Source organism: Tessaracoccus aquimaris, from assembly GCF_001997345.1.
In the GTDB taxonomy this organism is placed as follows: Bacteria; Actinomycetota; Actinomycetes; order Propionibacteriales; family Propionibacteriaceae; genus Arachnia; species Arachnia aquimaris.
Genome location: NZ_CP019606.1, coordinates 1,133,455 through 1,364,140, shown reverse-complemented (window position 1 = coordinate 1,364,140; position 230,686 = coordinate 1,133,455). Strand labels below are relative to the sequence as shown.

The 230,686-nt window shown below is 68.1% G+C and carries 201 protein-coding genes, 1 tRNA gene and 15 pseudogenes (2 of these 217 running past the window's edge); 136 read left to right on the top strand and 81 right to left on the bottom strand.

Annotation, left to right across the window (positions count from 1 at the left end):
- Positions 1-414: the 3' portion of a uroporphyrinogen decarboxylase/cobalamine-independent methonine synthase family protein gene (locus tag BW730_RS06415; RefSeq protein WP_158522500.1), read on the top strand. Its footprint begins 183 nt before the window's first position; only the last 414 of its 597 coding nucleotides appear in the window; its start codon lies beyond the left edge, outside the window; the stop codon is at positions 412-414.
- Positions 415-613: 199 nt separating this feature from the next.
- Positions 614-817: a hypothetical protein gene (locus BW730_RS06410; protein WP_077685530.1), complete on the top strand. Its 204-nt coding sequence runs from the start codon at positions 614-616 to the stop codon at positions 815-817.
- A gap of 73 nt (positions 818-890) precedes the next feature.
- On the opposite strand, the gene BW730_RS06405 is transcribed toward BW730_RS06410, so the two are convergent.
- Positions 891-1,742, bottom strand: coding sequence for an alpha/beta fold hydrolase (locus tag BW730_RS06405; protein ID WP_077685529.1), 852 nt, complete (start codon positions 1,740-1,742; stop codon positions 891-893).
- 245 nt (positions 1,743-1,987) lie between these two features.
- Between BW730_RS06405 and gatC the strand changes: the two genes are divergently transcribed.
- From gatC to BW730_RS06370, 8 genes are all read left to right on the top strand, one after another.
- A complete protein-coding gene (gene gatC, locus BW730_RS06400; protein WP_077685528.1) occupies positions 1,988-2,281 on the top strand; it encodes an Asp-tRNA(Asn)/Glu-tRNA(Gln) amidotransferase subunit GatC in 294 nt (97 codons plus the stop codon).
- On the top strand, positions 2,278-3,789 hold the full coding sequence (gatA, locus tag BW730_RS06395) for an Asp-tRNA(Asn)/Glu-tRNA(Gln) amidotransferase subunit GatA (protein ID WP_145952751.1): 1,512 nt from the start codon (positions 2,278-2,280) through the stop codon (positions 3,787-3,789). Before gatC ends, gatA begins: the two co-directional genes overlap by 4 nt.
- On the top strand, positions 3,786-5,273 hold the full coding sequence (gene gatB / locus BW730_RS06390; protein ID WP_077685526.1) for an Asp-tRNA(Asn)/Glu-tRNA(Gln) amidotransferase subunit GatB: 1,488 nt from the start codon (positions 3,786-3,788) through the stop codon (positions 5,271-5,273). Before gatA ends, gatB begins: the two co-directional genes overlap by 4 nt.
- A 389-nt stretch (positions 5,274-5,662) precedes the next feature.
- Positions 5,663-6,586: a formate dehydrogenase accessory sulfurtransferase FdhD gene (fdhD, locus tag BW730_RS06385; RefSeq protein WP_226997109.1), complete on the top strand. Its 924-nt coding sequence runs from the start codon at positions 5,663-5,665 to the stop codon at positions 6,584-6,586.
- Positions 6,573-7,985, top strand: coding sequence for a molybdopterin-dependent oxidoreductase (locus BW730_RS19145; RefSeq protein WP_226997108.1), 1,413 nt, complete (start codon positions 6,573-6,575; stop codon positions 7,983-7,985). The genes fdhD and BW730_RS19145 overlap by 14 nt, the downstream gene beginning before the upstream one ends.
- Positions 7,982-8,818 (top strand): molybdopterin dinucleotide binding domain-containing protein, encoded by an 837-nt coding sequence (locus BW730_RS19140; protein WP_226997107.1) that lies wholly within the window; start codon positions 7,982-7,984, stop codon positions 8,816-8,818. Before BW730_RS19145 ends, BW730_RS19140 begins: the two co-directional genes overlap by 4 nt.
- Before the next feature lie 165 nt (positions 8,819-8,983).
- On the top strand, positions 8,984-9,889 hold the full coding sequence (locus BW730_RS06375) for a Fic family protein (protein WP_145952750.1): 906 nt from the start codon (positions 8,984-8,986) through the stop codon (positions 9,887-9,889).
- A gap of 301 nt (positions 9,890-10,190) precedes the next feature.
- Entirely contained in the window at positions 10,191-10,844 is a 654-nt protein-coding gene (locus tag BW730_RS06370; RefSeq protein ID WP_077685524.1) for a TMEM175 family protein, read from the top strand.
- A 33-nt stretch (positions 10,845-10,877) separates the two neighbouring features.
- On the opposite strand, the gene BW730_RS06365 is transcribed toward BW730_RS06370, so the two are convergent.
- From BW730_RS06365 to BW730_RS06355, 3 genes are all read right to left on the bottom strand, one after another.
- Positions 10,878-11,057: a hypothetical protein gene (locus BW730_RS06365; RefSeq protein WP_077685523.1), complete on the bottom strand. Its 180-nt coding sequence runs from the start codon at positions 11,055-11,057 to the stop codon at positions 10,878-10,880.
- 249 nt (positions 11,058-11,306) lie between these two features.
- Complete coding sequence (trpB, locus tag BW730_RS06360; protein WP_077685522.1) at positions 11,307-12,506, bottom strand: tryptophan synthase subunit beta; 1,200 nt, start codon at positions 12,504-12,506, stop codon at positions 11,307-11,309.
- 85 nt (positions 12,507-12,591) lie between these two features.
- The gene (locus tag BW730_RS06355; protein WP_077685521.1) at positions 12,592-13,200 is read right to left on the bottom strand and encodes a TIGR03085 family metal-binding protein; all 609 of its coding nucleotides are present in this window, start codon (positions 13,198-13,200) and stop codon (positions 12,592-12,594) included.
- 191 nt (positions 13,201-13,391) lie between these two features.
- On the opposite strand from BW730_RS06355, the gene BW730_RS06350 reads away from it, so the two are divergent.
- The 8 genes and pseudogenes from BW730_RS06350 to trpA form a co-directional block, all read left to right on the top strand.
- Entirely contained in the window at positions 13,392-14,090 is a 699-nt protein-coding gene (locus BW730_RS06350; protein WP_158522498.1) for an MOSC domain-containing protein, read from the top strand.
- A 953-nt stretch (positions 14,091-15,043) separates the two neighbouring features.
- The gene (gene hisI, locus BW730_RS06345; RefSeq protein WP_226997106.1) at positions 15,044-15,370 is read left to right on the top strand and encodes a phosphoribosyl-AMP cyclohydrolase; all 327 of its coding nucleotides are present in this window, start codon (positions 15,044-15,046) and stop codon (positions 15,368-15,370) included.
- A complete protein-coding gene (locus BW730_RS06340; RefSeq protein ID WP_226997105.1) occupies positions 15,367-16,857 on the top strand; it encodes an anthranilate synthase component I in 1,491 nt (496 codons plus the stop codon). Before hisI ends, BW730_RS06340 begins: the two co-directional genes overlap by 4 nt.
- Positions 16,854-17,255 (top strand): hypothetical protein, encoded by a 402-nt coding sequence (locus tag BW730_RS06335; protein WP_145952749.1) that lies wholly within the window; start codon positions 16,854-16,856, stop codon positions 17,253-17,255. The genes BW730_RS06340 and BW730_RS06335 overlap by 4 nt, the downstream gene beginning before the upstream one ends.
- A gap of 43 nt (positions 17,256-17,298) precedes the next feature.
- Positions 17,299-17,505 carry an HGxxPAAW family protein gene (locus tag BW730_RS06330; protein ID WP_077685517.1) on the top strand — a complete coding sequence of 69 codons (207 nt, stop codon included), beginning with the start codon at positions 17,299-17,301 and terminating at the stop codon, positions 17,503-17,505.
- Positions 17,502-18,295 (top strand): annotated as a pseudogene (gene trpC / locus BW730_RS06325) (indole-3-glycerol phosphate synthase TrpC). Before BW730_RS06330 ends, trpC begins: the two are co-directional and overlap by 4 nt.
- A pseudogene (gene trpB / locus BW730_RS06320) lies at positions 18,292-19,526 on the top strand (tryptophan synthase subunit beta). Before trpC ends, trpB (BW730_RS06320) begins: the two co-directional pseudogenes overlap by 4 nt.
- Positions 19,523-20,346, top strand: a pseudogene (trpA, locus tag BW730_RS06315) (tryptophan synthase subunit alpha); the annotation flags it as partial. The pseudogenes trpB (BW730_RS06320) and trpA, both read left to right, overlap by 4 nt.
- Positions 20,347-20,373: 27 nt before the next feature.
- Here the strand turns inward: trpA and BW730_RS06310 are convergent.
- Positions 20,374-21,563 (bottom strand): annotated as a pseudogene (locus BW730_RS06310) (MFS transporter).
- Positions 21,564-21,887: 324 nt separating this feature from the next.
- Between BW730_RS06310 and BW730_RS06305 the strand changes: the two are divergent.
- From BW730_RS06305 to rpiB, 4 genes and pseudogenes are all read left to right on the top strand, one after another.
- On the top strand, positions 21,888-22,706 hold the full coding sequence (locus tag BW730_RS06305; protein WP_077685516.1) for a DUF8017 domain-containing protein: 819 nt from the start codon (positions 21,888-21,890) through the stop codon (positions 22,704-22,706).
- A 608-nt stretch (positions 22,707-23,314) separates the two neighbouring features.
- A complete protein-coding gene (gene gltB, locus BW730_RS06300; protein ID WP_077685515.1) occupies positions 23,315-27,841 on the top strand; it encodes a glutamate synthase large subunit in 4,527 nt (1,508 codons plus the stop codon).
- Positions 27,834-29,297: pseudogene (locus tag BW730_RS19945) on the top strand (glutamate synthase subunit beta). Before gltB ends, BW730_RS19945 begins: the two are co-directional and overlap by 8 nt.
- Before the next feature lie 96 nt (positions 29,298-29,393).
- Positions 29,394-29,873 carry a ribose 5-phosphate isomerase B gene (rpiB, locus tag BW730_RS06290; protein ID WP_077685514.1) on the top strand — a complete coding sequence of 160 codons (480 nt, stop codon included), beginning with the start codon at positions 29,394-29,396 and terminating at the stop codon, positions 29,871-29,873.
- Here rpiB and BW730_RS06285 read toward each other — a convergent pair.
- From BW730_RS06285 to BW730_RS06260, 9 genes and pseudogenes are all read right to left on the bottom strand, one after another.
- A complete protein-coding gene (locus tag BW730_RS06285) occupies positions 29,849-30,352 on the bottom strand; it encodes a nucleoside deaminase (RefSeq protein WP_077685513.1) in 504 nt (167 codons plus the stop codon). The genes rpiB and BW730_RS06285 overlap by 25 nt on opposite strands.
- A gap of 147 nt (positions 30,353-30,499) precedes the next feature.
- Entirely contained in the window at positions 30,500-31,558 is a 1,059-nt protein-coding gene (locus BW730_RS06280) for a glycoside hydrolase family 130 protein (RefSeq protein ID WP_077685512.1), read from the bottom strand.
- A 16-nt stretch (positions 31,559-31,574) separates the two neighbouring features.
- A complete protein-coding gene (locus tag BW730_RS18045; RefSeq protein ID WP_226997104.1) occupies positions 31,575-32,399 on the bottom strand; it encodes a carbohydrate ABC transporter permease in 825 nt (274 codons plus the stop codon).
- Complete coding sequence (locus BW730_RS18040; RefSeq protein ID WP_145952748.1) at positions 32,396-33,307, bottom strand: carbohydrate ABC transporter permease; 912 nt, start codon at positions 33,305-33,307, stop codon at positions 32,396-32,398. The genes BW730_RS18045 and BW730_RS18040 overlap by 4 nt, the downstream gene beginning before the upstream one ends.
- A 55-nt stretch (positions 33,308-33,362) precedes the next feature.
- Positions 33,363-34,703, bottom strand: coding sequence for an ABC transporter substrate-binding protein (locus BW730_RS06270; RefSeq protein ID WP_077685511.1), 1,341 nt, complete (start codon positions 34,701-34,703; stop codon positions 33,363-33,365).
- A 107-nt stretch (positions 34,704-34,810) separates the two neighbouring features.
- Complete coding sequence (locus tag BW730_RS19135; RefSeq protein ID WP_237267990.1) at positions 34,811-35,323, bottom strand: LacI family DNA-binding transcriptional regulator; 513 nt, start codon at positions 35,321-35,323, stop codon at positions 34,811-34,813.
- On the bottom strand, positions 35,299-35,631 hold the full coding sequence (locus BW730_RS19130; RefSeq protein ID WP_226997258.1) for a type 1 periplasmic-binding domain-containing protein: 333 nt from the start codon (positions 35,629-35,631) through the stop codon (positions 35,299-35,301). The genes BW730_RS19135 and BW730_RS19130 overlap by 25 nt, the downstream gene beginning before the upstream one ends.
- Positions 35,632-35,743: 112 nt before the next feature.
- Positions 35,744-35,827: pseudogene (locus tag BW730_RS20275) on the bottom strand (hypothetical protein); the annotation flags it as partial.
- Between the two features lie 386 nt (positions 35,828-36,213).
- The gene (locus BW730_RS06260; protein WP_077685510.1) at positions 36,214-37,101 is read right to left on the bottom strand and encodes an outer membrane protein assembly factor BamB family protein; all 888 of its coding nucleotides are present in this window, start codon (positions 37,099-37,101) and stop codon (positions 36,214-36,216) included.
- A gap of 201 nt (positions 37,102-37,302) precedes the next feature.
- On the opposite strand from BW730_RS06260, the gene BW730_RS06255 reads away from it, so the two are divergent.
- From BW730_RS06255 to BW730_RS06135, 26 genes and pseudogenes are all read left to right on the top strand, one after another.
- Positions 37,303-37,653 carry a hypothetical protein gene (locus tag BW730_RS06255; RefSeq protein ID WP_077685509.1) on the top strand — a complete coding sequence of 117 codons (351 nt, stop codon included), beginning with the start codon at positions 37,303-37,305 and terminating at the stop codon, positions 37,651-37,653.
- 152 nt (positions 37,654-37,805) lie between these two features.
- Positions 37,806-39,338: an aspartate-alanine antiporter-like transporter gene (locus tag BW730_RS06250; protein ID WP_077687544.1), complete on the top strand. Its 1,533-nt coding sequence runs from the start codon at positions 37,806-37,808 to the stop codon at positions 39,336-39,338.
- A 156-nt stretch (positions 39,339-39,494) separates the two neighbouring features.
- A complete protein-coding gene (dnaE, locus tag BW730_RS06245; RefSeq protein ID WP_237268023.1) occupies positions 39,495-42,983 on the top strand; it encodes a DNA polymerase III subunit alpha in 3,489 nt (1,162 codons plus the stop codon).
- Positions 42,983-43,555, top strand: coding sequence for a hypothetical protein (locus tag BW730_RS06240; RefSeq protein ID WP_077685507.1), 573 nt, complete (start codon positions 42,983-42,985; stop codon positions 43,553-43,555). The genes dnaE and BW730_RS06240 overlap by 1 nt, the downstream gene beginning before the upstream one ends.
- A gap of 10 nt (positions 43,556-43,565) precedes the next feature.
- The gene (hisD, locus tag BW730_RS06235) at positions 43,566-44,867 is read left to right on the top strand and encodes a histidinol dehydrogenase (RefSeq protein WP_077685506.1); all 1,302 of its coding nucleotides are present in this window, start codon (positions 43,566-43,568) and stop codon (positions 44,865-44,867) included.
- A complete protein-coding gene (locus tag BW730_RS06230; protein ID WP_077685505.1) occupies positions 44,864-45,955 on the top strand; it encodes a histidinol-phosphate transaminase in 1,092 nt (363 codons plus the stop codon). Before hisD ends, BW730_RS06230 begins: the two co-directional genes overlap by 4 nt.
- Positions 45,952-46,560, top strand: coding sequence for an imidazoleglycerol-phosphate dehydratase HisB (gene hisB / locus BW730_RS06225; protein ID WP_077685504.1), 609 nt, complete (start codon positions 45,952-45,954; stop codon positions 46,558-46,560). Before BW730_RS06230 ends, hisB begins: the two co-directional genes overlap by 4 nt.
- Positions 46,557-47,168, top strand: a complete 612-nt coding sequence (hisH, locus tag BW730_RS06220) for an imidazole glycerol phosphate synthase subunit HisH (protein WP_077685503.1) — start codon at positions 46,557-46,559, stop codon at positions 47,166-47,168. The genes hisB and hisH overlap by 4 nt, the downstream gene beginning before the upstream one ends.
- Positions 47,169-47,196: 28 nt before the next feature.
- A complete protein-coding gene (gene priA / locus BW730_RS06215) occupies positions 47,197-47,928 on the top strand; it encodes a bifunctional 1-(5-phosphoribosyl)-5-((5-phosphoribosylamino)methylideneamino)imidazole-4-carboxamide isomerase/phosphoribosylanthranilate isomerase PriA (RefSeq protein WP_077685502.1) in 732 nt (243 codons plus the stop codon).
- Positions 47,929-47,957: 29 nt separating this feature from the next.
- Positions 47,958-48,557, top strand: a complete 600-nt coding sequence (locus BW730_RS19120) for an SDR family oxidoreductase (protein ID WP_226997103.1) — start codon at positions 47,958-47,960, stop codon at positions 48,555-48,557.
- Positions 48,554-50,275 (top strand): haloacid dehalogenase-like hydrolase, encoded by a 1,722-nt coding sequence (locus BW730_RS06210; protein WP_226997102.1) that lies wholly within the window; start codon positions 48,554-48,556, stop codon positions 50,273-50,275. Before BW730_RS19120 ends, BW730_RS06210 begins: the two co-directional genes overlap by 4 nt.
- A gap of 16 nt (positions 50,276-50,291) precedes the next feature.
- A complete protein-coding gene (locus tag BW730_RS06205; RefSeq protein ID WP_077685501.1) occupies positions 50,292-51,209 on the top strand; it encodes a lactate racemase domain-containing protein in 918 nt (305 codons plus the stop codon).
- Entirely contained in the window at positions 51,179-51,811 is a 633-nt protein-coding gene (locus tag BW730_RS18455; RefSeq protein WP_077685500.1) for a hypothetical protein, read from the top strand. The genes BW730_RS06205 and BW730_RS18455 overlap by 31 nt, the downstream gene beginning before the upstream one ends.
- On the top strand, positions 51,808-52,599 hold the full coding sequence (locus BW730_RS06195) for a lysophospholipid acyltransferase family protein (protein ID WP_077685499.1): 792 nt from the start codon (positions 51,808-51,810) through the stop codon (positions 52,597-52,599). Before BW730_RS18455 ends, BW730_RS06195 begins: the two co-directional genes overlap by 4 nt.
- A gap of 17 nt (positions 52,600-52,616) precedes the next feature.
- Positions 52,617-53,555, top strand: a complete 939-nt coding sequence (locus tag BW730_RS06190) for a GNAT family N-acetyltransferase (RefSeq protein WP_145952746.1) — start codon at positions 52,617-52,619, stop codon at positions 53,553-53,555.
- 59 nt (positions 53,556-53,614) lie between these two features.
- Complete coding sequence (locus tag BW730_RS06185; protein ID WP_077685497.1) at positions 53,615-54,388, top strand: YebC/PmpR family DNA-binding transcriptional regulator; 774 nt, start codon at positions 53,615-53,617, stop codon at positions 54,386-54,388.
- Positions 54,389-54,408: 20 nt separating this feature from the next.
- Entirely contained in the window at positions 54,409-54,921 is a 513-nt protein-coding gene (gene ruvC, locus BW730_RS06180) for a crossover junction endodeoxyribonuclease RuvC (protein WP_226997195.1), read from the top strand.
- A pseudogene (gene ruvA, locus BW730_RS06175) lies at positions 54,918-55,534 on the top strand (Holliday junction branch migration protein RuvA). The gene ruvC and the pseudogene ruvA overlap by 4 nt, the downstream one beginning before the upstream one ends.
- Positions 55,534-56,640 (top strand): Holliday junction branch migration DNA helicase RuvB, encoded by a 1,107-nt coding sequence (ruvB, locus tag BW730_RS06170; protein ID WP_077685495.1) that lies wholly within the window; start codon positions 55,534-55,536, stop codon positions 56,638-56,640. The pseudogene ruvA and the gene ruvB overlap by 1 nt, the downstream one beginning before the upstream one ends.
- Positions 56,631-57,212 (top strand): preprotein translocase subunit YajC, encoded by a 582-nt coding sequence (gene yajC / locus BW730_RS06165; RefSeq protein ID WP_077685494.1) that lies wholly within the window; start codon positions 56,631-56,633, stop codon positions 57,210-57,212. The genes ruvB and yajC overlap by 10 nt, the downstream gene beginning before the upstream one ends.
- An 81-nt stretch (positions 57,213-57,293) precedes the next feature.
- On the top strand, positions 57,294-58,847 hold the full coding sequence (gene secD / locus BW730_RS06160; protein ID WP_077687543.1) for a protein translocase subunit SecD: 1,554 nt from the start codon (positions 57,294-57,296) through the stop codon (positions 58,845-58,847).
- The gene (gene secF / locus BW730_RS06155; RefSeq protein WP_077685493.1) at positions 58,847-59,992 is read left to right on the top strand and encodes a protein translocase subunit SecF; all 1,146 of its coding nucleotides are present in this window, start codon (positions 58,847-58,849) and stop codon (positions 59,990-59,992) included. The genes secD and secF overlap by 1 nt, the downstream gene beginning before the upstream one ends.
- The gene (locus BW730_RS06150) at positions 59,989-60,528 is read left to right on the top strand and encodes an adenine phosphoribosyltransferase (protein ID WP_077685492.1); all 540 of its coding nucleotides are present in this window, start codon (positions 59,989-59,991) and stop codon (positions 60,526-60,528) included. The genes secF and BW730_RS06150 overlap by 4 nt, the downstream gene beginning before the upstream one ends.
- A 138-nt stretch (positions 60,529-60,666) precedes the next feature.
- A complete protein-coding gene (locus tag BW730_RS06145) occupies positions 60,667-61,617 on the top strand; it encodes a potassium channel family protein (protein ID WP_226997101.1) in 951 nt (316 codons plus the stop codon).
- 832 nt (positions 61,618-62,449) lie between these two features.
- The gene (locus BW730_RS06140) at positions 62,450-62,629 is read left to right on the top strand and encodes a hypothetical protein (protein ID WP_077685490.1); all 180 of its coding nucleotides are present in this window, start codon (positions 62,450-62,452) and stop codon (positions 62,627-62,629) included.
- Positions 62,630-63,004: 375 nt separating this feature from the next.
- Positions 63,005-65,278 (top strand): RelA/SpoT family protein, encoded by a 2,274-nt coding sequence (locus BW730_RS06135; RefSeq protein ID WP_077685489.1) that lies wholly within the window; start codon positions 63,005-63,007, stop codon positions 65,276-65,278.
- A gap of 79 nt (positions 65,279-65,357) precedes the next feature.
- On the opposite strand, the gene BW730_RS06130 is transcribed toward BW730_RS06135, so the two are convergent.
- Positions 65,358-66,602, bottom strand: coding sequence for a DUF349 domain-containing protein (locus BW730_RS06130; RefSeq protein WP_077685488.1), 1,245 nt, complete (start codon positions 66,600-66,602; stop codon positions 65,358-65,360).
- An 81-nt stretch (positions 66,603-66,683) separates the two neighbouring features.
- Between BW730_RS06130 and BW730_RS06125 the strand changes: the two genes are divergently transcribed.
- The 9 genes and pseudogenes from BW730_RS06125 to BW730_RS06085 all read left to right on the top strand — a co-directional run bounded on the left by BW730_RS06125 (position 66,684) and on the right by BW730_RS06085 (position 77,205).
- Positions 66,684-67,304: an MBL fold metallo-hydrolase gene (locus BW730_RS06125; protein WP_158522496.1), complete on the top strand. Its 621-nt coding sequence runs from the start codon at positions 66,684-66,686 to the stop codon at positions 67,302-67,304.
- Between the two features lie 9 nt (positions 67,305-67,313).
- A pseudogene (hisS, locus tag BW730_RS06120) lies at positions 67,314-68,643 on the top strand (histidine--tRNA ligase).
- Positions 68,640-69,278: an NADPH-dependent F420 reductase gene (locus BW730_RS06115; protein ID WP_158522494.1), complete on the top strand. Its 639-nt coding sequence runs from the start codon at positions 68,640-68,642 to the stop codon at positions 69,276-69,278. The pseudogene hisS and the gene BW730_RS06115 overlap by 4 nt, the downstream one beginning before the upstream one ends.
- 769 nt (positions 69,279-70,047) lie before the next feature.
- Positions 70,048-70,479, top strand: a complete 432-nt coding sequence (locus BW730_RS06110; RefSeq protein ID WP_077685485.1) for a hypothetical protein — start codon at positions 70,048-70,050, stop codon at positions 70,477-70,479.
- A gap of 437 nt (positions 70,480-70,916) precedes the next feature.
- Positions 70,917-72,728 (top strand): aspartate--tRNA ligase, encoded by a 1,812-nt coding sequence (aspS, locus tag BW730_RS06105; protein WP_077685484.1) that lies wholly within the window; start codon positions 70,917-70,919, stop codon positions 72,726-72,728.
- A 497-nt stretch (positions 72,729-73,225) separates the two neighbouring features.
- Complete coding sequence (locus BW730_RS06100) at positions 73,226-74,800, top strand: PTS transporter subunit EIIC (RefSeq protein ID WP_077685483.1); 1,575 nt, start codon at positions 73,226-73,228, stop codon at positions 74,798-74,800.
- A complete protein-coding gene (locus BW730_RS06095) occupies positions 74,797-75,312 on the top strand; it encodes a PTS sugar transporter subunit IIA (RefSeq protein ID WP_226997100.1) in 516 nt (171 codons plus the stop codon). The genes BW730_RS06100 and BW730_RS06095 overlap by 4 nt, the downstream gene beginning before the upstream one ends.
- A gap of 95 nt (positions 75,313-75,407) precedes the next feature.
- Positions 75,408-76,268: a PRD domain-containing protein gene (locus tag BW730_RS06090; protein ID WP_158522492.1), complete on the top strand. Its 861-nt coding sequence runs from the start codon at positions 75,408-75,410 to the stop codon at positions 76,266-76,268.
- A gap of 49 nt (positions 76,269-76,317) precedes the next feature.
- Positions 76,318-77,205: an HNH endonuclease gene (locus BW730_RS06085; RefSeq protein WP_077685481.1), complete on the top strand. Its 888-nt coding sequence runs from the start codon at positions 76,318-76,320 to the stop codon at positions 77,203-77,205.
- On the opposite strand, the pseudogene BW730_RS06080 reads toward BW730_RS06085, so the two are convergent.
- A pseudogene (locus BW730_RS06080) lies at positions 77,202-78,427 on the bottom strand (multidrug effflux MFS transporter). The gene BW730_RS06085 and the pseudogene BW730_RS06080 overlap by 4 nt on opposite strands.
- A 129-nt stretch (positions 78,428-78,556) precedes the next feature.
- On the opposite strand from BW730_RS06080, the gene BW730_RS06075 reads away from it, so the two are divergent.
- From BW730_RS06075 to BW730_RS06015, 13 genes and pseudogenes are all read left to right on the top strand, one after another.
- Positions 78,557-79,051 (top strand): hypothetical protein, encoded by a 495-nt coding sequence (locus BW730_RS06075; RefSeq protein WP_077685480.1) that lies wholly within the window; start codon positions 78,557-78,559, stop codon positions 79,049-79,051.
- A gap of 28 nt (positions 79,052-79,079) precedes the next feature.
- On the top strand, positions 79,080-80,441 hold the full coding sequence (locus BW730_RS06070; RefSeq protein WP_077685479.1) for a replication-associated recombination protein A: 1,362 nt from the start codon (positions 79,080-79,082) through the stop codon (positions 80,439-80,441).
- A gap of 88 nt (positions 80,442-80,529) precedes the next feature.
- Positions 80,530-80,910 carry a DUF948 domain-containing protein gene (locus BW730_RS06065; protein ID WP_077685478.1) on the top strand — a complete coding sequence of 127 codons (381 nt, stop codon included), beginning with the start codon at positions 80,530-80,532 and terminating at the stop codon, positions 80,908-80,910.
- Positions 80,907-81,140 (top strand): DUF6167 family protein, encoded by a 234-nt coding sequence (locus tag BW730_RS06060; RefSeq protein WP_077685477.1) that lies wholly within the window; start codon positions 80,907-80,909, stop codon positions 81,138-81,140. Before BW730_RS06065 ends, BW730_RS06060 begins: the two co-directional genes overlap by 4 nt.
- 21 nt (positions 81,141-81,161) lie before the next feature.
- On the top strand, positions 81,162-83,813 hold the full coding sequence (gene alaS, locus BW730_RS06055) for an alanine--tRNA ligase (protein WP_077685476.1): 2,652 nt from the start codon (positions 81,162-81,164) through the stop codon (positions 83,811-83,813).
- The gene (ruvX, locus tag BW730_RS06050) at positions 83,806-84,267 is read left to right on the top strand and encodes a Holliday junction resolvase RuvX (protein WP_077685475.1); all 462 of its coding nucleotides are present in this window, start codon (positions 83,806-83,808) and stop codon (positions 84,265-84,267) included. The genes alaS and ruvX overlap by 8 nt, the downstream gene beginning before the upstream one ends.
- Positions 84,264-84,827 carry an endolytic transglycosylase MltG gene (locus BW730_RS19940; protein WP_077685474.1) on the top strand — a complete coding sequence of 188 codons (564 nt, stop codon included), beginning with the start codon at positions 84,264-84,266 and terminating at the stop codon, positions 84,825-84,827. Before ruvX ends, BW730_RS19940 begins: the two co-directional genes overlap by 4 nt.
- 50 nt (positions 84,828-84,877) lie before the next feature.
- Positions 84,878-85,387: pseudogene (gene mltG, locus BW730_RS19935) on the top strand (endolytic transglycosylase MltG); the annotation flags it as partial.
- A complete protein-coding gene (locus BW730_RS06035) occupies positions 85,360-86,196 on the top strand; it encodes a shikimate dehydrogenase family protein (RefSeq protein ID WP_226997099.1) in 837 nt (278 codons plus the stop codon). The pseudogene mltG and the gene BW730_RS06035, both read left to right, overlap by 28 nt.
- Positions 86,197-86,209: 13 nt before the next feature.
- Positions 86,210-87,407 (top strand): annotated as a pseudogene (gene aroC / locus BW730_RS06030) (chorismate synthase).
- Complete coding sequence (locus tag BW730_RS06025) at positions 87,404-87,910, top strand: shikimate kinase (protein ID WP_077685472.1); 507 nt, start codon at positions 87,404-87,406, stop codon at positions 87,908-87,910. The pseudogene aroC and the gene BW730_RS06025 overlap by 4 nt, the downstream one beginning before the upstream one ends.
- Positions 87,907-88,986: a 3-dehydroquinate synthase gene (gene aroB, locus BW730_RS06020; RefSeq protein ID WP_145952745.1), complete on the top strand. Its 1,080-nt coding sequence runs from the start codon at positions 87,907-87,909 to the stop codon at positions 88,984-88,986. The genes BW730_RS06025 and aroB overlap by 4 nt, the downstream gene beginning before the upstream one ends.
- Before the next feature lie 22 nt (positions 88,987-89,008).
- A complete protein-coding gene (locus BW730_RS06015) occupies positions 89,009-89,794 on the top strand; it encodes a maleylpyruvate isomerase family mycothiol-dependent enzyme (RefSeq protein WP_077685470.1) in 786 nt (261 codons plus the stop codon).
- A 42-nt stretch (positions 89,795-89,836) separates the two neighbouring features.
- On the opposite strand, the gene BW730_RS06010 is transcribed toward BW730_RS06015, so the two are convergent.
- On the bottom strand, positions 89,837-91,006 hold the full coding sequence (locus BW730_RS06010; protein WP_077685469.1) for an RtcB family protein: 1,170 nt from the start codon (positions 91,004-91,006) through the stop codon (positions 89,837-89,839).
- A 323-nt stretch (positions 91,007-91,329) separates the two neighbouring features.
- On the opposite strand from BW730_RS06010, the gene BW730_RS06005 reads away from it, so the two are divergent.
- From BW730_RS06005 to BW730_RS05995, 3 genes are all read left to right on the top strand, one after another.
- A complete protein-coding gene (locus BW730_RS06005; protein WP_077685468.1) occupies positions 91,330-91,974 on the top strand; it encodes a hypothetical protein in 645 nt (214 codons plus the stop codon).
- On the top strand, positions 91,971-92,918 hold the full coding sequence (locus tag BW730_RS06000; RefSeq protein ID WP_077685467.1) for a hypothetical protein: 948 nt from the start codon (positions 91,971-91,973) through the stop codon (positions 92,916-92,918). The genes BW730_RS06005 and BW730_RS06000 overlap by 4 nt, the downstream gene beginning before the upstream one ends.
- Positions 92,919-93,055: 137 nt before the next feature.
- Complete coding sequence (locus BW730_RS05995) at positions 93,056-93,703, top strand: response regulator transcription factor (protein ID WP_077685466.1); 648 nt, start codon at positions 93,056-93,058, stop codon at positions 93,701-93,703.
- A gap of 350 nt (positions 93,704-94,053) precedes the next feature.
- On the opposite strand, the gene BW730_RS05990 is transcribed toward BW730_RS05995, so the two are convergent.
- Both BW730_RS05990 and BW730_RS18030 read right to left on the bottom strand, forming a co-directional pair.
- Positions 94,054-94,692 carry a sensor histidine kinase gene (locus BW730_RS05990; RefSeq protein WP_158522490.1) on the bottom strand — a complete coding sequence of 213 codons (639 nt, stop codon included), beginning with the start codon at positions 94,690-94,692 and terminating at the stop codon, positions 94,054-94,056.
- Between the two features lie 17 nt (positions 94,693-94,709).
- The gene (locus BW730_RS18030) at positions 94,710-95,291 is read right to left on the bottom strand and encodes a sensor domain-containing protein (protein WP_145952743.1); all 582 of its coding nucleotides are present in this window, start codon (positions 95,289-95,291) and stop codon (positions 94,710-94,712) included.
- 387 nt (positions 95,292-95,678) lie between these two features.
- On the opposite strand from BW730_RS18030, the gene efp reads away from it, so the two are divergent.
- From efp to BW730_RS05920, 14 genes and pseudogenes are all read left to right on the top strand, one after another.
- The gene (gene efp, locus BW730_RS05985; protein WP_077685464.1) at positions 95,679-96,245 is read left to right on the top strand and encodes an elongation factor P; all 567 of its coding nucleotides are present in this window, start codon (positions 95,679-95,681) and stop codon (positions 96,243-96,245) included.
- Positions 96,246-96,674 (top strand): transcription antitermination factor NusB, encoded by a 429-nt coding sequence (gene nusB / locus BW730_RS05980; protein WP_077685463.1) that lies wholly within the window; start codon positions 96,246-96,248, stop codon positions 96,672-96,674.
- Positions 96,675-96,690: 16 nt separating this feature from the next.
- Positions 96,691-97,818, top strand: coding sequence for a glutamine-hydrolyzing carbamoyl-phosphate synthase small subunit (gene carA / locus BW730_RS05975; protein WP_077685462.1), 1,128 nt, complete (start codon positions 96,691-96,693; stop codon positions 97,816-97,818).
- Positions 97,818-101,123, top strand: coding sequence for a carbamoyl-phosphate synthase large subunit (gene carB, locus BW730_RS05970; protein ID WP_077685461.1), 3,306 nt, complete (start codon positions 97,818-97,820; stop codon positions 101,121-101,123). The genes carA and carB overlap by 1 nt, the downstream gene beginning before the upstream one ends.
- Complete coding sequence (locus BW730_RS05965; RefSeq protein ID WP_077685460.1) at positions 101,120-102,169, top strand: quinone-dependent dihydroorotate dehydrogenase; 1,050 nt, start codon at positions 101,120-101,122, stop codon at positions 102,167-102,169. Before carB ends, BW730_RS05965 begins: the two co-directional genes overlap by 4 nt.
- Positions 102,169-102,996 carry an orotidine-5'-phosphate decarboxylase gene (gene pyrF / locus BW730_RS05960; RefSeq protein ID WP_077685459.1) on the top strand — a complete coding sequence of 276 codons (828 nt, stop codon included), beginning with the start codon at positions 102,169-102,171 and terminating at the stop codon, positions 102,994-102,996. The genes BW730_RS05965 and pyrF overlap by 1 nt, the downstream gene beginning before the upstream one ends.
- Before the next feature lie 79 nt (positions 102,997-103,075).
- A complete protein-coding gene (mihF, locus tag BW730_RS05955; protein ID WP_077685458.1) occupies positions 103,076-103,387 on the top strand; it encodes an integration host factor, actinobacterial type in 312 nt (103 codons plus the stop codon).
- Positions 103,388-103,413: 26 nt separating this feature from the next.
- The gene (gmk, locus tag BW730_RS05950; protein ID WP_077685457.1) at positions 103,414-103,968 is read left to right on the top strand and encodes a guanylate kinase; all 555 of its coding nucleotides are present in this window, start codon (positions 103,414-103,416) and stop codon (positions 103,966-103,968) included.
- A gap of 26 nt (positions 103,969-103,994) precedes the next feature.
- Positions 103,995-104,339 carry a DNA-directed RNA polymerase subunit omega gene (rpoZ, locus tag BW730_RS05945; RefSeq protein WP_077687540.1) on the top strand — a complete coding sequence of 115 codons (345 nt, stop codon included), beginning with the start codon at positions 103,995-103,997 and terminating at the stop codon, positions 104,337-104,339.
- A gap of 81 nt (positions 104,340-104,420) precedes the next feature.
- Positions 104,421-105,608 (top strand): methionine adenosyltransferase, encoded by a 1,188-nt coding sequence (metK, locus tag BW730_RS05940; protein WP_077685456.1) that lies wholly within the window; start codon positions 104,421-104,423, stop codon positions 105,606-105,608.
- Between the two features lie 2 nt (positions 105,609-105,610).
- Entirely contained in the window at positions 105,611-107,548 is a 1,938-nt protein-coding gene (locus tag BW730_RS05935; RefSeq protein WP_077685455.1) for a primosomal protein N' family DNA-binding protein, read from the top strand.
- On the top strand, positions 107,545-108,456 hold the full coding sequence (gene fmt, locus BW730_RS05930; protein WP_077685454.1) for a methionyl-tRNA formyltransferase: 912 nt from the start codon (positions 107,545-107,547) through the stop codon (positions 108,454-108,456). The genes BW730_RS05935 and fmt overlap by 4 nt, the downstream gene beginning before the upstream one ends.
- Entirely contained in the window at positions 108,453-109,781 is a 1,329-nt protein-coding gene (locus tag BW730_RS05925; RefSeq protein ID WP_077685453.1) for an RsmB/NOP family class I SAM-dependent RNA methyltransferase, read from the top strand. Before fmt ends, BW730_RS05925 begins: the two co-directional genes overlap by 4 nt.
- 1,966 nt (positions 109,782-111,747) lie before the next feature.
- Positions 111,748-114,032 (top strand): annotated as a pseudogene (locus BW730_RS05920) (heavy metal translocating P-type ATPase).
- 10 nt (positions 114,033-114,042) lie between these two features.
- Here the strand turns inward: BW730_RS05920 and BW730_RS05915 are convergent.
- Positions 114,043-114,393, bottom strand: coding sequence for a DUF488 domain-containing protein (locus BW730_RS05915; RefSeq protein ID WP_077685452.1), 351 nt, complete (start codon positions 114,391-114,393; stop codon positions 114,043-114,045).
- Between the two features lie 262 nt (positions 114,394-114,655).
- Complete coding sequence (locus BW730_RS05910; RefSeq protein ID WP_226997098.1) at positions 114,656-115,111, bottom strand: MarR family winged helix-turn-helix transcriptional regulator; 456 nt, start codon at positions 115,109-115,111, stop codon at positions 114,656-114,658.
- Between the two features lie 57 nt (positions 115,112-115,168).
- On the opposite strand from BW730_RS05910, the gene BW730_RS05905 reads away from it, so the two are divergent.
- Positions 115,169-115,519, top strand: coding sequence for a hypothetical protein (locus tag BW730_RS05905; protein WP_077685450.1), 351 nt, complete (start codon positions 115,169-115,171; stop codon positions 115,517-115,519).
- On the opposite strand, the gene BW730_RS05900 is transcribed toward BW730_RS05905, so the two are convergent.
- Positions 115,516-116,001 carry an integrase core domain-containing protein gene (locus BW730_RS05900; RefSeq protein ID WP_077685449.1) on the bottom strand — a complete coding sequence of 162 codons (486 nt, stop codon included), beginning with the start codon at positions 115,999-116,001 and terminating at the stop codon, positions 115,516-115,518. The genes BW730_RS05905 and BW730_RS05900 overlap by 4 nt on opposite strands.
- Positions 116,002-116,533: 532 nt before the next feature.
- Between BW730_RS05900 and rpe the strand changes: the two genes are divergently transcribed.
- Positions 116,534-117,187 (top strand): ribulose-phosphate 3-epimerase, encoded by a 654-nt coding sequence (gene rpe / locus BW730_RS05895; protein ID WP_077685448.1) that lies wholly within the window; start codon positions 116,534-116,536, stop codon positions 117,185-117,187.
- A gap of 526 nt (positions 117,188-117,713) precedes the next feature.
- Here rpe and BW730_RS05890 read toward each other — a convergent pair.
- Complete coding sequence (locus BW730_RS05890; protein WP_077685447.1) at positions 117,714-118,568, bottom strand: proteasome assembly chaperone family protein; 855 nt, start codon at positions 118,566-118,568, stop codon at positions 117,714-117,716.
- On the opposite strand from BW730_RS05890, the gene BW730_RS18450 reads away from it, so the two are divergent.
- The 4 genes from BW730_RS18450 to BW730_RS18750 all read left to right on the top strand — a co-directional run bounded on the left by BW730_RS18450 (position 118,563) and on the right by BW730_RS18750 (position 124,150).
- Positions 118,563-118,871 (top strand): KDGP aldolase, encoded by a 309-nt coding sequence (locus BW730_RS18450; RefSeq protein WP_158522488.1) that lies wholly within the window; start codon positions 118,563-118,565, stop codon positions 118,869-118,871. The two genes, BW730_RS05890 and BW730_RS18450, sit on opposite strands and share 6 nt — an antisense overlap.
- Before the next feature lie 260 nt (positions 118,872-119,131).
- Complete coding sequence (metH, locus tag BW730_RS05885) at positions 119,132-122,557, top strand: methionine synthase (protein ID WP_077687539.1); 3,426 nt, start codon at positions 119,132-119,134, stop codon at positions 122,555-122,557.
- Positions 122,547-123,224, top strand: a complete 678-nt coding sequence (locus BW730_RS18755; RefSeq protein ID WP_193432366.1) for an HAD family hydrolase — start codon at positions 122,547-122,549, stop codon at positions 123,222-123,224. The genes metH and BW730_RS18755 overlap by 11 nt, the downstream gene beginning before the upstream one ends.
- Positions 123,221-124,150: a tRNA (adenine-N1)-methyltransferase gene (locus BW730_RS18750; RefSeq protein WP_226997096.1), complete on the top strand. Its 930-nt coding sequence runs from the start codon at positions 123,221-123,223 to the stop codon at positions 124,148-124,150. Before BW730_RS18755 ends, BW730_RS18750 begins: the two co-directional genes overlap by 4 nt.
- Positions 124,151-124,232: 82 nt before the next feature.
- Here BW730_RS18750 and BW730_RS05875 read toward each other — a convergent pair whose 3' ends face one another.
- Entirely contained in the window at positions 124,233-124,586 is a 354-nt protein-coding gene (locus BW730_RS05875; RefSeq protein ID WP_077685446.1) for a DUF3054 domain-containing protein, read from the bottom strand.
- Between the two features lie 62 nt (positions 124,587-124,648).
- Between BW730_RS05875 and prcB the strand changes: the two genes are divergently transcribed.
- From prcB to cmk, 4 genes are read left to right on the top strand one after another with little or no spacing between them, the layout of a single operon-like run.
- Positions 124,649-125,443 carry a proteasome subunit beta gene (gene prcB, locus BW730_RS05870; RefSeq protein WP_077685445.1) on the top strand — a complete coding sequence of 265 codons (795 nt, stop codon included), beginning with the start codon at positions 124,649-124,651 and terminating at the stop codon, positions 125,441-125,443.
- A gap of 2 nt (positions 125,444-125,445) precedes the next feature.
- Positions 125,446-126,093: a proteasome subunit alpha gene (gene prcA / locus BW730_RS05865; RefSeq protein ID WP_335340895.1), complete on the top strand. Its 648-nt coding sequence runs from the start codon at positions 125,446-125,448 to the stop codon at positions 126,091-126,093.
- Positions 126,086-127,153, top strand: a complete 1,068-nt coding sequence (locus tag BW730_RS05860; protein ID WP_077685443.1) for a prephenate dehydrogenase — start codon at positions 126,086-126,088, stop codon at positions 127,151-127,153. The genes prcA and BW730_RS05860 overlap by 8 nt, the downstream gene beginning before the upstream one ends.
- Entirely contained in the window at positions 127,150-127,806 is a 657-nt protein-coding gene (cmk, locus tag BW730_RS05855; protein WP_226997095.1) for a (d)CMP kinase, read from the top strand. Before BW730_RS05860 ends, cmk begins: the two co-directional genes overlap by 4 nt.
- Positions 127,807-127,818: 12 nt before the next feature.
- Here cmk and BW730_RS05850 read toward each other — a convergent pair whose 3' ends face one another.
- Positions 127,819-128,373, bottom strand: coding sequence for a maltokinase N-terminal cap-like domain-containing protein (locus BW730_RS05850; protein WP_077685441.1), 555 nt, complete (start codon positions 128,371-128,373; stop codon positions 127,819-127,821).
- Positions 128,374-128,449: 76 nt separating this feature from the next.
- Here BW730_RS05850 and der point away from each other — a divergent pair, with 76 nt between their 5' ends.
- Both der and BW730_RS05840 read left to right on the top strand, forming a co-directional pair.
- Positions 128,450-129,811 (top strand): ribosome biogenesis GTPase Der, encoded by a 1,362-nt coding sequence (gene der / locus BW730_RS05845; RefSeq protein WP_077685440.1) that lies wholly within the window; start codon positions 128,450-128,452, stop codon positions 129,809-129,811.
- A gap of 3 nt (positions 129,812-129,814) precedes the next feature.
- On the top strand, positions 129,815-130,855 hold the full coding sequence (locus BW730_RS05840; RefSeq protein WP_226997093.1) for a YdcF family protein: 1,041 nt from the start codon (positions 129,815-129,817) through the stop codon (positions 130,853-130,855).
- 408 nt (positions 130,856-131,263) lie between these two features.
- Here the strand turns inward: BW730_RS05840 and BW730_RS05835 are convergent, their stop codons facing one another.
- On the bottom strand, positions 131,264-131,818 hold the full coding sequence (locus BW730_RS05835) for a dihydrofolate reductase family protein (RefSeq protein ID WP_077685439.1): 555 nt from the start codon (positions 131,816-131,818) through the stop codon (positions 131,264-131,266).
- A gap of 302 nt (positions 131,819-132,120) precedes the next feature.
- Between BW730_RS05835 and BW730_RS05830 the strand changes: the two genes are divergently transcribed.
- Both BW730_RS05830 and BW730_RS05825 read left to right on the top strand, forming a co-directional pair.
- Positions 132,121-132,771 carry a class I SAM-dependent methyltransferase gene (locus BW730_RS05830; RefSeq protein ID WP_077685438.1) on the top strand — a complete coding sequence of 217 codons (651 nt, stop codon included), beginning with the start codon at positions 132,121-132,123 and terminating at the stop codon, positions 132,769-132,771.
- 168 nt (positions 132,772-132,939) lie between these two features.
- Positions 132,940-133,013 (top strand) — tRNA-Pro (locus BW730_RS05825).
- A 234-nt stretch (positions 133,014-133,247) separates the two neighbouring features.
- Here BW730_RS05825 and BW730_RS05820 read toward each other — a convergent pair.
- The 8 genes from BW730_RS05820 to BW730_RS05785 form a co-directional block, all read right to left on the bottom strand.
- Positions 133,248-134,438 carry a tyrosine-type recombinase/integrase gene (locus BW730_RS05820; RefSeq protein WP_193432365.1) on the bottom strand — a complete coding sequence of 397 codons (1,191 nt, stop codon included), beginning with the start codon at positions 134,436-134,438 and terminating at the stop codon, positions 133,248-133,250.
- Entirely contained in the window at positions 134,431-134,649 is a 219-nt protein-coding gene (locus BW730_RS05815) for a helix-turn-helix domain-containing protein (protein ID WP_077685436.1), read from the bottom strand. Before BW730_RS05815 ends, BW730_RS05820 begins: the two co-directional genes overlap by 8 nt.
- Positions 134,627-135,220 (bottom strand): hypothetical protein, encoded by a 594-nt coding sequence (locus BW730_RS05810; protein ID WP_077685435.1) that lies wholly within the window; start codon positions 135,218-135,220, stop codon positions 134,627-134,629. Before BW730_RS05810 ends, BW730_RS05815 begins: the two co-directional genes overlap by 23 nt.
- Before the next feature lie 11 nt (positions 135,221-135,231).
- On the bottom strand, positions 135,232-135,708 hold the full coding sequence (locus tag BW730_RS05805) for a single-stranded DNA-binding protein (protein WP_077685434.1): 477 nt from the start codon (positions 135,706-135,708) through the stop codon (positions 135,232-135,234).
- An 88-nt stretch (positions 135,709-135,796) separates the two neighbouring features.
- Positions 135,797-137,584 (bottom strand): type IV secretory system conjugative DNA transfer family protein, encoded by a 1,788-nt coding sequence (locus BW730_RS05800; protein WP_077685433.1) that lies wholly within the window; start codon positions 137,582-137,584, stop codon positions 135,797-135,799.
- On the bottom strand, positions 137,581-138,141 hold the full coding sequence (locus BW730_RS05795) for a hypothetical protein (RefSeq protein ID WP_077685432.1): 561 nt from the start codon (positions 138,139-138,141) through the stop codon (positions 137,581-137,583). The genes BW730_RS05800 and BW730_RS05795 overlap by 4 nt, the downstream gene beginning before the upstream one ends.
- Positions 138,141-139,622 carry an ATP-binding protein gene (locus BW730_RS05790; protein WP_077685431.1) on the bottom strand — a complete coding sequence of 494 codons (1,482 nt, stop codon included), beginning with the start codon at positions 139,620-139,622 and terminating at the stop codon, positions 138,141-138,143. The genes BW730_RS05795 and BW730_RS05790 overlap by 1 nt, the downstream gene beginning before the upstream one ends.
- Entirely contained in the window at positions 139,619-140,410 is a 792-nt protein-coding gene (locus BW730_RS05785) for a hypothetical protein (protein WP_077685430.1), read from the bottom strand. Before BW730_RS05785 ends, BW730_RS05790 begins: the two co-directional genes overlap by 4 nt.
- 115 nt (positions 140,411-140,525) lie before the next feature.
- Here BW730_RS05785 and BW730_RS05780 point away from each other — a divergent pair, with 115 nt between their 5' ends.
- Positions 140,526-141,593: a CHAT domain-containing protein gene (locus tag BW730_RS05780; RefSeq protein WP_077685429.1), complete on the top strand. Its 1,068-nt coding sequence runs from the start codon at positions 140,526-140,528 to the stop codon at positions 141,591-141,593.
- A gap of 3 nt (positions 141,594-141,596) precedes the next feature.
- Here the strand turns inward: BW730_RS05780 and BW730_RS05775 are convergent, their stop codons facing one another.
- From BW730_RS05775 to BW730_RS19105, 17 genes and pseudogenes are all read right to left on the bottom strand, one after another.
- On the bottom strand, positions 141,597-143,063 hold the full coding sequence (locus BW730_RS05775; protein ID WP_077685428.1) for an SCO6880 family protein: 1,467 nt from the start codon (positions 143,061-143,063) through the stop codon (positions 141,597-141,599).
- A gap of 5 nt (positions 143,064-143,068) precedes the next feature.
- Positions 143,069-144,424 (bottom strand): conjugal transfer protein TrbL, encoded by a 1,356-nt coding sequence (locus BW730_RS05770; protein ID WP_077685427.1) that lies wholly within the window; start codon positions 144,422-144,424, stop codon positions 143,069-143,071.
- Positions 144,425-144,467: 43 nt separating this feature from the next.
- On the bottom strand, positions 144,468-144,779 hold the full coding sequence (locus BW730_RS05765) for a DUF6112 family protein (protein WP_077685426.1): 312 nt from the start codon (positions 144,777-144,779) through the stop codon (positions 144,468-144,470).
- Positions 144,780-144,907: 128 nt separating this feature from the next.
- Positions 144,908-145,174 carry a DUF6112 family protein gene (locus BW730_RS05760; RefSeq protein WP_077685425.1) on the bottom strand — a complete coding sequence of 89 codons (267 nt, stop codon included), beginning with the start codon at positions 145,172-145,174 and terminating at the stop codon, positions 144,908-144,910.
- 5 nt (positions 145,175-145,179) lie between these two features.
- Positions 145,180-146,808 (bottom strand): M23 family metallopeptidase, encoded by a 1,629-nt coding sequence (locus tag BW730_RS05755; RefSeq protein WP_077685424.1) that lies wholly within the window; start codon positions 146,806-146,808, stop codon positions 145,180-145,182.
- An 18-nt stretch (positions 146,809-146,826) separates the two neighbouring features.
- The gene (locus BW730_RS05750) at positions 146,827-147,519 is read right to left on the bottom strand and encodes a hypothetical protein (protein WP_077685423.1); all 693 of its coding nucleotides are present in this window, start codon (positions 147,517-147,519) and stop codon (positions 146,827-146,829) included.
- Positions 147,520-147,572: 53 nt separating this feature from the next.
- Positions 147,573-148,586 carry a ParB N-terminal domain-containing protein gene (locus BW730_RS05745; RefSeq protein WP_077685422.1) on the bottom strand — a complete coding sequence of 338 codons (1,014 nt, stop codon included), beginning with the start codon at positions 148,584-148,586 and terminating at the stop codon, positions 147,573-147,575.
- On the bottom strand, positions 148,583-149,473 hold the full coding sequence (locus BW730_RS05740) for a hypothetical protein (RefSeq protein WP_077685421.1): 891 nt from the start codon (positions 149,471-149,473) through the stop codon (positions 148,583-148,585). The genes BW730_RS05745 and BW730_RS05740 overlap by 4 nt, the downstream gene beginning before the upstream one ends.
- Positions 149,474-150,000: 527 nt before the next feature.
- Positions 150,001-150,750 carry a DUF2637 domain-containing protein gene (locus BW730_RS05730; protein WP_193432364.1) on the bottom strand — a complete coding sequence of 250 codons (750 nt, stop codon included), beginning with the start codon at positions 150,748-150,750 and terminating at the stop codon, positions 150,001-150,003.
- Entirely contained in the window at positions 150,750-151,694 is a 945-nt protein-coding gene (locus tag BW730_RS05725; protein WP_077685419.1) for a bifunctional DNA primase/polymerase, read from the bottom strand. Before BW730_RS05725 ends, BW730_RS05730 begins: the two co-directional genes overlap by 1 nt.
- On the bottom strand, positions 151,694-152,779 hold the full coding sequence (locus BW730_RS05720) for an ArdC-like ssDNA-binding domain-containing protein (RefSeq protein ID WP_077685418.1): 1,086 nt from the start codon (positions 152,777-152,779) through the stop codon (positions 151,694-151,696). The genes BW730_RS05725 and BW730_RS05720 overlap by 1 nt, the downstream gene beginning before the upstream one ends.
- An 80-nt stretch (positions 152,780-152,859) precedes the next feature.
- Positions 152,860-154,395 carry an integrase core domain-containing protein gene (locus tag BW730_RS05715; protein ID WP_077685417.1) on the bottom strand — a complete coding sequence of 512 codons (1,536 nt, stop codon included), beginning with the start codon at positions 154,393-154,395 and terminating at the stop codon, positions 152,860-152,862.
- A 100-nt stretch (positions 154,396-154,495) separates the two neighbouring features.
- Positions 154,496-155,788 (bottom strand): annotated as a pseudogene (locus BW730_RS05710) (ISL3 family transposase); the annotation flags it as partial.
- A gap of 402 nt (positions 155,789-156,190) precedes the next feature.
- Positions 156,191-157,021: a helix-turn-helix domain-containing protein gene (locus tag BW730_RS05705; protein ID WP_226997092.1), complete on the bottom strand. Its 831-nt coding sequence runs from the start codon at positions 157,019-157,021 to the stop codon at positions 156,191-156,193.
- A gap of 106 nt (positions 157,022-157,127) precedes the next feature.
- Complete coding sequence (locus tag BW730_RS05700) at positions 157,128-158,396, bottom strand: MFS transporter (protein WP_077685415.1); 1,269 nt, start codon at positions 158,394-158,396, stop codon at positions 157,128-157,130.
- On the bottom strand, positions 158,393-158,914 hold the full coding sequence (locus BW730_RS19110; RefSeq protein ID WP_237267988.1) for an ATP-binding cassette domain-containing protein: 522 nt from the start codon (positions 158,912-158,914) through the stop codon (positions 158,393-158,395). Before BW730_RS19110 ends, BW730_RS05700 begins: the two co-directional genes overlap by 4 nt.
- A gap of 44 nt (positions 158,915-158,958) precedes the next feature.
- A complete protein-coding gene (locus BW730_RS19105) occupies positions 158,959-160,047 on the bottom strand; it encodes an ATP-binding cassette domain-containing protein (protein ID WP_269466651.1) in 1,089 nt (362 codons plus the stop codon).
- A gap of 532 nt (positions 160,048-160,579) precedes the next feature.
- On the opposite strand from BW730_RS19105, the gene BW730_RS05690 reads away from it, so the two are divergent.
- From BW730_RS05690 to BW730_RS05660, 8 genes are all read left to right on the top strand, one after another.
- The gene (locus BW730_RS05690; protein ID WP_077687536.1) at positions 160,580-161,458 is read left to right on the top strand and encodes a hypothetical protein; all 879 of its coding nucleotides are present in this window, start codon (positions 160,580-160,582) and stop codon (positions 161,456-161,458) included.
- A gap of 43 nt (positions 161,459-161,501) precedes the next feature.
- A complete protein-coding gene (gene mobF / locus BW730_RS05685; RefSeq protein WP_226997091.1) occupies positions 161,502-164,150 on the top strand; it encodes a MobF family relaxase in 2,649 nt (882 codons plus the stop codon).
- A complete protein-coding gene (locus BW730_RS19100) occupies positions 164,147-165,052 on the top strand; it encodes a hypothetical protein (RefSeq protein WP_226997090.1) in 906 nt (301 codons plus the stop codon). The genes mobF and BW730_RS19100 overlap by 4 nt, the downstream gene beginning before the upstream one ends.
- 154 nt (positions 165,053-165,206) lie before the next feature.
- Positions 165,207-165,548 carry a sulfate permease gene (locus tag BW730_RS05680; protein ID WP_077685414.1) on the top strand — a complete coding sequence of 114 codons (342 nt, stop codon included), beginning with the start codon at positions 165,207-165,209 and terminating at the stop codon, positions 165,546-165,548.
- A 63-nt stretch (positions 165,549-165,611) separates the two neighbouring features.
- Positions 165,612-166,706 (top strand): AAA family ATPase, encoded by a 1,095-nt coding sequence (locus BW730_RS05675; RefSeq protein ID WP_226997089.1) that lies wholly within the window; start codon positions 165,612-165,614, stop codon positions 166,704-166,706.
- Complete coding sequence (locus tag BW730_RS05670; RefSeq protein WP_226997088.1) at positions 166,642-169,182, top strand: S8 family peptidase; 2,541 nt, start codon at positions 166,642-166,644, stop codon at positions 169,180-169,182. Before BW730_RS05675 ends, BW730_RS05670 begins: the two co-directional genes overlap by 65 nt.
- A complete protein-coding gene (locus BW730_RS05665; RefSeq protein ID WP_145952741.1) occupies positions 169,175-172,546 on the top strand; it encodes a hypothetical protein in 3,372 nt (1,123 codons plus the stop codon). The genes BW730_RS05670 and BW730_RS05665 overlap by 8 nt, the downstream gene beginning before the upstream one ends.
- On the top strand, positions 172,546-173,583 hold the full coding sequence (locus BW730_RS05660; protein ID WP_077685411.1) for an HNH endonuclease: 1,038 nt from the start codon (positions 172,546-172,548) through the stop codon (positions 173,581-173,583). Before BW730_RS05665 ends, BW730_RS05660 begins: the two co-directional genes overlap by 1 nt.
- An 823-nt stretch (positions 173,584-174,406) precedes the next feature.
- Here the strand turns inward: BW730_RS05660 and BW730_RS05655 are convergent.
- From BW730_RS05655 to BW730_RS05635, 5 genes are all read right to left on the bottom strand, one after another.
- On the bottom strand, positions 174,407-175,696 hold the full coding sequence (locus tag BW730_RS05655) for a TIGR02679 family protein (protein ID WP_077685410.1): 1,290 nt from the start codon (positions 175,694-175,696) through the stop codon (positions 174,407-174,409).
- Positions 175,696-179,889 (bottom strand): TIGR02680 family protein, encoded by a 4,194-nt coding sequence (locus tag BW730_RS05650; RefSeq protein ID WP_077685409.1) that lies wholly within the window; start codon positions 179,887-179,889, stop codon positions 175,696-175,698. The genes BW730_RS05655 and BW730_RS05650 overlap by 1 nt, the downstream gene beginning before the upstream one ends.
- Positions 179,886-181,172, bottom strand: coding sequence for a TIGR02678 family protein (locus BW730_RS05645; RefSeq protein ID WP_077685408.1), 1,287 nt, complete (start codon positions 181,170-181,172; stop codon positions 179,886-179,888). The genes BW730_RS05650 and BW730_RS05645 overlap by 4 nt, the downstream gene beginning before the upstream one ends.
- The gene (locus tag BW730_RS05640; protein WP_077685407.1) at positions 181,169-182,761 is read right to left on the bottom strand and encodes a DUF2397 domain-containing protein; all 1,593 of its coding nucleotides are present in this window, start codon (positions 182,759-182,761) and stop codon (positions 181,169-181,171) included. Before BW730_RS05640 ends, BW730_RS05645 begins: the two co-directional genes overlap by 4 nt.
- Positions 182,762-182,876: 115 nt before the next feature.
- Entirely contained in the window at positions 182,877-183,488 is a 612-nt protein-coding gene (locus BW730_RS05635) for a DUF6119 family protein (protein WP_158522486.1), read from the bottom strand.
- A 797-nt stretch (positions 183,489-184,285) separates the two neighbouring features.
- Here BW730_RS05635 and BW730_RS05630 point away from each other — a divergent pair.
- The 3 genes and pseudogenes from BW730_RS05630 (at position 184,286) to BW730_RS19095 (ending at position 185,567) form a co-directional block, all read left to right on the top strand.
- The gene (locus BW730_RS05630) at positions 184,286-184,825 is read left to right on the top strand and encodes an AAA family ATPase (RefSeq protein WP_077685405.1); all 540 of its coding nucleotides are present in this window, start codon (positions 184,286-184,288) and stop codon (positions 184,823-184,825) included.
- Between the two features lie 73 nt (positions 184,826-184,898).
- Positions 184,899-185,030, top strand: a pseudogene (locus tag BW730_RS20490) (hypothetical protein); the annotation flags it as partial.
- Positions 185,031-185,093: 63 nt separating this feature from the next.
- Positions 185,094-185,567: a hypothetical protein gene (locus BW730_RS19095; protein WP_145952739.1), complete on the top strand. Its 474-nt coding sequence runs from the start codon at positions 185,094-185,096 to the stop codon at positions 185,565-185,567.
- Positions 185,568-186,049: 482 nt separating this feature from the next.
- Here the strand turns inward: BW730_RS19095 and BW730_RS05625 are convergent, their stop codons facing one another.
- From BW730_RS05625 to BW730_RS05585, 10 genes are all read right to left on the bottom strand, one after another.
- On the bottom strand, positions 186,050-187,078 hold the full coding sequence (locus BW730_RS05625) for an A24 family peptidase (protein WP_077685404.1): 1,029 nt from the start codon (positions 187,076-187,078) through the stop codon (positions 186,050-186,052).
- A 1-nt stretch (position 187,079) separates the two neighbouring features.
- Complete coding sequence (locus BW730_RS05620) at positions 187,080-187,958, bottom strand: type II secretion system F family protein (RefSeq protein WP_158522484.1); 879 nt, start codon at positions 187,956-187,958, stop codon at positions 187,080-187,082.
- 9 nt (positions 187,959-187,967) lie between these two features.
- Positions 187,968-188,132, bottom strand: a complete 165-nt coding sequence (locus BW730_RS18445; protein ID WP_158522483.1) for a hypothetical protein — start codon at positions 188,130-188,132, stop codon at positions 187,968-187,970.
- The gene (locus tag BW730_RS05615) at positions 188,132-188,911 is read right to left on the bottom strand and encodes a type II secretion system F family protein (protein WP_077685402.1); all 780 of its coding nucleotides are present in this window, start codon (positions 188,909-188,911) and stop codon (positions 188,132-188,134) included. Before BW730_RS05615 ends, BW730_RS18445 begins: the two co-directional genes overlap by 1 nt.
- On the bottom strand, positions 188,905-190,338 hold the full coding sequence (locus tag BW730_RS05610; RefSeq protein ID WP_077685401.1) for a CpaF family protein: 1,434 nt from the start codon (positions 190,336-190,338) through the stop codon (positions 188,905-188,907). The genes BW730_RS05615 and BW730_RS05610 overlap by 7 nt, the downstream gene beginning before the upstream one ends.
- Positions 190,338-191,510: a CpaE/TadZ family protein gene (locus tag BW730_RS05605; protein ID WP_077685400.1), complete on the bottom strand. Its 1,173-nt coding sequence runs from the start codon at positions 191,508-191,510 to the stop codon at positions 190,338-190,340. The genes BW730_RS05610 and BW730_RS05605 overlap by 1 nt, the downstream gene beginning before the upstream one ends.
- Positions 191,503-192,273, bottom strand: coding sequence for a Flp pilus assembly protein CpaB (gene cpaB / locus BW730_RS05600; protein ID WP_077685399.1), 771 nt, complete (start codon positions 192,271-192,273; stop codon positions 191,503-191,505). Before cpaB ends, BW730_RS05605 begins: the two co-directional genes overlap by 8 nt.
- Before the next feature lie 22 nt (positions 192,274-192,295).
- Complete coding sequence (locus BW730_RS05595; RefSeq protein WP_077685398.1) at positions 192,296-193,237, bottom strand: pilus assembly protein TadG-related protein; 942 nt, start codon at positions 193,235-193,237, stop codon at positions 192,296-192,298.
- Positions 193,225-193,599 (bottom strand): TadE/TadG family type IV pilus assembly protein, encoded by a 375-nt coding sequence (locus tag BW730_RS05590; RefSeq protein WP_077685397.1) that lies wholly within the window; start codon positions 193,597-193,599, stop codon positions 193,225-193,227. Before BW730_RS05590 ends, BW730_RS05595 begins: the two co-directional genes overlap by 13 nt.
- Positions 193,600-193,745: 146 nt before the next feature.
- The gene (locus BW730_RS05585) at positions 193,746-193,940 is read right to left on the bottom strand and encodes a Flp family type IVb pilin (RefSeq protein ID WP_077685396.1); all 195 of its coding nucleotides are present in this window, start codon (positions 193,938-193,940) and stop codon (positions 193,746-193,748) included.
- Between the two features lie 499 nt (positions 193,941-194,439).
- Here BW730_RS05585 and BW730_RS05580 point away from each other — a divergent pair, with 499 nt between their 5' ends.
- Positions 194,440-194,796, top strand: a complete 357-nt coding sequence (locus BW730_RS05580) for a hypothetical protein (RefSeq protein WP_145952738.1) — start codon at positions 194,440-194,442, stop codon at positions 194,794-194,796.
- A gap of 3 nt (positions 194,797-194,799) precedes the next feature.
- Here the strand turns inward: BW730_RS05580 and BW730_RS05575 are convergent, their stop codons facing one another.
- Positions 194,800-195,846, bottom strand: a complete 1,047-nt coding sequence (locus BW730_RS05575; RefSeq protein ID WP_077685394.1) for a LacI family DNA-binding transcriptional regulator — start codon at positions 195,844-195,846, stop codon at positions 194,800-194,802.
- Between the two features lie 154 nt (positions 195,847-196,000).
- Between BW730_RS05575 and BW730_RS05570 the strand changes: the two genes are divergently transcribed.
- The 8 genes from BW730_RS05570 (at position 196,001) to BW730_RS05535 (ending at position 204,324) form a co-directional block, all read left to right on the top strand.
- Positions 196,001-197,383 (top strand): ABC transporter substrate-binding protein, encoded by a 1,383-nt coding sequence (locus tag BW730_RS05570; protein ID WP_077685393.1) that lies wholly within the window; start codon positions 196,001-196,003, stop codon positions 197,381-197,383.
- A complete protein-coding gene (locus BW730_RS05565; RefSeq protein ID WP_077685392.1) occupies positions 197,383-198,318 on the top strand; it encodes a carbohydrate ABC transporter permease in 936 nt (311 codons plus the stop codon). Before BW730_RS05570 ends, BW730_RS05565 begins: the two co-directional genes overlap by 1 nt.
- Before the next feature lie 8 nt (positions 198,319-198,326).
- Positions 198,327-199,160, top strand: a complete 834-nt coding sequence (locus BW730_RS05560) for a carbohydrate ABC transporter permease (RefSeq protein WP_077685391.1) — start codon at positions 198,327-198,329, stop codon at positions 199,158-199,160.
- A gap of 36 nt (positions 199,161-199,196) precedes the next feature.
- Positions 199,197-200,630, top strand: coding sequence for a glycoside hydrolase family 32 protein (locus tag BW730_RS05555; RefSeq protein WP_077685390.1), 1,434 nt, complete (start codon positions 199,197-199,199; stop codon positions 200,628-200,630).
- A 124-nt stretch (positions 200,631-200,754) separates the two neighbouring features.
- The gene (locus tag BW730_RS05550) at positions 200,755-201,729 is read left to right on the top strand and encodes an FKBP-type peptidyl-prolyl cis-trans isomerase (RefSeq protein ID WP_145952737.1); all 975 of its coding nucleotides are present in this window, start codon (positions 200,755-200,757) and stop codon (positions 201,727-201,729) included.
- A gap of 168 nt (positions 201,730-201,897) precedes the next feature.
- Complete coding sequence (locus BW730_RS05545; protein WP_077685388.1) at positions 201,898-202,359, top strand: hypothetical protein; 462 nt, start codon at positions 201,898-201,900, stop codon at positions 202,357-202,359.
- Positions 202,360-202,595: 236 nt separating this feature from the next.
- Entirely contained in the window at positions 202,596-203,489 is an 894-nt protein-coding gene (locus tag BW730_RS05540; protein WP_077685387.1) for a hypothetical protein, read from the top strand.
- Between the two features lie 40 nt (positions 203,490-203,529).
- Positions 203,530-204,324 (top strand): endo alpha-1,4 polygalactosaminidase, encoded by a 795-nt coding sequence (locus tag BW730_RS05535; RefSeq protein ID WP_077685386.1) that lies wholly within the window; start codon positions 203,530-203,532, stop codon positions 204,322-204,324.
- Here BW730_RS05535 and BW730_RS05530 read toward each other — a convergent pair.
- The 3 genes from BW730_RS05530 to BW730_RS05520 are packed head-to-tail and all read right to left on the bottom strand — an operon-like array spanning position 204,321 to position 208,244.
- Positions 204,321-204,935: a response regulator gene (locus tag BW730_RS05530; RefSeq protein ID WP_077685385.1), complete on the bottom strand. Its 615-nt coding sequence runs from the start codon at positions 204,933-204,935 to the stop codon at positions 204,321-204,323. The genes BW730_RS05535 and BW730_RS05530 overlap by 4 nt on opposite strands.
- The gene (locus BW730_RS05525) at positions 204,932-206,176 is read right to left on the bottom strand and encodes a sensor histidine kinase (protein ID WP_077685384.1); all 1,245 of its coding nucleotides are present in this window, start codon (positions 206,174-206,176) and stop codon (positions 204,932-204,934) included. Before BW730_RS05525 ends, BW730_RS05530 begins: the two co-directional genes overlap by 4 nt.
- Positions 206,142-208,244 (bottom strand): MMPL family transporter, encoded by a 2,103-nt coding sequence (locus tag BW730_RS05520; protein ID WP_077685383.1) that lies wholly within the window; start codon positions 208,242-208,244, stop codon positions 206,142-206,144. Before BW730_RS05520 ends, BW730_RS05525 begins: the two co-directional genes overlap by 35 nt.
- Positions 208,245-208,386: 142 nt before the next feature.
- Between BW730_RS05520 and BW730_RS05515 the strand changes: the two genes are divergently transcribed.
- Entirely contained in the window at positions 208,387-209,013 is a 627-nt protein-coding gene (locus BW730_RS05515; protein WP_077685382.1) for a hypothetical protein, read from the top strand.
- 27 nt (positions 209,014-209,040) lie between these two features.
- Here the strand turns inward: BW730_RS05515 and BW730_RS05510 are convergent, their stop codons facing one another.
- Entirely contained in the window at positions 209,041-210,159 is a 1,119-nt protein-coding gene (locus BW730_RS05510; RefSeq protein ID WP_077685381.1) for a baeRF11 domain-containing protein, read from the bottom strand.
- Positions 210,160-211,056: 897 nt separating this feature from the next.
- On the opposite strand from BW730_RS05510, the gene BW730_RS19090 reads away from it, so the two are divergent.
- Positions 211,057-211,617: an HNH endonuclease gene (locus BW730_RS19090; protein WP_077685380.1), complete on the top strand. Its 561-nt coding sequence runs from the start codon at positions 211,057-211,059 to the stop codon at positions 211,615-211,617.
- Positions 211,618-211,619: 2 nt separating this feature from the next.
- Here the strand turns inward: BW730_RS19090 and BW730_RS05500 are convergent, their stop codons facing one another.
- The 4 genes from BW730_RS05500 to BW730_RS05490 are packed head-to-tail and all read right to left on the bottom strand — an operon-like array spanning position 211,620 to position 213,901.
- Positions 211,620-211,985 carry a DsrE family protein gene (locus BW730_RS05500; RefSeq protein WP_158522482.1) on the bottom strand — a complete coding sequence of 122 codons (366 nt, stop codon included), beginning with the start codon at positions 211,983-211,985 and terminating at the stop codon, positions 211,620-211,622.
- Positions 211,986-211,995: 10 nt separating this feature from the next.
- Positions 211,996-212,877: a hypothetical protein gene (locus BW730_RS05495; RefSeq protein ID WP_226997086.1), complete on the bottom strand. Its 882-nt coding sequence runs from the start codon at positions 212,875-212,877 to the stop codon at positions 211,996-211,998.
- Positions 212,784-213,215, bottom strand: a complete 432-nt coding sequence (locus BW730_RS19085) for an MFS transporter (protein ID WP_226997085.1) — start codon at positions 213,213-213,215, stop codon at positions 212,784-212,786. Before BW730_RS19085 ends, BW730_RS05495 begins: the two co-directional genes overlap by 94 nt.
- The gene (locus tag BW730_RS05490; RefSeq protein WP_077685379.1) at positions 213,212-213,901 is read right to left on the bottom strand and encodes a GntR family transcriptional regulator; all 690 of its coding nucleotides are present in this window, start codon (positions 213,899-213,901) and stop codon (positions 213,212-213,214) included. The genes BW730_RS19085 and BW730_RS05490 overlap by 4 nt, the downstream gene beginning before the upstream one ends.
- Before the next feature lie 102 nt (positions 213,902-214,003).
- On the opposite strand from BW730_RS05490, the gene BW730_RS05485 reads away from it, so the two are divergent.
- The 5 genes from BW730_RS05485 (at position 214,004) to BW730_RS05465 (ending at position 219,818) form a co-directional block, all read left to right on the top strand.
- Positions 214,004-214,795 carry an HAD-IIA family hydrolase gene (locus BW730_RS05485; protein WP_077685378.1) on the top strand — a complete coding sequence of 264 codons (792 nt, stop codon included), beginning with the start codon at positions 214,004-214,006 and terminating at the stop codon, positions 214,793-214,795.
- Positions 214,796-215,049: 254 nt separating this feature from the next.
- Complete coding sequence (locus BW730_RS05480) at positions 215,050-216,432, top strand: ABC transporter substrate-binding protein (protein ID WP_077685377.1); 1,383 nt, start codon at positions 215,050-215,052, stop codon at positions 216,430-216,432.
- 84 nt (positions 216,433-216,516) lie between these two features.
- Positions 216,517-217,482, top strand: coding sequence for a carbohydrate ABC transporter permease (locus BW730_RS05475; RefSeq protein ID WP_077685376.1), 966 nt, complete (start codon positions 216,517-216,519; stop codon positions 217,480-217,482).
- Between the two features lies 1 nt (position 217,483).
- Positions 217,484-218,383 carry a carbohydrate ABC transporter permease gene (locus BW730_RS05470; RefSeq protein ID WP_077685375.1) on the top strand — a complete coding sequence of 300 codons (900 nt, stop codon included), beginning with the start codon at positions 217,484-217,486 and terminating at the stop codon, positions 218,381-218,383.
- A 154-nt stretch (positions 218,384-218,537) separates the two neighbouring features.
- The gene (locus BW730_RS05465; protein ID WP_077685374.1) at positions 218,538-219,818 is read left to right on the top strand and encodes an O-acetylhomoserine aminocarboxypropyltransferase/cysteine synthase family protein; all 1,281 of its coding nucleotides are present in this window, start codon (positions 218,538-218,540) and stop codon (positions 219,816-219,818) included.
- Here the strand turns inward: BW730_RS05465 and BW730_RS18440 are convergent.
- Positions 219,815-219,994 carry a hypothetical protein gene (locus BW730_RS18440; RefSeq protein WP_077685373.1) on the bottom strand — a complete coding sequence of 60 codons (180 nt, stop codon included), beginning with the start codon at positions 219,992-219,994 and terminating at the stop codon, positions 219,815-219,817. The genes BW730_RS05465 and BW730_RS18440 overlap by 4 nt on opposite strands.
- 265 nt (positions 219,995-220,259) lie before the next feature.
- Between BW730_RS18440 and BW730_RS20265 the strand changes: the two are divergent.
- A pseudogene (locus tag BW730_RS20265) lies at positions 220,260-220,981 on the top strand (VIT1/CCC1 transporter family protein).
- 5 nt (positions 220,982-220,986) lie between these two features.
- Here the strand turns inward: BW730_RS20265 and BW730_RS05450 are convergent.
- Entirely contained in the window at positions 220,987-221,418 is a 432-nt protein-coding gene (locus tag BW730_RS05450; RefSeq protein ID WP_077685372.1) for a VOC family protein, read from the bottom strand.
- Between the two features lie 97 nt (positions 221,419-221,515).
- On the opposite strand from BW730_RS05450, the gene metX reads away from it, so the two are divergent.
- On the top strand, positions 221,516-222,649 hold the full coding sequence (gene metX / locus BW730_RS05445) for a homoserine O-acetyltransferase MetX (RefSeq protein ID WP_226997084.1): 1,134 nt from the start codon (positions 221,516-221,518) through the stop codon (positions 222,647-222,649).
- Complete coding sequence (gene metW, locus BW730_RS05440) at positions 222,646-223,248, top strand: methionine biosynthesis protein MetW (RefSeq protein WP_077685370.1); 603 nt, start codon at positions 222,646-222,648, stop codon at positions 223,246-223,248. Before metX ends, metW begins: the two co-directional genes overlap by 4 nt.
- Before the next feature lie 10 nt (positions 223,249-223,258).
- Here the strand turns inward: metW and BW730_RS05435 are convergent, their stop codons facing one another.
- A complete protein-coding gene (locus tag BW730_RS05435; protein WP_226997083.1) occupies positions 223,259-224,152 on the bottom strand; it encodes a 5'-3' exonuclease in 894 nt (297 codons plus the stop codon).
- A 44-nt stretch (positions 224,153-224,196) separates the two neighbouring features.
- Here BW730_RS05435 and lnt point away from each other — a divergent pair, with 44 nt between their 5' ends.
- From lnt to BW730_RS05420, 3 genes are read left to right on the top strand one after another with little or no spacing between them, the layout of a single operon-like run.
- Positions 224,197-225,711 (top strand): apolipoprotein N-acyltransferase, encoded by a 1,515-nt coding sequence (lnt, locus tag BW730_RS05430; RefSeq protein ID WP_077685368.1) that lies wholly within the window; start codon positions 224,197-224,199, stop codon positions 225,709-225,711.
- A gap of 33 nt (positions 225,712-225,744) precedes the next feature.
- A complete protein-coding gene (locus tag BW730_RS05425) occupies positions 225,745-226,524 on the top strand; it encodes a polyprenol monophosphomannose synthase (protein WP_077685367.1) in 780 nt (259 codons plus the stop codon).
- Positions 226,524-227,078 carry an FxsA family protein gene (locus BW730_RS05420; RefSeq protein ID WP_077685366.1) on the top strand — a complete coding sequence of 185 codons (555 nt, stop codon included), beginning with the start codon at positions 226,524-226,526 and terminating at the stop codon, positions 227,076-227,078. The genes BW730_RS05425 and BW730_RS05420 overlap by 1 nt, the downstream gene beginning before the upstream one ends.
- A 59-nt stretch (positions 227,079-227,137) precedes the next feature.
- Here the strand turns inward: BW730_RS05420 and BW730_RS05415 are convergent, their stop codons facing one another.
- The gene (locus BW730_RS05415) at positions 227,138-227,479 is read right to left on the bottom strand and encodes an RNA polymerase-binding protein RbpA (RefSeq protein WP_077685365.1); all 342 of its coding nucleotides are present in this window, start codon (positions 227,477-227,479) and stop codon (positions 227,138-227,140) included.
- A gap of 54 nt (positions 227,480-227,533) precedes the next feature.
- The gene (locus BW730_RS05410) at positions 227,534-228,304 is read right to left on the bottom strand and encodes a glycerophosphodiester phosphodiesterase family protein (protein ID WP_077685364.1); all 771 of its coding nucleotides are present in this window, start codon (positions 228,302-228,304) and stop codon (positions 227,534-227,536) included.
- Positions 228,305-228,403: 99 nt separating this feature from the next.
- On the opposite strand from BW730_RS05410, the gene pdxY reads away from it, so the two are divergent.
- A complete protein-coding gene (gene pdxY, locus BW730_RS05405; RefSeq protein ID WP_077685363.1) occupies positions 228,404-229,258 on the top strand; it encodes a pyridoxal kinase PdxY in 855 nt (284 codons plus the stop codon).
- Between the two features lie 3 nt (positions 229,259-229,261).
- Here pdxY and BW730_RS05400 read toward each other — a convergent pair whose 3' ends face one another.
- Positions 229,262-230,686, bottom strand: partial view of a helix-turn-helix domain-containing protein gene (locus tag BW730_RS05400; protein ID WP_077685362.1) — the 3' portion only. The gene runs 117 nt beyond the window's last position; only the last 1,425 of its 1,542 coding nucleotides appear in the window; its start codon lies beyond the right edge, outside the window; the stop codon is at positions 229,262-229,264.

Below are 230,686 nucleotides of genomic sequence, written 5' to 3'. Positions count from 1 at the left end.
CGCCGCGTCGACGAACCCGAACTCGTGGCCGCGCTGCAGCCCTTCGGCCACGCCGGGTGGCTGCACTGCTGCGCGCCCGGCCGCTGGCTCGACGTGGCGAGACGTGCGGGCTTCGCCGGGGTCGCCGTCGACTCACGGTTGGCCGACCTGGACGACCTGGCTCAGTGGATCGACGAGGCGCGCGGACTCTGCCTGGGCGTGGTGCGCACCGACCAGCCGACCAGGCAGGGGGTCGACGACCTGGTCCGCGAGTCGCTGCGGGTGCTGCGAGCCGTCCAGGCCGACGTGTACCCCGGGCTGCTGCTCGGCACAGCGTGCGGGCTGGCGGGCTGGTCGCAACGCGACGTGGCGCCCCAACTCGAGGCGCTGACGCGCGCCGCCTCCCTGGTCGAGGAGTCCCTCGCCCGCGGCTAGTCCGCTCCGGCGTCGCGCCGTCGCCGGGCGAGATCCTGGGCACGGTGCGGTGTTCGGTGCGGCACCTTTGAGCGTGCGAATCGCCGTCGAGCCACGGAGGCCGCTCATCGCCAGAGCCCCGCTGGTCGCCCGCGATGCGCGAGTGTCTCCCGGCGGCCACCTCCCGTTGGTCGCCCGGATCTTCGCCTAAGCTGGCCCCATGCGCGTCTTCTCCGACCTGAACCTCAACGGCCAGACGCCGACCCGCGCGCAGGCGGGCCGCGGCACCTGGGGGCCGACGGGCGTGCCCACCACCCGGTGGAAGAAGATCCAGCGGATCATCGTGCCGATCATCGTCGTCGGCATCGCTGTCGCCTTGTTCTTCCTCGGGCGGATGTTCTACCTGTTGCTCACCGGCTCCTGAGCCACCTCGCCCGGGAGCGCCGCGGCACGGACCTGAGCAGCGCTCGGCCTCCGACGCACGCCTGAGCCGCCCGTCAACCCCGCGACGCGAACTCCGCCAGCAGCGCGGCCAGCGCCTCCGGCTGATCCTCGGGAACCAGCGTCGAACTGTCCGCCACGATCTCCAGTCGCGCGTCGGGATACAACTCGGCCAGTCGTGGGCCGTGCTCGGACGGCATCATGGGGTCGCGGTCGGCCCACACCACAAGCACCGGGCGTTCGAACCCCGCCAACTCTGCCGACCAGGCGAGCAGGGTCTCTTTGTCGGGGGCGCCCACCGCGAACTTGCGGAAGTCGCGTCGGATCTCGCGGCTGCGCCAGGCGGGGGTGAACCAGTCGACGAGCAGGTCGTCCGGGAGCCCCTTCAGGCTCATCGACGCGTATCCGCCCGGCATCTTCCGGAATGGACGCAGTCGCATCATCGCCACCAGCAGCCACATGCCGCCCGGGGTCTTCGCGACGAGTTCCAGGGCCTTGCCGGGGCCCGGCGGGAAGTTGTCGAATGCCTCGCACGCCACCAGCGCAAGCCTGCCGACCCGCTCGGTGCGACCCTCGTTCACCAGGAACTGGCCGCCGCCCCAGTCGTTGAGGACGAGCGTGACGTCGCGCAGGTCGAGGGCGTCGAGCAGGTCCGCGAGGATCCGGGCCATGCCGCGCTGGCTGAGGTCCGCCTCGTGGCGCATCGGGCGCCGGTGGCCGCCCATCGGGAGGATCGGCGCGACCACCCGGAAGTCGCCCAGGAGAGGGATCACCTTCCGCCACTGGCGGTGGTCCATCGGCACTCCGTGGCAGGCGACGATCACGGGACCGGAGCCTCCGCTGTCGAAGTAGTCGACCTGTCCGGCGGGCAGCTCGACCGTTGACAGGTCCTCGGCGTCGTGTGGCATCTGCTGCCGCCTCTCGTTGGGGGCCTTGGGTAGCGCTTCTTCGAGACTAGGGGCGACCCGACAGGCGATGGGGCGGTTCCGGGATCTAGTCGGTCGCGGGCGGCGCGTCGCCACGGTGAGCCGTAGCGGCGGCCCGCACGCGCCCGCCTCCAGAGGAAGGGACGGCGCGCCGACCCAAGCGCCGTGGGCCCTAAGATGGTCGTCGCCGCCATCGCGGCAGCGTACGAACTGAGGAGCGAACAACAGTGGGTCTCACCGCCGACGACGTGGCTCGACTGGCAGGGCTCGCCCGCATCCAGCTCACCGAGCAGGAATGCAGCGAACTCGCCCCCGAGCTGGACGTCATCCTGGAATCCGTCGCGAGCGTCTCTGAGGTCGCCGGGCCGGACGTGCCGCTCGCGACCCACGCGATGCCGGTGGTCAACGTGTTCCGCGCCGACGTCGTCACCGCATCCCTCACGCAGGAGCAGGCCCTCTCGGGCGCCCCTGACGAAGAGGACGGCCGGTTCCGCGTCCCCCAGATCCTGAGCGAGGACTGATGAACATCCTCAAGAGCACCGCCGCCGACCTCGGCCGCGCCATGGCCGCAGGCGAACTAACGTCCGAGGCCCTCACGCAGGCATGCCTCGACCAGATCGACGCCCTGAACCCGACGCTCAACGTCTTCCTGTCTGTCGACGCCGACTCCGCCCTTGAGCAGGCCCGAGCCATCGACGCGCGCCGCGCGGCAGGCGAGGAACTCGGCCCGCTTGCCGGCGTGCCGATCGGTGTCAAGGACAACTTCTGCACCACCGACTTCCCGACCACCTGCGGATCGAAGATCCTCGACGGCTGGGTGCCCCCCTACGACGCCACCGTGGTCGCCAAGCTCCGCGCGGCAGGCCTTGTCATCGTCGGCAAGACGAACATGGACGAGTTCGCCATGGGCTCCTCGACGGAGACCTCGTACTTCGGCCCGACCCGCAACCCGTGGGACACCGAACGCATCCCCGGTGGCTCCGGCGGCGGCTCATCCGCGGCCGTTTCGTCGTTCATGGTGCCGATCGCCGTCGGCTCCGACACCGGCGGCTCCATCCGGCAGCCCGGCTCCGTCACCGGAACCATCGGAGTCAAGCCGACCTACGGCGGCGTCTCACGCTACGGCCTCGTCGCGATGGCCTCCAGTCTCGACCAGCCCGGCCCCGTCACGCGGTCCGCGGAGGACGCCGCGCTGCTGCAGCAGATCATCGGCGGCTACGACCCGCACGACTCGGCCTCGATCAACCAACCTGTCCCGGACCTGGTCGCCGCGGCGGCCTCCGAGGACCTGGCAGGCGTGCGGATCGGCGTTGTCACCGAGTTCCAGGGCGAGGGCTACGAGCCGGGCGTGCTCGACCGGTTCCGCGAGGCAGTCGAGGTGCTGCGTGAGGCGGGCGCCGAGATCGTCGAGGTCTCCTGCCCGGCGTTCAACTACGCGCTGCCCGCCTACTACCTGATCCAGCCCGCCGAGCTCAGCTCCAACCTGGCCCGCTTCGACGGCATGCGCTACGGCCTGCGTGCCGGCGACGACGGTGGTGCCTCGGCCGAGCAGGTGATGAACCTGACCCGCGAGGAGGGCTTCGGCCGCGAGGCGAAGCGCCGCATCATCATCGGCACCTACGCGCTGTCGGCCGGCTACTACGACGCCTACTACGGCTCGGCGCAGAAGGTCCGCAGCCTGATCATGCAGGACTTCGACAAGGCCTTCGGGCAGGTCGACGTGCTGATCTCGCCGACCACTCCCACCGTCGCGTTCAAGGTGGGGGAGCGCACCGCCGACCCCATGAGCATGTACCTCGCAGACCTGTGCACCATCCCGTCGAACATGGCGGGCAACGCGTCCGCGTCGTTCCCGGTCGGGCTCAGCGAGGGCCTCCCCGTCGGGCTGCAGGTGATGGCCCCGCCGATGGAGGACGCCCGGCTGTACCGGGTCGGTGGCGTGCTCGAACGCGCGCTTGAGGGTCGCTGGGGCGGCCCGCTGCTGGACCAGATGACACAGATCGAGGGATCGAAGGCGGTCGACGCATGAGCGAGACGGTGGACTACGACGAACTGCTCACCCGCTACGAGCCCGCGCTCGGCCTCGAGGTGCACGTCGAACTGAACACGAACACCAAGATGTTCTGTGGCTGCACCAACGAGTTCGGCGGCGAGCCCAACACGCACGTCTGCCCGGTGTGCCTCGGCCTGCCCGGGTCGCTCCCTGTGATCAACGGCAAGGCCGTCGAGTCGGCCATCCGGATCGGCCTTGCGCTGAACTGCGAGATCGCGTCGTGGTGCCGGATGGCGCGGAAGAACTACTTCTACCCCGACATGACGAAGAACTTCCAGACCTCGCAGTACGACGAGCCGATCGCCTTCGACGGCTACGTCGACGTGGAGGTCGACGGTGAGACCTACCGCGTCGAGGTGGAGCGCGCTCACATGGAGGAGGACGCGGGCAAGGCGACTCACGTCGGCGGATCCGGCCGCATCCAGGGCGCCGACTACTCGCTGATCGACTACAACCGTGCGGGCGTGCCGCTGATCGAGATCGTCACCAAGCCGATCCGTGGCGCGGGCGCCAAGGCACCCGAGGTCGCCAAGGCCTACGTCGCACACCTGCGCGAACTGATGAAGGCGCTTGGCGTCTCGGACGTGCGGATGGAGCAGGGGTCGCTGCGCTGCGACGCCAACATCTCGCTTGCGCCGATCGGCGACGAGGAACTGGGCACCCGCACCGAGACCAAGAACGTCAACTCGCTGCGCTCCGTCGAGCGGGCGATCCGCTACGAGATGACGCGCCAGGCCGCGATCCTCGACGACGGTGGCAAGGTGAAGCAGGAGACCCGCCACTTCCACGAGGCCGACGGGACGACATCCTCCGGCCGCTCGAAGGAACAAGCCGAGGACTACCGCTACTTCGCAGAGCCCGACCTGATGCCGATCGCGCCGAGCCGGGAGTGGGTGGAGGAGTTGCGCACCACGCTCCCCGAGCCGCCCGCCGAGCGCCGCGCCCGGCTCCAGGCCGACTGGGGCTTCAGCGACATCGACTTTGCGGCCGTGGTCAACTCGAACGCCCTCGGGCTCGTCGAGGAGACGGTCGCCGCGGGCGCCAGCCCGGCCGCCGGGCGCAAGTGGTGGGTCAGCGAACTGTCGCGCCGCGCCAACGAGGCGGGCCTCGAACTGGACGAGTTGGCCATCACCGCGGCGCAGGTCGCGGGCGTTCAGGCGCTCGTCGACGAGGGCAAGGTCAACGACAAGTTGGCCCGCCAGGTCATCGACGGCGTACTCGCAGGAGAGGGCGAGCCCGCCGAGGTCGTCGAGAAGCGCGGGCTCGTGGTCGTCTCCGATGAGGGCGCGTTGAGCGCCGCCGTCGACGAGGTGATCGCAGCGAACCCGGACGTCGCGGACAAGATCCGTGACGGCAAGGTCCAGGCCGCCGGCGCGCTGATCGGCCAGGTCATGAAGTCGATGAGGGGCCAGGCCGACGCGGCAAAGGTCCGCGAACTGATCCTCGCCAAGCTGTCCTGACGCTCGCCCCTGAAGCAGCGCCGTTCGTCGAGCTTGTCGAGACGTCCGTTCGCCGGGCTCGTCAGCCGTTCGTCGAGCTTGTCGAGACGTCCGGTTGCGGGGCGCTTCCGATGGGTTGTGGTGCCGTTCGTCGAGCTTGTCGAGACGTCCGGTTGCGGGGCGCTTCGGGTGGGTTGTGGTGCCGTTCGTCGAGCTTGTCGAGACGTCCGATCGCTGCACGTTTCCGACTGGCTGTGGTTGCGGACCCTTCGACAGGCTCAGGGAACGACGTGCGTCGGACTGGTGCGTTCGTCGAGCTTGTCGAGACGTCCGATTGCGGGGCGCTTCTGGCGAAGTGTGGTTCCGGACCCTTCGACGAGCTCAGGGAACCGGGTTGATCCAACTGGGTCGTGGAATGGCGCTCCCCGCGCGACAAGCGCAGTTACAGTGGCGTGATGGGGCGGATAACGGCGCGGCGACCCGTGACGCGACTCACCCTCGGTGAGCCGCCGAACACACGCGTCGACACGCTCGCCGTCGAGGAGCCCCTCGAGATCAGGATCGCCGGGCGACCGCTGACCGTCACGATGCGCACCCCCGGGCACGACGTCGAACTCGCCGCGGGCTTCCTCGTGTCCGAGGCGGTCATCTCCCGGGGCGACCAGTTCCGCACCGCCATCCACTGCGGCGGGCCGGGCGCAGGCGGCGAGGAGAACACCTACAACGTGCTCGACGTCGCCCTCGCGGCTGGGGTCGCACCCCCGTCGACGGACATCGCACGGGCCTTCTACACGACCAGTTCGTGCGGGATGTGCGGTAAGGCGAGCATCGAGGCCGTCGAGACCGTCTCCGTCTACGACGTGGCCTCCGACGCCGCGACCGTGGCCGCCGAGCGCCTGGTCACCTTCCCCGACCGGCTCCGCGCCGAGCAGGCCGTCTTCGACAAGACCGGAGGGCTGCACGCCGCGGCACTCTTCGACGCGGCGACGGGGGAACTGCTCGTCTCGCGTGAGGACGTCGGGAGGCACAACGCCGTCGACAAGGTGATCGGCTGGGCCGTCCTGCACGACCGGCTTCCGCTGCGGGGCACCGTGCTGCAGGTCAGCGGCCGTGCCAGCTTCGAACTGGTCCAAAAAGCGACCATGGCAGGCGTCCCGATGCTGGCGGCCGTCTCCGCACCGTCGTCGCTGGCCGTCGAACTCGCGCAGTCCGCGGGGCTGACCCTCGTCGGCTTCCTCCGCGGCACCTCCATGAACATCTACACCCGAGCAGACCGCATCACGCAGGAACCTGCGCACGCCCTAGCGAAGGACGATCGATATGTCACACGATGAACTGGAGAAGGTCGCCGGGCTGATGCCCGACGTGCCACGTCAGGGCGGCTACGGCCCCGCCACCACCGAGAAGTGGTACCAGAAGGCCTACACGCACCCGGCCGCCGGATGGGGCGCGACGGTGTCGGTCGGCAAGATCCTCACCGGGGAACGTCAGGTGATCCGCGGCACCAAGGCGATGTTCACCATCAACCACCCGGACAAGGGATTCGACTGCCCCGGCTGCGCCTGGCCCGACGCCAAGCACTTCCTCCCGCTCGACGTGTGCGAGAACGGCGTCAAGCACAGCACCTGGGAGATGACCGACGACCGCACCACCCCGGAGTTCTTCGCCGAGCACACCGTCACGGAACTGGCCGAATGGACCGACTTCGCCCTCGAGGACGTCGGACGGCTCACCCACCCGATGAGCTACGACGCCGAGACCGACACCTACGTGCCGGTCTCCTGGGAAGAGGCGTTCGCGATGATCGGCGACGAACTCAACGCGCTCGGCGACCCGAACCGGGCCGCGTTCTACACCTCGGGGCGGCTCAGCAACGAGGCGTCGTTCCTGTACCAGTTGATGGCCCGCGAGTTCGGCACCAACAACCTGCCCGACTGCTCCAACATGTGCCACGAGGCGTCCGGGCGGGCACTACGCGCCTCACTCGCGACCGGCAAGGGCACCACCGACGTCGACGACTGGGAACTGGCCGACGCGATCTTCATCATGGGCGTCAACGCCGCCACCAACGCCCCGCGGATGCTGACGATGCTCACCGACGCGTACGCCCGCGGCGCCCAGGTCGTCCACATCAACCCGCTGATCGAGGCTGGCGCCAGGAAGGCGATCGTCCCGCACGACCTGGTCGACATGGCGCTGAACAAGGCGACCCCCACCAGCACCATGAACCTGCAGGTCCGCCCCGGCGGCGACTTCGCGCTGATGCGCGGCATCGCGAAGGTCGTCTTCGAGGAGGCCGAGCACGACCCGAAGGCCATCGACCGCGAGTTCCTCGACGCGCACACCGAGGGCTGGGAGACCTACCGCGACATCGTCCGGGCGACCCCGTGGTCCGAGATCGTCAGGCAGGCGGGTCTCACGGAGCCCGCGATCCGCGGCGCCGCCGCCATCTACCTCGCCTCCGAGGCGACCATCATCAGTTGGTGTCTCGGGCTCAGCCAGCACGAGTTCGGCGTTCAGGCGATCCGCGAGATCGTCAACGTGCTGCTGCTGCGCGGCAACATCGGCCGCCCAGGCGCCGGCCCCGCCCCGGTGCGCGGCCACAGCAACGTGCAGGGCAACCGCACCTGCGGCATCGACCACCGGCCGACCGAGGAGTTCCTCTCGAAACTCGACGCCGTCTGCGGCATCACCAGCCCCGCGAGCACGGCCTCACCACCGTCACCACCATGAAGGCCCTCCACGACGGCGACGTGAAGGTGTTCATCGGGATGGGCGGCAACTTCGTGCGCGCCGTCCCCGACCCCGCTTACACCGCGGAAGGCATGGCGCAGTGCTCGCTGACGGTGCACGTCTCGACCAAGCTCAACAGGTCGCACCTGACGCACGGCGCGAGGGCGCTGATCCTGCCGTGCCTCGCCCGCACGGAGCGCGACGAGACGGGGTACGGGCTGCAGCGACAGTCCTGCGAGGACGCCATGAGCAACGTCCAACTCTCGCTCGGCAAGCGCCGCCCCGCGTCGGATCAGTTGCTGTCCGAGCCTGCCATCCTGGCGGGCATCGCGCGCGCCACGCTGCCCGGGAGCGCGACGCCGTGGGAGCGCTACGCCGTCGACTACGACGCGATCCGCGACGTGATGGCGAAGGTGCTGCCGGGCTTCGAGGGCTTCAACAAGGTCGTGCGGGGCAAGTACGGCTTCCGGATCCCGCAACCTGCGCGCGAGCGTGACTTCCGCACCCCGTCGGGTCGCGCCGAGTTCTGCCTGGCCGACCTGCCCAACGTGGTCCCCGACGACGACCAGACGATCGTGCTGCAGACGATCAGGTCGCACGACCAGTGGAACACGACGATCTACACCAACGACGACCGCTACCGGGGCGTCAAGAACATCCGCGAGATCGTCTTCATGCACGCCGACGACATGGCCGAGCGGGGCATCTCCTGGGGTGGCGCCATCGACCTGGTGTCGACCTCGAAGGACGGCAGCAAGCGCACCGCCCGCGGGTTCCGGGCCGTGTCCTACGACCTGCCGCGGGGAGTGCGGCGGGCTACATGCCCGAGTTGAACGTCCTGATCGGGCCGAAGGACTACAGCGAACTGAGCGACCAACCGCTGATGAAGTCGATCCAGGTGCGCATCACCGCCGCGCCCTGATCCTTGCGTAAGGCGAGCCATACGATAGGATAATGCTCATAACTATCGTATGGATCGGCTAGCGAAGGGATCATCCATGGGTGCCGCATGGCCCTCGGCCTCCAGCGAGACGCTGCAGTGGAACGACTGGCGAAGCTATCAGGGTGCCGTCCTGCCCGGCATCGACGGCATGGAGGTCGCAGCGGCGCTCCCCGCCGCGTTGGTCGGTGAGGTCGGCGCGGCGCAGCAGTCCATCGTCGAGTTCGACGCCCTGTTCGCCCGCGAACTCGGGGGCATGGCCATCGAGACCGTCGACACGGTCCTGGTGCGCTCCGAGGCGGCCTCCTCGTCCCAGATCGAACATCTGACGGTGTCCTCCAAGCAACTGGCGCTGGCCGAGTTCGGCGCCTCCCGCAGCGGCAACGCCCACCTGGTGCACGCCAACGCCGTCGCGATGGCCGACGCGCTCGGCGACGACGCGCCCCTCGACACGGCGTTTGCCGACCGGATGCAGGCCGAACTGCTGGGCGAGACCGGGCTGCATCTGGGGATCAGGAGGGAGCCTGTGTGGATCGGCCCCACCGGGTCGACCCCGGTCGGCGCCGACTACGTCGCACCGGACCACACGCGGGTCGCCGCCTCGCTCGAGGATCTGTGGCGCTTCCTGGAGCGACCGACGGCGCTGCCGCTCGCGCAGATCGCCGTCGGCCACGCCCAGTTCGAGAACATCCATCCTTACGTCGACGGCAACGGCCGCGTCGGCAGGGCGCTGGTGCACCGCTACCTGCGTCGCGCGGGGCTGACGAGCGCGGTGACAGTGCCCATCTCCGCAGGGCTGCTCGCCAACCCGGGCGGCTACGTCGCGGCGCTCACGGCCCTGCGGGCAGGCGACCCCGCCCCATCGTCGGAGAGTTCACCCGGGCGACCCGCGACGCCACCGCCATCGGGCGCGAACTGGTCGCCGACCTGCGCGACCTTCGGACGGCGTGGGACGACAGGCTGACGGTCCGCGTCGACTCGGTCGCCCGGCGGATCGCCGACGCCCTGATCGGCAGGCCAGCGATCAACGGACGCGTCGCGGCGGAACGGTTCGGCGTCACGCCCGCGGCGGCCCGCACCGCGATCCACGCGTTGGTGGAGGCGGGCATTCTGCGGCAGGCCTCCACAGGGAGTAGGAACCGGGTCTGGGTAGCGGAGGAGGTCACCGCCGCATACGACCGGATCGCCGTCCTGATCGGCCGACGTAAACCCTACTGAGAGTGCCTTCCCGCAGGGGTAATGTGCCTGACGGCGGAAGGACGACAATGACCACTCCCCAGCGCACAGCGCAGCGCTTCCCGGCGGAACAGGCCCGCGCCTTCGCCGACGCCGTCGTCGCGATCGCGATGACGCTTCTGATCCTTCCCCTGATGGAGTCCGCGGCCGACGTCACCCGGGCGACCTCGGTGCCCGTCTGGCTCGACGAGCACGGCAGCCAACTCTTCAGCTTCGTGCTCAGCTTCGGCATCATCGCCATGTTCTGGGTCAACCACCACCGCACGTTCCAGCGCGTCAAGGAGGTGGACAGCGGCCTGCTCTGGTGCACGATGGCTTGGCTGCTCGGCATCGTCTGGCTCCCGGTGGCGACGGCCCTGTCAGGTCACCTGGAGGCCGACGACCGCGCCGTCAAGGCCGTCTACATCGGAAGCATGACGCTCGTGGCGCTGCTCTCGCTGCTGCAGTTGCTGTGGCTCCGCGCGCACCCGGTGCTGCACGAGATGGATCCCGCCACGATCAACGGAACCGTCGCCATGGCCACGGCGATGCTGGCGCTGTTCGCCGTCTGCCTCGTAGTCGCCGTCGTGTTCCCGGGCCTGTCCTACTTCCCGCTGTTCCTGATGGTTGGCGTCGGGCCGCTGGGCCGCCTGTTCAAGAGGATCATGGGTCCGGGCCGCCCGACCGGCCCCGAGCCTCAGTGACGACTCGCTCTCCCGCTGCCGCGCAAGCAACGGTCAGTAGAACTGCCTTGGCCCAGGCCGCATCGCCAGCCGGGCCCGCTCCTGGTCGGCCTCGAGGATGCCGCGTTTGATCGCGGACACGACGAGGCGATAGCCGACCCACATGGCCAGTGCCACGATGCCGAGATTCGCCAGCAGAACGACGAAGCCGATGAGGAAGAGCATGCCTGTCATGCGATCAGTATCCGTGCCGCCCCGGACGCGTCGACGCCGCCCCCCCTCGAATGAGGCAGGGGCATGGTCGCAGGCGGAACACGAGGACCCGGACAAAGTTCAGGATCGGCGTCACGGCCGCGGCAACGGCTGGCGAAGCTCAGACGCCCGACTGCGCCGTCACGCTCAAGATGGGCCAGGGATGCTACCCAGCGAGAGGGACAGCGATCGACGGATCGCTGCCCCTCAACGCGCTCTACTCCCTGCCGGTTACTCCATGCCGAGTTGCTCGGCGACGAAGTCGATGTCCTTGTCCCCGCGGCCCGACAGGTTGACGATGATCACGTCGTCGGAGGTCAGCGTCGGGGCCAACTTCATGGCATAGGCGACGGCGTGGCTCGACTCGATCGCGGGGATGATGCCCTCGGTGCGGCACAGCACCTGGAAGGCCTCCAGCGACTCGGCGTCCGACGCCGTCACATAGTTGGCGCGACCGACGTCCTTCAGGTGGGCGTGCTGCGGGCCGACGCCCGGGTAGTCCATGCCGGAGGCGATCGAGTGCACCGGCCACGGCTCGCCCGCCTCGTCCTGCAGCACGATGGTCTGCATGCCGTGGATGACGCCGGGGGTGCCGAGCGTCATGGTCGCGGCGTGCTCGCCCGGCGCGTCCAGGCTTCGGCCCGAGGGCTCGACGCCGTAGATCGCCACGTCTGCGTCCTCGAGGAATGCCTGGAACAGGCCCATGGCGTTCGACCCGCCGCCGACCGCGGCGACGATCGCGGTGGGCAGTTTGCCCTCCTTCTCCATCACTTGACGGCGCGCCTCGCGGCCGACGACCGACTGGAAGTCGCGCACCATGGTCGGGAACGGGTCGGGCCCGACGACCGAGCCGATCGCGAACATCGTCTCGCCGAAGTCGGCCGCCCACACGCCGAACGCGGAGTCGACGGCGTCCTTGAGGCACCGTCCGCCGTCCTCGACCGACACGACGGTCGCGCCGAGGAGACGCATCCGCACCACGTTCGGGTGCTGCTTGGCGATGTCGATCGCGCCCATGTGGATCTCGCACTCAAGCCCGAGTAGGGCCGCGGCGGTCGCCAGCGCGACGCCGTGCTGGCCCGCGCCGGTCTCCGCGATGACCTTCTTCTTGCCCATCCGCTTGGCGAGCAGCACCTCGCCGAGGGTGTGGTTGATCTTGTGCGCGCCCGTGTGGTTCAGGTCCTCGCGCTTGAGGTAGATCTTTGCCCCACCCAACTCGGCGCTGAGGTTCTTCGCGAGGAACAGCGGCGAGGGGCGACCGACGTAGTCGGCAAGCAGCGCCTCGTACTCTGCCAGGAACGCCGGGTCGTCCTTGGCCTCGGCGTAGGCTGCTGCGACCTCGGCGATCGGTGCCTCAAGGTGCGGGGGGAGGAAGCGTCCGCCGTGAGCTCCGAAGAATCCGGCCTCGTCGGCTTGCGTAAGCGATGTCATGGCCGGATGTTACTGGTTGGGGCCCCGTCTGGGAGACCCGGTTCACCCATTGGTGCGACGGGTGGTCGGCCCGATCGCCCTGCGGCTACAGGGACAGCAGCGATCGCAGCCAGTTGTCCAGCACTGGCGGGTCGGCGATCAGTTCGACGTTCGAGTCGCGGCCCGTCAGGTGAAGGAGGAGTTCGGACGGCAGCCCGCGCAGATGGACGGTGCGTTCGCCGGTGCCGATCTGCTTCTCGAGGCCCGTGTCGGTGCGGGTGATGCGCAGTTGGTCGCCCGCCTTGGTCTGGACCCTGCGCGCCATCACCGTGACCAGCGGCCACAGTTCCTGCTGCTCCTTGGCCGTCAGCGTCTGGGAGCGGCCGTTGGCGCGCAGCACGTCCTCGTGGTGGATGAAGAACTCGCTGGTGTTGACGAGGGAGTCGAGCGGCCGCATGATCCAGCCGACCGTGCGGATCTCCTCAACCAGGGCCGGGTAGTCCATCGAGTGCAGCACCTGGTTCTGCACCTGCGAGGTCTTCTCGGCGAACCGCTCGAGGCCGATGCCGGGCAGCGCGCTCAGCTTGTGCTCCCTGACGTAGAGGTGCGCGGCGAGGTCCTGCGTCTGCCACCCCTCGCACTCGGTCGGGGCGAACGGGCCGAGTTCATCCAGGAGATCGGCGAGGGCGGCGCGCTGGCGGGAGGCGAAACTCATGTCGCCCAGCCTAGACGCGCCGGGGCCGACCGGGCGACGAACCGTCGCCCCGTCCGGGCGCGGCGCGGGGGAGTTGCTTGAGCATGTTTGGTAACTCGTTGGCGATCTGAACGTTCAAACGTGTCGAAAGCGGCAACGAGCAGCCAAACATGCTCAAGGCGGGGCCCGACCCACGCTCTAGGGTTGGGGGCATGGACAACCGGATCGGCACCGTCGCGGCGCTGCGCGTGGGGCGCGTCGTCAGCCAACCCTGGGGGCCGAAGGGGGTGCCGAGCGCCGCGGTGAAGGCCGCGGTGGAGGGGCCGCTGCGGCTGGGAGTCCTCGGCTTTGACGGTGATGAGCACGGCGACACCGTCAATCACGGCGGCCAGGCAAAGGCCGCGTTGGCTTACGCGCGGCACCGCTACGACGACTGGCGGGGTATCGGCCTCGACCTTCCCGACGGCGGCTTCTTCGAAAACCTGACGCTCGACTCGCCCGGCACCGACGACGGCACCGTCGTGCTGGGCGAGACCTGGCGGATCGGGAACGCGACGGTTCGCGTCACCCAACCGCGCAGCCCCTGCTACAAGCTCGCCAAGCGGTGGGGCATCGACGACCTGGTGCTGCGCGTGCAGCAGACCGGCTGGTCCGGTTGGTACCTCGCGGTGGTCGAGGAGGGCGTCGTCGGCCCGGGCGACCCCGTTGTCCTGGTCGACCGGCCGGCAGGCGCGCCCACCATGGCCGAGATCTCGCGGATCATGGAGCGCGACAAGCACGACCTCGACGGCGCGCGCCGCCTGATCGACGCGCCGGGCCTGCCCGAGCGCTGGGTCGCCAAGTTGGAGCGCCGACTCGCAAGTCGCCCGGACAGCGACGCCGCGAGGCTGCTCGGCCCCACGGAGGACTGAGCGCGGTACCCGCCGAGGTGCAAGCGCAGATACCCGGCTGCGGCCGACGGCCCGCGGGAGCGGTTGCGACTGGTCTCCTTGCGCTGGGCGTTCCGGACCCCTCGACAGGCTCGGGGATCGGTGACCCGTTTCGCCGAGCCGGGCGCATTCCGCTCGTTGAGCCGGACGGCCGACGAAGGCGCGCGTCCGCGTCGAAACGTCCGCGACGTGTCTGCGGTCTTGGCCCAGGGGTGTGCGCGGACCGGAGTCAGTCACTGGCGGCGCGCCTGGTGCCCGGGGTCTGAGCGTGGGAACGGGGCCGGATATTGGCGGCGGAGACTGACCGGGTATGGGAGCGGTTTGCGGGCTGGTCACGTTGCGTTGGGGTTTCGGACCCCTCGACAGGCTCGGGGATCGGTGACCCGTTTCGCCGAGCCGGGCGCATTCCGCTCGTTGAGCCGGACGGCCGACGAAGGCGCGCGTCCGCGTCGAAACGTCCGCGACGTGTCTGCGGTCTTGGCCCAGGGGTGTGCGCAGGCCGGATTCAGTCACGTGGCGGCGCGCCAGGTGCCCGGGGGTACTGAGCGCGGAAACGTCCAGGCGCACGGCCGGGTACCTGGCGGCGGAGACTGACCGGGTGACGGGGGACCCGGTTGCGGACTTGTCACGTTGCGCTGGGCGTTCGGACCCCTCGACAGGCTCGGGGACCGGTGACCCGTTTCGCTGAGCCGGGCGCATTCCGCTCGTTGAGCCGGACGGCCGACGAAGGTGCGCGTCCGCGTCGAAACGTCCGCGACGTGTCTGCGGTCTTGGCCCAGGGGTGTGCGCGGACCCGGGTCAGTCACGTGGCGGCGCACTGGTTCCCTGGGAACTGAGCGTGGCAACGTCGAGGCGCTGCCTCTACGGCGTCGCGACCTGCCCGCCCCAGCGGACGGCTGAGCACGCGGTACTGCCGACTTGGCACAATGGGCCACATGCCGGAGATCCACTACAACGCCGACGGGCTCGTGCCCGCCATCGCCCAGGACGAGGACACCCGCGAGGTGCTGATGCTCGCCTGGATGAACGAGGAGGCACTGCGCCGCACCCTTGCCACCGGCAAGGCGACGTACTGGTCGCGCTCCAGGCAGGAGTACTGGGTCAAGGGCGAGACGTCGGGGCACCACCAGGCGGTCGTCGACGCTGCCCTCGACTGCGACGGTGACGCGATCCTGCTGACGGTCCGCCAGACCGGCGCCGCGTGCCACACCGGCAACCGCACCTGTTTCTTCACCGACCTGACCGCGCAGGACCTCACGTGATCATCGCCCCAACCCTCTCCGAGTTCACTGACCTGGCCAAGGACCGCCGCGTCATCAGCGTCTACGCCAAGCTGCTCGCCGACGACCTCACCCCCGTGAGCGTCTACCAGGCGCTCTGCGGCGCCCGCGAGTCGACATTCCTGTTCGAGTCTGCCGACGCCGGGGTGTGGTCGCGCTGGTCGTTCATCGGCGTCCGCACCGCCTCGACCCTCACCGAGACCGACGGCCGCGCGCACTGGCTCGGCAGGGAACTGGTCGGCATCCCCGACGACGGGGACCCCGTGCAGGTGCTTCGCCAGACCCTCGCGGAGCTGGCGACCCAGCAGATCGACACTCTGCCGCCCTTCCATGCGGGCATGGTCGGCTACCTCGGCTACGACGTCGTGCGGCGGCTCGAGAAGCTGCCCGACACCACCGTCGACGACCTCCAGATCCCCGAACTGGTCATGATGCTCACCAGTGAGCTCGCCGTCTTCGACCATCACAAGGGCGAGCTGTGGCTGATCGCCAACGCGATCAACTTCGACGGCACCGACGAGGGCGTCGAGCGCGCCTACTACGGCGCGGTCGCCGCCATCGAGGCGATGGCTGAGCAGCTCCGCCAGCCGCGCGCCAGCCTCGCCTGCCAGGAGGGCGAGCCCCGCACCCCGCGCATCGACAGGCAGCGCACCTCCGAGGAGTACATGGCGCTCGTCGACGAGGCAAAGGAAGAGATCCGGGCGGGGGAGGCGTTCCAGATCGTCGTGTCGCAGCGCTTCGACATCCGCACCGACGCCGACGCGCTCGAGGTCTACCGCGCGCTGCGGCTGACCAACCCGAGCCCCTACCTGTACCTGCTGCGGCTCCCCGGCTTCGCCGTGGTCGGCTCGAGCCCGGAGGCGCTTGTCACCGTCAGCGACGGTGTGGCGACCACCCGGCCGATCGCGGGCTCCCGCCCTCGCGGCAAGACGCCAGAGGAGGACCGCAGGCTGGCCGAGGAGCTCGTCGCCGACCCGAAGGAGAAGGCCGAGCACCTGATGCTCGTCGACCTCGGTCGCAACGACCTCGGCCGGATCAGCGAGCCGGGCAGCGTCACGGTGCACGAGTTCGCGAAGGTGCACCGCTACTCGCACATCATGCACCTGGAGGCCGAGGTCTCGGGTCGCATCGACGCCCGGCACAGCGCGCTCGACGCGGTGTTGTCCTGCTTCCCCGCGGGCACGCTGTCGGGCGCGCCGAAGGTGCGGGCCATGGAGATCATCGACCGGCTCGAGGCAAGCAGGCGCGGGCTGTACGGCGGGGTCGTCGGCTACTTCGACTTCGCTGGCAACGCCGACGTCGCCATCGCCATCCGCACCGCGCTGATCAAGGACGGCGTCGCGCACGTGCAGGCGGGGGCGGGCATCGTCGCCGACTCGGTCGCGGAACTCGAGGACGCCGAATGCTCGCACAAGGCGCGCGCGGTCGTCACGGCGATCGGCCGGGCGGAAGCGATGGCGCGACCGTGACCGGCCGCTGGCCCGTCACGCTGCTCGCCGTCGTCGGTGCGCTGCTCGCGGGTGTCTCCGCTCAGGCGGCGGGCTCGACGCTCGCATCGGTGGGGTGGGCGGTCGCCGCGGGCGTCGGCCTGTCGCTGATGCTGCGCGGCTTCGGGCTGAGGGTCGTCGGGGTCCTGTTGGCCGTCGTCTCGATCGGCGGCATCGCCTGGTCGGCGCAGGCTGGCCAGTGGCTGCCGCTCGCCGGATTCGTCCTCAGCCTGGTCGCCTCCGGGGGCTTCGTGATCTGGGGCCCCTCATGGCGCCATCGGCAGCGCACCCGATCGGACGCGCCCGCCGACCTGTGGAAGACCATGGACGAGGGCGTCGACCCGACCGATGAACATAGCTCGCCTCCCGAGAGCGATTGAGGGTAGGCTCAGCCACGACGTTTCCTCCCGAAAGGCCGGTCTCATGGCGCAAACCCCGAAGTTCTACCACCACGGGAAAAGCCCTGCCGCTTGGGCAGGCGTGGTCGTCGCGGCCGTCGGGTTCGTGATCGCGGCCATTGGCTCCGTGATCGGCCCGAACTGGGCCGTCGCCATCGTCGGAGGCGCGATCGTGCTCGTCGGAGGACTCGTGACCATGGTGATGAAGGCCATGGGCTACGGGCAGCCGTGAGTGTCCTCGACGACATCATCGACGGAGTCCGACTCGACCTCGACGCACGCAAGGCCCATCGCCCGCTCGCCTCGCTGAAGCAGCAGGCCGCATCGCTGGCGCCCGCGCTCGACCCGATGCCACGGTTCCGCGCGCCGGAACTGGCGGTCATCTCCGAGGTCAAGCGGAAGTCCCCGTCGAAGGGGCATCTCGCCGAGATCACCGACCCGGCCAAGCTCGCCGCGTCCTATGCGGCGGGCGGCGCGGCCGCGATCTCCGTGCTCACCGAACAGCGCCGCTTCAACGGCACCCTCGCCGACCTTGACGCCGTCCGGGACGCAGTCGACATCCCGGTGCTCCGCAAGGACTTCATGGTCGAGGAGTACCAGTTCTACGAGGCGCGCGCGCACGGGGCCGACCTGGTGCTGCTCATCGTGGCAGCGCTGGACGATGCCGACCTTGCCCGCTTCCTCGACCTCACCCACGAACTCGGCATGACGGCGCTCGTCGAGACCCACACCGCAGAAGAGGTCGACAGGGCGCTGGCCGTCGGCGCCGAACTGATCGGCGTCAACAACCGCAACCTCAAGACCCTCGACGTCGACATCGACACCTTCGGGGGCTCGCCGAGCGGATCGGCCAGCGCGCCGTCAAGGTCGCCGAGTCCGGCATCACCGACACCGACGACGTGGCAAAGGTCGCCGCACAGGGAGCCGACGTGATCCTCGTCGGTGAGGCGCTCGTCAAGCACGGCGACCCCACCACCGCGATCCGCGACTTCATGGCCGCCGCAGAAAGGGCCGAGGCATGAGCCAGCCTGACATCACCGGACACTTCGGACGCTTCGGAGGACGGTTCGTCCCGAGGCGCTGCAGGCCGCCCTCGACGAACTGACGCAGGCCTTCGACGAGGCGATGGCCGACCCCGGGTTCCACGCCGACCTCGAGAAGTTGCAGCGCGACTACGCGGGCAGGCCGACCCCGATCACCGAGGCCGCCAACTTCTCCGAGCACGCGGGCAACGCCCGCATCCTGCTTAAGCGCGAGGACCTGAACCACACGGGCGCCCACAAGATCAACAATGTGCTCGGGCAGGCGCTGCTGACCAAGCGGATGGGCAAGACGCGCGTGATCGCCGAGACCGGCGCGGGCCAGCACGGCGTCGCGACCGCGACCGCCGCAGCACTGCTCGGCCTGGAGTGCCGCGTCTACATGGGCGAGGTCGACACCAAGCGACAGGCGCTCAACGTCGCCCGGATGCAACTGCTCGGCGCCGAGGTCTACGCCGTCGCCGCCGGGTCGCGCACCCTCAAGGACGCGATGAACGAGGCCATGCGCGACTGGGTCACCACCGTCGACTCAACGCACTACCTGATCGGCACCGTCGGCGGCCCACACCCGTTCCCGTACCTGGTGCGTGAACTGCAGCGCGTCATCTCCACCGAGGCCCGCCAGCAGATGCTCGACGCGTACGGCACGCTGCCCGACTACGTCGCGGCCTGCGTCGGCGGCGGCTCCAACGCCATCGGCATGTTCGCCGACTTCATCCCCGACGCCGACGTGAAGCTCTACGGCTTCGAGGCCGCGGGCGACGGCGTCGAGACCGGCAGGCACGCCGCGACCATCACCGCAGGCACCCCCGGCGTGCTGCACGGCGCCCGCACCTTCGTCCTGCAGGACGAGGACGGCCAGACCATCGAGTCGCACTCGATCTCCGCCGGGCTCGACTACCCGGGCGTCGGACCCGAGCACGCCTGGCTCGCCGACACCGGCCGCGCCAGCTACGAGCCGGTCACCGACGCCGAGGCGATGGACGCGTTCCAACTGCTGACGCGCACCGAGGGCATCATCCCGGCCATCGAGTCGGCCCACGCGCTCGCGGGCGCCCAGCGCCTCGGACGCCGGATCGCCGAGACCGATCCCGACGCGACCCCGACCATCCTGGTGTGCCTCTCCGGCCGCGGGGACAAGGACGTCGCGACCGCCTTCGAATACTTCGGCCTCTCGGGAGAGCCGGACAAGACCGTTGGGGGCTTCGAATGAGCCAGTTCACCGACCAGCAGCGCCTCGGCCTGTCGGGCCGCGTCGTGGCCGACCGCCTCGACGCGGGTCGCCCCGCCCTCGTCGGCTACCTCCCCGTCGGTTACCCGAGCGTCGCCGACTCGCTCGACGCCGTCCGCGCCATCGTCGAGGGCACCGAGGGGCGTGGCGTCGACATCGTCGAGATCGGCATCCCGTACTCCGACCCGCTGATGGACGGCCTCGTCATCCAGCACGCCACCACCCGCGCCCGCGAGCGTGGCGTCCGCACCCGCGACGCCTTCACCGCCGTCGAGGCCGTCGCCTCCGCCGGGGCGACCCCGATGGTGATGACGTATTGGAACCTCATCGAGGCCTACGGCGCCGACGCGTTTGCGCGCGATCTCGCGGCCGCAGGCGGCGCGGGCGTTATCACGCCCGACCTGCCCCGGACGACTGCCCCGAGTGGTTCGCCGCGACCGACGAGCACGGCCTCGACCGCGTGTTCCTGATCGCGCCCAGCTCGAAGGACGAGCGCATCGCCATGACCATGGAGTCGTGCCGCGGCTGGGTCTACGCCTCAAGCGTGATGGGCGTCACCGGCACAAGGGCCGCCACCTCCGACGCCGCCCCGGTGATCGTCGATCGGGCCCGCGCCATCGACCCGAGCCTGCCCATCGGCATCGGCCTCGGGGTCAGCAACGCCGACCAGGCCGCCGAGATCGGCGAGTTCGCCGACCTGGTGATCGTCGGGTCAGCGCTGCTGAAGTGCCTCGACTCCGACGGCGCCGACATGGCGGGCGACCTCGCCCGGCTCCGCGCCCTCGCCTCCGACCTTGCCGGGGAGTCGAGCGCTCGCGCCGCTGACGCCTCAGCCGACCGCACCCCTACGGTCGACGATCCTGTTGACCAGTTCCGACATTGCGAGCATCAGCGCAACAAGCACGCCCAGATACAGCGGCAGGATGCGGAGCCCGAGCCAACCGGACAGTGCCCCGAACAGCGGAGGCATCAGCGTCACGCCAAGGTAGGCGCTCGCCATCTGGATGCCGATGATCGACTGGGAGTTCTCCCGGCCGAAGTTGGTGGGCGTCGAGTGGATGATCGCCGGGTAGACCGGCGCGCTGCCGAAGCCCGCGACGACAAGCCCCGCAAGCGCCACGACCGGGGTGGCGAGCGGCAGGGCGATCATCGCGATGCCGAGCGCGACCAGCAGCCCGCCGAAGCGGACCAGCCGCCTGTCGCCCACCCGGTCGGCGACGAAGCCGCCGAGGAACCGGCCGCCGGTGATGCCGAGCAGGTAGAGCGAGGCGAACGCGGCGGCGGTGGCGGGCGCGACGCCGCGATCCTCCACCAGATAGGTCGCGGCCCACAGCATCGTGGTCGACTCCAGGGCGCAGTAGGCGAAGAAGGCGATCAGGATCTGGGGCGCGCCGGGCAGTCGCAAGGTCCCGATCAGCCCCAGGGGTTTCGCCGCGGGCGCGGCGTCCTCGTGGTCCGGCGTCTTCTCCGGGTGCACCTTCCGCCACACGGGAAGGGTCAGGATCAGCACGACGGTCAAGGCGACCTGGATGATGCCGACGATGCGGTAGCCGGCCGACCAGTCGCCGTTGCGGGTCAGCGCGAAGCTCATGATGAAGGGGCTGATGGAGGCCCCGACGCCCCAGAACGAGTGCAGCCAGTTCATGTGCCGGGACGAGTAGTGCAGCGCCACGTAGTTGTTCAGCGCTGCGTCGACAGCGCCTGCCCCAGCCCGTACGGCACGGCCCACAGGCACAGCGCCCAGAACGACGTCGACAGGGAGAACCCGAGCAGCGCGGTCGCCGTCATCGCGACGCTGACGGTCGTCACCATCGCTGCGCCGAAGCGGCGCGTCAGCCGGTCGGACAGCAGGCTGGAGACGATCGTGCCGATCGCGATCACCATCGTCAGGATGCCCGCGAACGACAGCGGCACGCCAAGGTCGGCGTGCATGACGGGCCAGCCCGCGCCGACGAGGGAGTCGGGCAGTCCGAGGCTGATGAACGCGACGTAGATGATCGCCAGGAGAAGTGCGTACACGCGGTGTCCTTCGGCTAGGCAGAACGGCAAGCCTAGCCGGGGTGCCCTTCGGCGCCGAACGCCGGGCGGTCTGGTCCAGCGGCGGGCTAGCCTGTGCCGGATGAGCCAGCCGCCCCCGGATCGCCCGGACTTCCTGCCGCCCGGGGTCCAGCCGCAGCCTCCGGCACACACGCCCGGGCCGAACTGGGGGCCGGCTCAGGATCGCTACGGCCACACCCCGGCCGCCCAGGGATCGCCTCCACGTCCCCGACCCGACCGGGACCGATGCAACCGGGACCGATCCGACCCGCGCCGGTGCCGCCAAGCCGCTCGAGGCTGACGTGGGTGGTGGTGCTGGCCCTCCTGATCCCCGCGCTCGGGATCGGGTGGTACCTGGCGTCGCGCCCCGGCCTGGTCGACACGGACCCCTGGCCGACGCCGCCCGGCACGCCCGTGCCGACAATCACGCCGAGCGACTACTCGGGCATCAACCCAGGCTGGGATCCGTCCAACGGGAGCGGCCCGTTCTCCGAACCGCGCGAGTCGCGTCCTCCCGTGCAGCCGCCGACCGCAACACCAAGGCAGGAATGGCCAGACCTCGAGGGCCCCGTCACGCCCGTCACCGAGTGGACGAACGTCGACGGCGGCACCGAACGGGGCTCGTACCGGATCCCGTCGTCCGGGTGGACGTACAAGGACGGGCTGATGATCGGCTTCGAGACGATGCAGCGCGTCATCGGCGGAAACATCGTGTCCTTCGACCGGGAGTTTGAGTGTCAGGGCGACTACTGGAGCGCGGTGATGCTGCGGAAGGCCGCGGCCGATCAGCCCGACCTGAAGCGCTTCACCCGGCTCCTGGTGATGGACTGGGCACAGATGCGCAACACCGAGTACGAGGGCGACTACTACGAGATCCCCGCCGCGACGGTCGAGCCGTTCACCTTCGCCGACGGGGGAGAGGGGTTCATCGGCAGCGTCAGTTTCGTGCCGATGTACCAGAGCAAGTACAGCTGCAACACCCCCGCTATCCGGATCAGCGCCGTCACGCGCACCCATGATGGGCTGGCCTATCAGATGCTCGCGATCACCCATATCGGCGACGCGCAGTCCCTGCCGCTGGCCACCGAACGCGAGATCCTGGCGACCTTCACCGTCGGGGAGTGATTCTCCCGCCCTCCAAGCCTGTCGGGCGCGTTTCTCTGCTTGTCGATCGGGCGCGGTGCGGGTAGTTGTTTGAGCATGTTTGGTAACTCGTTGGTGATCTGAACGTTCAAACGTGCCGAAATCGGCAACGAGCAACCGAACATGCTCAAGGATCCACCCAGCGCACGCGCTCTACGGTGCAGGACCAGGTGCTGCCTCGATGGACTACCCGGACCTGGTCCGGTTGCTGTGTGGGTCTCGGACGTCTCGACAGGCTCGACGAGCGGTGGTCCCTGAGCTTGTCGAAGGGTCCCGTTGCCGTGCGGGTGTCGGACGTCTCGACGAGCTCGACGAGGGGTGGTCCGTGGGCTTGTCGAGGCGCACCGCGCCCGCCGAACGCGGGGTCAACGCAGTCGGCCCGCGGCGCCATCGCGCCTTCCCTGAGCATTTTGGCTAGCCAGAACTCGCCAAAAAACCATCGGGTGGGCTCATGTTTCGGCCGCGTAACAATTATGCGAAGAGAATTCGCACGGACCTGATCTGGGTTGGTTGACGCGAAACCGCGCCCTTACTGTTTTTCCGCTGGTGCAGTGCGCCAGCGTGCCCACCCGAACTGAGGAGGTCCTTCGATGGCCCAGAGCGTCTTTCCGCATCGCGAGAAGGTGGGGCTCTACGACCCCTCCTACGAGCACGATGCCTGCGGCGTCGCCTTCGTCGCGCACCTTGACGGTGAGGCCAGGCACGACATCGTCGCAAAGGGCCTCGAGGCGCTGCGAAACCTCGACCACCGCGGCGCGACCGGAGCCGACGAGGCGGCCGGCGACGGGGCTGGCATCCTGATCCAGGTCCCCGACGCGTTCCTCCGTGGCGTCGTCGAGGCCAAGCTTCCAGAGGCGGGCGAGTACGCCGTCGGGATGGCCTTCCTGCCGGTCGACGACGAGGCCCGCGCCGAGGCAAAGGCCCGCATCGAGGAACTCGCAGACGAGGCGGAACTCGACGTGCTCGCCTGGCGCGAGGTGCCCGTCCAGACCGAAACCCTCTCGCCTATCTCCGTCGGTGCGATGCCCCGCTTCGAGCACCTGATCGTGGCGGGCCGCACGGGCCAGTCGGGCATCGACCTCGACCGCTTCACCTTCGTGCTGCGCCGCCGCGCGCAGCACGAGGCGGGCGTCTACTTCGCGTCGCTCTCCTCGCGCACCCTCGTCTACAAGGGCATGCTGACCACCGACCAACTCGAGGAGGTCTTCCCCGAACTGCACGACGAGCGGGTCGCCTCCGCGCTGGCGCTCGTCCACTCCCGCTTCTCCACCAACACGTTCCCGGCGTGGGAACTGGCGCACCCCTACCGGATGATCGCCCACAACGGCGAGATCAACACCGTGCGCGGCAACCGCAACTGGATGCGTGCCCGCGAGGCGCTGCTCACCTCCGACGTGTTCCCCGGCTCGCTGGACAAGCTGTTCCCGATCTGCAGCCCAGATGGCTCCGACTCGGCGTCCTTCGACGAGGTCCTCGAACTGCTCCACCTGGGCGGCCGCTCGCTGCCGCACGCCGTCCTGATGATGATCCCCGAGGCCTGGGAGGGCCACGCGGAGATGGACCCGGCCCGACGCGCCTTCTACGAGTTCCACTCCATGATCATGGAACCGTGGGACGGCCCCGCCTGCATGACGTTCACCGACGGCTCGATCATCGGAGCCTGCCTCGACCGCAACGGACTCCGGCCCGGCCGCTACTGGGAGACGCGCGACGGGCTCGTCGTGTTCGCCTCCGAGGCGGGCGTGCTGCCGATCCAGACGGAAGACATCGTCGCCAAGGGGCGGCTCCAGCCTGGCAGGATGCTGCTGCTCGACCTCGATCAGCACAGGATCCTCTCCGACGACGACGTCAAGGGCGCGCTCGCCGCGGAGCAGCCATACGAGAAGTGGGTCGCCGAGCACAAGATCGAGCTCGACCACCTGCCCAGCCGCGCGCACATCGTCCACTCGCACAGCTCCGTCACCCGCCGCCAGCAGACGTTCGGCTACACGCACGAGGAGCTCCGTCTGCTCGTCGCGCCGATGGCAAACGGCGGCGCAGAGGCGATCGGCTCCATGGGCACCGACACCCCCGTCGCGATCCTGTCCTCCCGGCCTCGGCTGATCTTCGACTACTTCAAGCAGTTGTTCGCCCAGGTGACCAACCCGCCGCTCGACGCGATCCGCGAGCAGCTCGTCACGAGCCTGACCGCCAAGATCGGCCCCGAGCGCAACCTGCTCGAGCCGACACCGGAGGCCGCCAGGATGATCACCATGAGCGGCCCGATCCTCGACTCCGAGCAGCTCGCCAAGATCGTGCGACTCAAGGAGGGCACGGTCCCCGGCTACTCGACGCACGTCGTCAAGGGCCTCTACAAGGTCGCAGGTGGAGGCCGGGCGCTCGCCGCCAAGCTTGACGAGCTCAGCCGGGAGGTCTCCGCGGCGATCCGCGGCGGCGCACGCGCGATCGTGTTGTCGGACCGGCACTCCACCGCAGAGCTGGCGCCGATCCCGTCGCTGCTGCTGACCGCCGCGATCCACCACCACCTGGTGCGCGAGAAGACCCGCACCCAGGTCGGGCTCGTCGTCGAGGCGGGCGACGTGCGCGAGGTGCACCATGTCGCGCTGCTGCTCGGCTACGGCGCGGCCGCAGTGAACCCCTACCTGGTGTTCGAGACTGCTGAGGATCTCGCCCGCCGCGAGATGTACGTCGACGTCTCCCCGGAGAAGGCCATCGCCAACGTCGCGAAGGCGTTCAACAAGGGCGTGCTCAAGGTGATGAGCAAGATGGGCGTCTCGACGGTCGCCTCCTACACCGGCGCGCAGATCTTCGAGTGCATCGGGCTCAGCCAGGACGTCGTTGACGCCTACTTCACCGGCACCTCCAGCCGGCTCGGTGGCCTCACGCTCGACCAGTTGGCCCAGGAGATCCGCGACCGCCACCTCGACGCGTATCCCGCCGACGGGATCCCGCTCGCACACCGCGACCTTCTGATCGGCGGCGAGTACCAGTGGCGACGCGAGGGCGAGCAGCACCTGTTCGATCCCGAGACGGTCTTCCGCCTGCAGCACTCGACGCAGACCGGCGACTACGCGGCGTTCAAGAAGTACTCGGCGCTGGTCAACGACAACTCGCGGCGCATCATGACGCTGCGCTCGCTGATGCGTTTCGTGGACCGCGACCCGATCAGCATCGACGAGGTCGAGCCGGCCAGCGAGATCGTGAAGCGGTTCTCCACCGGCGCGATGAGCTACGGCTCCATCTCGATGGAGGCGCACCAGACGCTCGCCGTCGCGATGAACCGGATCGGCGGTAAGTCGAACACGGGGGAGGGCGGCGAGGACCCGGAGCGGCTCCACGACCCGTCGCGCCGGTCCGCCATCAAGCAGGTGGCCTCGGGGCGCTTCGGCGTCACCTCGGAGTACCTGACCTACGCAGACGACATCCAGATCAAGATGGCCCAGGGCGCCAAGCCTGGCGAGGGCGGCCAGTTGCCCGGCCCGAAGGTGTACCCGTGGGTCGCCCGGACGCGCCATTCGACGCCGGGCGTCGGGCTGATCTCGCCGCCGCCGCACCACGACATCTACTCCATCGAGGACCTCAAGCAGCTGATCCACGACCTCAAGTGCGCCAACATGTCGGCGCGCGTGCACGTCAAGCTGGTCTCCGAGATCGGCGTCGGCACGGTCGCGGCGGGCGTCAGCAAGGCGAAGGCGGACGTGGTGCTGATCTCCGGCCACGACGGCGGGACGGGCGCCGCACCGCTCACCTCGCTCAAGCACGCGGGGGCGCCGTGGGAGCTCGGCCTCGCCGAGACCCAGCAGACGCTGCTGCTCAACGGCCTGCGCGACCGGATCGTCGTGCAGTGCGACGGTCAGCTCAAGACGGGGCGCGACGTGATCGTCGCGGCCCTGCTCGGCGCAGAGGAGTTCGGCTTCGCGACCGCGCCCCTTGTGGTGTCGGGCTGCATCATGATGCGCGTCTGCCACAAGGACACCTGCCCGGTCGGTGTCGCCACCCAGAACCCCGAGTTGCGGGGCAAGTTCCACGGCGATCCGGACCACGTCGTCAACTTCTTCATGTTCATCGCGGAGGAGGTGCGCGAGCTCCTCGCGCAGTTGGGCTTCCGCACCCTCGAGGAGGCCATCGGCCACGTCGAGCTGCTGAACGTGAGCGAGGCCGTCGGGCACTGGAAGACCCAGGGCCTGGACCTGCAGCCGATCCTCACCCGGATCGACGTGCCGGAGGGCACCGAGCTGTACCACACCACCACGCAGGACCACGGGCTCGGCGACAAGCTCGACGTCGAACTGATCCGGCTCGCGGAGCCCGCCCTCGCACGCGGCGAGCGGGTGCGCCACAGCCTGCCGGTGCGAAACGTCGACCGGACGGTCGGCACCATGCTCGGCCACGAGGTCACCAAGGCGACCGACGGCAAGGGGCTGGAGCCGGGCACGATCGAGTTCACCTTCACCGGCACCGGCGGCCAGAGCTTCGGCGCGTTCCTGCCACGCGGCGTCACCCTGCGGCTGGTCGGCGACTCGAACGACTATGTCGGCAAGGGCCTCTCGGGCGGCAGGATCGTCGTGGCCCCGCAGCCCGACGCGGGCTTCGATGCTGCGACTCAGATCGTGGCTGGCAACGTGATCGGCTACGGCGCCACCTCCGGTGAGCTGTTCCTGCGCGGCGTCGTCGGCGAGCGCTTCTGCGTGCGCAACTCGGGCGCGACCGCGGTCGTCGAGGGCGTGGGCGACCACGGTGCCGAGTACATGACGGGCGGGGAGGTGCTCGTCCTCGGCCCCACCGGACGCAACTTCGCGGCCGGCATGTCCGGGGGCGTCGCCTGGGTCCTCGACCTCAACCCGCTACGACTCAACAACGAACTGGCCGACCCCGTCGAGATGACGGAGGGCGACATTGCCCGCGTCAGGCAGTTGATGGAGCAGCACCGTGAGGAGACCGGTTCGCTGGTCGCCGACGCGCTGCTCGCGCTCGGCGACGACGACCTGGCGGGGCGCTTCACGAAGGTGCTGCCGCGCGACTACGCCCGGATCATGGCCGTCAGGGAGATGTCGGCCGCCGACGGGCTCGACGAGAACGAAACCACCAAGCTGATGATGGAGGCCGCTCATGGCTGATCCCAGGGGATTCATGACCACGCCGCGCGAGGTCGCGGCCCGCCGTCCCATCGAGGAGCGCGTCCACGACTGGCAAGAGGTGTACCCGGGCAGCCCCGGCCGCGCGCTGCTTCCGATCATCTCGAAGCAGGCCGGTCGCTGCATGGACTGCGGCATCCCGTTCTGCAACAACGGCTGCCCCCTTGGCAACCTGATCCCGGAGTGGAACGACCTGGTGTGGCGGGGGAGTGGCAGCCGGCGCTTGAGCGCCTGCACGCGACCAACAACTTCCCGGAGTTCACCGGAAGGCTCTGCCCTGCTCCGTGCGAGACGGCCTGCGTCGTCGGCATCAACCTCGATCCGGTGACGATCAAGAACGTCGAGGTCGCCATCATCGACAAGGCGTGGGACGACTCGCGCGTCACGCCGCAGCAGCCGGCCTGGCACACCGCCAAGACGGTCGCGGTCGTCGGCTCGGGCCCCGCTGGGCTCGCCGCCGCGCAGCAGTTGACGCGCGCCGGGCACACGGTGGTCGTCTATGAGCGCGCCGACGCCATCGGCGGGCTGCTGCGCTACGGGATCCCCGAGTTCAAGATGGAGAAGTCGGTGCTGAACCGGCGCCTCAAGCAGATGGTGCTCGAGGGGACGCAGTTCAAGACCGGCGTCAACATCGGCGTCGACATCACAGGCGCCGAACTGCTGGAGCAGTACGAGGCGGTCGTCCTCGCCATCGGCTCGACGCTGCCGCGCGACCTGCCGGTGCCGGGACGCGAACTCGGGGGATCCTGCAGGCCATGGAGTTCCTGCCGCAGGCCAACCGCGCCGCGGTCGGCCAGAGCGTCGAGAACCAGGTCACGGCCGAAGGCAAGGACGTCGTCATCATCGGCGGCGGCGACACCGGCGCCGACTGCCTCGGCACCTCGATCCGACAGGGTGCCCGCACGATCACCCAGTTGGAGATCATGCCGATGCCGCCCGAGCTCCGGCCCGGAAACCAGCCTTGGCCGACCTATCCGATGACGTTCAAGGTCACCTCGGCGCACGAAGAGGGCGGCGACCGCGTCTACGCCGTGTCGACCAACCGGTTCGTCGGCGACGACCAGGGCAACGTTGCGGGCCTCGACATTGTCGAGGTGCGCTTCGACGCGGGCAGGTTCGTCCCGGTCGAGGGAACCGAACGGCACATCCCGGCCCAACTCGTGCTGCTCGCGATGGGCTTCTCCGGCCCGCAGCAGGCGGGCCTCGTCGAGGAACTCGGCGTCGAACTCGACCCGCGTGGCAACATCTCGCGCGACGAGAACTACGCGACCACCGTGCCTGGGGTCTACGCCTGCGGGACGCGGGCCGCGGCCAGTCCCTAATCGTGTGGGCCATCGCCGAGGGCCGAAGCTGCGCTCAGGGCGTCGACGCGTTCCTCAGCGGCTCCTCAAAGCTGCCCCGCCCGATCGGCCCGGAGGTGCGCCAACTGCTCGCCTGAGCATCGGCATCGCCTTGCATCGCGGCCGGTGGGGTCACGTTGAGCCACCGGACGCGAGGCCATAGGCTTGCCGGAACACCGCCGAAGGGACACATCGTGCGCATTGCCATCGCGAGCGACCACGCAGCCATCGAGTTCCGCAGGGACCTCGCCGACTCGGTGCGCGGGTCGGGTCACGAGGTGACCGACTTCGGCACCAACGACCCGACGAAGGCCGACTACCCGTACTTCGCGCGGCTCGTCGCCGAGGGGGTCGCGGCGGGGGAGTTCGACCGCGGGATCCTGGTATGCGGCACGGGGGTCGGCATCTCGATCGCGGCCAACAAGGTGGACGGCGTGCGCTGCGTCGTGTGCTCCGAGCCCTTCTCCGCCGTGCTGTCGCGCAACCACAACGACACCAACGTGCTGGCGATGGGTGCCCGCGTGATCGGCGTCGAGATGGGCAAGATGATCGCCGGCATGTGGCTGGAGGCAGGCTTCGACGGGGGCGATCGCCACCAACGCCGCGTCAACCAGATCATGGCGCTGCAGAACGGCGTCGAGGTTGAGGATCAGGTCGACCCGGGGCTCTGCTGAGACCCCACCAAGTGGCGGCGCTGCAGCGACCTGACGCGCTCAGTCAATGACGGCTCGGGGCCGTCTACCTGAATCGCGGGCGCCACGACGGCGATCGGCAGCGGCGCGACCGGAGCAGGTTCAACGCCCCACGCGGTGAGCCACTCCACCAGTTGAGCCGACGACGACGCATAGACGATCCGCCCCAGCCCCGCCCACGCGTGGGCGGCCGCGCACATCGGGCAGTGCTCCCCGGAGGTGTAGACGACGCACGCCGCCCGCTCGGCGGGCTCCAAGTTGGACGCCGCCCACCGGGCGATCTCGAACTCCGGGTGCCGCGTCGCGTCGCCACCACCTGTGCGGTTGTGATCCTCGAACAGCACCTCGCCGGTGGGGGAGACCAGCAGCGAGCCGAACGGCTCCTCGCCCGACTCGACGGCGGCCTCCGCGAGGTCGACGGCCCGGGTGAGGAAGCGGCGGTCCGGATCGCTGATGGTCATGGCGCAACGTTAGCCGGGAAAGAATCGACAGCCGGGAAAGAAGTGCGGGGCCCGGTCCTGGGGGAAGACCGGGCCCCGCGCACGCGCCGGAGACCCGCCGTGCACCGGAGCGGAGCGACCACCGGGGGTCGGGTCGCGGCTCCGGGGTCAGAGGCGCCGCAGTCGCGCCACGCCGATCCTCGAGTCGGCCATCCCGTAGAACACGTTCCAGCCGTCGTCGGCGGGCTCGATGGCGGTTGGGAACACCACGTTGGCCACCGTCCCGTCCGTCTCGTCGGCCGTCTCCGGCACCAGGAGCGGCTCGGGGGTCCGGGCAATCACGCGGGAAGGGTCGTCGGCGTCGAGGATCATGATCCCCGCCGCGTAGTGGACGTTGGCCTGCGGCACGAAGGCGCCACCCTCGATCTCCCCGGTCACGCCGTGGTGGATCACGAGCCACCCCTCCTCGACGCGCAGCGGGGCGGGTCCGGCGCCGATCTTGAGGGCCTCCCAGCCGAACCGCGGCGTGGCCACCTCGCGGTGCCCGACCGGGCGCGTCAGCGCGCTCAGGTCGGCCTCCACGGCTGCGACCGGCACGTAGGAGATCCAGATACTCGCCCGCTCGTCGGTCGCGGTGGCGGGAAGCGGCGGCCGCTCCTGGGGCCGGGTGAAGCTGAAGTCCCACATGGGCCGGTGCAGCAGCGCGAAGCATGGCTCGCCGTCCGGCCCCGGGACCGGCTCGGGGAAGTAGACGACGTCCTTGTTCGGGAACAGGTTGAGGTCGGTGTCGAGTTCGTCGACGTATCCGAAGCGGATCGGGCCGAGGCGCCGCCAGTCGACTCCGTCGTCGGAGACGGCGACCGCTGGGACCGGGCCGAGCGGTCCGAACGCGACGTAGGTCATGACGTGGAGGCCGAGCGCCGGGATGGTCGTGATCCGTGGGTCCTCGACGCCGCCGTGGTCGACGCCGCGCTCCCACCCGCGCTCCGCCTCGAGGACCACGCCGAGGCGCTCGACGTCGACGGGGACGTCTCCGTCGAAGACGACGCGCGCCCTGCCGACCCGGGAGACGTTGCCGGCAGCGACCAGCCGCGGGTACAGGTACAGCTCGCCGGACGAGTCGCGCACGGTCGCCGGGTTCAGGACGCCGTCGGCCTCGCGCGGGTCGGTCGGGTCGGGCGTCATGAGGGTGCCGAGCCGCTCAAGCGTGTACGGGATGTGATGCATGGGTATCTCCTGAGCCTCAGCCCTTGACGGCGCCGAGGACGCCGTTGACGAGGTAGCGCTGGATGAAGATGTAGCCGACCACCAGCGGTGCGGCCACGAGGAAGGTTGCGGCCGCCAGCAGCGGCCACTGGTTCGAGTAGGTGTCGCGGAAGTTGTAGAGGCCGCGCGTGATCGGGAACTTCGCGGGGTCTGCCAACAGCACGGTAGCAAGGATGATCTCGTTCCAGATCCAGACCCCCTGGAGGATCGCCACGGTGGTCAACGCGGGCTTGGCGAGCGGCACCACGAACGTGAACAGGTAGCGCCAGTAGCCGATCCCGTCCATCGCGGCGGCCTCGTCAAGTTCGCGCGGCACCGAGGAGACGAAACCGCTGAACAGCAGCGGCCCGATCCCGACGCCTGCGCCGACCATCAGCACATACCCGAGCCGGTTGTCGTACAGCCCGAGCTTGAGGAGCAGTTGGAACTGCGTGATGAGCGCGTTCGGGAGGAACAGGATCACCACGAAGACGATGGACCAGAGCTTCCCGCCCCAGATGTAGCCGCGCGCGACGGGGAACCCGAGCAGCAGCGTCACGAGCGTCCCGATCAGGGTCCCCCCGACCGTGTACAGGACGGAGTTCAGGATGAAGGCCCCGAAGCCGCCCTGCTGCCACGCCTGCGGGAAGTTGCCCCACTGCGGATCGGAGACCAGCCCCACCGGGTCGGCGAAGAAGGCGTCGTTCGACTTGAGCGCGGTGTTGAGCAGGTACAGCAGCGGAAACAGGAACACGACCAGGATCACCGCGGCGCGCAGGTAGGCGCCCCACGGAATCCGGCGGCGTCGTCGAGTGGCGGTCACAGCCGCACCTCCCGCCCTCGCAGGTACCACAGGGATGCGAGCGCGATGACGGCCACGATGACGAACTGGACCATCGAGACGGCGCTCGCATAGCCCTGGGACTGGGAGAGCGAGGTGCCCGACTTGCCGCCGAAGCCCTGCACGTAGACCAGCAGCGAAAGCACCTGGGTCGCCTTGTTGAACGGCCCCGTCAGGACGTAGGTGAGTTGGTAGCTCTGCAGCGCGTTGACGATGCCGAGCAGCACGTTCGCGGTGATGGCGGGGGAGAGCATCGGCAAGGTGACGAACCGGAAGCGCGCCCAGCGACTGGCCCCGTCGATGGCCGCGACCTCGTACAACTCCTCGGGGATCGCCTGCAGGCCCGAGAGGAAGATGATCACCGAGACGCCCATCACCATCCAGATCTGCACCACGATGACCAGGGCCATCGCCAGGTTGGGGTCGCCGAAGAACGCGGAGTCGCCGCCGAAGGCCTGCACGACCGAGCGCGCAGGGCCGCCGGTCACGTTGAACATCAGCGACCAGATCAGGCCCGTGACGGTCACTCCGAGGATCGTCGGCATGAACACCACGGCCCGCACGAAGTTGCGGGCGCGGATCCGCTGGTTGAGGACGATCGCGACGCCGAGCGCCAGGACGATCTGGGCCACCGTCGAGACGCCCGCAAAGACGATCGTGTTGCGGATCGCGTTGACGCTGTCGCCCCACTTCGCCGGCGAGAAGAACGACACGTAGTTCTCGACGCCGACCCAGTTGACGGGGATGCCGGGCAGGCCGCGCAGGTCCGTGAACGACACCACGAGGACCGCAACGGCCGGGATCAGGCCGAACACCAGGAGCATCATGAGGGCCAGCGTGAAGCTCACCCGCATCGAGGCCCGGCGTGGGAAGGGGAAGCTCTGCGCCATCGCCCATGCCTTTCGAGGAAGGGTCCCGGGGCGGCAAGGCCCCGGGACGAGGCGGTCAGAACCCGGTGCCCCAGGCCTGCTGCGCCGCGTCAGCGGCCTGCTGCGGCGTCGAGGTGCCGAGCGGGGCGAGCGCCGGGTAGTTGAAGGGGTAGGCCGCATCCTGGCCCGCCTTGTTGTTGGCGATCCAGACCTGGCCCCAGACGGTCTCGAAGGTGCCGGTGTAGGGCGCGATCTCCTCCAGGAAGCCGGAGGTGGCCATGTTGGGCTGCGCCGAGGAGAACCCGGTCGTCTCGAGGAACTTCTGGTAGTTCTCCTTCTCCGAGAAGAAGTCCATCCAGGCGAGCGCCGCCTGCTTGTTCTTCGACGAGGTCGGGATCGCCATCTGGAGTTCGATCTTGCCGTTGACGGTCTTGTTGGCGGCCGCGTCGTCGCTTGCTGGGAACGGGAAGTAGCCGATCTCGAACTTGTCGCCGACAGCGGTCTGGATGGTCGTGGTGTTCCAGGTGCCGTCCGACATCATCGCAAAGGTGCCGTTGGCGAACTGGCCAGGCAGGTCGTCGTAGCCGGTGCCCGCGAAGTTGGGCTGCGCGTACTGGAAGACCTTCTCGGTCTTCTCGAGGATCTCAAGCGAGGGCCCCTCGTCGAGCTTTGCCTTGTTGATCCACAGGTCGGCGGCGAGGCCCTGCTTGTCCTCCAGCGTGGGGAGCACGCCCGCCGCGGCGCCGAGCATGATCAAGCCCGCGGGCCAGGTGTCCTTGCCGCCGATGCCGTACGGGGTCACGCCCTTGCCCTTGAGCGTGTCGAGGACCGAGACGAACTCCGTCCACGTCGTGGGGACCTCGACGCCGTTGTCGGCGAAGATCGACTTGTTGTAGAAGACGCCGGTGACGTAACTGGCGCCGGTCGGCATGGCGTACTGGCGTCCGCCGATCGCCTGGGCATCGAGCATCGTCGGCGTGAAGCGCTGCATGAACGGCTCGTCGGTCAGGTCGACGAGGCCACCCGACTGCGCGAGCAGCAGGTCGTCGGAGGCGGAGTCCTTGGCGTAGTCGGGGACCTCCGCAAGGTTGAGGGCCACGAAGATGCCGAGGTTGCCCGCTGTAAGGCGCGACGACTTGGTCTGCGGGAACGTGTTGTTGTCGACGGCCGAGTAGATGACCTTGACGTCGGGGTACTTCTTCATGAACGCGTCGCTGACGTCCTGGAAGGCCTTGTCGGAGCCGGCGGCCGAGCCGGTCAGGATCTGAAGCTCTCCGGAGATCGCGCCACCGTCGCCGGAGGGCGTCGAGCCGGTGGCCGCGGGCGAACACGCGACGAGGCTGATCGCCGCGAGGGCCGCGGTCACGCTCGTGGTGGCGCGGCGCCAGGTGCGTCCGCGCGAAGCTGTTCTTGCCATGCTCTATCTCCCTTGATGACGCCCGGGGAAGAATCCCGGTGGCTACCGAAACGTTTCGGTAAAGAGAGTGTGGCAGGTGGAAAGGAGCTTCGCAAGGGGCAATGCGGTCAGCGCATTGGAGCGGCGGCGATCGAGTCGCGCCACACCGGGGTGGCCGCCTCGACGACGGCGGGTTCGGGGGAGTCCCCGTCGATCACCTCGAGCAGGATGCGCGCGGCCTCGTGGCCGACCCGCCTGGCCGAGGCGCGGACCGAGGTGAGGCGGGGCGGGACGAACTCGCCGAGTTGGATGCCGTCGAAGCCGACCACCGAGAGGTCGGCAGGGACCGCGACGCCCCGGCGTTGCAGTTCGGCGACGAAGCCGAGCGCCGAGAGGTCGTTGGCGCAGAACATCGCGGTCGGCAAGGGGCCGGGGAGCGAGAGCAGGGTCTCGGCCGCGGCGATGCCTCCCTCGTAGGTGAAGGCGGCGTCGATCACGGGGCCAGGCGTGAGGTCGTGCTCGGCGAGGAAGTCCCGCCAGACGCGCTCGCGCTGGCGCGAGTGCACGTAGTCGCCCGGGCCGGCCAGGTGCCCGATGTCGCGGTGCCCGGCGGCGGTCAGCGCGGCGAGGAGTTCACGCACGCCGCTCTCGTGGTCCTGGCGCACGTGCGGGAGGGGAATCCGGGGTCGGGGTTGATGCCGACGGCGGGAAGGCCCAGTTCCTGCACGAGGGCGACGCGCGGGTCGTCGAGGGTGAGTTCGTTGAGGATGACGCCGTCGACGCGTCTGTCGGCGGAGAGTCGTCGGTAGCGCTCCAGGTCGTCCTCGGGGTCGCGCTGGACTGCAGCACCAGGGCGAAGCCGGAGCGGTCGAGCATCTCCTCGATGCCGCCGATGAAGGCCCGAAGAAGGGGTCCAGTTCGAAGACCTCCGGGTCGCGGTGCACCACAAGGCCGATGGCGTAGGCCTTGCGTCCGGAGAGCGCCTTGCCGCGCAGCGAGGCCACGTAGCCGAGTTCGTCGGCTGCCCGCATGATCCGCTGCCGGGTCGCGTCCGAGACTCCCGGCCGGTCGTTGAGGGCGCTGGAGACGGAACTGATCGCCACGCCGGCGCGCTTGGCGACGTCGACGATGGTCACCCGCTTCATCCAGACTCCCTATGGCTCGCGACGTGCGCGGACCCGCGCGCACGACCACGATAGCTTTCCGCCGTCTCGCGGTGGCCGCACCGCGCCCATCCGGTGGTTGGCTGCGGCGTTGAGCAGCATTCTCAACTCGAGTCCCGTTTGATCGTTCAAGCGCGTTCCGCGGCCCAGCGAACGCGGAATGCTGCTCAACGCCGGACCCGCGCCGCGCTCGAGCGCTGGGAGGTGGCCTGTCCGGTGGTTGGCTGCGGCGTTGAGCAGCATCCGCAACTCGAGTCCCGTTTGATCGTTCAAGCGCGTTCCGCGACCCAACGAACGCCGAATGCTGCTCAACGCCCAACCCGCACTGGGTCCGACCCGACCCACACCCTGCCCGATCCACACAGCGCCTAGCGGAGGCGGGTGATGGTCTCCTTCGAGATGGCGAAGAGGGAGCCCGCGGCGTCGGCGAAGATCATCTCCTCCTCTGTGGTGTAGGTGTAGTTCACCTTCCCGTCGGGGCTGATCGCCCAGAGTTTCTCGGCCTCGCCCTGCCGGGTCGAGAGAAGCAACTGGTCCTCGCCGCGCCAGGTCGCGGGGAAGGTCTGGAGGACGACCTCGAGTTCCGAGCGCTGCTTACCTGTCCCCACGTCCAGGAAGGTGACGAGTCCGGCGCCGGAGGACTCGGCCAGGCCCTGCTCGTCGTAGCCGACCACGGCGAGGTCGCCCCCGATGACGGCGAACTGTTCGGCCTTCTCCACCTCGGCCTCCCAGATCACGCCACCGGTGGCGGGGTCGAGGCGGGACACGCTCGTCGGCGTCGACACGATCAGAGCGCCGTTGAGGTTCAGCGCCCGCTGCCCTGACGCCTCCCACCGGGTGCCGCCGTCCTCGCCGAGGCCGGTGACGGTGCCCTCAGTGGAGGCGGTCACGATCACGTCGTCGAACCACGTCAGGGAGACGTTGCGGGACCAGTCCGGGATCGTGCCGTCGCTCAGCGTCAGCGCGGCGATCGCCTCGGGGGACCTCTGGAGGGTGTTCGACGGTAGCCGGAACACGTTGCCGGTTACGGCCTCCGTGACGAACGCGTGCCCGCCGTGCACGTCGACCATGGTGTCGCGGACCATGAACGGCATCGTGGCCAACTCGGTCGTCCAGGCGGCGTCGGCCGGGTCGTGCGACCGGAGTTTCGACAGTCTGGGGTACTGCTCGTCATCCGTGCGGGCCAGGTACCAGAGGCTCCCGTCGGAGGCACTGCCGTACCACGCGTCGACCTCGGTGGTGTAGGTCTCCTTCACCGCCCCGTCGGCGCGGTCGAGGAGGTAGAGCCGGTCGTCGGAGTGCGCGACGAGTAGGTCGGTGCCCGTGAGCGGCCGGACGTTGACCTGGAAGGCGTCGCCGCCCAGTTCGGTCCGCCAGACGTCCTTGCCGTCGGCGACCGTGACGAGGCGGATCTCGACGGTGCCCGCGGTCGGGTCGAGGAAGCCGACGGTGGCCAGGTGGTCGTCGTCGATGGCGTAGACGAACCCGGCCTCAGCGTCGATGGACCAGTCGGCCGTCGGGTCCGACGCGAGGCCGGCGACCTCGGCGGCGGGCGAGGGAGCGGGTCAGGCTTCGGGGCCGACGGCGCGGTGGGGCCGGTGCTTCCGGGCGACGTGGGCGACGACGCGGTGGACGTCGAGCCAGGCGCGGGCCCCGCGTCCCCGGCCGGGTCGCGCGGCCACAGCGACGCCGCGCTGACGGCGGCCAAGCCGGTCACCACCGCCGCTCCGCAGATCGCGATCAGGTGTTGTCTCTTCAACGCTGACATGGACGTCTCCTGGGGCTGGGCGGTTCCTCTCACCCTCTGACAAGTGCCTGACGAGCGGTTTCGTTGCGCCCAACACACCTAACTTTCGGCCGGTGGACGCGACCGTGCGTGGGATCGACCCCCACAGCGCGGTGGGGATAACCTGACTGCACTGTGTTTGACCTCCTCGCGTCCTCGCCCCTCCTGACCATCATGGTGGTGGTCACCCTGGGTGCCGCCTTCGGCGTGATCCCCTTCGGTCCGCTGCGCTTCGGGGCCGCGGGCGCGCTCTTCGTCGGGCTGACCCTCGGCGCCCTCGAGCCGAGCCTGGGGGAGGGCCTCGGGCTGATCTCCAACCTCGGCCTTGCGCTGTTCGTCTACACCGTCGGCATCGCGGCGGGGGAGACGTTCTTCTCTGACCTGCGCAAGCAGATGCCGCTGATGGGGTTGGGTCTCGCGGTGATCGCCGTCGTGACGATCATCGCCGTCGCGATGGGCGGATCGCTCGGCCTCGGCGACGACCTGGTGGCGGGAGTCCTGGCTGGTGCGTTGACGGCGACGCCCGCGCTTGCGGCCGCCACCGAGGCGACGGGAAGCGCCGACGCGGGCGTCGGCTACTCGCTCGCCTACCCCGTCGGCGTGGTGCTGTCGATCATCGTGGTGGCGCTGGTCGTGCACCGCCGCTGGCCGGGGAAGAAGGACCCGGTGCCGACCACGGCGGAGGGCCTGGTGGCCGAGTCGGTCCTCGTCGACCGGCGCGCCGCGCTGCGCGAGGTGCCGGGCTGGTCCGACGAGTCGATCAAGATGAGCTACCTCGCACGGCAGGGCCGGACCCGGGTGCTCGCTCCTGGGGAGGAGTTGTTGCCCTCAGACGAGGTTCTCGTGGTCGGCGCACCTTCGGCCGTGCGAGCCGCGGCGCGGTACCTCGGCCACCCGCTCGACCGGGAACTCACCGACGATCGCGAGGCCGTCGATTTCCGCCGCTTCGTCGTGTCCTCGCCGTCGGTCGCGGGCCGCAGCGTGTCGCAACTCAACCTGCCCGGCCGCTTCGGCGCGGTCATCACGCGCGTGCGGCGCGGCGACTCGGATCTGCTCGCCAGGGACGGCCTGGTGCTCCAGTTGGGCGACCGGGTGCTGGCCGTCGCGCCGCAGAGCGAACTTGCCACCCTCGGGGACTACCTCGGCGATTCGGAGCGCAAGATCTCGGAGGTCGACGCCATCGCGCTCGGCCTCGGGATCGTTCTCGGGCTGCTGCTCGGATCGGTCAGCATCGCGATGCCGGGCGGCATGACGTTCTCCCTCGGCCCCGCCGCGGGCCCGCTCGTGGTCGGCATGCTGCTCGGCGCCGTGCACCGCACCGGTCCGCTGATCTGGGACATCCCGCTGTCTGCCAACCTCACCATCCGCCAGCTCGGGCTACTGCTGTTCCTGGCCGCCGTCGGGCTGTCCTCGGGGCCGGCGTTCGCGGCGCAGGCCCTGACGGCGACCGGGCTCCGGGCAGGTGCGGTCGCAGCGGTGCTGGTGCTCGTCTCAGCGGCACTGCTGCTGGGAGGCGCGAGGCTGCTCGGCCTCAGCGCCCCACGCGCCGCGGGTGGTTTCGCAGGGTTCGTCGGCCAGCCCGCCATCCTGGCCTTCGCCGTCGACAAGGGTCGCGACGAGCGCATCGAATCGGGCTACGCCGCCCTGTTCGCCTTGGCGATCATCGGAAAGATCGTCGCCGTGCAGGTCATCGCAGCGGTCATGTGACCCAAGACCCCGGTTATCGGGCCGGGGCCGCGCCGTCCCAGGCGTGATGGTGAAACCGTCGGTGCCGCTGGGTAAGCTGGGCCAGCGTCGCCGGGTCGTAGGAGGAACAAGTTGTCCGCATCGTTCGTGCATCTGCACTGTCACACCGAGTTCTCGATGCTCGATGGTGCCGCGCGAATCAAGGACCTGTTCCAGGGCGCCGAGGAGATGGGGATGCCCGCTCTGGCCATCACCGACCACGGCAACCTGTACGGCGCGTACGAGTTCTACAAGGCGAGCAAGAGCTTCGGCGTCAAGCCCATCATCGGGCTGGAGGCCTACCTGACGCCCCGCACGCACCGCTCGGAACGCAAGCGGGTGCAGTTCGGCGACGGCACGGGCGACGACGTGGCCTCGAAGGGCGCCTACACGCACATGACGATGTGGGCCGCCAACCAGGAGGGCATGCACAACCTCTTCCGGCTCAGCACCCGTTCCTCGCTCGAGGGCTTCTTCTACAAGCCGCGCGCCGATCGGGAACTGCTCAACCTCTACGGCAACGGGCTGATCGGCACGACCGGCTGCCCCTCCGGTGAGGTGCAGACCTTCCTGCGGCTCGGCCAGTACAACAACGCCCGAGAGGCGGCCGCCGAGTTCCGCGACATCTTCGGCGACGGCAACTTCTACGTCGAGTTGATGGACCACGGGCTCGACATCGAGACGCGCGTCCGCAGCGACCTCCTCAAGCTGGCCAAGGACCTCAACCTTCCCCTGGTGGCGAGCAACGACCTGCACTACGTGCACGCCGACGACGCCGACTCGCACGACACGCTGCTGTGCGTGTCCTCCGGGTCAAGGAAGGCGCAGACCGACCGTTTCAAGTTCGACGGCAACGGCTACTACCTGAAGTCGCCCGAGGAGATGCGCCACCTGTTCCGGGCGCTCCCCGAGGCCTGCGACAACACGCTCGCGATCGCCGAACGGATCGAGACGGCCTTCGACGAGGGCATCGGCACCTACATGCCCCGCTTCGACGTCCCCGACGGCGAGACGGAGGACTCCTGGTTCCGCAAGGAGGTCGAGCGCGGGCTCGACGTGCGCTACCCCAACGGCTACGGCCAGGACGTCCGCGATCGCGCCGAGTTCGAGATGGGCATCATCGTCCAGATGGGCTTCTCCGGCTACTTCCTCGTGGTCGCCGACTTCATCAACTGGGCCAAGAGCAACGGCGTCCGGGTCGGCCCCGGCCGAGGCTCCGGCGCAGGCTCGATGTGCGCCTACGCGATGCGGATCACCGACCTCGACCCGATCGAGCACGGCCTGATCTTCGAGCGCTTCCTCAACCCGGAGCGCGTCTCGATGCCCGACTTCGACATCGACTTCGACGACCGTCGCCGCGGCGAGGTCATCCAGTACGTCACCGACAAGTACGGCTCCGAGTACGTCGCCCAGATCATCACCTACGGCTCCATCAAGGCCAAGGCCGCCGTCAAGGACTCGGCCCGCGTCCTCGACATGCCGTTCGCGATCGGCGAGCAGATCACCAAGGCGATGCCCCCGGACGTGATGGGCAAGGGCGTCCCGCTCGGTGACCTGTTCAACGACGAACACAAGCGCTACGCGGAGGGCGCCGAGTTCCGCGAGCTGTACCAGTCCACGCCCGACGTGCGCACCGTCGTCGACACGGCGCGCGGCATCGAGGGCCTGAAGCGTCAGTGGGGCGTGCACGCGGCAGGCGTCATCATGAGCCGGGCGCCCCTGATCGACATCGTGCCCCTCATGAAGCGCGAGGCCGACGGCGCCATCATCACGCAGTTCGACTACCCGGGCTGCGAGAGCCTCGGCCTGATCAAGATGGACTTCCTCGGGCTCAGGAACCTGACGGTGATCGCCGACGCCCTCAACAACATCACGCTGAACCAGCAGCTCGACATCGACCTCGAGACGCTCACCCTCGACGACCCCAAGACCTTCGACCTGCTGCAGCGCGGCGACACCCTCGGGGTGTTCCAGCTCGACGGCGGGCCGATGCGTTCCCTGCTGCGCTCCATGCAGCCCGACTGCTTCGAAGACATCTCCGCCGTCGGCGCGCTGTACCGACCGGGGCCGATGGGTGCCGACTCGCACAACAAGTACGCCCGCCGCAAGACCGGCCGCGAGCCCGTCGAACCCATCCACCCCGACCTGGCGGAGGCGCTGGAGCCGATCCTCGGCGAGACCTACGGCCTGATCGTCTACCAGGAGCAGGTGATGGCCATCGCGCAGCACCTCGCCGGGTACACGCTGGGCGGCGCGGACATGCTGCGCCGCGCGATGGGCAAGAAGAAGAAGGCCGAACTGGACGCCCAATACGAGATCTTCTCCGGCGGCATGATCGAGCGCGGCTACTCCAAGGCCGCCATCCAGACGCTGTGGGACATCCTGCTCCCGTTCTCCGACTACGCGTTCAACAAGGCGCACTCCGCCGCCTACGGCGTCATCTCCTACTGGACGGCGTGGCTCAAGGCCAACTATCCGGTCGAGTACATGGCGGCACTGCTGCAGTCGGTGCGCGACGACAAGGACAAGTCGGCGCTGTACCTTGCCGAGTGCAGGCACATGGGCATCGAGGTGCTGCCGCCCGATGTGAACTCCTCCGAGGTCATGTTCACCCCCGTCGGGCAGCACATCCGCTTCGGCCTGGGCGCCGTGCGCAACGTCGGAGACAAGGTCGTGACGGCCTGGATCGAGGAGCGCAACGCCGTCGGGCCCGCGTCCGACTTCTACGACTTCCTCGACAAGGCGCCGCTGCTGATGTGCAACAAGCGCGTCATCGAGTCGCTGATCAAGTCCGGCGCCTTCGACGAACTCGGCCACACCCGCCGCTCGTTGATGGGCATCTTCGAGAACGCCGTCGACTCCATCATCGACCTCAAGCGCAACGCCGAGAACGGCCAGGACGGCTTCGACTTCGGCTTCGAGGCGGAGCAGGACGACTCGTCGTCTGCCGTGCACGGCCAGGTGCCGGAGGTCGACGAGTGGGACCGTCGCACCAAGCTCGCCTTCGAGCGCGAGATGCTGGGCCTCTACGTCTCCGACCACCCGCTCAACGGGCTGGAGCACGTGCTGCAGAGCAACGGCGACCGGAGCATCGCCGCGGCGGTTGCCGAGGACGGCTACCGAGGGCCCGCGAAGCTGTGCGGGCTGATCACCTCGGTCAACCGTCGCGTCAACAAGGCGGGCAACATCTGGGCGCAGGTCGTGCTGGAGGACCTCACCAACTCCATCGAGGTGACGGTCTTCCCGCGCGTCTACGACCAGGTCGCGCAACACCTCGCACCCGACACGATCGTCTCGGTCGACGGCATCGTCGAGTCCGGAGAGGACCGCGGCCGGGTCCGGGCGCAGGGCCTCACCGTTCCCCACATGAGCGCTGAGGGCAACGTCGGGCCGCTGGCGCTGACGCTTCCCGCGGTGCGCTGCACGCCGGGTGTGGTGGGTGAACTGAAGCGGATCCTCGCCCAGTACCCGGGCGCCGCCGAGGTGCACCTGAACCTGCGCACCGGCGAACAGGTCAAGACCTTCCGGCTCGGCGACGGCTTCCGCGTCGAGCTGACCTCCGCGCTGTTCGCCGACCTCAAGGCGGTCCTCGGGCCGTCGTCGGTCGGCATGGAGCGGGAACTCTGATGGTCGAACCGACACTGACGGTCACCCCGCCGAGCGGGCAGCTCGCCGAGCTGTGGGGTCGCACCTACTGGCGCGTCGCCGTGTTCTTCGCAGGCTGCGTCGTGATGGGGGCGCTCGGCGGGCTGCTGTGGGCCAAGACGACGCCGCTGCCGTCGTACGCGGTGCGCGACGACCTGTCCGCGACGATGTCCGAGCTGAACCTGGCGGGCATCGTCGGGGCCGACGTCAGCTTCACGGTGATCACGGGCAGCATCGGCCTGCTGATCGGCATCGTGGGCTGGCTGATGCTCCACAAGCGCGGCTGGGTCGTGACGGTCGTACCGATGCTCGCGGCGCTCGGCGCCTCCCTGATGGCGTGGCGGTTCGGCATCGTGATCGGCACCTCCGGGTTCGACGCCCGGCTGGCCGCCGCATCGGCGGGCGACGTGGTGCAGGTCGACCTGCAACTGAGGGCCCTCTCGGCGCTGATCGTCGGCCCGTTCGCGGCGGTGACGCCCATCATGCTGCTCTCCGCCTTCTGGCCAGAGCCACGCATTGAGCAGGTGGAGAGCGACATCGTCGTCACACACTAGACTCAGGCCCGTGCTCCAAACTCTTGATTTCACGGGCGTCGACGGCGCCTACCGGACGCGCCTGCCGCGGGGTCAGTTCGACGTGGATGCGGCCCTTGACGTGGTGCGGCCCATCGTCGCCGACGTCGCGCATCGCGGCGAGGCCGCCATCATGGAGTACTCGGAGCGCTTCGACGGCGTCGCGCCCACCTCGCTTCGCGTGTCTGCCGACGTGCTGGCCAAGGCCGCCGCCGACCTCGACCCCGACCTGGCTGACGCCTTCGGGGAGTCGATCCGGCGCCGCCGTCAGGTCGCCCAGGAACTCGAGGTCGACACCAACCCCGCGCCCGCGATCCTCGCCGAGGGCGCGCGCGTCTCGCTGCGCAACATCCCCGTCGACCGCGTCGGCCTGTACGTGCCTGGCGGCCTTGCGCCGCTGGCCTCAAGCGTGATCATGAACGTCGTCCCAGCGCAGGTCGCGGGCGTCGGCTCCATCGCGGTCGCCTCCCCGCCGCAGCGCGAGTTCGGTGGCCTGCCGCACCCCAACATCCTCGCGCTGTGCCACCTGCTCGGCGTTGACGAGGTCTACGCCGTCGGCGGTGCCCAGGCCGTCGCGATGTTCGCCTACGGTGTCGAGGACATCGTCGAGCCCGTGTCGCTGATCACCGGCCCCGGCAACATCTACGTGGTGGCCGCCAAGCGCCTCGTGCGCGGCCGGGTCGGCATCGACTCGGAGGCGGGCCCCACCGAGATCGCGATCGTCGCCGACGACACCGCGAACCCCGTCTTTGTCGCGGCCGACCTGATCTCCCAGGCCGAGCACGACCCGCTGGCGGGCTCCGTCCTGATCACCGCCTCGACCGCGCTGGCCGAGAAGGTTCAGGCGGAGGTCGAACGGCAGGTCGTCGACGCGCCCAACGCCGACCGGATCCGCACCGCGCTGACGGGGGAGCAGTCGGCCGTCGTGCTGGTGCGCGACCTCGACCAGGCGATCGCGGTCGCCGACGCGTACGCGGCCGAGCACCTCGAGATCCAGACGGCGGACGCCGACTCGGTCGCCGCAAGGATCCGCAACGCGGGCGCCATCTTCGTCGGCGACTACTCGCCCGTCTCGCTCGGCGACTACTCCGCCGGGTCGACGCACGTGCTGCCGACCGCGGGTGCCGGGGCGCACTCGTCGGGCCTGACGGTGCGATCCTTCGTGCGCACCGTGCACGTGATCAGCTACGACGAGCAGGGCCTGATGGCCATCGCCGACGGCGTCGAGCGGTTCGCCAACGCCGAGCAGTTGCCGGGGCATGCCGCGGCCGTCACCGTCAGGCGGCGCGCGTGATCAGCCTCGCCGACCTGCCGCTGCGCGACGACCTCGTCGGCCAGGAGCCCTACGGGGCGCCGCAGATCGACGTGCCGATCGTCCTCAACGTCAACGAGAACCCGTACCCGCCGTCGCAGGTGATCCGGCACGAGATGGCCGCCGCGATCGTGTCCGCCGCTGGCACCCTCAACCGTTACCCGGATCGCGAGGCGCTCGGGCTGCGCGGCGACCTCGCCGCGTACCTCGGCCACGGCCTGAGCGCCGAGAACGTGTGGGTGGCCAACGGCTCCAACGAGGTGATGGCGCACCTGCTCACCGCGTTCGGTGGCCCGGGGCGCCGCGTCCTGACGTTCACGCCGACCTACTCGATGTACCCGGAGTACGCGCGCAACACCTGCACCGAGTACGTGACGGTGCCGCGCCACCCCGACTACACCCTCGACGCCGACCTGGTGCTCGGCGCGATCGCGGAGCACCGCCCGACGGTGACGCTGATCACGACCCCGAACAACCCGACCGGCACCACCGTCGACCTGGCCACCATCGAGGCCGTGCTCGAGGGCAGCGACACGCTGCTTGTCGTGGATGAGGCCTACCAGGAGTTCTCCAGCGGGCCGAGCGCGCTCGAACTGCTGGCGAAACACCCGAGGCTGATCGTGTCGCGCACCATGTCGAAGGCGTTCGCGCTGGCGGGGGGCCGGGTCGGCTACCTCGCCGCGGCCCCCGCCATCGTCGACGCCTGCCGGATCGTGCGACTGCCGTACCACCTCAGCGCCCAGACGCAGGCCATCGCCCGCGTCGCGCTGGCGCATTCCGACGAACTGCTCGCCCAGGTCCGCTCGCTCGCGGCCGAGGCCCGCGCGTTCGAGGACTGGGCCCGCGGTCGCGGCTACGAGGTGATCGACTCCGAATCGAACTTCTCGCTGTTCGGGCGGTTCCCCGACAGGCACCGCGTCTGGCAGGATCTGCTGGATCGCGGCATCCTGATCCGCGAGACCGGGCCTGCAGGCTTCCTGCGCGTCTCGGCGGGCACCCCCGACGAGATGGCCATCCTGCGAAGCGCCCTCGACGAGCTTTCGCCACCACTGGAAGGGAACCCCTCATGAGCCGCACCGCGACCATCAGCCGCTCCACCAGCGAGTCGACGATCACCGTCACCCTGGACCTCGACGGCACCGGCACGTCCGAAATCTCCACCGGCGTCGGGTTCTATGACCACATGCTGACGGCGCTGTCGAAGCATTCGCTGATCGACCTCACGGTCAAGGCGGAGGGCGACCTGCACATCGACGGCCACCACACCGTCGAGGACACCGCCATCTGCATCGGCCAGGCTCTCAAGGAGGCGTTGGGCGACAAGGCGGGCATCCGCCGCTACGGGCACGCCGTCATCCCGCTCGACGAGGCCGTCGCCGACGTGGTCGTCGATGTCGCGGGCCGCCCCTACGTCACCTGCCAGGGCGAGCCGGAGGGCCAGCCGTACGCGCTGATCGGCGGCTCCGGGGTGCCGTACGCCGGGTCAATGACGTACCACGTCTTCGAGGCGCTCGCGCTCAACGCTGGCCTCTGCCTGCACCTGCGCCTGCTGTCTGGACGCGACCCGCACCACATCGTGGAGGCCGAGTTCAAGGCCCTTGCCCGCGCGCTGCGCGAGGCAGTCGAGATCGACCCCCGCCAGCAGGGGATCCCGAGCACGAAGGGCGCGCTCTGAACCGGCGCGTCGGCCTGTTCGACTACGGCTCGGGCAACCTGCACTCGGCTGCCCGGGCGTTCGCCAACGCCGGCGCCGACGTCAGCGTCACGTCCGACCTCGGTGAACTGCGTCGCCAGGACGCCCTCGTCGTGCCGGGCGTCGGCGCCTTCGCCGCCTGCATGCGGGGGCTGACGCAGGCGGGCGGCGTCGATCTGATCCGCGAGTGGGTCGCGGCCGACCGGCCGCTGCTCGGCATCTGCGTCGGGCACCAGATCCTGTTCGAGCAGGGCACCGAGCACGGCACCGTCACCCCCGGGGTCGGGGTGCTGCGCGGCAGCGTCGACACGCTCCCCGCGAGGCGGCTGCCACACATGGGCTGGAACACCGTTCAGCCCGCCGACGGCATGAGCCTGTTCGGCGGCCCCGCGGGGGAGCGGTTCTACTTCGTGCACTCCTACGCGGCGCTCACCGGGCCCGACGACGCCCTCGTGGCGACCGCCGAGCACGAGGACGGCCGGTTCGTTGCCGCCGTCGAACGGGGCAACCTCGCCTCGACACAGTTCCACCCCGAGAAGTCGGGCGAAGCCGGGGCGCACCTCATCGCCACCTGGCTTCGGAAGCTCTGATGAGGGTGTTCGGATAGGGTGTGACGTCGTGGAGACTTTGGAGCTTTTGCCGGCCGTTGATGTGCAGGGCGGTCAGGCCGTTCAGCTCGTGCAGGGGGTCGCTGGAACCCAGAAGGAGTTCGGCGACCCGCTGAAGGCCGCGATGCGCTGGCAGGACGGCGGCGCCTCCTGGCTGCACCTCGTCGACCTGGACGCCGCGTTCGGTCGCGGAAGCAACGCCGACCTGCTGCGCGACATCGTGGGCAATCTCGACATCCAGGTGGAACTCTCCGGCGGCATCCGCGACGACGAGTCGCTGAACCGGGCGCTCGCCACGGGGGCGCGCCGCGTCAACATCGGCACCGCAGCTCTCGAGAACCCGCAGTGGTGCGACCGGATCGTCGCCGAACACGGCGACCGGGTCGCGATCGGCCTCGACGTGCGCGGCGAGAACCTTGCGGCCCGCGGCTGGACCACGGAGGGAGGCCCCTGGATGGAGACCCTCGACCGGCTCGTCGCGGCGGGCTGCGAGCGCTTCGTGGTCACCGACGTCAACGCCGACGGCATGCTGACCGGGCCCAACACCGAACTTCTGACGGCGGTCGCCGCGCGCAGCGGCAAGAAGGTGATCGCCTCCGGCGGCATCGCGACGCTGGAGAACCTGCGCGACCTGCGCCGCCTCGTGCCCCAGGGCGTCGAGGGCGCCATCGTCGGCACCGCCCTCTACGTCGGCCGCTTCACGATCGAGGAGGCCCTGCAGGTCGCCGAAGGGGAGCTGTGATGGTCAAACCACCCGCTAGCACGTTCGGGGTGAGCTCACCCGGGACGGTGCACGTGCCGCCGCTGCTCGACGGCAGGATCAGCGACCTCCTCGCGGGCAAGAAGATCGTGATGACCGGCGTCACCGGCTTCATCGGTGAGCAGATCCTCTGGAAGGTGCTCACCGAGTGCCCCGACACCCGCACCGCCGTGCTGGTGCGCCGCAAGGGATCGGTGACCGCCGCGGAGCGCGTCGCCAGCCTGCTGAAGAAGAAGATCTTCGCCGACGTCGTGCGCGATGCGGGCGGCGTCGAGGAACTGATGGCCAGCCGCGTCGAGGTCATCGAGGGCGACCTGCCGCAGGTTCCGGACCTGCCCCGTGACCTCGACGTGCTGCTGCACTGCGCGGGAGACGTCTCGTTCGACCCGCCCATCGACCAGGCGTTCATGACCAACGTCGTCGGCACCAAGGCGCTGCTGACGAAGCTGCGCGAGGCCTGCTCCGACGACGAGGGCAACCTCGTCAAGATCCCGCACTACCTGCACGTGTCGACCGCCTACACCGCGGGCAGGCGCCGGGGGCCATCCCCGAGGCCGCGCACATCCACGACATCGACTACGAGGCGGAGACCCGCGCCGCGCTCGCCATGAAGGAGCACGTCGAGGCCCGCTCCCGCAGTTCCGAACAGCTCACCAAGCTGCGCAAGGAGGCGGAGGCGCTGCACCGCCAGGCCGGCTACCTGACGACCTCGGAGGACACCGAGCGACGCCGCCAGGAGTGGGTCAAGCAGGAACTCGTCGCGGCAGGCACCGAGCGGGCCCGCTCGCTCGGCTGGACCGACGTCTACACCTTCGCCAAGGCGCTGGCTGAGCGCGTCGTCGCCGACCTCAGCGGCGACTTCATGGCCTCCATCGTGCGGCCCGCCATCGTCGAATCCTCGCTCACCAACCCGTACCCGGGGTGGATCGAGGGGTTCAAGATGGCCGACCCGATCATCCTGGCCTACGGCCGCGGCCAACTGCCCGAGTTCCCCGCCTCGCCCGACGCCGTCATCGACATCATCCCGTGCGACTTCGTCGTCAACGCGATCGTCGCGGTCTGTGCGACCACGCCGGAGATCGGCCAGCCCGAGTACTACCACTGCAGTTCCGGTGCCAGGAACCCGCTCACGTTCCGCGGCGTCTACGAACACGTCCGCAACTACTTCAGCGAGCACCCCTACACCTCCGGGCAGGGCTCGACCCCGCTTGCGACCTGGAACTTCCCCGGCGCCGAGCCCGTCGAGATGTTCATGAGGCTCGCCGACAAGGGCGTGAGGATCGGCAACAAGCTGATCAGCTTCGCCCCCCGTGGCAAGAAGACCAGGCAGTTGGCCGCCTCGCTCGACAAGTCCCGCAAGCAACTCGAGTTCCTCGGCAAGTACATGACGCTGTACGGCGAGTACCTGCAGTCGGAGCTCCACTTCGTCGACGACTGCACGCTCGCGCTGCACCACTCGCTGCACCCCGACGACCGCGACCGGTTCGGCTTCGACTCGGCCAGCTTCGAGTGGAAGCACTACATGGAGGAGGTGCACATCCCGGCCATCACGGATCCGGTGCGCCGACTCGAGGCGGCCCGCAAGCGCCGCAAGGGGCGCTCCACCACCTTCCGCGACCTCAAGCCCGCCGAGCCGGGCACCGTGCTCGCCGCGTTCGACCTTGACGGCACCGTGATGGCCACCAACGTCGTCGAGACCTACCTCTGGGCGCGGCTTCCCGAGCTGTCGCCGCTGCGGCGGATCGGGGAGGTCGCAAGCCTCGCGCTGCAACTGCCGATGTACCTGGGCGCGGAGCGTCGCGACAGGGGCGTGTTCCTGCGCTCCATCTACCGCCGCTACGCGGGCGCCGACCTGGCCGCGCTGGAGAGCTACGTCGACGAGAAGCTGTCGCCGCTGATCCTCGACCGGATGTCGCCCGACGCGATCCGCCGCATCCGCGAGCACCGCGACGCCGGCCACACCACCATCCTGATGACCGGCGTGATCCGGCCACTCACCCGGCCGTTCGAGGGCCTGTTCGACACCATCGTCGCCGCCGAACTGGCCACCGACGAGAACGGGATCTGCACCGGCTTCCTCAGCGGCCCGCCCATGGTGGGGGAGTCACGCTCCGCGTGGCTGAACCACTACGCCCAACTGCACGGCATCAACCTGGCCAACTCGTTCGGCTATGCCGACAGCCACGTCGACCTGCCGATGCTCAACGCCGTTGGCAACCCGGTCGCCGTCAGCCCGGACATCGGGTTGATGCGCGCCGCCAAGTCCAAGGGCTGGTCAATCGTCGAGTGGCCGGAGATGTCTCCGCTGCCTCGCCTCAAGATGTCGTGAACGGAAAGGACCGCTGATGTCTCGTCCCGGGTTTGTGCTGGAGGTCGACGAAAAGACCCCGCACCTCATGACGATGTCGGGAGCCCAGCTTCGGTTGGAGCGCTTCGGCATCGGCACCCAGGTGGTCTACGCCGCCGACGCTGAGGAGTCCTCGGACCCCGTCGGCCTGATCGACGCCGCGGTCGGCGCCCCGACAGGCGTCGCGCCGCTCTCGGAGCAGTTGCGCCCCGACACCCGGCTCACGCTGGTCATCGTCGACGCCGACGCGCCGCTGCCACGGCCCCACTTCGACCCGCGCCGCACGCTCGCAGAGCGGGTCCTGGAGATCGCGGCCCGCAACGGGGTCGACGACGTCGAGATCGTGGTCGCCAACGGCCTGAAGCAGCGCTGGAACACGCAGCAGGTCACCCGGGTGCTCGGCGACCGGGTCGCCACGTCGTTCCTGCCTGACGGGCTCATCACGAGCCATGACGTGACGAGTCCCGACCTCGTCTCCGTCGGCGAGGTGGACGGCACCACGGTGCGCGTGAACCGGCGGGTCGCCCAGTCCGACCTCGTGGTCGTGATCGGCATCCGCGGCGACGACTCGGAGCGCTGCCCGCTCGCGCTCGGCCTGACCGACCTGACCACGCTTGACCGGATCGGTGGCGTCGCCCCCGACCGCGAGTTCGAGCGCGGCGTCAGCGACCTGATCCAGGAAAAGGTGCCCGGCTTCGCGCTGCTCGCGGTCCTCGGCCAGCCGCTGCTCGCCCCGGGCTTCGCTTCCTGTCGAGCCGCGAATGGGAATGGCGCCTCAGCGACCGGTTGGCGTTCGCCGCGTCCCGGCAGATCATCGCGGCGCTTCCCCGTCAGGGTGCCCAACTGGTCAACGGCAACCCCCGTGCCGACTACGCGGTCATCGACGTGGTCGGTGGTGCCTTCTCCGCGGCGCTGAACGACTCGCGCGAGGTGTGGCAGGCCGCCAACGCCGTCGAGGTGAAGGGCTCGGCCGACGTGCTCGTCACCTCGGTGTGGGGCCCCTCCATCGACCCGGTCGACGCCATCGGGTCGCCGCTCGGCGCCGCGCACCACGCCCTGGTCACCCGCGCAGGCAGCCACCTGGAGGCGCCGCTTGCCCGCGAGGGCGGCGTGCTGATCGCGTTCCATCCGCTGCGCAACCGGTTCTCCAACCGTCGCCAGTCCAGCGCTGCGGACTTCTTCGCGAAGGTGCTGCCCGTCACGACCGATCCCGCGGAGATCGCCGCCGACTTCCAGCCCAGCTCGGTCGACGACGAGTGGTACCTCGACCTGTACCGCAAGAACTTCGCCGACCATCCGCTGCGCGTCTACCAGCAGTGGTACGAACTGGCCAGCGCATCGAGCCGGTTCTCCGACGTCATCTGGGTCGGGGGAGACCGTCGCGTCGCTGCGCTGCTCGGGCATCGCGCGGCCACCACCTACGCCGACGCCCTCGAGATCGCCTCGGGCACCGTCGGCATGCACCCGAGCATCACGATGCTGCGCGGCCCAGGGCTGGCGTTGGGCGACGTGCGATGAGCAGGGACCTGCCCTCCTGGGCGCAGAGCCGCAGGTCGAAGAAGCGGCCGCAGTTCACGCTGCCCGCCGACCTCCTCGACGCGTTGACCGCCACGCTGCGCCGCCGTCGCCCCGCGGGTGTGCCGCCCCGTCCGGTCGTGGCCCGCGAACTGGGGTTCCGGACGGAGCGTCCGGGCAGGCACCTGATGCTCCGCCTCCTCGGCTTCCGCTTCGACATCGAACTGGTCGGTGACGACTCCCTGACGGGCCTTCGCCACCCGTTCGTGCTGGCCGCCAACGAGCAGGGCGCCCTGGACTACCAGTTGCTGCGGCTCTCGCTCCCGTCGCGGCTGCGCCCGACCAACGTCACGCCCTCACGCTCGCTTGCGCGGGGCCGCAACGTGGTGGTCTTCACCGACGACCCATCTGCCGGGCGACAGGTGGGGGAGTTCTCCGACGTCGCGGCGGGCATCGCAGGGCAGCACAACGTCGCGGTGGTCCCCGTCGGCCTGGTCGGTACGTTCAAGCTGAAGGACATCCTGAAGCTGCCGCTGCGCGCGCGGCCAAAGGTGTCGATCCGGTTCGGTGCCCCCATCTACCCGCGCGGCCAGGGCCTCGCCGAGGCGACCGCGGAACTGCAGCACCGCGTGGAGCAACTCGTCCACGAGGGCGACCTGAGCTGGTGGGCCGTCGAGCGGCGGCGCGCCGAGGGGCCCTCAGTCCCGTCGCTGGAACAGACGCCCCGCTGGCGTCGGCTCTGGGACCAGGCCGCCCCAACCAAGGATGCGCGACCGCGCATCTGGCGGTGAGGCGTAGACTGACGACCATGGAAGCCTATGTGGAGCCGCACCTCAGGTGGCGGCTCTTAGGCAGTCACGATGCCCCCGAGATCGAGAGCTTCAGGGCCCAACTCGAGGCGCTGGACAACTCGGTTCTCTCGGGGATGACCGCGGCGATCCTCGACAGAGACCTGCTCCCCGCAACAGGGTTGGCCGTCGGCGGCTGGGACGCCTACTCCTCGCTCTCGGCCTTCGGCGCCGGATTCCTCGCAAGCACCGATCCGCTCCGGATGTACCTGATGGGCGGCGTGCACCCCGTGCACCGTCACATGATGGTCGGCACCGCGCTCCTGAAGTGGCAGATCGAGCGCGCCAAGGCCTGGCGCGACGAGAACCATCCGGGAGTTCCGCTGTGGCTCGGCTGCTACGCCGAGGTCGGCAGGCCGGGCCTCGAGGGCGTCGCCCGCAGGCAGGGCTTCGAGCCGGAGCGCTACTACTACGACCTGCACCGCGACCTGGGCCAGCCCCTGGTGGTCCCGGACGCTGACGGGATCTCGATCGCGGGCTTCCTCCCCGCCGACGCGGAGGAGGTGCGCGTGCTGCACAACCTCTGCTTCAAACCCATTGGCGGCGCGGAGGTCCAGGCCGAGGAATGGAACCAGCGCCTGGCCGACGTCGGCTTCCGCCCCGAGTGGTCCTTCGTCGCGCGCGACGGCGACCGGATCGTCGGCTATGCCATGAGCGTCGTCGACGACGGCGACCCCTGCGGCGGCTGGACCGAACGCTTCGGTGTCCACCCCGACTACCGCCGCCGTGGCATCTCCCTCGCGCTGCTCGGCTCGTGCCTGCGCTCGATGCGCACATCCGGCTGCACCGAGGCGGGCCTCGGGATCGACACGCCGGACGGGCTGGGGCTCTCGCGGCTCGCCCGCGAACTCGGCTACACGACACGGGACGCGGTGGCGCTGCTCAGCAAGGTCGTTTAGGGCCGACACGATAGGCTGCTCTATCGAGAGTTACTTCTGCGACGAGAAAGTGGGACCGGATGAGCGGCCATTCCAAATGGGCAACGACCAAGCACAAGAAGGCCGTCATCGACGCCAAGCGGGGCAAGCTCTTCGCCAAGCTGATCAAGAACGTCGAGGTCGCGGCGCGGATCGGTGGCGGTGACCCAGCGGGCAACCCCACTCTCTACGACGCCATCCAGAAGGCCAAGAAGTCCTCGGTTCCCAACGACAACATCGATCGCGCCGTCAAGCGCGGCTCTGGCGCCGAGTCCGGCGGGGCCGACTACGAGACGATCATGTACGAGGCCTACGGCCCTGCGGGCGTCGCCATCCTGATCGAGTGCCTCACCGACAACCGCAACCGCTCCGCGTCCGACGTGCGGGTCGCCGTCACCCGCAACGGGGGCACCATGGCAGACGTCGGATCCGTCCAGCGACTGTTCTCCCGCAAGGGCGTCGTCGTCGTGCCGAAGAAGCAGACCTCGGGCGAACTGAGCGAGGACGCCCTGCTGGAGGCCGCGCTGGAGGCTGGCCTCGAGGAGGTCTCCGACAACGGTGACGAGTTCGAGGCCTACACCGACCCCAACGACCTCGTCGAGGTGCGAAAGGCCATCGAGTCGGCCGGTCTCGACTACGACTCCTCCGAGGTGCAGTTCGTGGCCTCGTTCGACCAGGAGGTCGACTCGGTCGACGTCGCCCAGAAGGTCGAGCGGATCATCGACGCGTTGGAGGACTCCGACGACGTGCAGAACGTCTTCACCAACGTCGATGTCACCCCCGAGGTCGCACAGGCACTCGAAGACGAGGACTGAGTAACACCTCCATGCGCGTCATCGGGATCGACCCCGGCCTCACCCGCTGCGGCGTCGGCGTGGTTGAAGGGACGGTCGGTCGGCCGCCCCGGTTGGTGGCCGTCGGCGTCGTCCGGACCCCCGTCGGTGAGGACGTCGCGCTCCGACTGCTTGCCCTCGAGCGCGGCCTCGTCGAGTGGTTCGACGAGTACCAGCCTGAGGCGGTCGGCATCGAGCGGGTCTTCGCGCAGCACAACCTCGCATCGGTGATGGACACCGCGCAGGCCTCAGGGGTCGCGGCGCTGACCGGCGCCCGCCGAGGGCTGCGAGTCACGTTCCACACGCCAAGCGAGGTGAAGGCGGCCGTGACCGGCTCGGGATCGGCCGACAAGGCGCAGGTCGCCGCGATGGTGACAAGGATCCTGGGTCTCGACGCAGCACCGAAGCCGGCCGACGCGGCCGACGCGCTCGCCATCGCCGTCACGCAGGTGTGGCGCGGCGCCGCGACCAACAGATACGCCGCGGCCGTAGCGGCAGCCAAGGGGAAGCGATGATCGCTCAGCTCAGCGGCACCGTGCTGAAGGCCGGTGCCACCTCCTGCGTGCTCGACGTCGGGGGTGTCGGTTTTCTCGTGCACGTCACCCCGTCCACCGCCGCAGCCCTCCGGCCCGGCGAGGCGGCGGTCGTGCACACGTCGATGGTGGTCCGCGAGGATTCCATGACGCTGTTCGGCTTCGCGGAGGAGGGGAGCGCGAGGCCTTCGAGCTCGCCCAGACCGCCTCGGGAGTCGGGCCGAAGCTCGCCCTGGCGATCGTGTCGGTGCTGACCCCCGGCGAGTTCCGCCGCGCCGTGCAGGCAGAGGACCTCGCCAGGCTGTGCTCGGTGCCCGGCATCGGGCGCAAGGGCGCCCAGAAGCTCGTCATCGAGCTGAAGGACAAGGTGCTCGTGCTCAGCGACGGAGGAGACGAGGCCCCCCAGCCGCTCAGCAACGCGGAGCCCGAACTGTGGCGCGCGCAGGTCGCCGAGGGCCTGACCGGGCTCGGATGGTCGGCCCGCGACGCGGAGACCGCTGCCGACAACGTCGCGCACCTCGTCGACGAGAACCCTGACATCGGCATCGGGCAACTGCTGCGCGCCGCGCTCAACTCGCTGGCGAGGAAGAAGTAGTGGAGCTCTCCGAGGTCGACCCGCACGCACTGAGCGAGGAGCGCGACTACGAGGCTGCGCTGCGACCCAAGCGGCTCGCCGAGTTCGAGGGGCAGCCGCGGGTGCGGGAGCAACTCGCACTGGTCCTCGACGCAGCCATGCACCGCGGCACCGCCCCGGACCACGTCCTGCTCTCCGGCCCTCCCGGCCTCGGCAAGACGACCCTTGCCATGATCATCGCCGCGGAACTGGGCTCAGGGCTGCGGATCTCCTCGGGTCCCGCCATCCAGCACGCCGGCGACCTTGCGGCGATCCTGTCCGGCCTGGATGAGGGCGACGTGCTGTTCCTCGACGAGATCCACCGGCTGTCGCGACCCGCGGAGGAGATGCTCTACCTCGCGATGGAGGACTTCCGCGTCGACGTCATCGTCGGCAAGGGCCCAGGCGCGACCGCCATCCCCATCGAACTGCCCCCGTTCACGCTGGTCGGGGCGACCACGCGCGCGGGTATGCTGCCCGGCCCGCTGCGCGACCGGTTCGGGTTCACCGCCCAGTTGGACTTCTACGACCCGGCAGACCTGGCGGGCATCGTCGCCGCCTCCGCGGGAAAGCTGGGCATCCGCATCGACAAGGCCGCCGAGGGCGAGATCGCCCGCCGCTCCAGGGGCACCCCCCGCATCGCGAACCGGCTGCTGCGCCGGGTGCGCGACTTCGCGCAGGTCAGGGGGCACGCCACCGCGCACCGCGACGTGGCGCGTGCGGCCCTCGAGTTGTACGAGGTGGACGAGCGTGGCCTCGACCGGCTCGACCGTGGTGTCCTTGAGGCGCTGTGCAAGCTGTTCGACGGCGGCCCCGTCGGGCTGTCGACCCTCGCGCTCAGCGTGGGGGAGGAGATCGAGACCGTCTCGGAGGTCGCCGAGCCCTTCCTGATTCGGGAGGGCCTGCTGATCAGAACCCCACGCGGCCGGGTCGCGACCCGCGCCGCCTATGCCCACCTGGGCGTCCGCCCCCGGCGGCGATGCCCGCGCTGTTCGACACAGACGAATGACGCGGTTAATGACTATCGACGCGGCTCCGCTATTCTGAGCGGTGGCCCAGAACTCAACCGGAGTGAACCATGGAATTGATCCTTTTGATGGTCGCGATGTTCGCGATCATGTACTTCCTGATGATCCGCCCGCAGCAGAAGAAGATGCGCAAGGACCAGGAGATGCGAGCCCAGCTCGGCGAAGGGGACCGGGTGCTGCTGACCTCCGGCATCTTCGGCACGATCGCACACGTCGGCGAGCGCCAGATGATCGTCGAACTCGCCCCCGGGGTTGAGATCACGGTCCTCAAGGGCAACGTCGCCCGCAAGGTGACGGCCGAGGACGAGGAGTTCGAGTTCACCGACGAGATCGCCGAGGGCGAAGCTCCGGTGGGCATCGGCTACGACGCCGACCTCGACGCCCCCCTCGCGCACGAGGCCTCGGAGGCGAGCCCCTACGCCGACGACGCCGTCAGCCCCTACGCTGACGACGCCGTGAACCCCTACGCCGACGACTCGGCCCGCGGCCCCTACGACGAGCCCGTCGCCGAGACCGAGACCGTCGAGGCCTCCAACGACGACGCGAGCGACTACCAGCCGTGGGAGCGCAAGGACGCACCGTCGTTCGAGGCCCCCGCCGAGGAGAAGCCCCGCCCGGAGGACTCCAAGTAAGTGGCGACCACCGCTAGGAGGCGACGCCCCGCCGTCGTCCTGACCGTATTCCTGCTCATCATCGCGGGCCTGTTCGTCATCATGGCGGTCACCAGGACGTGGTCGCCGAAGCTCGGCCTCGACCTGCAGGGTGGTCAGACGATCACGCTGTCGGCCACCAACAGGTCGGTCCCGATGGACTCGCTCGAGTTGGCCCGCGACATCATCCAGCAGCGCGTCGACGGTCTGGGCGTCGGTGAGGCCTCCGTCGCCATCCAGGGCGACCGCAACATCGTTGTCTCCGCCCCCAACGTCGACCGCGACGACCTGGCCGAACTCGTGGGCGCCACCGCGCAGCTCGCCTTCCGGCCAGTGCTCGACGTGGCGGCTGGCACCGGCCCGACGGCGACCCCCAGCCCTGGCGAGACCCCGGTGCCTGGCCTGCCGACGGCCCCGGCAAGCCCGACCCCGACGCCTAGCCCCGCGGCCACGCCAACGGGTGGTGCCGACGGGCAGGCGGGCGACGAGCCACTGCTGTCGATGGCCGACGTGCTGGCCTACCAGCCGACCGCGGCCGACACCCAGGCGCTCGCCGACTTCACCTGCGGCGACCCGACGCACGACGATGCGGACCGCGCGCTCGTCGCCTGCGACGACCAGGACGTCTACAAGTACCTCCTCGGCCCCATCGCGATCCGCGGCCAGGACCTCAACACCGCCTCCTTCGGCATCCCGCAGGGTGACCTCGCCTACGCCGTCACGCTGAGCTTCAACTCGGAGGGCGCCACGCGCCTCTCCGACCTGACCGGCACCCTCGTCTCGCAGACCCAGCCGCGCAACATGTTCGCGATCGTGCTGGACGGCGTCGTCGAATCCGCGGCCCGCGCAGAGGCGAAGATCGCCAACGGCGAAGCAATCATCCGAGGCGACTTCAACGCCGACTCGGCCGCGGGCCTGGCCAACGTGCTGAAGTTCGGCTCGCTTCCGCTCAGCTTCGAGCCGAGCCAGGTCGAGACCGTCTCCCCGACGCTTGGCGGCGAGCAGTTGCGCGTCGGCATCATCGCAGGCATCCTCGGCCTCGCGGTCGTGGCGCTCTACTCGTTCCTGTACTACCGCGCCATGGGCATCGTCGTGGTGGCGTCGCTCGCAGTCGCGGCCGCCGCTACCTACGCCATGATGGTGCTGCTCGGTTCCGTGTTCGGGTTCGCGCTGAACCTGCCAGGAATCGCCGGAGCCATCGTCGGTATCGCCGTCACCGCAGACTCGTTCATCATCTACTTCGAACGCATCAGGGACGAGATCCGCGAAGGCAAGTCGCTGAAGTCGGCGCTGCAGTCGGGCTGGGAGAAGGCCCGCGGCACCATCGTCATCTCCGACGCCGTCTCGCTGCTGTCGGCCGTGGTGCTGTTCATCCTTGCCATCGGCTCGGTGAAGGGCTTCGCGTTCACGCTCGGCCTGACCACTCTTCTCGACCTCGCCGTGGTGTTCTTCTTCACCCGGCCGCTGGTCGAACTGCTCGGACGCACCAAGTTCTTCGGTGAGGGACGTCGCGGCTCCGGCCTCGACGCCGCCCACATGGGAGTCACGCAGGAGTCGCTGCTCGGGCGCAGGCTCCGCCGCAAGGACTCCACCTCGACGATCGCGCAGGAGGCATGATGGCCGAGAAGAAACTCAGCGTCGCCGAACGGCTGTACACGGGGCACCTGTCCTACGACTTCATGAAGAACCGCAAGGGCTGGTTCATCTTCTCCGGCATCCTCGTGGCACTCACGGTCGTCGTGCTGCTGGTGCGGGGACTCACGCTCGGCATCGAGTTCAGCGGAGGCACCGACTTCCAGGCGCCCATGAAGATCACGTCGTCCACCGTCGACGACGTGCGCGCGCACATGAATGAACTGTCGGTCGACGAACTCGACGCGCAGGTCTTCTCGCTCGGCGACTCCAGCATCCGGATCCAGACCCGGTCGCTGACTCCCGAAGAGACGACGACCACGCGCGCCGAGATCGCCAAGATCGCTGGCGTCGTACCGGACGATGTCACCTACAACGCCATCGGCGGCTCGTGGGGCCAGCAGATCACCCAGAAGGCCGTCATCGCTCTCGTGGTGTTCGTCGCGCTCGTCATGGTGCTGATCGCTGCCTACTTCCGGGACTGGAAGATGTCGATCGCGGCCATCGTGGCCGTGTTCCACGACCTGATCGTGACCGTCGGCGTGTACGCGGCGGTCGGCTTCACCGTCACCCCGTCTACCGTCATCGGCGTGCTCACCATCCTCGGCTACTCGCTGTACGACACCGTCGTGGTGTTCGACAAGATCCGCGAGAACACCAAGGGCATCGAGCACACCACGTACACGTACTCGGAGCAGGCCAACCGGGCCATCAACCAGGTGCTGGTGCGCTCGCTGAACACCACGGTGATCGGCGTGCTGCCGGTGCTCGCGCTGTTCATTGCAGGCACGGTCCTGCAGAGCGGCCCACTTGCGGACCTCGGCCTCGCGCTGCTGGTCGGCATGATCGCGGGCGCCTACTCGTCCCTGTTCATCGCGGCGCCCCTGCTGGCGTGGCTGCGCGAGCGGGAGCCGAAGATGATCGAGCACCGCGAGCAGATCGAGCGTCGTAAGGCCCGCTCGGCCGCCAAGGCGGCTCACCGCGAGTCCGTCGCGACGGCGGCGACGTCGGGCGCGGCGGCAGGCACCGTCACTCTGACGGAGCCCGTCGTCGAGGTGACCGATGAGCAGGGCGCGCGGCAGCAGCGTCGCACCAACGTGAGCAGGGCCGACCGAAGGAAGGGCAAGTGACCAGCGACACGAACCGGGAGCTGATCGGCTCCCTGATCGTCGACGTCCCCGACTTCCCGAAGCCGGGCGTCGTGTTCAAGGACATCACGCCGCTGCTTGCCTCCCCGGAGGGGTTCCAGACCGCGGTCGACGAGTTGGTCGCGTCCGCCCCCGAGGGCATCGACGTGGTCGTCGGCATGGAGGCGCGCGGGTTCATCTTCGCCGCCCCCGTCGCGTTGGCGCTCGGCGCCGGGTTCGTCCCGGTGCGCAAGCCGGGCAAGCTGCCGGGGGAGACGATCAGCCACTCGTTCGAGCTTGAGTACGGCTCGGAGACGCTGACCATGCACCGCAACGCCATCACTCCCGGCGCGAGGGTGCTCGTGGTCGATGACGTGCTCGCCACCGGAGGCACCATCGGCGCGACAGCCGAACTGCTCAAGGCGATGGGCGCCGAACTGGTGCACGTCAGCGTCGTGATGGAGTTGAGCTTCCTGCACGGCCGCGAGCGCCTCGTCGAGATGGGCATCGACAAGTGCACCGCGCTGGTGACAGTCTGAGCCAATGGAAAAGCTCCAGTCAGGGGCGAGCAAGGGGGCATCCTGTCCCTGGTCTCGCTCCCGCGGATAGCGACGAGCCCCTTCAAGGAACTGGCTCGCCGCTCTCTGCTGGCGCTCGGGCTGCTGATGCTCACGACCATGCTGGTGTGGGTGGACCGCGGTGCCTATATCGACAACACCGGGGGAGACGGGGTCTCCTTCATCGACGCGCTCTACTACGCCACCGTCACGGTGACGACGACGGGGTACGGCGACATCACCCCGATCGCGCCGCATGCCCGACTGATCAACGCCCTGATCATCACACCGCTTCGCATCACCTTCCTGGTGGTGTTGGTCGGTACGACCATCGAGGTGCTCGCCAACCAGGGCAGCCGCGCGATCAAGGACTCTTTCTGGAGGAAGAAGATGCGCAACCACATCGTCGTGATCGGCTACGGCACGAAGGGCCGTAGCGCGGTCAACACGCTGCGCCGCCAGGGGGAGAAGCCGGACAAGATCGTGGTCATCGACGCGAACACCGCTGCGGTCAACGAGGCCAACTTCGACGGCTATGCGGCCTTCCAGGGCGACGCGACCCGCCGCTCGCTGCTGCGCAGGGCCGAGGTCAGCAAGGCGCGGCAGGTGATCATCTCGCTTGACCGCGACGACGCGTCGATCCTGACGACGCTGACGGTGCGCCAGTTGAACCCGACGGCGGGGGTGATCGTGTCGGTGCGCGAGCACGACAACGTTCCGCTGGTGCGCCAGTCGGGCGCCTCGGCGGTCGTGACGAGTTCCGAGACCGTGGGCCGCCTGCTCGGCCTGTCGGCGATCGGCCCCGAGTTGGGCACGATCATGCAGGACATGCTCACCGGCGCCGAAGGACTCGAGGTGCACCAGCGCCTGGCGACGGCCGACGAGGTCGGCCAGCCGCCGTCCGCGGTGCTGGGCGAGCGCGTGATCGGCGTGATCCGCAACGGGACGCTGCGCAGGTTCTACGACAAGTCGGCCACCCGGATCGAGATCGGCGACGAGTTGATCGTGGTGCGCAGGGCACAGCCGCCGTCGCCCAAGGACAAGAACATCCTGCGCTCCTTCGACGACTGAGAGGCGCGCGCTCCCGCGGGTCCAACGTTCCCCGAGCTTGTCCTTCGTTCCCCGAGCTTGTCGCCTCGTTCCCCGAGCTTGTCGAGGGGTCCGATCACCGAGCGCTACGGTCGTTCCCCGAGCTTGTCGCCTCGTTCCCCGAGCTGGTCGAGGGGTCCGATCACCAAGCATTCCGGTCGTTCCCCGAGCTAGTCGCCTCGTTCCCCGAGCTGGTCGAGGGGTCCGATCACCAAGCAATCCGGTCGTTCCCCGAGCTAGTCGCCTCGTTCCCCGAGCTTGTCGAGGGGTCCGATTGCCGAGTGCTCCGGTCGCTCTCGGGTCCCTGTTGCTGTGCAGGTGCGTGGGGTTCCGTCATTGTTGAGGGTTGCGGACCTTTCGACTCGGCCGCGCGACTTCGTCGGCGGGCCGGCTCAAGGAACGATGCTCCTCGAGCTTGTCCTTCGTTCCCCGAGCTTGTCGAGGGGTCCGACCACCAAGCGTTCCGGTCGTTCCCCGAGCTAGTCGCCTCGTTCCCCGAGCTTGTCGAGGGGGCCGATTGCCGAGCGCTCCGGTCGCTCTCGGGCCCCTTACGTTGTGCAGGTGCGTGGGGTTCGGTCGTCGTTGAGGGTTGCGGACCTTTCGACTCGGCCGCGCGACTTCGTCGGCGGGCCGGCTCAAGGAACGATGCTCCTCGAGCTTGTCCTTCGTTCCCCGAGCTTGTCGAGGGGTCCGATCGCCGAGCGCTCCGTCCCGGTCCGCGGCGTCCATCGCCCCGCATGCGTCTGCCTGTGCGCGTCGTCCCCCTCGTCTGCCCTGATCAGGCCCCTGTTTGCCCGTCGGGCGGCAGAATGACATGACGCAGACAGCGACATCGAAGGTGAGGATCGCCATGGGCAAGGACAAGTTCGACGAACTACGCGACGACCGCGAAGAGCAGGAGGAGCGGCGCGAGGAGATCCGCGACGAGACCCTCGGCGCCGACGACCTCGGCTCCCAGGACGAGCGCCGCGACGAGGGCGATCGGGAACACTAGACGCCGACAGACGAGAGGCGTCGTGCGTGCCGGTGGCAGTCGGACCCCTCGACAGGCTCGGGGAACGGGGCGCCAGGATCGGGAGCACTAGACGCCAACGGTCGAGAGGCGTCGTGCGTCGCCGGTGGCGGTCGGACCCTCGACAGGCTCGGGGAACGGGGCGACAGGCTCGGGGAACGGGGCGCCAGGCTCGGGGAACGGGGCGACAAGCTCGAGGAACGCCGCGGCACCAGGCGTGAGGAACGCCGCCCAGGCGGGTTGGAGCCCGGCACAGGGAGGTCACCGCAGACGCCCGAGTTCCGCGTCCGACTACAGGTGATGCGTCACGGCGTGGTCATCGGCCCTGCGTGTTGTGGGCGGCACTAGACTCTGCGCATGGCAGACGAGGGCTTGACGGGCGTTTCCCGGTTGGTGACCGGGCCCGAACAGCCGCGCCTACGGATGCGTCACCGGTTGGCGAGGCTCGGGGCCGTGCCGTCGAAGTCCGCCGTCCTCGATCCGCTGTTCAGGATCGTCCGGTCGAACCACCCCAAGGCCGACCTGGCCGTCCTCGAGCGGGCCTACCGCACCGCCGAGCACCACCACGAGGGCCAGACCCGCAAGTCGGGCGACCCGTACATCACGCACCCGCTCGCGGTCGCCACCATCCTCGCCGAGCTCGGCATGACCGAGCCCGTGCTCGTCGCGGCCCTGCTGCACGACACCGTCGAGGACACCGACTACTCGCTCGAGCAACTGCGCGCCGACTTCGGCGACGAGGTCGCCCACATGGTCGACGGCGTCACCAAGCTCGACAAGCTGACCTACGGCGAGACCGCGAAGGCCGAGACCATCCGCAAGATGATCATGGCCACCAGCGAAGAGGTCCGCGTCCTCGTCATCAAGCTGGCCGACCGACTCCACAACATGCGGACCCTCGGCTACCTGCGGCCCGACAAGCGGGTCAGGATCGCCACCGAGACGCTCAACATCTTCGCCCCGCTGGCGCACCGGCTCGGCATGAACACCATCAAGTGGGAGCTCGAGGACCTGTCGTTCGCGACGATCGAGCCGAAGGTGTACGCCGAGATCGTCGACATGGTGGCCCAGTCGGCGCCCGGGCGCGAGCGCTACCTACGTGAGCTGATCGCCGAGTTCCAGTCGAAGCTGGCCGAGAACAAGATCAAGGCCACCGTGTACGGGCGACCGAAGCACTACTACTCGATCTACCAGAAGATGATGGTCCGCGGCCGCGACTTCCGCGACATCTACGACCTGATCGGGCTGCGGGTGCTCGTCGACGACGTCAAGGACTGTTACGCGGTGCTCGGCGTCGCGCACGCGGGCTGGAAGCCGATCCCCGGCAGGTTCAAGGACTACATCGCCGGGCCGAAGTTCAACATGTACCAGTCGCTGCACACGACGGTGCTCGGCGCTAACAACGAGCCCATCGAGTTCCAGATCCGCACCCACGAGATGCACCGTCGGGCCGAGTACGGTGTCGCGGCGCACTGGAAGTACAAGGAGGACCTCCGCAACGGCGTCACCGCCGAGGAGGCGGGCATGCGCGCCATGCACCAACTCGGCGTGATGAGCAAGGAGACCGAGGACCCGAGCGAGTTCCTCGACTCGGTGCTCTTCGAGATCAACTCCGACGAGATCTATGTGTTCACGCCCAAGGGCGAGGTGATGGCGCTTCCTGTCGGTGCGACCCCGGTCGATTTCGCATTCGCCGTCCACACCGAGGTCGGCTACCGCACCATCGGTGCCCGCGTGAACGGGCGGCTCGTCGCGCTGTCGACGCCGCTGCAGCAGGGCGACAAGGTCGAGGTCCTCACGTCGAAGGCGGAGGGCGCCGGCCCGAGCCGCGACTGGCTTGGCTTCGTCGTCTCCTCGCGGGCCAGGCAGAAGATCCGCCAGCACTTCTCGCGGGAGCGCCGCGACGAGGCCATGGAGCACGGCAAGGAGACCCTTGCGCGCGACCTGCGCCGCACGGGCGTGCCGATGCAGCGCCTGCTGACGTTGGAGAACCTCACGGCGGTCGCCAACGAACTCGGCTACAAGGACGTGCCGAACCTGTACGTCGCGATCGGCGAGGGACACATCGGGGCGCAGGCCGCGGTCGAGAAGCTCGTCCAACTGCACGGCGGCGAGGAGGAGACGGTCGACACCGTCACCGAGGACGTCGTGGTGCGGCAGCGCCGCAGGCCCGTCAGCGACGGCGCCCACATCCTGGTCGACGGCGACGACTCGGTCGTCGCAAAGTTCGCCAAGTGCTGCTACCCGCTGCCCGGCGAAGACATCATCGGCTTCGTGACCCGCGGCGACGGCGTGTCGGTGCACCGCGCCGACTGCTCGAACGTGCCTGCGCTGAAGAAGGAGCCCGACCGGATCGTCCCGGTGTCCTGGTCCGGCGCGGAGACCGGCAGCACCTTCGTCGTCACGATCCAGATCGAGGGCCTCGACCGTGCGCGGCTGCTCTCCGACGTGTCCTCCGCGCTGTCCGAGCAGCACCTGGACATCCTGTCGGTCAACATCTCGACGAACAAGCATCGCCAGTTCACCGGCAAGTTCACCTTCGAGTCGGCAGACCCGACGCACCTGCAGCACGTGATCAACCAGGTCCGCCGGGTGCCAGGCGTCTACGACGTCTTCCGCGTCTCCGGCTAGCCCGGCCGACTCGTCGACGCCCGAAAGCACGAAAGGTCGGGACCCGGATGGGTCCCGACCTTCTCGGCGTTCTTCGGGCTCAGCCCTGGAAGTCGGTCAGCGTCTCGCGGGCCTGGTCGAGCCAGCTCGTGTAGGTCTCGATCGACTTCGCCGCGTCCTTGACGGCGCGCGAATCGCCCTTGGCCTCGGCCTTGTCCAGGTCGGCCTGTAGCTTGGCGATCTGGTTCTCGAACATCGCGACGGTGTCCTCGGCGCGCTTGCGGGCCTCCGGATCGGTGCGACGCCACTCGTCGGCCTCGAGTTGGGCGACCTTGTCGCCGATCGAGCGGACCTTCGAGTCGAGTTCGCGCATCGCATTGCGGGGCACGTGACCCAGCTCGTTGAACTTCGCCAGGAACTCGCGGTGGATCGACTTCGCTGCGTCGACCTCGGTGACGCCCTCGAGGTCCTTTGTCACCTGCGCGACCAGTTCCTGCTTCGCGGTCAGGTTCTCGGTCTGCTCGCCGTCGACGGCGCTCTGGGCCGTGGTGCGGGCGTCGAAGAACTGGTCCTGGATGGCGCGGAACCGGCTCCACAGCGCGTCGTCCTCGGCGCGACGGGCGCTGCCCGCGGCCTTCCAGCGCTGCATCAGGTCGCGGAACGCGGCCGAGGTCGCACCCCAGTCGGTCGAATCCGCCAGCGGCTCGGCCTCGGCGATGATGGCCTCCTTGACGGCCTTTGCATCGTCGCGCTTCGAGTTCAGCTCCGAGAAGTGCGCCTTCCGGCGGCGCGTGTACTGCGTGCGGGCGGACGAGAAGCGGTGCCACAGTTCGTTGTCGGTGGCGCGGTCCACGCGGGGGAGCGCCTTCCACTCGTCGAGCAGCACCCGGAACCGGTCGACCCCGCCGCGCCAGTCGTTGCCCTGCGACAGCGTCTCGGCCTCGACGACCATGGCCTCCTTGGAGGCGACGGTCGCGGCGTTCTGCTCGGCGCGGGCCGCCTTGCGGGCCTCGATCTGCGCGGGAAGCGTCTCGCTCAACGCGTCGAGGCGCGTGGTCAACGACTCGAGGTCGCCGACGGCGTTGGCCTCGGCGACGTTCGACTTGGCGGTGGCGATGGCCGACTTGGCCTCTTCAGGCGACATCGCCTGCGCGCCGACGCGCGTCTCGAGGAGGGTCACCTCCGCCGCGAGGTTCTCGAAGCGACGGACGTAGAACGCCATGGCCTCTTCGGGGGTGGAGTCGGGGATCTGCCCGACACTTCGTTCGGTGCCACCCGTGATGACGTAGACCGTGCCGTCAGGATCAACACGTCCGAAGTCGGAGGGCGCTTGTGCTTCGCTCATGGCCTTAATCTAGCGGGATAGGGTGGCCTTGTGCTCATTCAGCCCATCACTGTTTCGCCCTGGCAATCGAACTGTTATCTCGTGCGCGCGTCCGAGGGCGCGCGCGAGGTCCTGATCGTCGATCCGGGCGTCACCGCGACCGAACCGGTCGCCGCAGCCATCGACGATGAGGGCCTGACCCCTGTCGCGCTGTTCGCCACCCATGGCCACTACGACCACATCGGCGACGCCCACGCGCTGGCGGCCCGGTTCGACATTCCGCTCTACCTGGCCGACGACGATCAGCACCTCGTCACCCGGCCCGGAGACGGGCTCGGCCCGCACGGCACCGCGATCGTCGAACAGATCACCGGCTCCGCCGACGCGCCGCCGGTCGCCGACTTGCGCGGCTACGGGTCGCCGGTCGAGGTCGCGGGCCTGACGGTGACTCCCTTCGCGGCGCCGGGTCACACGCTGGGTTCCACGCTGCTGAGCGTCACGGATGGCGACGTCACCGTCGTGTTCACCGGTGACGTCCTCTTCAACGGGACGATCGGGCGCACCGATCTGCCCGGCGGTAGCATGAACCAGATGCGCGCCACCCTCGCGAGCATCGTGGAGGAGTTCCCGCCGGACTCGCCCCTCCTTCCCGGGCATGGGCAGCCGACGACGCTCGGCAACGAGATCGCCTCCAACCCCTATCTGCAGCCGAACACCCTCTAGGAACGCCTCGTGCCACGCCCCAAGCCGCTCAGCGGCTTCCCCGAGTTCCTGCCCGCCGGGCGCATCGCCGAACTCGCCGTCCTCGACGTCGTCCGCTCGACCTTCGAGTTGCACGGGTTCGCACCCATTGAGACCCGCGCCGTCGAGCCCCTCGACCAGTTGGCGCGCAAGGGCGAGATCGACAAGGAGATCTACGTCGTGCGGCGCCTGCACGCGGACTCCGGCGACGCGGACGAACTCGGCCTGCACTTCGACCTGACCGTCCCTTCGCGCGCTACGTGCTGGAGAACGCCGGGCACCTCGCCTTCCCGTTCCGCCGCTACCAGATCCAGAAGGTGTGGCGCGGCGAACGCCCGCAGGAGGGCCGCTACCGCGAGTTCACCCAGGCCGACATCGACATCGTCGGGCAGGGCAGCCTCGCCGCGCACCACGACGTCGAGATCCCGCTCGTGGCGATCGACGTGTTCGAGAAGTTGCACCGCGACCTCGGGGTGCCCCGGTCACGCTGCACGTCAACAACCGCAAGCTGTCCGAGGGCTTCTACCGCGGCCTCGGCATCGAGGACCCGTCCGCGGTGCTGCAGCGCGTCGACAAGTACGACAAGATCGGCCCCGACGCCGTCGCGCAACTGCTCACCACTGAGGCGGGGCTCGACGACGCGCAGGCCGCCGCATGTGTCGCGCTCGCCGGGATCTCCGCCGCCGACGAGTCCTTCGTCGACCGGGTCCGCGCGCTCGGCGTCACGCACGAACTGCTCGACACCGGGTTGGAGGAACTGGCCGCGCTGATCCGCGTCGCCCGCGCCTCGGCACCCGAGCGCGCCGTGGTCGACCTCAAGATCGCCCGCGGCCTCGACTACTACACGGGCACCGTCTACGAGACCCTGCTGCAGGGCTCCGAGAAGCTCGGCTCGGTCGCCTCCGGCGGGCGCTACGACTCGCTCGCCAGCGACGGAAAGACGACGTTCCCGGGCGTCGGCTACTCCTTCGGCATCACCCGCATCCTCGCCCCGCTGATCGGCAAGGGCGCCCTGACGGCGTCGCGCAGCGTCCCGAGCGCGGTGCTGGTCGCCGTCGACAACGAGGACGCCCGCGAACAGGCCATCTCGGTGGCCAGCCAGTTGCGCTCGCGCGGGATCCCCGTCGAGGTCGCCCCGAAGGCCGACAAGTTCGGCAAGCAGATCCGCTACGCCGAGCGTCGCGGGATTCCCTTCGTCTGGTTCGGCGCCGGCTACGACGACTCCGTCAAGGACATCCGCAGCGGCGAGCAGGTCGCCGCGTTGCCGTCCGAGTGGACGCCGCCCGTCGAGGATCTCACCGTGACGGTCGGCCAGGCGTGACCCAGTCGCGCAGGCTCGGCATCATCGGCGCGGGCAAGCTCGGCACCGCCATCGGCCGGCTCGCGCTTGACGCAGGCTACGAGGTGCGGATCGCCGGGTCGCCCCGCCAGCCGATGCTCGCGCTGGTGATCGAGACCGTGCTGCCCGGGGCCAGGCTGCTGCCGGAGGCCGACGTGGTCGCCGACTCCGACATCGTCGTGCTGGCGATCCCGTTCGGGAAGGCCGACTCGATCGACTACGGGCCGCTCGAGGGCAAGATCGTCGTCGACGCCATGAACGCCTGGGACGCTGCTGGCGGCCACCCCGACCCGACCTGGGACGGCACCACCAGTTCCCTGGTGCGCGCCCACAACCCGCGGATGCGGCTGGTGAAGTCGCTCAACCACCTGGGCTACTCCGACCTGATCGCCGACGCCCACGAGTCCGGTCACCCGCTGCGCAGGGCCATCGCGGTCGTCTCCGACGACGCCGAGGCCCGCGCGGAGGTGGCGAACCTGGTCGATCGGTTGGGCTTCGACCCCGTCGAGGCCGATCGGAGCGCCTCGCGCTGCATCGAGCCGTCCTCGCCGATCTTCGGCATCCCGGTGGGCGCCGACGAGTTGCGCGCCGCGCTGGACGCCCGCCCCGCGACATAGCGCCATTCCACGAGCCTGCTTCGTTCCTCGATCTTGTCGAGGGGTCCGCTCTCTCAGTTCCCCGAGCTTGTCGAGGGGTCCGCTCTCTCCGTTCCCCGAGCTTGTCGAGGGGTCCGCTCTCTCCGTTCCCCGAGCCTGTAGAGGGGTCCGTTCGCCGAGCGTCCGCCGCCGGTTTCGGACGTCTCGACAAGCTCGACGAGCGGTGCTCGCCCTCGTTCCCCGAGCTGGTCGAGGGGTCGCCCGCCGAGCGCTCGCCGCCGGTTTCGGACGTCTCGACGAGCTCGACGAGCGGTGCTCGCCCTCGTCGACACGGTCACGTGTGCCGTTTCCCGAGGCTGGCTGGTTCGTTCCCCGAGCTTGTCGAGGGGTCCGCTCGCCGAGCGTCCGCCGTTGGTTTCGGACGTCTCGACAAGCTCGACGAGCGGTGCCCAACCTCGTCGACACACTCACGTGAGCGGTTCACCTAGCCCGTCGTGGGCCGATTCCCGAGGCTGGCTGGTTCGTTCCCCGAGCTTGTCGAGGGGGCCGCTCGCCGCGCGTGTGCTTGACGTTTCGGACGGGTTCGACGAGCGGACCGCGCGAGGAGAACTTGATCCTGATGCGCTGTTGGCACGCTGGCTGCAACACGGGGCTTCCCTGCGGCCATTGAGCGAGACGGTCGAACGTCGGCGCGACATCGCTCACTAGACATAGCCAGTTACCCGGCGATCGTGGTGGACTCCGGCGCGGGCGCAGGCGACAGAGAGATTCTGCTGAAGAGTCGGGTGTCATGAAGAAGGTGCTGATGGGCGCATCGCTGCTCCTCGTGGCCTGCAGCGTGGCGATCATGGTGATGCCGACCTACACAATGGTCTTCGGCGCAAATGGAGGAGGGCATGGCTACAAAACGTACCGGTGGTTCGATGGGTATCTGATCGTGTACTTCGACGTGGTCCCCGTCATCTCTCTGATCTGTGCCGTGGTCGCAGGAGTCGGTCTCATAGCGGGGTTCTGGGGGTCAAGGCGCTCGGGGTGGGTGGCCGTCCCCTGTGCAATCGCCGCTGGCCTCTTGGCGATCTTTGGCTACAACGAGAACCGTGCTTCGTATGCTTCCGGAGCGGGGGTGTGGGTGGCTCCGTTGCTGGCGTGCGTGGCGGCGATGTCCTGCGCGGTGTGGTGGATCGAGCGTAGAGGTGCCAAGGGCGACCCGAAGTCGTCATGACGGCTGGTACAAGGAGAACATCGATAGCCGCGGCGTGCCCGTGAGACGGATGCCGGCTGGCCGGTGACCCCGTGGTGGGCTGGCCGTCGGCCGCCCACGATGACCTGGCCCGAGGAGCCGTGTCTGGTCAGTTCGGATCCTTGGGATCGGACGTCTCGACAAGCTCGACGAACGGGACCGACACCTTCGAAGGCTGCCATGCACCGTTCCCCGAGCCCGTCGAGGGGTCCGCTCGCCGAGCGCGTGTGCGCCTGCCGATTCCCGACGAGTCTCGACAGTCTCGACGAGCCGCGCCTCGATCCCACCGCTGGGTCCTCCCGGCGGCTTCGGCCAGCGTCGACGCGGAATCCCGGGCGGTGGCGACCAGGGGCGGAGACGGTAGACTGTGCCGCTGCTGAGCTGCACCGTCTATGCAGCCCAGAACTGAAAGGAATACCGTGATCCGCACTCACGAAGCAGGCACGCTGCGCGCCTCCGACGTCGGCCAGGAAGTCACGCTCGCCGGATGGGTGGCCAAGCGCCGCGACCACGGCGGCGTCGCCTTCATCGATCTGCGCGACGCGTCGGGCATCTGCCAGATCGTCGTCCGGGACGAGTACCTCGAATCCGCAGGCATCCACGATCTGCGCAACGAGTTCTGCATCAAGGTCACCGGCGTCGTCGACGCCCGCACCGCCGAGAACGTGAACCCCAACATCCCCACCGGTGAGGTCGAGGTCGCGATCCGCGAACTGGAGGTCCTGAACCCCGCAGCGCCGCTGCCGTTCCAGATCGACGAGCGAACCACCGTCGGCGAGGAGGCCCGCCTCAAGCACCGCTACCTCGACCTGCGTCGGCCCCGCCAGCATGAGGCGCTCGTGCTGCGCTCGAAGGTGACCCACGTCATCCGCGACGTGCTCGACCGTAACAACTTCTACGACATCGAGACCCCGACGCTGACCCGCTCGACGCCGGAGGGCGCGCGCGACTTCATCGTCCCGGCCCGCCTGCACCCCGGCAAGTGGTACGCCCTCCCGCAGAGCCCCCAGCTCTTCAAGCAGTTGCTGATGGTCGGTGGCATGGAGCGCTACTACCAGATCGCGCGCTGCTACCGCGACGAGGACTTCCGCGCCGACCGGCAGCCCGAGTTCACCCAGCTCGACATCGAGATGAGCTTCGTCGACCAGGACGACGTGATCGCGCTCGCCGAGCAGATCATGGCCGCCTGCTGGGAGCTGATCGGCGTCGAGATGAGCCTGCCGCTGCCGCGGATGAGCTGGCACGACGCCATGAACGACTACGGCTCCGACAAGCCCGACCTGCGCTTCGACCTCAAGATCCGGGAGCTGACCGACTACTTCAAGGACACCCCGTTCCGCGTGTTCCAGGCCGCTTACGTCGGCGGCGTGGTCATGCCGGGCGGGGCCTCGCTGCCGCGTCGCCAGTTCGACGCGTGGCAGGAGTGGGCGAAGCAGCGCGGCGCCAAGGGCCTCGCCTACATCACGGTCGGTGAGGACGGCACCCTCGGCGGCCCCGTCGCGAAGAACATCTCCGACGCCGAGCGTGACGGCATCGCCGCGGCGATGGACGCCAAGCCCGGCGACGCGATCTTCTTCGGCGCTGGCGCCCGCGAGTCGTCCCAGGAGTTGCTCGGCGCGGCCCGCCTCGAGATCGGTCGTCGCACCGGCCTGATCGACGAGGACGCGTGGAGCTTCCTGTGGGTCGTCGACGCGCCCATGTTCAAGTCGACCGCCGAGGCTGAGGCCTCCGGCGATGTCGCGCTCGGACACAGCAAGTGGACGGCCGTGCACCACGCGTTCACCTCGCCCAAGCCCGAGTCGATGGACAGCTTCGACACGGACCCCGGCTCGGCGCTCAGCTACGGCTATGACTTCGTCTGCAACGGCAACGAGGTGGGCGGCGGATCGATCCGTATCCACCGCCGCGACGTGCAGGAGCGGGTGTTCAAGGTGATGGGCATCACCGACGAGGAGGCGCAGGCCAAGTTCGGCTTCCTGCTCGACGCGTTCTCGTTCGGCGCTCCGCCGCACGGCGGCATCGCGTTCGGCCTCGACCGCCTTGTGATGCTGCTCGGCGGCTTCGACACGATCCGCGACGTGATCGCGTTCCCGAAGAGCGGCGGCGGATTCGACCCGCTGACAGAGGCGCCGGCCGAGATCTCGGCCCAGCAGCGCAAGGAGGCCGGCGTCGACTTCAAGCCGGAGCCGAAGAAGGACGAGGCCGCCCCGGAGGCACCCTCGAAGGCCTGACCCATCCACCCTGACGGGGCGGACGCTGCGGCGTCCGGCCCGTCAGTGCGTCGGGGACCGGACCTCCGGTCGCCCGGCTCGGGACAGGTGGGAACAGGTCTCAAGTGGCCGAGCGGGGGCTGTCGTGCCTGGGCCCGATCCCTGCCGCCGGGCGTGTGTCCGACGTCAGCGGCGCCGCGGCGGAGCCGTGGGTTCCGGCGCACCCGGCCGTCATCGGAGACGGGCCGCAGATGGGTGATGGCTATTTCGCTCAACGTGAGTGAGCTTTGCTGATGGACACTACGCTGGCTCCCGACGTGCTGTTAGCGTGAGCGCACGCGCTAGCGGCGCGAGTCGTCGGGATTGTTACTGAAGAAGGCAAAACCTGAGGCGAAAGCTCGGCCCATGTTGGTCCGGGCACACCCTCACGACGACAGTGCCGACCGCCGCGTACACCACACCATCGGCGTCACCCGCGGAAGGCCTGTCCCCACCCATCGGTTCAAGGAGGACGCCAGATGACGACCAAGAATGTGGAACCAGCCACCAAGAAGGGCGGGCTGCGCATCCCGGGCTTCGCCCAACTCCAGCGCCTGGGCAAGTCGCTGATGCTTCCCATCGCACTACTTCCCGCCGCGGGCATCCTGCTGAGGCTCGGCCAGGACGACCTGCTCGGCAGGATCGACGCCCCTGTGATCGGCCCGTTCTTCGACGCCATGAGCGCCGCAGGCAACGCCATCTTCGCCAACCTGCCCCTGCTGTTCGCCGTCGGCGTCGCCATCGGCTTCGCCAAGAAGGCCGACGGATCGACCGCGCTGTCCGCGGTCGCCGGCTACCTCGTCATCGACGGTGTGTTCAAGTCCATGTCCCCGGTCGTCCTCAAGGGCGTCGTCGACAAGGCGGGCGACCAGGCGATGATCAACTACGGCGTGTTCGCGGGCATCATCGTCGGCCTGCTCACGGCCTGGCTGTTCGACAAGTACCACGACATCAAACTGCCGACCTACCTCGGGTTCTTCGGCGGTCGCCGCTTCGTGCCGATCGTGGTGTCGCTTGCCACCCTGATCACGGGCTTCGCGCTCAGCTACTTCTACCCGATCTTCAACGCGGGCCTGACCAGCCTCGGCCAGTTCATCGCAGCGTCCGGCTTCCTCGGGGCCTTCACCTACGGCTTCGTGAACCGGATGCTGATCCCGCTCGGCCTGCACCACATCGTCAACAGCTACATCTGGTTCATCTACGGCGACTACACCACCGCCAACGGCGTCGTCACGGGCGAACTGACCCGGTTCGCCGCGGGCGACCCGACCGCCGGTGCGCTGACCGCTGGCTTCTACCCGATCCTGATGTTCGGCCTACCCGCAGCGGCGCTCGCCATGATCCATGTCGCCAAGCCCGGCCAGAAGAAGATCGCGGCGGGCATCCTGACCGCCGCTGGCCTGACCGCCTTCCTGACGGGCATCACCGAGCCGCTCGAGTTCGCGTTCATGTTCGTGGCGTTCCCGCTGTACGTCGTGCACGCCGTGCTCACCGGCCTGTCGATGGCGATCGCCTATCTGCTCGATATCCATCTCGGCTTCTCGTTCTCGGCCGGCTTGATCGACCTGTTGCTCTACGGCTCGGCGCCGGCCGCGAAGAACATCCCGCTTCTTGTCGTGATGGGCCTGGCCTTCGCCGTGTTCTACTACTTCCTGTTCCGCTTCGTGATCGTGAAGTGGAACATGATGACGCCCGGCCGCGCAGACCTTGAGGACATCGAGGACGTCGAGGCCCAGGGCGATGGGCCGATCGGCGACGCCGCACGGGCAGAGCAGCTCATCGCGGCCTTCGGTGGCCGCGAGAACCTGCTGCTCGTTGACGCCTGCATCACCCGGCTCAGGATCGAGGTCGAGGACAAGGCCAAGGTCAACCAGGCGCGGCTCAAGGCGCTCGGAGCGGCGGGCGTCATCGAGGTCGGCAACAACGTCCAGGCGATCTTCGGCACCCAGGCCGATTCGCTGAAGGCCTCCATGCAGGCGGCCCTCGCGGCGAATCCGACCGCGCCCCCGTGGAGTTGGCGGCCGCGGCGAGCGCCCCGGTCGCCGAGACCGTGACCGAGACCGCCGTGGAGGAGACCGCCGAGGCGTCTCCCGCCACGGCGGCACCCAAGGGCGAGCCGGTCGGTCTCGTCAAGCCTGTGCTCGGCCACATCGTCACCCTCGAGGAGGTGCCCGACCCCGTCTTCTCCGGCCGGGTGATGGGGGACGGCTTCGCGGTGATCCCCACCGACGGCACCTTCCGGGCCCCGGTGGCGGGCAAGCTCATGCTGGTGGCCAAGACGCTGCACGCGTACGCCATCAAGGCCGACAACGGTGCTGAGGTGCTCGTCCACATCGGCATCGACACGGTCAAGCTGAAGGGCGAGGGCTTCATCGGCCTGCGCGACCAGGGCGACCGCGTCGAGGTCGGGGACCCGATCGTCCAGGTCGACATGGCCGCGGTGACCCCGCAGGTGCCGTCCATGGCGACCCCGGTGCTCGTCACGAACTCGAAGAAGTTCGCGGTCTCGGCCGTCGACCTCGGCGCCACCGACGGCGAACCCGTCGTCACCGTCACGCCCAAGTAGGCGCGTCGCACGATCCGCGGGCGGGGCTCACGCTCCGCCCGCGGTCTCGCGCCGGAACCGGCGTCGAGCAGGCAGGTACAGGCAGGATGGAGCCCATGGCGCCGGTCACCGTCAAGAAGGTGTACAACAACAACGTCGTCCTCGCGGTCGAGGACGACGGCACCGACATCGTCCTCCTCGGAAAGGGCGTCGGCTTCGGCCGCAAACCAGGGGACAGCGTCGACGGCTCCGCCGGGCAGCGGTTCATCTCCGACGCCACGTACCGCGCGACCCACCTCGCCGAGATGCTGGCGGGCGCCACCTGGGAGCAGGCGAGCGTGGCGCAACGGATCGTGGACCTGGCCCACCAACGGCTCGGCATCACCGTCTCGCAGGCCATCCTGCTGCCCGTCCTCGACCACCTCAGCTTCGCCGTCCGACGCGCAGAGGCGGGCCTCGAGATCGACTTCCCGCTGAAGTGGGAGGTCGCACAGGTTTACCCGGAGGAGGCGGCCGTCGGTCGCAGGGCCCTCGCGATCGCCAACCACGCGCTCGGCGTCCGGTTGCAGTCCGACGAATGGGTCGCCTTCGCGCTGCACCTCATCAACCAGCGGTGGGCGCGCGTCGACCTGGAGGGCGCACCCCGACTCACCGACGTCATCGAGGCCGCCTTCGTGGAACTGGAGCGGCGCTGGGGAACCCCGGTCGACCGGGCCAGCATGGGCGCCGCCCGTTTCGCGACCCACCTGCGCTACCTGATGGTGCGGGTCTCCGAGGACAGGCAACTGACCGACACCCCGATGGACATCATGGGCGCGATGCGCCTGTCGCAGCCCAGCGCGGCCGAGGCCGCGGAGCGTCTCGGTGTCGTCGTCGGGGAACGGCTCGGCAGATCGCTGACGGCCGAGGAGGTCGCCTACCTGGCGCTGCACGCCGGTCGCCTCCTGAACGAGGTCGATGCCCCGCGGGCGGGATGATTGTCGTGCCCACCTCACGGCCGTGGCTCCCGGTAGCTAGGCTGCCGGCATGATCGGTGAGTTGGCGGTGCGCGAGGCCCTTATGCGGTGGCTCGATGCCCGGACCGATCCCGTCGTCGACCAGCTGTTCCTCAAGGGCTTCGAGTATCAGGGCCAACGGATAGCCATCGCGGGACAGCAAGGGATCATGAAGCCGCGATCCCTGCAGGCAGCCATCTCGATCAGGACCGCCTACACGGAACCGACGCAGACGCCGCCCTACGCTGACTCCGTCGGAGCCGATGGCCTCCAGCGCTACAAGTACCGCGGCGACGACCCAAACCACTACGACAACCGGGCGCTCCGGCGCGCCTTCCAGGACCGGCTTCCGATCGTGTGGTTCGTCGGAGTAGCGCGGGGACGCTACGAGCCGATCTATCCGGTCTACGTGATCGCCGACGATCCGGCTAACCTCGAGTTCACCCTCGCCGTCGATGAGGGCCAGCGGCACCTGGGGACCGGGGATCTGTCCGTTGATGCGCGTGCCTACGCCCTGCGGCTCACCAAGCAGAGGCTCCACCAGCCGATCTTCCGTAGGCAGGTGCTGCTCGCCTACGACGGCAAGTGTTCGATCTGCCGCTTGAAGCATCTGGAACTGCTCGATGCGGCGCACATCCTGGCGGACGGGAAGCCGAACGGGCAGCCGGTCGTTCCGAACGGGATCTCATTGTGCAAGATCCACCACGCCGCCTTCGACGCCAACCTTCTCGGCATCCGGCCAGACCTCACTCTGCACGTCAGGGACGATGTGCTTCAGGAAACAGACGGCTGGATGCTTGCGGGAGGCATCCAAGGAGTCCACAACACGTCCCTGGAGATCCTCCCAAGGGCTCGGGCCCTGCGCCCAGACACAGAGAGGCTCGAGGAGAGATACGCCGAGTTCCTGGCGTACACCTAGAACAGGCGGCCGCGGGGCAGGGACCAGGGGCGGAGCACCAGCCACAGCGCGACCGTCGCCAGGGACGAGCAGATCAGCATCGCGGTGCCCATCGGGACGGCGCTGGTCATGGGTACCGATCCGATCAGTGGGCCGACGATCGAGCCGACCGACATGGTGCTGGCGCCGAGCAGTGACGACGCCGTGCCCGAGCGCTCGCGGTGGTTCTGCAACACGAGCAGTTGGGTGCACGGCGCCGAAGAGCCGAACCCGGAGGTGAACAGGAACAGCGCGGGCACGAGCGGTACGTACCCGACGTCGGCCGCGTTGATCGCGAGCACCGCCAGCGAGGCGAGCACCATCAACCCGGTCGACCCGACAAGCACCCAGTGCGGGCCGAACCGCTGCGCCAGGCGGCTTCCGCTCTGGACGCCGATGAACACACCGCACGAACAGATCGCGAAGACCGCGCCGAATCCCTGCGCGCTGAGCCCATAGACCGACTGCAGCAGCACCGAGGAACTCGAGACGTAGGAGAACAGCCCGCCGAAGGAGCAGGCGGCGACCAGGATCCCGCCGAGCGAGACGCGGTCGCGCAGCACGACGCCGAAGCCGGTCATCAGCGCGCCGAGCCCGCCGCGCGTGCGCTGCGCAGGGGGCCTCGTCTCCACCGTCATCACGATGATCAGCGCCACCACGAGCGCCCCGTAGCCCGCGAGGCCCCAGAAGATGCCCCGCCACGGCATCACCGTGACCATCCAGGAGCCCACGATGGGGCGACGATCGGCGCGAGGCCGGAGATCAGCGCCAGGCGCGACAGCATCACCACGAGCGGGCGACCGGAGAACAGGTCGCGCGCCATCGCCATCGCGACCACCGCACCGCCCGCCGCGCCGACGCCCTGCAGCAGGCGCATCCCGATCAGGAAGTCGACGTTGGGTGCGATCGCCACCAGCACCGACGAGGTCACATGCAGGCAACTGCACACGACAAGCGGCCAGCGGCGGCCCAGCCTGTCGCTGAGCGGCCCGACGATCAACTGCCCGAGGGCGAAGCCGATGGTCGTAGCGGACAGCGTGACCTGGACCTGCGCGTCGGTCAGCGACCAGTCGGCCTTGATGGCCGGGAACGCGGGCAGGTACAGGTCGATCGTGAATGGCCCAAGGCCTGTGAGGAGGCCGAGGGTGATGATGATGGCGATGCGGCGTCGGCGCGAGAAGCGCCTGCCGAGATCCGATTCCATGGGGTGTGCCTAGAGATAGTGGCGCGCAAAGACAAACATCAACGATATGTGCCAGTTCAACTATCTGCAAAGGCGCCTCCGAAAGACGTCAGGGATGGCCTGAGCCGGGATCGGCTCACAATTGGTTCCATGCTCGAACTGCTCCTCCTCCTGCTGCTCGGTCTCCCGGCCCCGAACGATGATCCGAAGGTGGATCTGGGCGACCCGCCGGCCTTCACCGGCACGCAGGTGACAGCCGCCGACGAGGCCCAGACGACGCACGCAGGGGGCTGCGAGGCCCGCCTAGGGACCGGCGGCCCCGTCCAGTGGCGCTTCATCCCGACCACCTGCGCCGACGGCGAACGCGGCGGCGCGCAGGAGGGGCAGGGCATCCCCGGCGTGGACATGGACACCCTGATGACGCTCACGTACCAGGACCTCGAGGAAGGTGTGCAGCGCGGCCAAACGACGCTGCCCACCTATGTCTGCACCAACGGGTGCGAGAACTACCAGTCCCGCACCGTCGTCTACCGGGTTGATGCCGAGCGCGACGGGTTCCTGATCGGCACCGTCAAGCAGGGCCTGGTCGACGACGCGGACTGGGAGACGTGGCTGGACGGCATCGCGTTCGACCTCGACGCGTGAGCAGGTCAGGCGCGGGTAGAGTGACGGCGTGTCTGTCGACCTGTTCGGAAACCTCGACCCCGAGCCACCCCAGCGTGGCGGCTCGCTGAGCGACGCGACGAACCCCCAGGCGCCGCTCGCCGTCCGGCTCCGCCCAAGAAACCTCGACGAGATCGTCGGCCAGCAGCACCTGCTCGCTCCGGGATCGCCGCTGCGGAGGCTCGCAGATGGGCAACCCATGTCGGTGTTCCTCTGGGGTCCTCCCGGCGTCGGCAAGACGACCATCGCCTCTGTCGTCTCGCAGGCGACGCAGCGCCGGTTCGTCGAACTCTCCGCCGTCACCGCAGGCGTGAAGGAGGTGCGTGCCGAGATCGAGGAGGCGCGCAGGCAACTCGCCAGGGGACGCGCCACTGTGTTGTTCGTCGACGAGGTGCACCGCTTCTCCAAGGCGCAACAGGACGTGCTGCTGCCCGCCGTCGAGAACCGCCTCGTCACGCTGATCGCCGCGACCACCGAGAACCCGTCGTTCTCGGTCATCTCGCCGCTGCTGTCGCGCTCGCTGCTGCTTCGCCTCCAGCCGCTCACCGACGACGACCTGGTCGCCCTGCTGCGGCGGGCGCTTGTCGACGACCGCGGGCTGAGCCCCAGGTCGGGCGACGCGTTCGAACTGGACGACGCCGCGCGCGACATGATCGTGCGACTCTCGGGCGGCGACGCCCGCCGCGCCCTGACGTACCTCGAGGAATCCGCCGCCGCCGCCGACTCGCTCGGCGGCACCCTGATCGACCAGGCCGCCGTTGAATCTTCGGCCGACCGGGCCGCCGTCCGCTACGACAAGGACGGCGACCAGCACTACGACGTCATCTCCGCGTTCATCAAGTCGATCCGAGGCTCCGACGTCGACGCATCGCTGCACTACCTCGCCCGGATGCTGGAGGCGGGGGAGGACCCCCGATTCATCGCGCGGCGCCTGATGATCTCCGCCTCCGAAGACGTCGGGATGGCTGCAAGCAACGTGCTGCCGATCTGCGTCGCCGCCGCGCAGGCGGTGCAACTGCTCGGCATGCCGGAGGCGCGGATCACGCTAGCGCACGCCACCGTCGCAGCGGCGACCGCGCCGAAGTCGAACGCGGCCTACGTTGCGCTCGACAAGGCGATCGCGGACATCCGCGAGGGCAAGGGGACCGGGGTGCCCGCGCAACTGCGCGACGCCCACTACTCGGGTGCCAAGAAGCTCGGCCACGGCGAGGGCTACCGCTACCCGCACGACTACCCGCACGGCGTCGTCGCGCAGACCTACCTGCCAGAGGACCTCGAGAAGGCCCGCTACTACGAGCCGACCGACAACGGCCAGGAGGCCGTCATCGCCGAACGGGTGCGCGCGCTGCGCGATCTGCTCGGACGCGACTGAGGCGCGCCCTCCGCGCAGGCCCGGCCCACCACGCGACGACAGCGGCGGCGCCTGCTCAACCGGCAGGCCGTCGGCTAGAGTTGCGCGCATGACCGTTGGTGAAATCGCTGGCCTGATCGCGGCCGTGGCGCTCTGCGTCTTCGTCGCGCTCGCGGCCGTGCCCCTGCTCAAGCTCGGCCGAACCCTCGACGAGGTGCGACTCGCCGTGCGTGACGTCGGGAGCAACTCCGTGCCGATCCTGCAGGAGTTGAAGGGCACCGTCGTGGCCACCAACGACGAACTCGCAAAGCTCAAGGTCGTCACCGAGGACGCGTCGCGCGTCTCCGGGCACGCCACAGTGGTCAGCGAGAACGCCGCCCAACTCTCCACGCTGTTCGCCGCGACCCTCGGAGGCCCGCTCGTCAAGACCGCCGCCTTCACCTACGGCGTCCGGCAGGCCTTCCAGGGCCGGAAGCGGGTCAAGCGATGAGCCGCTTCTTCTGGCTGCTCCTCGGTGCGGGCCTTGCCGTGTTCGTGGTGCTCCGTGGCCGCGAACTGATGCACCGCCTCACCCCACAGGGCATCTCGCAGCAGGTGGAGAAGAAGGGCCACGAGGCCGCCGCCAGCTTCGGCGACTTCATGGGCACCTTCCGCTCCTCGATGGCCCAGCGGGAGGCCGAGCTCCGCCACGAGCTGAACATCCCCGCCAACAACGACTGAACATCCCAAGGAACTCTCCATATGAAGACCTCCGAGATCCGGAGCAGGTTCATCGACTTCTTCGCGAAGCATGACCACGTCGACGTGCCAAGCGCGTCGCTGCTGTACAACGACCCCACCCTGCTGTTCGTCAACGCAGGCATGGTGCCGTTCAAGCCCTACTTCCTCGGCGACGAGCCCGCCCCCTACGCCCGCGCCGTCTCCGCCCAGAAGTGCGTGCGCACGCTCGACATCGACGAGGTCGGCAAGACCACCCGGCACGGCACGTTCTTCCAGATGCTCGGCAACTTCTCCTTCGGCGACTACTTCAAGGAGGGCGCGATCCGCTTCGCCTGGGATCTCGTCACCGGCAAGGAGCAGGACGGCGGCCTCGGCTTCGACCCCGAAAAGGTCTGGGTGACGGCGCTGTACGGCGACCAGGAGACCATCGACCTGTGGCTGAAGGTCGGCATCCCGCGCGAGCGGATCCAGGAACGCGGCCTCAAGGACAACTACTGGCACATGGGCGTCCCCGGCCCCGGCGGGCCCTGCTCCGAGATCTACATCGACCGCGGGCCCGAGTTCGGCGCTGACGGCGGCCCCGAGGCCGACGAGGACCGCTTCCTCGAGATCTGGAACCTGGTCTTCCAGCAGGAGGAGCTCTCCGCGGTGCGCGCCAAGGACGACTTCGACGTGCTGCGCCCGCTCCCGCACAAGAACATCGACACCGGCGCGGGCCTGGAGCGCATCGCGCTGCTCAAGCAGGGCGTCGCCAACATGTACGAGATCGACGAGGTGTACCCCGTCATCGCCAAGGCGGCCGAACTGTCGGGCAGGCGCTACGGCGACGACCCGACTGACGACGTGCGCTTCCGCGTCGTCGCCGACCACGTCCGCTCGAGCCTGATGCTGATGACCGACGGCGTCACCCCCGGCAACGAGGCCCGCGGCTACGTGCTGCGCCGACTGCTGCGCCGCGTCATCCGCGCCATGCGCCTGCTCGGCGTCAACGATCCTGTGCTGCTCGAACTGCTGCCCGTCTCGCGGGACCTGATGCGCGTGTCGTACCCCGACATCGACGCCAACTGGCCGCGCGTCGCGGAGGCGGCCGAGGCGGAGGAGAAGTCCTTCCGCCGCACCCTGCAGTCGGGCACCGTCATGTTCGACACGGCGGTCGACGCCGCAAAGGGCGAGCACGCCACGACCCTGTCTGGCGACAAGGCGTTCCAGTTGCACGACACCTACGGCTTCCCGATCGACCTGACCATGGAGATGGCGGCCGAGCAGGGCCTCACCGTCGACCGTGCCCAGTTCGACGCGCTCATGAAGGAGCAGAAGGAGCGCGCCCGCGCCGACGCGAAGGCCAAGAAGGGCGGCGCCGCCAGCCTTGAGGCCTACCGCGAACTCCGCGAGGCGGGCGAGGTGCCGTTCCTCGGCTACACCGACCTCGACGTCAACACCACGGTGCGCGGCATCGTCGCCGACGGTGCCGCGGTCGACCGCGCTCTGGACGGCACCACCGTCGAGATCGTGCTGCGGGAGACCCCGTTCTACGCCGAGTCCGGCGGCCAGGACGCCGACCGCGGCGTCATCGTCGGCGACGGCTTCAACCTCAACGTGATCGACGTGCAGCGCCCCGTCCCCGGGCTGGTCGTGCACCGCGTCGAGGTGCTGGGCGAACTGCCGCTTGGTGCGACCGTCGACGCGCGGGTCGACGCCGCCGCCCGGCACGGCGCGAGCCAGGCGCACACTGCGACGCACATCGTGCACGCCGCGCTGCGCGAACTGGTCGGCCCGACGGCGACCCAGGCCGGCTCCTACAACAAGCCCGGCTACATGCGCTTCGACTTCTCCGCAACGCACGGCCTCAGCGAGGCGCTGAAGGCCGAGATCGAGGGCCGCTCCAACGAGGCGATCGCCGCCAACTACGCGGTCTCGGCGCAGGAGATGCCGCTAGAGGAGGCAAAGGCGCTCGGCGCGATGGCCATGTTCGGCGAGAAGTACCCGCCGCTGGTGCGGATGGTCGAGCTTGCCGGCCCATGGTCGCGCGAGTTGTGCGGCGGCACGCACGTCGGCACCACCGCCGAGATCGGCATGCTCAACCTGCTCAGCGAGTCCTCGATCGGCTCCGGTGTGCGCCGCGTCGAGGCGCTCGTCGCGGGCGACGCGTTCTCGAAGTTCGCGGCCGAGCGGGCGCTCGTCACCGCGCTCACTGACACGCTGCGCGTGCAGCCCGACCAGGTCGTCGGCCGCGTCGAGAGGCTGATCGGCCAACTCAAGGACGCCGAGAAGCAGATCGCCAAGCTGAACGCGGAGAAGCTGCTCGCCGGGTCGGCCCAGCTCGTCCAGCAGGCCGTCGACGTCAACGGGGTCCGCTACCTCGGCGTCGCGACCCCTGGCGTCGGGGGCGGCGAACTGCGCACGCTCGCGATGGACCTGCGCGACCGGCTCGGCTCCGAGCCCGCCGTCGTCGCGCTCGTCGGCGGGGCAGACAAGCCCGCCGCGCTGGTCGCCACCAACGCGGCCGCCCGCGACCTCGGCCTGAAGGCCGGTCAACTGATCTCGCTCGCCAGCGCCGCACTCGGCGGCAAGGGCGGCGGCAAGGACGATCTCGCCCAGGGCGGTGGCACCGACGCGTCGGCGGCCCCGCAGGCGATCGCGGCCGTCCGCTCGGCGCTGGAGACGCGTGGCTGACGCGCCCCGACTCGGGATCGACTGGGGCAAGGCCCGCATCGGGGTGGCCGCCGCAAACGCGGGCACCACGTTCGCCTACCCCGTCGAGACCGTGCAGGCGGGCCCGGACGAGGCGCGCCGCCTCGTCGCGCTCGTCGAGGAGTACCGGGCGGAGGTCGTCTACATCGGCCTTCCCCTGACCCTCGCGGGGGAGCGTGGCATCGCCGCGCAGTACATCGAGGAGAAGTCCGTCGCCCTCGCCGCCCTGATCGCACCGGTTCCGGTGCGTCTGGTCGACGAGAGGATGAGCACGGTTTCGGCATCGCGTAGCCTAGGAAGCGCGGGCCGCAAGGCCAAGCAACAGCGAAAAGTCATCGACCAGGCCGCCGCCGTGGAAATCCTGCAGCGCGCCCTGGACGCCGAGGAGCGTGACGGCGCACCTGTGGGGTTGAGTGTGATCGAGGAGGAACGGTGAGCCCAGCGTTCATTGACAACGACGGACGCCTGAACTGGCGCAAGATCGGGTATCACGCCCGCAGCGCCTTCGCCGTGCTGCTCGCGATCGCGGTCCTCGGTGGCGGCGGCTGGTTCGTCTACAGCAAGGCAAACGACGCCTACGTCGAGTGGCGAACGCAGGACGACTACATCGGCGATGGCACCGAGGCCGTCGAGGTGCTGATCCCCGCAGGCGGCCCGACGCCCACCCAGATCGGCGACCTGCTGACGGAGGCGGGCGTCGTCAAGTCGACCAAGACCTTCCGCAAGGTCGCCATCGAGAGCGGCCGCTGGTCCGAACTCAAGGCAGGCCGCTACAAGGTCAAGAAGCAGCTGCCCTCAGAGACAGCCCTCGACATGATCCTGGACCAGAAGAACCTCGTCGTGCTTGACGTGCTCTTCCAGGAGGGCACCACACTGGCGGAGCAGCAGCAGATCGTCCTCAAGAAGGACAAGTTGGACGTCAAGGAGGACGCCCTCACGGCGGCCTACGACGGCACCAAGTACACGAACCTGCCCGACTATGCGGGGGCAAGCTAGAGGGCTTCCTCTTCCCCGCCAAGTACCAGGTCGCCGAGCCGGTCGATCCGGTCGCGATCGTGACCACCCAGCTCAAGCAGTACGGCAACATCGCGGGCAAGCTCGACCTGGTGAACCGGGCGAAGGAACTGGGCATCACCCCGATGCAGGCCGTGACGACCGCGTCCATCATCGCGGCGGAGGTGCCGGACAAGGACGATCAGCCGATGGTCGCCGCCGTCATCTACAACCGCATCAAGAAGGGCATGATGCTCCAGATGGACTCGACCGTGCACTACGCGGTCGGCAAGTCCGGCAAGGTCACTACGACCGCGGAGGACCGCGCCAACCCGTCGCCGTACAACACCTACGTGCACACGGGATTCCCACCCGGCCCGATCAGCAACCCAGGCGAGACGGCGCTCGCCGCCGCGCTGCAGCCCGCCGCCACGGACGCGCTGTTCTTCGTGACGGTGAACCCGTCGACGGGCGACACCCGCTTCGCGGCGACCGAAGAGGAACACCAGGCCAACGTCAAGCTGTTCCAGCAGTGGTGCTCGGAGAACAAGGGCTCCTGCTGATGTTCGCGGGCGTCGTCGGCGACCCGGCGGGCCACTCCCTGTCTCCCGCGATCCACCGCGACGGATACCGCTCCAACGGGCTGGAATGGCGCTACGACGCCTACACCGTCACCGCAGAGGAGCTCGACGGCTTCGTCACGGCCCGCCTCGACGACCCCGCGTGGGCCGGGCTGAGCGTGACGGCGCCTCACAAGGAGGCGATCCTCGCCTACGGCGCCCCGGACGAGGCCTCCCGCTTGGTCGGTGGAGGAAACACGCTCGTCTTCGGCGCAGAGCCAGCCGTCTACAACACCGATGTGCCCGGCTTCGCGGTGGCGTGGCGAGCCCACGGCCTCGCCGACCCGCGCCGCGCAGCGCTGCTCGGCAACGGTGCGACCGCGCGTTCCATCGTCCTCGCGCTGGCCCGGATGGGGCTGCGCGAGCTCGTGGTGCTCGCCCGTCGACCCGAACGGGCCGCCTCCCTGATCAGCCTGGCAGCCGACCTCGGCGTCGACGCGCAGGTCCGACTCCTCGGCGACGCCGTCGAACCGGTCGACCTGGTCGCCAGCACCATCCCCGCCGACGCGGCGGCACCGCACGCCACCGACCTGGCGGGCTCCGCCCGTGTCGTGTTCGACGTGGTCTACGACCCGTGGCCCACCCCGCTGACCGACGCAGCCGCCGTCGAGGGTCGAATGGTGCTCAACGGCCTGGACCTGCTCGCCGGGCAGGCCGTCGACCAGTTCAGGCTGCTGACGGGGCACGCCGTCACCTTCGAGCAGTGCCGTTCGGCAGCCGGTCGCGAACTGAAGCGACGCGCGTCACTCTGACACAATGGCGGTCATGCTTCGATACCTGACCGCCGGAGAGTCTCACGGCCAAGCCCTCATCGCGACCATGGAGGGCATCCCCGCCCACGTCCAGGTCGGCGTCGAGGAGATCGCCGAGAACCTGCGCCGCCGCAGGCTCGGGGTCGGACGCGGCGCCCGGATGAAGTTCGAGGCCGACGAGGTCACGCTGCTGGCCGGGTTCCGGCACGGCGAGACCCTCGGGTCGCCCATCGCGATCCAGGTCGGCAACACCGAGTGGCCCAAGTGGCAGCAGGTGATGGCCCCAGGCGAGGTCGACGAGGACGTCCTCGCCGCGCTCGCCCGCAACGCGCCCCTCACCCGCCCGCGCCCTGGTCACGCCGATCTCGCGGGCATGCAGAAATACGACTGGGACGAGGCACGCCCGATCCTGGAGCGCGCCTCCGCTCGGGAGACGGCGGCCCGCGTCGCGCTCGGCACCATCGCACAGGCGTTCCTCCGACAGGCCTTCGGCATCACGCTGCTCAGCCACGTCGTCGAGTTCGGGGCATCCGCGCGACCCGCGCCGACCTGCCGACGATCGACGACCTCCCCGCCATCGACGCCGACCCCGCCCGCTGCTTCGACCCGGAGGCCTCACTGGCCATGCAGGCCGAGGTCGAGGCCTGCCACCGTGACGGCGACACCCTCGGCGGCGTCGTCGAGGTGATCGCGTGGGGGCTGCCGCCGGGCCTCGGCTCGCACTCGCAGGGAGACCGGCGCCTCGACGCGCGCCTCGCGGGCGCCCTGATGGGCATTCAGGCGATCAAGGGCGTCGAGGTCGGCGACGGCTTCGAACTGGCCCGCACCCGCGGCTCCCTCGCACACGACGAGATCGTCCCGGCCGGTGGCGGGGGAGTATCCCGCGCGTCGCACCGATCCGGCGGCACAGAGGGGGCATGTCGACGGGCGAGGTGCTGCGCGTGCGCGCCGCCATGAAGCCCATCGCGACGGTACCCCGGGCGCTGCGCACCATCGACACCACCACGGGCGAGGAGGCCAAGGCGCATCACCAGCGCTCCGACGTGACGGCGGTCCCCGCCGCGGGCGTCGTCGCCGAGGCGATGGTCGCGCTGGTGATCGCGGAGGCTGCTCTCGAGAAGTTCGGCGGCGACTCCGTCGGCGAGGCCCGCCGCAACTACGAGGGCTACCTGGCCGACGTCAAGGCACGCGGATTGGAGATCGGCCGATGAGCATCGTCCTGATCGGCGCCCCGGGCGCCGGAAAGTCGTCCGTCGGCAGGCGACTTGCCCGAAAGCTCGGCAAGACCTATGTCGACGTCGATCACCGCATCGAGGAGGTGATGGGCAAGCCCATCGCCGAGATCTTCGCCGACGAGGGGGAGACCTACTTCCGCGCCCTCGAGCAGGAGGCGACCGTCGAACTGCTGGACACCTTCGACGTGCTGTCCCTCGGTGGCGGCTCCGTCATGAACCCCGAGATCCGTTCGGCGCTCGCCGGCCACGACATCGTCTGGCTGAAGGTCTCCATCGGGCAGGCAAGCCGCCGGGTCGGCCTGAACACTGCACGGCCACTTCTGCTCGGCAACGTGCGGGGCCGGCTAATCGAACTGCTGCGCGAACGCACCCCCGTCTACGAGGCCCTCGCCACCCAGATCATCGAGACCGACGGCCGCGGCTCCTCCGAGATCGCCGACCAGTTGGCCCGCGAACGCGGGTGGGACGGGCAGCAGTGAGCGGCGCCGTCGTCCGGGTCGAGTCGGGGCTCGGACCCTACGACGTGACCATCGCGGGCGGCGCCCTCGCGGCGCTTCCCTCCCTCGTCGCGGACGCCAGCCGGGTCGCCGTCATCCATCCCGCGCCGCTCGCGGCGCTGGCCGAACGGGTCGCCGCGCTGGTCGATCGCCCCGCGACGCTGATCGCCGTGCCGGACGCGGAGGCCGCCAAGACCCCGCAGGTGCTCGCCGACTGCTGGGACGCGCTCGCGGCGGCCGGGTTCACCCGCAACGATCTGGTGATCGGCGTCGGCGGCGGCACCACGACAGACCTCGCAGGCTTCGTCGCCGCCTCCTGGCTGCGTGGCGTCGGCTACGTCAGCGTCCCGACGTCGGTGCTCGGCATGGTCGACGCGGCGGTCGGCGGCAAGACGGGGATCAACCTGACGGCGGGCAAGAACCTGGTCGGCGCGTTCTACGAGCCGCGCGCGGTGCTGTGCGACCTCGATCTGCTCGGCGGGCTGGCCCCCGAAGAGGTCGCCTCCGGGCTCGCGGAGGTCGTCAAGTGCGGCTTCATCTCCGACCCGGAGATTCTGCGACTCGCCTCGGAGGACCTCGCAGACAGCCGCGACGTGACCAGCGACCGGTTCGCCGAACTCGTCCGCCGGGCGATCGCCGTCAAGGCGGGGGTCGTCGCCGCGGACTTCACCGAGGCCACCTCCGTCGGCGACAACGTCGGGCGTGAGGCCCTCAACTACGGCCACACCCTTGGCCACGCCATCGAGAAGCACGCGGGCTTCACCTGGCGGCACGGCCAGGCGATCAGCGTCGGGATGGCCTGGATGGCGCGCGTCTCCCGCGACCTGCTGGGCCTCGACGACGACACCGTCGCGCTGCACGACGAACTGCTCGGCGGGCTCGGGCTACCACTCAGCTACCCGGCACCGTTCTCCGACCTCAGACCCATCATGAGCCTCGACAAGAAGGCCCGCGGGTCGTCGCTGCGGCTGGTCGGGCTCCGCGCCGTCGGGTCCGTCACGGCGCTCGCCGACCCGGACGAGGACGTGCTCTCCCGCAGCTACGCGGAACTTGTCTGAGGCAGCCTCTAGGCTGTCGCGCATGAGCTACGAAGCCACGCATGTGATCAGGGCCGAGGCGCGCCGCCTCGCCGACGTGATCCGGGGGATCGACGCCGCAACGCCGGTCCCGACCTGCCCGGGCTGGAACGCAGACGACCTGCTGTGGCACCTCACCGAGGTCCACCTGTTCTGGGCGTCGGTCATTTCGTCCGGGGCGACAAGCGACGCCGAGGTCGAACGGCTCGAGGCAGCCCAGCCGCCGCGCCCCGCGACCCGCGCGGAGGTGCTCGACCGTCGCGAGCGCGCCACCGAGGACCTGATCGCCGCGCTGCTGTCCGGCCCCCTCGACGCGCCGTCGTGGAGTTGGTTCCCCGGCGACAAGAGCGTCGGGTTCACCGAGCGGATGCAGCCGCACGAGGCCACCATCCATCGCGTCGACGCCGAACTGACCGCCGGGCTGCCGATCTCGCCGATCGACCCGGAGGTCGCGGGTCGCGGGATCGACCACGTCCTCGACGTGATGTGGAACTGGGTGCCGGCAGACGCCACGCGCACCCCGCTCGGCGTCGTCGAACTGCGCCCCACCGACGAAGAGCCCCGGCTCGTCGAGCTGTACCGGTGGAACGGGACCGCCTGGGGCAACGACTTCGTCGACCAGATCGGCGGCGGCAGGGCTCCCGAGGGCGCTGTGCCCGCGGCCGTGATCGCAGGGCCCGCCCAGGAACTCGACATGCTCGTCTGGTCGCGGCCGGCCACCACCACCCGCGAGGGTGACGCCGCGCTGCTGAGCGCCTTCGACGAACTGATCGCCTTCGGCATCCAGTAGGCGAGTGCCCCGCGCCGCCACCCGAGGGTCGCGGCGCGAGGTTCAGTCGCCCTTCACGTTGACCAACTGGTGCAGCGTGTGGCGGATCTCGACCAGCCCAGCCGAGTCGGCCATCACCTGGTCGATCGGCTTGTAGGCCGCGGGGATCTCGTCGATGAACGCGTCGGTGTCGCGGTACTCGATGCCCCGCATCGACTCCCGCAACTGTTCGCGCGTGAACGTCCGCCGCGCCTGCGACCTCGAGAACGCCCGTCCGGCACCGTGCGGTGCCGAGTTGAGCGACACCGGGTTACCCAGCCCGCTGACGACGTAGCTGGCGGTGCCCATGGACCCGGGGATCAGGCCCGCGAGTCCCTCGTCGGCCTTGATGGCACCCTTCCGGGAGACCCAGACGTCCTTGCCGAAGTGCCGTTCGCGCTCGGTGAAGTTGTGGTGGCAGTTGACCCGCTCCAACTCCTGGACGCCCTCGCCCATGGCGGCCGCCATCCGGGCGACGACGCGATCCATCATCTCATCGCGGTTCAGCAGCGCGAAGTGCTGGGCCCACCTCAGCTCGGCGATGTAGCGGGTGAACTCGGCCGTGCCCTCGACGAGGTAGGCCAGGTCCGGGTCTGGCAACTCGATCCACCACTGCTTCGCGAGCCGCTGCGCCACCTGGATGTGATGCCCGGCGATCTTGTTCCCGATACCGCGGGAGCCTGAGTGCAGGAACAGCCAGACCGCGTCGTTCTCGTCAGCCGTCACCTCGATGAAGTGGTTCCCGGAGCCGAGCGAGCCGAGCTGGAGGCGCCAGTTGCCCGCGTAGCCTGCCGGGTCGAGGCCGGAGCGCTCCGCAAGCGACTCCAGTTCCTGGATGCGCGGCTCGGCGCTCGGCAGCACCCGCGCGTTGTGGTGCCCCGCCGACAGCGGGATCGCGCGTTCGATCGCGACCCGCAGCGCGGCGAGATCGACGGCGGCCACCTGTGCCTTGGTGAACTGCGTCCGCACTGCGATCATGCCGCAGCCGATGTCGACTCCGACCGCCGCGGGGATGATCGCCCCGAGCGTCGGGATGACCGATCCGACGGTCGCGCCCTTGCCCAGGTGGGCGTCGGGCATCAGCGCCAGATGCGGGTAGATGAACGGCAGCGTCGAGGCGGTGCGCGCCTGGTCGAGCGTCTGCTCGTCCAGGATGCTTGCCCATGAGACGAGCCGTTTGGTGAGGTGTTCCATGATTCCTTCCTTGAACAGGACGAGTCGCTGGTCGGGGAATCATGTGCGGTGATGGCCGCGGATACACATGAGGCCCCGAACCTGAGCGGTTACGGGGCCAGAGATTGATCAGTAGATCGGTCAGCCGCGTGCCTCAGGGACGACGAGAAGGCGGTAGCAGCTCATCGGCTGCACCGCTTCTTGGCGCTGGAACTTCAGCACGTCGCTCCTGGACTCGTTCCGCGTCCCGTGACGCGGACTAGCCAAGATAGCCCGCCCGCGCGGCCGGCGTCAACGATGAGTCGCGCCGTCACCCACGAGGCCCGACGTGACAAGATGAACCCGTGGAGGTCCTGCGCGTGCTCTGGGCGGCCCTTGGGCTAGACCCTCGGCTGTTCCTGCGCGTCGATGACGCGCCCATGACGCTGCTGTGGCCAGCGCTCGGCGTGGCGCTGCTAGCCGCCGCCTCCACGATGCTCGGACACATCGCGATCCTGCTGCTCAACAAGATCAACGGCTGGCGCCTCCTGACCAGCCTGCTGCTCTCTGCGGTCTCGCTTGCGTTCCTGCACGTGCTGCAGGCCGCCATCACCTGGGGCGTGGCGTCCCTGGTGCGCGGCCCGATGCCGCTGCTGCCGCTGATCGTCGTCGGGCTGGTGTCGACGGCGCCGCTGGTGTGGAACTTCGCGACGGCGCTCCCGCACCTCGGACTGCTGCTCGGCAGGATCCTCGAGGGGTGGAGCTTCCTGATCCTCGTGATCGGCGTCGCCAGCGCCTTCGACGTCAGCCTGCTGTGGTCGCTCGGGTTCTCCGCTGCGGGCTGGGTCGTGATGCAGGTCGTCTCCCGGTTGGCGCAGCGCCCCTTGAACTGGGTCACCTCGCGGCTGTGGACGCTCGCGACCGGCCGACCCACGATGGTCACGGCGCGAGACATCCTCGCTGGCACCCCGATCACCCCCGTCTCGCAGCGTCGGGAGGTGACCCGATGATCACCTGGATCCTGGGCATCGCGGTGCTGATCGTGTTCGCCTTCGTGCTGCTGTCCCCGCTCGAGTCGCTGCGCTGGTGGGCGGACAAGGGCGAGGTCGAGGTGCGTCGCAGCTTCGACGTGATCCCCCTCGACGCCCGCGCCGAGACCTCGTCGCACCACTTCGTCGTCTACCTCTCGGGCGTCGGGACGATCGGCGGGGACGGCCTATCCCGGCGCGAGACGGCCTGGCTCGACCTGCTGCGCGAGTCGGTGACCGACGTGGTCATCGTCGACGACGTGTTTCCCTACGCGGTCGACAACCGGGGGCTGCTGCAGCGCGCCACCGAGTGGCTGTGGCGAAGGCTCGACCGGATGCGCCGCCAGTGGCGCAGCAACCCGCTCGCGATGCTGATCAACCTTCGCAACATCGCCCAGGTCCTCGTCTCGGCCGACCCCCGCTACGGCCCGACCCAGAGCATCGGCCTCGCGCAGGAGATCTGGCGCTCGCTGCAGCGCCACGGCTACCACCCCGGCAGCGGCGACCCGGTCACGCTGATCGGCTTCTCGGGAGGGGCGCAGATGGCGCTCGGCGCGGGCTGGTTCCTCTCCGGCCTGGGAATCCCGGTCTCGATGATCAGCGTCGGAGGCATCTACGGCGACGATCCGGGCCTCGACCGGATGCGGCACGTCTGGAACCTGACGGGGACCTCCGACCGGCTACGGCTGATCGGCGACATCGCCTTCCCTGGGCGCTGGCCGACGGCCCCGCTGTCGACGTGGGGCAGGGCGAAGCGGGAGGGTCGCGTCTCATTCGAGAGCGTCGGCCCGATGCGTCACGACGGCGCAAACGCCTACTTCGGCGGCCGGGCAACCCTCGACGACGGCCGCAGCTACGCCGAGGCCACCCGCGACGCGGTCGTCCGGATCCTGAACGACCAGTCCGCCTCGACACCGGTCGGCTGAGCGCTTCCTTGAGCATGTTTGGTGTCTCGTTGCGATTTTCAGCCGATGTTCACGTTCACAGGCAAACGAGTTACCAACATGCTCAAATCCCCACCCAGCCGACTGCGTGCCTAGGGGGTCCGGGCAGACTTGGGACCATGCGAATCTTCCTGGCCGAGGACCAGTTCCTGCTCCGGCAGGGCCTCGAACGACTGCTCGCCTCCAACGGCGTCGAGGTCGTCGGCAGCGTCGCCGAGGCGGGGGAGATCGTCCCCGGCGTGCTGGAAACGCAGCCCGACGTGGCGCTCCTCGACATCCGGATGCCGCCCACCAACACCGACGAGGGGATCAGGGCCGCGCTCGAACTGCGGAGGGCGCGACGCGGGTTCCCGGTGCTACTGCTCAGCCAGTACGTCGAGCACCTCTACCTCGACGAGTTGCTCGGGGACGGCGCCGGAGCAATCGGCTACCTGCTGAAGGACCGCGTCTTCGACGACGTCAGCTTCGTCGCAGCGCTGCGCACGGTCGCCTCGGGCGGGACGGTGATCGACCCGGAGGTCATCACGACGCTGATGCAGCGCAAGGTGCTCGCGGACAGGCTGTCCGCGTTGACGCCGCGCGAGACGGAGGTGCTCGAACTGATGGCGCGGGGCGAGGCCAACGCCGCCATGGCCGAGCGACTCGTCGTCACCGAGAAGGCCATCCAGAAACACATCAACTCGATCTTCGCGAAGTTGGGCCTGAGCGAGGAGCCGAACTCCTCGCGCCGCGTCCTGGCCGTCCTCGCCTTCCTGCGCGCCGGCTAACGGACCAGCAAGCGGAGCGGCCGCCGTCGGTCGGCTCTGGCGTTGAGCAGTACCCAGGGGCGCGAAGCCGTGCGCGCCGGCGACTCGGACGGCCAGCGGAGAGGGGGCCCTGGGTCGGCTGTGGGGTTGAGCAGTAATCCGTGCTCGACCCATGCGCGATGGGCGCGCGTCCACGGGGCGGTCGTTGAGCAGCATTCTGGGTTCGATGGCCGTTTCGACGTGCGCTCTCGGCGTGTCGTCCATCGACCAGTGACTACTGCTCAACCGACCAGTGACTACTGCTCAAACGCGACACCCAGCCATCGCTACACGGGACGGGGGACTCGGGCGGTTCGACCAGTGAATACTGCTCAACGCCCTAACCAGGCCACCGCTACACGGGGCGAGGGACGCGGGCGGTCACGACGGTCGGGCCGCCGACGGGGAGATGACGTCGAGGTGGCCGTCGAACGGGGCGAGCCGGGCGCGGATCCCGCGATGCCCCCGAACGGTCCCTCAACCACACCCCCGATGCCGTTGTCCGTGACCCGGGCGACCGCCCAGTCGCTCTCGTCCTCCAGATCGATGACGATCTCCGACGCCCCGGAGTGCTTTGCCGCGTTCGTGACCAGTTCGGCGATCGTGAAGTACAGCGCCGACTCCAAGGGGGCGATCAGGCGAAACGAATCCGACGCCTCGACCCGCATGTCGATCGGAGACGACGCCGCGAGCGCCCTTGCCGCCGCGACAAGGCCCCGGTCGGCAAGGACCGGAGGTCGGATGCCCCGCACCAGCCCACGGAGGTCCTGCAGAGCCGCGGATGAGTCGCTCTTGGCTGTCGCGAGCAACAGCCTCGCGCCCTCAGGGTCGATCTCCAACAGCCGTTCCACCTGCGTCAGCGTCATCCCCATGGTGACGATGCGCGCCTGGGCGCCGTCGTGGAGATCGCGCTCGATGCGGCGGATCTCAGCCTCCTGCAGTTCCAGCGCCGAACGCCGGGTCGTGGTCAACTCGTCGACCCGCTTCGCTAGAGCGGTCTGTCCGGGGCATCGGCGAGTTGGAAGGCTGCCCGACGCGCTGTCGTCAACTGGTTGACGCGTGCCAGGGGAAGCGTCGATATGAGGAGAACTGTGCCGAAGGCAAGCCCCGCTAGGTAGTTGGTGGCGTACGGGAGGTAGTCCACAAACCCGACGGCTCCCTGCACCATGTACACGACACCAGCGATCATGCAGGCCAACTGAACGGAGAGGCCGATGGCGCTCAGGAGTGGATTCGTGAGGTGCCACCGGATGTCGGCCAGCGTCTCGGGGTCGCGAAGCTGGGCGACCACTTCCTCTATGCCTGCGACTCGACGAGCGGTGAACGGCGGCGCGGATAGCGGGCGGTCGAGGACGCGGGACGCCAGTCGTCGCTGGCGCTCGGCATTCTCGCGCAGTGCCGAGAACAGCGGTGCCGAGTCGAGGCCAAGCACGCCGAGAATCAGTCCCAACGGTAGCCATCCGAGGGCGATCGCCTCGCGAAAGGCATACCAGGCAAGCCAGACGTTGTCGGTGATCGCCTGACCGAACCTGCGCTTCGGTGTGCCCTTGTCTTTCATACGCATCAGCATGCCTGGTTGCGGAGTTCGTGTCGGGAGTGCCCGCCTGCATGTCGACGGTGGTGCCAGCACCACCGCAGAGAGGCATGCCTCCAGGCCTGACCCAGCGCCAGTCGGCGCCCTACCGTCGAGACATGCTGTGTGCCGCCACCCTCGTCGCGATCGCAGCCGTCGCTGCGATATGTGCGACGCATCGGCTCACGCCGGGGGAGCCACACTGCCGGGTGATGCGGATGGTCGCAATCGTGGGGGTGGCTGGTGCATTGGTCAGCGCGCTGGCCGGGGGCCTCATCGCCTGATGGACGGCCGGGGCAACGCCTTGGGGGATTCGGGGCGTCTGCGGTAGAGTGCAACGCTGGCCGCGTGAGTGCCGCAAGTCTGCGACGAGGAGTCCCCAACATGGCGTCAACCAACGATCTGAAGAACGGCATGGTTCTCGATCTCGATGGACAGCTTTGGCAGGTTCTGTGGTTCCAGCACCACAAGCCGGGCAAGGGCAACACCGTCGTGCGCTCCAAGCTCAAGCACGTGCTGACCGGCAAGATCATCGACAAGACGTTCAACTCCGACACCAAGGTCGACACCGCGACCGTCGACCGTCGCGAGATGCAGTACCTGTACATGGACGGCGACGACTACGTCTTCATGGACAACACCACCTTCGACCAGTTCATGATCTCCGCAGACATCGTCGGCGATGCCAAGGACTACATGCTGGAGAACCAGAACGCCATCGTCGCCACCCACGAGGGCACCCCGCTGTTCATTGAGCTCCCGGCATCGGTCGAGCTCGAGGTCACCTACACCGAGCCCGGCCTGCAGGGCGACCGCTCCACCGGCGGCACCAAGCCCGCCACGCTGGAGACCGGCAAGGAGATCCAGGTTCCCCTGTTCATCACCACCGGCGAGCGCATCAAGGTCGACACCCGCGAGGGCGGCTCCTACCTGGGACGCGTCTCCAGCTAAATGGCTGACGTCAAGCCCCACTACAGCTCGCAGACCAAGGCCCGCAAGGCCGCCCTTGACATCTTGTTCATGGCGGACCAACGCGACGCCTCGGTCAGTGAGACGTTCGCCGAGCAGCGCACGCTTTCCGGCAATACTGTGCGCGAACTGACCACCGACATCGTGCTCGGCGTCGCGGAGCACCAGATGGAGATCGACCAGCGCATCGCAGAATCGACGACCATGAACTGGCCGTTGGAGCGGATGCCCTGCGTCGACCGCAACCTGGCGCGCATCGCGATCTACGAGCTCGACTACACCGAGACCCCGCCGTCCGCAGTGATCTCCGAGGCGGTCCGCCTTGCGGGCGACCTCTCGACGGACGAATCCCCGGCATTCCTGAACGGACTGCTGTCAAAGGCCCTGGCGGCAAAGCCGACAACGAACTGATCCGAAAGAGGTACGCATGAGTTCCCGTCCTGCATTGTTGGTTTTGGAGGATGGGCGCGTATTTCGTGGCCAGTCCTTCGGCGCCGAGGGGGAGACCTTCGGTGAGCTGGTCTTCTCGACCGGCATGTCCGGCTACCAGGAGACGCTGACCGACCCCAGCTACCGCGGGCAGGTCGTCCTCATGACCGCGCCGCACATCGGCAACACCGGCTGGAACGACGAGGACGGCGAGTCCGGCCGCATCTGGGTGCAGGGCTTCATCGTCCGCGACCCCGCGCCCCGCCCCTCCAACTGGCGCTCCCGCAGGCCGCTCGACGAGGAACTGCGCGACCAGGGCATCGTGGGCATCTCCGACATCGACACCAGGGCGCTGACCCGCCACGTCCGCGACCGCGGCGTGATGCGCGTCGGCATCTCCACCGACACCCTTGATCCGCAGGCTCTGCTGGCGAAGGTCAACGAGCAGCCGTTGATGGCGGGCGCCGACCTGGTCGGCGACGTCACCACCAAGACGCACTACGTCGTGCCCGCCCAAGGCGAGAAGCGCGCGACGGTGGTCGCGGTCGACCTCGGTATCAAGTCCATGACGCCCACCCAGCTCGCGGCCCGCGGGCTCGAGGTGCACGTCGTGCCTGCGCACACCACCTTCGAGCAGCTGATGGAGTACCAGCCCGACGGCGTGTTCTTCAGCAACGGCCCGGGCGACCCCGCCACGGCGACCGGCCCCATCTCCGTGCTGCGCGAGGTGCTCGAGGCGGGCCTGCCCTACTTCGGCATCTGCTTCGGCAACCAACTCTTCGGCCGCGCGCTCGGTCTCGACACCTACAAGCTGAAGTTCGGCCACCGCGGCATCAACCAGCCCGTGGTCGACCGCACCACCGGCAAGGTCGAGATCACGGCCCACAACCACGGCTTCGCCGTCCAGGCGCCGCTCGACAAGGCGACAAGCACCGAGTTCGGCGACGTCACCGTCAGCCACGTGTGCCTCAACGACGACGTCGTGGAGGGCCTCGAACTTCGCCGCGACGGAGACCTGGTGGCCTTCTCGGTGCAGTACCACCCGGAGGCGGCAGCGGGACCCCACGACGCCAACTACCTGTTCGACCGCTTCGCCGACGTCCTGTCGGCCGGGAAGGAAGCCTGATGCCCCGCCGCACGGACATCTCCTCGATCCTCGTCATCGGCTCCGGCCCGATCGTGATCGGCCAGGCCTGCGAGTTCGACTACTCCGGCACCCAGGCCTGCCGCGTGCTGCGCGAGGAGGGCTACCGCGTCGTCCTGGTGAACTCGAACCCGGCCACCATCATGACGGACCCCGACTTCGCCGACGCGACCTACGTCGAGCCCATCACGCCCGAGTTCGTTGAGCGAGTGATCGCCAAGGAGCGCCCCGACGCGGTGCTTGCCACGCTCGGTGGCCAGACGGCGCTTAACGCGGCCGTCAAGCTACACGAGAACGGGGTGCTCGAGAAGTACGGAGTCGAGCTGATCGGCGCCTCCATCGAGGCCATCCAGCGCGGCGAGGACCGCGAACAGTTCAAGCAGATCGTGCTCGGGCTCACCGACATCGCGGGCGGCGCCGCCGAGGTGGCGCGCTCGGCCATCTGCCACACCATGGACGAGGTGGTGGCCGCTGCCGACGACCTCGGTTACCCCGTCGTGGTGCGCCCCAGCTTCACCATGGGCGGCGTCGGGTCCGGCTTCGCCCACGATGAGGGCGAACTGCGCAACATCGCAGGCGCGGGCCTCTCCGCATCGCCGACCACCGAGGTCCTGATCGAGGAGTCCATCCTCGGCTGGAAGGAGTTCGAGCTGGAGGTGATGCGCGACAAGGCGGACAACGTCGTGATCATCTGCTCCATCGAGAACTTCGACCCGATGGGCGTGCACACCGGCGACTCCATCACCGTCGCCCCCGCCATGACGCTGACCGACCGCGAACTGCAGCGGATGCGCGACGTCGGCATCGGCATCATCCGCGCCGTCGGCGTCGACACCGGCGGCTGCAACATCCAGTTCGCGATCAACCCCGACGACGGCCGCATGATCGTCATCGAGATGAACCCCCGCGTGTCGCGCTCCTCGGCGCTCGCGTCGAAGGCCACGGGCTTCCCGATCGCCAAGATCGCCGCGAAGGTCGCCGTCGGGTACACCCTCGACGAGATCCCCAACGACATCACCAAGGAGACCCCGGCGAGCTTCGAGCCGACGCTCGACTACGTGATCGTCAAGGTGCCCCGCTTCGCGTTCGAGAAGTTCCCGGCCGCCGACCCGTTCCTGACCACGCACATGAAGTCGGTCGGCGAGGCGATGGGCATCGGACGCAACTTCACCGAGGCGCTCGGCAAGGCGTTGCGCTCGATGGAGGACCCGAAGGCGCCCTTCGAGTTCGGCCAGCCGATCACCGACTCGGTCGACGACCTGCTCGAGCGCGCCAGCCGACCCCACGACGGTCGCATCCAGCTCGTCATGAACGCGCTGCGCGCGGGCGCCAGCGTCGAGCAGGTCTTCGACGCCACCAAGATCGACCCGTGGTTCCTCGACCAACTCGTCGTGATGCTCGACGCCGCCCGCGAGGTCCGCGACGCCGCCGAGCTGACCCCCGAGGTGCTGCGGATGGCCAAGCGGCACGGACTCTCCGACGCCCAGGTCGCCCGGCTGCGTAACCTCAGCACCGACGTGGTGCGCGGCGTCCGGTGGGCGCTCGGCATCCGCCCCGTGTACAAGGCCGTCGACACCTGCGCGGCCGAGTTCGCGGCCGCGACGCCGTACCTCTACTCGTCCTATGACGAGGAGACCGAGGTGCCCGCGCGCACCAAGGAGGCCGTGCTGATCCTCGGCTCCGGCCCGAACCGGATCGGCCAGGGCATCGAGTTCGACTACTCGTGCGTGCACGCCACCATGGCCCTTCGCGAGGCCGGCTACGAGACCGTGATGGTCAACTGCAACCCCGAGACGGTCTCCACCGACTACGACACGGCCGACCGCCTCTACTTCGAGCCCCTGACGGCCGAGGACGTCCTCGAGATCTACCACGCCGAGCTCCAGGCGGGCCCCGTCGCTGGGGTCATCTGCCAGCTCGGTGGGCAGACGCCGCTGAAGCTCGCGCAGACGCTGAAGGATGCCGGGGTGCCCATCGTCGGCACCTCGCCGGAGGCGATCAACCTCGCGGAGGAGCGCGGCGCGTTTGGTCGGGTGCTCGCCAACGCGGGCCTGACCGCCCCGAAGCACGGCATGGCGGCCTCCGCCGACGAGGCAAAGGCGATCGCCAAGGAGATCGGCTACCCGGTCCTGGTGCGCCCGAGCTACGTGCTCGGCGGGCGCGGGATGCAGATCGTCTACACCGACGAGGCTCTCGAGACCTACATCCAGAAGGCGACCGAGGTGAGCCAGGACCAGCCCGTGCTGGTTGACCGCTTCCTCGACGACGCGGTGGAGATCGACGTCGACGCGCTCTACGACGGCACCGACCTCTACATCGGCGGCGTGATGGAGCACATCGAGGAGGCGGGCATCCACTCCGGCGACTCGGCCTGCTCGCTCCCGCCGATCACCCTCGGGGACGCGGTGATCGACCAGATCCGCCATGACACGCTCGCGATCGCGGAGGGCGTCGGCGTGCGGGGGTTGCTGAACATCCAGTACGCGCTGCATTCCGACACGCTGTACGTGCTGGAGGCCAACCCGCGCGCCTCCCGGACGGTGCCGTTCGTCTCGAAGGCCACCAACACCTCACTCGCGAAGGCGGCCGCTCTCGTCATGCTCGGCCGGTCGATCGCCGACCTGCGCGCCTCCGGCATGCTGCGCGCCGAGGGCGACGGCTCCACGCCGCTGCCCGGCGCCCCGGTCGCCGTGAAGGAGGCCGTGATGCCGTTCAACCGGTTCCGCACCTCCACCGGAGCGTTCGTTGACACGCTGCTCGGCCCCGAGATGCGCTCCACCGGCGAGGTGATGGGCCTCAGCGACAACTTCGGCACCGCCTACGCCAAGTCCCAAGCGGGCGGCGGGGGACCGCTGCCCACCGCAGGGACGATCTTCGTGTCGATCGCCGACCGCGACAAGCGCCACGCGATCTGGCCCATCAAGCGACTGGTCGACCTCGGCTTCCGGGTGCTCGCCACCCGCGGCACCGCCTCGGTGCTGCGCCGCAACGGCGTCGCCGCCGAGGACGTCAAGAAGCTGTCCGAGATGACCGAGGGCGCCACGCAGCCGAGCATCGTCGAGCTGATCAACTCCGGCAAGATCGACCTGATCTTCAACACGCCCGAGGGCTCGTCGTCGGGGGAGAGCACCCGCGAGGACGGCTACCAGATCCGCACCGCCGCCGTGCTCGCCGACGTGCCGCTCGTGACGACCGTCCCGGGGCTTGGCGCCGCGACGCAGGGCATCGAGTCGCTGCAGCGCGGCGACATCGACGTCCGATCCCTTCAGGACTGGGCTGCCCGATGAGTGAGATCGGTACCCGTGCGCTCCGCGCCGGATACCGTGCTCTCCGCGCTGGCCTGTTCCGGTATGCCGGGGGGGACGCCGAACGCGTCCACGAGGCCATGCTGCATTGGCTCTCCAGGGTGCCGGGACACGCCGACGGCCGGGTCGCCGACCCGGTGACGGTGGCGGGCGTCAGCTTCCCCAACAGGGTTGGGCTGGCGGCCGGCCTCGACAAGGACGGCGTCGCGGCGCAGGCGTGGGCGCGGTTCGGATTCGGCTTCGCCGAACTCGGCACCGTCACCGCCCACGCCCAGCCCGGCAACCCGAAGCCCCGCGTCTTCCGGGCGATCAGTAGTCGCGGCATCGTGAACCGGATGGGGTTCAACAACGCGGGCGCCGCCGCGCTCGCGCAGACGCTCCGGGCCAAGGGAGTGGCCCGCGGCAACTCGGCCATGGGGATCCCGCTGGGCGTCTCGATCGGCAAGACCAAGGCGACGCCCCTCGACCAGGCCACCGACGACTACCTGATGTCGCTGCGACTGCTGGCGCCGCTTGCCGACTACATCGCCGTCAACGTGTCCAGCCCGAACACTCCCGGCCTGCGCAGCCTGCAGGCGGCCCGTGAGATCGGCCACCTCGTGTCGGCCCTCACGACCGAGGCGCGGGACCTGTCCGACACGCCGGTGCCGATCTTTGTGAAGCTCGCACCCGACCTTCAGGGCACCGATCTGGACGAAACTCTCGCAGTTCTGCGCGATTCCTCAGTCAGCGGCCTGATCGCGACCAATACCACCCTCTCCAGGGAAGGCCTGCACTCAGCCGACTCCGCACTCGCCAACCAGGCTGGCGGGCTGAGCGGCGCGCCGCTGACCGCCAAGGCGCTCAACTTCGTTGAACGGTTGACAACCTCAACTACACTGCCGGTCATGGGTGTGGGGGGCATCATGAGCCCCAGGGACGGCGCCCGGATGTTCGACGCGGGTGCTGCGCTGGTGCAGTTGTACACGGGATTCATCTACGAAGGGCCGGCCCTGATCGCCGGGATCAACGACACAAGGAGAAGCTAGTGACCTATGCCGACCGCCTCGCCCAGGTGACCGCTCAACGGGGGAGGCTGTGTGTCGGCATCGATCCGATGCCAAGCGTCCTCGACGCATGGGGCCTCGCCCACGACCTCTCCGGACTGGAACGCTGCGCCCGCGGCATCGTCGAGGTCCTCGGCCCCACGATCGCGGTGTTCAAGCCCCAGTCAGCCTTCTTTGAGGCATATGGATCGCGCGGCGTCGCCGTCCTCGAACGCGTGCTCGCCGACATCCGCGATGCGGGCGCCTTGTCGATTCTCGACGTGAAGCGCGGCGACATCGGCTCGTCCATGGCGGGCTACGCGGCTGCCTACCTGGGAGACGGCGCGCCGCTCTGGGCCGACGCCATCACCATCAGCCCCTACCTCGGCGTCGGCGCCCTCCGCCCGGCCATCGACGCCGCCGTCGCGGGTGGACAGGGGGTCTATGTACTGGCCCGCACCTCCAACCCCGACGGCGCGACCATCCAACTCGCCGATACCGGCGCGGGAACCGTTGCCCAGCACATCGTCAACGAAACGCGGGAGATGAATGCCTCCGCAGAGGGCTGCATCGGGCTCGTCGTGGGTGCGACACACCGGGAGGCAGGATGTGATCTTGGCGGTTTCAACGGATCAATTCTGGTCCCGGGGATCGGTGCACAGGGAGGCACCATCTCGGGTCTGGCCGACGTGTTTGGGAGCGCTCTCCCGCGCGTACTACCCACTGCGAGTCGTGACATCATCGGCAGCGGACACGAGAACTTGGGAGAAAGGGCGCGGAGTCTAACTGCCGAGTTGCGCAAGTTGCCAGAAAACGGTGAAAACTACTGACTTTCGGATACAACGAAGGTAGATTCTTCTCGACACAAGGCGTGTCGATTCGAATAGTCATGAGGTGAAGGGACTTTCAATGACGATTCCACAATTGAGCAGCGAGCAACTCGGTGCCGCACGTGAGGCCGCGACGCAGGCTCGTCGCGCGCGCGCAGAACTCAAGGACCGGGTAAAGAACGGCGAGCTGACTTTCAGCAAGGCTCTCGACAAGGCGCTCGCCGATGACACCTTGTCGCGCATCAAGGTCATCGACCTGCTGCGTTCCATCCCACGGGTGGGTGTGACGCGCGCCACGGAGATCATGGAGAACCTCCAGATCGCCCCGAACCGGCGCATTCGTGGCCTCGGTCGCCACCAGGTGGAGCGACTGAACGAGTTGTTCAACTAACCACTGCGTGACCTAAGCTCGGCCTGGTGAACACCTCGCATGTGTGGGTGATCTCCGGGCCGAGCGCAGTGGGTAAGGGCACCGTCTGCGCCAGGCTCAAGGAGCTGCACCCCGAACTCTTCTATTCCGTCTCCATGACCACGCGCGAGCCGCGTCCGGGGGAGACCGACGGGACGTCGTACCGGTTCGTCTCCATCGAAGAGTTCCAGTCGTTGATCGAGCGGGGAGAGTTCCTCGAATGGGCCGTGGTGCACGGCACCAACTTCTATGGCACCCCCAGGCAGCCCGTCCTCGACGCGCTCGCCGCGGGTAACCAGGTCGTCCTCGAGATCGACCTGCAGGGCGCCCGTCAGGTCAAGCGCAACCTCCCCGAGGCGCGGCTGGTCTTCCTGACCCCGCCGTCCTGGGAGGAGCTGGTCTCGCGCCTTGAGGGGCGCGGCACCGAGGACAAGGCGGGCCAGGAGCGACGCCTCGCCACCGCACGGGTCGAGCTTGAGGCGATCGCCGAGGCCGACCACGTCGTCAAGAACATCGAGATCGAGGACACCGTCAATACTTTGGTAAGCTTGATGGGCTTGTGATCGAAATCCGTGAACGAAGGATCACCTTGAACACTCAGCCTGAAGGCATCACCAATCCGCCGATCGACAACCTGCTGCACGACATCGACTCGAAGTACCGTCTGGTGCTGTTCGCGGCGAAGCGTGCGCGGCAGATCAACGCCTACTACTCGCAGCTCGGTGAGGGCCTGCTGGAGAACGTCGGCCCCATGGTGCCTGCCGCTCCGGAGGAGAAGCCCCTCTCCATCGCTCTCCGCGAGATGAACGAGGGCCTCCTGCAGTACACCCAGATCGATCCCGCCGCCGAGGAAGCCTCCCGCGCCTCCGAGACCGCAGATCCGGCCTTCACCTTCGTCGACCCGTTCGCAACGGACGACACTCCCGCGTCCTGACCGACGCCCACAAGGGGGCGGCTTGTTGCCGCCACATCCACCCTCACCAACGCGGCTTGTCGCCGCACTAAGGAGCTCGTCATGAGCCGACTCTTCACGTCGGAGTCCGTGACCGAAGGTCACCCCGACAAGATCGCAGATTCCATCTCCGACGCCGTGCTCGACGGGCTGCTCACGCAGGACCCGCTCGCGCGCGTCGCCGTCGAGACGCTGATCACCACCGGCCTCGTGGTCGTCGCGGGGGAGGTGTCGACGACCGGCTATGTCGACGTCGCCAACCTCGTCCGCGAACGCATCCTCGAGATCGGCTACGACTCGTCCAGGAAGGGCTTCGACGGCGCGTCCTGCGGCGTCTCGGTCGCGATCGGCAACCAGTCGCCCGACATCGCCCAGGGCGTTGACGACGCATACGAACACCGCGTGGACGCCGAGGCCGACGCCGTCAGCCTCCAGGGCGCGGGCGACCAGGGCCTGATGTTCGGCTTCGCCTGCGACGAGACCCCCGCTCTGATGCCGCTGCCCATCGACCTGGCGCACCGGCTCGCGGAGCGGCTCACCGAGGTCCGCAAGGACGCGACGCTGCCCTACCTCAGGCCCGACGGCAAGACCCAGGTCACCGTCTCCTACGACGATGAGGGTCGCCCCGAGGGGATCGACACCATCGTGGTCAGCTCGCAGCACGGCGAGGACGTCACGCAGGACACCATCGGCGCCGACCTGCGCCGCGAGGTCATCGCCCCGGTGCTCGACAGGTACGGCTTCGCGGTCCCCGAGCGCGTCCTGGTCAACCCGACAGGCAAGTTCGTCATCGGTGGCCCGATGGGCGACGCAGGCGTCACGGGTCGCAAGATCATCGTCGACACCTACGGCGGCATGGCCCGCCACGGCGGCGGCGCCTTCTCAGGCAAGGACCCGTCGAAGGTCGACCGCTCGGCCGCCTACGCGATGCGCTGGGTCGCCAAGAACGTCGTCGCCGCGGGCCTCGCGAGGCGCTGCGAGGTGCAGGTCGCCTACGCCATCGGCAAGGCGCACCCCGTCGGCTTCTACCTCGACACCTTCGGCACCTCCGTGGTGCCCGAGTCGCAGATCCGGGACGCCGTGCTCGCCACCTTCGACCTGCGCCCCGGCGCGATCATCCGCGACCTCGACCTGCTGCGCCCCATCTACAGCGACGTGACGGTCTACGGCCACTTCGGCCGCGACCTGCCCAACGCCACCTGGGAGCGGACCGACCGCGCCGACGCGCTGGCGGCCGCAGTCAAGGGATAACGGTGAGCTTCCCACGGGTGGCCCGGGTCGCCGTGGACGTGCCGCTGGCCCACCTGGACCGGCTGTTCGACTACGAGATTCCCGAGGCCCTCGTGGCGGATGCAGTGGTCGGGGCCCGCGTCAAGGTGCCGTTCTCCGGCCAGTTGCGCGATGGCTGGCTCATCGAACTGGCCGACGAGAGCGAACTCGACTCCCTCGCAAAGCTCCGCAAGGTCGTCTCCCCGGAACCCATCGCGGTGCCGCGCGTCAACGAGCTGATCCGGGCCGTGGCTGACCACTATGCGGGCACCTGGTGGGACGTGGCGCGACTGGCCATCCCGCCTCGACACGCCACCACCGAGAAGGCACCGCAGCGCGAGTGGCCCGCCCCCAAGCCCCTCGAGTCGGCGACCGTGCTGCCCAGCTACCCGGAGGGCGCCACGCTGCTCGACGCCCTACGCGAAGGGCGCTCGCCGCGCGTCATGTGGCAGGCCGCGGCCGTCAACGACGGGCCGGGCGACCTGTTGGGCGGAGTCATCGAGGCCTGCGACGCGACGCTCGCCTCCGGTCGCTCCGTGGTCGTGGTGTTCCCGACGGTGCGGGAGGTCAACCGGGCGTTGACCCGCTTCCGGGCCGTCTTCGGCCACGGCGCCGTCGCCTCGCTTGCCGCAGAACTCGGCCGGTCCGCGCGCTATCGCGCCTATCTGGCCGCAGCCAGGGGCGAGGCGAGGATCATCGTCGGGACCCGCAGCGCGGTGTTCGCGCCGGTCCACGACCTCGGCCTCGTGGTGATCGTCGACGACGGGCACGACGGCTACGCAGAACCGCGCGCCCCGCACCCGCACGCCCGAGCCGTCGCGATCCTGCGCGCCTCGCGCGAGAACGCCGCCCTTCTGATCGCCGGCCACGCGCGCAGCACCGACGCGCAGGCGCTGGTCGAGAGGGGGTGGCTGCGCGAACTCGCCCTCAGCCCAGGAGACTCCCGCCGCGTCTCCACGCCGGTCCGGGCGGTGTCAGAGGTCGACCGCGACCGGGACCCGACCGCGGCCCGGCTGCGGATCCCTTCGGTGGCCTTCCGATTCCTCCGCGACCACCTCGCGAAGGGCCCCGTGCTCGTTCAGGTGCCGATGGTCGGCTTCTCCGCATCGCTCTCCTGCGCCAGGTGCGGGAACCTGGCGCGCTGCCCCAAGTGCGAGGGCCCGATGCGGGAGAAGACCCGAGGGATGCCCGAATGCGCGCTGTGCGGCTTCCGGCCCAGCCGCTGGACCTGCCCCCACTGCCACACCTCTGGGTTGCGCACCCCGCTCGCGGGTGCCGCCCGCACCGCTGAGGAACTCGCACGGGCCTTTCCCGGCGTGCTCGCGGTCAACTCGTCGGCGGACCGGATCCGCGACGAGGTGCCGGACCAGGCGGCCATCGTCGTCGCGACCCCGGGCGCCGAACCCGAGGCTGCGGGCGGCTACGCAGGGGCGCTGATCCTCGACGCCGACGTGACGCTGGCCCGCGCGGACCTGCGCGCCGCCGAGGAGGCGGTGCGCCGCTGGTCCAACGCCGCGGCGCTCGCCCGCGGCCCCCGGGAGGGAGGGTCGGTGCTGATCGTCGGGACCGACACCCAGCCGGCGATCCAGGCGATGGTCCGCTCCGACCTGGCGGGCTTCGTCGCGCGCGAACTGGCCGACCGGGCCGACGCGGGCCTTGTGCCTGCCACCAAATTGGCGCGCATCGTCGGGGAACCGGACGCGGTGAACGACTTCCTGGACAACGACGACTGGGAGGGCATCGAGATCCTCGGCCCGACCGAGGTGGGCCCCGAGCGCTGGGCGGCGTTGCTGCGGGCCCCCGTCGACCGGGGAAGGGAACTGACCCGCAGGGTCAAGGCGGCCGCGGCGATCCGATCCGCCCGCAAGGAGCGTGGAATGCTGAGCATCACCGTCGACCCCGAATCGTTGGAGGACAGATGAGACTGGTCTTCGCCGGCACCCCCGAGGCGGCCGTCGCATCCCTTGACGCCCTGGTCGCTTCCTCGCACGAGGTCGTCGCCGTCGTCACCCGCCCGGACGCGCCCGCGGGTAGGGGCCGCAGGCTGACCGCCTCGCCGGTCGCCCAGCGCGCGACCGAGTTGGGGATCGAGGTGCTGAAGCCGTCGCACCCACGCGACCCAGAGTTCCAGGCCCGGCTGCGCGACCTGGCCCCCGACGCGTGCCCGGTGGTCGCCTACGGGGCGCTGCTGCCGCAGTCGGCGCTCGACATCCCGACCCACGGCTGGGTCAACCTGCACTTCTCGCTGCTGCCGCGCTGGCGCGGGGCCGCGCCGGTGCAGCGCGCCATCATGGCGGGCGACCCCGAGATCGGCACGGCCTGCTTCGACATCGTGCGCGAACTCGACGCCGGGGACGTGTACCTGGTGGAGTCGTTCCCGATGCCGGACGCCACGGCGGGGGAGTTGCTCGCCAGCCTCGCCGAGTCGGGGGCGCGTCAACTGGTCGCCGCCGTCGACCTGATCGCCGTGGGGGTCGCCCCCACGCCCCAGCCGACCGAGGGCATCACGGTCGCCCCGAAGATCACCGTCGAGGAGGCGCGCCTCGACCTCGGCCGGGACGCCGCCTCGCTGCGCAACCAGATCATGGGCTGCTCTCCCGACCCGGGCGCCTGGTGCGAACTCGACGGGCAGCGGTTCAAGGTCTACCGCGCCCGCGTCGCCGACCCGCTCCCGCTCGGCCCCGGGCAGTTGAGCGCGACCAAGCGGCAGGTCTTCGTCGGCACCGGCGACGGCACGCTCGAACTCCTCGAGGTCCAGGCGCCGGGCAAGCGGCGGATGCCCGCGATCGACTGGGCCCGCTCCGGCGTGGAAGGCAAGGTGCTCGCATGAGCAGGCCGAGCACCGTCGACGTGCCGCGCCGGATCGCCTTCGACGTGCTGCGCCAGGTGACCGGTGAGGACGCGTACGCGAACCTCGCGCTCGCGAAGCGGCTTGCGACCGCGGGGCTCAGCACCCGCGACGCCGGGCTGGTCACCGAACTGGTGGCGGGCACCTGTCGGCTGATGGGCACCTACGACCTGGTCATCGAGGCGGCCTCCGGTCGCTCGCTCGGCACCATGCAGCCCGCGGTGGTCGACCTGCTGCGGCTCGGCGCGCACCAGGTGCTCGGCATGGGCATGAAGCGCTACGCCGCCGTCGGGACGACGGTGGACCTGGCGCGGGCGACGGTCGGGCAGCGCGTCACGGGGTTGGTCAATGCGGTGATGCGTAAGATCTCGGCCAAGCCGCTTGACGCCTGGCTGGACGAGTTGGCTGAGGGCGAGGACGCGTTGGGGGCGCTCGCGGTGCGCGGGCAGCATCCGCGCTGGATCGTCGAGGCGTACGCGGACGTGTTGCCCGTCGAGGAGATCGCCGAGGCGCTCGCCGCGAACAACGTCTCGCCGCAACCGACGCTGGTGGTGCGTCCCGGGCTCGCCGAGGTCGCCGATCTGAAGGACGCCACGCCGACGCGTTGGTCGCCGTACGGCGCCACGGCGGCGGGAGCCCCCGCCGATCAGCCCGCGGTGCGTCAGGGTCTTGCTGGCGTGCAGGACGAGGGCTCGCAGTTGGTCGCCCTTGCCCTGGCGCGGGCCGAAGCACCCGAGGGTCCGTGGTTGGACATGTGCGCAGGCCCCGGTGGCAAGGCCGCGCTGCTGGCTGGCCTGGCTCGGAGGGACGGCACGTGGCTGCTGGCGAGCGAGGCGCAGGAGCACCGGGCGCGCCTGGTCGCCGAGGCGCTGTCGGCGTACCCGGACGGCTACGAGGTGATCACCGCGGACGGTACGGCGCCGGCGTGGGGTCGCTCGTTCGCGAAGGTGATGGTCGACGTGCCGTGCTCCGGCTTGGGTGCGTTGCGGCGGCGACCTGACTCGCGGTGGAGGCGAGGACCCGAGGACGTCAGGGCCTTGGGGGAGTCGCAGCGTTCGCTGTTGCGGACGGCGCTCGCGTCGACGCTGCCTGGCGGTGTCGTGGCGTACGTGACGTGTTCCCCGCATCGGGCCGAGACGACCGAGGTGGTCGACGACGTGCTCGCCTCGACGCCTGGGGTGGAGAGGCTCGTTGCTGCGGATCTGCTGCCGGAGGTGCCGGACGTGGGGGTGGGGGAGGACGTCCAACTCTGGACCCACAGACAGGGCACTGACGCCATGTACCTGTCGCTCTTGCGGGTCCTCTAGTCGAGCCTGTGGGCCTGCTGATTTGAGCCTGTGGTCGGCGCGTAGCCGTGGGTCCGCTGACTGAACCGGTGGTCGGCGCGGAGCGTCGGCCAGCGTGTCGAAATCTACGTGACCTTGCTTGGGGGATAGGCGACCGTTCCCTGGATCGCTGATTGAGCCGGTGGGCGGCGCGGAGCGTCGGCCAGCGTGTCGAAATCTACTTGACCTCGCTGGGGACTTGGCCATCGTTCCCCGAGCTTGTCGAGGGGTCCGATCGCCATTCTTCGAGCCTCTCGAGCGGTCCGATGGTCGTTTGTTGCCGACGTCTTGATGCCGGTCAGCCGCGGCCGGGAACCGGGCGGCGTTGGTGCGGGTCCTCTTGGGGGCTGGTTGTGGCTCGGTGAGAGTGGTTGAGGCCGCCCGGTGTCCCGTCCCCGTCTGCCCGTCTCTTGGTCTTTGCTGTGGGTGGGAGCCGTGCCCCTGAGTTGCGCGACCGCGCCGCGCGCCTCCCGGTCGCCCCGCTCGGGTCGAGCGTGGTCGAGGCGTGAGGCCAGTTCCTGCCTGGTCGGGTTGGGCATGCGGCGCAGTAGGGGCGACTGAGGCTCACGGCCGTAACCTCCGGCACCTCGCGTTCCACTGTTGGCGTGGCCGGGCTTGCTGATTGAGCCGCGTCGAAATCCTCGTGTCCAGGACTGCGGACTGCACCACCGCTCCGGAGCTTGTCGACCGGCCTGCTGGCTGAGCCGCTGGTGGCGCGGAGCGGCGCCCATTGTGTCGAATCCTCGCGACCTTGCCTGAGGACTCAACCACCGTTCCCCGAGCTTGTCGAGGGGTCCGATCACCCGTTCTCTGAGCTCGTCGAAGGGTCCGATCACCCGTTCTCTGAGCTCGTCGAAGGGTCCGATCACCCGTTCTCTGAGCTCGTCGAAGGGTCCGATCACCCGTTCCCTGAGCTTGTCGCGGGGTCCGATCGCCGATCGTGAATCCCGCCGGTCAGCCGCGGCCGGGAACCGGGCGGCATTGGTGCCGGTCTGGTCCTTGGGTGCTGGCCTGTGGCTCGGTGCGAGTGGTTGAGGCCGCCCGGCGTCCCGTCCCCGTCTGCCCGTCACTGTGGGTCTTCGCTGTGGTTGGGAGCCGTGCCCCTGAGTTGCGCGACCGCGCCGCGCGCCCCCCGGTCGCCCCGCTCGGGTCGAGCGTGGTCGAGGCGTGAGGCCAGTTCCTGCCTGGTCTGGTTGGGCATGCGGCGCAGAAGGGGCGACCGAGGGCTCACGGCCGTAACCTCCGGCACGTCAAGTCTCGCTCGTGGCGTGGTTGCGTTGGGCCTTGCGACCGGGCGCCGGCCGGGGCGTCTGGCGCGGACAGTCCCTACTGATCGAGCCGGTGGTCGACGCGGAGCGGCGGCCACCGTGTCGAAATCCTCGCGACCTTGCTGAGGACTCAACCACCGTTCCCCGAGCTTGTCGAGGGGTCCGATCGCGTTCCCAGAGCCTGCCGAAGGGTCGGACCACCGTTCCCCGAGCTTGTCGAGGGGTCCGATCGCTGTTCGCGACTGTCTTCGCCTGTCAGTCGCGGCCGAGAGCCGGGCGGCGGTGGTCTGCGTCAGAGCTTGCTGGTGGCACTTGGGAGGGCCGGGCCTGCTGATCGACCCTGGGCGAACTCCGTATCGAGATCAGCCCCCGGATATCGCGTCCCGACCCTTTTGCCTGCCCTCCGAGTTCTTGATTCATACCCCCTGGGGTATATGATCCGAACATACGCGAGATACCCTGAGGGGGTATCACTGGTGGAGAGAAGAGACGTGTTCAGCAATAGATGTGCCACAGCCGGAGCTAGCGGCGCCGGGAGCCTCACGTGAGGGCGCCGACGAAGCTGGCACTCTATGCCGCGGCACTGGCAGCCGTCTTCGCGATCTCGTTCGGGGCCGGCCGTGTGCTGGTGCCCGGGAGCGCCGTCGACGACTGGAACCACCGCCCCACGGCCACCGATCATGGCACCACTGAGCCGAAGGGGGACGAGAGTGGGCATCGCTGAGGTCCGTCAATACGACACCCCGCTGAAGGGGATCGAACTCGAGATCGGCGGCATGACCTGCGCGTCGTGCGCCAACCGGATCGAGAAGAAGCTCAACAAGCTCGACGGCGTCACCGCGACCGTCAACTACGCCACCGAGAAGGCGAAGGTCACCGTCCCCGAGGACTACGACCCCGAACTGCTCGTCGCGGAGGTCGAGAAGACCGGCTACACCGCCGCCCTGCCGCAGCCCAAGGCCGTCGCGGACGAGGCGAAGGACGCCGACGATCCGGAACTGCGGTCGCTGCGACAGCGGCTGATCGGGTCCGTGATCCTTTCGGTGCCCGTGATCGCCATGGCGATGATCCCCTCCCTCCAGTTCACCTACTGGCAGTGGGCCTCCCTGACACTTGCGGCCCCTGTGATCGTGTGGGGCGCGTGGCCGTTCCACAAGGCCGCCTGGGCGAACCTGAGGCACGGCGCCGCCACCATGGACACGCTGATCTCGATGGGTACTGGGGCCGCGTTCCTCTGGTCGCTGTACGCGCTGTTCTTCGGAACGGCCGGCATGCCGGGCATGAAGCACCCCTTCGAACTGACGCTCGCACCGTCGGACGGGGCGGCCAACATCTATCTCGAGGTCGCCGCGGGCGTGACCATGTTCATCCTGGCGGGCCGATACTTCGAGAAGCGGTCCAAGCGACAGGCCGGGGCAGCGCTACGTGCGCTGCTCGAACTCGGCGCCAAGGACGTCGCGGTACTGCGCGACGGCGTCGAGGTGAAGATCCCGATCGATGACCTCAGCGTCGGCGACGAGTTCATCGTCAGACCAGGCGAGAAGATCGCCACCGACGGCGTCGTCGTCTCCGGCACCTCAGCCGTCGACGCCTCGATGCTGACCGGCGAGTCGGTCCCCGTCGAGGTCGGTGAAGGCACCGCCGTCGCCGGGGCGACCGTCAACGCCGGCGGGCGGCTCGTCGTCCGGGCGACCAGGGTTGGCAGTGACACCCAGTTGGCGCAGATGGCCAAGCTCGTCGAGGACGCGCAGACGGGCAAGGCCGAGGTGCAACGCCTCGCCGACCGGATCTCCGGGGTCTTCGTGCCCATCGTCATCGCGGTCGCCGTTGCGGCGCTGGGCGCCTGGCTCGGCGCCGGCTTCCCCGCGAGCGCCGCGTTCACCGCCGCCGTCGCCGTGCTGGTGATCGCCTGCCCATGCGCGCTCGGCCTTGCGACCCCGACGGCGCTGCTGGTGGGCACCGGGCGAGGCGCGCAACTCGGCATCCTGATCAAGGGGCCGGAGGTGCTGGAGTCGACCCGCAAGGTCGACACGGTCGTCCTCGACAAGACCGGCACCGTCACCTCGGGCCGGATGACGCTGGTCGACGTGATCCCCGCCGACGGCGTCGACTCCGACGACCTCCTGCGTCGCGCGGGGGCCGTCGAGGACGCGTCAGAGCACCCCATCGCCCAGGCCATCGCCAAGGGAGCCACGGAGCGGGTGGGGGTACTGACCGCCGTCCACGGCTTCGAGAACCTCGAGGGCAGGGGAGTACGCGGCTCGGTCGACGGCACTGAGGTGCTCGTCGGTCGGGCGACCCTGTTCCCCGACGCGCTGCCGGGCACCCTCGCCAAGGCGAAGGCAGCGGCCGAGGGACAGGGCAAGACCGTCGTCGTCGCAGGCTGGGAGGGTGCCCGCGTGGGCTCCTCGTGGTCGCAGACACCGTCAAGCCCACGAGCCGCGAGGCCGTCGCCGGGCTCGTCGCGCTCGGGCTGAGGCCCGTCCTGCTCACCGGGGACAACGAGGCGGTGGCGCGGCAGATCGCCGCGGAGGTCGGCATCGACGACGTGATCGCCGAGGTGCTTCCGGCCGACAAGGTCGACGTCGTCAAGCGACTGCAGGCCGAGGGCCAGGTCGTCGCGATGGTCGGCGACGGCGTCAACGATGCCCCCGCGCTCGCGCAGGCCGACCTCGGGCTCGCGATGGGAACCGGGACCGACGTCGCCATCGAGGCATCGGACATCACGCTGGTGCGCGGCGACCTGCGCAGCGCCGTCGACGCCATCCGGCTCTCACGCAAGACGCTCGGCACCATCAAGACGAACCTGTTCTGGGCGTTCGCCTACAACGTCGCGGCCATCCCGGTTGCGGCCCTCGGGATGCTGAACCCGATGTTGGCGGGGGCCGCGATGGCCTTCTCCAGCGTCTTCGTGGTCGGCAACAGCCTGCGACTGCGCGGCTTCCGGTCGGTGACCGGGAGCTAGGCGAGGCGGATCAGGAGTCCAGCCGTGTCAGGTATGCGGCCAGCACCGTCGCGTTGTTCTCCGGATCGTGCGCCGCGAAGAGAAGCGTGACGAGTTCCTGACCCGAAACCTTGTCAAGCAGCGACATGGCGGCCCCGGAGTCGTCGAGTTCCGCCTCGTAGCGGCGCTCGAACTCCAGGTACGTCTCGGGGTCGTGGTTCCACCATTCCCGCAGTTCGCTCGACGGTGCGACGTCCTTGTCCCACAGGTCCAGGTCGGCCTTCTCCTTGCTGACCCCGCGGGGCCAGAGCCGGTCGACGAGTACCCGGTACCCGTCATCGTCTGCTGGGTGGTCGTAGATGCGTTTCGTGACGATCCTCATGCCTCTCACCTCTACCTCGACTCTACGCATCTCCTTGCGTTGCCGTGCGGAAGGCAACTGGTTGATGCGCTCCATCAGCGGCCACTCATGGCCAGTGCACAAGCCGAGCAGCGTCACCTCCTCGCCGCGGCGACTGTGACGGAGGGTTGGTTGGGCAGGCCGGTCTCGAACCGGCGGCCCCTGGTCGACAATCAGTCGCGCTACCTGCTGCGCAACAACAGGCCCATTGGGCTGCAAGCCGACGCTGGGTGACGTGCCTACTTCACGATTCGGCGAACGTGACGGGGTGCCGTGCGTCGAGGTCCAGCAGCAGCACGTCCAGCGCCGACCGTCCCGCTGGGGAGAGGCCGGCTCGGAACTCGGCGTCGACGTCGGCCGCCGCGCGCGTGCTCGCGGCCAGCAGTCCACGGCCTCGGTCGGTGAGTTCGATGACCTGGACCCGACGATCCGTGGCGCTGCGTGAGCGAGTGACGGCCCCGGCTTCGATGAGCTGATCGACCAGCGAAACGACCAGGCTGGGGGCGACGTGGAGGAGCGATGCGATATCGCGCTGAGAGCGAGCGAGCCCTGCGCTGACGACAGCGAGCAGCCCAACCTGCTTGTGCGTGATCCCGACCTCTTCGACGCGTACGGAGAACTCCTGCGTGATCCTCGCTCCCAGTAGGCCGAGCCGGAAGCAGGCCGCGGCGAGGATCGTTTCCTGGTTGCTCTCGTTCACACTCAGTAGTGTAGCGTGTGAATCATTCATTACTGAACGATTGGATGGTGAACGATCATGCCGTGGTGGATCGCCCTACTCAACACGCTGGCCGCCCTTGCTTCAGCCGGCTTCGGCGTCGCGGCGCTGATCAGCCCTGGCCTCATCGCCCCGCCATCACCGAAGCGCACCGAGAGCCGCTTCTATCCGGCGATGTACGCCGTTCGTGCGATCCCCCTGGGGTTGGCTGTCGGGGTCGCGGTCTGGCTTCCCTCGACCTCGGTGGTTCTTCCGCTCCTGCTAGGAGTCGCCGTGTTCGCCCAGATTGCTGACGCGGTGATCGGAGCCGTGTCTCGGCTGCCCGGCATGCTCGTGGGCGCTTGCTTCGCCGTCGCCTGCCACGCAGCAGCAATCATTGCGCTGCTCTAGCTGTACTGATCGGGGACGTTGGTCAACCGGGTGATCGGTGAGAGGTTCCCGCAGGCTGTGTGGGGTCTGTGGTGATTGTAGTGATGCAGCCATCCCGCGAGGGCATCTCGACGCTCGGTTTCTGATTGGTAGCAGCGGGCGTAGCCCCAGCCATCTGCGAGGGTTCGGTGGAACCGTTCGATCTTCCCGTTGGTCTGCGGCCGATACGGGCGGGTCTTCTTCACCGTGATGCCGAACTGGCTGCAGACCTGGTGCCAAAGATTCGATTTGTAGGCCGCTCCGTTGTCGGAAAGGACCCGCTCGACCTTGACCCCGCGGGCAGCGAACCAACCGGCCAGGTACCGGTCGGCCCAACGCTTCACCGTTGCCCAGGAGCACTGGAACCTGGCGGCGACCTCGGAGACGGGCACCCCCTGCTCGACGACGAGTCTGGCGACGGTCAAACGAGCGCGTGGGGTCAGAGCTGCGTTAGCGTGGGACACAAGAGGGCCTTTCTGGCGGTGATGGTTTCGCAACTCCCACCCAACCTGAAGGGCCCTCCCTACGTCCTCACTCCTCAGCGCGTGTCATCGCACTGCTTCAACCAACCTGTCCGGTCAGTACATCTAGCGGTCGCTCACCCGGCTGGGGATGGTTGTTGGCGTCACCCTGACAGGGTCGCGCCGTGCGCGCAGCGACCACCGTACCGACTGGACGGCGTCAGCGGCCAGCATGCGCAGGGGAGCGCCCGAGACCTGATCGGTTGCCCGATCGCTGTCTTCGAGACGTGCCGGACATGCCAGAGCCATGGTGCATTCTCCTTCGCTCAGCGTCCCGGGGGCGCGGCCCGAGACCCTGACGATGTCCTGAGGATCTGGCGACCCTCGATGACCGCGCCGAGCCGTGCGTCGATGGTGGCGGCCGACGGTGCCGCGTGGATCGCAGAGGGGCAGATCGCCCCTTAGCGAAGTCGCCGCTGTCGCTACTGACGACGGGCAGCGTGACCCGCATCCGCGGGTTGGATATGGTGCCAGCATGCGAATCACCCCGAGCATTCTCAACGCCGACTTTGCGCACCTCGCCGACGAGGTCGCCCGGATTTCCGACGCTGACGCAATTCACGTCGACGTGATGGACTACCGCTTCGTTCCGAACCTGTCGATCGGGCTGCCCGTGGTGGAGTCGCTGCGCAAGGCGACCACCCAGATGCTCGACATCCACCTGATGATCGACGAGCCCGACCGCTGGGCACCTGCCTATGCCGAGGCGGGAGCCGAGTCGGTCACGTTCCACGTCGAGGCGGCAAAGGCGCCCATCCGGCTGGCCCGCGAGTTGCGCGCCAAGGGCGCCCGCGCGTCGATGGCGCTGAAGCCGGCCACACCCATCGAGCAGTTTGAGGACATGCTCGACGAGTTGGACATGATCCTGCTGATGACGGTCGAACCGGGCTTCGGCGGGCAGAGGTTCCTCGACCTGGTCCTCCCGAAGATCCGCCGCACCCGCGAACTGCTCGGCGACCGTCCGATCTGGCTGCAGGTCGACGGCGGCGTCAGCGCCGAGACCATCGAGCGCTGCGCCGAGGCGGGCGCCGACACGTTCGTGGCCGGCTCGGCCGTCTACAACTCCGACGACCCGAACAAGATGGTCCGCGATCTCCGCGAACTGGCCGTTGCCGCCTGCCGCCACTGACCGCCGACCCGGCCGGTGGGACTGGGGTTGAGCAGTAACGCGGGTTCGTTGGCCGGAGAGCCGCGTTTTCACGTTCAACTCGGAGACGAACACGCAATGCTGCTCAGCGCCTAGCCATCCAAGCGTCTCCGGCCGCGAGCCCGTCCGACCGGCCGCCTCCCGCCGGTGATTGTCGACCGGTGCCGGTGGGACTGGGGTTGAGCAGTAACGCGGGTTCGATGGCCGGAGAGCCGCGCTTTCACGTTCAACTCGGAAACGAACACGCAATGCTGCTCAACGCCTAGCCAACCAAGCGTCCCCGGCCGCGAGCACAGGGCCGACAGGTCCGCCTCCCGCCGGTGATTGCCGACCGGTGCCGGTGCCGGTGGGACTGGGGTTGTGCAGTAACCCGGGTTCGATGGCCGGAGAGCCGCGTTTTCACGTTCAACTCGGAAACGAACACGCAATGCTGCTCAACGCCTAGCCTGCCAAGCGTCCCCACTCGCGAGCGCAGGGCGTCGGAAGGTTCGCCTGCCAATGGGAAGGGTCAGGAGCCAGCGGGGGGTTGGGGGTCGTCGCCCTGGCGGCGGAGGAACTTCTCCAACTCGGCGGCGATGGTGTCGCCCGTGGCGCCCTCGACCTCCTCGGCGTCGCGTGCCTCCTCCAACTGGCCGATGTACTCGGCGATGTCGGGGTCCTGCTGGCTCAACTGGTCGACGGCGAGGCTCCACTTCGCCGCCTCCTCCGGGATTTCGGCGTGGTCGAGGCTGACGCGCAGCACCGTCTCGAGTTCCGTCAGGAGGGCCTCCTGCGCCTTCGGGTTCGGCGGCGTCGACACGTAGTGCGGCACGGACACCCACAGCGAGGCGCTAGGGATGCGTTCGTGCAACAGCAACTGAGTCGCGACGCCGATCATCCCGGTCGGGCCGGTGTAGTCGTTGGCCTCCATGGCGAACTTCTCGCCGACCGACGGGTCGGTCGAGTAGACGCCGACCGGCAGTGGCCGCGTGTGGGGGGTGTCGCTCAGCATCGCGCCGAGGAACAGCACGATCTCCGGGTCGACCTGGCGCAGCGCCTTGACCAGTTCGAGCGAGAACGTGCGCCACAGCAGGTTCGGCTCGGGGCCGAGCACCGTGATGATGTCGCGCTCCGGGTGGTGCACGACCCGCATCCGGATGGCCGGCCACTCTATCCACGGCCCGTCGGCCTCCCGGTGCAGCATCGGGCGGGTCTGCTGGAAGTCCCAGTAGCGCTCGTCGTCGATGAGCCCGAGGTCGGTCCCGGGGTAGGCATCCATCAGGTGACGCAACAGGTCGCTCGCGGCGTTGCCCGCGTCATTCCAGCCGGAAAACGCAATGGCGACGGCCGGGTTGCGGAGGTCATCCATAGGCGCGAATTGCATTCGTCCAGCCTACCCGCTGCCACCTGGGGAGGGCGTCTACGGCCGCTCGCCCCCAGCGAACTGACACCGGCAACCGGTCGCGTACACAACAGGCAGCCATGTGTATCCATCTCGATCTTCGAGCCGACCGGAGGGATCGCACCCGACAACTTCGAGCAGGTCGTCGGGACGTGCCTCGAGGCGGGCGCGACGCATGTCGTTCCGCACGTCTACACCTCGATCGTCGACCCGTCGACCGGCGAGACGATCCCCGATGAAGTGGCGGCCCTCGCGGCTGTCGCGGCGCGCCTGGCGACCTCCTGAGGCGCGGTGCGGGGGAGAACTTGAGCATGTTTGGTTGCTCGATCGGCGACACGCCGACGAATCGTGGCTCCTCGAGCAACGAGCAACCAAACATGCTCATCGTCATGCCCACCACGCGCAGGCACTTCTAAGGAGACACTTCGGGTGGGGCCGCGCGTGAAACGGAGCCCCGAGCCTGACGCGGGGCGCACTATGGTTGCCCCGTGCCGAACACCTTTGCAGACGTCCTTGGAACCCGCGTACTCGTCGCCGACGGGGCGATGGGCACCATGCTGCAGTCCTTCGGCGATCTCTCGCTGGAGGACGACTTCCAAGGCCTCGAGGGATGCAACGAGATCCTGAACGTGACAAGGCCCGACGTCGTCGCCGCCGTGCACCGCGCCTACTTCGAGGCGGGCTCCGACGCCGTCGAGACCAACACCTTCGGCACCAACCAGGCCGCCCTCGCCGAGTACGACATCGTCGACCGACTCGAGGAACTCTCCGAGGCAGGCGCCCGGATCGCCCGCGAGGTCGCAGACGAGTTCTCCACCAGCGAACGCCCCCGATTCGTGCTCGGCTCGGTCGGCCCAGGAACCAAGCTTCCGACGCTCGGCCACATCGAGTTCGCCACCGTCCGCGACGCCTACCAGCGCCAGGTCGAGGCCATGATCCGCGGCGGCATCGACGCCGTCCAGATCGAGACCTGCCAGGACCTGCTGCAGGCGAAGGCCGCCGTGATCGGCGCCAAGCGTGCGCGCGAGAAGGCGGGCGTCGTCCTGCCGATCCTCGTCAACGTCACCGTCGAGACCACCGGCACCATGCTGCTCGGCAGCGAGATCGGCTCCGCGCTGACCACCCTCGAGGCCCTCGGCATCGACTGCATCGGCCTCAACTGCGCCACCGGCCCCGCCGAGATGAGCGAGCACCTGCGCCACCTCGCCCGCCGGGCGGGCATCACCGTCGGCGCCATGCCCAACGCCGGCCTGCCCGAACTGACGCCTGACGGAGCCCGCTACCCGCTCAGCCCCGAGGGCCTCGCCGAGGCACTCGGGCAGTACCTCGACGAGTTCGGGCTCGGGCTGATCGGCGGCTGCTGCGGCACCACCCCGGAGCACATCAAACTGCTGGCCGACCGCTTCAGCGGACGCGAGGTCGTGGCCCGCGACGCCGAGGACGAGCGTTCCAGTTCCAGCCTCTACATCGAGGTCCCGTTCGCGCAGGACGCCAGCTACCTCAACATCGGTGAGCGCACCAACGCCAACGGCTCCAAGGCCTTCCGCGACGCCATGCTTGCGGGCAACTGGGACGAGTGCGTCGACATCGCGAAGGCCCAGGCCCGCGACGGCGCGCACGTGCTCGACCTGTGCGTCGACTACGTGGGCCGTGACGGTGCCGCCGACATGTCCGAGGCCGCGTTCCGGCTCTCCACCGCCGTCACGCTGCCGATCGTGCTCGACTCCACCGAACCGCACGTGCTGCAGGCGGGCCTAGAGAGGCTCGCGGGTCGCAGCATCATCAACTCCGTCAACTACGAGGACGGCGACGGCCCCGACTCGCGCTTCGGCAAGGTGATGCCGCTCGTCAAGGAGCATGGCGCCGCCGTCGTCGCGCTCACCATCGATGAGGAGGGCCAGGCCCGCACCGCCGAGTGGAAGGTGCGCGTCGCCTCGCGCCTCATCGACGACCTCGTCGAGAACTGGGGCATGGACGTCGGAGACATTCTCGTCGACTGCCTCACGTTCCCCATCGCCACCGGCCAGGAGGAGACCCGCCGAGACGGCATCGAGACCATCGACGCCATCCGCGAACTCAAGCGCCGCTACCCCCGGGTGCGCACCACGCTCGGCGTCAGCAACGTGTCGTTCGGCCTGAACCCCGCTGCGCGCATCGTGCTGAACTCGGTGTTCCTCAACGAGTGCGTGCAGGCGGGCCTCGACTCCGCGATCGTGCACAGCGCCAAGATCCTGCCGATGGACCGCATCCCGGAGGAGCAGCGCAAGGTCGCCCTCGACCTCGTCTATGACCGCCGCGACGGCGACTACGACCCGCTGTCGCGCTACCTGGAACTGTTCGAGGGAGTCTCCGCCGCATCGGTGCGCGCCTCCCGGGCTGCGGAACTCGCCGCGCTCCCGCTCGCCGAACGACTCCAGCGCCGCATCATCGACGGCGAGGGCAAGGGCCTCCACGCCGACCTCGACGAGGCGCTGCAGGGCAAGCCCGCGCTGGGGATCATCAACGAGGATCTGCTCGCAGGCATGAAGATCGTCGGCGAACTGTTCGGCTCCGGCCAGATGCAGTTGCCCTTCGTGCTGCAGTCCGCCGAGGTGATGAAGACCGCCGTCGCCTACCTCGAGCCCCACATGGACAAGTCGTCGGCTGGTGCAGGCAAGGGCACGCTTGTGCTGGCCACCGTCCGCGGCGACGTCCACGACATCGGCAAGAATCTCGTCGACATCATCGTCAGCAACAACGGCTACACCGTCATCAACATCGGCATCAAGCAGCCGATCCAGGCCATCGTCGACGCAGCGGAGGCGAACAACGCCGACGCCATCGGCATGTCCGGACTGCTCGTGAAGTCGACGCTCGTGATGAAGGACAACCTCGTCGAACTGAACCGGCTCGGGCTGGGGGAGAAGTACCCCGTGCTGCTCGGCGGTGCCGCGCTGACCCGCACCTTCGTCGAGCACGACCTCAACGACATCTTCGACGGCGAGGTCCGCTACGCCAAGGACGCGTTCGAGGGCCTCGCGCTGATGGACGCCGTGATGGCGGTCAAGAACGGCGTGCCGGGGGCGGAACTGCCGCAGCCGCGCCAGCGCCGATTCGCCAAGACGTCGCTCGTGGAGGTCGTCGAGCCCCAATTGGGCGTCCGCTCGGATGTCGCCCGCGGCGTCGACGTGCCGACCCCGCCGTTCTGGGGATCGCGCGTCGTCAAGGGGATCTCGCTCGCCGACGTGAACGCCTGGCTCGATCACCGCGCGACCTTCGTCGGGCAGTGGGGGCTCAAGTCGCTGAAGGGCGGGCCGAGCTACGAGGAACTCGTCGAGAACGAGGCGATGCCGCACCTGCGGATGTGGCTCGACCGGATCAAGACCGAGAGCCTCGCCAACTTCGGCGTCGTCTACGGCTACTTCCCCGTCCACTCCGAGGCGGAGACGCTGATCCTCGGCTCACCGGAGGACCCGGAGCGCGAGGTCGCCCGGTTCACGTTCCCGCGTCAGCGCCGCGGTCGCCAGTTGTGCCTGGCCGACTTCTTCCGAGACAAGGACGAGGCGGCAGAACACGGCCCCGACGTGCTCGCCATGCAACTGGTCACGATGGGTCCTGAGGTGGCGAAGGCCACCCAACGGATCTTCGAGGCGAACGCGTACCGCGACTACCTGGAACTGCATGGCCTGTCGGTGCAGCTCACCGAGGCCCTTGCCGAGTTGTGGCACTCGCGGATCCGCGACGAGCTTGGCCTCGGCGCCGCCGACGGGGACGTGGACGCGGCGATCCGCGACCAGGCCTACCGGGGGTCGCGGTACTCGTTTGGCTACCCCGCATGCCCCAATCTTGAGGATCGACGTACCCTGGTGGGACTGCTCGACCCCTCCCGCATCGGGGTCGCCCTGAGCGAGGAGCTCCAGCTCCATCCCGAACAGTCAACCGACGCGATCGTGTTGCACCACCCGGAGGCAAAGTATTTCAATGCTGGCTAAGCCCAAAGCGGTCCTGTGGGACTTCGACGGAACACTGGTCGACACCGAGCCCATCTGGGCCGAGACGGAAGCGGAGATGCTCGCCGCGCACGGCGTGGTCTGGGACGACGCCAAGATGCGCTCCATGATCGGGCAGAACGCCGCCGAGACGACCCGGCAGATGGCGGAGTCGATCGGCCAGCCCGACCGGGTCGACGAGATCCACCACGAACTGCACGACCGCGTCGTGGCACGACTGCGCCGCGACGGCCTGCCGTTCCTGCCCGGCGCGCTGCAACTCCTCGAGGACGCGGCGGCAGACGGCGTTCCCGCGGCCGTGGTCACCGCCTCGAACGGCATCATCATGGAGGCCGCCATCGAACTGCTGCCCCCGACGGTGCACTTCGTGATCTCCGCCGACGATGTGCAGCAGTCCAAGCCGCACCCCGAGGCCTACCTGCTGGCGATGGAGCGTTTCGGCGCCGCGCCGGAGGAGGTCATCGCCCTCGAGGACTCCGTCCCCGGCACCGCATCTGCCCTGGCCGCCGGCGCGTTCGTCTACGCCGTCCCGGCGCTCGCGCGCCTCGAACCGCACCCGCGGATGGTCGTCTCGACCACCGGGCTGACCGCCACCACCTGGGCCGATCTCCTGCAGATCTGGCGCGACAACACGAAGGCAACGCTGTGACCAATCTCTCGGGAGTCACCACCGGAAACCTGCGCGCGGGAGAACGGGTCACGCTGACCGACAGCAAGGGCCGCCGCAAGTCGGTCGTGCTCAAGGAGGGTGGCGTCTGGCACACCACCAAGGGCGCCGTCAGCCACGACGACCTGATCGGCGGGCCCGAGGGCGTCACAGTCACCTCGGTCGGCGGGATGAAGTACCTGGCGTTCCGGCCGATCCTCAACGAATACATGGTCTCGATGCCGCGCGACGCCGCAGTCGTCTATCCCAAGGAGGCGGCGCAGATCGTGATGTGGACCGACATCTTCCCGGGGGCGCGCGTCCTCGAGGCGGGCGTCGGCTCGGGTGCGTTGACGCTGGCGCTGCTGCGCGCCATCGGCCCGGAGGGGTCGCTGCACTCCTACGAGCGGCGGGAGCGCTTCGCCGACGTCGCGCGGGCCAACGTCGAGAACTTCCTCGGCGGCCCGCACCCGGCATGGACGCTGACGGTTGGCGACCTGGTCGAGGCCATCGAGGACGAGCCCATCGACCGGGCGGTGCTCGACATGCTCGCCCCGTGGGAGTGCATCGACGCGGTCGGCGAACGACTCGTCCCCGGCGGCGTGATCTGCTGCTACGTCGCCACCGCGACACAGTTGGGCCGCGTGGCCGACACGCTGCGCGCCCACGGCGGTTTCACCGAGCCACACGCGACCGAGACGACGGTGCGCGACTGGCACGCGGAGGGTCTCGCGATCCGGCCAGGACACGGAACGTCGGCGCACACCGGGTTCCTGATCATCTCCCGCAGGCTCGCCCCAGGAGTCGCCGCACCGATGCGCAAGCGTCGCCCGGCACCCGGCGCCTACGGACCCGACTATCAGGGTCCACGCCCCGCGAACATCCCCGCCGAACTGGGCGGTCGGGCGCCTGCGCCCCAGGCGGACTGAGGCGGCCAAGGTTAGGCCTTGAGGCGTCTCCGCCCGCGCTCGGGAGTCCGTGACGCGACGCGGGCGCCGGACGCCGTCCCGCTCAGGCGGTTCGACGACGGCGCACGGCCCGGGCGACCACGCGCCAGCCGAGCAGCGTCACCCCGAGGAAGATCGTCGCCACGATCATGAAGGCGACCGCCGCGGTGTCGCCCGAGGCCACCCGCAGCGCCATCCCGCCGATCAGCGTGACGAGCCAGACGATCAGGCCCGCGCGCCAGCCAAGGCCGTCGTCCTGCAGCACGAGAAGCACGATCCAGGCCGCGACGCACGCCACCAGGAACGGCCACGCCGTCAGGAACGCGCCGAGGGGGCTCTCCCCGTGAGAGGCTCGCCCGACCGCCGCGAAGACGACGACGAGCACGAGATCGATGAGCAGCCAGCCGAAACGCACCATGGCGCCAGTCTAGGCAGCCGCGGGGACATGAGGTATCCGCCGATCCGCCCTAGGATGGTGCGGTGACCCACCTGCCTGATGCGAGCCCCTCCTTCGTGGAGTACCTGCGCAGGGTCGCGCCGGACACCCTCCCGAGGGTCGCCACCGATGCGCTTCCCGCGGTACATGGAACCACCATCGTCGCCGCCCGCTATCGCGACGGCGTGGTGATGGCGGGCGACCGCCGCGCGACCATGGGCTCCGCCATCGCCATGCGCGACATCGAGAAGGTGTTCTCCGCCGACGAGCAGTCGATCATCGGCGTCGCGGGAGTCGCGGGCGTGGCCATCGAACTGGTGCGGCTGTTTCAGGTCGAACTTGAGCACTTCGAGAAGGTCGAGGGCGTCGGCCTCAGCTTCGACGGCAAGGCCAACCGGCTCGGCGCGCTGATCCGCGGCAACCTGACGCAGGCGATGCAGGGCCTTGTCGTCCTCCCGCTGTTCATCGGCTGGGACGACCGCGCCGATCGGGGCCGGATGTTCTCCTACGACGCGACCGGCGGCCGCTACGAGGAGCAGGAGTACACCACCGTCGGCTCCGGCGCCGCGTTCGCCCGCGGGGCCCTGAAGAAGCTGTACGATCCTGAGGCCGACGAGCGCGCCGCCGTCGCCGCCCTGCTTCAGTCGCTCTACGACGCTGCCGACGACGACTCCGCCACGTCGGGCCTGGACCTGACCCGCGGCATCTTCCCCCTCGTGATGCGCGCCTCCGCAGACGGCGTCGCGCGATGGTCCGAGGCGGGCGTCCGCGAACTCGCCGAGGCGATCGTCGCCGCGCGCGCCGGTCGACCCGACGGGCCGAGGGGGTACGCGCTGTGAGCATGAACTTCTACGTGTCGCCCGAGCAACTGATGCAGGACCGGGCCGAGTTCGCGCGCAAGGGCATCTCGCGCGGCCGCGCCGTGGCGGTGCTTCGCTACGCGGGCGGGATCGTGATGGTCGCCGACAACCACTCGACGACGCTGAACAAGGTCTCCGAGATCTACGACCGGATCGGGTTCGCCGCCGTCGGCCGCTACAACGAGTTCGAGGCGCTGCGCATCGCGGGCATCCGGCACGCCGACCTGCGCGGCTACGCCTACGACCGTCGCGACGTGACGGGCCGCAGCCTCGCGGGCGCCTACTCGCAGCAACTGGGCGGGGCGTTCTCCGGCGCGGAGAAGCCGTTCGAGGTCGAACTGATCGTCGCCGAGCTGGGGGAGAGCGGCGAGGGCGACGTCATCTACCGGATCAGCTACGACGGTGTCATCACCGAGGAGGACGACCTCGCGGTGATCGGCGGAGACGCGGAGCGGATCACGGCGCAGTTGCGCGGGGGCCTCGACCCGCAGGCGTCGCTCGGTGAGGCGCTGGCGCGGGCGCGCGAGGCGCTGTCGTCGTCGAGCCTCGAGGTCGCCGTCCTGGAGCGCGGCACCGCGCGCCGACGGGTCTTCCGTCGCCTCACCGCCGACGAGGTGGCCCGTGGCTGAGAGCGTCCTGATCCTTGGCGCAGGCCTGGTCGGCTCGTCGCTCGGCCTCGCCCTGACGCGGGCCGGCTACGACGTCGTGCTGTGGGACATCGCCAGTTCGCACGCGCTCGTGGCGGCGGGTCTCGGCGCGGGAAGGGTCTCCGACGAGAGCACCGACGACCCCGACGTCGTCGTGGTGGCGACCCCGCCTGACGTGATCCCCGAACTCGTCGCCGAGGTGCTCGGCAAGTTCCCCGACGCAGTCATCACCGACGTCGGCTCGGTCAAGGCGCCGATCCTGCGCGCGATCGACCGGCTAGCCCCCGAGCACCGCCGCTACGTGGGGTCGCACCCGATGGCGGGCTCGCAGTTCACCGGCCCCCTGACCGCGTCAGGCGACCTGTTCCGGGACCGCACCTGGGTCGTCACCCCGGAGCCGGAGAACGCGCCCGAGGACGTCGCCGTCATCGAACGGTTGGCCCGCGACGTCGGCGCGAAGGTCGTCACGATGCCCGCGTCGGAGCACGACGTGGCCGTCGCGCAGGTCAGCCACGTGCCGCACCTGATGAGCATCCTGACGGCGTCGCACCTGCGTGAGGTGCCGACCCCGAACCTGCAGTTGGCGGGCCAGGGGATCAGGGACGTCACGCGGATCGCTGGCTCCGACCCGGCGCTGTGGCGTCAGATCCTCACGTCCAACGCCGACGCGGTGCGTCACGAACTGCTCGAGGTCGCCCAGGATCTCGCCTACCTGATCGACCAACTCGACCGCCCAGATGCGTTGGAGCGGTTCCTCGGGATGGGCCAGGCGGGCGCGCTGTCGCTGGTCGGTAAGCACGGCCAGGACCCCCTCGACATGCTCGAGGTCACCGTCGAGATTCCCGACGAGCCGCGCGCGCTTGCGAGGCTGTTCACCGATATCGGCGAGGCGGGCTTCAACGTCGAGGACTTCGAACTGAACCACGACCCGATCCGCGAGGTCGGCTATCTGTCCATCTCCGTCGAGCGTGAGATGGCCGAGAAACTCAAGACCAAGATCATGGAAGGTGGCTGGCAGGCATGGCTGGGGAGCAGGAAGTGAGCGGCGCGAGGTTGTTCGCGATCGACGGGCCGAGCGGGTCCGGAAAGTCGACGACGGCGAAACTCCTGGCGACCCGCCTCGGCCTCGGCTACCTCGACACCGGCGCGATGTACCGCGCCGCGACGTCGGAGTACCTGCTGCGCTGCCCCGACGGCGCCAGCCAGGACGAGGTCGCCCGGCTGGTGGACGAGGCGAGGCTGGAGTGCCAGACCTCTCCCGACGAGCCGCGCTTCTCCATCAACGGCCGCGACGTGACAGACGAGATCCGCGAGCCCCGGATCTCGGCTGCCGTCTCCGAGGTGGCCACCAACCGCGAGGTCCGCCGCCTGCTGACGGCGAAGATGCGCGACATCATCGCGGCGCACGAACGCAGGATCGTGGTGGAGGGGCGCGACATCACCACCGTCGTGGCGCCCGATGCGGACGTCCGGGTGCTGCTGATCGCCGACCCCGAGGCTCGGGTCGCGCGCAGGGCCGCCGAGGTCGCAGGCAAGGCGACGGACGCGGAGGTCACCGATCAGGTGCTCCGCCGCGACCGCGACGACTCGACGGTGTCGAACTTCACCGACGCGGCCGAGGGCGTCGTCGTGATCGACTCGACCTTCCTGTCGCCTGACGAGGTCGTCGACCGGATCATCGCGCTCGCCGACTGAGCCCCGGCGGGTTCAGCCGATGGCCACCACGGCGCTGTTGTTGCCTGCCCACTCGGCGATCAGCATCGCCTGGGCCGGTTCCTGGGGGGCGCCGAGTTCGAGTCGGCGTACCAGGATCAGGTCGCTTGGCGTCACGACGTGGGGTTGGGCGACCCGGACCACCACCGGCGGCGTGCGGACCTCGATGAGCTTCTCGTCGGGGCCGTAGACGTTGAGTTCCGCCTGCTCCTGCTCTCCCGCCAGGGCGCGCAGGAAGGCGTCGACCGCCACCGGGTCGTGAGTGGCGTCATAGACCCAGCGCTTCCCGAGCACCGAATGGTCCATCGTGGCGATGAGGAAGCCCTCGGCCCCCGCCAACGGCGCGTCCCGGTAGGTGAGCGGGAGGTGGAACGCGTCGTCCCCACGGGTAGCGATGAGGCCCTCGATCCCGACCTTTCCCTGGGGATCGTCGTATCGGTAGCCCCCGACCAGGTCGACGGGGCCGCCGCCCCACCGCATGGTGTCGAGATAGGTCGTGACCAGTTCCAGCTTCGTCGGGTTGAGGGTCGCCTTGTGCAGAATCGCCATGGTTCGATCCTAGGGAGGGCCCGCTGCTCCCGCTGGCTTTCCCGCCGTCGTCGCCGCATTGGACGGAACCGATAGCATGGGTTGTCCGCCCAAGCCCCAAGGAGCAGCAGTGACTGAGACAGTCAAGCCGATCGTCGCCGTCGTCGGCCGGCCGAACGTCGGCAAGTCGACATTGGTCAACCGCATCCTGGGGCGCCGCGAGGCGGTCGTCCAGGACACCCCAGGGGTGACGCGCGACCGGGTCAGCTACGACGCCAACTGGAACGGCAAGGAGTTCGTCCTGGTCGACACAGGCGGCTGGGTCTCCGATGCCAAGGGCATGGCTGCACAGATTGCCGAACAGGCCGAGTTGGCCATCGCAACTGCCGACGCCGTCCTCTTCGTCGTCGACGCCACGGTCGGGACACTGGACGAGGACGAGGCCGTCGTGCGGGTGCTCCGCCGCTCCAAGAAGCCCGTGGTGCTGGCCGCCAACAAGGTCGACGACCAGCGCCACGAGGCGCTTGCGGCCACCATGTGGAACCTGGGACTGGGGGAGCCCTATCCCGTCTCGGCGATGCACGGGCGAGGCTCCGGCGACCTGCTGGACGCGCTCCTTGACGCCCTCCCCGACGCGCCGCGCGAGGCAGAGGTCGAGGAGGCCGGGCCGCTGCGGGTCGCCATCGTCGGCAAGCCGAACGTCGGCAAGTCGTCGCTCCTGAACAAGCTCGCGGCACAGCAGCGGGTCGTGGTCTCCGACATCTCGGGCACCACCGTCGACCCCGTCGACGAGATCGTCGAGGTAGGCGGCCAGGTCTACCGCCTGATCGACACCGCCGGCATCCGTCGACGCGTCAAGGAGGCAAGCGGGCACGAGTACTACGCCAGCCTCCGCACCCAGGCAGCGATCGAGCGGGCCCAGGTCTGCATCATGGTCATCGACGCGTCCGAGCCGATCAGCGACCAGGACCTGCGCATCCTCAACTCCATCGAGGACGCCGGTCGGGCCATGGTGATCGCGTTCAACAAGTGGGATCTCACCGACGAGGAGCGTCGCCGCTACCTCGACCGCGAGATCGAGCGGGACCTGATCGCCTGGAAGTGGGCGCCCACCGTCAACATCTCCGCCCTGACCGGCCGCAACGTCGACAAGCTGAGCAAGGCCATCGAGACCGCCCGGGCCGGCTGGGAGACCCGCATCTCGACGGGCAAGCTGAACGCCTTCCTCGGTCGGCTCGCGGCGTCGCACCCGCACCCCGTTCGTGGCGGGAAGCAGCCGCGCATCCTGTTCGGCACCGAGGCGCACAACTGTCCCCCCACCTTCGTGCTGTTCACGAGCGGCCAGATGGACGACCCGTACAAGCGGTTCATCGAGCGTCGGCTCCGCGAGGACTTCGGCTTCGAGGGCTCGCCGGTGCACGTCGAGATCCGAGCGCGGGCCAAGCGCGCGGACCGCTGACCGGTGTGGACGCTGGCCCTTCCCGGGCTGGTGCTGCTGGCGATCTTCTTCATCGCCGTCTATCGGGAGTCGCGGCGCTTCGGCCTCGGGCTGCTGCTTTCGCTCGCGCTTCTTGAACTCGGCGGCGTCGCGCTCGGCACGGCGCTGCCGTTGTTGAACGCCACCACGTCGGCTGAGGTCGGCACCTGGGCGCTGCTCGGCATGTTCTTCCTGCTGGTCGCCGGCATCGCGGTGCTTGGCGCCTTCCTGATCGTCAACGCGTTCACGATGCTGCGCAAGGAGGGCTTCGGGCTGTCGGCGCTGCTGTCGGCGGGCCACGGCATGGTGATCCTGGTGTACCTGGCGGGCACCGTGATCGTGCTGATGAGCGACCGGACGGACTGGTTCGTGTGGCTCGGCGTGCTGGGGCTGCCCGGCGCCTACGTCGCGTTCCTGTTCGTGTCGTACCTGCTGTACTCGCAGTTGTACCAATGGGGCACGCGCCGCTTCGGTGGCCCCGTCGACGCCGTCGTGGTGCTCGGTTCGGGGCTGGGCGGCGGAGAGCGGGTCACGCCGTTGTTGGCTGGTCGGATCGAGCGGGGTCGCGCCGTGTTCGAGAAGTCCGTCGAGGCGGGCCGCTCGCCCATCCTGATCGTGTCGGGCGGACAGGGCAGGGACGAGAAGTTGTCCGAGGCTGAGGCGATGCGGCGCTACCTGCTCGAGCGTGACTTCCCGGCCGACTCGCTGGTGCGCGAGGACCGGTCGACCGACACCGAGGAGAACCTGGCTAACTCTGCCCAGTTGATGAAGCGTTGGCAGGCCGAGGGCGAGGTCGCGGTGGCGACCAGCAACTACCACGCGTTCCGTTCCGCGGTGATCATGCGCAAGGCGGGCATCCCGGGGTACACAGTCGGCTGCAGGACGGCGCCCTACTACTGGCCGAGCGCCACTATCCGCGAGTTCGGCGCGATCCTGCTCGAGCACTCGCGGATCAACCTGGCAATCATCCTGCTCCTCTGCCTGCCCGTCGTCCTTCTGACCATCAACTGGATCGTCACCCCCTGACGTAACCGCTGGGGCAATCTCCCTCACCTCCGGGTGAGCCGATCTGCCGCTGGGTGAGCCGACCTACCGCTGGGTGAGCCGACCCGGGAGCGCAGCGACCGGGGTAGTGTCGAAGCCGTCCGCGACAGGACCGCAATCCCGCCCACAGCAGGTCACCGCCCTGTGTCACCACGCCGAGGGTGAGCCGGCCCACCGCTGGGTGAGCCGACCCGGGAGCGCAGCGACCGGGTCGCGTCGAAGCCTCTGTAGCAGCACCGCCATCCCGACTACAGCACGCGTCAGGTCCGGCCGCGGGATGTCGCCTGGCTCACCCGCGCGATCGCATTCCCGCGCGAGTCACGCGCAATCCCGCGCGCGAGATGCCGAAGGACCAGCCTCGGCCAAAGGCGACCGGGGTCAGCCGCCCGGTTACACCACCGTCGGCCGGTAGTCGAGGATCTGGATCCGGCCGTCCAGCACCCGCGACTCGATCAGGTCCAGCCGCACGTCGGGGTACCCGTCGTAGATCCGCTCCTGTCCGGTGATTCCCGTGATGACCGGGAAGATCCCCACCCGGAACCGGTCGACCAGACCCTCCCGCAGCAGCGAGCGACACAGCGTCAGGCTCCCCAAGGTGCGGAGGCTGATGCCGTCCTCCTTGAGGCGGCGGACCGCCCCGATCGCGTCGTGGGTGATCACGGTGGTGTTCGGCATCAGGTCACTTTCATTGATCGACCCCGACACGACGTACTTGGGCGAGGTCATGATCTCCTCGACCCCCGGCTCGCCGCTCGCCGCGAAACCGGCCATCAGGCGGTAGGTCACACCGCCCATCACTATCGGCCAGCCCTTCTCCGCCTGGGCGTTCAGCCACCCGATGTACTCGGGCCCTTCGAGTCCCCAGTAGCCCGGCCAGCCCTTTCCCGCGCCATATCCGTCGAGCGAGGTGATGAAGTCGACCAGCAGCGCTGCCTTGGTGTCCATGCCTCGACGCTACGACGACGATCCCGTGACGCAAGCCCTCAGCGTCATCCGTTGTCGCGACACGCACAAGGCCCGCTCGGCGCTTCAAGGCATGGCCTGGGCGCCTACCGGACCAGGCACTTGAGCATGTCTGGCAACTCGTTTCTGAATCGATCGTTCAAACGTGACGCATGGGCCAACGAGCAACCAAACATGCTCATCCCCAACCGAACCCCACGCTTGTTGCCGGGTGTGGAACGCCGGAACCCGCCGCGACCGTTGGGGCGCTACGTTTGCCCTGACAGGCGACGGAAGGACGAACGATGACGCATCACCACCACCCCGACGAGGCACGCGAGCCGGGGGAGTTCTGGGAGTCCTGGTACCAGGAGCGCGACCAGGTGTGGTCCGGCAAGGTCAACGCCGTTCTGGCCGAGGTGGCCTCATCTCTCGAGCCAGGCTCGGCCCTCGATCTCGGCTGCGGCGAGGGAGGCGACGTCGTCTGGCTCGCCCAGCAGGGCTGGGACGCCATCGGCATCGACATCTCTCCCGCCGCGATCGAACGGGCGCGGCTCGCGGCGGAGGAGCAGGGCGTCGAGGACCAGGCGAGCTTCCTCGTCGGCGACCTGACCGAACTCGACCTCGACGGCCACTTCGACCTTGTCACGGCAAGCTTCCTCCAGTCGCCCGTTGCACTCGAACGGGCCGCCATCCTGCGCACCGCAGCATCGCTGGTGGCGCCAGGCGGACGACTCCTGCTCACTTCGCACGCGGCCCCGCCGCCGTGGGCAGCCGACGAGCATCGCCACGACTTCAAGCAGTCCTCTCCCGAGGCGGAGGTCGCCGACCTGGACCTGGCTCCGGGGGAGTGGGCCGTCGAGACCGCTCAGGTGCGAGGCCGCGAGGTCACCGCCCCGGACGGGGCTCCGGCGGTGCTGGAGGACTCGATCGTCCTCGTCAGGCGCCTGCCCTGACGGAAGCCTGACGGTGCCCGCGGCCCCAGTTGGACCAGAACGCCCTGGGTCCGCTAAAGTCTTCTTTCGGATCGGAAACGATCCGGGCGGGCTGTAGCGCAGCTTGGTAGCGCACCTGACTGGGGGTCAGGTGAGTTGAAGCGGCAAGATGGCTCGAAAACTAAACAACGGGATGTGGCGCAGCTTGGTAGCGCACTTGACTGGGGGTCAAGGGGTCGCAGGTTCAAATCCTGTCATCCCGACAAAAAGCCCTGGTGAGAGGCAACTTTCACCAGGGCTTCGTCGTTTCTGGATGTGGTCACTGGCTGGTCCACTTGCTCGATCTGCTCGAGCCTTCTGCTGACTAAGTGGACCAATCCTTTTCGAGCTCGTCGCCCGTGGGGTGCACCAATAGGTGCCCATGAGGTGGACCAGAATCCGGGCAGGCCGATGCTCCGGCCCCTTCTGGAAGGGGCGGAGCGGCTGTTCAGCGGTGGTCATAGGTGGGGTCCGTCGCGGCGGGCTGGGTCCCTTCTGGTGGGTGCTGCGGAGAGGAACTGGTTGGCCTGCCTGGCGGCTTCGGCGAGGTGCCGGTGGTCAGGGTGCAGGTAGCCCTTGGTGGTCTCGATCGACTGGTGCCCGAGGATCTCTTGGAGCACATGGAGGGCGATGCCGGCGTCGGCCATCCAGGTTGCTCCGGTGTGGCGGAGCCCGTGGCGGGTGAGGTTGTCGAAGCCAAGCTTTGCCACGAGGTCGTCCCAGTGGGTGGCGTCGCGGACCGTCGCTGTAGTGAGGACGCCGCCGCGCGGCCCCCGCAGGAGCGGGTCGTCGGGCTCTTTCTCAGCGGTGAGACGTTCGAGAACGGGTTCGAGAGCGTCGAGCATTGGGACGGGACGGTCTCGGCGACCTTTGGTCTGTTTGATGACGAGACCGCCTCTGCCGGGGTAGTGCTGGCGTCTGATCCAGACGATGTGGTTGTCCCAATCCACGTCACCTGCCCGCAGTCCTGCGACTTCGGAGCCGCGGGCTGCCAGCAGGGCGGCCAGCATGACGTGATCGGAGTATGACTGGTGCACTTCCCCGCAGGCGGCCGCGAGCTTCTGCAACGTCGGGAGATCTGGGAGTGCGTACTGTCGGAGCGCTCCGGTGGTCTGGGTGACGTGTTTGCCGAGGTTCCGGCGGGCGCGGTGCTTGGCAGGGTTGATGGAGATGATGTCGTCGCGGACGGCTTCGTCCAGGACCCGGACGAGTGGGGCGATGGAGTTCTTGATCGTTGAGGCGGAGTGCTCGGTCTCCCAGGTGTCGATGGTGCGGTCGATCATCCCGGCGGTGATTTTCGCGACTCGGATGTGCCCGAGCGCTGGCAGCACGCGAAGCCGGAGCCCGGTGTCGTACAGCTCGGCGGTGGAGGTGGGGTCGAGGCCGCGCTGCCACCTCTCGCCGATCGAGGCCGCGTAGTCGGCCAGCGTCACGGTGGTGTCGTTGCCGGTTTCGGTCGCCGCCCGCATCTGCTCGAAGAACTCCTCAACCTCCTCCGCAGTTCTTACATGGCTGACACGGCCGACTCGCTTATGACTTGAGGGGTCGGTCCAGCGCACGCGAGCCCGATATCCGTCGATGCGACGCTCGACGTCGGTGGTGAGTTTCACTCCAACCGGCGGCATACGGCGGTTGCGTGGATCAGCCATGAGCCTGCTCGTTCGCGTTGACCCATGCGCGCACCGATGACGGGTTGTAGCGGGAGATGCCGCCGATCTGGAGGAACGGCGGCCCGACCTTTTCCCTGCGCCAACGCGAGAGCGTGGCTTGGGAGACGTTCAAGAACTCGGCGACGTCCCTGGCACACCACAGCGTTTCGACGTTGCCGATGCCGTCGTCAATCCTCGGTTGGATGTTCATCGTCGAGACTCGCGTAGAACTCATCCTCAGCCGCCTGCCGTCTGGCGACGTCGGCGGTCACGAACGCTTCGAAGTCTGCCGAGCGGTCTGTGAGCACGACATCATCGATCGCGGGTCCAGGTTCCTCACCAGGCCAGGTGGTCTGCCGGGTGGGGCGATCACGATCCAGGCGGGTCCCGGAAGCGGCAACCCACTCGCGAAGCCGTTGCCGTGTGTCAGCAAAGTCGCGGTGCCACCCGAGAGGTGCGGACCCGTTCTGGTCGGGGTCGTAGGCGCAGAGCCAATGCAGATGCAGTGCCGACAGTTCCCACAGCAGTTCAGGGTGTCGGTACCAGAACGGTGGGATCACCGAGGCCGGTAGGCCGTACGTGCGACGGAGCCAGTGCACCCATTGGTCGAGTTCGATCCATTCGGCGCCGGCTTCGTCCGCGGTGAGCAGGTTCCAGTTCACCGGATGGGGCGGCTCGGCGATCAGTCCGGTGTCGACCAGCGGGTGCTCGTCGTAGTCGTGCTCATTGAGTTGGCGCGGCTCTGGTTCGTCAAACTCTGGAGCCTCAGCGATGTCCTCCATGACTGGACTCCTCACAACCCAATCGCGGGCCCGTTGTCGGGGGATGTCCGTCGCGCGCCTGCATGTACAGGGGCGGACCGGTCGACGGGCCCTCGGGTCGGAGCGACTTGTTCAACGGCGTCCGGGGCACGTCGTGTGCGGTCGACTTCATAGGTGGTGCGGGCGAGGTCGTGACCGATCTTCTTGGCGACGAACTCTTCAACGTCGGTGCTCTGCCCGTCGCGCTCGCTCGTGTAGGGGTGGACGTATCCCTCGGCGACGAAGCTGTCGCCCTTGGCGAATCGTTCATGGGCGCGCTCGGCGGTGGCACGAAACGCAACGAGATCGTGGAACGTCGGCTCCAGCCGGGTAAATGTCCCGTCGCCTTCCCGACGGAAGTGCTGCTGCCCGATCCGCGCGTAGAACCTCGCCTCGCCCTTGGACGTGTAGTTGAGCTGCGGATCAGACGCGATGAAACCTGAGATGGACTGCTGAGTGCGGATAGCCATCGGGCTCTCCTCCTGGCGTTCGTGACGACCGCCGGTGCGGGGTCGCTCGTATGAGGCAGGTGCACAGCAACGCCCACGGTCGCTCTCGTCAGGAGTCGACTGGGCGTCGTAGCCGCGCCTCGATCCCTGCCCGCTCCTCCTTGAGCTGGGTGCTATCAGGGCGCGAGGTCCAGGCCCGCAAGTCGGTGATGATTGGTGGTGCGGAGCGGAGCAGGGTGACGCCGGTGCCGAACGGCAAGGTGCGTATGCGGTCCGGCGGGAGGATCGGCACGCGGCGGATGGAGCGCTGGTTCGAGCGGCTGCCGTGGTCGCCGAGGGTCACGCTGTCGATGTATTCGTCGCGTTCGCCGATGAGCGTGGAGAGGTCTTGGAGGTCACGGGAGTTGGAGGCGCCGCCAAGGATGATCTTCACGATGGACGCGTCCCAGATCGCACCGGCGGCGTTGTCCGACCACTTGTCCCGAGCCTGGGCCAGTGACTGAAGGACAGGCATAGTGGTGATGCCGGTGCCGCCGCCCTCCGCCATCAGTGTCGGCAGAGACGGTAACGGGGCGAGGTTGCCGATCTCGTCGAGTGCGAGCAGCAGGGGCGGGTCGAGGCGTGCGCCGGGTGACCGCGCGGCAATGCGGCGAGCGGTCTCGATGAGGTCTTCAACGAGCGCTGCCACGAGTGCGGCGGATGCGCCGGCTCCGGCGCCGGTGGCGAGGAGGTAGAGGGTGCCACGTTCTCGGATGAACGTCTCGGGGTCGAAGCCTTCGCCGGGCCCGGGTGAGACGGCGTCGAGGACGCGGGGGTCAGCGAGGGCACCGAGGGCGAGGGCAACGCCCTGCCAGATCGAATCGCGGGTCTTGGGGTCGGAGTCGATCATCGCCCCGAGGGAGTCCGCCCAGCCAGTCGCGGCTTGAGCGCTGTTCGTGAGGATCGCGACGGCTTCGGCGGCAGCCGTGGAGTCGAGGGTCCACCGGAACAGCTCTGATGGTGGCCGCTGGTCGAGGGCGGCGGCGTGGAGGAGCGCTTGGAGTGCGGTGCGGGTTTTGCCTTCCCAGAATCCGCCAGATTCGACTCCGCCGGATGAGAGTCCGGTGGCGGCGGCGAGGCCGGTGGCGCGGATCATCGCGGTTAGCGGGTCTTCGCAGCCGCGGATAGGTGACCAACGCATGCCTGCGGGGATGCCTTCGGCGAGGTGCTGGGGGTCGAACACGGCCGTCGGGCGTCCGTCACGTTGCCGCGCGCGGAGAGTGGCGGTGAGGTTGTCTGGGCGTGTGCTGGTGGTGACGACAGCGCCGGGCGCATCGAGGATGGCGTTGATGACGATGTGGAGGCCTTTGCCGGAGCGGGGTGGTCCGATCAGCAGGATTGAGTCCTCGACGCTGGCCCAGACATCTCGCCCTTTGGAAGTGCCGATTCGGTAGCCCACATCACTTGGGGTCGGTTTGTCGACGGAGGGGCGGAGCGTAGATGCCCGGCGGAGAAGCGCCTTGGCTGAGGCGGTCTGTGTGACCTCGTGGGCGGTGGCGGTGCCGATCAGACGTCGCGGGTCGGTGTCGACCTTTCGGGTGTGCCGTCGAAACCTGACCCACACCCAGATCCCTGCGGTGGCGAGGCTCGCGAGCAGGATTGCGGTGGTGCCCCAGTACACGATCGGGCTGAGGCTGCGGGCGCCGAGCGCTGTGGCCGGGTCGCCCGGATTGGCGAGCACCGCCAATCCGGATGCTGGCCCCGATGTGGGTTGTGGTGTGCCGGAGAGGACCGCTGCCATGCTTCCGGCGGCACGCAGAATGAGCGCGACGCCGAAGATCCCGACCAGTCCGACGAGTGCGGCGTTTGTCAGCTCATCGCCGACCGAACCACCCTGACGTTGCTGGGATGGGTTCATGGCAGCCGCCGAACGTGAACGGTGCCGGAGATTCGCCCGAGGAGCACGACCTCGCCGGTCCGGTCTCGCAGCAGGGAGGAGAGGTGAGTCTTGTCGAGGAGGGTGCGGGCGCGGCCGGTTCCAGTGGCATCGGTGTGGGAAACGATGACCGCGACGGCGACGTCCTCGCCCGGCACGAACCCGTCCGCTGTCACCTCGACCAGTTCGGGCGTTCGTGTCCTCGTGGCGTGCTTGCCGCCCTGTTTCCCCGGCTCGGGCGCTGCCGGGTCGGGCGTGATGCGCCGGCGGGCGCGGATGATGTCGGTGAACACGCTCCCGTCGGTCTCACGGACCTCGATGCGTACTGCGGTCGCCCGGTCCTCGGTGATGGCATCGAGCAATGCTCCGAAAGCGCTCCGCGTCCACGCCTGCTCTTCGGTCGGCGGTGGGAATGCGGTTCCGTCGACAGTGACGTCCAGTTCACCATCGTCAGTGACGGTGACGACCGTGTGCGGAAGCACGACGGGGGTCTGCTCGGGTTCGTGCCAGGTCGAAGGGCGGAGGGGCTTGCGGTGCATCACTTCACCCCCTGCGTGAGCCGGGAGCTGGTGTCGAACAACTCCAGCTCGGCGGGATGCAGTTGGTGTTGGGTCACGAAGGCCCTGTCCTTGATCCGCCACAGTCCTTGTCCGACACCTAACGAGGGGAGAAGCTTCTGCTCGGTGCCAGTGAGCCCGAGGGCCTGTGCCGTGGGACCGAGCTGGTCGGATTCCTGCCGGTAGACGATCCTGGTCTCCGCATTGGCTAGCAGTGAGTTCGCCAAGGACCGCATCGCGGAGCCGGCATCGCCGACGTTGTCGAGGTCGCTCAGCTTGTGGAAGATCAGCATGTTCGCGATCCCGTAGTGCCGAGCCAGCCGCCAGTGCGCGTCCATCCTGCGCAGCAGCGCCGGGTGGGACATGAGCCGCCACGCCTCGTCGTAGATGACCCAGCGTTGCCCGCCGTTCGGGTCCAACAAGGCGGATTCCATCCACGCCGACGAGCACGTCATCAGCACGGAGATCAGGGTGCTGTTCTCGGTGACCCGGGACAGATCCAGGCTGATCATCGGCAGGGACGGGTCGAACGTCACCGTAGACGGGCCATCGAACAAGCCGGCGAGGTCGCCGGCGACCAGGCGGCGAAGAGCGTGGCCGACGAGCCGTCCGTCGTCGGCCAACCGGTCGTCGGCATCGGCATTGGGACTAAGGATGCGATCAACGACCATCGGCAAGATCGGCACGGTGTTCTCCCGCACCGTCTGGGTGAGTGCCAGGTCGATCGCGGTGTGCTCCAACGGAGTCAACCCGCGAGCCAGGACCGTTTCAGCCAGTGACCCGATCAGGTCGCGGCGGCGGGATGCAACGGTGATAGCCCACTGCTCATTGGACAGACCGGAGGGACGGTGGCCCTCGTCGAGCGGGTTCAGGCGTGTGTTGAGTCCATGGCCCAAGACGATCGCGCGCCCACCGACGGCCTTCGCGACCGCAGTGTGCTCGCCCTTCGGATCGCCCGGAACATACACGCGGCGGCCGAACGGAATGCTCCGCGTGTAGAGAGACTTCGCGAGGCTGGATTTGCCAGAGCCGACGATCCCCGCGAGCACCACGTTCGGTGCCGTGATGATGCCTCGGGCGTAGAGCACCCAGGGGTCGTACACGAACGACCCTCCCGAGTAGAGGTCTTGACCGACGAACACCCCGTCGGCGCCGAGCCCACCTTCTGCGACGAACGGATACGCCCCCGCCAAGGTCGCAGAGGTGTCCTGATGCCGAGGCAGGCGGAACTTGCCGGGGGAGCGCAGTGCTGCCGGGCCGGGCTCACCCGCCGCAGGCAGGTAGGCGGTGGCTCGTCGTTCGGCGCGCTCGGCCTCCGCTTTCGCCCTCGCTTCGGTGATCTCGGTGCGGCGATGTTCAGCCTGGAGGTGGGCGGCGGCCTGCCGTCGCTGCTTACGGAGCCGGCGGCGCTCGGAGGCAGGCGCGACTAGTACGGATGTGTGCAACTGCTCGCGTTCATTCACAGCGACAGCCCCCGCCCCATAGAAGCCGTCCCGCCGGCCGGACCAGCGAACCAGTCCCTAACCGCCACCGGCGACGTCCGCATCGCCTCGCGCCTGGGCTTGGCACCCGATCCAGCCAGAGGCGGATCAAGCGGAACCGGGTACGCGCGTAGCAGGCTCACGTGCCCCATCGCCGCGTTTGACGTGAGGGTGTAGTCCCCATCGGCAATCACACGGTCCAGCGACCCCGCCGGGGGCTCGTCGTAGACGTACCCGTTCTCCATCGCGGCTGAGGTGGTCTCGTCGCCGTAGTCGAATCTCTTCAAGTGTTCGATCGCCGCGTCCGTGCCGTCCCGGTCGATCAGGTCGAGTACCTCATCGGCGTCCTCGCCTTGGAGGAACATGACAGAGACCCACCGCCGCGCGGCGGGCTCGCTTAGCGACGCTTGTTCGAGGGCGGGTTCGGGGTGCCAGGCGATCTTTCCCGAGTGTCCGAACGCTGCATCAAGTCGATCGTGCACCTGATCCAGCAGAGTGCCCGCCTGGTGCAGCTCATCCGCAGCGGTCAGGGCACTACCTGCTCCGGCAGCGTGATTGCCGGGGTCGTCGTGGGCGCGCTCGCGGTGTGTCAGATGAGCGTCCGCGAGCTGATCGAGGACCTGTCGCAGCGACCGCACTCCGGAGATCACATCTCCGAAAACGGCGTACGTGTCGGCGGGGTTGTCGAAGGTCCGGCTGGCGTGGGCGAGGCCGCGCAGCGCTTCTGATGCCTCGGCGGCATCGGCGAGTGGATCGTTGAATGTCGGCATTGCGAGTCTCCTTGGCACGTGGCGTGTCAAGCAGGTGCGCGGCGATGAGCCACGGGTGTCCGTGGTCGGGCGTAGCGTGGCTAAGAGTGGACGCAATGGAGCGAGGGGTAGTCAGATGAGCGCGAGTCAGTACCGGGGTCAGCTTGAACGGAAACGCAAGCAGCGGATCGAGGCCGAGAAGAAGGCCGGCGAGTATCGGACGAAGGAGTCCAAGAAGCGTGCAGAGGCCGCCAAGGCCCGACAGTCTGCGTCGAAGACCAAGAGCGAGACGACTGCGAAGAGCAAGCTCCGCGAAGCTGATCGCAAGGACCAGGAAGCCGAAACCGCGGGCAAAGAAGCCGGCCGGTTGCAGTCGAAGGCTGCCGGGTACTCGAAAGAGGAGTCCGCATTGCTGATCAAGCTGACGCGAGCAGAGCAGTCTGAGGCAGATGCCGCGGAACGCCGCCGTAAACGCGAACAGCAGCAGGCGGACCGGCGGACTGCCGCTGATCGGGCAACACTGGAGTCACGGATCAGTGGAACCGAATCAGCGGTCGATCAGGTTCTTCGCCAGCTTCCTACCCCCAAGCCGGAAAAACTTCGGGTCCTGATTCTCGGGGCATCCTCGGAAGGAGACCTCCGAGTGGGAAGGGAACAGAAGCGCATCCGGGCGGCCGTCGAATCCGCTTTGCATCGCGATCAGATCGAACTCGACGTACGTCCGGCGGCGACCACCCATGACCTCCTCGACGGAATTACCAAGTTCCGCCCCCACGTGGTGCACTTCTCAGGCCATAGCAACGAGGATCTCATCGTGTTCGAGGACGAGCAGGACGCACCGCACAGCGGCGTGATCGTCACGGCCCGCGCGTTTGCCAACGCCATCCGCGCCACCGATGATCCGCCGCTGCTGGTGCTGCTGAACTCCTGCAAGTCTGCAGCCCAGATCGATGATCTGGTGGACCAGGTCGTGCCGTTCGCGATCGGCATGGCCGACAGCATCGACGATGCCGACGCGATCAACTACGCAGCCCAGTTCTACGCCGCAATTGCCAACGGGCAGTCGGTCAACTCCGCCCACCTGGCCGGACAGGTCCGTCTCGAACTCGACGGACTGGACAGTGCCGATCTGCCCACGCTGGCGTGGGCCCCCGATGTCGACCCGACAACAACCATCCTCGTCAGGCCCACCGATCCCGCCTAAACCTCAGACAGACCGGCACAGAGGCAACGCGGCGGCCGTAAAGGCCGCCGCCTGCTGACCAACGAGGGGTCTGGTCTCGCAAGAGGCTTGGATCGCTGCCTGTTCAATAGCCGCTACCGCCGCTTCCAGCTCGTCGACGGTAGGGGCAGAGACGCTGATGAGACCGGTGTAGCGCAGTACCCCGTGGCCTGCGGTGAGGTCGGCTTCCTGCTGGAGAACGTCTTGGTACTCGGCAGTGAGGGCGGCGTCCTCGATCTGGCCAATCTTCGCCCTCTGAGTGGCGTCGCTGATGTGCTCGACCTTCTTCTTGCGGATGTCTCGGGCGGCTTGGTCCGAGCGCATCGGAGTGCAGATCAGCGAGAAGCTGCGTTGGACGCCGGTGGACAGCAGTACCGGCGACAGGAATCCGGGATAGACCATCGAGCGGGGCCACTCACTGATCCACAGTGTCGTGTGGTGGGCGGAGTCGGTGCGCAGCCGTGTCCAGGACTCGTTGACTGCGACCGGGCCGGCGGTAGCGAGGTTCTGTCCCAGCTCGCCGTGACGTTCGAGGGTGGCGGCGATCGCCGGGTCGTAGGCACCGCGGAGGATGACGGCGATCTTTCCAGCGGTGAGCCATCCGGAGGGTGTGAGGTCGGCGGAGCGCAGAGCTGCAACGAGGGTGGACATCTCCTGGCGGAGTACGGCTGCGCCGCCGCGGATGCCGCCGCCGGCGGTCCTGATCTGCCGAGCGGCGGCTTTCATGTCCAGCGAGAGAGACAGGGTGGTGGCGTGTCGTTCTCCGGCGGGCCCGGCGCGGTCAATGAGTTCGGCGTAGGTGGTCGCCGCCCAGGAGTCGTCGGAGATCCCGTGGGAGGCCCACCATTCGGCCAGCCCGGTGCCGGAGTCCGGCAGGGTGCGCTCCAACACTTGGAGAGTGGCGATTCGGCCGGATCGGCACACGGTGGCCAGCACGCGGCCCCAGGAGGTGACGCGACGCTCCTGCTCGCCCGGATCGAGGAGCACGAACGCGGGATGGCTGATCTCGCACACAACAGTCAGGGTCTGCTGGTGGGGGTCGTGGATCATCCCAGCGTTCGTGTCGGGGTCGGTGTATTCGCGGAGTCGCGCCGTGTCGCCGGGCAGGGCGAGGGTGCCGACGGGGCGTGGGGTGACGACCCGCCTGCGGTAGAGAAGTTGCCCGCCGGTGGAACGCCAGAGCCACCAGGACGCGACGGGTAACCATTCGATGGCTGGGCGTCCGGCGATGGGTGTCCAGGTCAGGGCGGCGGCGAGTACCCAGACGGGTGCGGTGTAGGCGAGCAGGATGCCGCCGCCGGCGTATAGCGCGCCGACGATGCTCAGGATGCCGGTGGCCAAGGTGATGAGCTGGGTCAGAGACAGGCCCAGCAGCACTCCCCGGCGGGTGAGGCGGGAGAACTTCACTGGCACCAGTTCCGACGACATGGCGCGCTCGTTCTTGGTCGTCATGGTTCTCACTCCTTCCCGGTCGGCTTCGGAGCCGGAGGTGGGGTCTGTTTTGGTGCAGTCGGTGTCTTGGGCGCCGGGGTGGACGGCGGCGGTGTCTGTGACGGCGGGGGTGTGCTGCCTGCCTGGGAGGCGGAGTCTGCGGCGGTCTCGCCGTGCCCGCCGAGCGCGGCGCCGGCTTTGGGCCCAGCGGTAGCGGCGTCTTTGGCGACCTTTGCTGCGATTACTGCCGCTGCGACCGGGCCTGCTGCCGCGGCCCCTGCCCCTGCGGAGCTGCCGCCCGCGGCGGCGGCCTTCCCTCCTCCGGCTCCGGCAACGCCACCAGGGCCCTGGGGCGCCGTGTTTGTCGGTGGCGGCGGGGTCTTCCCACCCCCGCCGCCTCCGGAGTTGTTGCCGCCGTCGAGGACCTTCTTTGGCTCGCCGCCCTGCGGCTTCGATGGTGTGGGGATGGGCCGGTTGAGGGCGTTCTTCGCGTCCTGCTCGGACCCGATCGCGTGGTACATGTCGAAGCCCACAAAGGACAGGAACTTGTACGTCAGGTAGGGGGCGAATGCGGCCATGGCCATCAGCACGATCCCGGCGATCGGATCGGCGACGGAGGACAGATCCCCGTCGATCGGCGCGGAGACTTGGGTGATGGCGACGAGGAACATCACGACCAGGACGAGCTTGGAGACGATCAGGGCGATGACGAACATCGCCCATTTGCTGATCCATCCCTTCGTGGCATCCCATGACGCACCGGAAAACGCCAGCGGCGCGAGAACGATCGCGACTAGCAGGAGGGCCTTGCGGACCAGCAAGCTCAACCACACGATGGCGGCGGCGGCGATGGCGAGGCCAGCGAGGAAGATCGTGATGATCGCCCCGACCCCGGGGGCGGCGATGTTGATCCCGACCAGGCCTGCGGCCAGCAGCGTGATCTTGTCACCCATCGATTCGGTGGTTTCGCCAGCGGCTTGGACGATGCCGATGCAGAGCTGATCGACGATCTCCAGGAGCAACGCGGTCAGGGTGATGACGACGAACGATCCGAGGACGGATTTTGCTAGGCCGAGTGCTGCCCGGGACAGGGCGGTCGGGTCACGGCGGATGAGGCCGGTGATGAGTTGGAGGCAGAAGAAGATCAGCATCACGAACACGGCGATGCCGAACAAGATGTTGTAGACCGCCACATACTCCGGCCGGGTGACGTCGACCAGGGTGGTGGTGTCGAACACGGTCCAGACGGCCTCGAACAGCCAGCCCGCGGCGGCGCCCATCGCGGAGGCGAGCCAGTCGAACGGTGCCGCCACCAGGGACGCGGCGGCTTCGCCGGCTGTGTCGCAGACGGACGAGATGATGGGGACATCGCACACACCCACCGCAATCACTCCTCACACTTAGGGGTCGAGTCGGGTGGGTGGGTCAGACCTGCTGGCCGACGTTCCAGAAGAAGTTGATCAGCGTCACCGACGCTCCGCAGATCACTGCCGCACCGCAGGAGACGAGGACGCCGACCTTTCCGCGGCCGGCGAGATGCGGGTTGGAGGAGTTCGCGCCGAAGCCCCACACGATCGCCGAGATGATCAGCGCCAGCACGGACAGGATCAGTCCGACGGTCATGACGGCGCCGACGATGGTGCGGAGTTGTGCGATACCGGGCAGGCCGTCGCTGTTGGGATCGATGTTGATGTCCATGGGCATGAGCACGGGCAGGGCGGTGATGAGATCGAACACGGTGGGCCTCCTGACGAACGTTCACCGCCCATAGGGCGAAGAACATGGATGGGTTCGTCGGGCAGGTGCGCGGCCCAACCCGCGACGCTGCGAACACGACAGGTCCGGGACGGGGCGGCAGGGCGTCGTCAGAGCTGCTGGCCGAGGGTGATGAGCCAGTTCATCCACGCGACCCCGCCGCCGGCCACGACTGTGGTCCCGAGGGCGGTCCACGCGCCGATGCGTGCCTTGGACGCGGCGGTGTGGTTGCCGTTGGCGGTAGCGATGGCCCAGATGATGGCGGAGACGATCAGCATCAGCACGGCGGTGATGAGCACGAACGTCAGGAGCGCGCCGACCACTTCGCGCAGGTCGCCGATGCCGCTCAGGCCCTCGAAGTCGGGGAACACGTCCATGGCCGTCAGCTTCCGGTTCGCACGGTAACGTGGAGGTGGTCGATGTGCCGGGTGGTGATATCGGTGCCGTGCGCGTAGTCGCGCCACCCTTCGACGTCTCGGGCCAAGGACCAGATCTTGTCCTGCCAGATCAGATAATCGACGCCGAGGGTTTCGGCGTGGTCCTTCATCCAGTTGGTGACCCGCCATCCGGCCTCGAGCTGCGGGGGAGTCGGGCGTTGGCCGATGGCGTTGCCGAACGTGAGATCGCATGCCCGCCCCAGGGGGTGTTCGGAGACAGTGCCGGGACGTGGCCAGTAGCAGGACCACGAGGTCTCCGGGAACGCTGCGGTGGCCTGGGTGTGGAGGTTCAGGAGGCGGGCGGTGATCTGCCCACCGCTGGTGGGGTCGTCGACCATTCGGTCTGGGTCGCCATCCACCGGCTCCGGCTCCCCGCCCGGTGTCCCCGGCCTGGGGTTGCAGCCGCCGGGTGTGCCGGTGGCAGGCTCGGGCAGGTCGGCGGCGTTGTGGGCGTTGAGCCAGGAGGCGGGGTCGGTGTGCTGGCCGTTGGTGCCGCCGTTGCGGACCTCGAAGTGCAGGTGTGGTCCGGTGGAGTTGCCGGAGGAGCCAACGTCGCCGATGTGCTGTCCGGCGGTCACGGTGTCGCCGGCGGTGACGCGGATGCCGGTCTCCCACATGTGCGCATACGCCGTCGCGACGACTGCTCCGTCGATGTGATGTTCGATGACGACAAGTCCGCCGTAGCCGCCGGAGAATTCCGCGACGGTCACGGTGCCGTCTGCTGCGGCGAGGATGGGGGTGCCGTCGGGGGCGGCGAAGTCGGTGCCGGTGTGGAACGAGTTCTCCCCGGTGATTGGGTGGACCCGGGGCCCGTAGTCCGAGGAGGGAACCCAGGTGCCCTCCGGCAGCGGGAACACCACCCGCGACGACTCCGCCGCGGTCATCACTATCGGCGCAACTGTGCCGCCGGTCGAAGTGCCCGCAGTGGTCGTGGTGGTGAGGGTGGTCAGGATGGTCTCGGCGACGGGCTCGTAGTTGCGGTACCGGTCGGGATAGGCAGATACCTCGACGGCCTGGGCGGCTTCGCCCTTGTCCATCGATTCCCAGCCGGGGATATCTAGCAGCCCTCGGGGACTGGGGTAGTTCGGCCCGTCTGGTCCTCCGAAGAACGCCCGCGCCTGATAGACGGGGTCCATGAGGTCGGCGACCGTGCCCCACCCGGACTGAGGTCGCATCTGGAACAGACCCAGCGAGTCGTGGTCGGAGCCGTCACCGTCGTTGGGGTAGTTCCCGGATTCGGGGTAGGTGCCCGTGTTGGCGAGCATGCGCAGGGTGGATTCGGTGAGGGCTGCCATCAGCGCGATCTGGAGCCCGTCCCGGGTAACCCCGTCGATGCCCGAGCCGGTCTCGATGATTGTCGCGGCGTGGGTGAGCTGCCGGTTGTTGAGGGTGAATGTCTCGCCGTTCGCGGTGGTCACGGTCAACGACTCGGGGACATCGCCGATCGTGATGCCGTTCCCGGTGACGGTGCACGCGGCCGTGGAGGCAGGGTTCATCAGCACCCCGATCCCGACCAGAGCGAACGACGGGCCGAGTAGAACCAGGGCGAGCGCGGCAGCGGCGAGCTTCTTCACGAGTGATTCACCCCGGCCTTATCGGAGGGGGTTGTCGAGCTGGGACAGCCGCAGCAGATGGCAGGTGTCGTAGGTCGGGCCGCAGACGATGAACACCGTGAACGTGACCGGGTGTTCGGAGGTGACCGGTTGGTTGTTCCAGAGGCCGGTGCGGTGGCGGGTGCCCTCGAATGTGAAGGCGGTCGTTCCCGCAGCGAACTGGCCCGGCTGGGCTTGGCCGATGGCGGTGTCCCAGGCATCGGGGACGAACAGGGTGTCGATGGTGAGGTGCTGGGTCGTGGCGTACTGGCGCAGCTCAACCCATGCCTCCCGGGTGGGCAGGTAGGTGGTGATGTCGGAGGCAAGCCCGGCTTGCTCGGCGCCAGTGGGGTCGCCGACAGCAAGAAGTACTGAGGTGTAGTCCAGGGGCATGAACCCGGACGCGGTGTCCCAGGCGAAGAGGGCGGCCGCAACGTTGCGGGCGAAGGTCTCCGGATCATCCGACCCGGCTACGACGGGCAGGCGCGGTGTCGCAGTCGGCGCCGGGACGGTAGGTGTCGTGGCGACCGGCCCAGGACCGGCCGCGCCGCTGTCGGTGCCGGCTGGCGTGGGTGGTCCAGTGATGAGGCCGTAGACGCCGACACCGGCCAGCACGAGAACCGCCGCGACGGCGGCGAGCACGGCGATCCACCGGCGACGGATACGGGGGTCAGTGAGGTCGGGTGTCTTCATGCCCCGTAGGTGCACAACCGGAACCCATCGGCGCGAAGGAAGGCGCGGAGTAGTCAGAGGGCGCGAAGGTGACCGCGGACGGGCGCGAGGTCACTGCCGGTCTGTCGGTCGTGGGCAGCACGCAGCTCGTCCGCGAACCGGCCAGTCCCGGCGACCGTGCTCAAGAAGGACTCGATCTGTTCGTCGCTGAGTTCGGCGGCGAGCTGATCGACGTCGTAGTGGGTCCACCAGTCGGCCAGTTCGCCCCAGGTGAGCACGAACGCTCGCACCGGATACTGCATCGGCTCGCCACCTCCGTCGGAGGACGGGATGGGGCGGGGTGTGCGTTTCTTCGTCTTGCTGTTCTTGGCTCGGGACAGCGCGTCGGAGGCGATCTGGTGCAGGTCAGTCTCACGCTGATCTTGAGCGGTGGTCGCGGTGGCGCGGATGGATTCGTAAATGGGATGGACCGGCGCGCCTGCATCGATGCGTGCCAACTCAGCGGTGACGTGCGCGCGGAGTTCGGTCGGTTGGGCAGGGTCGGCGGCGATGTGCTCCAGGTAGCCGATCTTGTCGAGGGTCTTGTAGGAGGCGCCGCCCGGAATCATCGCCGCGGCCTGCTCGCGGGTCTTGCCGCGAGGGCCGGGTGACGGTGGTGGAAATTTTCCACCACCGTCAGCTCCCGGCTGGTGGTCGCTGCTGAACATGGTTGCTGCTTGTCGCCGTTCGGCGTCTTCGGCCATAAGCGTTTTCAGTTCCCGGTAGAGGGCGGCGGCCTCGGTCTGTGTCAGTGGCTTGTGCAGCGCGTTGTCGTCCTGCTCGGCCAGGAGATGTCCGAGGCGGTCGGAGATCCCGGAGCGGACCCACACGTTGACTTTCTTCCAGCCGAGACGTGTGATCGCCGCCAGCCGACGTGCACCGCACACCAGCACCCCGTCGGGGGTGATCGTGATGGGTTGCAGGAGCCCGTCGCGCTCAATAGACGCAGCGAGTTCATCGATGTCGCCCAGCTCGGTGCGATGCCGGCGTCCGACCCGAATCGAGGCGACCGTCCGCTCCAGCTCGATGAACCCCGATGGCGCGCTCACCGCGACCCACCCCCGCCAGGTTCGCGAGGTGCGGCGAGAGAGACAGCGAGGACGAGGTCGTCATCACGCAGCAGCACCGTGACGGGCTCGCCAATCAGCAGCCGTAGCAGCACGCCCCGCCCGGCAGCGGTCGCGGCATAGGCCGGGTGGGGATTGCCCAGCACCGCTTTCAAGAGGGCAGTCCAAGAGGTGCGAGGGATGTCGAGCTGGGCGCGGGCGTGCTTGTCGCGTCGCAGCGCCTCGTAGGTGGCCTGGCGGGTGCCAGCCCTGGTCAGTGCCCCGCAGAGGTGTTCGATCCCGGCTCGCGCGGTCGACGGCGGCCAGTCCAGCAGGGTGAAGAACGCGATGGCATCCTCTACCGCCGCCGACGCCGAGGTGGACGCCCCCGCCAAGGGCTCGTCCTCATCCTGGCTCTTGCCGTCGACGGTTGGCGTTGGATCGGTGACGTGGAACGCGGGGTCGTAGTCGATCAGGGGATTGTCGCGGTCGCTGAACCGTTCCGGGTCATGGAACGCCGACACATGCGGGCGTCGTGCCTGATGCACCGAGCACAGCAAGCCTTGGGCACGTTCCTCAAAGATGCAGGTGATCCGCACCGCATGAGTGACCACCGCCCACGGATCGATCGCGGTCCGGGCGGCCCGGGTGCGCATCACATCGAACGCTGCGGACGCGGCCTCCCACGGGTCCAACCCGTGCTTGCGCGCCAAGGGCGCGTACTTCTCGGCTACGAACACCATCAGCTCAGCAGCCAATGGGTCGCGTCGCCATCCGCCCGGCCCTGAGGCGTGGAGCCGGCGCAGCAGGACCCGCAGGCCTTCGCCGGTTGTGAAGTCCTCGACGCTCTCGGTCGGGCGCTCGGTGGTCGTGTGCGTGTTCTCGGTCATGGTCAGGGCACCTCCTGACACACAGGTGCGCACGCGCCTCCAGCAGACGTCATCGGCGACGTGTCGGTGCTGGGGGCGCGCATCGTCAGCTCACCCCAACCCGATCCCCGAACGCGTCACCCACGACTGTGACCCACCCGAACGACCGAAGTCCGACACCGGCGGTAGACGCCGTGCCCGCTCTGCCTCGACGGATTGTGCGTCGCTGATCCGGCGTCTGCCCGCACGGACGGCCTGAGCCGGGAGGTTGCGGGTGCGGCGGGTCAGCTCGACCTCGAAATCGATACCCCGACCCGCCAACGCGGCACTGTGCCGGGCCATCAGGTCGGTAGGCCGCACCCACTCCACACCCCTCACACGGCTGACGGACGCTCCTGCCGGCGATGTGTCGCTGCCCGGACGGCTGACTCTGGCGGCCTGCACAGCCTCCGGGGTTTCTGTCCTATCGGCACGCCCCGATGAGGCGGGCGTCGTATCCGGTTCGGGCGCGTGTTGATGGCGTTCGTGTGGCTGGGCGGGATGGCTGCTCATGAGTTCTCTGCCTCCTCGACGTTGGCATCTTCGGTGTCGTCGGGAAGGTGCGCGCTGGCGAACCACCGGCCTACGGTCGAGGGATGTACCTGGAGCTCGCGGGCAATCTTCTTGTTAGACCACCCCCGGCCATGGAGCTCCCGGGCATGGTCGCGCCGATCCGCGCCCGCGGCAGCAGCCGCGCGGGGCGGTGCTTCCTTAGCCGCGGAGGGCCGTTTCAGGAGCGTGCTCCCAATGCGCGGCGGCTGTGGTGCGAGGCTTCGTTGCGCGGTCGTGGTGCCTGAGACTTCCGGCGTCTCCTCAACGGGTGACGGCTCCCCAGCGGTGGGGATGGGGCGGGTGAGGATGACGGTCAGATGGGTGATCGCCAGCAGCACAACCGGCGGGACTGCCGCCACACTCGCGGCCAGCACACCTGGGACATCGGCGTCGGCGGCGACGACGGCGTGGATCGCGTTCGCGGTCACAGACACGGCGGCCCCGCCGACCAGCAGCGCCCACGGGTACCAGGCTGACCGCTGTCCGGCCAGGGCGACGACGGCGACCGTAGCGACAACAATGATCCCGTCCACGATCAGCGGCCAAGCCCATGCTTGTTCTTCGCCGATTCCGGACCGGGCGGCGAGATCTGCCAATGCCGTGAAGCTGAGCCAGAACGCCCCCGCAGCGATGAATATCGTCCCGGCCTCAGCCGTCACCACCGCCCAGCGCCGGCCCGCGTGCTTGTCGAGAACGGAGGTGGACATCAAAGCCTCCGCATATTCGACGGGCCCACAGCAGCAGGATCTCCGGCAAACCAAATGCCTGCCTCTGAAGGTGCCAAGGCTCGCACCGAGGCCGAGGCCGCGTCCCGGTCGGGATGAGCGGCACGGTAGGCAGAACGGATGGTCGCGATGATCTCCCGTTCGCTCAAACCCGCATCCGAAGCAGCAGTGCCCAGTGCGTCGAGGGCATCGGAGGTTGGTAGGCCGTTCTCCGCGAGCCGGCACGCGGCCCAGAACAGGCTGCGGTTCCGCTCACCCTGCGCGCGTCCAGCGACCCATCTCGCCAACCGTGACACATCCGCACCTTGCCGCTGAGCTGTATTCATTGGCTCGCGAACTGTGGGACGCGGGTCGAGGAAATCCCGCAACCGATCCGAGTCAAGCAACGAGGACGTTCCTGCCTCGACCCGCCGCACCCGATAACAGACAACGTCTCCGGCGATGGACATCCGTGAGGGCGGGACGACGATGTATCCGCCGTCGCCACGGAAATCGATCCCCGCGCGCGCCGCCTGCCAGGACCGTTGCACCTGACCAGGCGTGGACTGGTAGTAGGCGTGCATCCCACCGGACGGCGTGGATACCAGGAGCTGCCACCTGTCCAGCAGATCCGCTCGATGGGCGCGCGAGAAACCACGAAACCCATCGACAGGGCCATGGACATCGACATCCACCACGACCATGCCCGAGGGTGCACCGGTCGGGACGCCGATGTTCGCCCCAGGAGACCGGCCCCACCATGCGGCGACTCGGTCGGCATCGGTGGTGGCGTCGTGGAAGCCGTGCTCGGTCAGCGGTCGCTTCCCGCCCGGTATGCACGGGAACACCGGTACTCCCACGCGAGCCAGCTCTTCGGCGGCAGCAGGCAACGACTGCGGGTCGGATGCTCGCGTCAGCGCACGGGCGAACACGTCTGGGAAGACCATCACAGGCCCCTCTCTCGCGCCGTTGCGGTCGCTACGGTCGAGACCCGCGCGCCAGCGTCATGTAGCAACGCTGCGCGTTCAGGCGCTGACCGTTCGCTACCGGACTGGGGCCGTTGCGGTGTCTCGCGGTCCAAGCCCGGCGGGGTGCCGTCCCCGATCTGGGTGGTATCGAGCTGGTCGAGGATTCCCATCGCGATCTTGCGAACCCGCTCACCGGTGGTCTTGACGATCTCGACCGGCTCCTTGCCGTCGACCCTGGCCGCCCACGTCGACACGTACGGAATCGTGTAACCAGAAGTGTCCATGCCGTGGGCAGCGCCGATCATCAGCGCGACCGACTCCGCCTCGACCTCCCCGATCCCACGATGCTGGCGAGCGGTCTCGGCATCAGGGCCGTGCATGAGCACATGACCGAGTTCGTGAGCGAGAGTCTTCACCTGCGCGGCCGAGTCCATGTCTTCTCGCACCGCCACCGTCTTCGCGGCGTAGTCCGTCAACCCGTTGGCACCGTGGATCATCCCCTCATGCGGGACCCGCAGCACCTCAAACCCGCGCTCCTCCACCAGAGCCGCCAACCCGCCCCACAGACCGGCCGGTGCCTCGCCTTCCAGCAGGCGCGGTGAGGGCGGTTCCGGGATCGGGTCCCCAGCCGTCTGCGCGACATCCCACACGTAGGCAGGGCGGGCGGCGATCATCTTCGACCGCACTACCTCGCCCGGCCGGGGCTGCTCGCCCTTCCCAAGCCGACGCCATGAATCGGAGGCAGCGGGATTCGATGAGGCGAAGCGTCCCGTTACCGGGGCGAAGATCATGTACCCCGGCTGGCCCTTCTCCACCTGACGGCCCAACCCCTGCCACTGCCTGTAACCCGCGACAAAGGACGGCATCGGGTCGGGCACGCGACCTGCCTCGTAGGCGGCCTCATGCTGCGCCCAGATCAGCAACGTGTTGGAAAACGATCGCGCCCGGAATCGTGCCGCGAACGCGAGCGCCCGAGCCCAGTCATCACCGGAGACGAGCTGTTCCACAGCGCCGGTCAGGCGCTCATGCAGCTCGTCGAGCTTTGCCGGCTCTTCACAATCCACGGTGTAGTTGGGGTCTGAATGTGATGTCTCACGACATCGTGGCCGGTTGTGTCTCGGGACTTCGTTGACGGTTGGGTGTCTCATGACTTCGTGGACGGTCGGTTCTGGGTGGGTCCGTGCCAGCCGTGGCGGGTGGTCGGTTTGTCGTAGGTCGCGATGGTGTGTCCTTGTGCGTCGGTGATGGTGACGGTGTCGGCATCCCAGCTGATCGTGACGTGTTCGCCTCGGCGTTTGTAGCCGGCGTAGAACTTGGAGGCGAGGGCTCCGACGTAGCCGCCTTTGGTGACGGTGCGCATGGCGGTCCCGCTGATCCCGGCGGAGGGGCTCTGGCGGGTGGTCTTCATCGGGGTGCCCTGCTGGGGGTTGCGTGGCCCGTAGTACATGCCGGTGGTCGCGGGTCGAGGGTAGGTGTTGATGACCTCGCCGTTGAGGTCGATGATCTCTACTGCGGCTGGGGTCCAGGTCACGTGGACATGCTGCCCGGCCCGGCTGGTGGCCACGTAGAACAGGCAGCTGAGCGTCTTGATCTGGCCGTTGGGTCTGACCTTGACGAGGGCCTGTCCTGTAGCAGGGTGGAGGGTGAGCCGCGTTCTGGTAGCGATCATGGCCGTCTCGGTGGAGGACGGTGTGGTCGTGGCGCGCGCCGAGGGTGGGATCTGCGGGAGGCGGGGTTCAGGAGTCGGTTCGGGTGCCGCCGGGGTAGCGGCCCACGCCTCGGCCGGGGTCTTGCCGTCGAGTGCTTGATGGGCTCGTTCGTTGTTGTAGTACTGGTCGAACTGGTCGACCAGTGCTTGCAAGGCCTCGATCGTCTTCGCGGGTGGCCTGGCGTTGAGCCACTTCTGCAGCGTCTGGTGGAACCGTTCGTTCTTGCCCTGGGTTGTCGGCCGGTCCGGTTTGCCGGTGATGGGCTTGACCCCGAGGTCGAGCAGGTAGTCGACCAGCTTGCCGGTGAAGCCGCGGCGGGTGGGGTTGAACGCCAATCCGTTGTCGGACAGCAGCCGCTGCGGGACGCCCCAGCGGCGGATCGCGGTAGACACGACCAACACAGCGGCTTTGGCTGTCTCGCCGTCGGCGACGAGGCTTGCGGTGGCGAGCCGGGAGTGGTCGTCGATGACCTGGTGGATCGACACGCTGGTGCCATCAGCCAGTGACCAGGCGAACGCGTCGATCTGCCAACAGCAGTTCGGGGCCGGGTAGACGAACCGGCGGTTCGCCGCCCGCGGCCGCTTACGCGGTTCCGGCTTGGACACGCCAGCGGCAGCGAACGCACGAGCGAGTGTAGCCCTTGAGGGCGGGTTCAGCCCCTGTCGGCGCATCCTGGCCAGCACTGACAAGGGGCCGGCGTCCAGCCCCTGCTCGGAGAGCCAAGCTCGGACGGCCAGCGCGTGCTCGATCACCTGCTGGTCGGTCCGGTTCGGGCTGTGATGGGGGCGGCGTGAGCCCGGCTCTGTCGCGCCGACCGGACCGACCTCACCGGCCTGGCGTCTGATCTTGTAGAACACCGCCCGACTGATCTGGTGCCGCTCGCAGAAGCGCGTGACCGCACCCCGCTCGGCATCATCGGGCCAGTTCGCGATCGCCCACCGCACGTCCGCGGGCACGTGGTTGAAATCCATGCCCAAACCAACCACCCGCACCCAGTGCCCACGATGTCGTGAGACTCACTGTCCACGATGTCCCGAGACAGAACCGGCCACGATGTCGTGAGACTTCACATAGTTGGGGTCTGAATCCTCCGGTCTCGAGCAGGCTGCGGGCGATGTAGTTGGTGAGGTTTCGGAAGCCGAGTGCGCTGCCGCGGAGGTGTTCGAGGCGACCGTTGATCGCTTCGGTAGGGCCGTTGCTGGTGCCGGGCCGGTCGAAGTAGGCAAGCACGTCGGCGGCTCGCTGTTTCAGGGTTCGGCCGAGGGATCGGAGTTCGACGAGCGCGGTCGGGACGCCGCTGCTGAGGCTGGCGATGAGTTGCTTCATCAGGCCATGGCCACGGGCAGGGTCGGGTTCGCGGTAGGCGGTGATCATTCGCTGGTAGGCGGCCCAGGTGACTTCGACGGCGACGTGGTCATCGTCGGTGAACAGGGCATCAAGCCGGTTCTTCTGCTTGTCGGTGAGCAGGCTCGTGCCGGTGTGGAGGGTCCGGCGCGCCGAGTAGAGCGGGTCGCCTGCCCGGCCGCGGTGGCCGTGGAGGTCTTGCTGGATCCGGCGGCGGCACTTGTCGAGGGCGTCGCCGGCGAGGCGGACGACGTGGAAGGGATCCATCACCGCGACCGCGTCAGGCAGTTCTTCGGTGGTGGCGGTCTTGAAGCCGGTGAAGCCGTCCATCGCGACCACTTCCACCTGGTCGCGCCAGGCTTGGTCGCGTTCGGACAGCCAGGTCTTGAACACGCTCTTGGAGCGGCCCTCGACCATGTCCAGCAACCTGACCGGTCCGCTGTTCGTCCTTGCTGGCGTCAGGTCGATGATCACGGTCACGTACTTGTCACCGCGGCGGGTGTGTCTCCACACGTGCTCATCCACGCCGATCGTGGTGACCCCGGCGAACCGTGCCGGGTCGTTGATCAGCACCCGCTTACCCTCGGCGAGAACCGCGTCGTTCGCCGTGTTCCAACTGACGTCCAAGCCTTCGGCGACCCGGGCCACGGTGAGGTGCTGGACCACGATCCCTTCCAGAGCCCACCGCAGCCCGCGGCGCGACAGCCGCGCCTTGGGCTCGGCCGCCTTCGCGGTGTCCTGGCGCCACACATGAGCGCAGTCGGCGCACCGGTACCGGCGGACGAGCACTTCCAGCACGGTCGGCCGCCAGCCGAGCGGTTCGTGAGCGAGCCGCCGCACCACCGTGTCACGCAACAGACCGTGCTGGCCGCAGCGGTGGCACCAGTCGTCCGGATCGACAACCCGGCAGGCGATGACCGCCCGTCCAGGTTCGAGTCGTTGACCAACAGCGACGAGCCCCAGCTCGTCGAGCCGGCAGAAGGTGGTCAGGTCAGGGGCAGCGAAGGTAGCGTCGGGCACGTCGAGGTCTTCCAGATGTTCGGTGTGAGAACCTCCATCCTCGGGAGGCCTCGACCCTCACCCCGGCACCGACGCGCCGGACCTGCTCACACCCCGCCTACACCCCCGATTGCGATGAGCCGCTTTGCCTCCCGCGCCTCCTGGGATTGCTCCCGCGTTCTGGCCATGGCCTGGTCTCCTCCCGATACCCTGAGCACCGGGCCGATCGGGCTCGGTGACCAACAGGTACGCCGGGACCACCAGTAACGAGAGACGGACAGCGAAACAAGCGTTGCGACCGTCGGGCGCGGCGGTGAACCCAACGAGTCCTATCTGGACTACCAGTCGAGCGGCTACCTCCGGGCGGAGGCGCGGGTGAGATGCGGATACTCGTACCTCACATGCGCAGATGTGTATCACTGCTCACTCTCTGAATTTGTCCCGACTGAGCTGCCGGTATCGAACCGGCGTTACTCCGACGGCCTCGCGGAAGATTCGGGAGGCATGGCCTCGGCTTAGCCAGCCGACCTGGCGCATCGCGGTTTCGACAGGTACGTCGGTCTCCCGTAGCAGTCGCGCCAGGTTCTCGGCGCGCACTGTCGATAGGTAGGTCATTGGCGTCTTGCCGTAGGCATCCACGAAGACACGTCCGAGTTGCGACGGCGACAAATGCACGGCAGATGCGAGATCTTGAAGAGTCCACCGCTCGTCGGGCCGGTCGCGAAGCAATTCCAGCGCCTGCCGAGCTTCAGCGCGCAAAGGCGCGAACTGACGAAGCGACGGGGGACCGGGCCGGCGGGAGGTCTTCCGCTGGCTGGGCGTGCGGCGCACCGAGGTGGTTTTCACATACGGAATGGTCACGTCGAGCACCGCGAAAAGCAGGGCTTGCATCCGGAAGAACCGATCCGATGATGCACCGCTGATGCTGAGCGCCACCAACTCGTCCAACCACGGCATGAGCATCCCTGCACGGTTCTCGCCAAGGTGCAAAATCTGGGCGGGCTCGGAGTACAGCTCGTCAGTGAAACCTTGCGCGTCGAGCCGGTCCGCAAGCAGCGCGGCGTGTTGCCAGAACACTTGGTCGACGATGTAGTCGCGATCTAGGTACAGGGTGGTGACGGTGATCGACCCCTCAGGGTCGCTTCCGCACAGAGTGTTTGCCGCGAGGGCCACGACATCGCCCACCTTGACTGGTTTCTCGCCGAATTCGCTAAACAGAATCGCGGAGCCATCGCGAACAAAGATCAACTTCACACAGTCGTAGGCGACGGGGGCGATGGGGGCATGGATCGTTCGGCTTCGAGCCACTAACGGCTCGAAGCCGACCTCCCGAGTCGTCTCGTGAGACACCGGTCGCTGTTCAGTGAGCGTCCAGGGGGTGCCGTACCTCGCTTTCTCGCATGCGCCCAGCCATCAGCGCGATGAGCGCCAGAACTGGTGGGATGACTCCTGCGATCACGAAGATCGTGGGGATGGGTATGAGGAGCGAAAGGGGGCCGGCTATAGCGATCGAGACCGGCATGAACGCGATCGAGACGAAGAAGTCGAGGCTCGCGACTCGGCCGATCATGTCGAGCGGCACGAGTCGCTGAAGCAGCGTCCCCCAGACAACGACCCCGGCTCCCGTCGTTGCGCCGACAAGGAACAGCGCTCCGAGCATCAGGATCAGGTTGTTGGCGACGCCGATAGCCACGAGAGGAAGCGTGCCCCCGCCCCAGCAGACGATCATGAACGTGAGGTAGCGACGCGGGAGTTTCAGCGACGACACGACGAGCGAGCCGACCGCCCCGCCGATCCCGTATGCAGCGAGGAGGAATCCGAAAGTCGCTTCGGCGTCCTCGAATCGGTCGCGGGTAAGGAAGGGCAGGAGCACCTCGATCGGACCCTGCATGATGAGCGCGAGTGAGGAACCGAAAATCAGCGTCCAGAGCAGCCAGCGCGTGCGCGACACGTAACTTACTCCCGCACGGAGGTCTCCCCAGATGCTCGCACGCTCCTCGGGCGATGTGCCGCGAACTGGTTCGTCGCGGTGGCTGAGGAACAGAGTGATGACGAATGCAACCAAGTACGAACCCGCGACGATTGCCGCCCCGATGGCAGGGAAGAAAAGACCGACGACGATTCCCCCGAGAGCGGGGCCGAGCCCTTGACCCATCGATGGGCGTAGTGCGCCCTCGAGTCCATTCGCAGCAAGGAGTTGTTCTGCCGGAAGTACCTCTGGCAAGTACGCGCTGTACGCCGGATAGAAAAACGCGCTTCCGGCGCCCATCGCGAACGAGGCGACGCCGACATGCCACAGCTCGATCGTTCCGGTGAGCGATAGAACGGCCACCATACCCATAACGACGGCGGTGCAGCCCTGAACGGTGATGATGATTCGGCGTTTGGAGAATCTATCCGCGACCACGCCGCCGAGAATCGAGAACGCGAACAGGCCGAGACTCATGCCTGTTGCGACCGCGGAGAGCGCAAGAGGACTGTCATCAAGCGCGAGCACTTGAAAGACCATGACGATCGTCCACATACCCGTTCCGAAAACCTCGATGCCCACCGCAGCGAACAGAAGGCGGTAGTCCCGAGTCGCCAGAGGCCGCAAGGCACGCATCCGGTCGAACTTCTTCTCGCTCATACGAGTGCCTCGCGATCGACCGACGCCGTCAGTTGAAGACTCGGCCAATCCTCCACGTCACGGAGGAGCTGCCGATCATGCGTCGAGAGAACGACGGCCGCCTGAGTTGCGCCGAGAGCCTCGGTGAGTTCTTCAACGAGCGCAATGGAGAGATGATTGGTGGGTTCATCCAACAGCAGCACGTGGGGACGTGTCGCGAGCACGAGGGCCAGATCAAGTCGGCGCTGTTGCCCCATCGACAGCTCTCCCACGCGCTTGCTCGCCTCACGCGGACGCAGGAGACCGAGTTGTGAGAGGCCGATGGCTTCCGAGGATTCCATGACGCCTGCGGCGATGAGTTCGCCGACGTGCGCGGCATATAGCTCGCTGACCCTCCGGTCCTCTGGCAGGGCAGTTTCCTGGCGGAGGTAGCCCAGCCGCGTTCCACGAGGACACCGAGCAGTTCCGGTGTCCGGACTCAGATCGCCAGCGGCGATGCTCAGCAGCGTCGACTTGCCGACGCCGTTCGGTCCGGTCACCACGAGGCGGCCACGGTGTGAGAGCGAGAACGAAACCGGCTCGGTCAGCCGCCCTGCGACACTGACGTTGTCAACATCAATGAGGACGGCCCCGGTCCTTGTCGGAAGGTCGGGGAACCGGAAGAGCTGCGGTGGTTCGGGACCGTAATGGCGTGAGCTTCGAGGACTTCCTGGCGCCGGTGCACGTTCTGCACGAGCCCGCCGGCGCGGGTTGCGCGGCCGTGCTTATTGGTGCCCTTTTCCGGACGCCATCCCGAGACGAGCCTGTTCTGTGCGGCGCTAAGGCTCTCCTGCAGGCGGGCATGCTCGGCTTGCTGGCGGTCGTAATCCTGCTCCCACCGGACGCGTTCGGCTTGGCGCCCCTCCCTGTATCCGGAGTAACCGCTGCCGTAGATGCGCGGGCGATCATCCAGTGTCGGGTCAAGATCGACAACGGTGTCCGCAATGTCGGACAGCAGGGCTCGATCGTGGCTGACAACGACCACACCGCCGCTGCGACTTCGGAGCTGCGCCGTCAAGAAATCGAGTCCGCTGCGATCAATATGGTTGGTGGGCTCGTCGAGTAGAAGGAAGTCATGGTCCGCGCCTAGGAGGCAAGCCAAGCGGACCCGATACCTCTGCCCCACAGATAGATCAGCGAGCAACTTAGTCTTGTCGGTCTCCGCCTCCAGGGCTTCGAGCGCTATCTGCACGCGCCGCTCGGCATCCCAGGCATCGAGCGCCTCGGCGAGTTCCAACGAGGCGGCGTACTCCTCTGCGGCTCCATCTATTCCGTTGGCAAGCGCGCGAGCGGCTGCATCGAATGTCGCCAACGCCGCAAGCGGTTCGGCGATTGAGTCCGCCACAGCCTGGCCAACGGTTCTCTCGTCGGCAGCTGTCATCTCCTGTTCGGCGAGACCAAGAGTGCCAATGCGTTGCACAGTTCCGCTATCGGGCGGCAATGTGCCGGCCAGGACGTGCAGGAGGGTGGACTTTCCGCGCCCGTTCTCTCCCACGATCGCGACTCGGGATGAGGGCGTGACGACGAGGTTGACGTAATTAAGCACAGACATCGTGCCCCTCATCACAGAGACGTCGGTGGCAGTGAGCTGCGCGTGATGGCGCGCCGGATGACGGTTGGTAGGGGTGAGCATTCGAATCCTTCGATACGGCGCACCAGAAGCCGAGAGGCAATCGGGTACGCAAATGACGGCGACCCTAGGAAGGGTCAGAACGAGCGGCCGCCGCGGGCTCGGAGTTACTCAACGAGCGCGGTGGGCCTACTCAGCCGTCACAGGAAGTACAAATGCATCTGATCAGTGTACAGGACACGGCTGAACTCTCGCCAGGGCCGTTCCGCTCGCCCCGAAGCACCCGCGGTCTCGGGCAGCCGGTCTCGCTGTCCGAAGCGGCTTCGCGCCCAGAGCTGCCACGCCTCTTGCAGGTCGAGGAGCGGCACCCGTGCCGGAGAATGGGTGCATGCCTGAATCTTGTGCTTTTTGCGGGTCGGTGGGGCCCCTGACTCGCGAGCACGTTTTCGGTCAGTGGGTGAGCAGGACTGGCTTGGATCTCGCTCCGATGCGTCATCACGCGGGCCCGATAAATGCTCTGCCGCGCGACATGGGGGAGCAGCCCCCGTTCCGGCAAACGGTGAAGAGCTTCTGCGGCTCGTGTAACAACGGGTGGATGAGCAACCTCGAAACGGTTGCGCAGCGAGTGCTGACCCCGTTGGTCCTCGACGAGCCCGGGACGATCGCGCTGGAAGACCAGGCGGCGATCGCAACGTGGGTGCAGAAGACCGCGCTGACAGCGATGCTCCTCTCTAGCAAGGAGCAGCGAGAAAACGGCTACGGGCTCGCCCCGTCGGAGTACAGGGCACTCTACGAGCGCCGCGAGCTGGTGCAACCGCTGGATTTCAGCCAGTTCTGGGTCGGCCGATTCGAGGGAGTCAAGGGATTCTCGGCTGTACGCGTCACTCCGCTGACGGTTCGCATCCCAGACTTTCCCGAGCCGCCGCTGCCCCAGGGCTACGCGATGACGATCGTCCTCGGGGCGCTCCTCCTGCACGGCGTGCGGTTCACCACTCCAGGCCTTCAGGCAGACACGAAGACGGAGCTGGGGATGCCACAGTTGTGGCCGTCGGAAACGTCGGTGATGTGGCCAGTGGGGCAGACGTGCACGGAGACGTCTCTGCTCGCTCTCGCGGATGGGGGGACGTTGCGCGCAACGGGTGGGGAGGTGCGGCTGCAACCCTGGTCTCACGCAGCTCACCTCCCGCAGAGCGCCTTCGAGAACGGTGCAATCAAAGTCCCGGCGCTGTGCCACAAGCACGACATCTACTACCCCGCGGCGCTATTGCAAGAAGCGCACCAGGGGCAGTTCTACGCATTCATGACTTCGTGCGAGTGCAGCGCCTATCTGATCCATACGGACTCTGACCGCATCCGCTTCCGAGCCGCGGGCGAACCGGAAGGCATCGCGGCCATGTACGCGGACCTGGTTGGCGACGAGTTCCTCATCGAGGACCAGATCGGGGAGTTCGCCTGCAAGAGGCTGCCCGCCTGAGGCGACCGGCAGCGCCAAGCGCGGGCAGGCACACCTGCTGCGTGTGACGGTCTCGATGCGAGTGATGTCCGCCGGTGACGGCTACAAGTACCTCCTGCGTACGGTAGCCGCCGCAGACGGCGACAGATCGTTTTCTACGCCCTTGACTCGCTACTACGCCGAGGCGGGAACCCCGCCGGGCCGATGGCTTGGGTCGGGCGTCGCGGCCCTCGGGAGCGGCCAGCTCGCGGTGGGTGATCGGGTGTCCGAGGCGCAGCTCCAGCTCCTGATGGGGATGGGCCGTGACCCGATCACTGGAGATCCCCTCGGGTTAGCGTTCCCGGCCTACAAGTCCGTCTCAGAGCGGATCGACGCGCGGATCGCAGACCTCGACTCAACTATGTCTCCCGGTGCAATGGGAGACGCGGTCGCGCAAATCCAGGCCGAGGAGACCGAGCGCGGGACGCGACGGGCGGTGGCCGGGTTCGACTTCACCTTCTCGATTCCGAAGTCTGCATCCGCGTTGTGGGCGGTCGCGGATGCAGGGACGCAGGCGTTGATAGGGGAGGCGCACCACACGGCAGTTGCTGAGGTAGTTGCATTCATGGAACGCGAGGTTGCAGCCACTCGCACCGGTGCAACCGCCGGCGACGGAGCCGTTGCGCAGGTCGATGTCACGGGACTGGTTGCGACGGCCTTCGATCACTTCGACTCCCGTGCCGGTGATCCCCATCTGCACACCCACGTCGTCATCTCCAACAAGGTCCAGACCGCTCTCGACGGGAAGTGGCGGAGCCTCGATGGACGGCCGATGCACGCCGCCGTCGTCGCGCTATCCGAATTGCACGAGGCCGTTTTCGCCGACCACATGACCCGCACCTTCGGCGTCGAGTGGGAAGCCCGTGACAGGGGTCGTGACCGCAATCCCGCATGGGCGATCAGCCGCGTGCCGGAGGAGTTGGTGGCCGAGTTCTCGACTCGCGCCCGGCACATTGATACCGAGACCGACCGCCTCATCGCCGACTACGTGAGCAAACACGGCAGGCGGCCACCCCCGGCGACGATCCTGAAGCTGCGCGCCCAAGCAACCCTCTCCACACGGCCCGACAAGGAGGTCCGGTCGCTGGCTGACCTCACTGTCGAATGGCGATCGCGCGCCACCGCCGTTCTCGGTCAAGACGCCACTACCTGGGCGCGCAACCTCACGGGCAACAACAGCCCGCTCCTGCTGCGCGCCGACGACGTGCCGTTGGACGCCATCGAAGAACTCGGTACCGCGGTAGTTGAGATCGTCGGTGAGAAGCGGTCGACCTGGCGGCGATGGAACCTGATGGCTGAGGCCTCGCGGCAGACGATGCACTGGCGCTTCGCGTCCATGCAGGACCGAGAGGCGATCGTCGGAATGATTGCTGACGCTGCCGAACAGGCGTCGCTGCGGCTGACCCCACCGGACCTTGCCACCAGTCCGGCGGCATTCCGTCGCGTCGATGGAACCAGCGTGTTCCGGCCCAAGCACTCGACCGTGTTCTCCTCCGAGCTGTTGCTGGCCGCCGAAGACCGACTACTCGACCGCTCACGCGCGTTGACGGCACCCGCGGTCTCGGTGCGTTCGGTCGAGAAGATCACCTCTCGCCCCGACGCCGAAGGTCGGATGCTGAGTGAGGACCAGGCCGACGCGCTCATGAAGATTGCCGTCTCTGGCCGGATGCTCGACGTACTCGTCGGTCCCGCCGGCGCGGGCAAGACGACGGCCATGAATGCCCTGCGCCGCGCGTGGGAAGCCGAACACGGCAGAGGGTCCGTGGTCGGACTCGCGCCGTCCGCGGTGGCCGCGCAAGTGCTGGCAGACGATCTCGGCATCCAGACCGAGAACACGGCGAAATGGTGGCAGAACCACCTTGTACACAGGACCTCGTTTGACGCATGTCAGCTCGTCATCATCGACGAGGCCTCGCTGGCCGGCACCCTGTCCTTAGATCGGATCACGCACCTGGCAGAGCGGGCAGGAGCGAAGGTGCTGCTGGTCGGCGATTTCGCCCAGCTCCAGTCCGTAGACGCAGGCGGCGCGTTCAATCTCCTGGTAGCCGACCGGGACGATGCGCCGGAGCTGGTTGACGTCCACCGCTTCACGAACGCGTGGGAGAAGACAGCATCACTCGCATTACGGCACGGACGCACGGCAGTGATCGGCACCTACCTCGACCACGACCGCATCCGAGGCGGTGAGGCCGATCTGATGACCGATGCCGCTTACTCGGCATGGCGAGCTGACAGAGAGTCAGGACTTGCATCGGTGCTGGTCGCGGAGACCCGCGACCAGGCGACCGCGCTCAACACCCGCGCCCGCGCAGACCTCATCCTCGACGGCACCTTGATGCCAGGCCCAGAAGTCGAACTCGCTGACGGGACGATGGCCGGCGCGGGGACACGATCATCACCCGCCGCAACAACCGCAGGCTGCGCAACGGCAAGGACTGGGTCCGCAACGGCGACACCTGGGCCATCAAGGACGTCCGCGACGACGGCTCGGTCACCATCCGCCGAACTGGACGCCGCTTCGGCGGAGCGATCGTGCTCCCGGCTGCGTACGTGGCTGAGCACGTTGACCTCGGCTACGCAGTCACGGCTCATCGCGCACAGGGCATCACCACCGATACCGCGCACGTCCTGGTGGAGCCGACCACGACGAGGGAGAACTTCTACGTCTCGATGACCCGCGGCAAGCGCTCCAACCACGCCTATGTGGTCCTCGACCGAGCCGACGACAACCACGCCGCCCCGCACCCGGGCGACAACCCCGACGCCACAGCACGTTCCGTGCTCTACGGCGTCCTGCAACACGTCGGTGCCGGGCTGTCCGCGAACGAGACCATCACCAACGAACACGAACAGTGGGGCTCGGTCGCCCAGCTCGCCGCCGAGTACGAGACCATCGCGGCGGCCGCTCAGCGCGACCGCTGGGCGGCTCTCATCCGCGACTCTGGTCTTACAGAAGATCAGGCAAGCGCTGCTGTCGACTCCGATGCGTTCGGGGCTCTGACTGCCGAGCTACGTCGGGCCGAGGCAAACCATCACGATCTCGACCGCTTGCTCCCGCGTCTCGTGGCGGCGCGGGGATTCGGTGACGCCGACGACATCGCCTCGGTCCTCCACCACCGGGTGGCGCGGGCAACCGCAGGCCCGGCACGCTCCGGCCGCGTACGCGAGGCGCCGCGGCTGATCGCAGGACTTGTCCCCGCTGCGAGCGGTCCCATGGCCCACGACATGCGCCAAGCACTCGACGAACGACGCGACCTGATCGAAAAGCGAGCCGATGCCGTGCTCGACAGCGCCCTCAGCCAAGTAGCCGTGTGGACGAAAGCTCTCGGCTCGCCACCTCGCCCGGAGGCAAAGCGACACGCCTGGCTAAGGAATACCCGCATCGTGGCCGCCTACCGCGACCGATATGGCATCACCGACGACACTCCTCTCGGCCCCACCCCGGTGGCGACCGCGCAGAAGATCGATGCCGCCCGTGCGAAGGCGGCGCTCGACGGGGCACGTAGTGTCACAGCAGGCCCGGAAGAGGCGCCGGGGCGGCAACGTGGACGCGAGCCACTGGGCCGTTCGTTCTGATCGCCGGCCCTTCCCGGTGTCGCCGCGAAGTCGTATCGTAGATGTCGAGGCGGCCTCTATATTGGCGCTGTCGCTCCTCGCGACAGTATGACCTTCCCCGGCAACGGGCGGTCCTTTCAGGTTCTTGTCGCCGAACCCTCGAAGAGGACTGTCCATGTTCCGACTCATCTGGGCGCTCAGCGTTCGCACCCGGTACTTCCTGCGCCGCTACATGCCCACCAACATCCTGCTCGACGCAATCCGCACCAGGCGCGGCCTGCGATGGGGAGTCCCAGCGATGCTGCTGGCGATCCCGTACCTGTACGCCGCGAGCATCTGCGCGCAACTCGCTGAGAACGGCGGTCCCGGGTGGCTGCATCTCTTGGTGCTGCTGTTCATCTGGAACGCGCTGAAGTTCGCCTTCATCGGGCCCATCAGCCTCGTCCTGTTGATTCGTGTTCGCCTCAGGGAGGTCTCACGCTCACATCGTGCCGTGGATGTCGGCGCGGCTCAGTAGCCTCATGACCGCCACCGGTAGGATGGGCGAAGGATGTCAGCACTCAACTGAGGGAGGCGAGAGATGGCGCGCGCCGACCTGCTTCTGGACCTCGTTGAGGCCGAGCGTCACGGGGACCGTGATCGGTTCCGCACCCTCGTAGAAGCGGTGATCGCCGAAGAGCGTGCCAACCAGCACCACCTAGTGGCGGACCGTCTCTCTGAGCTGATCACCACGACCGGGCAAGGGCTTGTCCGCGATGATCGCGCCACCGCGATTCGAGACCTGGTTCACGAAGTCGTCCCCAGCCGTCGCCTCGATGACCTTGAACTCGCCCCCGTTCCACGGCGGGTCGTCACAGAACTGATTGAGGAGCAGAAGCGCGCTGAGCTGCTCCGCAGTTACGGGATCGAACCTCGCAACCGGCTCCTACTGTCCGGCCCCCCGGGCAACGGTAAGACCAGTGTTGCGGAGGCTATCGCTTCCGAACTGATGCTCCCCTTCTACGTGATTCGTTACGAAGGCGTCATGTCTAGCTTCCTCGGCGAGACAGCCGCCAGACTCGACAACGCCTTCGAGTTCGCGCGCACGCGACGATGCGTATTGTTCTTCGACGAACTCGACACCATCGCGAAGGAGCGGTCAGATCAGCACGAGACGGGCGAGATCAAGCGCGTCGTGTCCACCTTGCTGCTCCAGATAGACCGCCTCCCTGCGCACGTACTCTTCGTCGGCGCGACTAACCACAGCGAACTACTCGACCGCGCCGCATGGAGGCGCTTCCAGATTCGGGCCGAACTTGAACCCCGAGCCGCTCCGAAGCAACGCGGTTCCTCGAACGGCTCGCCGCACGGCTCGGCGGTGACCTCGGCTTCACTCCACGCACATTGGCAGACAAACTCGCCGGAGCCAGCTACTCCGAACTGGAAGAGTTTGCTCTCGACGTGCGCCGCCGAGCGGTGCTGGAACTGCCGGAGAGTAACCTACGGCGGATTGTGCAAGAACGTCTTGAGCACAGGCGCGGTCAGGCCACTGCGTGACCGCGGAGCGCCGACCGCTCCTGGCATTCGGTCCGCCAGTCGTCGCCGAACGGCCCACGCAGACTCCGCGAGACATGCCGCGCCTATCCAAACCCAGTGCGGGCAGGCAAGGAGAGCGGCTAGCGCCTCAATTCGGTGACCTGACCGCAGCGTTCGACGCCGAGCGGGTGCGTCTCTCCGCGGAAACCCCCGACGAAGTTGATCCGGCACTGGTGGTTGTTTTCGACCTCGCAGGCAGCATCAAGGACTTCCGCAACGCGATCGACCAGATCGACGGTCTTGAGTTCCTGTCCGAGTTGCTGGGGGACCGCTCCGATCCGGACGACGACTTCTACATGGCCGAACGGGAAGCTGGGCGCACGGACAAACCCGTCGCGCACTCCCTGTACCTCGTGATGTCGAACGCCAAGGCGATCGAAGAACTCTTGAGATTGTTCACCCTGTGGCAAGAAAATCCATCGGCCTCATTCGAGCACGGCCTTGGCAAGTTCAAGTCGGCGTTCCAACAGTTGACCGCGATCCGACGATGGGGTCCAGAGGACCGCATCCGTGAGACAGGGCTGCGCGAGCAGTGGCAGGAAACCCTCGACCTCGTCGGACAGTCCTTCAGCACGGTCATGGTCGAAATCGAACTTTGGTACCGACACGACGCGGTGCAGCGCGTCAGCGCCCAGACCCACGTTGAACAAACCATCGCTGCCAGCGGTGGACGAATCATCGACCACTCACAGATCGGCGACATCGGCTATCACGCGGTGCTCGCGGAACTTCCTATCCAACAAGTTCATTCCGTACTCAACAATGGCGCGGCGTCCATCCGACTGCTCACAACCGACGAGGTCATGTTCGTCAGCCCGTTCACGCCCATGAGCGTCGCGCCACCTACCCTCGAACCTGTCGCCGAAGTTCGACTCCCATCCGGAGATCGAGTGGATGGGTTGCCGCGCATCGCACTCCTTGACGGGCTTCCGTTTCCGAACCACGACGCCCTCTCAGGCAGGCTAGTGGTCGATGACCCTGACGGCCTTGCTGAAAGCTACCCGCTGTCATCACGCAACCACGGCACTGCGATGGCCTCACTCATCGTGCAAGGCGACCTCTCCATCGGCGGCGAACCTCTGGACCGCCCTTTGTACGTGCGACCCATCATGCGGCCCCACGAGTTCGCCGCGGGGTACGAGCAGATCCTCCCCAACAGACTCCTCACCGACCTCCTACACCAGGCCATCAAGCGCATTGTCGAGGGCGAAGGGGGAAGGGCAGCAGTGGCACCCAGCGTCCGAATCGTCAACCTCTCCATTGGTGCCCAAGCGAGAGCCCTCGTGAGGAGAATGAGCCCCGTCGGACGTCTGCTCGACTGGCTCGCCCACTCTTACAACCTGCTTTTCATCGTGAGCGCAGGCAACCACAGCGACCCGATTATCATCCCCGCCGCGAACCTTACAGATTCCAACGCCGCACGGTCAGCGGCAACTCGTTCCGTCTACGACGCCGCGCTCCTACGGGGCATCTTGCCCCCGGGCGACGCACTCAACGCACTCACCATTGGCGCCACTCACGAAGATGGACTCGGAGACATCGACGTGCCCGACACCGTCTGGGACATCACCCACCCAGGCGCGCCCGCTCACTACGGTGCGACAGGTCCAGGTGTCGATCGATCCGTCAAGCCGGACCTCCACCACACCGGCGGAAGGGCGCTCTACACCCGCCCGATCACCACGCCCGGTGACGAAACAGTCACCATCGAGCCGGCCCATACAGCAATCGCGGGCCCTGGCCTCCAAGTAGCCGCTCCCGGACGAGCTGGCGCGACCAATAACACCGTGTTTACGGTCGGCACCAGCAACGCCACCGCATTGGTGACGCGCGAGGCGAGTCGCCTGTTCGACATCCTGGAAGCAGGCGCACCCGACGCCCAGGACGCAGCATTGCCCGATCCGCAATACCACCCACTGCTCGTACGCGCCCTCCTTACCCACGCAAGCAACTGGGGCGACTGGGAACCGAGACTCCGCCGCGAACTCGGACTCAGCAACCAGCAGGCCCGCCGGAGCCTGACAGCGCTTCTCGGATATGGGCGGCTCGACGCCAGCCGGCTCGGAACCGCCGCAACAAACAGAGCTGTACTCGTTGGCGGAGGACTGATCGCGCGGAACCAGCGCCACACGTACGACTTGCCGCTGCCGCCGTCCCTTCGCGCGCGAGCGGAGTGGCACCGCTTCACGATCACCCTCGCATACATGGTTCCGACCGTGGGTCAGCTCACAAGGTATCGAGGTGCCAAGGTCTACTTCGCGACACCCGATACCAGCCTCGCCGGCGGAGACCGAACGGACGCCGAGCACAACGCGGTCAGGCGGGGGAGTCTCCAGCACGAGATCGTCCAAGGGACTCGAACGATGGTCTTCGGCGACGGAGACGCGTTCCCCATCCACGTCGAATGCATGGACGATGCCCAACGGCTCCGTGCAGGCAAGACCGTCCGCTACGCGCTCGTGGTCTCCGTTGAAACGGCCGAGGAAACTTCCACGACCATCCATGATGAGGTTCGCGCGCAGCTCCGACAGCGGATCTCTGATCGTACGCGCGAGAGAATTCAGGGGAATGGCTAGAGCAACGAGCGCTGTCCAGAGAGACGTAGAGCTCGCGCACGCGGTTGGAATGGTTAGGTCCTTCGGCGCCTTTGTCGTCGTTGGCGCAGGCTTGTCCGCCGGTGGCTACCCCATGACAGCGCAGCTCCCGCCTCTTATCTGGCAGGCAATCGAAGATGTTCCCGACGCTCTCGCGGAGTTGCGGGCACGCACGAGCGCCACAGGAAGCGCGAAAGAAATTCTGTCGTCAGACTCCGCGGCTCTCCAGGTGGGGTGGGAGCTTATTCGAGAGTTTCCATCCGCCAGGCTGTCCTTTCAATCAGCCTTTGTTGCTCTCGATGCTGACCGAGAACCGTCGAGCGCTCACTTCGACATTGCTCGTCTCGTCAACACCGGACACGTCGAGGCGGTGGTCTCGTACAACTGGGATACCTGCCTCGAGCGAGCCCATGAGCGCATGTACGGAGTCGGATTGCCCGCCGGCCTTCTGCACAAGCCGCACGGGGACGCCGCCCACCCGGAAGGAAACTGGGTGCTTCCGGACGAGGACGGCCAAGTTCCCGCAGGGGTACTCGACCGAGTCATAGAACTCTCGGATCGGCCGCGAACACTCATGGTGCTCGGCTACAGCGGCAGCGATGCGACTGTCGTCGAATCGTTGCTTGCACCGCTGGAAGAGCGATGGCCTGTTGTCCGCGTCGGACCGTCTGCCACCGGCGACGGAGCGATCGTGGGCACCGCTGATTGGGCACTCGCGGCATTTGCTACAGCACTTGCGCCCGTCGACCCGCTAAGAGGGTGGAAGTACGTCACGTTCCTCCGAAGTCGGAACTTTCTGGCGGCGCTGAGGGGAGAGCGTCTGCGTCCGACAGATGTGGATGCGTGTCCTGAACTGCCGGCTGCTCCGCGACTCGCGGAGCGGTTGCTCGCGTCGCGGTTCGCGACCTTATCTGGGTCTAGCGGTACGGGAAAATCTGTCACGGCATTCCACGCTGCTCGTCGGCTCAACCGCGAGGGATGGAAGGTTGTTGAACTGAAGCAAGCCGGCGTTGCTTCAACTGTCGATGTAGAAGAGTTCCGTCGTCTGAAAGGTCCCGTGCTTGCGGTGATCGACGACGCCCAAGCCATTGAGCGAGGAGTGGTCGCTGATTTTGAATCGTCCGCGGATGACACGCACGCTGTCCTCTTGGTTTCCACAGAACGGCTGGAGACTCGGGACGATGAGACACTTCTCGCGGCCCAGGCGGTAAGAGTTCTCGATCAGTACTGCCGAGCCAACATTGACATGGTCGCCCCGTTGCTGACGCAACTTGATGACCGAGTGCGATGGTCCGTCTTCTCGGATACGCCTGAGCAACGTCTCGACCTCGCGGCGCGCACGGCTACAGAGCCATGGCTCTACATGTTCGTGGCGTCAGGCGGCGAGCGTCGTATTGTCGGTGCACTGGATCGGGCTGTTGAGGACGTTGACGCCGCCCTGGTGCTCGCGTTCATCTGCACAGCTCAGATGACGTCGAGAGACGCAGGCGTTACACGTGAGGAGCTTGCCTCTGTGGCCGCGAAGCAGGCGAGCGCCCGCTTCGGTCCGGAGGGTGCACCGCAAGTGGATCGCATCGACCGGGCACTGTTGCTTCTGACTAACGAGAAGCTCATCCGCGAACATGACGGCCGCGTCCGGGCCGCACACATCCGGATCGCTGAGCGGGCCTTGCAGAATCTCGGACAACGCGAAGCCGACGGGATCGGGGCCACAGTACGAGCGGGCGTTCGTGCAGCCCTTCTCGACAACCAAGTTGAAGTTGCGGGCAAGTTTTGGCTTTTTCGAGTATTCGATCGTATGGACGCGTACCGCTACCGGTGGGCCACCTCAATTCTCGACCAGGAGGTCTCCGAGAGTCTTCTCCGCCAGTGCCTCGCAGCGACGCCTGGTAGCGACCGCGGCGTCGCACTGAACCTCCTCTGGGCCTCCGAATGGCTGCTCAAACTGCCCGAACCAGCCGCCGATGAGCTTGCGAGCAGCATCATCCAGTGGCTTCCGTATGTGGCAGCCGAAGAAGTCAACGGCTACCGATGGATGTTGAGTGGGCTTCGTTCAAATCACGAAGCTGCTTACGAGAGAATTCGGGGCGCCGCCGCGGCCAGAATGATTGCAAAACGGCTTTCTGTCGCGGGGACCCGCTGGTCGGCGATGGACTGGACCCACCTCATCCAAGAACTCTGCCCAGACTGGCGGAGCGGAAACCTCCTTGCCTGGAGCGACGAGTTTGAGAGCGGCGTCGACCCAGATGCCCTCACACGTTGGCTGTCGGAGAGGGACTCGCGATCGCACCCGTTTGAGGTGTACGACCTCATCGACGCGCTCGCCTCCATCGCCCCTCGCACAGCCAGAACGGTCTTCGAGGCCTGCGCCGGTGAGATTCGGGACGCGATGGAACATGACCTCGCGGATGCGGCAAGTAACTTCTCAGACTGGATCTTCGGCACGATGATCCTCGTAGCCATGCTCGCCGATGCACCATCCGCACGCGATGACGATGATGATGATGACGAACGCGAGCCCCACGAGTCGGACGCCGCTCGCACGGCATTCATGGAAGCTACCGAGCCTGGGCTTCGTGAACTAGCCGCGACCGTTCTCTCAGAGATGGAGGCGGTTGACTGGACCGCCGCTGCTCTCTCGCTGGAACGCAAGAAGAAGTATCAACTCCACAACCTCGACCTGCTGCTCGCGTGGCTCTCGTACCTGTCGACAGGCATTACGGACGAGATCGCCAGCAACTTGTCGACGGACTGGCTCTTGCGTGTCGTCGAAGAGGCACGTGAGGAAGGATGGCCTGAAGGCCGTCCTTTCGGCGCGATCGAGCACCTGCTCCACCATCTGAGCTGGGGAGAGCGGGGCAACGGCGTCGTGCGCGGGTTCCTCGAAGAGCATGAGAAGGACATTGAGCCGTTCCCTTCCGCGCTCGTGAGGCAGTACCCAGACCTCGCCATACGTTCGATCCGCAGAGGGGCTCGCGTGGAGACTCACGCTCCAGCCGGCTCGGGATGGGGAACACTCACCGCCGATCTAGGCGCCATCGCAGGCATCGATCGGGACGCGGCAATCCAATGGCTCAGCCAGATGCATGGCGACCTCGTGCCGGCCATTACGAAGCCTCAGAACCATGATCTGGCAGGGATAGCGCGATTTATCGCTCTCGCAGATGACCTGGATGCCGCTGTCCTCGACGCTGCCATCAATCAGATCGATACTGCCGCTGCCGCAGACGTCTGGACGTCAAGATGGGCAGACGCACGCGCCCGCGTTCAGCCGCTCCTTGAACGCGTCTCGAAGACCTCAGGTGATGCGGCAGGACTGGCCTTGTCCGTAACCAGCCTGGAGTAGTGGACTCCGCGAGCGTCACCGATGGCAGGCTGATCGTCATGGCAGATCAAGACGCTCACTTCCGCGTTATGGATGAGGCGCTGAAACATTCCGAAGGTCGCGCCAAGGGTGGCGAGCCCTGCGTCATCTGTGGTGAACCGATACCAGCCAGCGCCCACTGGGTTCAACGTGACAGACATGTGTGCTCGGGACGGTGCAACAGCCTGTTGCGCCGCCGCTACGGACGGGGCAGCGCGAGCATCGACGCCGAGGGGGTGGCAGCGGCGGTCGAAGCTGTCGGGCCCCGACCGAACCCGCGCACCAGCGGTCCTCGCGTGTTTCAAACCCGGCCGGACGCCCTCTTGCCTGAACTACCTATCGAATGGGAGGGATATGGTCCGCACCCCGGTGACGTGGTCGAGCGTTACGGCATCCTGACCCAGTACCTCGTCCAGGACATGCCCGACAACTACTTCACCTCGCGGGTCGTGATAGCCGTTGCCGAGAGCGGCGACATGTTTGTTGCCGGTGCCACTAGCGATGGCTACTACTCATCCTTGGTGATCGGGCCGCACGCCCCAGGAGGCGAACGGCTTGAAGGCCAGTTGTTCAGCCACACTTTCCAAGTCAACGGCGTGCTGTGTGAATGGCGTCGCGAGCGTATTACGGACCTACAGCCCGACGGCGTGGACTACTTCTTCTGGGAGTGCTACGCCGCGGCCCCCGTCGATTCGCCGCACTATCCTGCGCCGATGCATTCGGCTCGCTACCGAGCGGAAATGGATCGTCGACGCCGAGTCAGCAGCAACGCAGCCAAGCATGAACGGAGGGCGCGGGAGGAAGCGGCCATCGAGCGATTCGACCCGTTGGAGGTGTACGAACGGGACCGTTGGCTTTGCGGTATCTGTGGACAGGAGGTCGACCCCGAAGTGCTGCATCCCGACGCCATGAGCGCGAGCTTGGACCACGTCGTGCCGCTGTCGAGAGGCGGAGACCACACCCGAGACAACTCAGTGCTCGCTCACCTGATCTGCAACATTCGCAAGTCGGCGAGTTGAGATGACGAACATGGCAGTCTCGCGGCCCGGGATGTGAAGTGGACCAATCAGGTGACCAACAGCCAGCAAACCGTGCAAATCGTGATGCGCAGAGCACGCTCGTGAAATACAAAACCCCAGGTCAAGTGGCCTGGGAGTCGTACGCCTGGCACCTGGGGGTCAGGGGGTCGCAGGTTCAAATCCTGTCAGCCCGACAGAAATGCCCCGATGAGAAGTCATTTCATCGGGGCTTCGTCATGTCGGGCGACGGGTTTTTGCTGGTCCCCCTCCGGACCCCTCGTCGAGGAGCCCGACGCTGCGGCGGACTGTTTCAGCCGCTCGAAGGCGCCACCCTGTGGACTAGGGGACCAAAGGGCCCAGACCGCCGCAGGGGCGATCTCGTACATCTACAGTGACCGTGGAGCCTTGCTGCGAGGCGAGTCCCCGGCCTTACCGAGCGGGCCAGAATGGGGTTCGCCTGCTCTGCGGCCGATGCAAGGTGGTATTGCAAGGCGCCGAACGAGCCTGGACAGTGGCATACCCTCGCCCGGATTCTGAACGACTCCGACCACGATACCGACCCTCCTCAGCCCGCCGACTTGAAGACCTGATACGACATGCTCAGAGAAATCAAGAGGCGCCACGGCGTGAGCACGTCGCCGCCGACCATCGGCATGGCCGCGTAGTAACCGTTCCAGGAGCGGCTCGCCGGAGTGGCCAAGACCGGTCGAAAGAGGTCTAGTTATGTGATCGGGCGCTTCAACGACTGCCAGCACTTTAGGCTCCTGGTGTCGCTGCCGAAGTCGCGCTCGACGGGTCAGGGCAGCCGGCTGCTCCGAGAGGTCTACTGGAGGTCGCCTAGAAGTACTGCCAGCATGGCTTCCTCGTGGAGGGCTCTGTTCAGCTTGTTCATCGCGTCCGCCAGACCGGGAGCCCACGCAACGTCCGGGACCTTCCCTGCAAGAGGCGGCGCGCTAGGAAGCCGGGGCGCAGCCTGAACGTATTCGTGGGCGCTCATCCGCCAGGGTCGCGCGCCTCGCGCGTACAGGCGAGTGGCAATTGCTAACCCGGCGACATCGAAGTCGCCATGGTACAGAACGTCAACGCCTTCTTGGACCAGTCGGTCAAGAACAGTGAGGCCGATCGATGCTGGATTGCCTGAGAAGCAAAGCAGCGGTCCGCGAGCGCCTGAGGTGATTGCGGCCTGGAGCACCTGGGGATTCTCGCAAGCCCACACTTGCTGCCCCGGAACTCCCCATCGCTCTTGTCCCGCGGAGACCTTCCATTCCTGCATGGTCACATGGCTGACGAGACCGGCTTCGGCTCGCTGCCGCATCATCTTTGCCCAAGGCCCATCACCAGGTGGCCGTAGCCCCCACGCGATCAGCGTGCCGGACACCGTGTCGGCTGAGACGCCGATGCGCAGCCACAACTCGCGCCTACCGGGGCCAGTGGACGGCATAGGTGTTCCGGTTGCCAGCGCAGCGGCTCGGAGGACGAGGAGCGATGCAGCGGTGCCGTCGTCGAGACCGTGCGCGTCACCAGCGCACTGCGACGCCAACTGCGCGATCTCCCACGTTGGCTCAGGCAGGACGTCCGATATGAGATTCGTCGACAGCAGGGCGAGCGCTCTGCTCGCGACCGCTACTGTCTGGGCTGCGCTATCGCCGCTTCTCGTCAGCAGCCCCGTGCGCCGAACGCTCTCCACCAACGCTGATACCCACGGCTGTGCTGACAGTCCAGCAGCCTCCACGCCGGCCTCAAGTGCCGCGAGCACAGACGCCCTGGATTTCGTCCGCTCCCGCCGGACGCTTTGCCTGTCTATGAGCGGGCCGGTGAGCTCCACGCACACCGAGATCAGGCCACGAGCAGCCGCGGAGCGCCGTAGCGCGGCATCGACGCTCTCGAGCTTGATCCTTACGTTCCCAGTCGGCACCGAGGCGCCTAACAGACCGCCGACGGCATCGGCGCCCTCATCATCGAGATTGACAGAGACGGTTCCAGCCGGAACGAGACCGTTTCTCTCGAGGCGGCTTCTGACAGCGGCCCACAGCGGGTCGAGGCTCTGAGCCGCGAGGTATCGACGCACGGGGCCGGTGAGTCGTGGATCATCCTTCGACTGGTTCGGCGCCATCAGGCGACCCGCATGTGGCGAGTGTGACCATCCCAGTGGACATGCGTAGTCACGGCCGGCCCATCGCTTTCCCGGCGAATCTCGTAGACGTCGAGGCTTGGAACCTCGGGGAACGTGCCCCACAGCCCATGACCGGTCATGCAGAAGTCGATGTCCAGGCGAACCAGAAGTCCCATGAGCTCAGCGATCGTCGGCGTGTCGACCTTTGCGAAGGCGTCGTCGAGGACGATCAGGCGAAGCGCTCGGTCCGCATCTGGAAGGCCTGAGAGGTGTGCATCCACGGCGGCGAACAGGATCACATAGGAGACGAATCGTCGCTCGCCCTGGGACAGCGGGGTGCGTCGGGTGACCGGAACGTCCTTCACATGTCCGAGCTCAGGGCGGGTGAGAGCCATCTCGATCCTGTGCCATCTGCGATAGTCGAGGGCGTGCTTGAGGTGGGTGGCGTAGCCGACGGTTGGGTCGATGGCGTATGCCTCCTCCACGCGAGCACGCAGCAGCTCCACAAGCTCTGCCGTCTCGTGCGGCGGGCGGAGATCTGCGGAGGTCGCGGTCAGCTCAAGGATTCGTGCGATCGGAGTTCCTGCATCCTCTGCTGCGCGCCAGTGGAGCTTGACCTTGATGCCGTGGCTTGTGGAGATGCCCCCGAGACTAGTGTTCATCGCGGCGACCAGTTCGCTGGACTGGCGAGTCCGTCGACGCAGTTCTTCACCGACTCCACCGATCACGTACTCCGTGAACACGGTGCGCTCGCGTTCCGACACGGCGTCCTTCGCTTGCAGGGCCTTCTCTTCGATGCGCGAATGCGCCGCGGCGATGGGAAGTCGCGCTTCTGCGTCAGCGAGTTCGACCAGATGGACGTTGCTCGCGACGGAGACGATGACCTCGTAACTTGCACCCAGGTCACGAATCAATGCGTTCTCAGCTCTAATGAGCGCGGTCTCTTCGACGGCCGGACCTGTCTGCATGGCGTTACGCATCTCGCGGAGCAGCCCACGCACGCTGTGCGGCGTGACAGTCTCGTCAGCAAGGTCTCGACATCGCTTCTCGATCTCGTCTGCGCGATCGCGGAAGACCGCGCTCGCAAGCCCGTGGAGGGTCAACCCGGTGTTCAGCTCTGAGACGGAGCTTCGCAGGTGAGACGCCGACCCTGTCGCCTCGGCAGCGGCTGCTGCGGCGACGTTGACGGCGACGGCGGCGTCCTTGCCGATCTGCTCACTGTTGTCCCGCGCCTCCTGGAGCGCTTCCTTGGCAGACGTCAGTTCCGTCTCACGGTCGTGCAGCTGCCGATTGATATCGGAGGAGTCGAGACCAATCGTCTGCTCCAGCGTGTCGAGCTCTTCGTGTCCTTCGGACCATTCGGCCCATGCCTGCTTGGCAGAGCGTTCTGCAGATTCGCGACGGCCTCGGTGCGTCGGGACCGCCTGCGCAAGCTTCTCGTGCGCAGCCAGCTGAGCGTTGAGGCGGCGAGTCTGTGCCTGGGCGTCGCGGCACACAGTCACTGAACTCGTGGCTTGCTCCCTTGCATCCGAGAGTCCTTCGATGGTGTGCGGCAGATTGTTGTGGTCGCAAGCGAGTCGGTGATCGGCGTTTGCCTTCGTCCAGGCTGCGAAGAGCTCGTGGGCGCGTCCCTCCTTTGCAAGCGCTGTGGATCGGTCGTCCGCCGCGCGACCTTGCGCTACCGTGGCGAGGCTCCGAGCAGTCGAGAGGTCTCGGCTCTGCGGCGCGGAACGAACATGAGCCGACAGTGCCTCGTCACGGGCACGCAAGGACTCGTACTGCTCGTCTCTGATGAGCCGGGCTCGATCGAGCCCGGCGAGCTCCTGATCGATCTCTTCGATGCGTCGCGCGCGCCATGCCGCCCGTGCCGATGCCCCGATGTGCTCGGCGGTCGCGGCGCGATTCTGTCCGTGTAAGGGGCCGTTCCCCCAACTGCCGTCCTCCGCAACCCATGTTCGGTTGCCTGCCGGACCGCGTCCGATGCTTTGAAGGAGGGCACTGACGAGATCAGCGCTCACGGGCGAGTCGGGATCGACGCTGAGGAGACTGCTGATCGACGCCTCGGCCTGCTGCGCCTCACCGATTAAGAGCCTCTGTCCGTCGAGTGGCACAAGGCTACCGTCTTGAGTGACGCCGGCCGTCAATATGCCTGCAGCGAGAAGCGCCCCTTCCAACGCACCTCGCTCGTCGTCGCCGAGGCCCACGGCGAAGTCGACGCATTGCCAGAACGGGACGGCCTGTGGCGGCAACAGAGTCTCCCATGGAGCTACCGGCGGCTCGGGGTCATGAGCCGAGAGCCACCTGTTGCGGTCAGACTCCAACTGCTCCCGTCGAGCTTCGTCTGCGGCAGCCTGCGCGTCGAGCGCCGCGCGTTCGGAAGCCGAGCGCAATCGCGCGGGCTCTGAGGAATGCACCGCGATCTGGTCCAGATCGGTGAGGTCGACATCGAATGGGCCCAGGCCGGCAAGGCTGTCTACATCGACGAGAAGGGGGTGCAAGATCGTGCCGTGCCACTCGACGTCACCTAACAGATCTGCGGTCTCGGTCAGTGCCGTCCAACGCCGCCACTCATCCGCGTAAGTGCGCGCTGCAGAGTCACGTCGAGTCTCGGCGTCGTCGGCATCGCCTGCTGATCGCTCCGCGTTCTCGGCGGCAAGGTCGGCCTCCCGCTGGGCGGTGGTCGCGGCTTTCTCCTCTTCAAGGAGGCTGGAAGCTACGCTTCGGCGAGCGTTGGCGAGATCGGCCCTGGCAGTCGCGCTTTCTATGGCGTTCGCGAGGGCTCGGGCCACTGATGACATATCTTCGGGCTCGATCGCAAGCAGACGCGGTGCCGGTCTCGGGATCATTGTCAGGTCATCATGAAGACCCACACGGACCGGGTCCTCCTGCGGCTGCGGATCGAGGAGTTCGACGCTGGCGACGGTCGGGAACGAGGTTGTCGGCACCAAGGCGGCGCGGAGCTGCGTGCCAGCCGTGCCCAACGCCCCAGACAGTTCTGTGGCTATGGTCTTCAGCTCCGTTGCGGCCTGGTCGACGCGGGTGACGGCCTCGCCCTCCTCGCGTCGAGATTCTCTTGCCGAGTCGAGACGGCCTGATGCCGCCTTCTCGAGGGCGGAGACGCCGCGTCGGAGATTCTCCAAGTCGAGCCCAGCCAGATATGCAGGGGATTGTCTGAGCGCGATGATCACGTTGCTGAGGCTTGTCACGTCCTCGTCGAGTCGGTCACGGCTGATGATCGCGGCTCGTGACTGTTCGGCGAGCGTGTCTCGATGACTGGCACGCGTCTCCGCCGTTGCCGCGCTGTCAGCGGCGTTTACAGCCGCGGCCTCGACCGAGCTGATCGTTGCTGACAGCACGCCTGCGGCGTATCGCTGATATGTCGCAAGGAATGCCGACACCCGTTCCAGAGAGGATTCCAGCCGTTGCTGGCTGGCACGAGCCTCTGATAGCGCGTCAAGTCGACTGCCTGCATCCACGAGCGCCTGTTCGGAGAGCGGTGGAAGCGCCTCGGACAGCAGGCGTGGAAGGTTGCCTTCGTCAATCTGGTTTCCTACATCGGGCGACCGCAGGGTGTGCAGAAGTTGGAGGAGTCCGGAGTAGCGCTCATCACCGGTTACGCCAGTCAGCCCAAAGACTCCGTTTCGGACTCGTTCCCGGTGCAGTCTGGCCACATCGGTGAGATTGTCCGGGCCGATCCTGCTTGCGAGTTCTTCTCGACGCAGCGGCTGACGCTGATGGTCGATCAGCACAAGATCATGCCCCACACGGAGCGGGGTGATGAAGTACCAGACCTTCGCCTCGTGCGTCGACGTGGAGTACTTCACATGGGCGCCGAGCGTGAGATGTTCCTGTTCCCCTGTGCCGTCGCGCTCCAGCTCAAGCCAGAGATAGCCGACGCGGTTTGTCTGCCCTTCTCCGCCGGCCTTCATGAGGACTTCCATGCGGACATTGGCGGAGCCGGTCGAGTCCATTCGCCGTCGATCGCCGTCAAGGAGGAAGGGTAGGAGCATCTCCATCGCACGGCTTTTGCCCGACCCGTTGGCGCCTCGCAGGATCATCCGACCTCCGGAGAAGTCGAACTCGTTGTCGTAGTAGTGCCACACGTTGCTGATCCCGGCGCGACTCATCCTCCACCGCTCCGGGTGGTGACGTGGGACGGTTGTCGCGGTGTGGTCGACAGAGGTCATCGTCATGGCTTCTCCTCGAACCAAAGAGGGCTTGAATTGTCGTCGATCGTCGAGCCCATGCGACGCGCGGCGCGGGTGGGCAAGCGTTGCGGCTCTGGTCGGTAGCGGGCAATGGCCGGGTGGATCAGCAGGCCCGTCTCGGTGCCTTCGGCAAGGCTCATCGACTCCAAGAGGCGGACGGTATCATTGAGCAGAAGCGACGCGTTCGTCCGATATCCCTCGCCGAAGTAGGGGCCGTACCGCTCGATCAGCAACTCAACGTTCGCCTCGACGGTCGACCACGGCGCAAGAGCGCCAGGTCGGGTGGGCGGGGTTTCCTTCGGGAATCCATCGTCCGAAGCCTCTTCGGTGGCGACGGGGAGGGTGACGATTTGTCCCGCCTTGGGCGAGAGGTCATCAATGAGGGCGTTGGTCAGGAGAAGTGCGGCGTGGGCGACCGTGCTCCTGCCCGGAAACGTCAGGTCGGTGACGTCGTCGTCCGGGTCGTAGGCGAGGGCGCCTTCGGCGCGGACTTCGAGGACAAGTCCGAAGTCCTCGTCAAGGACGCGCGTGAGCTCGGTGCGCTCCCTGGACAGTACGTCACGCTCGGCATCGCTGAGGTCTTCGCGTCGAACGAGGGGGTTTTCGATGAGCTTACGGCGAAGTGCGCGCCGCGGCTCGTCCTGATTCGCGCTTGTGAGCTTGGGTGTCAGGAGCGTAGCGGGGGTGTCGATGTCCCGCAGGGTTCGGGCGAGCAGGTGTGGAAGGAGGGGGCGGTTGACGTCGAGAAGGACCTCGTCTGCGCGAAGCCCCCAGGCGACAACTGTGCCCTCTGTCTCGTGCAGAGCGCCCCAGTCGATGAGCAGGTGAAGCGCTTGGACGAGATGGCGGGCCTCGTCGGTGGATTCGCTGAGTCTCAGGTCGGCCGATGCGGCGTCGGCACGGACCTGCTCTACGAGCGCGGAGAGGAGCACCTGGTCGCCGACCGCTGGCGCTAGGAGGGCCGAGCACAGCAAGGCTAGGCATGTGTAGGTGCGTGAGGTGAAAGGTTGCCCTGTAGTGCGCAATGCGGGGCGCGGCGCTGTGTCTGCATCGAGAGGGGCCTTTGACAGCCGCGCGAATCCTGTCTCGATGATCAACGAGTACCCGGTGCGGCTGAAGTACATCTGTCGAAGCCAGGGTGCATGCCGACGAACCAAGGCGAGCTGATCGGGGTGATGCAGTCCTGAGAGGATCGGATTTGCCAGCAGAGCGCGAGCTGCCAGACGTCGTTCGACGGCCTCATGGGCAGAGGTCACGGATGGACTCATGCCAGGGCCGCCTCTCGAGGTCGGGCATCATCGGTCTCCTGGTCGGGTGTTGCGTGAAGCGAAACCCCGTGGATCGACACCGCTCCGTCGGATGCCGATATGACCGTCACCCTGTTGGGATCTGGCACGACAGTGAGCACCATTCCCAGGTCGGTGTCAGAGAACGAGAGGGTGGAGGATAGGTCCTGGTGGATCGCCATCAGGTTGCCGAGCTGGTCCATGACCAGATCACGGGCTGCGGGCGAGACGTGCGCTCCGTCAAGATCACCGGCGGCCACCAGCTCTGCCGACGCGGCGCGTCGTGCCTCGATCTCGAGTCGGGCGGAGGCCAGCACAGCCTCACGCGCGAGGCCAGGGTCGGGGACGGGAGAAGTCCGTCCTCTTGCGCTTCTGTCGCCGCGCTCGCGAAGACTGACCGGCACGTCGACCGGCGCGGCATCCCACCACGACGTCGAGACCCCGTCGACCGTAAGAGCGATGTCGGGGCCGAGAAGCAAGTGGCGGGACGAATAGGCGCCGAACGCTGCGGCAAATAGGCGGTGGGCGGTGTCCATGTCACTCTTGTCGAACCAACCCGCGAGTTTGATCAGATCATCGCGTCGTGAGAGTCCTGTGCCTGCTGCGGCGAGCATCCTCTTGGCGTTGGTGAGCAACTGCCCCAGCGCCTGATCAGCCGCCGCCCGCAACGTGTCAGGCCCCGACCTACCTGCGGACCCTGTGTACCAAGCTGTCAAGAGGGCCCACTCCTCAGCAGTGCGGCCTGCTTGCTGTTCGGCGGCGGACCCATCGTGCGCGATCAGACGTGCCTGAGTGTCTAGGAGCGTAAGGAGCGTGTTCATGCGGCCGTCGATCTGGCCAAGCCTGTCGATGATTGCCGGGGTATGACGAGTGACATCGGCAGTGATCAGTCCGATGTAGGTGAGGAGGAGTTCCTTGAACTGCTGATACTCGCTGCCGACAAGGTCATATCGAGTGAGTACCTGATTCAGATAGGCATAGAAGTCCGAAACGGACTCGTTGAAGAGTCGTTGGTTGCTGAACACAACTGTCACATCACCGGCGAGCGCCTCGACATCGAGCGCGCTGACGGACTCTCCGGCATCGGCTAGCGCTAGGACATCGAGCCTGCTTAAGATCGAGTCGAGCCGCTCGACGGTCGCGCCAAGCAACTCTCGGGCGACTTCGCGGGCTCCCTCCGAAGCAGACATGATGCTCTCGGTGTCCCTGTAGATTCTTCCGCCAAGCTTCGATGCATGGAAGCGGTTCCGGCCGCGGTGGAACTCGCGGATCGTCGCCGCGTGCGTGTCTCGCACACCCCGAACGAGGTTCCCCCATCTCTCGAGCGCTTCACACCGCGCGTAGACCTGATCCTCGGTGAGATGGTGGCCTCGCTCGGAAAGCAACGCTGCGGCTTCTGCGGGTGAGTAGTCGGCGAGAAGGGGTCCCGCAAGCAGCCCGAGCAGCGCTCGGTACTCCTCAGCCAGAGGAGAGGTGAGGTAGCGAAAGAGGTCGTGTCTGGTCCCCGTGACGAGGATCTGCTCGGGCGCGCTCGACTCAGGCTGATCCAAACCGTTGCTCGCCACGGCCATATCGCGCTCCTTACTGCTGACCGACATTCCGTCGCGGTCGCGAGAGGCTGTCACGACCGACGATCACAGTCTGGCCGAGAGCACCGACATCGGAGAGCGATTCGGCGATCGGGATTCACGTCGAAGGCTCTTCGAGAGGTACTCGTGCGAGGGCGATCTTCGTGAAGCCGAGACGGTTGAGGTCGCGGACTGTCTGCATGAGCGTGAGTCGGCTGAAGAACGGGAGCACTCCCTTGTAGCCGCTGGACGGAGGGGCGACTCCGGTGACGGCTCGCACGATATCACGGAGGATGTCGACGCCGAAGGCGGGAAGTTCAGCTGTTCGGCGGGTCTTGGTGTTCCTTGACACCACCGTTTCGTCGAACAGCTTGGTGTCGAGGCTGCGTATCTGCTTCTCGTCAATGAGATTGAGCGCGACCTTTAGCCCAAAGCGCCGTTCAATCTTGGCCCGGTCGAGGAAGCTCCGCCCGTATCCGAACGTCAGTGCGAACGTATGGCCGTCGACGGTCAGTAGCAGCAACCCAGAGGCTGATGCTGACTGCACGCCGTGGATGCCGCCCTCGACTGCTGGCTCGACGTACTTCGCCCAGCTTGGGGTGCTGGGGAAGTTCTTCCGTGAGTAGAAGCGGCCCACCAGCCCGGACGACTCGGTGAGCTTGCTGGTCTCTAGCCCGGCTGAGGCGTCGTCGTCGATTGCATCGTCAAATGCCTCGACGTCTCGAAGCAAGAAAGTTGTCAATCGCTGAGTGCGCACGCCCCTCACCTCCCCATTGACGGCAAGAATGAGATTACCGAAAGTAGGTCACCTCCACTTCAGATCTTCGAAGCGAGTCCGTTGAGGTCGAGACACCCCAGGGGGACCAGAAGGAGGACCAGGGTCTACCCGTCGCCTGCGTCTCACTAGGCTTCCTCTCCATCTGGTTGAGCGCCACGCGCCGAGACGGTCAAGGCCCCACCTAGGGGGTCAAGGGGTCGCAGGTTCAAATCCTGTCAGCCCGACGAAATGCCAAGTGGGAGTCGATTTCCCGCTAGGTATTTCTGCTTGCTGAACCGTGGCTTCGTGGTTTGGGTACCTCGCCACTTGTTCGGTGGTTTAGGTGCTGAGCTGCGGATGCCGCAGTGGCAGCGGCTCGGGCGAGGCGCGTGTTCCGACCTTGGGAACACTTGGTGTCGATCGTGCTTTCCTCGCACCAGCAAATCACTCCACCAAGGCCCGCATCTCTCATACGGTATTCTGCCGAGTAGTCGAGGGCTCCTTGATGCGCAGGGAAGGCAGCTCCAGAATGAGGCGAACGATCGTCTGCACTATGGGAATCAAGCCAAGCGAGTCGAACTGCTGGCACGGCTCGGAGGCCATGGCCTTGAGTGACGCATGTGTCTTGGGTCAACTGATACGAGTGCTCCGCGTCGATCACAATGAAGACGTCATCCACGTTGAGACCCAGAAGGGGCAGATCGGAAGGGTTTCCAACCTACCTAACGTCACGGCCCTCAAGCCGGGTGACCTGATTCTGCTCCCTCAGGATGATTGGGAATTTGCGCCCGCTGACCTCTGGTCCTGAAATCATCAGCAAGCGGTTGGGTGATACAGAAGGGAACCTCCGTAAGATCGTCGAGGCCGCGACCAACAGCGAGAGCGGTCGAGCCATCATCTTCTTCGACGAGATCGACAGCATCGCCGAGAAGCAGTCCTCCGAGTCTCACGAGGCCTCAAAGCGACCCGTCGCCCAACTGCTCACACTCATGGACGGCTTCGACAACAAGGGGAAGAGTGTCATCGTCATCACGGCGACCAACCGTGCTGATTCCCTCGACCCGGCTCTTACCCGTCCAGGTCGGTTCGACTGGGAGATCGAGTTCGGATTGCCCTCTCGGTCAGATCGTTTCGAGATTCTCAAGGTCGCTGGCGCGCGCGTGAAGACGGGTGCCGACTTGCCCCTTGAGGACGTCGCAGCTCTGACCGAGAACTGGTCGTCAGCTGAGTTGAGCTTCATCTGGACTGAGGCGGCATTGCTGGCGATTGGGGATGGTCGCGAGGAAGTGGCACCGGAGGATTTCGTCTAACCGTTCGAACGGATTTCGCTCCGTCCTCGACGGTCACTGATCGCGGAGGCAAAAGTGTGAGCAAAAGAATCGGCTGTTTAGAGTCAAGTGGCCGGTCACACCGCGCCAAGCGATCGCGCCGCAGGGGCACCCGGCTCTGCGCGAGTTCATCTACCTAGACGAGGTAAGTCTGCTGAGTCTCCTCTCCTCGCAGCGGGGCGAGCTCACGGACTCGACGTCCGAACAGTGCAGCACGGGCACCGAGGCCTCAATTGGACTCCCGTCAAGCTTGCCGATCTTTTCACTGACGTGGCGTCCAGCTTCATCGACCAGATCAACGCCGCTGGCGGAGTGCCATTCGGGAAGCCTGGCGTCTCTGACGACGCCGATAGCCGAGTCGAAACTGGGGGTCGCCCTAGCCCTGTACACCGAAGCACTCCTGAAGGAACTGGATGCAACGCTGACGTCAGAGCAGGGGGCACTCATCGCCCTGAGCATTGCCGAGTTGAGGACGAGGTCGGCGGGCGTTTCGGATCAGACCAGTGCCTTCTCGGTGCTGACCAAGCGATTGACTGGTATAGCCGGCCGCGAAGTTGCTCCCACTCGAACCCTTGAACTCCGAACGGCTGCTCGCGAGGAGACAGGGCTTTCCTTCTTCCCTCCGGTGAGTTCACTGATGCACGCCAAGCGGAGTGGGACCACAGTCTTTGATGACGACGCTCATAGGCTGCGCGACGCTGACTTCGTCGCGATCTACTGGTAGACCGAAGGCACGGACCCACGTTCAGGCTTGTATCGACTGCTCTGGAATGCAGGCCAATCGGTTGGCTCTTGTCACTGTCAGGCCCGTTACCCAGACCGATAATGGTGGCCGAAATCGACTGCTGAGCATTTGAACTAAGGGCCGCTCCCTTGGTACAACAGGTTCTGGGGCTTCCGTCTTGACCTGGCTCCCAACAATGGCTCGCGCGATTAGGTCCTTCCGGGGCTCAAGGACTCTTGCAGTCCTGCTCATGACGCTGATCGCCTTGGTGTTCGCTGCCATCGGCCCACTAGTCGGCCCCGCAGCTTGGCTACTGAGCACAGAGTCTGAGGCGCACTCGGAACTTGAGCAGCGAGTGTCTTGGAAGCTTGCGGAGGGCAGGCTTCCGGCAGGTGCCTCGTCTACACCGGCCCCCACTATTCCCGGGTCGGGCCTCGCTGCATCACGGTGAGGTTGGGATGTCAAGTCCCGATGGGTCTAACTCAGCCCTCGGCTAGGCCCATTTCCTGCAAGGTGGTGTCGAAGCTCAACTGGTGGACGATCCTCACGCCTCTCGACGTGAAGGTCATCGGGTGGCCGGCTACGCGGCGGGTCCAGCCGTCGCGGAGCATCAGGCTCCGGCGGCTGCCGCCGACGCCTACTCCGCTGACCCGGACGCGGTCGGGGTCTCTGGTTGCCGTCACGGTTCCCTTGAAGCCGTCCGCGCGGATCTCGACCCGGCGGCCCGTGAGCAGGAACTGACGCTCGACTCCGACGCCGTGCATCGTCAGCGTTCCAGCCATTGTCGGGCGGCTCACGGCCCAGGCGATCAGCAGGGCTGCGAGAAGCGTCACCGCCATGGCGCCACCGGTGGTCCAGGACATCGCAACGCTCCTCTCCAGCACCGAGCGGATGCCGAAGTGTTCGGGACGGAGCCACGGTGCGACCAGGGCGCCAAGAACCAGGAAGGGGCCGAACGGCAACTCGACGTCGCGCAACCGCCGACGCCGGATGGCCGCGACGATCACACCGACCAACGACAGGGCGACGAACGCGAGGGTCGCGGCCAGCACCGCGGGCCAACCGCCGAACCAGCCGGCGACCCCGCCGGTCGTGAGCCCCAACTTCACGTCGCCTAACCCGTACGACGACGGGGCGAGCAGCGCGAGGATCAGGAACACTGCGGCCGTGGCGACCCCGGCGACGATCGCGGCGCGGCCCTGCGCGGTCCAGGCCGAGGCGGCAAACAGCCAGCCGGCCCCGCCGAGCGTCAGCAGGTCGGGAAGCAGTTTGGTGCGACAGTCGACGTCGACGAGGACCGCCCACGCCGCCAGCACCGGAACCACCGCGACCAGCGCCCGATCGGGGACCGCGAGCGCGGCCCACACCGCGAGCCCGGTGGCCAAGACGGTCACGACAAGCAGCGAACTCGAGTAGCCGCGGGCCCCGCGTCGCCCCGAGGCCAGCACGAGGCGGCGCGCAGCGATGGCGCCGAGCACGCAGGCGATCACGACGAGCGGCAGCACGCGCACCTCACAGCCTCCCGAGGTTGGTGACGATGTTGACCACCGCCGGGCCCAACACCACGATGAACAGCGCGGGCAGGATCGCCACGATCAAGGGGAAGGTCACCTTGACCGGGATGGCCATCGCCTTGCGCTCGGCGTTCTGCTTGCGGATGTCGCGCAGTTCGTCGGCCTGGGTCTGCAGCACGTCGACCAACCCGAGGCCGTAGGTCTCCGCCTGCACGATGGTGCGGGTGAAGCGGCGCAGCGGCACCGAGCCGACGCGCGCGTTGAGGTCCTCGTACGACGAGCGGCGCGACTTGCCAACGTGGAGGTCCTGGATGGTGCGGACGAACTCCTCCGCGAGCACGCCGTGGCCAGCCTTGGCGACCCGGAGCATCGCCGCGTCGAAGCCGAGACCAGCGGAGACCGCGATGCTCATCTGGTCGAGCATGTCGGGCAACTGCAGGTCGACCTCGGCGCGGCGCTTGATGGACGCGTTGTACATCAGGATCTCGGGGAGGAAGAACGCAAGCGCCATCGCGCCGGCGGCGGCCAGCCAGGTCCACCCGGCCCCGATCCTGGTGATCAGCACGGCGCCGAAGAGGGCCGCGAGCAGCGTCCCGATCAGCTTCGCGGCGACCGTCTTCTCGGGCGTGAACCTCTCGCCCATCCCGGCGTGCGCCAGTTTCCGGGCGGTCCGCTCATACCAGGCACTCGGCAGCAGTGCGGCCCACCCGGTCCCGCGGGCCCGCGTCCGCACCGTGGTGCTCGCAGCCTTGGCGTTGGCGCCACGCTCGAGGTTGCTGAGGACGGCGCGGCGGGGCGATCCGCTCGCCAGCACCCAGCCGACGATGCCGAGCGCAGTGCCCAGCAGCACCGTCAGGATCAGGATCTCAACAGGCATCATCGGCTCCTAGTACTTGATCGTGATCATGGCCCTGAGCCAGAACCCGCCGACGATCAGCAGCACCGCGATCGTGACCAGCATCAGATAGCCGACGGCGGAGGCCGTGAATCCGGAGACGTAGGTCGGATTCAGGACGGCGAGTCCGAGCCCCACGACGATCGGGAGGCCCATCAGCACGATCGCCGACAGCCGCCCTCAGAAGACAGTGCCCTGACGCGGCGATGCAGTTCCGAGCGTTCCCGGATCGTCGTGCCGACGTTGTCGAGGACGTCAGCCAGGTTTCCGCCCACCTCTCGGTTGATCGCCACCGCCTGCGCCAGCCAGTAGAAGTCCTCTGAGCGCATCCGGTCGCCGCAGGCAAGCAGCGCCTCCCCAAGTGGTCGGCCGAGGCGCACCTCGTTGTTGATCCGGGAGAACTCCTCTGATGTCGGCGACTCGGACTCGCGGGACACCGCGACGAGGGCCTGGTTGAAGGAGTACCCGGCGCGCAGCGAGCCAGCAAGCAGTTGGGTCGTCTCGTCGAGTTGGTCGGCGAACCTGCGGTGCCGACGCGTGGTTCTGGACCTCACCAGCAGCCACACCGCAAGCGGAGGCACCAGCGTCATCGCGACGGCGAACACAGGTCCCTTCAGCAGGAGGCCTCCCGCGAAGACGACCACCACGGCGCACAGCGTGAGGAAGACGACGTCCCGGGCGGGGAGAGCGATCCCTGAACCGGCGATCGCGGCGGACAGTCGCGACCCGCGGGCCGACATGACACGCCCCAGCAGGCCGGTCAGCGCGTCGGTCACGGCCGCCACAGGCGAGCGACGGACGGGGGCGTCGGGGCGTCGGCGCGACAATGGGATGTTCGGAGTGCGGGTCAGCACGACGACGAGCATCAGCGCCAACGCAAGCGCGATGCTGACGGCAGCCACCAGCAGCGTTAGGTCGATCGGGAGGGTCACCATCGCCGTTCGACCACCTCTCCGAAGAGGTCGGCAGGCAGGTCGATGCCCTGGTCGGCGAGCCGGGTCGAGAACCCGGGCCGGACTCCGGTCGGCCGTGCGGAGCCCCGGAACCTACCGTTCTCGTCCATTCCTGCCTCGTAGTCGAAGAGGAAGATGTCCTGCGTGACGAGGGTCTGTCCCTCAAGACCTTGTACCTCCGCGAGTTGGACCAGTCGGCGACTGCCGTCGCGGAGGCGGGCGATCTGCACGACGAGGTCGACGGCGGAGGCGACCTGTTCCCGGATCGCGCGCAGCGGCAGGTCCATGCCCGCCATGAGTACCAGCGTCTCTAGGCGGGAGAGACAATCGCGGGCCGAGTTGGCGTGGATGGTCGAGAGGGACCCATCGTGGCCCGTGTTCATCGCCTGCAACATGTCGAGTGCCTCGCCCGCGCGGCACTCGCCGACCACGATCCGGTCGGGCCGCATGCGCAGAGAGTTGCGCACCAGGTCGCGGATGGTGATCTCGCCTCGGCCCTCGACGTTGGGCGGGCGAGACTCGAGTTGGACGACATGCTCCTGCTGCAGTTGCAGTTCGATGGCGTCCTCGACGGTGACGATGCGCTCCCAATCCGGGATGAAGGCGCTCAGCACATTGAGCAGGGTGGTCTTGCCTGAGCCGGTGCCGCCGGAGATGAGGATGTTGAGCCGGCCGCGCACACAGGCCTCGAGGAAGCGGGCGATCTCTCCGGTGATTGAGCCGAACCGGATCAGGTCCGTCACCCGAAGTGGCTCCTTCGAGAACTTCCGGATCGTCAGCGAGGATCCTCCGACCGCGATGGGCGGGATGACGGCATTGATGCGGGACCCGTCGCTGAGCCGCGCGTCGACCAATGGCGATGACTCGTCGATGCGCCTCCCGACCCTCGCCACGATCCGTTCGATCACGGCCCGGAGGTGCTCCTCGTCACGGAACCGCGCCTCGGTGAGCGCCACCCGCCCGTCGTGCTCCACGAAGATCTGATCCGCCCCGTTGACCATGATCTCGGTCACGGCTTGGTCTGCGAGCAGTGGTTCGAGCGGACCGAGCCCCGTGACGTCGGCCAGCACGTCGTCGGCTAGTCGCTCGCGTTCCGTCTGCGTCATGGACGCAGTTTCGGTGGCGAGCACGGTCTTCAGTTCGGTGCGCACCAGCGCATCCAACTGGTCGTCGGTCATCGACGAGTCGTTCAGGCGCGCCGCCAGCCCGGTGTAGAGGGTCTCGGTGACCTTGTCCTTCAGCCTCCCAAGCGCCTCGGACTTCAGTTCGGCGGTGGCCGGTGGAGCCGGTTCGGCCAACGTCGCGACCAGTGGCTCGGCGGGTTCGGGAGCGGCCTGGCCCTCGTCAGCCCCGTCAGTCGGCGGGGTCTTTCCAGCGCGGACTGCCGCCATCCGTTCGACGAGGTTCATCACTGGTTCTCCTTCTTGTCCCTGCGCCGCTGCCTGCCGGTGCGCGCCGTGGTCGCGAACCGTTCCACGAGCTTGGTCAACGCGACGGCCGCAGGGTCCCGCGGCGCGGCGCTAAGCAGCGGGATGCCCTGGTTGGAGGCAAGCAGCGCCACCTTCGACACGGGCACCTGGACGTCGATCCCGGCCCCGATGTTGGCGACGAAGTCGGCGGCCGTGATGCCGTGGCGCGGGTCGTGGCGGTTGACCACCACATGGCGGGGCAGGTGCAGCAGACTGAGTTGGTCGAGCACCTCCATCTCCCGTCGCAGCGCCCGGATGCCGATCACGTCCAACGTGGTGACGAGCACGAGGTCGGTGGCGGCGTCGGCCGCGGCGAGCGTCAGGTCGTTGATGCCAGCCGCGGTATCGACGACCACGTACTGGAAGGACTCGGCAAGCAGCGTGACAAGCCTGCTTGCCGCCACGCCCGAGACGCTGTCGGCCTGCGCTGGATGGTCGGAGGCGCCGATCACGGCAAGCCCCGACTCGTGCCTAGCAAGGAAGGTCTTCACGCCAAGCGCGTCGCCTGCGAGGGCCGCGGTGGTCATGTCGTGGAGGCGGTACTCGGGAAACATGTTGAGCGAGGTCAGGACGTCGCCGAACTGTGCGTCGAGGTCGACGAGCACGGTGCGTTCAGGCGCCCGCATCGCCAGGCCGAGCGCGAGGTTGGTCGCGACGGTCGTCTTGCCGACGCCGCCCTTCGGCGCGAGAACGACGATCACTCTGCGCTGCGCCTCAGGTACCGGGGCGTCCACCGTGGTCGACGGCAGGCGGGTCGCGCGGTCGACCGCGCGCAGCAACGCCTGCCGATACTCTGCGACGTCGGCCTCAGGACGGAGCACGTCGACGACCCCGGCTCGCAGCGCGGCCAACGCGACGTCGGTGGGGGTGTCGCTGAGCGCAACGGATCGCACGCCCTCGTCGAGCAGGCGCTCCAGGCGTTGCAGTTGGCCCTGGCGCGTCTCCTCATCGTCGGAGAGCCGGACCACGAGTGCCTCGGGCAGTTCGGCGTCCTCAAGGTCGGCCAGGGAACGTTGTGTCGGGCTGACGCCGCTGGCCTGCAGGATGCGCTCCTCGACGGCGGGATCCTCGTCGCAGAGGACAATGCGTGGCTCGGGGTGCCGATCAGGCATCTGTGCTCTCCCGGGGGTCCGGGGAGGCCGACGCCTCGGCGAATACCTCGGGCATCAGGAGACGCCCGGTGACGGCAACGTCGTCGGAGGCTGTGGAGTCTTCGCCCTGATGGGTCAGCCAGACGCGGCCGAACTCGAACGACCAGACGATCTCCTCGAGGGTGTCCTGCGGCGCGGCGAAGGTCACCAGGTACGACATTGAGGACCACTGCGACGCCGAGGCCTGCTCGTCGTCACCCTCGGGCGCGGCGACTGAGAGCGCCAGCCGGGATACCAGCACGTGGTTGAGCACCGTCTTGGTCGCCTGCGGTTCGTCGACGGAGACGACAAGGCCAACGGTGTCGCCCGCCTTCAGCAGGGTGCCGAGGCCCCGGTCAGCGGTGAGCACCATCTGGACTTGAGAGAAGCCCTTCGGGATGGGCACGGACTCGCCGCCGGGAATGGTGTCGGGCGGGATGAACCGCGAGGGCAGCAGCTGTTCGCCGGGCAGCAGCGCGACGGCGGCAACGAGACCGTCGAGCGGCCCCATGTCGGTCATCGCGTCCGCGACGATGGCCCGACCCGGCAACTCGACCACCTCGACGTTGGTTCCGAGCACCGCCGCCTCGCCCGGCGCGATGGGAGCCGTAACCCTGAGGACCCGAACTGGGTCGACGCTGGCAAGCGCCCGCGCGTCAGCCTGAAGGACGTAGCGTCCCACCAGGGCAATGGACAGCAGCGCCAGGACGACGGCGATCAGGACTGCGAGGTAGCGGCGTTGCATGTTCAGATTTCCTCTCGGGTGGTCAGCGGTCGAGCGAGATCGTGACCGTGCCGAAATGGTCGGGTACGTCTCCGCGGACCGCGTCTGTGGCCACATATGTCACGAACCGGCCCTCGAGCCAGCGCTCCGATCCGGTGCACTTGGTGTCTGGACTGGCAACGGAGTTGGTCAGGCAGAAGGCGGTGATCTTGAGTGCCGCGTATCCGGCCACGTGGTAGGTCGCACCCGCACCGGTGCCCCGGGCCTCGTCGAAGAGTGGGACGAGCACCTCGTTGCCAGGCGCGAGGGTCTTCTTCAGAAGGTCGTCGGGGCAGCCCTTGGGGGTCGTGTTGCCCGTCGACGAGTTGGCCCAGTCATCGACGCTGAGGCTGGCCTTGCAGACGCCGGAGCCGTCGGTGGTGAGCCACCCGAAGCCGCCCGGGACGAAGTGGGGGGTCTGGCCGAGCCTGCAGCCGGTCGTGTCGTCGAGAGTCTTGCCGGAGACGCGCACGATGCCGGTGGGGGAGTCGAGGACGGTGCGCTCGAACTCGCACTGCGACAGGATCAGCGGCAGCGTCGTCGCGCCCCCGATGCCGCCCCAGACCGCAGATGCGGCAGCCTGGACCGTGGAGGCGTCGATGCCGAGCACCGGGGCCAACCAGTGGTCGCGGAGGCTGGCAACGGTCACTGTCACGCGGTGCGCCTCGGTCAGGTCGATACGGTCGACCGTGGCGTTGGCGTCCTGCTTGTTGCCCTTCGTGAGCCGGCCGGCGGTGACCTGATTGGTGGCCGTCGAGCAGGCGCCGTGGGCGCAGTCGGTGGCGATGGCGAGAGCCGAGGCGTCCGCGCCGTTCTGCAGTTCCTGCTTGTCCCACCACAGCGCGTTGAGGTCGATGGCGAGCGCGGAGAAGCCGAGCAGCGTCACCATCAGGATGGCCACGAGCACGGCCGAGGCGCCGCGCTCCGGGTTGTTCAGCCTCCGCATCGCATGACCGCCTTTCCGGTCGAGACCCTCGTCGCGCCGAAGAAGCCGGTGAGGGTCGGGTAGGTGTAATTGATGGTGACGACCGCGTCAGCGTTGGCGGCGGTGCAGGAAGTCGAGAGCACGGCGACGTCGGAGGCCTTGAGGCCGCCGACCGCGGACGCGGCGACGGCGGCCCCGCGGGCTGCCGTGGCGTCCTTGGAGAGGGCCATCTCGCGCGCCCCCGCCCTTGCGGCGGAGGCGATGTTGCCGTTGATCACGAGTGCCCATCCGAAGTCGATGGTGCCCACGAGAAGTAGCAGGAGGACCGGCAATACGAGGGCGAACTCCACCGCCGCCGCGCCGCGTTCTCGATGGTCGGGCATAGCTCCTCCTCACGTGTAGCGCGATAGGTCATGCGTCGTCGACTCCATCCGGGAGGAGCCGCTACCCGTCGGACGAGGCGCCTCGTGTTCGCGAGGCGCCCTTTCCGTTGCTTGGCAAGGCCTAACCGGGCCGAGGCCTCTTTCGCCTACGGCGCGGCCGGGGCCTTGACCTTGCCCGCGATGTAGTCGAAGATTCCGCTGAGATTGGTTCCGAGAAGCGTCACGGCCACGATGATCGCGACCGCGATGAGCGCGACGATGAGGCCGTACTCGACGGCGGTGGCGCCCTTTTCCGAGCCGCCGAAGCGGGCGTCGAACATGGCCTGGATGTAACTGATCATGAGATCTCCTTCGATCCGATCGGTTGCCGGTCTCGCCCGTTGGCGGCAGATCGGCGCCGGCACCCTTTTGTGCCGGATAACTAGGGTCAGTGGTCTCCCACCGGTTGGGCGCGAGCGCCCCATCGCCCCGGTGACGGACGTCCCGGGTCGATCTTTGAGGGGTCACCGCCGTCGCAAGAGACGGCGGGAGGGGGTCAGCGGCCGGCTGCCCTGCCCGGCATTGCGGCCCCGGATACGCAGGGGCGCGGTGAGCCGGTGGTCAACACCGGCGGACTGTGAAGCCGATCCATGAAATCTCCCCCTTCGTCGTGAATCTGGCCCGAGCGTAGACCCTTCCGGGCGGTCGCGTGCACCGGGGTCGAACAGTCTGACGGACCCCCTTGTGGGACGTGTTTGTCGACCCAGTCACGCGGGGAGAGCGCGATCCCGCGAACGGACGACCGCTACCGGTCGACCGGTGGCGGTCCACCGTGCGCCGACCGCTGCCTATGCTCTGACGATGGACGCAGACCAGCCCGCTCGCCGCGACTCGGACGCCGCCGGGCGACGCAGTGCCAGGGCCTCCGGAGTGGGCGTGCTCCTGGTCGGGTTGCTGATGTTGGGGGCTGCGGCGTGGGCCTACGCCGTCGCACCCGAGGGCGCGACGATCCGGTTGCCGACCCGGGGTGCCTCGAACGGCCGGTTCGGAGTTGGGGCGCTGTTCATCTACCCGGGCCTGGTCATGCTCTTGGGGCTGGTCGCGATCCTGGCCCCGCAGAAGGGCGACCGCAGGGGCGGCTTGGCGTGGTTGGTGATCGGCACCGCGATCCTGGCGGTATTCGAGGTCGTCTTCATCGTCGACGCGCTGAACGGCTAAAGCTCAGGCGCCCATCGTCTCCACTGGCGCCGGGCGCGGAGGAGCGATCGAGTCGCGCACCACGATGGGCATGTCCAGCAGTTCCCTGCCGCGGGGGCGCAGGCCGAGGATCATCTCCACCGCGCGTCGACCCATCTCCTCATACGGCAGGTGCGCGGTCGTCAGGCCTGGGCGCTGGTAGGTGGCCAGCACCTCGTTGTCGAACGACGCCACCGACACGTCCGCCGGGATCCGCATGCCCAGTTTGGTCAACGCCTGGTAGGCGCCGAACGCCACCTCGTCGTTGGCCGCGAGGATCGCGGTCAGGTCCGGGTGCCGCGCCATCAGGTCGTGGGTGGCGTCGTAGCCGACCGTCGCGTTCCAGCCGTAGACGTCGACCATCTCCCAGTCGACCCCACCCTCCTCGAAGGCCTTGAGGATGCCGTCGAAGCGCAGCGGGATCGTCACCGACACCCCGGGGTTTCCGTAGGCCGGGACCATCTTTCCCGCGATGCCGACCCGGCGATGCCCGGCGTCCACCAGTAGGCGGGCCATGGCGTAGCCGGCGGCGTACTCGTCGGGCAGGAAGCCATCCAGGCCGTCGGGGGTCGCGCCGTTGGCGACGACGAACGGGACGGAGGCGGGCACCTTGGGCACCTCGACGAGGCGGGCCCGCATCAGCCCGAGGATGATCCCGTCGACCCGCCGGTCGAGCATCTGCTGGATGGCCTCCTCGCGCGTCGCGAGGCCGTCGCTGGCCTCGGCGATCAGGACGGTCTGGCCGTGTTCCTTTGCCGCGTCGAGGGCGCCGCGGATCATGCCGGAGGCCTGGCGGGTGAGGATGACATCGTCGGAGATGAAGCCGATGGTGTCCGTCTTGCCCAGTCGCAGGCTCTGCGCCGCGGGATTGGGGCGGTAGCCCAGTTCCTCGGCGGCGGCCTTGACCCGCTCGGCGGCCTCGGCGGAGAGCCTCGAGCCCGGCTTCTCGTTGAGGATCATGCTGACGGCGCTCTTGGACATGCCCGAGCGCTTCGCGACGTCGGCGAGGGTGGGGCGGCGATCCTTGGGCATGCGCTCACCCTAACCGACGGTTGGAGGTCTGCGCTGAATTGATTCAGCAAAATGCTTGCGCGCCGTCTCCTCCTTTGTTACGTTGTGCGTGCTGAATCCATTTAGCAGGTGTCGACTTGAGGGTCGGCGCGGCTGAGGAAGAAGGAACAACATCGTGGTTGATATCTCCCGCAGGGCGGTGGTGGGGCTGCTGGGCCTCGGCGTCGCAGGCACGGCAATCTCGTGGCCAAGGCTCACAGGCCGTGACATCCCAGGCCGAGGCGACGACGCGCTGACCGTCGCGCTGTTCGGCACCCAGCAGGACGCCGCGGCGCGCCAAGCGCTCGTCGAAGGCTTCCAGAAGAAGCACCCCGACGTCGCGGTGCGAATCGTGGCGATCCAAGGCCAGGACTGGAGCGAATACTTCGCAAAGATCCTGACGATGATCGCGGCGGGCTCGCCTCCGGACGTCGTCACGGTCGCGACCGAGGGCACCCAACTGTTCGCGTCCCGGCTGGCCCACCCGATCGACGAGTACGTGCAGCGCGACGCAGACGAGATGCAGGAGTACTTCGACGACGTGCATCCGGCGCTCATCGAGTCCTTCATGTACAAGGGCAGCCTCTTCCAGTTGCCGGACAACTTCAACGCCGCCAACGTGTTCTACAACACGACGGCGCTGGAGCGCTCCGGCTTCGAACGGCCCGCCGACGACTGGAGCCTCGAGGACTTCTTCTCGGTCGCCCGCGGCATGAAGTCCGGCGCAGACGGCCGGTTCCTGCCGTACTTCTGGAACAACCGCCTCTGGGGCGGCGTCGTCCCGTGGCTCTACGTCAACAAGACAAGCTTCCTCACCGAGGAAAAGGCCAGCGGCGGCGACTGGTTCTGGAACCGGTTCTACCCGAGCGAGGCCCCGCGCGGCGGCGGCTACCTGTGGGAGCGCGCCGACGCGCTCAACGACCGCGCGGTCGAGAGCTTCGAGGTGCTGCAGCAGATGGTCTCCGAGGGCATCGCCGCAAACCCCGCCCAGGGCGGCGGCAACGAACTGGTCGCGCTGTTCTCCTCCGGGCAGGTCGGCATGACCCCCGCAGGCGGCTTCTGGGTCAAGGGCCTGCACGACGCGGGAGTCGCCAACGACGACTACGACGTCACATTCTTCCCTCGGATGGCGGGCCAGCGGCACCAGTTCGGCGCCGGCGGCTACGCGATCATGCAGACCTCCGAACGCAAGGACGAGGCCTGGGAATGGCTGAAGTACTGCGTCTCGATGGAGGGGATGGCCATCGCCCACCCGCAGCCCGACTCATCGCTGCCGCGCCGCTCGCTCAACACCAAGCTCTACGGGGCAGGGACGGGGCCTGCGCACTGGCAGGTCTTCTACGACACGCTCGACAAGTTCCCCGACACCGGGCCGATGCCCGCCCCGCCGCAGCAGGCGGCCGTGGAGTCCGCGCTCATCAAGAACGTCGTTGGCGCCATCACCAACGGCCCCGGCGGGGTCCGCCGCGGGCTGGAGAACATGCAACGCGACCTCGAACTCGCACTGAAAGGACGCTGATGTCCACCACCTCATCGACGCAGGCCCCGGCCGCGTCCGACTCCGTGGCACGCTCCGGGGCGACCCGTAGGCCGCGGCTGCTGATCTCCTTGTTCCTTGCTCCGACGGTGATCGGGCTCGCGCTGTTCAGCTTCCTGCCGATCGTCGCATCGGTCGTCCTGGCGTTCTTCCGCTGGGACATCATCACCTCGCCAGAGTTCGTCGGCCTCGACAACTTCGCACGCCTCGCCTCCAACCCGACGGTGCGCGTCTCGTTCCTCAACACCATCGGCTTCGTGGCCACGGCGGTGGTCGTCCAACTCGCCGTCGCGCTGCTGCTGGCGATCCTCGTCCAGTCGAAGATGCCCAACTGGCTGCGGACCTTCTTCCGCTCGACGCTGTTCTTCCCGCTGATCCTGTCCGCGGCGTCGGTGTCGCTGATCATGGCCTACCTGTTCAACCAGGAGTTCGGCCTCGTCAACGAGGTCCTCGGCTGGATCGGGATCGCGAAGGTCGGCTGGCTCACCACCGGCTTCGGCGCCAAGGTCGTCGTCCTGCTCGTCTACGTGTGGCAGAACTTCGGGTTCACGTTCCTGCTGTTCATCGGCGGCATCGCGGCGATCCCGAAGGAGGTCTACGAGGCCGCCTCGATCGACGGGGCGACCGGCTGGAAGCAGTTCTGGCAACTCACGCTCCCGCTGATCAGCCCGACGATGCTCGTCGCGTCGGTGATGGCGATCATCAACGCCCTGCAGATCTTCGACCAGCCGTGGGTCCTCACCCGCGGCGGGCCCGGCGACGAGACCCGCACCGCGGTGATGGTCATCTACGAGTCCGCCTTCCGGCAACTCGACTTCGGTGGAGCCTCCGCGATCGGCGTCGTCCTGACGCTGCTGATCATGCTCGTCACCGCGATCCAGTTCCAGCTCAGCAAGCGATTCGTCTTCTACGGGTGAGGTCTCACATGTCTACTCAAGCAGTTGAAGCCAGGCGTCCCTGGCAGGGGATCGGAACGATCGCCAAGTACGTCGTCCTGCTCCTGGCGACCTTCGTCACCCTCGGCCCGGTCGTGTGGACCCTGATCACGGCGCTGACGCCGACCGACCCGGTCACGCACGTCACCTCGGTCGGCGGGTCCGCCTTCGCCGACGTGTTCGCCAAGATCCCGGTGTGGCTCTACGTGTGGAACAGCGCCCTCGTGACGCTGCTCGTCGCGCTCGGCCAGATGCTGAGCGCCGCCATGGCGGGCTACGTGTTCGCGCGCTTCGAGTTCCGCAGCAAGAGGGTGCTCTTCGGCCTGATCCTGGCCACGATGATGGTGCCGATGCAGGTCACCATCGTTCCGGTGTTCATGCTGATCCGCGGGATGGGTCTCGCCGACACGCTTCTGGCCCTGATCATCCCCGCGCTGCCGACGGCGTTCGGCACGTTCCTGATGCGGCAGTTCTTCATGGGCCTTCCCGCCGAACTGGGGGAGGCGGCCGCGATCGACGGCGCCGGCCCGTGGCGGGTGTTCTTCAGCGTCTACCTGCCGCTGGCGACGCCGGGCCTCGCGATCGTCGGCATCCTGGCGTTCAACTACCACTGGAACGAGTTCTTCCGACCGCTCATCATGACCATCAGCGAGCAGAACTTCACCCTGCCGCTCGGCCTGGTCACCCTCCAGGGCAACCTGGGTACCGGTAGCGTCTCGACCGTACTCGCGGGCGTCATCATCTCGATGATTCCGGCCCTGCTGGTGTTCATCTTCGGGCAGAAGCCGCTGCGCGAGGGCCTGACGGCTGGCGTCGGCAAGTAACTCCAGAACCAATCCGACCACAAGAGAAACAGGAACATGACCAGGTTGCACTTCTCGCCGCCGCTGAACTGGATCAACGACCCGAACGGTCTTGCCTTCCACGATGGCCGGTACCACCTCTACTTCCAGTACAACCCCCTCGGGGCCGAGCACGGGAACATGAGTTGGGGGCACGCGTCGAGCGCCGACCTGGTCGCCTGGGACGACCATCCGGTCGCCATCGCCTTCGACGAGACGGAGGAGATCTTCTCCGGGTCGATGGTGATCGATGAGGCCAACGACTCCGGGCTTGGCACTCCTGGGAACCCGGCGCTGCTGGCGTTCTACACCTCGCATGCGGTGGACCGGCGGCACCAGAGCCAGTCGATCGCCTACAGCCTCGACGGCGGCATGACCTTCACCAAGTACCCGGGCAACCCGGTGGCCGACCGGGGCTCCGCCGACTTCCGTGACCCGAAGGTGATCCGCTACGGCGGCCCCGCGGGAAGCTACTGGGTGATGGTCGCCGTCGAGGCCATGGATCAGCAGGTGGTGTTCTACCGTTCCGACGACCTGCTCTCCTGGACGTTCCTCTCGGCCTTCGGGCCCGAGGGGGGCGTCGGGGGAGTGTGGGAGTGTCCCGACCTCTTCCCGTTGCGGATCGAGGGGACCGACGAGACCGCCTGGGTGCTGCTGCTCAGCATCAACCCAGGCGGCATCGCGGGCGGCTCGGGCACGCAGTACTTCGTCGGCGACTTCGACGGCGGCGCGTTCACGCCGCTAGTGCGGCACCCCAAGGTCGACCCCGACGACGAGGCGGGCATGCGGTCGCTGACGTGGCTCGACTACGGCCACGACTGTTACGCGGGCGTCACCTTCGCGGGTTTGGCGGACGAGGACCGCACGCTGATCGCCTGGATGAGCAACTGGCTCTACGCGCACGACCTGCCGGTCGACCCGGAACGGCCACAGCGTGGTGCCATGACGATGGCCCGACGGCTCTCGCTGGTCGAGATCGACGGTGTGACGCTGCTGCGCCAGGAGGCGGTCGGCCCCGCGGTGACCGAACTGGAGGCGCTCTCGGACCTCGCCGTCGACGACCGGGTGAAGCTTCCGGTCACCCTGCCGCCCGCAGGTCGGCTCGACCTGCGCGTCGACGTGGGGGAGTCCCAGGGCTTCACGCTGCACCTGGGCGCCGACCCGTCCGCTGCGGTGGCGATCTCCTACGACGCCGCGACCCGCAGGCTGAGCGTCGACCGGCGACGCGGGGCCGAGGCGCTTCCGGAGTCGTTCGTGACGGAGGCGGCCGTGGATCTGCGCCGGTCGGGGGAGGTGGCGCTGCGCATCTGGTTCGATCCGACGGCGCTCGAGATCTTCGCCGACGGGGGGTGCTCGGTCCTCACCGACCTGGTCGCGGCCCCGCCGTCGCCGAACGCCTGGTTCGAGGGGCACGGTGACGTCGTGCTGACGGAGTTTCGGGTCGCCGGCTGAGCCCGGCGGCCGCCGCCGCACAGGATCGGCACAGGGTCGTTAGGTACCGTTGACCCGGTCGGCGGTCCAGAAAACCGCCAATCTCATCCCCGTTGCGGTCACAGTGGCCGCGGAGAGCGACCTTGTGAAAAAGTTCAAGACCCTGGCCATCGGCCTGATCGCCCCCGTCGTCTTCCTGTCAGCCTGCTCCGGCAATGACACCGCGAATCAGTCGCAGCCGAGCCCGACCCCCACCACAACCGGGCAGACGGACGCACCGGCCGACACGCCGGTCGACGAGTCGGCACCGACGGTCGACCGCGACCCGAAGGGCGCGCTGCCAGAGATCACCTTCAACGCCGACGGCATCCCCTCGATGAAGGCCATCGGAGACGAGCCCCCGACGGAGATCTCCGTCAAGACGCTGAAGAAGGGGGACGGCGACGAGGCCAAGGAGGGCGCCTACGTCAAGGTCAACTACGCGGGCTTCCTGTGGAGTGACGGCAAGCAGTTCGACTCGTCCTTCGACAGGGGCGAGCCCACCAGCTTCTCGCTGAACGATGTCGTCGCGGGTTGGAAGTACGGCCTGATCGGCACCAAGGTCGGCGACCGCGTCCAGATCGTCGTCCCGCCGGAGTTCGGCTACGGCGACCAGGCCAACGGCGACATCCCCGCCAACTCGACGCTGGTGTTCGTGGTCGACGTCATCGGCGTCACCAACATCGACACCTCGGCGCTCGCCGACGCGACGCCCACCGACGCGAAACTGCCCGCGGGGCTGACCGTTGAGGGCGACCTCGGCGCCGAGCCGACGGTCACGTTCGCCGCCGACGCCCCCGCCCCCACCGAGCCACAGGTCATCGTCCTCGCGGAGGGGACCGGACCCGAGGTCACCGCTGATGACGTGCTGTTCTACCACGCCGTCGTCGCCGAATGGGGCGGCGAGTCCCAGTCGAGCTGGGCCGAGGGCATCCAGAAGGTTGAGGGTGGCGGCGGCGAGGAGACCGTCGGCACCAAGATCGGCTCCCGCGTGCTGCTGATCTACCCCGCGGACGCGGCCACCGGAGCAACGCCAGCCATCTTCGTCCTCGACCTGCTCGCGGCGGCCCCCGCCGCCTGACGCAGCGCCCGCAACCCCCGGTCGGCCGAAGGCATGCCGGGGGTTGCGGCCTAAGCGGACCCCGTGCGAACCGCCCCGACCCTCGGGTCGTACTGTGAGCGCACACCCCGCCCCTGAGGCCTCCGCGTCCTGCCGGAGCCAGGGGCAGAGAACCACAGGAGGAACGCGTTGTCCGCATGGCAGACGCCGTCCGAGCGCACCTGGCCGCAGTACGTCGGGCTGCACCGCGATCCCATCCCCGCGCCCAGGTGGCAGGAGAGCAGGAGCGAGACGCTTCACCGCTGCCTGACCAACTACTTCGTCGGCGTCCCCGAGCGCGCGATCGTCGATGCCTGGGCGAGCCGCGGCACGCCGTCAGTGGTGGCGCTCGCGTTCCTGATGTGTCCCCACGACGGGGCCGCAGGCTTCTTCGAGCGTGACGTGATGCCGATCGCCGACTTCGCGGATGAGTCCCACCCCGCCACCCGTGCCTTCATCGCAGAGTGCCGCTCCCGCGAGATCGAGGCGATGGTCGCCGACGCGCTTGAGGACACCGACCCGGGGATCGTCGTGGAGCGCGTGCTCGCCGGGTTCCGCGGGCACGAGGCTGGCAAGACCGCGCTGATGGACGCGCTGCACGTCCGAGGCTGACCTCCGCGAAGGGCCCCGCCGCAAGGGCGAAGACCCCGGCGGCGAATAGACTTCGCCCGCATGAGAAGGCCTCCGCGTACCCCGGCCCTGCTGATCGCGCTGCTCGGCCTCTGCCTGCTTGCCGCCTGCTCCAGCCCAGAGCCGGGAGTCACCACCTCCGCCCCGCCGACCCGGCCAGCGCGCCCTCCACCGCGATGCCCACCGTTTCGCCGTCTGCTACTCCGACGCCGTCTGAGGTGCAGACCCCCGAGGTCGAGGTGGAACAGGACGAGGCGCTCGCGGCCCTGCTCGGCGACCTGATCGTCGGCGAGATCCCGCAGGTGTCGCTGATCTCCAGCACGAGCACCGCCGCCGACTGCGGTTCCGAGAGTTCTGGCTGCTACCTGCCCGCGAAAAACGCCATCGTCGTCTCCGCCGATCTGTCGGCCTTCCAACGCCCCGAACTGCTGGCGCACGAGTACCTGCACTACGTCTGGGAACGCGACGGCCTCGGCGACGACAAGGAACTGGCCGACGCGATCGCCAAGGACGCCGCCGACAAGGAGGGCCTTGCCGCGCTGGTGCCGTCGTGGCAGCAGGACTACATCCGGGCGGACGGCTCCGTGGAGCCAACGGAACTGTTCTCCTACTCGTGCACCGGGATGCGGCCCGAGCAGCAGTCGCTTCCGGTCGCGACGGCCTGCGCCGACTACCTCAACATCGACGAACTGCCGGTTAACCAGAGCCTGACCGTGCAGGACCTCACGGCCGAGATCGCGCGGCAGCGCCAGGAGGCGGGCGTCCCCGCGCTCCAGGACAACCCGTACGCGGCCGCCGCGTCCGAGGCCCGCGCCGAACTCTTCACGCCCTCCTCCCAGGTGCCCCTCGACGAGTACCCGGAGAGCGTCACCAAGCACCTCGACGAGGGCTGCGCGCCCGCGTCCTATGCGGCCAGGCTGGTGCGACCCTACGACGCGTCGGAACTGGTCCGCGACACCGACGCCCTCCTGAAGGGAGCGCTGCTCGCCGGCTCGACGAAGGGCCTCGGCATCGCCGTCAAGGAGTTCGCCTACATTGACGCCACCAAGCTGTTCGGGGACCGCACGCTGAGGGTGAACGCGACCCTCATCGTCACGACCGTCTGCACGTAGCAGGTCGCCCCCGATGGGCCGCCCGTGAGAGGCTGCACGCATGCGCCCGTTCCTGCTCCCGACCGTCCTCGCCTGCCTCCTGGCGGCCGGATGCGGCGCGGCGCAGGAGGGCGTCCAAGCACCGACGGGGGCCCGGCCCGACTACCAGTTGGGGACGGCCTATCCGCCCGCCGACGACGTGGAGATCCTGGTCAGGGACCGCACCGCCTCCCCGGTGGAGGGGCTCTACAACGTCTGCTACGTCAACGCCTTCCAGTCGCAGCCGGGTGAGGAACAGGGCTGGGAGAGCGCCGGGTTGCTGCTGCTCGACGGCGGCGTCCCGGTCGTCGACGAGGAGTGGGACGAGGCCCTGCTCGACACCTCGACGCCGGATGCGAGGCAGGCGGTCGCAGAGGTCGTCGGAGGCTGGATCGACGGCTGCGCCGAGGACGGCTTCGCGGCAGTCGAGTTCGACAACCTCGACTCCCACTTGCGCTCGCACGGCCTGCTCACCGTGGACGACAACCTCGCCCTGGCGTCCCTGCTCGTCGATCGCGCGCACCGCGCCGGCCTCGCGGCGGGACAGAAGAACGCTGCGGAACTGGTCGACCGGGCCCGCGAGATCGGCTTCGACTTCGCCGTCGCCGAGGAGTGCCAGGAGTACGACGAATGCGACGCCTACACCGAGGCGTACGGACGCGGCGTCATCCAGGTCGAGTACGCCGACCAGCCGGAGTCGAACCTGGCGGAGAGTTGCGCGGCACGCGGGGGCGAGATCTCCGTCGTTCGGCGCGACCGCGACCTGGTCGCCCCAGGCGAGGAGGGTTACCTCGCCCAATGGTGCGACCGGGGCTAGATCAGCCCCGACTCGCGGGCCACGTGCACCGCGCGCGACCTGCTGTCGACGTCGAGCTTGGTGAAGATGTGCGCCAGATGGCTTTTGACGGTGGCCTCGGTGACGAAGAGCGTCTTGGCGATCTCCCGGTTGCTCGCGCCCTCCGCCAGGAGGGCGAGCACCTCGATCTCGCGTTGGGTCGGGCGGGGGCGTGGGTTGCGCATCCCGCGCAGCACGCGCGTCTGAATGCCGGGGGAGAGGAAGACCCCGCCGGAAGCCGCCTTGGCGATGGCCTCAAGGATCACCTCGGGCGCGGCGTCCTTGAGCAGGTAACCCGCGGCCCCTGCCTCGATGGCGCCGAGGATCTCCGCGTCCCGGTCGAAGGTGGTCAGGATCAGGACGGCGGGGGCAGGGCTCAGCTTCGTGAGCCGCGCGGTCGTCTGGATCCCGTCGATGCCGTCGCCCAGCCGGAGATCGCACATCACGACGTCCGGGCTCAGCCGCGCGACCATCTCGAGGGCCTCCTCGCCGGTGCCCGCCTCCCCGATCACGTCGACGCCGCCGGAGGTCAGCACGGCTCGCAGCCCGCTCCGCACCACCGGGTGGTCGTCGACGAGCAACACGCGGGTCATGGTCGTCCCCTTCCGATGGACAGGTGCCCGGAGATGGCGGTTCCCTCGCCGGGGGCGGTCTCGATGTCGAGGCCTCCTCCCAGTTCCCGGAGCCGGTCGCGCATGTAGCGCAGCCCGAAACTGGACGGCGGCGCCTCCCTGGCGTTCTCCCAGGCTGGCAGATCGAAGCCGGAGCCGTCGTCGATGATGTCGAGGCGGACGGTGTCGCCCGCGTCGATGAGGCTGACGACCACGCGACCAGCATCCGCGTGCCGCCGCACGTTTGCCAACGCCGACTGGGCGGTGCGCAGCAGCGCGACCTCGACCTCAGTGCTGAGGATCGGCAGGGTGTCGTCGAGCCGCAACGTTGCGTCGACTCCGGTCTCGTCCCGCAACCGGTCGACCATGCGCTGCAGGGCACCCGCGAGGGCGTTGTCCTCCAGTTCCATCGGCGCGAGGGCCGCGACGATGCGGCGCACGTCGCCGAGGCCGTCACCGGCCAAGGCCTCGATCTGGCCGAGGGTGCGTGCCGCTGCCGGGTCGGGCGACCCGTCGACCTGGGCGTGCGCGAGCAACCGGATCGACGAAAGAGACTGCGCGACGGTGTCGTGGATGTCGCGCGAGATCCGGGTGCGCTCCGCGACGATGCCGGACTGGCGCTGGGCGGCGGCCAACTCGTCCTGCAGGTCGGCCATCTCCGCATGTGCCGACCGCAGGGAGATCACCAGTCGCTCACGCTCGGCCGCGTCGCGCAGCAACTGGAGGTAGCCCCGCGAGATGCCGTAGGCGAACACGCCACCGACGAGGGGGCCGAAGACGATGCCATAACTGGTGCCGCCGTGGTGCAGCAGCGGGGCCGCGACCACCACGGCGAACACGAAGACCGACAGCGCCAGTCCCCAGCCGAGGGAGAGTAGATGCCCGGCGAGCAGCCAGAGCAGGAAGGCCAGCCACACGAACTCGGCCGACACGATGGTCGCACCGATCCACACCGCGACGAGGCCGAGCAGCCACCACGCCGCGACCGTGGTCGACCCGGAGCGCGCCGACACGACGGAACCGGCCGTGTGCCACGCGAGGAAGACGACGCCCGCGATGACCGCAGCAGGGACGTCGGCCCCGCTGACGGCGGCGCGGATCACCCCGACGGAGGTCAGCACCAGCGCGATGACGTGCTGGCCGACCTCCATGGCCCGGACGTAGCGTCCGGGCCCGACCGGCGCGAGGTCAGCTTGAGACAAGGGCATCGTCACCAGAGACATGCGCCAATTCTCCGTCACGGGGCAACGGGAGTCGCCCCGGCCACCAGATGCGGTCGCCAACCAGGGTGAAGATGGCGGGCACGATCACGGAGCGGACCACGAGGGTGTCGACGAGCACGCCGACGCCGACGATGAGGCCGAGTTGCCCCAACGTGACGAGCGGCAGCACGCCGAGGGCGGCGAAGACGGCCGCCAGCACCAGCCCGGCGCTGGTGATCACGCTGCCGGTGTGCGCGATCGCCTCCACCATGCCGGAGCGGGTGCCGTGGCCGACCGCCTCGGCCTTCGCCCGGTGCACCAGGAAGATGGTGTAGTCGATGCCGAGCGCCACCAGGAACAGGAACGACAGCAGCGGCACCTGCAGGTCGAGCGCGTCCTGCCCGATGAGCACCCGGCTCAGCCAGGCCCCCGCTCCGATCGCGGCGACCGCGCTCGCAAGGTTGACCATCAGCAGCAACGTCGGGGCGATCAACGAGCGGAGCAGGATCACCAGCACCACGAAACACACCAGCAGCACGAGCGGGGCGATCAGGAACAGGTCCGCCTCGTTGCCGCTGCGGGCGTCGAGGTCGGTCGCGACGGCGCCGCCCACCAGCGCGTCGGCTCCTGGCACGGCGTGCACCGCGTCGCGCAACTGCGTGATCTGGTCGAGGCTCTCTGGGGTGCTGGGGGAATACTCGCTGGTGACCATCAGCTTGGTCAGCGTGCCGTCGTCCGTCTCGCCGATCGGGTGCGCGCGCACGATGCCCTCGACGCCGTCGACCGCGGCGAGGACGTCGTCGGCGGAGTCGGACTTGGCGACGACGAACACAGGCTGGGCCTCACCGGGCGGGAAGTGCTGCGAGAGCACCTCGAGGCCTGCGGCGGACTCGGACTGGACCCGGAACTTCTCGATCTGGTCGAGGCCGACGCTCGTGCCGAACAACCCGGCCGCCATCACGGCGAGCAAGGTCAGGCCCGCGGCGAGGCTGACGGCGGGACGCTTGGTCACCTTCATGGCGAGCGCCCGCCAACCGCGGCCTTGCGTGCGTGCCTGTCCGGGGCGGGGGATGAAGGGCCAGAACACCTTGCGGCCGCACACGGCCAGGAACGGGGGTAGCGCGAACGCCACCGCGGCGAGCGCGATCAGCAGGCCGATGGCGGTCGTGACGCCGAGGCCCTGGGTGCCGGGAATGACGGCCAGCGCAAGCGTGGCGAGCGCTACCACCACCGTGAGGTTGGACGCGAGGATCGCGGGCATAGTCTTGCGCCAGGCCGACGCGAGCGCGGCGCGGTGGTCGGCCTCGACCATCAGTTCCTCGCGGTAGCGAGACATCAGCAGCAGCGCATAGTTGGTTCCTGCGCCGAAGACGAGCACGCTGATGATGCCCGCGTCGAACTGCAGGTTCCAGGCGGAGCCCGCCGCGGCGGTGACGCGACCCGCGAGCCCGTCGGCCAGCGCGATCACGATCAGCGGAACCAGCCACAGCACAGGGGAGCGGTACGTGGCGATCAGCAGCACCGCCACGATCAGGATGGTGACGAGCAGCAGCGTGAAGTCGGCCCCGTCGAAGGACGAGGCGACGTCGGCACCGAACGCGGGCCCGCCCGTGACGAGCAGGCTCAGCCCGGCGGGATGGTCTGCGGCGATCTGCCCCCGGACCTCCTTGATCATCTCTGCGGTCTCCGAGTTGTCGGCGCCGACGGTGATGGGGGCCATCAGCACGGCGGCCTCGCCGTCCTCGCTGACCAGCGGCCCGGACGCGGGCGCCTCGGGGATGCTGGTCAGCGACGGGAGCATCGCGGTGAGCGCGTCGAGGTCGCCCGGCTGGAGGGTCCCCCCGTCGTCGCGGGTCGCCACGACCTGGACGGACTGCCTGTCGGCGTTGGGGAAGCCGGCCAGCAACTCGCTCACCCTCGCCGACTCGGAGTCGGTGGGGGCCTGAGCGTTGCCGGAGGGCGCCTTGGCGCTGCCGAAGATGCCGAACAGCGCCACGAACACCGCGAGCACGATGCCAAGGGAAATCCAGGCGCCGCGGCGCGAGGTCAAACGGTCGGCGAGGTGCCCGCCGGATACAGAATCTGCCATGCCACCAACTCCACCAGCGGCACCCCGTCCCGGACATCGCGAAAGGGGACGAGAGACACATCACCCTTTTGGCCGATGCGCAGGCAGCCGACCCAACCCACCTCGTTGGTAGCGTTGCCGCGAGAGACCGACGGGAGCCTCAATGTCCAGCTCGTTCGACATCTACCCATCGACGGCCTTCGTCCCCTCCGCGGGCGAGTTGGAGGACGAGATCGCCCGGCTCCTGCTCACCGACCGAGCCCGGCGCGTGACGCGGGAGGCTCTCGCCGGACACGACCTGACGGCCCCGTCGCCACGCTGCGAGATCGTCGCGGAGGGCACGCCGCCCGCCAGGCTCCACGACCCGACGGCGCCGCTGACCTTCGGCGGGATGTCACGGCTTGGCGTCACGCTCCCGGGCACCCGCGCCGACGTCCCGCTCCGGATGAGCGACTCCGAGATCACCCCGCACCACGCCACCCTCATCGACGCCCGCCGCGAGGACATCGCCGCACGGGGCGCGACGACCTCGTTCGACTTCGAGTCGGCGAAGGGGATCGGCTGGTCCTGGGACGTCAGCATCGAACTACCGCAGCCGTTCAGCGGGCGACTGCTGACCGGCTACGTGGTCGCGGCGCTCGCCCGGCTGACCGGCGGCCTGATCGACTCATTCGACGGCGCCGGCGACCGGATGCGACTGCCGTGCGAGCCAGACGACCTGCTGTCCTGGTACCCCGAATGGCTCGACGCGCAGTACCGGGACGTCGACGCGTCGCCCCACCCCGGTTGAGGCCGGGGAGTGGCGACGCGGCGGTTGTCAGGCGAGCGTGAACCGCAGCCCCGCGACCGCGGGCGGAAGCCAGACCGCTGAGGTGACCTCACCGGGGCGCACGGCGTGCACCGTGCCGCCGGTCTGGAGCACCTGGAGCGCGATCTTGGACAGCAACTGGTAGCCGTCCGCGTCGTAGCCGATCGCCCCGCTCGTGGGGTCGAAGCTGCCGGTCTCGCTCGCCGTGAGGTCGTAGACGAGCGTGTCGACGGCGCCGAGCGCGGTCGCCCTCGCGATGTCTGCAAGGTCGCGCGCGACGGTGCCCTGTGCGATCTCGTCGCCGAGCCTCTCGATGGTGGCGTTGATGGCCGCCGCGTTGATGCCCGGCAGCTCGGCCCGGATCGCCTCATCGATGTCGTGGGCCGCCAACGCGTCCGGCGCGCCGGGCACCGTCTCGAGCCTGCGGCCGGTGAGGTCGGCGTCGCGGTAGAGGTCGAGCAGGGGAGCGGCGGCAAAGACGAACAGCGGGGCCTGCGGCGAGGTGCCGGCCAGTTCCGTCGAGACCGCCTCCGCGACCCGCTGGGCGTAGGTGCGAAGCAGCACGCCCCGGCCCTCGTCGCCGACCAGTCGGCGGACGTGGCTGCGGTCACGCACGGTCGCCCGGTTGGTGGCCTCCGCGATGTCGGCCGGATGCTCGCCACGCAGCGGAAGTTCGGTCGCGCGGCCGCTGGCGGTGGCGTGCCACAGGTTCCAGCCGTTCTGCGACAGCGTCAGCGCGAACGCCTCCTGCGGGGTCGTCACGGCGCGGATCAACTGGCCGAGGTCGAAATGCGCCCCGACCTGGAGACGGTCCTCGAACGCGTTGGGAAGGACGAACAACTCGTCGACGTCGTCGGCGAGCAGCAGCACGACCGAGGCCGACAGCCTTCCCCAGATCATCGAGGCCTCGTGCGCGGCCCAGCGGTCGCGCAGGGCCTGCTCCATGTTGTGCGAGATGCCCTGCTCGCGCAGGGTGCGCAAGGCGCTGTCGACGGCGCTCTTGACGGCAAGCAGGCTCTTCTCGCGGTCGTCGGGAGAGGTCCTCGCGTACACAGTGATCGCCCGCTCGTGGGGCTCTGCCAGCGCCTGCAGATCGGCGACGGTGGGAAGGTCGAAGCGTTCGGACATGGTGATGGTCCTTCGGGTCGGGAGCCATCAATTTTAGTTTTATCCCCCTTGGACAGACCCCGTGGGGTTGCCTTGGCGATGGCACCGCGGGCTGACTAGGAGGGGGTCATCCCGCGGCGCCCGGCGGCCCGGATCAGCCGTCGGCCGCGCGGCGCGGAGGCCCCGCCGCGGCGTCGCGGAACCATTCCAGGGCGTCGGCCTCCAGGGGGAGACACCCATCGAGAGGGTCGGCTCGATCACGGGTGCATACCGCAGCGAGTGGTTGGCGGGCACGCCCGCCAGGACGCGCACAATCTCCGCCACGGACGTCGCGCCGGCGAACGGCCGAGGGTCGGCCCGGCCCACGATCCAGTACGCGCACGGGGCCGTTCACCGTGGTCGCCAGGACGCCGACGTCCTCGCTCGCCGAGGCGGGGATCGGCGTCATAGGCGCGCATGTTCGGTTCGACCGTGGTGTCGTCGGGAGTGAGGTTGACCTCGGTTCCCGGGTGGAACGTTCCGACCGTCGAGACCGCAGTGTCGGTCCTGCGTTGAGCATGTCTGGTAAGTCGTTTCCGATTGGCACGTTCAACTTGGGCGTGGAGAGCATCGAGCAACCAAACATGCTCAATGTCGGGTCGCGCCCAGCCGGATCCCGGCCCAAGCTGTTAACCTGTTCGAGGAAATTCTTCGAGACGAGAGAGACGATCATGCTCAGCCAGCGACTGTCAAAGGCCGGTTCGGCCTATGTCGCGCGCCCCGAACTTGGCGCAGCGCTGACCTGCGACCTTCCCCTCCTGTCTCTCCGACCTCGCAGCTAGACGAGCGTCGAATGCCTATCTCAGGCCCCGAGGGACACGTTCCCACGGGGCCTTTTTCGTACCCCGAATCTCAGCAACGCCAGAAAGGAGGCCGATCATGACGATCCGACTGAGACAACGCCCGCACGGCGACATCGCGCCCGCGTCCCTCCAGGAGCACAGCGCCACCACGTTCGTGATCGGCCTCGACTACGACGTCAAGGGCGAGGTGCACTGGACCCGCGCCGTGACGGGGATCCTCGACGACGTCTACACCCCGTTCAAGATCCACCACACCCGCCGGGTGCGCTCGGCAGGCGGTTCGGTCGACATGGGATGGCCCGTCATCGTGCGGCTCAACCATTGGGTCGAGATACCGTTCCGGCGGGCGCCCGACCTGCACAGCAGGGCGTCGCGCTTCGACATCCTGCGCCGCGACGGATGGACCTGCGCCTACTGCGGCGCATTCGCGGGAACCGTCGACCACATCTTCCCTGCGTGCAGGGGAGGCGGATGGACGTGGGGCAACCTGGTCGCCGCGTGCTCCGGGTGTAACCAGGACAAGGCCGACCGGACGCCCGACGAGGCGGGCATGCGGTTGCTGTTCGATCCCCGCGTCGACGTCAGGCAGTACGCGGGCGTCCAGGCCGAGGTGTGGCGGATGCTGAAGGCCGGCTGAGCTCAGCCGATCCGGACGTAGCTCCAGCCCTCGCGCTGGCGGGTGACCAGGCGCGCGATCCCCGCGGGCACCACGTCGATGCCCTCCGCGAGATCGGAGGGGTCGATGTGGTGTGCCCGGAGCGCGTTGGCGCAGGCGAGGACCGTCACGTCTCCCGTGCCGCCCCGCAACGCCTCCACGAGTCGCTTGGCGGTGGGGTGTGCCGCGATCAGCGAGGCGACCGCCGCCCCCTGCACGACGATCTCGACGGTGCTTCCCGGCAGTTCGGCCTCCAGGTTCAGGCTCGACTGCCACGCCTTCCAGGGCAGGTCGGCGTCCGCGCCCGAGGCCTGCAAGACGACTCCGAGGACCTCTGGTTCTTCGCTCACCCGACCAAGACTAGGCGTCCTGCGGAGCCGCTGCGGGCGCTCCGCCGATCGACTCACGTGCCACGAGGGCCGCGCAGGCGACACAGATCAGGGCCACGATCAGCAGCGACGTTGGGTAGTCGAGGACGGGCAGCGCGGCCGCCAGCAGGCTCGGCAGCAGGAACCCGCTGTAGGCGAGCGAGTAGTAGACGCCGGTGAGGCCTGCCAGGTCGCGTTGGGTGGCGATCGACTGGACGTGGATCAGGCCGGAGGTGACGCACACCCCGTAGGCGAGGCCGAGCACGACGGCGACGACAAGGGCCAGGACGGGTTGACGCAACTGCGCGGCGACCGCCGCCAGGCCGACGCCGACGCTCATTGCCGTCATCCCGACGAGCAGCGCGTGCCCTCCCGAGGCGCGGTTGATGGCCGGGACGAAGTTCTGCACCAGGGCACCCGCACCGAGCGTCAGGACCGTCAGCACCGTCGCGTACAGGGTCGACCAGGGGCCGAGCCGGTCGGCGACCGTCGCGGGCATGATCGCGTAGGCGACCCCCGCTGCGGCGAACACCCATGGTGCGGCGGGCAGCACGAGGCGCACGAAGCGTCGATGCCCGGCGGACGGCACGCGCAGGTCACGCCACCAGGGTCCGGACGCGCGGCGCTCCGGAGTCAGCGACTCAGGGGCGGTGACGAGCGCAGCCAGGGCCCCGAGCGTCAGGATCGCATGCACGACGTATGGGGTGACCGACGGCGCGGGTCCCCACTGCGCGAGGACTCCCGTCACGGCCGCGCCGACCGCGAAGCCGCCCGTCATCGTCAGCAGCGCTCGCCGAGCCCCCGCCGTCGACCCGGCGGACGCGTCGAACGGGGGAGAGGAGAGTTCCTTGACCCAACTGGTGCCAACCGACATCGCGGCCCGACGGCGACGCCCGCGAGTACCCTCCCGAGGCACAGCAGCGCGAAGGACTGGAACCCACAGGCAAGCAGGACGCTGCCCGCCACGCTGGCGACCGCGCCTGCGATCAGGGCAGGCCTGCGGCCATGCTGGTCCGAGACGGGGGCGAGCAGGAGCAGGCCAGGGATCAGTCCTGCGACATACATGCCGAGCAGAAGGTTGGCCTGCCACGGCGCGTAGTGGCCGACCTCCTCGTACAGGTGGAGCAGGGGAGTGAAGTGATTGCCGCCCCAGGCGAGCATGAAGATCGACGGGACGACGCGCAGCCAGCCCCGTTGGCGCGAAGCGGTCACCGGGCGACCGCATCCGCGAAGTGCGTGGCCTCGACGTGCGCGACGACCGCCCGGGCGAAGCCGTCGGCGTCCCCGGAGCGGGCCAGGTTGGCGAGGGCCTCATGCTCGGAGAGCAGGCGCGGCAGGAGATCGGGGCGGTGCAGGCAGACCTGATGGATGAGCCGGGCGAACCGCGGGGCGAGGCTGTGCAGTAGTTGCTCGACGACCGCGTTGCTGCCCGCGAGGATGACGGCCGCGTGGAACCGGTAGTCGGCGGCGGCGAAGCCGAGCAGGTCGTCGGCTGAGATCGCGGTGCGTTGCGCCTGGAGCACGTCGTCCAGGGTCCGCGTCAGCGCCACCAGCGCACCGTCGTCGATGCCGGTGAGGGCGTCCTTCTCGAACATCAGTCGCACCGCGAGCAGGTCGCGTCGCTCGGAGGCACCGACCGCGGTGACGATGGCACCCTTCTTGGGAAGCAGGCGCACGAGGCCCCATCCCTCCAGTTGCACCATGGCCTCACGGGCGGGCGTCCGACTGACGCCGGTGCGGGTGGCCAACTCCACCTCGGTGAGGAGGGTGCCCGGGCTCACCTCCTCCTCGACGATCGCCCGCGCGGTCGCGGCGGCGACGCGCCGCGCCAGGGGTCCGGTCTGGTCCTCCCAAGGGAGCGTCATCGTCTGCACACCCTCCCAATACGCCTGATGCATGCATTAATGGATACATGTCTCGATCCGTGGTCGACCACGAGTTGGTCCGCCGTCGCCGGTTGCTCACCTAAGATCGGCTGCACAACGCCCGGAGGGGAGCCAATGACCGCGCGCTTCGATGCCTATCTGTTCGACCTGGACGGCACCATCTACCTCGGCGACCGGCTGCTGCCAGGTGCAGCGGAGACCATCGCCTGGCTCCGCGCCGAGGGCGTGCCCTTCCGGTTCCTGTCGAACAACGCGACCAGGTCTCCCGGGCAGTACGCCGAGAAGTTGACGGCGCTCGGCATCCCGACCGTTCCCGCGGACGTGGTCAACACCGTCACGGTCACGACGCACTGGCTGCGGACCAACCATCCCGAGGCCGTGGTGTTCCCGATCGCGGAGCGCCCGCTGATCGAGGCCTTCGAGGCCGCCGGGATCGCGATGAGCGAGGACCCTGCAGAGATCGACATCGTGGTGGCCTCCTATGACCGCGGCTTCGACTACCGCAAGCTGCAGATCGCCTTCGACGCGATCTGGTTCCACAAGCGCGCCTTCCTCATCGCAACCAACCCCGACCGGTACTGCCCGTTCCCGGGCGGCCGAGGTGAGCCCGACTGCGCCGCCGTGGTCGCGGCCATCGAGGCCAGCACCAGCACCACCTGCCGGGCGGTGCTCGGCAAGCCGGACCCCGCCATGGCGGCGGCCGCCCTCGCGGGCATCGACGTCGACCCGACGCGCTGCGTGATGGTCGGCGACCGGCTCGGCACCGACATCGAACTGGCACATCGCTCGGGCCTGCAGTCGGCATTGGTCCTGACGGGGGACTCGTCGCGAGCCGACGTCGAGGCCGCCGCCCCTGACGCGCGCCCCGGCCTGGTCCTCGAACGCCTCGACGAACTGATCGCCTGAATCGGGCCACCCGCCGCGGGCGGACTTGAACGTTCACGAACGCCCGTTTCGGTGGCCTCGGAGGCAAACATCCTGGTCAGTGGCGGATCCAAATACTGGCCGAAAGTTTCTTGCAATGAGGGCGTTGGATCGTTACGCAAACGTGACGAGTTTGAGGCAGACGGCCAGCGCAACCTCCGCAATAGTGATGAGAGTTACCAGGACACGGCTGTCCTGGAATCGACCCGGAAGGAGTTCGACCAGTGGCTCGTCGAATGCTCAAGTCCATCGCGGTGACCTCCAGCCTGACGCTCGCAGTCCTGCTGAGCGGATGCGCGGACACCGCCGAAACCCCCAACTCGCCTGGCGCAGGCACGCCCGCCTCACCGGGCGGCACCACCGCAGCAGGCGCGTTCGACTGCGCCCCCTACGAGGCGTTCGGCGACCTGAAGGGCACCACCGTCACGGTCTACACCTCGATCATCGCGCCAGAGGACCAGCCCCACATCGACTCGTGGAAGCCTTTCGAGGAGTGCACCGGCGTCGACGTGCAGTACGAAGGCTCGAAGGAGTTCGAGGCCCAGTTGCTGGTCCGCGTCAAGGGCGGCAACGCTCCTGACATCGCCTACGTCCCGCAGCCCGGCCTTCTCCAGACGCTCGTCAAGGAGACCGGAAAGGTCGTCGAGGCCCCCGCCGAGACCGCCGCCAACGTCGACAAGCACTTCGATCCGGCGTGGAAGGGCTACGGCTCTGTCGACGGCAAGTTCTACGCCGCCCCGCTCGGCGCCAATGTGAAGTCGTACGTGTGGTACTCGCCCAAGACCTTCACGGAGAAGGGCTACGAGGTTCCCGCGACGTGGGACGACCTGATGAGCCTCACCCAGAAGATCGCCGCCGATGACGCGAACGCCAAGCCCTGGTGCGCCGGCTTCGGCTCCGGCGATGCGACCGGATGGCCGGGCACCGACTGGCTCGAGGACATGATGCTCCGCACCGCTGGCCCCGACGCCTACGACAAGTGGGTCGCCCACGAGATCCCGTTCAACGACCCGCAGGTCGCCACCGCCCTCGACCAGGCCGGCGCGATCCTGAAGGACCCGAAGTTTGTCAACGGCGGCTTCGGCGACGTCAACTCGATCGCGACCACGACGTTCCAGGACGGCGGCCAGCCGATCCTCACCGGCGGCTGCTACATGCACCGTCAGGCCTCGTTCTACGCCGCCAACTGGCCGGAGGGCACCAAGGTCGCCGAGGACGGCGACGTGTGGGCGTTCTACCTGCCGTCGAACAACGCGGACGAGAAGCCGGTGCTCGGTGGCGGCGAGTTCGTCGCGGCCTTCGCCGACCGTCCCGAGGTCAAGGCGTTCCAGACCTACCTCTCCAGCGCCGAGTGGGCCAACGAGAAGGCCAAGTCGACGCCGAACGGTGGCTGGGTCTCCGCGAACAAGGGCCTCGAGATCGACAACCTCGTCTCGCCGATCGACCGCCTGTCCGCCGAGACGCTGCAGGACGAGAAGGCCGTGTTCCGCTTCGACGGCTCCGACATGATGCCCTCCAAGGTGGGTGCCGGAACGTTCTGGAAGGGCATGACCGACTGGATCACCGGCAAGCCGACCAACGAGACCCTCGACTTCATCGAGCAGTCCTGGCCTCAGTAACGGTCTAACCATCACTGTCGGTGGGGTGGCGACAACGACGTCGTCGCCCCACCGGCTTTCTTGCAGCAACAAGGAGGTTGGCGCATGAAAATCGCAGACAAGTTCATCGAGATGATCATGGCGATCATCATCTTCGCCGCGGTGGTCGCGCTGATCGTCGGGGTCGCCTGGCTGGTGGGAAGGCTCAAGTCCAAGACGAGCGACCGCCTGCAGGGCCTCGTCTACATCCTGCCGGTCCTCGTCATGCTGCTCGCGGGCCTCGTGTGGCCCGCCGTGCTGACCATCCGGCAGGCGTTCGGCGGCCCGACCGGCGACAAGGGCTTCACCCTCCACAACTTCGCGACGGTGTTCAAGAGCCCAGAACTGCTCGGCCCGCTGCTCAACACGATCGTGTGGGTGCTGGCGGTGCCGGTGCTGGCGACCGTGATCGGGCTGGCATACGCGATCCTCGTCGACCGCTCCCGGTTCGAGGCGTTCGCCAAGGCCCTGATCTTCCTGCCGATGGCCATCTCGATGGTCGGCGCCTCCATCATCTGGAAGTTCGTCTACGACGTACGCGGCCCCGGCCAGACGCAGGTCGGCCTGTTCAACGCCATCCTCACGTTCTTCGGGGCAGACCCCGTCGACTTCATGCAGGCCCGCGGCTGGAACACGTTCTGGCTGATCATCGTGATGGTCTGGATCCAGGCCGGCTTCGCGATGACGGTGCTCTCTGCCGCCATCAAGGCCATCCCCGACGACCTCATCGAGGCCGCCAAGATCGACGGCACGACGGGCTGGCGCCTGTTCCGCTTCATCACGCTCCCCAGCATCAGGGGCTCGCTCGTGGTGGTGCTCACCACCGTCGGCATCGCAACCCTGAAGGTCTTCGACGTGGTCCGCACCATGACCGGCGGCCAGTTCGACACCTCGGTGCTCGCGCTCGAGTTCTACAACTACTCGTTCCGCTACTTCGAATACGGCACCGGCGCCGCCCTCGCGGTGATCCTGTTCATCCTGGTGCTGCCGATCGTGATCTACAACGTCGTCCAGATGCGAAAGGACGCCTGACATGAGCGCAGCGACCGAACCCGTCACGCCCGCCAAGAGGCGCGGCAGGACCGCGGCAGGCAACGCCGCCCGAGCCATCAGTTCGCCGTGGGCGTCGGTGGTGGCCGTCATCCTGGCGATCATGTGGACCACGCCGACGCTCGGCCTGTTCATCACGTCGTTCAGGACGCAGAAGGACATCCAGACCAGCGGATGGTGGACGGCCTTCGTCAAGCCCTGGTTCACGATCAAGAACTACGAGCAGGCGCTCTTCGGCGGCTCGACCAGCCTGATCGACTACTTCATCAACTCGCTAGTCATCACCATCCCCGCGGTCATCATCCCGCTGATGCTCGCAGCGCTTGCCGCCTACGCGATTGCCTGGACCAAGTTCCCCGGCCGCAACTGGATCTTCGTCGGCATCTTCGCCCTGCAGATCGTGCCGCTCCAGGTCGCGCTGATCCCGCTGCAGCAGTTGTACAACACGCTGGCGCTTCCGTCGTTCTGGCAGGTGTGGATCTCGCACGCGATCTTCGCCCTTCCGCTGGCGGTGTTCCTTCTGCACAACTTCATGAAGGACCTCCCAGGTGAACTGATGGAGGCGGCACGGGTCGACGGCGCGGGGCACAACGCGATCTTCTTCCGGATCATCCTTCCGCTGATGAAGCCAGCGCTGGCGTCCTTCGGCATCTTCCAGTTCCTGTGGGTCTGGAACGACCTGCTGGTGGCCCTCATCTTCGCGCCGTCGCGCGCCAACGCGCCGTTGACGGTGCGCGTCGCCGAGATGGCGGGCACCATGGGCGGCCAGTGGTACCTGCTCTCGGCGGGGGCGTTCATCTCGATGATCGTCCCGGTGATCGTCTTCCTCAGCCTGCAGAAGTACTTCGTGCGTGGCCTCCTCAGCGGCGGCCTGAAGGGCTGAACTCCCGAGCTTGGGGGACGGGAACGGCGGCGCCTGGGGGGCGCCGCCGTTTCTGCGCCTTGAGCCGTGTTTGCTGATGGCGAAAGTGGGCACCCTCCCACCGGGCAACGGCTCCCGCTAAGTTTCGGGGCAGAGCGACCAGAGGAGAGAAGCGATGACCTACCAGCCCGAGACCCTTGCCGTGCACGCAGGCCAGGAGGAGGCCGACTCCGCGACCAACGCGCGAGCCGTCCCGATCTACCAGACCACCAGTTACGTGTTCGACGACGCGCAGCACGCCGCCGACCTGTTCGCGCTGCGGACCCCGGGCAACATCTACAACCGGATCATGAACCCGACCCAGTCGGTGCTCGAGACCCGCGTCAACGCCCTCGAGGGCGGCGTCGGGGCGCTCGCCACCGCGTCCGGTGCCGCCGCCATCACCTACGCGGTGCTGAACCTCACCTACTCGGGCGACAACATCGTCGCGCTCTCCACGCTCTACGGCGGCACATTCGCGCTGTTCGCCCACACACTTTCCCAGTTCGGCATCGAGGCCCGCTTCGTCGACCCGTCGAAGCCGGAGGACCTGAAGAACCACGTCGACGAGAAGACAAAGCTTGTCTTCGGCGAGACGGTCGGCAACCCGGCGCTCAACGTCGTGGACCTCGACGCCTGGTCGGCCGCCGCCCACGAACTGGGCCTTCCGTTCATCGTCGACAACACCGTCCCCACCCCGTACCTGACGCGCGTGTTCGACCACGGCGTCGACGTCGCTGTGCACTCGGCGACCAAGTACCTCGGCGGCCACGGCAACTCGCTCGGCGGCGTGCTCGTCGACTCCGGGAAGTTCGACTGGGCCGCGCACGCCGAGCGGTTCCCCGGCCTCACCACGCCCGACGAGGCCTACCACGGCGTGGTGTGGACCGACGCGGCCGGGCCTGCGGCGTTCATCATCCGCGCCCGCACCGTCCTGCTGCGCAACACGGGCGCCGCGATCGCACCCATGAACTCGTTCCTGCTGCTGCAGGGCATTGAGACGCTGCACCTGCGCATGGAGCGCCATTCGAGCAACGCGCTCGCCGTCGCCAAGCACCTCGAGCAGCACCCGAAGGTCGCCTGGGTGAACTACCCGGGCCTCGAGACCAGCGAGACGCACGAGATCGCCAAGCGGATCCTGAAGGGCGGCTTCGGGGGGCTCGTGTCCTTCGGCGTCGCGTCTGGGCGTGACGGCGGCACCGCATTCGTCGAGGGCCTCGAACTGTTCAGCCACCTCGCCAACATCGGCGACGCCAAGTCGCTTGCGATCCACAACGCGTCGACGACCCACTCGCAGCTCAGCGAGGAGGAGTTGAAGGCGGCGGGCGTTCCCGCCGAGATGGTGCGCCTGTCGGTCGGCATCGAGAACGTCGACGACATCATCGCCGACATCGATCAGGCGCTGGAGAAGGCCTAACCCTCGTCGGGGCGCGCCTGCCGTTCCTGATGGGCCCGGTCGGCCTCGACCTGGTCCTCGGGGACGGCGCCGTCGCTGGCGTGCGCCATCTCCTCGTCGGTGGCCTGCGGCTGACCCGCCTGCTGGTGTTCGGTGGGCGCCTCGTCGGGTGGCCCGGGGACGTGTGCGTGAGACATCTGTGTTCCCTCCTCGTCTCTTGTCAGGCTAGTGCGCGGCCACCGGTCGCGGGCGCGGTCGGCGAGATCGGGAGGTCGGCCGGTTTCGCCGTCAGGGAACTTCGCGACGGCGTGTCGCCTCAGCGCGTGCCGACCGGTCTCCCGCAAAGGCGGCTGACCACGCGCGACGCTCCCATTTCCGGGTTGAGGACGCTCAACGTTGCCAAATCCGGGGCCGGTGAGGCAAGCCTTTCCTGTCTGGACTGGGTAGGGCGTCGGTGCTCGAATGGTGGCCATGAGCACGGCGACGGAGACCAAGAAGGATCACTCGGCCGATCTCTCTGATCGGCTCAATTGGTTGCGCGCTGGCGTCCTCGGCGCCAACGACGGCATCGTGTCGGTCGCCGCGACGGTCGTCGGGGTGGCGGCCGCCGTCAACGACATCACACCCATCCTGCTGGCGGGCGTCGCCGCGGTCGTCGGCGGCGCCATCTCGATGGCACTGGGGAGTACGTCTCGGTCTCCAGCGCCGCCGACTCGCAGCGCTCCCTGATCGGGCGCGTCTCGGGCCTGCTTCGCTCCGACCGCGGCGAGGCGAACCGGCAACTCGTCGACACCTACCTCGCGCAGGGCCTCAGCCGCTCGACCGCCGAACTGGTGGCGGCCGAGTTGAGCGACGGCAACCGCTCGAAGGTGCTGCTGTCGCAGCGCTACCACCTCGCCGAGGACGAGATCCTCAACCCCTGGCACGCCGCGATCGCCTCCGCTCTCTCGTTCCTGGCTGGCGCGCTACTGCCGTTCCTGACGATCCTGCTGGTACCGCTGCCGTGGCGCATCCCCGTCACGGTGCTCGCGGTGCTCGTCGCGCTCACGCTGACCGGCGGCCTCGGCGCCAAACTGGGCGACTCCCCGGTGCGTCCCGCGGTCATCCGCGTGGTCTTCGGCGGCCTGCTCGCGCTCGCCGCGACCTACGGGATCGGCGCGCTGCTCGGCGTCGTCGTCGGCTGATCCGGCTAGACGATGCAGAACTCGTTGCCCTCAGGGTCGGTCATCACGATCCAGTAACCGGTGTGCGGGTCGTCGAAGACCTTCACAAGGCTTGCCCCGGCCGCGACCAGTTCGTCGGCTTTGGCCATCAGCGCCGCGCGGTCCTTGTCCTCGTGGCTCTGCGAGAGGCGCACGTCCAGGTGAATGCGGTTCTTCGTCGTCTTGGGCTCCGGCACCTTCTGAATGAAGATGCGGGGCCCGACGCCGTCCGGGTCGACGATGGCGTTGGCGTCGTTCCACCGCTCCTCCGGGAGGCCCCACGCGGTCAGGGTTTCCTCCCAGGTGGCGTGCGGCGGAGGTGGGTCCTCCCTCCGGTAGCCGAGCGCGAGTGCCCAGAACTCGCCCTGGGCCAGGGGATCGGCGGCGTCGAAGGTGACGGTGAACTTGGCTGCGGTCATGGAGGAAACACTGCTCCCAACTCGCGCGCCGCGCAAGGGTGAGCAGCCGCGACGGGCGTTGCTGGGGGAGCGGTCGCCGGTGCGCAAGAATGGGCAGGTGAGCACACCGAGCCTCGGCATCGTCGAGACGCAGATCGCGACCGTCTTCGACCGCAGCGACCCGCTGCGAATGCGGAGCGGCGCCACGCTCGCCCCTGTCGAGGTCGCCTACGAGACCTACGGCGAGCTCAACGCCCAGCGCAGCAACGCCGTCTGCATCTGCCACGCGCTGACCGGCGACGCGCACGCGGCCGGCCTGCACGCTGGCGACGACCGTCCGGGCTGGTGGGACAACATGATCGGCCCGGGCAAGCCGATCGACACCGACGTGTGGTTCGTGGTCGCGTCGAACATCCTCGGTGGCTGTCAGGGCACCACCGGCCCGTCGTCGATCGATCCCGAGACGGGGGAGCCGTACGCGCTGGACTTCCCGCTGCTTGACATGGCGGACTTCGTCGAGGTGCACCGGGGCCTGGCCAGGCACCTCGGGATCGAACGGTTTGCGGCGGTCGTCGGCGGATCGCTCGGGGGGATGCAGGTGCTGCAGTGGTCGCTGACGCACCCTGAGGAGATGGGCAGCGCACTGATCTTCGCGGCATCGTCGCGGCTGACGGCCCAGAACATCGCGTTCAGCGCCGTCGGCAGGCAGGCGATCATGCGCGACTCGGGATTCAACGAGGGCAAGTTCCTTACGCGAGGCACCACGCCCGCTAAGGGGCTGTCGGTCGCCAGGATGATGGCCCACATCACCTACCTGTCGGAGGAGGCGTTCCAGGAGAAGTTCGGCCGGTCGGCCCAGGCTGGGGAACTATCCCCGAACTTCGGCATCGACTTCGCCGTCGAGAGCTACCTGGAGCATCAGGGCCAGCGGTTCCTGTCGCGCTTCGACCCACTCAGCTATCTGTACCTGACGCGCGTGATGGACTACTTCGACCCCTTCGCCGACGAGCACGCGCTCGATGCGCTGGTGGCCTCGCCCGTGCGGTTCCTGGTGGTCAGCTTCGACACGGACTGGCGCTTCGCGACGGAGCACTCGCGGCGCATCGTCCGGCACCTCGAGGGTGCCCGGCTTCCGACGTCGTTCAGGGAGATCCACTCGTCGTGGGGGCACGACTCGTTCCTGTTGGAGATCGAGCAGTACCACGAGACGGTGCGGGCCTTCCTCGACCGGGCGGCGGAGGACCTGGCATGACGCAGCGTTTCAGGGCCGATCTGGCCATCATCGCCGACCTGATCCCGGAGGGCTCGCGCGTCCTTGACCTCGGCTGCGGCAACGGCGACCTCCTGCAGTTGCTGACCCAGAAGGGGTGCACAGGAACCGGCGTCGACCTCGATCCAGGCAACGTGCTTGAGTGCCTTCGTCGGGGCGTCAACGTGATCGAACTTGACCTGGACACGCAACTGGGGGAGTTCGCAGACGACAGCTACGACTTCGTGGTGCTGTCGCGCACGCTGCAGACGGTGTACAAGCCGCGCGGCGTGCTTGCGGAGATGGGTCGCATCGCCCTGCACTCGCTGGTGTCGATGCCGAACTTCGCGCACTGGCAGAACCGGCTGCGGCTGCTGCGCGGGCGGATGCCGATGTCGAAGGACCTGCCGTTCGACTGGTACGACACGCCGAACCTGCACCACTCGTCGATCCCCGACCTGGAGCCGCTGTTCGCGAGCCTCGACATGGTGATCGACCGGCGGATTCCGCTCGACGCCGACGGCCACCGCCACCGGGCGGGCAACCTCGGCTCCAACCTGCTCGCCAGCTCGGCGCTCTACGTCCTGCACGCCCGGCGCTGAGCAACCCCGGCTAGCGGGAGAGGATGTCGGCGAGGCGGGTCATGGAGCCGCCTAGGCCGAGGGTCCCGGTGAGTTCTGCGACCCTGGCCGCGTCCACCGGTGCCCGGTCGAGCGAGGGCAGGGGGAGCGTGTCGACGCAGGTGACGACCTCGCGGGCCCTGGCGAGGTAGTCGACGTCGGCCAGCAGCTTCGAGCGCACCGATGGCGACAGCTTGGTCGCGGGGTCGACGGCGGCCTCCACCATCGCCTCGAGGCTGGAGTAGGTCGTCACGAGCGACGCCGCGGTCTTCTCCCCGATGCCCTTGACGCCGGGCAGTCCGTCGCTGGGGTCGCCGCGCAGCACCGCGAAGTCGACATAGCGCTGCGGGGCGAGTTGGTACTTCTCGGCGAGCACCGCTGGCGTGACCAGTTCGTGCTTGGCGACGCCCTTGGCGATGTAGACGATCGACGTGTCGTCGTCGACCAGTTGGAACAGGTCGCGGTCGCCCGTGACGACGAGGCTGGTGCCGTCGTGCTGGCGGGCAAGAGACGCCATCACGTCGTCGGCCTCGTGTTCGGCGACCCCGACGATCGGGATGCCGAGGGCGGTGAGGCACTCGCGGATCAGCGGCACCTGGACGTTGAGGTCGTCGTCGACCTGTTCCTGCGCCACGCCCGACGACTCGACGAGCCGGTGCGTCTTGTACGTCGGCACCAGGTCCACCCGCCAGGCTGGCCGCCAGTCGTCGTCCCAGGCGCACGCGAAGACGTCGGGGCCGTACTGCGTCAGGAGACGCGAGATGAAGTCGAGGGTGCCGCGCACCGCGTTGACCGGCGTGCCGTCGACGGCGTGGAAGGTGTTGGGGACCCCGAAGAAGGCACGGAAGTACAGGTAGGACGTGTCGAACGCCATCAAAGTGCTCACCAGCACATGCTGGCACACCACGCCGACCCAGGTAGGCTTCCTGCGTGCTGACCCGCCCCACCCTCCCCGTGCCGATCACCCTCGCAGTGGCCGTTGCCGCCGGGCTGCTGATCGGGCTCGGGATGGCCCCGATGGGCGTCTGGCCCGCCACCATCGTCGGCTTCGCGCTGTTCGCGTGGCTGATGGTCGGCCTGCGGATGCGCGCGGGCTTCGGTTGGGGATACCTCGCAGGCCTCGCGCTCAACACGCTGACGATCTCCTGGGTCTCCGTGCTCGGGTTCTGGGTGGGCGTCGTGTTGGTGGCGTTCATGTCGCTGTGGTGGGCGGTCCTCGGGCTCGTCATCTCCCGGCTGACCACCCTGCGGGCGTGGCCGTTCCTGGTGCCCGCGGCGCTGGTTGCGGTCGAGTTCGGCTCGGGGCAGATCCCCTTTGGCGGTTTCCCGTGGACCCGGCTCGCCTACACCACGGTCGACCAGCCCATGAACGGCTTCCTGTCGTGGGTCGGGGTGACCGGCGTCAGCTACCTCGTCGCGCTCGCGTCGACCCTGCTGCTGTGGGCCGTCACGGCGCCGAAGGTCCGGATCAAGGCCGTCGCGGGCACGCTTGCGATCTTCCTGCTCGGTGGCCTGCTGAACCTGGTGCCGCTCGCCACGCCCGAGCAGAGCGTCAGCGTCGCGATGGTGCAACCCAACGTCAACCGCGCGGAGCACGGCACCGGAAGCTATGCCCGCTCCGTCACCAACAACGCCCTGAGCGAGACCATCTTCGCCACGGCACTCGCACGCACCGAGGGTCGTCCGGTCGACTTCATCCTGTGGCCCGAGAACGCGACCGACGTCGACCCGATCAAGGACGCGGAGACGCGGCGCCTCGTGGAGGTCTCCGCCCAGATCGCGGAGGTGCCGATCCTGGTCGGCGCCGTCACCGACGGCCCCACCGACGACACCCGACAGACCACCAGCATCTGGTGGGACCCGGCGGCCGGCCCCGGCCAGAGCTACCACAAGCGCAACCTGGTCCCCTTCGGCGAGTACATCCCGTTCCGGCAGCAACTGCTGCCGATGCTGCCGATCCTCAAGCAGGTCGGGCGCGACTCGATCCCCGGTGAGGGCCCCGGGGTGCTGGAGGCGAGCGTGGGGGAGTACCGCCAACTCAGGGTCGGGTCGCTGATCTGCTTCGAACTCGCCTACGACCAGACCGCCTACGACCTGATCCACGCGGGCGCCGAGCTGATCGTCTCCCAGTCGAACACCAACACCTACGCGCTCACCTTCGAGCCGCACCAGCAACTGGTGCTCAACCGGATCCGGGCGATGGAGACGGGCCGCGAGGTGTTGGCGAGCACGCTCAACTCGATCTCGGCGGTCATCGACCCGCGCGGCCGCGTCGTCGAGCGCACCGAGGAGTTGGAGGCGGCGACGCTGTTCGCTGAGGTCCCGCTGCGCTACAACGTGAACCTGGCCGTTCGGCTCAGCCCGTGGTTGTCGTGGCTAGCGGTCGCTACGACCGTGGTCGCGCTCGGGGCCACCGTCCTTCGGAAGCGCTCCGACGCCCGGTAGCATGGACGGGACAATCGAACCCCAAGGACGCCCATGACCTCGCAGGACGCGCTCGGCAGAGTGCTCGTGATCATCCCGACGTACAACGAGTCACAGAACATCGAGAGCATCACCAACCGCCTCCGCCGTTCTGTCCCCGACGCCGACATCCTCATCGCGGATGACAACTCTCCCGACGGCACGGGCGACCTCGCGGACCGGCTCGCGGCGGAGGACAACCACATCAAGGTGATGCACCGCAAGGGCAAGGAGGGCCTCGGCGCCGCCTACCTGGCCGGCTTCCACTGGGGCCTCGACAACGGCTACGGCGTCCTCGTGCAGCACGACGCCGACGGCTCGCACCAGCCCGAGGAACTGCCCCGCCTGCTGCAGGCGCTGGCCGACGGGGCGGACATGGCGAAGGGGTCGCGTTGGGTCAAGGGCGGCTCAGTCGTGAACTGGCCCAAGTCCAGGGTGTTCATCTCCAAGGGCGGGTCGCTCTGGACGCGCATGTGGCTCGGCATTCCCGTCAAGGACGCCACCGGCGGCTTCAACGCGTACAAGGCGGACACGCTGCGCGGCATCTCGCTGGACGAAGTGGCCTCCGCCGGCTACTGCTTCCAGATCGACCTGGTGTGGCGCACGCTCAAGAACGGCTTCAAGGTCGTCGAGGTGCCGATCGAGTTCGTGGAACGCGAGTTCGGCGACTCCAAGATGAGCAAGAACATCGTCGTCGAGGCTCTGATCCGCACCACCTTGTGGGGCATCGAGTACCGCCTGGGGCAACTCACCGGCGGCGTCCGCAGGGCGATCGGGCACAAGAAGAAGGCGTGATGGCGAACCGCCGCGGAGGACTCTGGCTCGGACTGACCGGTCTGGGCTTACTGCTCTATGTCATCGCAGAGGTGGCCGCCCTGATCTGGGTGGCGGGCGAGATTGGCTGGTGGACCCTGCTGATCCTGCTCACCACCACGGTGCTCGGCCTGTTCCTGCTGCAACGCGAATGGCGCAAGACCTGGAAGGCGCTCTCGGAGTCACTGCGCTCCGGGCAACTCCCGCAGGGTCAGATGGCGGACGCGAGCCTGGTGCTCACGGGAGGCATCCTGCTGATCCTGCCGGGGCTGCTCTCAGACGTCGTCGGCGCGCTCCTGCTGCTGCCGTTCACGCGTCCGTTCGTCAAGTCGGCGATCTCCTGGTGGGCGGCCCGTACTCTGCAGCGCAGCGGCAACGCCCCGGTCGTCATCAAGGGCGAGACGGTGGCAGAGGCCGTCACGCTGATCCCCGAGATCGCGCCCGACCTGGGCTTCGCCCCTCGCGAGCAGGATGAGTCCGTGGTCATCGAGGGCACCATCATCGACCCGGAGGGCCAGGACTCGCCCCGTCCCTGAGCCCTGGACGCGACAACGCCCGCCGGTCGAAAGACCTGGCGGGCGTTGTACGTGGTCAGTTAGTAGATTCGATCCGAGTCGCGCAGTTTCTCCAACTGCTCGGCGAGGATGTCCTCCAGTTCGGGGATCGAGCGACGCTCACGCAGCATGTCCCAGTGGGTACGCACGGGCTTCTCGACCTTTTCCTCTCCGACGACGCCATCCGAGCGCGTGGACATCAGCCCACACTTCTTGCACTCCCACTCGGTCGGGAGATCGGCCTCGACGGAGAACGTTACGGTGAAGTGATGCCCCTTGGGACAGTCAAAAGCGAGACTCTGACGCTCGGCGAATTCAACTCCCTGCTCGTCCTCGAATGTCTTCGAGCCGAGACCGACGCCGCGCAGTGCACGATCTGCCATCTTCCCTCCTTCGTTTCTCCACTGGTACAACGACTCGGAGGGCCGAATCGTTCCCTACCGAGTAGACCACATACCCCGGGCGCGGAGTACCTCTTTGAGCAAATCGGGGCGGTCGGTGATGATGCCGTCGACGCCCCAGTCGATCAGGCGGTGCATGGTGGTCGGCTCGTCGATGGTCCACACCTGAATCTTGCGTCCCGCGCGGTGCGCCCTCGCGATGGATTGGGGGGTCACGACGTCGACGGTGACCGGCCCGACCGAGTGGGTCATCGGCACCTGGTACACCTGGCCGCCCTTGGAGATGCGGCCGACGGTGAGCGCGGCGGAGCCGAGGCTGGACACGGCGGTGGGGACGCGGGGGAGCAGCGCGCGGAACCGCTTGATGCGGGGCCGGGAGAACGATCCGACGCACACGCGGCGCTCGGCCCCGTGCCGCGAGATGGCGTCCGCAAGGAGCTCGACCGCTGGATCGTGCTTCAGGTCGATGTTGAAGTTGATGTCCGGGAAGGTCTCGAACAGTTCGTCGAGCGAGGGGATCGGCTCGCGTCCGCCCACCTTCAACTGCCGCACGTCGTCGGCGGGAAGCGAGTGGAGAGACCCCTCATAGCCGGTGACCCGCTCAAGGTCGCCGTCGTGGAAGGCGAAGAGTTGGCCGTCCGCGGAGGAATGCACGTCGGTCTCGAGGTAGCGGTACCCCAACTCGACGGCGTTGCTGAACGCCCTGACGGTGTTCTCGATGCCGAGATTGGGCGTGAGGAATGAGCCACCACGATGAGCCATCGCGATGAACTCCGGGGACAGGTAGTCCGCATAGACCTCAGCCATGGAGGCCAAGTGTATGGGGTGGTGACCCGGTTGCGCCAACGGCGAACGCCTGGTGATGTCGCGTTGCGCGACGCCGAGCGTGCGGCCAGCATTGGCCCCATGACAGCAGTGGTGTCGATCCAGTCGGCCGTGGCCTACGGACATGCGGGCAACTCCGCCGCGGTGTTCCCGCTCCAGCGCCTCGGAGTCGAGGTGTGGCCGGTCAACACCGTCAACTTCTCCAACCACACGGGCTACCCGACCTTCCGCGGGCCGCTCCTGTCGGTCCAGGACGTTCGCGACGTCGTCCGCGGGGTCGGGGAGCGCGGCGCGTTCGAGGTCACCGACGCGCTGCTGTGCGGCTATCTCGGCACCGCTGAGGTCGGCCGGGCGATCCTCGAGGCCGCCGCGGCCATCAAGCGGGCCAACCCGGCGGCCCTCTTCTGCGCCGATCCCGTGATGGGCGACGAGGACAAGGGCTTCTACGCCTCGGAGGGAATCCCGGAGTTCTGGCGCGACGAGGTCGTCCCCGCCGCCGACATCATGACGCCGAACCTCTTCGAACTGCGCTACCTCACCGGAACCGACCCGCGGGCGCTGGACGACGTGGTGGCGGCCGCCCGGGCGCTGCGGGAACGCGGCCCCCGGGTCGTGGTTGTCACGTCCGTGGTGGGCGACGGCCTGGGCGAGGACGCCATGCGGATGCTCGCGGTCGACGGCGAGGCCGCGTGGGTCGTGGAGACGCCGCTCATCGATCGGGCCTTCACCGGCTCCGGTGACCTGACGACCGCGGTGTTCCTGGCGCACTGGCTGCGGGGCGATGGCCTGGCGGGCGCGCTGTCTGCGACGGCGTCGGCCACCTACTCGGTGCTGGAGGCCACGACCGCGGCGGGCTCGTCGGAACTGCGCCTGGTTGCGGCGCAGCAGGACCTCGTCGAGCCGCGGTCCAGGTTCGCGGCCCGACGGGTCGACTGAGGCTCAGTCGTCGGTCGGGGGATCGCCCCAGAACACGTTGATGTTCGCGCCCAGCTTGTTCAGGCGATGGGGGAGGTCCTCGTAGCCGCGGTTGATGACGTAGACGTCCATCAGGTTGGTGGTGCCTCGGGCGGCGAGCGCCGCAAGCAGCACACACACGGCCGGACGCAGCGCGGGCGGCGAGTCGATCTGGCGCCCCCGCCATGCCGTCGGTCCGATGATCAGCAGCCGGTGGGCGTCCATCAACTGGATGTTGGCGCCCAGCTCGGACAGCTTCGACAGGTGGATCGCCCGGTTGTCGTAGACCCAGTCGTAGATGACGCTCTGCCCGGTGGCCGTCGCGCAGATGACGGCGAAGAAGGGCAGGTTGTCGATGTTGAGGCCGGGGAACGGCATCGGGTGGATCTTGTCGAGCGGCGCGTGCAGGTCGGACGGCTTGACCGTCACGTCGACCAGCCTCGTCTTGCCGTTGTGGCTGGTGTACTCCTCGGAGAACTCGAACACCTGGCCCATCTCGTCCAGCACGGCGAACTCGACGTCGAGGAACTCGACGGGGCAGCGCCGCACGGTGATTTCCGAGCGGGTGACGATGCCAGCGGTGAGCAGGCTCATCGCCTCGATCGGGTCCTCGGAGATGTAGTACTCGACGTCGGTGTTGATGGTCTCGACGCCGTGGATGGTCAGCGTGGTGGTGCCGATGCCGTCGATGCGGACTCCGAGCCGCTCCAGGAAGAAGCACAGGTCCTGCACCATGTAGTTGCCCGACGCGTTGCGGAGCGTCGTGACGCCCGGGGTGCGGGCGGCCGCCATGATCGCGTTCTCGGTGACGGTGTCGCCGCGCTCGATGAGCGTGATCTGGCGGGCGTCGGAGACGTCGCGCACGACCTTCGCCTGGTAGTTGCGGTCGGTGGCCGTGACGGTGAGGCCCATCTTCGACAGCGCCGACATGTGCGGGTGGACGGTGCGTGCACCCAGGTCGCAGCCGCCGGCGTACGGAAGCTTGAAGTCGTCGAACTCGTGCAGCAGCGGGCCGAGGAACATCAGGATGCTGCGCGTGCGGCGGGCGGCGCGCTCGTCGATGTGGTCCGGCTTCAGGTGCTCGGGCCGGATGATCTCGAGGTCGTTGCCCTCGCCGATCCAGGTCAGCTTCACGCCGATGGAGGTCAGCACCTCGTTGATGCGGTCGACCTCCTCGATGCGGGCGATGCCTCGCAGCACGGTGCGACCGTGGTTGAGCAGGGACGCGCACAGCACCGCCATGGCGGCGTTCTTGGACGTGCGGACGTCTATCTCGCCGGAGAGGGTCGTCGGGCCCTGGATCTCGAAGTTCATGCTGCCCTGCGTGGCCGTCTGGATCAGCGGCATCTCGAGGGCCTCGGCGAGGCGGTTGATCATGCTGAGGGACAGGTTCTGCTGCCCCGCCTCGAT

Coding starts and splice junctions, on each gene's coding strand:
- fmt (WP_077685454.1), top strand. CDS start 107,545: ATGAGACTGGTCTTCGCCGGCACCCCCGAGGCGGCCGTCGCATCCCTT.
- BW730_RS05480 (WP_077685377.1), top strand. CDS start 215,050: ATGCTCAAGTCCATCGCGGTGACCTCCAGCCTGACGCTCGCAGTCCTG.
- BW730_RS05605 (WP_077685400.1), bottom strand. CDS start 191,510: ATGCCTGATCGGCACCCCGAGCCACGCATTGTCCTCTGCGACGAGGAT.
- BW730_RS05780 (WP_077685429.1), top strand. CDS start 140,526: ATGAGCGCGAGTCAGTACCGGGGTCAGCTTGAACGGAAACGCAAGCAG.
- BW730_RS06190 (WP_145952746.1), top strand. CDS start 52,617: ATGGAAGCCTATGTGGAGCCGCACCTCAGGTGGCGGCTCTTAGGCAGT.
- BW730_RS05690 (WP_077687536.1), top strand. CDS start 160,580: ATGAGCAACCTCGAAACGGTTGCGCAGCGAGTGCTGACCCCGTTGGTC.
- BW730_RS05775 (WP_077685428.1), bottom strand. CDS start 143,063: ATGACGACCAAGAACGAGCGCGCCATGTCGTCGGAACTGGTGCCAGTG.
- BW730_RS05490 (WP_077685379.1), bottom strand. CDS start 213,901: ATGCATCAGGCGTATTGGGAGGGTGTGCAGACGATGACGCTCCCTTGG.
- alaS (WP_077685476.1), top strand. CDS start 81,162: ATGAAGACCTCCGAGATCCGGAGCAGGTTCATCGACTTCTTCGCGAAG.
- BW730_RS06110 (WP_077685485.1), top strand. CDS start 70,048: ATGAAGAAGGTGCTGATGGGCGCATCGCTGCTCCTCGTGGCCTGCAGC.
- rpe (WP_077685448.1), top strand. CDS start 116,534: ATGCGAATCACCCCGAGCATTCTCAACGCCGACTTTGCGCACCTCGCC.
- BW730_RS05875 (WP_077685446.1), bottom strand. CDS start 124,586: ATGGTGCGTTTCGGCTGGCTGCTCATCGATCTCGTGCTCGTCGTCGTC.
- dnaE (WP_237268023.1), top strand. CDS start 39,495: ATGCTCGATGGTGCCGCGCGAATCAAGGACCTGTTCCAGGGCGCCGAG.
- BW730_RS18445 (WP_158522483.1), bottom strand. CDS start 188,132: ATGGGCCTCCCGATCGTCGTGGGGCTCGGACTCGCCGTCCTGAATCCG.
- prcA (WP_335340895.1), top strand. CDS start 125,446: ATGAACTTCTACGTGTCGCCCGAGCAACTGATGCAGGACCGGGCCGAG.
- BW730_RS05525 (WP_077685384.1), bottom strand. CDS start 206,176: ATGTCTCTGGTGACGATGCCCTTGTCTCAAGCTGACCTCGCGCCGGTC.
- BW730_RS05560 (WP_077685391.1), top strand. CDS start 198,327: ATGTCTACTCAAGCAGTTGAAGCCAGGCGTCCCTGGCAGGGGATCGGA.
- BW730_RS05805 (WP_077685434.1), bottom strand. CDS start 135,708: ATGGCTATCCGCACTCAGCAGTCCATCTCAGGTTTCATCGCGTCTGAT.
- BW730_RS05620 (WP_158522484.1), bottom strand. CDS start 187,958: ATGCCTGTTGAGATCCTGATCCTGACGGTGCTGCTGGGCACTGCGCTC.
- BW730_RS05530 (WP_077685385.1), bottom strand. CDS start 204,935: ATGACCCGCGTGTTGCTCGTCGACGACCACCCGGTGGTGCGGAGCGGG.
- BW730_RS05810 (WP_077685435.1), bottom strand. CDS start 135,220: ATGGAGGACATCGCTGAGGCTCCAGAGTTTGACGAACCAGAGCCGCGC.
- secD (WP_077687543.1), top strand. CDS start 57,294: ATGGCGGTCACCAGGACGTGGTCGCCGAAGCTCGGCCTCGACCTGCAG.
- trpB (WP_077685522.1), bottom strand. CDS start 12,506: ATGACATCGCTTACGCAAGCCGACGAGGCCGGATTCTTCGGAGCTCAC.
- BW730_RS18040 (WP_145952748.1), bottom strand. CDS start 33,307: ATGGCGCAGAGCTTCCCCTTCCCACGCCGGGCCTCGATGCGGGTGAGC.
- BW730_RS06140 (WP_077685490.1), top strand. CDS start 62,450: ATGACGCAGACAGCGACATCGAAGGTGAGGATCGCCATGGGCAAGGAC.
- BW730_RS05820 (WP_193432365.1), bottom strand. CDS start 134,438: ATGGCTGATCCACGCAACCGCCGTATGCCGCCGGTTGGAGTGAAACTC.
- BW730_RS05650 (WP_077685409.1), bottom strand. CDS start 179,889: ATGACGATGACCTCTGTCGACCACACCGCGACAACCGTCCCACGTCAC.
- carB (WP_077685461.1), top strand. CDS start 97,818: ATGCCCCGCCGCACGGACATCTCCTCGATCCTCGTCATCGGCTCCGGC.
- BW730_RS05830 (WP_077685438.1), top strand. CDS start 132,121: ATGACGCATCACCACCACCCCGACGAGGCACGCGAGCCGGGGGAGTTC.
- BW730_RS06250 (WP_077687544.1), top strand. CDS start 37,806: ATGGTGGTGGTCACCCTGGGTGCCGCCTTCGGCGTGATCCCCTTCGGT.
- BW730_RS05590 (WP_077685397.1), bottom strand. CDS start 193,599: ATGCCCGACCATCGAGAACGCGGCGCGGCGGCGGTGGAGTTCGCCCTC.
- nusB (WP_077685463.1), top strand. CDS start 96,246: ATGGCTGACGTCAAGCCCCACTACAGCTCGCAGACCAAGGCCCGCAAG.
- BW730_RS05995 (WP_077685466.1), top strand. CDS start 93,056: ATGCGAATCTTCCTGGCCGAGGACCAGTTCCTGCTCCGGCAGGGCCTC.
- BW730_RS05520 (WP_077685383.1), bottom strand. CDS start 208,244: ATGGCAGATTCTGTATCCGGCGGGCACCTCGCCGACCGTTTGACCTCG.
- BW730_RS05760 (WP_077685425.1), bottom strand. CDS start 145,174: ATGGACGTGTTCCCCGACTTCGAGGGCCTGAGCGGCATCGGCGACCTG.
- BW730_RS06330 (WP_077685517.1), top strand. CDS start 17,299: ATGGCGCAAACCCCGAAGTTCTACCACCACGGGAAAAGCCCTGCCGCT.
- BW730_RS05965 (WP_077685460.1), top strand. CDS start 101,120: ATGAGTGAGATCGGTACCCGTGCGCTCCGCGCCGGATACCGTGCTCTC.
- BW730_RS05485 (WP_077685378.1), top strand. CDS start 214,004: ATGACCGCGCGCTTCGATGCCTATCTGTTCGACCTGGACGGCACCATC.
- BW730_RS05595 (WP_077685398.1), bottom strand. CDS start 193,237: ATGCGGAGGCTGAACAACCCGGAGCGCGGCGCCTCGGCCGTGCTCGTG.
- BW730_RS05800 (WP_077685433.1), bottom strand. CDS start 137,584: ATGAACCCATCCCAGCAACGTCAGGGTGGTTCGGTCGGCGATGAGCTG.
- BW730_RS18440 (WP_077685373.1), bottom strand. CDS start 219,994: ATGTCTCACGCACACGTCCCCGGGCCACCCGACGAGGCGCCCACCGAA.
- BW730_RS05610 (WP_077685401.1), bottom strand. CDS start 190,338: ATGAACCTCGTCGAACGGATGGCGGCAGTCCGCGCTGGAAAGACCCCG.
- BW730_RS06085 (WP_077685481.1), top strand. CDS start 76,318: ATGATCGGTGAGTTGGCGGTGCGCGAGGCCCTTATGCGGTGGCTCGAT.
- BW730_RS05785 (WP_077685430.1), bottom strand. CDS start 140,410: ATGCCGACATTCAACGATCCACTCGCCGATGCCGCCGAGGCATCAGAA.
- BW730_RS05535 (WP_077685386.1), top strand. CDS start 203,530: ATGCGCCCGTTCCTGCTCCCGACCGTCCTCGCCTGCCTCCTGGCGGCC.
- BW730_RS06195 (WP_077685499.1), top strand. CDS start 51,808: ATGAGCAGGGACCTGCCCTCCTGGGCGCAGAGCCGCAGGTCGAAGAAG.
- BW730_RS19090 (WP_077685380.1), top strand. CDS start 211,057: ATGACGATCCGACTGAGACAACGCCCGCACGGCGACATCGCGCCCGCG.
- metH (WP_077687539.1), top strand. CDS start 119,132: ATGGGCACCATGCTGCAGTCCTTCGGCGATCTCTCGCTGGAGGACGAC.
- BW730_RS05890 (WP_077685447.1), bottom strand. CDS start 118,568: ATGCAATTCGCGCCTATGGATGACCTCCGCAACCCGGCCGTCGCCATT.
- BW730_RS05915 (WP_077685452.1), bottom strand. CDS start 114,393: ATGAGGATCGTCACGAAACGCATCTACGACCACCCAGCAGACGATGAC.
- BW730_RS06075 (WP_077685480.1), top strand. CDS start 78,557: ATGCTCGAACTGCTCCTCCTCCTGCTGCTCGGTCTCCCGGCCCCGAAC.
- BW730_RS05835 (WP_077685439.1), bottom strand. CDS start 131,818: ATGGACACCAAGGCAGCGCTGCTGGTCGACTTCATCACCTCGCTCGAC.
- BW730_RS06015 (WP_077685470.1), top strand. CDS start 89,009: ATGAGCTACGAAGCCACGCATGTGATCAGGGCCGAGGCGCGCCGCCTC.
- BW730_RS19100 (WP_226997090.1), top strand. CDS start 164,147: ATGACCCGCGGCAAGCGCTCCAACCACGCCTATGTGGTCCTCGACCGA.
- BW730_RS06365 (WP_077685523.1), bottom strand. CDS start 11,057: ATGACAGGCATGCTCTTCCTCATCGGCTTCGTCGTTCTGCTGGCGAAT.
- pdxY (WP_077685363.1), top strand. CDS start 228,404: ATGACAGCAGTGGTGTCGATCCAGTCGGCCGTGGCCTACGGACATGCG.
- cpaB (WP_077685399.1), bottom strand. CDS start 192,273: ATGCAACGCCGCTACCTCGCAGTCCTGATCGCCGTCGTCCTGGCGCTG.
- hisI (WP_226997106.1), top strand. CDS start 15,044: ATGCCGGAGATCCACTACAACGCCGACGGGCTCGTGCCCGCCATCGCC.
- BW730_RS06145 (WP_226997101.1), top strand. CDS start 60,667: ATGCTGGTGTGGGTGGACCGCGGTGCCTATATCGACAACACCGGGGGA.
- BW730_RS06025 (WP_077685472.1), top strand. CDS start 87,404: ATGAGCATCGTCCTGATCGGCGCCCCGGGCGCCGGAAAGTCGTCCGTC.
- BW730_RS05665 (WP_145952741.1), top strand. CDS start 169,175: ATGGCTAGAGCAACGAGCGCTGTCCAGAGAGACGTAGAGCTCGCGCAC.
- BW730_RS05495 (WP_226997086.1), bottom strand. CDS start 212,877: ATGTCGGTTGGCACCAGTTGGGTCAAGGAACTCTCCTCTCCCCCGTTC.
- BW730_RS06350 (WP_158522498.1), top strand. CDS start 13,392: ATGGACAACCGGATCGGCACCGTCGCGGCGCTGCGCGTGGGGCGCGTC.
- BW730_RS05640 (WP_077685407.1), bottom strand. CDS start 182,761: ATGGCCGTGGCGAGCAACGGTTTGGATCAGCCTGAGTCGAGCGCGCCC.
- BW730_RS05585 (WP_077685396.1), bottom strand. CDS start 193,940: ATGATCAGTTACATCCAGGCCATGTTCGACGCCCGCTTCGGCGGCTCG.
- BW730_RS06375 (WP_145952750.1), top strand. CDS start 8,984: ATGGGTGCCGCATGGCCCTCGGCCTCCAGCGAGACGCTGCAGTGGAAC.
- BW730_RS06405 (WP_077685529.1), bottom strand. CDS start 1,742: ATGCCACACGACGCCGAGGACCTGTCAACGGTCGAGCTGCCCGCCGGA.
- BW730_RS06010 (WP_077685469.1), bottom strand. CDS start 91,006: ATGGAACACCTCACCAAACGGCTCGTCTCATGGGCAAGCATCCTGGAC.
- BW730_RS06205 (WP_077685501.1), top strand. CDS start 50,292: ATGTCTCGTCCCGGGTTTGTGCTGGAGGTCGACGAAAAGACCCCGCAC.
- BW730_RS05470 (WP_077685375.1), top strand. CDS start 217,484: ATGAGCGCAGCGACCGAACCCGTCACGCCCGCCAAGAGGCGCGGCAGG.
- BW730_RS06060 (WP_077685477.1), top strand. CDS start 80,907: ATGAGCCGCTTCTTCTGGCTGCTCCTCGGTGCGGGCCTTGCCGTGTTC.
- BW730_RS05555 (WP_077685390.1), top strand. CDS start 199,197: ATGACCAGGTTGCACTTCTCGCCGCCGCTGAACTGGATCAACGACCCG.
- mihF (WP_077685458.1), top strand. CDS start 103,076: ATGACGATTCCACAATTGAGCAGCGAGCAACTCGGTGCCGCACGTGAG.
- BW730_RS06285 (WP_077685513.1), bottom strand. CDS start 30,352: ATGACCATCAGCGATCCGGACCGCCGCTTCCTCACCCGGGCCGTCGAC.
- BW730_RS05850 (WP_077685441.1), bottom strand. CDS start 128,373: ATGGCGATTCTGCACAAGGCGACCCTCAACCCGACGAAGCTGGAACTG.
- metW (WP_077685370.1), top strand. CDS start 222,646: ATGACGCAGCGTTTCAGGGCCGATCTGGCCATCATCGCCGACCTGATC.
- secF (WP_077685493.1), top strand. CDS start 58,847: ATGGCCGAGAAGAAACTCAGCGTCGCCGAACGGCTGTACACGGGGCAC.
- BW730_RS06000 (WP_077685467.1), top strand. CDS start 91,971: ATGATCACCTGGATCCTGGGCATCGCGGTGCTGATCGTGTTCGCCTTC.
- BW730_RS06370 (WP_077685524.1), top strand. CDS start 10,191: ATGACCACTCCCCAGCGCACAGCGCAGCGCTTCCCGGCGGAACAGGCC.
- BW730_RS19140 (WP_226997107.1), top strand. CDS start 7,982: ATGAAGGCCCTCCACGACGGCGACGTGAAGGTGTTCATCGGGATGGGC.
- BW730_RS05580 (WP_145952738.1), top strand. CDS start 194,440: ATGGACGCAGACCAGCCCGCTCGCCGCGACTCGGACGCCGCCGGGCGA.
- BW730_RS06135 (WP_077685489.1), top strand. CDS start 63,005: ATGGCAGACGAGGGCTTGACGGGCGTTTCCCGGTTGGTGACCGGGCCC.
- BW730_RS05615 (WP_077685402.1), bottom strand. CDS start 188,911: ATGGTGACCCTCCCGATCGACCTAACGCTGCTGGTGGCTGCCGTCAGC.
- BW730_RS06270 (WP_077685511.1), bottom strand. CDS start 34,703: ATGGCAAGAACAGCTTCGCGCGGACGCACCTGGCGCCGCGCCACCACG.
- BW730_RS05700 (WP_077685415.1), bottom strand. CDS start 158,396: ATGAGCGAGAAGAAGTTCGACCGGATGCGTGCCTTGCGGCCTCTGGCG.
- BW730_RS06410 (WP_077685530.1), top strand. CDS start 614: ATGCGCGTCTTCTCCGACCTGAACCTCAACGGCCAGACGCCGACCCGC.
- BW730_RS18755 (WP_193432366.1), top strand. CDS start 122,547: ATGCTGGCTAAGCCCAAAGCGGTCCTGTGGGACTTCGACGGAACACTG.
- BW730_RS05730 (WP_193432364.1), bottom strand. CDS start 150,750: ATGTCCACCTCCGTTCTCGACAAGCACGCGGGCCGGCGCTGGGCGGTG.
- BW730_RS05715 (WP_077685417.1), bottom strand. CDS start 154,395: ATGGATTTCAACCACGTGCCCGCGGACGTGCGGTGGGCGATCGCGAAC.
- BW730_RS19105 (WP_269466651.1), bottom strand. CDS start 160,047: ATGCTCACCCCTACCAACCGTCATCCGGCGCGCCATCACGCGCAGCTC.
- gatB (WP_077685526.1), top strand. CDS start 3,786: ATGAGCGAGACGGTGGACTACGACGAACTGCTCACCCGCTACGAGCCC.
- BW730_RS06240 (WP_077685507.1), top strand. CDS start 42,983: ATGGTCGAACCGACACTGACGGTCACCCCGCCGAGCGGGCAGCTCGCC.
- BW730_RS06065 (WP_077685478.1), top strand. CDS start 80,530: ATGACCGTTGGTGAAATCGCTGGCCTGATCGCGGCCGTGGCGCTCTGC.
- BW730_RS05450 (WP_077685372.1), bottom strand. CDS start 221,418: ATGACCGCAGCCAAGTTCACCGTCACCTTCGACGCCGCCGATCCCCTG.
- BW730_RS06280 (WP_077685512.1), bottom strand. CDS start 31,558: ATGCATCACATCCCGTACACGCTTGAGCGGCTCGGCACCCTCATGACG.
- der (WP_077685440.1), top strand. CDS start 128,450: ATGGGTTGTCCGCCCAAGCCCCAAGGAGCAGCAGTGACTGAGACAGTC.
- BW730_RS05750 (WP_077685423.1), bottom strand. CDS start 147,519: ATGAAGACACCCGACCTCACTGACCCCCGTATCCGTCGCCGGTGGATC.
- BW730_RS06130 (WP_077685488.1), bottom strand. CDS start 66,602: ATGAGCGAAGCACAAGCGCCCTCCGACTTCGGACGTGTTGATCCTGAC.
- gltB (WP_077685515.1), top strand. CDS start 23,315: ATGGCCCAGAGCGTCTTTCCGCATCGCGAGAAGGTGGGGCTCTACGAC.
- BW730_RS05905 (WP_077685450.1), top strand. CDS start 115,169: ATGCCGTGGTGGATCGCCCTACTCAACACGCTGGCCGCCCTTGCTTCA.
- BW730_RS05680 (WP_077685414.1), top strand. CDS start 165,207: ATGTTCCGACTCATCTGGGCGCTCAGCGTTCGCACCCGGTACTTCCTG.
- yajC (WP_077685494.1), top strand. CDS start 56,631: ATGGAATTGATCCTTTTGATGGTCGCGATGTTCGCGATCATGTACTTC.
- BW730_RS05645 (WP_077685408.1), bottom strand. CDS start 181,172: ATGAGTCCATCCGTGACCTCTGCCCATGAGGCCGTCGAACGACGTCTG.
- BW730_RS05475 (WP_077685376.1), top strand. CDS start 216,517: ATGAAAATCGCAGACAAGTTCATCGAGATGATCATGGCGATCATCATC.
- BW730_RS06355 (WP_077685521.1), bottom strand. CDS start 13,200: ATGAGTTTCGCCTCCCGCCAGCGCGCCGCCCTCGCCGATCTCCTGGAT.
- BW730_RS05465 (WP_077685374.1), top strand. CDS start 218,538: ATGACCTACCAGCCCGAGACCCTTGCCGTGCACGCAGGCCAGGAGGAG.
- metK (WP_077685456.1), top strand. CDS start 104,421: ATGAGCCGACTCTTCACGTCGGAGTCCGTGACCGAAGGTCACCCCGAC.
- BW730_RS05925 (WP_077685453.1), top strand. CDS start 108,453: ATGAGCAGGCCGAGCACCGTCGACGTGCCGCGCCGGATCGCCTTCGAC.
- BW730_RS05575 (WP_077685394.1), bottom strand. CDS start 195,846: ATGCCCAAGGATCGCCGCCCCACCCTCGCCGACGTCGCGAAGCGCTCG.
- BW730_RS05815 (WP_077685436.1), bottom strand. CDS start 134,649: ATGAACATCCAACCGAGGATTGACGACGGCATCGGCAACGTCGAAACG.
- BW730_RS05630 (WP_077685405.1), top strand. CDS start 184,286: ATGATTGGGAATTTGCGCCCGCTGACCTCTGGTCCTGAAATCATCAGC.
- carA (WP_077685462.1), top strand. CDS start 96,691: ATGAGTTCCCGTCCTGCATTGTTGGTTTTGGAGGATGGGCGCGTATTT.
- BW730_RS19145 (WP_226997108.1), top strand. CDS start 6,573: ATGTCACACGATGAACTGGAGAAGGTCGCCGGGCTGATGCCCGACGTG.
- BW730_RS06090 (WP_158522492.1), top strand. CDS start 75,408: ATGGCGCCGGTCACCGTCAAGAAGGTGTACAACAACAACGTCGTCCTC.
- BW730_RS05565 (WP_077685392.1), top strand. CDS start 197,383: ATGTCCACCACCTCATCGACGCAGGCCCCGGCCGCGTCCGACTCCGTG.
- BW730_RS05410 (WP_077685364.1), bottom strand. CDS start 228,304: ATGGCTGAGGTCTATGCGGACTACCTGTCCCCGGAGTTCATCGCGATG.
- BW730_RS05510 (WP_077685381.1), bottom strand. CDS start 210,159: ATGTCCGAACGCTTCGACCTTCCCACCGTCGCCGATCTGCAGGCGCTG.
- BW730_RS05675 (WP_226997089.1), top strand. CDS start 165,612: ATGGCGCGCGCCGACCTGCTTCTGGACCTCGTTGAGGCCGAGCGTCAC.
- BW730_RS05420 (WP_077685366.1), top strand. CDS start 226,524: ATGGCGAACCGCCGCGGAGGACTCTGGCTCGGACTGACCGGTCTGGGC.
- BW730_RS05795 (WP_077685432.1), bottom strand. CDS start 138,141: ATGCACCGCAAGCCCCTCCGCCCTTCGACCTGGCACGAACCCGAGCAG.
- BW730_RS05670 (WP_226997088.1), top strand. CDS start 166,642: ATGCCGCGCCTATCCAAACCCAGTGCGGGCAGGCAAGGAGAGCGGCTA.
- BW730_RS05740 (WP_077685421.1), bottom strand. CDS start 149,473: ATGACCGAGAACACGCACACGACCACCGAGCGCCCGACCGAGAGCGTC.
- efp (WP_077685464.1), top strand. CDS start 95,679: ATGGCGTCAACCAACGATCTGAAGAACGGCATGGTTCTCGATCTCGAT.
- BW730_RS06210 (WP_226997102.1), top strand. CDS start 48,554: ATGAAGGAGCACGTCGAGGCCCGCTCCCGCAGTTCCGAACAGCTCACC.
- BW730_RS06185 (WP_077685497.1), top strand. CDS start 53,615: ATGAGCGGCCATTCCAAATGGGCAACGACCAAGCACAAGAAGGCCGTC.
- BW730_RS05655 (WP_077685410.1), bottom strand. CDS start 175,696: ATGGCGCCGAACCAGTCGAAGGATGATCCACGACTCACCGGCCCCGTG.
- hisB (WP_077685504.1), top strand. CDS start 45,952: ATGAGCCGCACCGCGACCATCAGCCGCTCCACCAGCGAGTCGACGATC.
- BW730_RS05425 (WP_077685367.1), top strand. CDS start 225,745: ATGACCTCGCAGGACGCGCTCGGCAGAGTGCTCGTGATCATCCCGACG.
- BW730_RS06100 (WP_077685483.1), top strand. CDS start 73,226: ATGACGACCAAGAATGTGGAACCAGCCACCAAGAAGGGCGGGCTGCGC.
- BW730_RS18030 (WP_145952743.1), bottom strand. CDS start 95,291: ATGCTGATGCGTATGAAAGACAAGGGCACACCGAAGCGCAGGTTCGGT.
- BW730_RS05515 (WP_077685382.1), top strand. CDS start 208,387: ATGTCCAGCTCGTTCGACATCTACCCATCGACGGCCTTCGTCCCCTCC.
- BW730_RS05725 (WP_077685419.1), bottom strand. CDS start 151,694: ATGGTCTTCCCAGACGTGTTCGCCCGTGCGCTGACGCGAGCATCCGAC.
- BW730_RS05415 (WP_077685365.1), bottom strand. CDS start 227,479: ATGGCAGATCGTGCACTGCGCGGCGTCGGTCTCGGCTCGAAGACATTC.